Raw genomic sequence first — 230,686 nt, forward strand, 5'->3', positions numbered from 1 at the left:
AACCAGGCCGACCAGGTGGCGTGGGGCGAAGTGAGCACGCCCGACGGGTTCCGCATCATGGCGTACGACATTCAGGACTCGCTCGAGTATCACCCCGGCGAGAACGCGTTCTACAGCGCGCTGCGCAGCCCCGATGCCGGCGTCATCACCGCGGCGTTCACTGGATTGTCTGCCGGGGCAACGGTCCTGGTGCCGCTGGGCCCGGTCGGCTTCTCACCGCTGTACGGCAAGCTGGTCGACAAGTTCGGTGTCGTGTGGATTCTGGACGTCATCCCGCAGTGGTGACCCCGGTGCACCCGGCTTCGACCGATCAGTCGTCGACCTCCACGCCGTACCGGACGGCCAACGCGCCCAAGCCGTCGTCGTAACCCTGTCCGATCGCGCGGAGGCGCCACCCGGTCCCCCGGCGGTACACCTCCGTGAGCAGCAGGGTCCGCTCCGTGGTCGCCGCATCGAGAACGGCTGTGGCAATCGATCTTTCGGGACCCGCGACCGACAGGGACACCGCACCGACGTCGCCGAACGTGTTCTCGCCGTCGACCGCGGCGGCGACCACAATGCGCTCGATGTCGTCGGGTACGAGCCCGAGGTCGAGACGCACTCCCTGCTCGCAATCGCCGTCGACCGTCAGAGCGACGGCACCATCGGAGGTTGCGGGGGCGTTGTAGAACACGAAGTCCTCGTCCTCGGACACCACGTCGTCGCGGGTGAGCAGGAACGCCACCACGTCGACCGGCAGTGTCGGACCCGACGCGTTCCATGAGGCGTCGATGGTGAATGCGGTCGTCGACGCGTCGAGGTCGATGACGGCCCCGCGTGAAAGCTGTGGCGCACCAGTCGTCTCGGACGCGCGCGGGGTCAGCGGTGACGCGGAGGGGACGTCCAGGTTCAGGGCGCGGTCGACATCCTCGGCAGCGAGAACCGTCAGACCCCGCTCGACGACGCGTGGCATTCTGGGGTCCCCGTCACCGCCGTCGAGGATCAACACCGCCGAGACGCTCGCATGGAGATTGACGGCAGGCCGCGCGCCGAGCTGTACGAGACGCGAGCGCATCACGACGGCCTCACCGTGCGTACCGCCCATCACCAGGACGCGGCGGTCTGCCCACGGACCGACGACGGGCGCCGGCTTCGGTGGAGCGACGACCACCGGTGTCCGCTCCGCCTTCGGCGTTCCCGGCCGAATTGTGCTGATCAAATCGAAGATTTGCTCCTCGGAGACCACCGGGAGCCCGTGTTCACGGGCTCGACGCACCTTGACGCTGTCCGACGACGGATCCGAACAGACCACGACACTGGTGTAGCGACTGACCGAATTCATCACGTCGAGACCAGCCGCGGTGAGTTGTTCGGCGAGTCGGAGACGCGGAACACGGGTGTCGCCACTGATGACCACGCGCATGCCCTGCACCAGGCCGACCGCTGGGTCCAACGGGCCGGGGTTCCTCCACGGGCTTGGAGTGCGCGGAATGGAGTCGGGGTAGACCGATATGCGTTCGGTGCAGGCGACCACGGGTAGCGGGAGATCGAGCGAGCGCGCCAATCGCGCACTGTGCGTGAAGATCTGGGCAAGTACGCGTGCGTCGTCGTACGCGTCGTGGGCCCGAGACTGCCGAACCTTCCACCGCCGCGCCAGCGTGGACAGCGTGTGATTCTCGAGGTCGGGCTGCAGACGACGGGACAGGGCGAGGGTGCACAGCCGGTGTTCCGTCGGCATCGTCACCTTGGCACGGAGGTGTTCACGGTGGAGGAACCCGTGATCGAAACTGGCGTTGTGCGCCACCAAGGTGCGGCCGGCGAGCAGGGTCATCAGGTGCGGCGCCACCTCGTCGAAACGCGGCGCTCCACGCAGACGCTCCCTCGTCAGACCGTGGATGTGAACAGGACCGGGATCGCACCCCGGGTCGATCAGGGTGGACAGTTCCTGACCGACTCTGCCGTCGTCGTCCAGCGTGATCGCTGCAACGCTGAGGACACGGTCCCGGTGTGCCTTCAGGCCGGACGTCTCGACGTCGACCACCACCCAACGATCGGCGCTGGCCGCCGGCGTCCTGAACATCACGCGACCACTCTCGCACGGAAACGGACCGAACCGTCGCGTTCAGCGGAACCTCCGTCAGTGCAATTCCTCGCTGGGACAGCGCTGCCAGTAGAGCCGCGCCCATCGTGTCGCAGATCGGGCCACGGCGTCAGTCCTTGACCAACCCGCCGTCCACGACGAGGTTCTGCCCGGTCACTGCCCGCGCCCAGGGGGAAGCGAAGAACAAGACGGCGTCGGCGAACTCGGCCGGCGTCGTCACCCGGCGCAGCGGGGTGCTCTCGGCGATCATGTCGAACACGGCAGAGGGGGTGGCGGCGCTGGCGTCCGTCGTTCGCAGAAGGCCGCCGGACACCATGTTGACGGTGATTCCGTCGGGACCGAGATCGGCTGAGAGCGTGCGCGTGAGTGCCAACAGAGCCGCCTTCGCAGCCGTGTAATCGTGATACGGGACGACGGGGTTCTGCACGAGATTCGTTCCGATGGTGACGATTCGACCGAACCCTGCCTCCTTCATGCCTGCCAACACGGCCTTGGTCGTGTTGAGCGCGCCGCGGACGGAACCCCTGAACTGCTGATCGAACGCGTCCCACGCGATGGTGTCCACCGAGGCGCGCGCATCACCGTCGAACACGAAGTCGACGAGAGCGTTGTTGACGACGGTCGTGACCGGTGCGTCGAAGTGGTCCCGTGCCGCCTCGATCATGTCGACGACGTCGGATTCGACGGTGACGTCGGCCCGGACAGCGAACGCCCGTTCACGTCCGAACTCGGTCACGAACGCCTGCGCCGACTCCGCGCTGCGACGGTAGTTCACGACAACGCGGGCGCCCTGGGCCAAGAACGCCCGACTGATCGACGCACCCAGGCCGCGAGCGCCACCGGTCACGAGCACCACCTGATCAGCGATCGCTGTCGCCATCTCGACATCCCTCCGCCGGCATGACCCGGTCAGGTTCGACGGGTGTGTTCTCAGCCGGCTGCCCGGCACCCCGTGTCGAGTCCATGCAACCACGGCGCGAGCGAGAGAGAGCGGCGGGCCCCGCTCCGCGATGGTGGAGACAGTCGTAGTCGGCCTACCGCAACCCGTTCGGCCGCAGCATCGCATTCATGCAACGGCGATGGACGGATCGGCGCGGTGGATCGGGGACGCCGTCACTCGCTGGTGACGCTGGGCGTCGTCAGCTTCCGGACGACGTCGTCGAGCCTGTCGGCGACGACGTCCGGGCGTGCGAACGCCGGCGTCAGCACGCCCTCCTCGCGCGAACACCACCCGGTGCGCATGCCGACCCGACCGGCGCCGTGCAGATCCCAGCTGTGGACGGCGATCATGGCCATCGACGACGCCGGCACCCCGGCCCTCTCGACGGCCAATCGATAGGGCGCGGGCGACGGCTTCCAGGCGCGGACGTCGTCGATCGACAGGACCTGCTCCACCCGGTCACGGATGCCCGCCCGATCCAGGAAACCGTCGGTCGACGACGCCGCGCCGTTGGACAGCGCGATCACCCGCGCTCCGCTCTCCAGCGCGGCGTCGACGGCGGGCACGGCGTCGGGGTGGGGTCGAGTCTCGGAGAAGCCGCCCAGGATCGACTCGACGTCGTCGTCGGACAGTGCGCCGCAGGTGTGGCTGCGCAACGCGGACGCGGCGACCTCCGCGAACGGGAGGTAGTCGCCCGCCAACGTGAGGGCCATCGCGTCGCGCAGCATGTGGCGGAACCACGGATCGAGCGAGCCGGCGAGGAGTCCGCGGGCCTGCATGCGGTCCTCCACGGGCTGTAGGTCGGCCAGGGTTCCGACCACGTCGAAGACGAAGACCTCGGGGGCGGCTGGAATGGTCATACTCGCGGCTACCCGACTGCGAGCTGTTGGAAAAGCGACGGCACGCTGGCACCCGCTCAAACAGATGCCGACGCCGTTCTCCCTCGTGTGATGATGCGTCCGTGGCCGAGATGAAGACCCAGCCGACCGATGCCAGTGTTGCCGACTTCCTTGCTGCGGCGACCCCTGCTCGCCGACGGGATGACGGCCTGCGGCTGGCCGACCTGTTCCGCGAGGTGACCGGCACCGACCCGGTCATGTGGGGACCGTCGATGGTCGGGTACGGCAGCTACCGCTACGCCTCACCGGCGAACCCGCGGACGCGTGGCATCTGGCCGCGGGTTGCGTTCTCGCCACGAAAGGCGCAGCTTTCGCTCTACGGGCTGAAGGACCTTCCCGACGGGGCTGCTCTACTCCCGTCGCTGGGTACGTACACCGAAGGAGCGGGCTGCGTGTACGTCATGTCGCTCGATCAGATCGACCTCGACGTGTTGCGGCACCTCGTCGTGATCGCGTGGGCGCGCCCGGACGAGTACTGACACCCCACGACACCGGAGCCTGCGAACGCAAGCTCAACGACGACTACTCCAACTCGGGCTACCGAGAATTCACTCCATGCTTGCGTCAGCAAGCTTAAGCCTTGAATGACAGAGATCGACGCCGTACTGTCCTTCCAACGCTTCCGAACGCAAGCACAGGGGGACCCATGGCGACACCCCGTCGATCGCGACGCCCGGACAACGGACCGCTTGCGCGCTCGTTCGTCGCTCGTCGACACCAGCTCGGATTGACTCAATCGGAACTCGCCCTGCTGGCCGGGGTCGGCCGGTCGACCGTTCAGGCTGTGGAGGGTGGCAAGGACTCCGCCCAGATCGACGGTGTCCAAGCCATTGCCGACGCGTTGGGGTGCGACCTGGTCCTCATGACGCGCGCCGGCACTGTCGTCGACGGCCGGAACCCATGACCGTGCAGGTCGACCTCCGGCACGTTGCCAGCGCCGACGTCTACAAGGGCGACGTCCTTGCCGGCACCTTGGCACGATCGGGCGACGACGTCGTGTTCTCGTACGACGACGCCTACCGAGACGACCCGAACACGGACGCCGTAGCGTGGACCATCCCGAAAACGATGACTCAGCTGAGTGCGAGTGCAGGCAGTGTGCCCCCGTTCTTCGCCGGCCTTCTCCCCGAAGGGATTCGCCTGTCCGGCATCGTCGCCGGAACGAAAACCTCCGAGGACGATCACCTCACGATCCTCCTGGCGGTCGGTTCCGACACCATCGGCGACGTTCGGGTCGTGCCGCAGGCGACCCGTCCACACCTGCGGAGCAGCACCGTCGACCCCAGTGATCGCGTCCCCGACCTTCGCGCGCTCTTCGACAAATTGTCCGGGCCCGAGTCCGTCACCGTCGATCGAGTGAGCCTGCCGGGGGTGCAGGGCAAAGTGTCGGCCCAGATGCACACGTCCCCCGTGTCGACCACGCGCGGCGCAGCGATCCTGAAACTCGCTCCTCCCAACAGGTTTCCGCACTTGGTCGAGAACGAACACTTCTTCATGGCGGTCGCCGAGACGTGCGGGGTGACCGTTCCGCGGACCCAGATGATCACCGACGACCGCGGAGTCACCGGACTGCTCGTCCAGAGATTCGACCGGGACGGAGATTCCGCGCTGGCGCAGGAAGACGCATGCCAGATCAACGCCCTGTATCCCTCGGCGAAGTATCGAATGAAGAGCGAGACGGTGTTCGACTCGTTGTCGTCCGTCGTCGAGCGCGGCGGCGGTTCCGCTCGCGCGGCCACGCTCGACTTGCTGAGACTGACCGTCTACTCGTACGCCATCGGAAACGGCGATCTGCACGGTAAGAACTACTCCGTTCGCCGACACCCTCGCGGGCACTGGGAAGTCACTCCTGCCTACGACCTTCTGTGCACGCAGCCTTACATGGGGTGGGACGACCCGATGGCCCTGACCTTCTACGGGCGCAACAACCGATGGAATCGTCGGCACGTCCTGGACGGTGCGGCCCGGCACTCCATTCCTGCCAAAGCAACGGGAAGGGTTCTCGACGACGTCGTACACGGGGTTCGTGCCGCTGTGGACGGTCTCGGCGCGATCGGCTTCGACGACAAGACAGCAGCGCGGATGGCCCGTGTCATCCGTCGGCGTTGCGACGACCTGAGTTCTTGACCGGACATGCCAACGGGCTGACCTCGGCACCTCCTACGTGAGCCGGCGCGTCACAGCAGCGTCGCAACCGCTGCACAGAGGTGACGAACCTCGGCGACGGTCGGCGACAGTTCGAAGGCGTGGTGATGGCACACGCTGCTGAGTCGGTTCCAGGCCAAAGCGGCAGCGTCGGCACGCTCCTGGGTGTCGAGAGAGCGCAGGATGACGAGTTTCGAGCGCATCGTCGCGGCGGGAACCGTTGCACCGAGACCTGCGCACCGCGAAGTGACGAGTTCCTCCAACGCCTGGCGCGCCAACACCGCCGCCAGACGGGCCGAGTGCGGCGTCGCGACACCGCTGCTGTCGAGGAGTCGCTCGGCGTGGGCGAGCGCCAGGGCCGGCTGTGTGGTCACGGGTTCAAGATTCCCTTGACCATGCTGCGCAGGTCCTTGACCGCCATCTCATCCACGACGACGTCGGTGCCATGTGTTCCGGCGTTCGCGATGCGCAACGTGGGGTGACGCTCCGTCCGCCACGACAACCATCCGTTGAGGTCACGCTCCGCGTCCCCATGTGCGGCCAGGGCGAGACGCTTGCGGGTCGAGCCGACCTCGCTCCACCGCTTCTCGGTCTCCACGCGGCCCGCGCCGGCTTTGTACTGCTCCGCGTAGAACACCTGTTGCGCAGCCGATTCGAGAGCCAACCGGAAGAGCCCCGGGCAGGCACGACGCTTGACGACGTCCGGCACGTTCTCGTCTCGAACCAGAGCGAACACGTCGTCGACGTAGCGCGTCGCGGGGTTCGACGCTTCGCTCACCGTCACCGCCGAACCGGCAGCCCTGGTGACCTCGATCAGGCGGGCATCGACGGCAAGGTGCCGGATCGCCGTGGCCAGCCGGTCGTCGTGCGAGAAGACCACCACCTGCCTAGTCGCGGCGAGCCGGGACAGCACACGTACGAACCCGTCGACCTTCGCCGGGTCCATGGCCTGGATGGGGTCGTCGAGCACGATGAAGCGGAACGGACTGGTGGGCGTGGTCGCCCGCGGAATGAACAACGCAAGCGCCAGAGCATGCAATTCGCCCTGACTCATCACGGCCAGCGCTTCGGACGGCGTGCCGTCGACCGAGCCGGTGAGCACGGCTTTTCGACGGGTGTTACTGCCCTGGAGGCTGATCGATCCGATGTCGACGTTGCTCTCCTGGCGCAGCTCGGACCAGATCTCGCGCGCTTGCGCTGCGATGGGTTCGAGGCGACGATTGCGCAACTCCGCGGCGTGGGAGGTGATCCACTTCTTCGCGGCGTCGAGGTTGTCCACGTCGGCGTCCCGCGTCCGAGCGTCGGCCTCGAGCGTGACCCACGCCCCGATACGACCGGCGACCGGAGCCCACCGGTCCTCGCGTGCCGTCAGAGCGGCAGTAGCGGCGGCGCGCACGGCGTGACCCGCCTCCACGACAGGGGGCACGGCCGACCTGAGGTGATCCGGGAGTTCCGCTGCTTTCGTCGGGACGGCGCGCGCTGCACCGACCGCGTCGCGATACGCGTTCACCACGACCGGGTCGAGACCGTCGTCGTCCACGACGTCGACGAGCTGGTCGATCAGAGCGCGAGCCGACCGACGGGCGTCGTCGAGGTCTCGTCGACGACGTTGATAGTCGGCCATCGCCTCGATCTCGTCGGCCAACGCGGTCCGCGTGCGCGTTGCCCAGGCCTCGTCGAGTTCCCCGACACCACACACCGGGCAGGGCCCGTCGCCGGATTCGTCGTGCAGCGCAAGCGCGGCCTCGACGACGTCGTGCCGCCGTGCGACGGCAGCAGACAAATCGTCAGCGCCGTCGACGGCGGCAGTGATGGCCGCCTGCAGCATCGTTGCAACCGACTCCGCTCGCGCCGGCTCGGGGACGGGCAGCTCCGCGACCGCCCGAAGACCCGAGAGTGATTGTGCTGCGGCGTTGTCGGACCCACTGGCCAGGGAGAGCAGCGCGTCGAGGTCCGGGGCTCGTTTCTTGAGCAGGGTGGCCGCCGACCGGGCGCGGTCGTCGTCGATGTCGGCGACCAACGCCTTGAGTTCACGCAGTCCGGCGGACGCGTCCGACCGTGGCACCTTCGCCGCCTTGAGTGCTCCGGCGAGACGCTTCTCGGCGTCCGTGATTTCTTCGAGGCCGAGCAGGGTGGCCAGCGCGTCGTACAACGCGGAGGGACTGTCCTCGACCAGTCCCCCGATCTCGTCGTAGGACAGGATGGGCCGGTGCAGTTCGACCGCGGCGTTCCACCCGAGGTCGTCGGTGCCGCTGCGCCGCTTGCCTTTCCCCTGCTGTGTCCAGGTGACCGCATCGGTGAGCTGCGCGTCGTCGGCCCAGTCCACCCCGACGACGGTGGGGTCGGCCCCCTCGACGGTGAGACCGACCCGAACCTCGCACGGGGTTGCCTCATGCAAATTTCGCCAGGAATCCCGCCACAGCTTGGCCTTGTTCTCCCACCGATAGCTCTTCCCCGTGACGGCGTACTCGAGCGCTTCGGCGAAGCTGGATTTCCCGGAGCCGTTGCGGCCGCTGACGATCGTGATCCCCGGCGCCGGGTGCAGGTGCAGGACGGCTTTCGGTCCGATTCCGCGGAACCCCGCGACGCTGATCGAGGTCAGGAAGGCCCCCACTGGTTCCGACGTCTCTATGTCGGACGGGGCCCTGGGTTGCGGCGTCGAGGTGCCGTCGAGAAGGCCGGCCAGGGCGTCGTCGCCCTCCAATGCCGCCATGACCAGGTACTTGGCGGCGTCCGCCAGACCGGTGTCGGCATCGATGGCTTCCAGCACATCGTCCGTCAACGGTCTGTCCATTACGGGTTCGGTCACGGACACCCCTCCACGTTCCGGTTCGAGTTCCGGACCACCGTGACACAGAGGTGCGACAAACGACCGGGATTCCGGCCCGGCGGTCCGAGCCCCTACCTCCTCGCCGGCGCTGTCACCCCACGCTGGTCGAGGATCGGCCGCACCCCCTCCGCGAAGTGGTACGCCTCTTCGAGGTGGGGATAGCCGGACAGGATGAACTCGTCGAACCCGGCGTCGTGGTACTCGCCGATGAGGTTCGCGACCTCCTCGTGCGAACCCACCAGCGCGGTGCCCGCCCCACCCCGGATGAGGCCGACCCCCGCCCACAGGTTCGGGTAGATCTCCAGCGAGTCCTTGCTGCCGCCGTGCAGGGCTGCCATGCGACGTTGCCCCTCGGACTGCGACGCCGCGTGCAGCTGGTGGGCCTTGTCGACCGCGTCGTCGGGCAGCTCGTCGAGCAGACGCTGCGCGACGCCCCACGCCTCCTCGGAGGTGTCGCGGCTGATGGTGTGCAGCCGGATGCCGTACGTCAGCTTGCGACCCTCCGCATCGGCGAGGGCACGCACCCGCTCGATCTTCGCTTTCGCGGCGGCGGGCGGCTCGCCCCACGTCAGGTAGGTCTGCACCCGCTTGGCGGCGACGGCCAGGGCGGGGTCCGACGACCCGCCGAACCAGAACTCGGGCAACGGATCCGGTGCCTCGGACACTCGCGCATCCTCGACGCGGTAGAACTCGCCGTCGTGGTCGACGGACTCCTCCGTCCAGATGCGGTGCACGAGGTCGAGGAACTCGTCGGTGCGGGCGTAGCGACGGTCGTGGTCCACCCAGTCGCCGAACCGCCGCTGCTCCGCATCGTCACCACCGGTCACGATGTTGAACAGCACCCGACCCTCCGAAAAGCGTTGCAGCGTCGCGGCTTGCTGCGCGGCGAGCGTCGGCGGAGTCAGGCCCGGCCGAAACGCGACGAGGAACTTCAGCCGCCGCGTCGCCTGCAGCAACGCGGCCGTCGTGAGCCACGCGTCCTCGCACCAGGTTCCTGTCGGCGTCAACACCCCCTCGTAGTCGAGACGGTCGGCCGCCTGCGCCACCTCGGTGAGGTAGCGGAGCGAGGGCCGTCGGAACCCGGCCGGCTCGACGCGATGGGACGACGCGTGCGACGCCCCCACGATCGAGCGGCCGTCACCGGCGGTGGGAAGGAACCAGAAGATGCGTGCGGTCACGAGTGAGAACTCCTGCGATCAGTTGGAGGTGGTCGCCGCAGCGACCGCGTCGTTGTAGCGGGTGTCGACGAAGTCGGCGAACCGGTTCCCGCCGGGGATCGCGCCGCCCTCGACGAAGGCGTCGTACAGCGTCTGCTCGTCCTCGACGACGCTGTCGTCCACCGCGATGGCCGGACGCTGGCTGCGGCCCTGCGCCAGTTCGCCGGCCTTCGGGTCGATGCCGACGGCCGCGGAGTAGGCCGCTGCCCACTCGGCCGGGTTGGCCTCGGCCCACGCCGACGCCTTGGCGAGGCGAACGACGAAGTCCTGCAACGCCGTGTTGGTCGCGGCATCGTCCAGTGCCTGCAGGGAGGCGACGCCGAAGCCGTAGCCGTTGGCGACGCCCTTCGCGGTGGTCAGGGTCTTGGATCCGTTCTGCACCTGCGCGATCGCCGTGTACGGGTCCCAGATGGCCCACGCATCGACGTCCCCGGAGGAGAACGCCGTCGACGCGTCGGCCGGCTGCAGGAAGACGAGTTGGACATCGTCGAGGGTCAGACCGGCCTTCTGCAGCTGCAGCAGGACGTGGCCGTGGGCGGACGAGCCCTTGCCGACGGCGATCTTCTTGCCCTTCAGATCCGCGAACGTCGTCGCGGTCGAGGTGGGCGGCACCAGGATCTGATCGCCACTGGCGTCGTTGGTGTACGCCGAGACGATCTTGATGCGAGCGTTGGCCGCCACGCCGAAGACCGGCGGCGTGTTGCCCGTGACGGCGAAGTCGATCTGTCCGGCGGTGGCCGCCTCCACCTGCGGCGGGCCGGACGTGAAGGTGGAGAACGCCACAGCGTACGGCGTGCCGTCCAGTTCACCGGACGCACGAAGCAGCGCCTCGGTGCCGCCCTTCTGATCACCCACATCGAGTGTGACGGTGCTCAATTGGTCGTTCGGGACCAAAGCGGGCGCGTCCGACGACGCGGACGCACTCTCCCGCGAGACGCACCCGGCGAGACCGGCCACGCTCAGGGCCAGGACGGCGACGGCAGCGACGGTCCGCGTGGAGCGCGCACGGAGGGACGACGACATGGGGGCTACTTTCGGGATCGGTGAACAGGAACGGTCAGTGCACGCCGAGCGCGCCGAGCAGGCGGCTACGGATGCGGGAGAACTCGGCGGTCCCACGGTCACGGGGACGATCGAGCGAGACGGGGACGGAGTCGATGACGGCGCCGTCCTCCAGGACCAGTACGCGGTCGGCGAGCGCGACGGCCTCGTCGACGTCGTGCGTCACCAGCAGGATGCCGAACCGGTGCCGAGACCACAGGTCGAGCAGCAGGGACTGCATCGACAGCCGGGTCAGCGCGTCGAGTGCGCCGAACGGCTCGTCGAGCAGCAGCAGTTCGGGCTCGCCGACGAGAGCGCGGGCCAACGCGGCGCGCTGCGCCTGCCCGCCGGACAGGGTGAGCGGCCAGGCGTTCAGCTTGTCCCCGAGTCCGACCTCGGCGAGCGTGGCATCGGCGGCGGTCAGCGCCGGTTCCCGCGTCACCCCGGCGGTGTTCAGCCCGTAGGAGACGTTCTGGCGCAGACTCTTCCACGGGAACAGCCGCGGTTCCTGGAACGCGACGGCGGGATGACCGGCGACGTCGCGTCGTCCGGTGTGGTCGGTGGACAGTCCGGCGAGCACCCGCAGAATCGTCGACTTGCCGGAACCGGATCGGCCGACGAGCGCGACGATCTCGCCGCGACCGACCTCGAGGTCCACCGAGCGCAACACGTGAGAGTCGCCGTACCACTTGTCTATTCCGGACAGCGTCGCCACGGACGTGGTGGTCGTCATGCTCACGCCTCCGACCGGTAGCGCAGCGACCGCTTCTCGAGAATGCGGACGATGCCGTCCGTCGCGATGCCCATCAGCGCGTAGACCACGAGACCGAAGATGATGACGTCGATACGCAGGAAGTCGCGGGCGTTGTTGATGATGTACCCGAGCCCGGACTCGGCGTTGATCTGCTCGGCGACGATGAGGGAGAGCCACGCGATCGCGAGGGACTGACGTAGTCCGACCAGCAACTGCGGGGCGATGCTCGGCGCGATGATGACGGTGAACCGCTGCCACCACGAGAAGCCCAGCACCACAGCGGTGTCGAGGAACTTGCGGTCGATCTGCCGGATGGCCGAGAACGTGTTGAGGTACAGCGGGAACGCCACACCGAGGGCGACGAGCAGGATCTTCGGTGTCTCCCCGATCCCGAACCACAGGATGAACAGCGGGATCAGTCCCAGGTGCGGCAGCGCGCGCAGCATCTGCAGGGGCGGGTCGACTGTGGCCTCGGCGAACCGCGACAGTCCCACCACCGTGCCGAGCAGGACACCGATGATGCCTCCGAGCAGAAGCCCCTGCACCACACGGGTTCCGGAGACGGCCAACGCGTGGGCCAGCTCACCGCTGATCGTGAGCTGCCAGCCGGCGTCGAGAATCAGCGACGGAGCGGGCAGCACCCGCTCGGACAGCACACCCGCGGCGCTCGCCGCCTGCCAGATCAGCAGGATCGCTACCGGCGACAGCGCACGCAACACAGTCCACCGGCGGCGCTGCCACCAGGACGGCGCACGCGTGGGTTCCGACGCCGCGGTCCCGCGCACGGTTCCGGTGGGAACCGCGTAGGACGTGACAACCATGAGTCGTGCCTTCCGATCGACCGAACACCGACCCGACGACGATCGGCGCAATCGGGAGGAAACGCCACAGTTGGAATCGCGGTGAATCGATCTCGGTCCACCTGCCTGCGTGCACGCAGGTCGCCCGAAGCGGCGGGATCCCGTCGGTTCGGGCGACTCGTGTGCAGCCAGGCAGGTCGAGAGGCAGCGGCCCGGGGCCCGATCCGCTGTCGACCACACCCGTTCGCGGTGGGGGTTCCGCAGAAAAGTCGACGTCCGCCTTGTGGTCCTGCCCCGAATCGCCGACGCCGCGCTACGCCCCGCTCGATCGCGGGTACCGACGCCACCATGCGTCCACGCCTCGTCTCCGCGCTCGGCCTCCTGCTGACCCTGCTCGCGTCGGTGCTGATCACCGCACCGTCGGCCTCGGCCGCGCCGACCGTCACCGCGTTCTCGTTCCCCGTGGAGGGCACGGACGTCTCGGCATTCCGCTACTCCGAGCCGAGCCCGACCCCGCGGCCCGTGCTCGTGATGGCGCTCGGCCTGGGCAGCACGCAGAACCGCATCCTCCCGGAGGTGGCACCCGAGTTCGTCGCCGCCGGGTACGACGTGGTGACGTTCGACTACCGCTACTGGGGTTCGAGCGCCGGCCTGCCGCGCAACCTCATCGACATCGACTCCCAGCTCGAGGACTGGCGTGCGGCCATCGCCGCCGCCCGCTCACTGCCGGGTGTCGACGGGAACGCGGTGGCGCTCTGGGGCACGTCACTGTCTGGCGGCCACGTCCTGTCGATCGGCTCGGAGAACATCCCCGGCGTCCGGGCGATCATCGCGCAGGCACCGCACGTCAACGGCATCGCCACGGTGTCGACGATCCCGGTCCCCGCCCTCGCGCAGCTGACGGCCGTCGGCACCGCCGATCTGGCGGGTTCCGCGGTCGGCGCCCAGCCGACGTACATCCCGCTCGCGTCCGAGCCGGAGACCCTCGGGCTGCTCCCCCAGCCCGGCGCGCTGGACGGTTACCAGCGGGTGCTGGGCGCGGACTTCGACAACCGTGCGACGGCCCGCACGGCGCTGCAGATTCCGTTCTACTCGCCGAACCTCGTGGCACAGACGGGCCGTGCGCCGACCTTCATCGGCACGGGGGTGGCCGACAACATCACGCCGGGATTCGCCGCACGGGAGCTGGCGAACCGTATGGTCGCAGCCGGGCGGGACTACCCCGGTGGGCACTTCGACGTCTACCCCGGCGGGGCGGCGTACCCGGAGCTCATCCGCGACGAGGTCGCGTTTCTGCAGCAGCACGTGCCGACGCCCTGACTGCTGCGCAAGCGCACACAGGTCGCCCGGGTCGGCGGGATCCCGCCGATCCGGGCGTTCCGTGTGCAGCGAGGCAGGGGGACGGGCCTCAGCGCATCGCCCGCCCCGCGGACCCGAGCATCTGCGTCGCCTCCACCACCCGCGCGGCCATGGCGTGCTCGGCGGGCTTGCCCCAGGACCGCGGGTCGTAGGCCTTCTTGTTGCCGTAGGCGCCGTCGACCTTGAGCACCTGGTCGTACTTGCTCAGCATGTGGCCGGCGATGGACCGCGTGAAGGCGTACTGGGTGTCGGTGTCGATGTTCATCTTCACGACGCCGGCTCGCACGGCCGCCGCGATGTCCTCGGCCGACGAGCCCGATCCACCGTGGAACACGAGATCGAACGGCTTGTCCCGCCCCGTCTCGGCGCCGACGACGGTCTGGATCTCGTCGAGCAACTCCGGCCGCAGGTGCACCGACTCGGGGTTGTAGACCCCGTGGACGTTGCCGAACGTCAGCGCCGTCAGGTACCGACCCCGCTCCCCCGCACCCAGCGCGGCGACAGTGGCGCGGGCGTCGTCGACGGTGGAGTACAGCTTCTCGTCGATCTCGTGGCTCACCCCGTCCTCCTCGCCGCCGATGACACCGACCTCGATCTCGAGCAGCGTGTTCGCCTCGACCGAGCGGTCCAGCAGTTCCCCTGCGATGGAGAGGTTCTCGTCGAGCGGCACGGCGGACCCGTCCCACATGTGCGACTGGTACAGCGGGTCGAGACCACGACTGCGCCGCTCGACGGAGTCGGCCAGGAGCGGGCGCACCCAGTCGTCGAGGTTCTCGGCGGGGCAGTGATCGGTGTGCAGCGCCACGGTCACCGGATAGTGCGCCGCCACCTCGTGGGCGTAGAGCGCCAACGCCTTCGAGCCGGCGAACCGGTTCTGCACGCGGTTACCCGAGAGATACAGCGCCGTCCCCACCGACACCTGGATGATGCCGTCGCTCTCCGCGTCGGCGAAGCCCTGCAGCGCGGCATTCAGCGTCTGCGAGCTGGTGACGTTGATGGACGGGTAGGCGAACCCGTTCTCCTTGGCGCGGTCGAGCATGGCGACGTACTGGTCCGGAGTCGCGATCGGCATGGGAATCCTGTTCTGGTCGAGAGTGGTTCAGCACCCGCAGGAATTGCGGTGATGAAAGCTGGTGGGCACCTGCACGCGGCGCGCCGGCCCGTCGTACCCGTCGATCCGTTCGAGCAGCATGTCGACGGCAGCGCGGCCCATGGTGCCGACGTCCTGCCCCGCGGCGGTCAGGCGCGGCTCGAACAGGTCCGACCACTCGAAGTCGTCATAGCTGACGAGCGCGACGTCGGACGGGATGTCGAGTCCCAGTGCTCGTGTGGCTTTCACGGTGCCGATGGTCATCGAGTTGTTGAGGCTGACGATGGCGGTGGGCCGATCGGGTGCGGACAACACCTCGCGCACAGCGTGTTCCGCGGCGTCGACCCGGGAATGCCCGTCGAGCACGTAGCGAGGATCGACGTCGACCCCTCGATCGGCCATGGCGCGGAGGAACCCGTCGGCCCGCTCGGTGGAGGAGGTGATGCCGGCCAGACCGCGCACCACCGCGATGCGGCGATGACCGAGGTCGAGCAGGTGATCGGTGAGCCGCACGGCGGACTCGACGTTCTCCGGAGCGACCTGGTCACAGGGGATCTCGACGCCACGGTCGATGAGGACGAACGGCGTTCCGTTGGCCTGGATCGTCGGGATGGTCTTGCGCTCGGCCTCAGCCGACGGCGCGACGATGATGCCGTCGACCTGCCGATCGAGCAGCGAGTCGACGACGCGTCGTTCCGCCGCCGGGTCGTCGTGCGAATCCCCCAGGAACATCACCAGTCCGGCGGCCGAGAGACGCTCCTCGATCGCGTGGACCAGGCTGCCGAAGTACGGGTTGGTGAGCGCGGAGATCGACAGGCCGATGGTGTGCGTGCGCCCCGCCGCGAGAGACCGCGCGACGACGTTGCGACGGTAGCCGGTCTGGGCGATCGCGGACTCGACGCGTTCACGCGTGGTCGCGTTGACCTTGCGAGTCTCGTTGAGCACGTGGGACACCGTCGACACCGACACCCCGGCGAGACGCGCGACATCGCCCATGGTGGCCATGTCAGGCCACCCCGGTCGACATCGAGTTCGCGGCGATCATGGCAAGCGCAGAACGCGATCGGCGTGCACCGCGGTGGAGGTGATGAGTTCGGCGTTGCGCTCGTCGGACCCGAGCGTCCAGAACGACGCCTCCTGCGGCGTCTTGCCGTAGGACAGGTGACGACGGAGGAGGCGATCGTGCCGAATGTCGTTGTCGGGGGCCAGGAACCACACCTCGTCGACGTGACGACGGGCGCGCGGCCACGCGTCGACGTCGAGAAGAAGGTAGTTCCCCTCGGTGACCACCAGTGGCACGTCGCCGCGCACCGGGACGGCCGAGCCGATGGACTCCTCGAGGTCCCGGTCGAAGCGCGGCGCGTAGACCAGCGGCGCGTCGGTGGGCTGAGCGCGGAGCGTCTCGATCAGCCGGGCGTACCCGTCGTCGTCGAAGGTGTCGTGCGCGCCCTTGCGGTCCCGACGCCCGAGGTCGATCAACACCTCGTTGGCCAGATGGAAGCCGTCCATGGGGACGAGGACGGCGAGGTCGGGGCCGAGGGCCGCCACGAGTTCGGCGGCCACCGTGGACTTGCCCGCGCCCGGCGCACCCGTGAGGCCGAGGATGCGGCGCTGTCCCGGCACCGCCAGCGCACTCGCCCACGCGACGAGCTCGTCGAACGAGGCGTCCTGCACGTCCTGGCCGCTCATGACGGTCACCGCTTTCGAAAGTCGAGGGAGGGAACGTGCTCGATCCAGGACCGCGGTCCCACCATCGAGCACCGTAGGGCAGCCACGCGCGCCGAACACGCGAGGCGATCGGTGAGGTTGCTCTCACCGTCGGTCGAGAACCAGGCGTGCGCACCGTGGAAGACGTCGCCCGCGCCGAGCGTGTCGACAGCGGTGACAGCGGGCACGTCGACCGACCCGGATTCCGTCCCCACCCGCCACCGGATGGGATCGCCGCCGTGGGTGGTGACGACCGTCGGAACGCCGTCGCCGATCAGCGACGATGCCGTCGAGTCGGAGTCGTCGGCACCGGGGGTACGAAAGTCGGCCGAACACACCATGTCCGACGCCCACGGGACGAGGTCCGCCATGACCGGCTTCCACCGTCCGGCGTCGACGACGACGCGAACACCGTTCCGCGACGCCGATTCGGCGGCGGCGCGGGCGATGCGGGGATGGTGGCCGTCGACGAGGACGACGTCGGCACCCGCGAGGACACCATCGAGATCCGCCGGCGGCATCGCCTCGGACGCCACCGCGTCGAGCGAGACGACGGACCGATCCCCGGTCGTCTCGACCACCGACACCGCCGAGACGGGCACGGGTCGCACCGTGCCCGCCGCGGCGTCGCGCACCTCGACCCCGTGGCGCGCCAGATCGGCACGCACCAGATCGGCCACCGGCTCGTCGCCGAGCGCCGTGACGAGCACGGCGTGCCCACCCAACGCGGCGAACGTGACCGCCGCGTTGGCGGCCGGTCCACCGGCCGCGACGAACTGCGCACTCGACGTGATCTTCTGGTTCACCGCGGGCGGTGCCGCGATGCGATGGATCACGTCGAGCGTCGCGAGTCCGACGAAGACGCCGCGGGAAGGTGTCACTACAGGCCGGCGCGTTCCGAGTCGGTGGGTTCGGTGGCACCGGTCATGAGTGCCACCACCTCGGACATACTGCGCTGCTTCGGATCCACCACGCCGGCGCGCTTGCCGAGGCGGTGAATGTGGATGCGATCGGCCACCTCGAACACGTGCGGCATGTCGTGGCTGATGAGCACCACGGGGATGCCGCGGTCGCGGATGGACCGGATGAGGTCGATGACCATCCCCGATTCCCGCACGCCGAGGGCCGCCGTCGGCTCGTCCATGATGATGACGCCGCGGCCGAACGCCGCCGCACGTGCCACCGCCACACCCTGACGCTGGCCACCCGAGAGGGTCTCCACCGCCTGGTTCACCGACTTGATGCCGATCTTCAGATCGGCCAGATGCTGCGACGCCTCCTGCCGCATCCGCGGCATGTCGAGACGACGGAACACACTGCCCATGACGCCTTTTCGCTTGATCTCACGTCCGAGGTACAGGTTGGACGCGATGTCGAGCGCAGGGATGACCGCGAGGTCCTGGTACACGGTTTCGATACCGGCGGCCCGCGCGTCACGCGTGTTCTTGAACGACTGCACCGCACCGTTCATGAGGATCTCGCCCGAGTCCGGGATCACCGCACCGGCGAGAGCCTTGATGAGACTGGACTTTCCGGCGCCGTTGTCCCCGATGACGGCCAGGACCTCGCCGGCACGGAGCTCGAAGTCTGCGCCGTTGATGGCGGTGACGTTGCCGTACCGCTTGACCAGGCCGCGCGCCTCGAGGACGGGCGCACCCGCCGCTGCACTCCCGGACGTGGTGCCGGGGTTCTCCACCGTCGTCACTGAGACCTCCTGCGGGCGAACTGATCCACGGCCACCGCGACGATGACGAGGATGCCGGTGGCGATGTTCTGGTAGAGGCTGTCGACGCCGGCCTGGGTGAGACCGTTGCGCAGCACGCCGACGATCAGGGTGCCGACGAGCGTGCCGATAACACCGCCGCGACCACCGAAGAGGCTGGTCCCGCCGATGACCACTGCGGTGATCGTCTCGAGGTTGGCGTTCTGGTACGCGTTCGGATCGGCATTCGGGATGCGTCCCAACGCCGCCCACGCGGCGATGGCCGCGATGACCCCGGTGACGATGTAGACGGAGAACAGCACGCGCCCGGACTTGATACCGGAGAGGTTGGACGCCTGCGGGTTACCGCCCACCGCGTAGATGTGCTTGCCCCACGAGGTCTGGGACAGGGCGTACCACATCACCAGGTAGACCAGCAGCATCGCGACGACGCCGTACGTCGTCGAGAAGGAGCCGATCTTGAACGAGGTGCCGAGGAACGTCAGCGGGCCCTGCTCCACCCGGTAGGTCTCCGACCCCGCGAGCAGGCGGGTCGCCGCCTGGATCGCGGTGAAGGTACCGAGCGTGACGATGAACGGCGGTAGCCGCAGCACCGTCACCAGACCGCCGTTGATCGCACCGAACGCGAGGCACACGGCCAGCGTCGACCCGAGCGCGACCATCGGTCCGTTGGCCCCCGCCGTCTGCGCCATCACGATGGTGCCGAAGACGGCGACCGCACCGATCGACAGATCGATGCCGGACGTCAGGATGATCAAAGTCTGTCCGACGGCGAGGATTCCGACGACGACCGACTGCTGCAGGATCAGCGAGACGTTCTGCGGGTTGAGGAACGAGTCCGAGATCGCGCTGAACACGATGACGGCCAGAACCAGGGCCACCATGGGGCCGAGGAGCGGTTCACGGAGGATGTTGCCCACCGTGAACCGGCTCGACACCGGTGGCTTCTCCGTCGCCGGGGCAGCGGCGGTGTTGGCGGTGCTCATGTGACCGATCAGCCCCAGCAGTTCTCTTCGCCCCAGGCGGTGTCCTGGGACTCGAGGCCGGAGACGGGCTTGTCGGTGATGAGGACCGAGCCGGTGTCGTTGAAGCCGCTGGGCTTGGTGCCGTCCTGCGCGAACTTCACGACGGCCTGCACGCCCTGCTCCGCCATCTTGGCCGGGAACTGCATGACGGTGGCGCCGATCTTGCCGGCCTTGACGTCGGCGACGCCGGTGCAGCTGCCGTCGATGGACCCGATGGTGACCTGGTCGGCCTTACCGGCGGCCTGGATGGCCTGGTAGGCGCCGGCCGCGGCGGGCTCGTTGATCGTGTAGAGCGCGTTGGTCTGCGGTGCGCGCTGGATCAGGTTCTCCATGGCGGTCTGCGCCTTGGTCTGATCGCCGTTGGTGTTCTCCTGGCCGACGATCTGCGGCGCACCCTCGGCGAGACCCATGCCCTCGAGGAAGCCCTCGTGGCGGAAGGAGTCGACGGTGCCGCCGGCGGTGCCGTCGAGCATGACGAGCTGGGGAGCGGTGCTGCCCAGGGCCGCCTTGACCCACTGGCCCTGGCTGACGCCGGCCGCGCGGTTGTCGGTGGCGAAGGTGGCGTCGACCGCGTCCTCGGGGTCGGTCGCGGTGTCGAGCGCGATCACGACGACGCCCGCGTCACGCGCGTTCTGGATGGCGTCGAGCACGCCGGTGGACGAGTTCGGCGTGATGAGAATGCCCTTCACGCCCTGGCCGACCATGTTCTCGATGGCGGAGACCTGGCCCTCGTTGTCGCCGTCGAACGCGCCGGCGAGCGCAACGAGCTCGGCGCCGTCCTTGTCGGCCTGCGCCTGAGCGGCCTCGCGCAGCTTGACGAAGTACGGGTTGGAATCGGTCTTGGTGATCAGACCGACCTTGACGCTGTCCGAGTCGGAGCTGCTGCAGGCCGTGAGGCCGAGCGCCAACGAACCGGCCATCAGGACCGCGCCGATGGTGAGCGTGGACCTGCTGCGAGTTTCGAACATGTGGACTCCCTTGTCCGACGGGCGCGACGCCGACCGCATCGCGTGACCGGGGGAGCGTAAGACGGGCGCAAGCGTTTGCGTAAGCGTTTGCGCGAAGATGTCCGATTCGAGTTTCCGTGGGCGTTGCTGCCTGGTTGCACACAGGACACGTCGATGGGTGGGATCCCGGCGATCGGGGCGAGTTGTGTGCGCTGGGGCAGGAGGGTGGGCGAGCCCGGGGCGGTGCTGCACGGGCGCACACAGGACGAGGGAACGGACGGGATCCCGGCGATCGGCGCGAGTTGTGTGCGCGGAGGCATGCGACGGGCATGGGGCCCGGGGCGGTGCTGCACGGGCGCACACAGGACGAGGGAACGGACGGGATCCCGGCGATCGGGGCGAGTTGTGTGCGCGGAGGCAGGTCAGGTGGGCCGCGGCACGGGGCGGGACGCACGGGCCCCGGAGACAGCAGTGCGCCCCGAGCGACGGATCGCTCGGGGCGCACTGGAGACGCCGAACTCAGGCCACGGGCACCCGCACGTCCGGCGCACCGAGCCGCGCGGCGTCCGCGGTCTCGTCGTCCGGCTGCATCTGCGATTCCCGTTCCGCCGCAACGCGCTTGCGGTAGTGCTCGATCTCGTCGGCCACGTGCTGCTCATCCCAGTCCAGGATGGGCGCGACCAGCGCGGCGACCTCGGACGCGGCGGCCTCACCGCGGTCGTCGAGCTCGATGGACACCCGAATACGACGGGTGAGGATGTCGTCGAGATGCTGCGCACCCTCGTGGCTGGCGGCGTAGATCGCCTCGGCCTTGAGGTACGCCGGCGCCGTCTCCAGGGGCTGCCCCAGCTCGGGCCGCTCGTCGATCAACGCCAGCACCTCGTGGACCAGGGAGCCGTAACGACCGAGCAGATGCTCCATCCGACCCACCCGAATCCCGGCGCGCTGGGCGGCGAGTTCGCGGGAGTTCCACAACCCGTAGTACCCCTCGGCCCCGAGCAGCGGGATCTTCTCGGTCACGCACTCGGGCACCCGGCGCTCGAGACCGTGCACCGCGGAATCCACGGCGTCCTTGGCCATCACGCGGTACGTGGTGTACTTGCCGCCCGCGATGACCGTGAGGCCGCGGACCGGGCTGGACACCGCGTGCTCGCGCGAGAGAGTGCTGGTGGAGTCCGACTCGCCGTAGAGCAGCGGGCGCAGTCCGGCGTAGACGCCGACGACGTCCTCGTGGTCCAGCGGATCCTGCAGGAGCCGGTTGACCTCGGTGAGGATGTAGTCGATGTCGCTCTTGCTCGCCGCGGGATGCGCGAGGTCGAGCTTCCAGTCGGTGTCGGTGGTGCCGATGATCCAGTGGCTGCCCCACGGAATCACGAACAGCAGCGACTTCGACGTGCGGGTGATGATGCCCGCCGCCGCGTTGATCCGGTTGCGCGGTACGACCAGGTGGACGCCCTTGGAGGCACGCACCTGGAATTGCCCACGGCCGCCGAGCATCTCCTGGATCTCGTCGGTCCAGACGCCGGCCGCGTTGATGACGTGCTTGGCCGCGATCTCGAACGACTCCCCCGTCTCGAGGTCCGTGGCGACGACGCCGATCACCCGGTCGCCGTCGCGCAGGAACCCGGTGACGCGAGTGCTGTTGACACACAACGCCCCGTAGGCCGCCGCGGTCCGCGCGATCATCATGGTGTGCCGGGCGTCGTCGACCTGGCCCTCGTAGAACTTGATGGCGCCGCGCAGCGCGGAGCGCTTCCCGGAGGGAAAGGCCTCGAGCGTCTTCTTCTTCCCCAGGTGGCGATGATGCGACGGCACACCGCGACCCGCGCCCATGACGTCGTACACCCCGATGCCGAGCCCTGCGTACGGGCGGTCGATCACCTTGAGCAGCGGGTAGAGGAACGGCACCGGGCGCGCGAGGTGCGGGCACAGGTCGTTGAGCACGAGCGACCGTTCCTTGAGCGCCTCGAACACCAACGAGAAGTTGAACTGTTCGAGGTAGCGCAGACCGCCGTGGAAGAGCTTGGACGACCGGCTCGAGGTGCCCGCGGCATAGTCCCGCGCCTCGACGAGACCGACTTTCAGGCCGCGGGTGACGGCATCGAGCGCCGCCCCGGTCCCGACGACACCGCCGCCGATGACCAGGACGTCCATCTCCTCGGAGGCGAGGCGGCGCAACGCCTCACGACGCGCGTCGGGACTCAGTGCTGTGCTGGTGGTTGTCATTCGTCATCGACCCAATCGAGTGTTCTCGTCACGGCTTTCTTCCACCCGGCGTAGAGCTTGGCTCGCTCCGCGTCGTCCATGGACGGTGTCCATGTCTTGTCCTCGGCCCAGTTCTCGCGGATCTCGTCCTCGCTCGCCCAGAAACCCACCGCCAGTCCGGCGGCGTAGGCGGCGCCCAGCGCGGTGGTCTCGGCGACCACGGGTCGCACCACGTCGACACCCAGGATGTCCGATTGGAACTGCATCAGAAGCTCGTTCACCACCATACCGCCGTCGACCTTGAGCACTTCGAGGTCGACGCCGGAGTCGGCGTTCATCGCCTCGATGACCTCGCGCGACTGATACGCAGTGGCTTCCAACACAGCTCGCGCCAGATGGCCCTTGTTGACGAATCGAGTGAGGCCGACGATGGCGCCGCGCGCATCGGACCGCCAGTGCGGCGCGAAGAGTCCGGAGAACGCCGGCACGAAGTAGGCGCCGCCGTTGTCGTCGACCGACTTCGCGTCCTTCTCGATGTCGGCGGCGGTCGCGATCATGCCGAGGTTGTCGCGCAGCCACTGCACGAGCGAGCCGGTGACGGCGATCGAACCCTCGAGCGCGTAGACCGTCGGCTGGTCGCCGATCTTGTAGCAGACGGTGGTGAGCAGACCGTTCTTGCTCATCACCTTGTCGGTACCGGTGTTGAGGAGCACGAAATTGCCGGTGCCGTAGGTGTTCTTGGCTTCACCCGGCGACAGGCAGGCCTGGCCGAAGGTGGCGGCCTGCTGATCGCCGAGGATGCCGGCGATGGGAACACCGCGCAGGGAACCGCGCTCGCGCACGTTGCCGTACACCTCGGAGGAACTCTTGATCTCGGGCAGCATCGACATCGGGATACCCATGTCGGCGCAGATGCTCTCGTCCCAGGACAGGGAATCGAGATCCATGAGCAGGGTGCGCGAGGCGTTGGTGGGGTCGGTGTAGTGCAGACCGCCGTCGGTGCCGCCGGTCATGTTCCACAGCACCCAGGTGTCCATGGTGCCGAAGCAGAGGTCGCCCGCCTCGGCCCGCTTCCGGGCACCCTCGACGTTCTCGAGGATCCACATGACCTTGGGCCCCGAGAAGTACGTGGCCAGGGGCAGACCGGTCGTGGCGGTGTATTTGGTCGCGTCGCCGCCGCCGAGCTTGGTGACGATGCGGTCGGTGCGCGTGTCCTGCCAGACGATGGCGTTGTAGACGGGCTCGCCGGTCTTCCGGTCCCACACGAGCGCGGTCTCGCGCTGGTTGGTGATGCCCACGGACACGATGTCCGCCGGTGTCAGGTCGGCCTTGGCGAGCGCACCGGCGGTGACGGTGCGGACGTTCTCCCAGATCTCGACGGCGTCGTGCTCGACCCACCCGGCCTGCGGGAAGATCTGCCGGTGTTCCTTCTGGTCGACGGACACGACGGTGCCCGCGTGGTCGAAGATCATGCACCGGGTCGACGTGGTGCCCTGGTCGATCGCGGCGACGTAGCGCTGCTCGGTCATCGGTTCTCCATCTCGGCAGGGGTGGCGGGGTGAACGGTGGTCATGCGGTCTTGTCGCTCTCGGGGAGACGTCCGGGCTCGAGGGCACCCTCGTCGTCGGCGGGCGGGAGGTGCTTGCCGACCAGACGGTCGTAGAGGAACACCCCGATGGGCCCGCCGATCAGCGGTCCCACGATGGGGACCCAGAAGTAGAGGCTGCCGTACTGATCGCGCCATGCCCCACCGTATCCCGTGATGTACGACGCGAGGCGGGGTCCGAGATCGCGGGCCGGGTTGATCGCGTAGCCGGCGTTGGTGCCCCAGGCGAAGCCGATGGCGACGACGATCAGGCCGATCACGAACGGGGCGATGTTCGCCATGGGCGGGCTGTTGCGCTTGTCGGTGACGGCGACGATGAGGAACAGCAGGATCGCCGTGCCGATGATCTGGTCGATCAGGGCGGACTGCAGGCTCACAGGCAGCGTGCCGTTGCCGGGGAGCGTGGAGAAGATGGTCTGCGTCGCCGTGGTGTGCTCCGGGTCGATCGCGGTGATCATGTCGTTGTAGTTCCAGCGCACGATCAGCGCCGCGACGAACGCGCCGAGCATCTGCGCGGCGACGTAGGGGCCGACCTTCGCCCACGAGAAGTCGCGGAACAGCGCGAACGACACCGTCACTGCGGGATTGAGGTGCGCACCCGTCGCGCGACCGGCGACGTAGACGCCGAACATGACGCCGAGGCCCCAGGCCCACGCGATCGAGTCGTGGTCGCCGAGGCTGCCCGCCTCACCGCCCGACACCACCTGGGCGACGACGCCCACGCCGAACAGAATGAGAATCATCGTTCCGGCGAACTCGGCCGCCATCTCCGCACCCAGGCCCCACTTGGCCCGCTTTTCCGTCATCGTCGTCCCTCCGCATTTGTGATGCGCGCCATAGAAGCGCTCGGTGAGGTCAGACTAGAACCAACGACGCCGAAACTGCACGTCGTCACACCTCCTCTGCACATATGTGCAAATCGGACTACGGTGACCGTCGTGGCATCCGACCTCGCTCCGTCCTCGACGACCGATCCGCGCACGTCCGACGCCGTGCGGGCGGCGCGGCTCTACTACTTCCAGGACCTCACGATGGCGGCCATCGGCCGCGAACTGGGCGTCTCGCGGTCGACGGTCTCGCGCCTGATCACCTTCGCCCGCGACTCCGGCCTCGTGGAGATCAAGATCAGCACCGCTCTGGGCCAGGGACCGAGCCTCGAGCGCGCGTTCGCCGACCGGTACGCGGTGCGGGCCCACGTGGTTCCCGTGCCGGAGTCGGTCAGCGACGTCGATCGACTCGATCGCGTGGCGATGTTCGCCGGCCGCCTGCTGACGACGTTCGTCACCTCGGACATGGTGGTCGGCATCGCGTGGGGCACGACGGTCAGCGCCGTGAGCCGGCACGTCGCCCCGAAGCGCACCCACAACACGCACGTGGTCCAACTGAACGGGGCTGCGAACACCCGCACCACCGGCGTCTCCTACGCCACGGACATCGTCCGAACCATCGGGGACGCGTACGGCGCTGTGGCCCAGGGATTTCCGGTGCCCGCGCTGTTCGACTACCCGGAGACGCGCCGGTTGTTGTGGCGGGAGCGATCGATCCGCCGCGTCCTGGATCTGCGGGATCGGATGGACCTGGCGCTGTTCGGCATCGGCGTGCACGGAGGTGCAGTGCCGAGCCACGTCTACAGCGCCGGGTACCTCGAGAAGTCGGACCTGGCCGAACTGGACCGGGACGGCGTGGTGGGCGATATCGCCACCGTGTTCTTCCGGTCGGACGGAAGCTACGACCGCATCGCGCTCAACGACCGGGCGAGCGGGCCGACGCTGGACGCCCTGAAGAGCGTGCCGCGACGGCTGTGCGTCGTGGCCGGCGAGGACAAACTCCGCGCCCTGCACGCCGCGCTCACCGGCGGGCTGATCACGGACCTGGTGATCGACGACCTCAGCGCCGCAGCCCTTCTCGCCCGTTCGGCCTGACGCGATCCGCCGCGGTCAGGCCTTCTTCTTCGTCCCCGGCAGGAACCCCGCTGCGATGACGGCCTTGACGTAGGGACGCGCGGAGGTCAGGAGGTCCTCCGCGTCCGGGACGTCGCTCCAGATCGACGCGGCCAGACGGTCGGTGCGCTCCTCGATGCGGCGATCGAGCTCGACGCCGCCCTCGGACAACGCCTCCGCATCGGGCTGCAGCAGCCCGCGCGAGCGCAGTCGCTCGATCGCGGCGCCCCACTGCTCGTCGGACCACCCGCGCGTGATCTGCGTGATGCGGCGCCCGAGCGTGCGGCGCCCTGCCGGATCGGGATGCTGCGCCTCGTGGAACACCACGGCCTCGGTCGGATCCAGCTCGGCGTCGACCAGTGCGGCCAGGTGACCGTCGCCGCGCCACTCCCGCAGGACCGCGATGGCGTGCCACAACGCGAGGTGCGGCGCGTCGGGATGGCTCGCGTCGTGCCAGGCCGCCGAGAGCGGTCGACCGGCGAAGTCGGCCCTGTCCCCGATCTCGTGCAACCGGCGGGCGAGATCCACGAGGTGCGGATCCCCGGCCCGCTCCCCCAACGCGTCCGCCAGCACCGTGTCCAGCGCCGCCCAGCGGCGATCCGACACCCGTTCCAACCCGGCCTCGACCGCCGCCGGCCACGCGGCGGCGATCAGAGCGGGCGAGAAGTTGTAGAACGTCGACGACACCACCGCCGGCGCGCACGGGCCCAGCGGCGCACCACGAGCCCCCACGTAGAACGCGTGCCCGTCGAGTCCGGTATCCGTGTACGCGTTCGGCAGATCCGGATTGAAGTACGCCGCCACGTGATACGGCTCGAGCGTCGAGTAGGCCAGGCGGGCGAGGGCGGACGTCATGGCCCCGACGGTAGCGGTCACGGTGTGACCACGTCTCGCCGATCGAGAACTCGCACCGCTGTCGCTACGACGGCAGTGCCGAGCACCACCGTCGCCGCGAGGACCGCGGCGACGGAACCGGCGGTGAGCGCGCCGGAATCGCCGAACGCGCCCGAGGCGAGCTGGCCGGCCCGCGTCGCGAGCGCGTAGGGCAGGACGGCGATGGCCGCGTGCACCTTCGCCGTCATCAGCACCACGGCGAGGCCCGCGCCGACCAGCGCGACCCCGATGGGCGCCGCGAACGAGCGCATGATCATCGAGAGCAGTGACTGCAGCGCGGCCAGGGGGATCACCGCCGCGGCCGTCACCGCCGCCACCACGAGGTACCGCGGAGGAAGGGCGCCGTCCAGACCGAAGAACGCCGCGCCGAGCACCCACACGGCGGCGAGTTGCACGGCCAGCATGGCGATTCCGAGCCCGGCAACCACGGCCGTCTTGGCCACCACGATGCGCGCCGAGGACACCGGACCGGACATCAACGCGGTCCAGTTGCCGCCACGATGCTCCGGCCGCCAGACGAGCGACGCCAGGACGGCGACCCCCAGGGCCAGCGGGAACAGACCGAAGAACACGGCGGTACGCAGCCACAGCGTGTCCCATCCTTCGGCCAGTCCGGTGCCGAACGCCGCAGTATTGACGACCCCCAGCGCGGACATGACGAGAGGAAGGACCACCACGACGGCCCACACCTGAGAACGCTTCAGCTTGAGCACTTCTGCGGACAGCATGTTCAGACCTCCTGTCGATCGAGTCGCCGGGTCGCCACGACGACGCCGGCGGTGGCCAGCAGCGCCAGCGCGACGACGCTGACGTAGGACGGCTGCAGGGTCACCACCGATTCGCCCGCGTAGTCGGCGGCGGCGATCAGCGACCAGTAACCCCACGGCGTCAGATGTGCTGCCCACCCGGGCAATCCGGACGAGCAGATCGCGACCACCGTGCCGACGATGCCCACCCCCAGCGGGATCAGCTGATTGTCGATGCGGGCCGAGATCAGCACCTGCACGGCCAGGACCACCAGGGAGACCACGATCGCGGCCACGGTGTAGCCGAGCCACAGCGACACCGGGACGGGGCCCGTGGCCCCCGGGGCCCGGGTCAGGAGCGCCACGACGACGGACGCGCCGCCGGTGCCGACGGCGACCGCCGCGGCGAGCACCCCCAGCTTGGCGCGGCAGAGCCGGCCCGGTGCGACTCCCGTGGTGCGGCCCAGCAGCCATCCTCCGCCCTGGTGCTCGATGTCGACGGCACGGCTGGCGAGGATCGCCAGGATCACCGGGGACGCGACGGGAACGGCCAACGACAGTCCCGCCAAGGGCAGGGCAGCCGGGAGGTCGCCGTCGGTGGACGCTCCCGCGAGCGTGCCGACGAGGGTGAGCCCCACGATGCCGACGGCGAGCAGCGCGGTCACGAGGCCGATCCGGAGATGCCGGCACTTCGCGATCTCGTTGCGCAGCAACGTCGCCGCGCCGGGTTCGAGGCGGACGGAGTGCACGCTGCGTGTCTCGGTGGTCACGGTCGACCTCCACTCGTCAGGGACATGAAGACGTCCTCGAGGGACTGCTCGTCGCGCCGGACGCCGAACACGCCCGCGCCGGCGCCGACCAGGTCCTCCACCACCCGCGCCGTCGTGCGATCGTCGATGCCCGACACCCGCACGGTGTGACCGTCCACCCGAGCCGGAAGATCCTTCCGCAGAACGGGTCCGACGCGGGAGGGATCGACCGTGTCGATGAGGACGTCGGGGGTGACGGCGCTGGTGAGGTCGGTCCGCGAGCCCTGGAAGATCATCCGGCCGCCGCTGAGGATGCCGAGGACGTCGGCAGTCCTGTCGATCTCGCCCAGCAGGTGACTCGAGACCATCACGGTGACGCCGTTCGACGCCAGGTGGCGGAGCAGTCCGCGGATCTCCTCGATGCCGGCGGGATCGAGACCGTTGGTGGGCTCGTCGAGGATCAGCAGTCGGGGTTCGCGGGCCAGCGCCATGGCGATACCGAGGCGCTGCTTCATCCCCAGGGAGTAGTGCCGCACCTTCTTGTCCATCTGGTCCTGCAGGCGAACGGTGCGCACGGCGCGCTCGACCTGATCGTTCCGCAGACCCAGACTGCGCTGCACGATCCGGAGGTTCTCCGCCCCGGTGAGATGGCCGTAGCCGGGCGGCGCCTCGATGAGCGACCCCACGCCCGCGAGCAGGTCGCGACGGGTCTCCCGCGTCATGGGGCGACCGAACAGCTCGATGCGGCCACTGGTCGGGGCGATCAGGGACAGCAGCATCTTCATGGTCGTCGACTTGCCCGACCCGTTGGGTCCGAGGAAGCCGTAGACGCAGCCCTCGGGAATCCGCAGGTGCAGGTCGTCGACCACGGTCGTGGAGCCGTACCGTTTGCCGAGTGCCTGTGTGCTGACGATGTCCATGCCGCCACTCTGCTCGGTGGCGGCGCCGACATCGTCAGCCCGAGGACGGAACTTCGGGGGTATACCTGAGTAGGAGGTCGGGCCTCAGGACCGATCCATCAGACCGTTCTCGTACGCCGCGATGACCGCCTGCGTGCGGTCGCGGAGACCGAGTTTCGCCAGGATGCGGCCGACGTGCGCCTTGACCGTCACCTCCGAGACCTCCAGCGCCGCGCCGATCTCGGCGTTGGACAAGCCCGATGCGATCGCCCGGAGAACCTCGAGCTCGCGGGGGGTGAGGTCGACCAGCTTTTTGCCGGTCGCGGGCGGGGGTACGCCGCGGGTGAAGTGGTCCACCAACCGCCGCGTGGTCGACGGAGCGACCACCGCGTCACCGTCCCGCACGTGACCCAGGGCGGCGACCAACTCGTCGACCGGGCCGTCCTTGAGGAGGAAACCGCTGGCTCCGCCCCGCAGGGCGTCGAACGCGTACTCGTCGAGGTCGAAGGTGGTCAGGATCAACACCTTCGGTGCGCCCGGGTGCCGACACAGTTCACGGGTGGCCGCCACCCCGTCCATCACCGGCATCCGCACGTCCATCACGACGACGTCGGGACTCGTCTCCCGCACCACGTCGAGGGCCGTGCGCCCGTCCGCGGCCTCGCCGACCACCTCGACGCCGCGGGCCTCGAGCACCATGCGCAGGCCCGTGCGCACCAGGTCCTGATCGTCGACCAGCACCACCCGAATGCTCATGCGGGCACCGGGATCCACGCGTGGACGACGAATCCGTGATCGGCCGGTTCGGCGGTCAGGCTGCCGCCCACCGCCTCGACGCGCTCGCGCATTCCGATCACCCCCAGTCCACCGGTGGCGGTGTCACGGCCCCGCCCGTCGTCGGTCACGGACACGGCGACTCCGTCGCCGGTCCACCGCATGCCCACCTCGACAGTCTCGACGGGCCCGGCGTGCTTCCGGACGTTGGTCAGTGCTTCCTGGACCACACGGTAGATCACGAGTTCCGTTCCCGCCGTGAGACTGCGCGGCGTCCCCTCCACGCGCAACGTGACGGGAACCCCGACCGTCCGCGACAGGTTCAGCAGGTCCTCGAGGCCGGCGAGGGTCGGCTGCGGATCCGACGCTTCGTCCTCCGACCGGAGAACCGACAGCATCGACCGCATCTCCGTCATCGCGTGGCGGCCGGTGTCCCGCACCGACAGCATCGCCCTGCGCGCGCGGTCCGGGTCGGTGTCGGCCATCGACGCCGCCCCCTCGGACAGCAGAACGATGGCGCTCAGACCGTGGGAGACGACGTCGTGCAACTCGCGGGTGATCCGCGCCCGCTCGTCCAGAACGGCGATGCGCGTACCGGTTTCGCGCTCACGCTCGGCCTGCAGCGCCCGCTCCTCGAGGCTCTCGACGTAGAGCCGACGGGTCCGCGTCAGGGCGCCGACCAGCCACGCGACCAGCACGATGGCCACGAACAGTCCGATGTCCCCCGGAGTCAGACCATCCGTGTGACGCGTGGGGACCGTGACCGCGAGAGTCCATGCCGCAGCCACCGTCGCCGCGGGGATCGAGACGGTCCACGGACGCGCGGCCGCCACCCGGACGAGCGTGAGAACCACCACCACGTCGGCCACAAGCAGGCCGAGCCCGACGAGGGGCTGCACGAACGCCACCGCCACGACGAGGACGAAAGCGAGACCCGGCCGGTGGCGACTGAGCAGGTACGCCAGACACAACCCGATCGGAACGAGCAGGGCCGCAGGGGAGGCCGTGCCCTGGATCGGCAGGTTGTAGGCGAAGACGGCCACGGCGACAGCGATGTCGAAGGTGCGCCGCACGGCCGGAGACATCCGTGAGGGGTTCGGGAACGCCATCGCGGTCACCGTAGCTCAGGTCGGGGGCCGCGGCGTCTCGTCGCCGCGAACCGCGTGGGGCAGGTCCACTCGTCGCGGGCCGTCGACTCCGTCGACCAGGATCGACGCCGCGGAATCGCGGTCGGGTGGCAGGAGTCGGACGGTCACCGCCTCCACCGCCGGGTTCTCGAGGGCGGCGACCACCGCGTCCACGATCGCGTCGTCGACAGTCTCGGTGTTCTCGTGTCCGCGGTCGTCGAGCAGCAGGACGTCCACCCCGCGGCTGCGTGCGGCGCGCACGGCGCTGCTGACGTCGACCAGCCCCCGCGCCCGGAAGGAGTCGCGGAGCTGGCTCTCCAGGAGTCGGCAGGCGAGCCGCTCGTCGTCGGCCAGCGGCTCCCCCGAGGCGATACGGGTGAGCAGCGGGCGCGCCAACTCGTCGAGCCGGGTCAGCTGGACGTCCCGTTCGTGCAGCGACGCGGCGGCGGCCGCTTCCTCCGCGGCCCGGACGGTGGTCTGCGCGCGGAGTTCGAAGATGTCCGCGACGGGTGTCCGGATCGCATGGGCGAAGAAGGACCCCATGAGAACCAGTGCGACACTGGGCAACACGAGCGGACCGGCGATCGTCCACCCCTGGCCGGTGTCGGTGGCCCACGCGAGGGTGACCACGACGACCGCGGCGTACTCGGCCCACCCCCACCACGGCCGACCGCGAACGCACAGGAATGTCACCACGCCGGCGCAGACCCCGATGGGCCAGGTCTGCAGGGGGTTGTCGAGGGGAACGGGAAGCGACCACAGGACGAGCGCACACGACGCCGGCCCCGCGAGACCGATGGCGAGGGTCGCGGGGAGCGGGAGGGGGTCGCCGTGCACGCACACCAGGGCGACGACGCAGGCCGCGTGCACCGCGAGGGCCAGCACCGGTGCACCGATCGGCTCGACGCCGCCGAGTGCGCCGAGTGCCGCGACGGCGACTCCGATCAGGTGGAGGGCCACCACGATCGCCGCGGCGCGGGTGCGCATACCGAGCAGCGTGGTCACGTCAGCGTCGCGACCGTCGAGCCGATCGGGAGCGAGCGACCAGATCACCGACGCCACCACAGATCCACCCTCGTACCCGCTCCCGGCGCCGATCGCAGCTCGGCGGAACCGCCGGACAACCGGGCCATCCGGTCGACGATGCTGACCCGCACACCCAGTCGATGGGCCGGAACGGAGTCGGTGTCGAACCCGATGCCGTCGTCCCGCACCACGACGTGCACCTCGTCCGCCGCCACGGTCACCTCCACCTCACGCCGCGCTTCTCCGGCATGCCGCACGCTGTTGCGCACCGCCTCCGCGAGCGCGGCACCGACGGTCCTGATCGCCTCGGCCGGATACCGAGTCACCGCCGCGTCGGATGCGTGCACCGTCATCGGAATCGACCCGTCGACCGCCGTCGCCGCGGCACGCAGGTGGGCGAGGACGTCGTCACCCGAGAAGTCGTCGGCCGATCCGGCGTCGTCACGCAACGCGTCGAGTTCCGCGAGAGTCGTTCTCGCCTGGCGCGCGACCGCGTCTCCGGCGTCGGGACGTGACGCCGCGAGCAGCGTCGACATCACGCCGTCGTGAATCAGTCCGTCGAATCGCCTGCGTTCGACCGACCGCGCCTCCAGCGTGGCCGATCGCGCGGCCTGGGCGTACGACGACGCCCGCGTGCGGTCCAGCAAGCGCCCGGTGCGGGCCGCCATGACGGCCGCGCCGACGAAGATGATGCCGAAACCGAAGCCGTACACCACATCCGGCACCAGCGGGCTGCGGTCGACGGGCTCACGCACCGTGTAGTTGACCGTCTGCGCTCCCACGGTGACCACCGCGAGGTAGAGGAAGACGCGCGCGGGCGTCGTCGTGATCGCCGCACCCAGGGCGGCGAGGGCGGGAAAGAAGGAGAACCACACCGGCTCGGACTCCACGAACGACGCGCCCGTCCACCCGAGTGGCCAGGTCGCCAGACCGACGAGGTAGCCCACCATGCACGCGACCGCCAGCATCGTGATCGCCCGAATCGACCCGACGAACGCCACCACCGCCAAGGCGAGTCCCGGGCCGAAGAACAGGACCAGAGCGACGGGCGTCCACCACGGCCGGGTGATGGACGCCGTCTGCACGATGGCCGGGATCGACACGAGGACGTAGAAGACGTAGCCGGCGCCGATGAAGCGGCCGAACATCCGCATGATCCGATCGGCGGCACTGGTGTCCGCGCCGGGCGTCATTTCTTGCGTCGACGCGGGAAGGGTAGCCACCCGTCCTCCAGGGCGCGCTTGTAGAGCTCGGATTTGGTCGGGGCGGGTCGGCCGGCGTCGGCGTACTTGGTGCGGATGCGCCGGAGGTAGTCGTTGACGGTCTCCCGCGAGATCTTCAGGTCCGACGCGACGCGCGTGGCGGTCTCACCCGCGGCGTAGAGCTCGAGCACCTTGCGGTGTTGCGGGCTCAGGTCGACGAGGTCGATCTCGGGATCGCCGTCGATGGCCGCAGCCCAATCCGTCGTCGGCACGACCTCGCCACGCACCGCCGTGCGAATGGCGTCGACGATGTCCTCCGGACTGCGCGACTTGCGGATCACGCCGAGGACGCCTGCTCGCGCGGCTTCCCGCACGAGGTACGGATCCTCGCCGGAGGTGAGCACGAGGACCGGTACGCCACGTTGCCGAATGGCCTCGACGTTTCCCGTGGGCGAGGACCCTTCTCGCAGGCGCAGATCGAGGACCACCAGATCCAACGCCGGGAGGTCGGCGACGAGGTCCGCGACGGTGGACGCGTGGGCCACCAACTCGAGGTCGGCGCAGTCCGCCAGACGAACTCGCAGGCCATCGATGGTGAACTGATGGTCGTCGACCATGCCGATACGTGCTGCCACCCCACCCCCCCGGTCACTCGGAGCGTCAGACTATCCCGACAGCGTCCATTTCGGAGTGGTCGGTTCAGTTTTCTCCTGCGAGCCGATGACGGCGCACCTCGTCCCGTATCGCATCCATTCCCGTCACCAATTCCTGGAACGAGGTACTGAGCGGGCTCGGTCCGAGTCGGAGGCCGTGTGGCGCTCGGAAATCGGGCACGACACCGCGGGACCACAGTCGCGGCGTGATGTCGCGGAAGCCGGGGTGATCGAGAGTGACGTGGCCTCCGCGCCTGGCCGGGTCCTCGGGGGAGGCGATCTCGACGCCGAGCGGCGTCAACTCGGCGTGGGCGTGATCGAGCGCCAGGGCGGTGAGGGCGACGGACTTGGCGCGAAGTGCGTCGATACCCACCTCGTCGATCATCTGCAGCGTGTCCTGCATGGCGATCATGGCCAGGATCGGCGGTGTGCCGCTGAGCAGTCGACGGATTCCGTCCGCCGGGACCCAGCCCTGCTCCATCGCGAACGAGTCCGCGCGACCGGCCCACCCGTGGATCGGATGATCGAGCCCGTCGTGATGCTCGTGGCGCACGTAGGCGAAGGCCGGGGACCCCGGCCCGCCGTTCAGGTACTTGTAGGTGCAGCCGGTGGCGAGGTCGACGCCCCAGTCGTCGAGGTGGAGCGGAACCGACCCCACCGAATGCGAGAGGTCGAGCAGCAGGAGCGCACCCCGGCCGTGAGCCGTCTCGGCCGCCGCAGCGGCGTCGAGCAGAAAACCGGAGCGATAGGCGACGTGGCTGAGCACCACCACGGCGGTCCGGTCGGTCACGGCGGCGGCGAGCTGGTCGGCCTCGACGCCCCCGCGCGGGTCGGAGTCGATCCACCGCACGGTGAGACCGCGGTCCTGAGCGATGGACTCGACGACGTACCGGTCCGTGGGGAAATTGTCGCGATCGACGACGATCTCGGTGCGCTCCGGCCGGAGTGAGAGTGCTCCCCGGATGAGCTTGTAGAGCAGGACGGTGGTGGAATCGGCGATCACGGTCTGCCCCTCGGCCGCGCCGAGAACGACACGACCGAGGGTGTCGCCCTGCGTGATCGGCAGATCCCACCACTGTTCGTCCCAGCCGCGGATGAGCCGCCCGCCCCACGCGTCGGTCATGAAGCGGGTGACCTTCTCGATGCTCGCGGCCGTGGGTCGGCCCAGCGAATTCCCGTCGAGATACGAGACGACGGCATCCGTGGGGGCGGAGTGGAAGCGGTCTCGGTAGTGGCGCAGGGGATCGGTCGCGTCGGCCTCGGCCGCTCGGGTCAGGTGGTCCACGCGGGGCTCCCTCGATGCTGTGGCTGTCGGCGATGTCCGACGGTCGCCCCGAGCGTAGGACGTAGCGTGAGGTCCATGGCCGACACCCGGATCGACGTCCTCCTGCATCCCGACTCCGTCCTCGACGTGCGCACGGCGACGGACCTGGCGCAGCGCGCTCTCGACGCGCGCGGCGTGGCCGGGGACGTCGTGGTGACCGACGACGTCTCGACGGCAGCCGGTGACGCGGTGGTACTCCCGGCACCGGGCGGCGCGGTCGATCTCGGAGGCGACGGGCGGTGCGTCGTACGGGTGGACCTCGGGCTCGCCGAGCCCGATCGATCGTCGAACCTGTTCGCGCACATCCGCGGTCGCGGACTCGACGGGCTGCGCTATGCCGTCGACCGGGTGTACCACCACCGGCTACACCCGGCCGAGGTGGTGCGCTACGGCGAGCATTGGGAGCAGCGGGTGGAGGTCCGCCGGTGCGGCCGGGCGGATGCTCCGGCCGCGGCGCTGGTCCACGGCGGGTACTGGCGGGAAGCGTTCGAGCTGGACTCGCTCGACGCGATCGCGATCGACCTGCTGTCACAGGGGTTCGACACCTGGAACATCGAGTACCGCCGACCCGCCGCGCACGGCTGGTCGACGACGACCGCCGACGTCGAGGCCGCCCTGAGCGTGGTCGACGCCGGAACGGTGGTGGCCCTGGGCCATTCGGCCGGTGGCCAGCTGGCCCTGCGGTGGGCCGCCGACCATCGTCCCGCCGTGGTGGTGAGCCTGGCCGGCGTCCTCGATCTCGCCGTCGCCCGCACCCGGCTGCTCGGCAACGGCGCTGCCGACGTCATCGACGAAGCCGACAGTGCGGCGTCGCCACGCGCGCGTCTGCCGCTCGGAGTGCCCACCGTCGTCGCGTGCGCGACGGAGGACGATCCGAATCTCAACGACATCGGACGGGAGTACGTCGACGCCGCCCGGACGGCCGGGGACGACGTCGACCACGTCGAAGGACCCGGTGGGCACTTCGCGGTGGTCGACCCCGGCTCCGCGGTGTGGGCGGACGTCGTCCGTGCAGTGCAGGATCGCCTGCGATAGAACTACTTCCGGCTGGGCGGCTGCAGCAGCTTCATGGCTCCGCGCAGGACCGGCTCGGGGACCTTGTCCTTCGCTTCCATCGCCTTGTTCATCATCTTGGTTCGCGTCTCGGTGCCGCGGCCGAAGGCCTTGTTCAGCGGACCGCCGTCGGGCTCCATCTCCGCGTGCAGCGGGACGTCGCCGTCCTTCTGTGCGATGGCGTTGCTGATGACGACGCGCTGGATCTCGCTGGTGCCCTCGAAGATGGTGTAGAGCTTGGCATCCCGGTACCACTTCTCCACGGGGTGGTCGGTGATGTACCCCCACCCACCCATGGTCTGGATCGCGCGTTCGGTTGCCGCCACGGCGACCTCCGTCGCGGCCAACTTGGACATCGAGCCCTCGCCGCGCTCGAAGTGGATCTTGTTGGCCGCCATCCAGCTTGCCCGCCACGTCAACAATCGGGCGGCGTCGATCCGCATCGCCAGATCGGCGAGGGGGAACGCGATGCCCTGGTTGTCGATGATGGGTGAGCCGAACGCCTCGCGCTCGTTGGCGTACTGCGTGGCGTACTCGAGGGAGGCGCGGGCGATACCCAGGGCCTGAGCCGCCACCATCGGGCGAGTCTGCTCGAGGGCGCCCAGCGTGGCCGACCGGCCGCGAATGCCCGTCTTCTCCGCCTCCCTGGCCTTGGCCAGCTTGTGCTCGAGTTTGTCCGCGCCGCCCAGCAGGTTGGCCTTGGGGATGCGAACGCCGTCGAACTTCAGCTCCGCCGTGTGCGACGCCCGGCATCCGAGCTTGTCCAGCTTGCGGACGAGTTCGAGGCCCTTGGTGCCGCCGGGGACGATGAACAGCGCCTGACCCTTGTGGCCGAGTTCCGGGTCGACGTTGGCGTTGACGACGTGGACGTCGGCGATGCCGCCGTTGCCGATCCACATCTTGTGGCCGTCGATGACCCAGTCGTCGCCGTCCTGGCGGGCCGTCGTGCGAAGATTTCGCACGTCGCTTCCGCCCTCCGGTTCGGAGATGGCGAGGGCCGCGAGCTTGATGTCGTCGGGAGTGCCGAAGCACTGCGGCGCCCACTCGAGCATCTGCTCCGGGGTGGCCGCCTGACCGATCGCCGACAGCGCCAGAGCCGGCATGACCACCGCGAGACCGATACCGGCGCAGCCCCAGAACAGTTCTTCCATGAACACCGGCAACGACAGTCCCGTCGGATCACCGATCAGGTCGCGGTAGAACAGCGGCGAATAGAACCCGGCCCGCGCCGCTTCCTGCAGCACCGGCCACGGGAACTCCTGCTGCTGGTCGTAGTGCTGCGCGACGGGCCGGACCACGTTCTCCGCGAAGTCGTGCGTGCGCGCCACCAGATCGTGCTGGGCCTGTGTGAGCGTCAGATCGAAAGCCATGGTGTCCCCCCATGAGATGTCGGTTCGCTCGGGTGGTACCCCCTGTCACCGTCTGTTACACACATCACATGGGGTGTGGGGGGAACCGCCCGCGGCCCGGGGGCGTCCAACGGGTCGTGAGAACCGTCGGGGTGGGGTTGGCATGCGCGCTGGTCGCGGGCTGCGGTGGGGGTGTCGCGGGTGAGCCGGTGGCGGAGCTGTGGGATCCGTGCAGCCTGCCGGCCGAGGCGTTGGAGGGGGTTGGGGTGGAGCCGGGGGTGGTGGATTCGACCGATGAAGTTCTGGAACCGTCCGCGAGGTGGCGGACATGCTCCTTCCGCGGTTCGAACTCCGTCCGATGGACGATCTACTCGACCGATACGAGCTACGCCGATGTGCGAACCAGTCCGTCTGCACGAGAGCCTCGTGACACGAATATCGGCGACCGCGACGCGGTCATCTACAAGGGGCCTGCGGATCCTGTTCTCGCCGAATGCTTCGTCGCCCTGCCCACGTCGACCGGTGCGGTCGAGCTGAAGATCGCGGACACCGACGGCGAGGCGGATTGGCTTGAACTGTGCACTCGAGCCGAGAGCACTGCTCGGGCGCTTCTTCCCTACTTGCCGAGGTGACAACCATGTCCGATGAACGAGTCGTAGTCGATGCTCAGGCTGCGGAGGACTGTGCCCGCGCTTGCGAGACGTTCGCATCATCGATGCGGGACATCGTCAACACAGTCGGCGACGTGGGCCATTACAGAGGCTTCGGCACGTTGCCATCGGGCGTCGCACTGGCAGCGAAATATGCAGAGTCGACCCGAGGCGGACCCGGAAGCCTGACATTCACACTAGATCGGCACGCCGAGGTTGCCATGAAACTCGCCGACACCTTCCGCCGCATGGGTGATCAGTACGTCGAGACGGACGATGCCGTGGCGGCGTCGCTGCGGCCGTCGGATACGGGCGGTCGGTAGTGCCGACTACACGTTTACGAATTACCGGCGTCGTCGGCGCCGTCGCACTGCTCCTCGGTGGGTGCGGTGGGGGTGTCGAAGGGACGCCGGTCGCGGAGTTATGGGATCCGTGCAGCATTTCCCCGCAGCCGATCGCGGATCTGACCCTCAGACCGGCCCCCGTGTCAGCGGACGACTTCCTCCCGCAGGGATCTGAATGGAAGACCTGTACATGGCGCAACGACTGGTACTTCCTCACAGCCTTTTCGGCAACCGTGTCCGCGAAGGATCTCGGCAATGACGCCAGGATGTCGCAACGCATCCAGTACACAATCGACGGCCGGACAGTTTTTTCCTTCGTCGACCGGAACTCACCCGAATCCAGTTGTTCCGGCGCGATCGATGTACGGAGGGGGGCCGTGGAACTGAATGTCAGAACGGCGTTGGGAGAGGCCGCCCGCCGGCCATTGTGCGACGTCGCAAAAGAAGCCGTCGTGGCATTTCTGCCCTACCTACCGAAGTGAGTATCCATGGCTGACGAGCAACTGATCGTGACGTGGGAAGCTGCCAAGCACTGTGCATCAGCGCTGGGCCGGTTCGCAGAGGATCTGCAAACCATCGCCTCCGATGTGCAACGCAACGGCAGAGTCTCGGGCTTCGGCACCCTCCCCTCCGGCATCGCGCTGAACGCGAAGTACACGGAGCTCACGTCGGGCGGATCAGGCTCGCTCACGGCGATGTTGCAGGGCCACATCGACATCGCCACGAAGCTGGCCGACACCTTTCGCCGCATGGGTGAGCAGTACATGACGACGGACGACGCCGTCGCTGCGTCGCTGCGCCCGACCGAACCTCGGTGATCAGCGCAGGGCGTCGAGGTTCGTGCGCAGCAGCATGACGTTGTAGTCCGACCAGCGGGACGCCGTGAAGTACAGGTCGCGGCCCGACGAGCTCGGGTGGATGTACGGCGCGTACACCCCGCCGATCGTCTCGCCCCGGCCGAGCAGCGTGCGCGGTGCGCTCCACGGGCCCTGCGGCTCCGTGGCGGTACGGGCCACGATCGAGCCCTGCGTCTCGTCGCCGTAAAGCATCACGTACTTCTGCAGATACTCGTTCCACGCGACGCTCATCTCCGACACGGGTTCCTGGACCACCTTGATCGAGTCCTCGACCCGTGGCGACCAGGGCGCCTCCGGCTTCCCCGTCGAGTACTCGTACTTGGTGAGGTCCAGGATGTCCGCCGGCCGCACACGCGCCAGGAAGGCCGCGCCGAAACGACCGTTCGGCGTGCCGAACTGGTACAGCCAGCCGTCGTTCCCCCTCGCGTACGCATTCATCTGGAATCTGCCGTTGGCTTCGTTGACCTGCGCGACGCCGGGGATGGTGACCCCCTTGTTCACCCTGATGGTCAACGGGTCGGTGGTCCACGTCTGACCGTTGTCACGAGAGGTGGCGATGGCCGAGAAATTGGTGACCCACCGGCCGGGCGCGCCCCACGACTGCACCGACATGTAATTCAGGTACTGCACCCCGTCGATGGCGATGGCCGCGGTCGGGATGGTGGTCGCCTCGATCTCGGGCAGGCCGAGCGTCGGGACGATCTGGCGCGCGAAACGCGGCGCGTCGGGCGTCACGACGGAGCCCGAGCCGCTGTCCCCCGGCACGGCGTCGGGAATGGAGATGCCGTCCGCCAAGGCGGTGTCCCCGGATCGCAACAGCACGTTGTTGCGCCATTGCCCGCCGCCCACGGAGCAGTTCCCGAAAGTGTCACCGAAGGCGTAGAGCACCTGGCCGGCGCCGTTGTCCCAGGCAATGCCCAGATCGGTTCCCGAGATACCGAAACGGTCGTACGTGCTGTTCGGGCCGGCGGGCCCCGTCACCCATCCGACGGACTGGGTGTTCGACGACCGGATGGGCGCCAACGGGCCCTGCGGACCACGGGGGTTGGTGCCCCCGCCGCCCGAGCTGCCGAACATCGACGATCCCGGTCCCATGCGGCCACCGCACGGCTCGGCCGACGCGACGGACGTCGTCGCCACGCTCAGACCACTGATGGCAAGAGCCAGGATCGCCCCGTGAACGGCAGATCGACCGATTGCGCGCATACCCAGAACCCACCCGTCGTGGTGTTACTCAAGTGATTGTTGTGACGAGTGTTACTGAGGAGGCAACAGCGCGCAACCGCAGCTCCGGGCGAATAGTGAACTACATCAGTGTGATTCGAGCTGGCGAGCGTGCACCGAATCGAGCACCAGCAGGGCCGCACCCTGCACGACGACGGCCGCACCATGGCCCCACGACCGATCGCGGGTGAGCCGTCCGCCGAAGGACGGTCGGTGATACATCATGTGGGCACCGCCCGCGACGTAGCCGACGTCGAGAGCCGTGTTGATCCAGAGAGTGCGGCGCAGCGACGGGCTGGTCACCGGCTTGGAGCGGGCGGCCCCGATGCCGGCGATGGCCAGGTCGATCGCGCCCCACCCGGCACTCTGCAGACCGAACGCGCGCAGGCGTTCCGAGCTCGACACGGCGAGGGCGAGTCCGCCGACCACACTGCCCCCTCCCCACCAGGCGAGGCGGCGTCCGAGGGTGTCAGCGATGCTCTGGGCCGAAGTCATGAGTCCAGTGTGCCGGGTGGATGGTCCACGGCGGTCCGACGGCAACGGCCGGGGGCGGGGGTCACCGCAACCGGGGACGGGGGTCAGACCGCCCCGACCTCCCGGAGCCGAGCGATGTCCTCGGCGGAGTAACCGGACTCGGCGAGAATCCCGTCCGTGTCCGCCCCGTGCCCGCGTCCGGTGTGCCGGATGCTGCCGGGGCTCTCCCCCATGCGCCACATGACGTTCTGCATGCGCACGGGTCCCAGGTCTTCGTCCTCGACGGTGGTGACCATCTCGATGGCGGTGACCTGGGGGTCGTCGAGCAGTTCCGACGGCTTGTAGACCGGGGCGACCGCGGCGCCCGCGTCCTCGAACGCCGCGATCACCTCGTCCCGCGTGCGCTCCCCGATCCACCCGCCGACGTAGTCGTCGAGCAGGTCGGCGTGCGCGGCCCGTTGGCGGCCGGTGGCGAACCACGGCTCGTCGAGCACCTCGGGATGTCCGACGAGGCGCAGCACGCGCTCGGCGATGGAGTTCGCACTGGTGGAGATGGCCAGCCAGTGACCGTCCTTGGTGCGGTACAGATTGCGGGGCGCGTTGTTGCTGGACCGGTTGCCGGTGCGCTCCTGATCGATGCCGAGCTGGTCGGCGTAGATCACGCCCGGCCCGACCGCGGTCATGATGGGGCTGAGCAGGTCCAGGTCGATCTCCTGACCGCGACCGGTCTTGTGCCGGTGCAGCAACGCCATCGACACCGCGGACGATCCGGCGATCCCCGCGAGGGAATCGGCCAGACCGAAGGCGGGCAGGGTGGGCGGACCGTCGGCTTCGCCGGTGAGGTGGGCGAACCCGCTCATCGACTCCACCAGGGTGCCGAACGCCGGCCGCGTCGAGTACGGCCCGGTCTGGCCGAAACCGGTGACCCGCAACAGGATCAGGCCGGGGTTGATGGCCGACAGCACGTCGTACCCCAGCCCCCACCGCTCGAACGTGCCCGGCCGGAAGTTCTCGACCACCACGTCGACGTCGGCGACGAGCCGCTTGAACACCTCGGCGCCGTCCGGGTTGCCGAGGTTCAGGGTCAGCCCACGCTTGTTGCGGCTGACCATGGTCCACCACAGCGGGTGCCCGTCCTTGTCCAGGCCGTGGCCGCGCATCCCGTCCGGCTTGGTGGGGTGCTCGATCTTGACGACGTCGGCACCGAAGTCCCCGAGGATCTGCGCGACCAGCGGCCCGGCCAGGATGGTCGAGACGTCGAGGACGCGGATCCCCTCGAGCGGACCCGTCACTTGTAGGGCCGGTGCAGGTAGCGGCCGGCCGGGGCGCCGGAGACGGCGCCGTCGGCCAGGACCCGCTGTCCGCGGACGAACGTGTCGGTCACCTTGGCGCCGAGCTCGAAGCCCTCGAACGGCGTGTACTCCTGGGTGGACTCGGAATCCTCCGGACGCACGGTCCAGGTGTGGTCCGGATCGACGAGAGCGAGGTCGGCGTCCATGCCCACGGCGATCGAGCCCTTGCCCGGAAGTCCGTAGCGCTCCGCCGGATTGAGCGAGGTGAGCTCGGCGATGCGACGCCAGCTCAGGCCGCGCTTGCGACCCTCGCTGACCAGACCGGGCAGCAGGTACTCGGCACCGCCGAAGCCCGACTTGGCCGCGAAGATGTCGCCGCGATCCTCCGCGAACTTCTTCTCGTCCTTGCAGCAGGCGTGGTCGCTGACGACCCAGTCCACGTCGCCGGCGATGAGGTGCTCCCACAGGGCCTCGACGTCCTCGCGCGGGCGCAGCGGCGGGTTGACCTTGCCGCCGAGTCCGTAGGCCGTGTCGATGTCCGCGAGCAGGTGCCCGATGGTGACCTCGCGCCGGAAGTTCACGTGCGGGAACGCCTTCGCCATCCGCATCGCGGCGGTGAGCGCCTTGCGCGAGGACAGGTGCAGCAGGTTGATGTTCGGCAGCTGCGTCTCGTCGGCGAGGAACGACGCGATGGTGACGGCCAGACCTTCGGAGTGCGGCGGGCGCGACGCGCTGTAGGCGGCGAGGCCGGTGAGCGTGCCCTCCTCCTCCACCATCTTGGTGTAGGCGCTCATGATCTCGGCGGTCTCGCAGTGCAGCGAGAGCGAGATGTGATCGGCCATCTCCGGAAGCTGTTCGCGGGCAGCCTGAATGCCGCGCATGACGAATTCGAAGTGCGCCAGGTCGTACCGCTCGCCCTCGGGGGTCATGAGGAACTCGCTCTGGTCGGTGGACCGGCCGTGCAGACCGTGGCTGCCGTAGAACATGAAGATCTTGAACGACGTGACACCGTGATCGGTGATGAGCGAGGGGATCTCGCCGATGTGCTCCTTCGACATCGGTGCGAGGTGGTACGCGTAGTCGACGTACGGACGGCCCTCGGTGGCCTCGAGCACCGTGGGGAAGACGTCCGCGTAGGACCCACCGGTGTTCATGTAGTACTGCCCGGTGCGCATGTAGGACAGCGAGGTGGTGACGCCGCCCTGCACACAGGCCCGCGATTCGGTCTCGGCGTCCTCGCCCAGCGGGTTGTAGATGCCCCAGTGCTGATGTGCGTCGACCACTCCGGGGAAGGCGACCTTGCCCGCAGCATCGATGACGGTGTCGGCCCCCGACGGATCGATACCGGCAGCGATCTGCGTGAACTTGCCGTCCTCGATCAGCAGATCGAGGAACTCCCCCTCCTCGGGGTTGTCCGCACCGGGACGAACGACGCGGGCGTTGGTGATGAGCAGTGTCGTCATGACGAGGTCCTTTGCATATCGAGAGAATCGGCCGCAGCGTCCGCGGCCAGGAAGGACAATCCGAGGGCGGGCAACAAGCCGTTGCCCGCGAGGTAACCCGAGGCGCCGTGACCGGAGATGCCCATGGCGGCACCACCGGCGGCGAAGAGACCGTCGATCGGCGAGCCGTCGGTGCGCAGAACGCGCGCCCGGCCGTCGACCACCAAGCCACCCTGGGTGTGGAAGAGCGCCGGCACGATGGCGACGGCCGCGTACGGTCCGGCCATCTCGTGCTCGAACGATGTGCGCCCGAACGGATCCGAGCTCTCACCGCGAGCGTAGCGACCGACCGCGGCCAGCTCGTCGACGACCGCGTCGACCGGCAGGCCGGTGGCGGCAGCGACGCCGGCGGCGTCGTCGGCCCAGACCGCAGCACCGGACTCGACGGTCTGCCGGAAGTCCGTGAACGCCAGGCACCGATCGTGGATCTCCCGATCGATGATCAGCCAGCCCTCCGACCCCGGACGGGCCGCGAGGTGCGCTGCGTACTCCGAGTACCCGGTGGTCTCGTCACCGAACCGGCGACCCGTGGTGTCGAGCACGACGCCGCCGTGCATCACCGTCGCCCAGCCGACCAGCGTCGCCGCCTTCTTCGACAGGGCCGCGTGGCCCTGGTAGGCGTCGAGGAACCGGGCCTCCGCGCCGAGGCGCGTGCCGATGGCGAGCGCGTCGCCCGTCGAGTACTCGCTGCCGTGATAGACGGCCGACGCGATCTCGGGAGCGTGCTCGGCGACGGCCGCCCGGTCCGCCCCGTACCCGTTGGTGGCCAACAGGACTGCGGGCGTCGGGATCTCGTCCGTGGTGCCGTCGGGCAACGTCACCACGACGGCGCTCACCCGTCCGTCCTCGGTGCGGACGTCGGTGACCCGCGCGGGGGCGTAGACGTCGATGTTCGGGTGCTCGGCGACGGCTCGGGTCAGGTGATCGAGCAGCACGCTGCCGTGCCGGCCCTCGACGGTGTGGCAGCGCAGCGCGGAGTGACCGGGGTAGGCGAAATCGGTGACCAGCGACAGCGGGATGTCGAGGTGATCGGCCATCCATTCCACCAGGGGCGCACTGACGTCGGCGAGGGCGGTCGCCAGCCCGACGTCCGCGGTCCCCTTGGTCTTGCGGACCACGTCCTCGACGAAACGTGACGGGGAGTCCTCGACCCCCGCCGCACGCTGCCAGCGCGACCCCGCACCCGGGATCATCGCCGTCGACATCGCGGTGTTGTTGCCGCGCTTGGCATGTTCGCTCGCCTCGACCACCACGACGTCGAGACCCCGCTCCGCCGCGCGGAGCGCCCCGACGAGGCCACCGCCCGCACCGGCGACCACCAGGTCCGGGCCGTGCTCGCTCACGCCGCGACCTCGAGGTCGGCCCGCAGTGCCAACAAGCGCAGCGCGGTGGCCGTGGGATCGACCACGACGGGGTCGGTGCGCCGTTCGGCGAGGTCCACCGCCGAACACGCGTTGATAGCGACGGAGGACGTGAGGGACGGCGCGTAGCGAGCGACGGCTGCGGTCCAGGCGTGCGAGTCCGCGATGTCGTCGAAGGACAGGTTCATGACCGTCGTCGGCTCCGCGGTGATGCCGTAGCCGGCCAGGCGGCGATCGAGTTCCGCGGCGATGGCGTCGTTGCGCGCCAACGCCCCGACGCGGTGTCCCTGGGAGGCGTAGAACGACGCCGTCAGCCGCGTCAGCCCGTACAGCGGACGCGCGAAATCCCCGGCCTGCTCGGCGCAGGGATCGAGAACACAATCCGGCAGGAAGCCGTCGTACCCGGTGGGGTCGGCCGCCGCGAAGGCGGCCGCGACGGCATCCTCCGATGCCCGGACGTCGACCTCGGTGTCGAGGGCACGCGGGGCGTCGGGGCCGAGGTCATGCAGATCGACGACGAGTCCGGTGGGACTCAGGGCGTCGTACCGTGCCTGCCGACGGGCCAGTTCGGCGTCGTCGACATGGACGGGAGTGAAAGCGAGCACACGCACGAGGGTCTCCTGTGGTCAGATGCCGAGATACGCGGACTTGACGCGATCGTCGTGGGCGAGTTCCGTTCCGGTGCCCGTGAGCACGATCGACCCGCTCTCGATGACGTAGGCGCGATCGGAGATCGCCAGGGCCTGCGCGGCATTCTGTTCGACGATGAGGACGGTGACTCCGTCGTCACGAATGCGCACGATGGCCTCGAGCACCTCGGCGGCGAGCTTGGGCGCAAGGCCCACCGACGGCTCGTCGAGCGTGAGCACGCGGGGCTGAGACATCATGGCCCGGCCGATGGCGAGCATCTGCTGCTGGCCGCCGGACATGGTGTCCGCCCGCTGGTTCCGCCGCTCGGCGAGGATCGGGAAGAGCTCGTACACGCGGTCGAGCGACTCCTTCGTCGCGCCGCGCTTGCGGGTGTAGGCGCCCATCTCGAGGTTCTCGGAGACGGGCAGGCTGCCGAACAGCGCACGGTCCTGAGCGACGTGCACCAGGCCCGATCGCACGATGCGATCCGCCCGGCGACCGCAGATGTCCTCGCCGTCGAGCATCACCCGACCACGATGCGGCGCCACGAGTCCCGAGAGCGCCCGCAGCGTCGTCGTCTTGCCGGCGCCGTTGGCCCCGATGAGGGAGACGATCTCGTTCTTCTCGAGGTGCATGGTGACCCCGTGCAGGATCTCGAGCCGCCGGTAACCGGCGTGCAGATCGTCGATCTCGAGCATCATGCGGTCTCCTCGCCCAGGTAGGCCTCGACGACGCGCGGATCCTCGACGACGGTGCGCGGGTCACCGGAGGTGAGCACGGCACCCTCGTGCATGACGACGAGTCGTTCGGACAGCGCCATCACGGCCGCCATGATGTGCTCGACGAAGAGCACGGTCTGCCCCGCGGTGTGCAGGGATCGGAGCAGGTCGATCATCGGAGCACGTTCGGCGGGAACGAGTCCCGCGAGAACCTCGTCGAGCAGCACGACACGCGGCTCCATCGCGAGGGCGCGGGCGAGTTCGAGTCGCTTGAGGCCGGCCGTGGACATCGTCGAGACGACGCCGCCCACCTGATCGGACAGCTGCACCCGATCGAGCACCTCGAGCGCATGCCGACGGGCGTCCTTGCGCGACTTGCGCACCGACAGCGCGGCGATGGTGACGTTCTCGAGCACGGTCATCGACTCGAACGGACGCATCAGCTGGAACGTGCGAACCAGACCGGCGCGCGCGGTGCGGTCGGCCGGCCAGCCCGTGATGTCCGTGCCGTCGAAGATCACCCGTCCCGACGTGGGCGGCTGCTCGCCGGACAGCAGCGAGAAGAGCGTGGTCTTGCCGGCGCCGTTGGGGCCGATGATGCCGAGGAACTCCCGATCGGCGACGTCGAGGTCGACGTCACGGACCGCGTGCAGTCCGGAGAAGGACTTGCTGAGCCCTTCGACGCTGAGGACGCTCACTTGCGCCACCTCTCTCGCACGGTGCCGAAGATGCCCTTCGGCAGGAAGATCACGATGAGGATCAGGATCACGGAGTACACCGCGACATCGAGACCGATGGAGCCCTGCAGGAATTCGAGGAACGCCGGCGGGCGGCGGAGGATCTCGTTGATCACCTCGGACAGCGGACCGATGACAGCCGCGCCGAGCACCGGGCCCCAGATGGTGCCGATACCGCCGATGACCGCGGGCACGATGGCCTCGACCGAGACCGCCGAGCCGAAGGCCTGCTCCGGGCCGACGAAGAAGTAGTACTGCACGTAGTACACCCCGGCGACGGCGGTGAGGGCGCAGCTGGCGGCGACGGCGACGAGCCGATACTTCATGGTGTCGATGCCCAACGACGCTGCGGCCGTGGCGTCGTCACGAATCGCCTGGACGTACTGACCCGCCCGCGACCGGACGTAGAAGATCGTGCCGAGGACGGCCAGCGCGAGGATCACCAACGGGATCCACAGGTAGTTGGCGCTGCCCTTCTCGAACTGCAGCATCGACCACGAATCCCGCGGCAGGATCGGCACGTTGAATCCCTCGGTCTTGTTGAAGACCTCGAGGTTCTGTACGAGCAGCAGGAACATCTGCGCGAACGCGAACGTGGCGAGAGCGAAGTACGAGCCGGCCAATCGGTACCGCAGGCACAGGTACGCGATGGTGGTACCGACGGCGGCGGAGATCACGGCGGCGACGATCATCGACAACCACGGCGAGATGCCGTGCTCCACCAGCAGATAGGCCCCCGTGTAGGCGCCGATGCCGAAGAACGCGGCGTGACCGAAGCTGAACATGCCGCCGAAGCCGCTCATGATGTTCCAGCCGACGGCCATGATCGCGAAGATCAGCGTGCGGACGGCGACCGTCTGCGCCTGCTCGCCGAGCAGGAACGGCAGCAGCGCGACCACGACGAAACCGATGACGAGCGTGAGCAACTGGCGAGTCAGCCAGGTGTCCTTCAGTCGCGGGTCCGCCGTGGTGGCCGACTCCGCGGTGGGTGCGGTGGTGGTCATCGACGTCCTCCGTACAGACCTTCGGGCTTGAGGAAGAGCACCATCACGAACACGGCGAACACCAGGATCAGCGACCCGGTGCCCGGCAGGTAGAGCGCACCGACGGTCTGCACCAGACCGATGATCAACCCGCCGACCATGGCGCCGACGATGCTGCCGAGACCGCCGAGCACGACGATGACGAACGCGAGGATGGTGAACTGCTCACCGACCGAGGGGGTCAGCGAGGTGAAGGGCGTCATGAGCCCACCGGCGACGGCGACGCACGCGGCGCCGATACCGAAGGTCAGGGCGTAGACGCGGCCGATGTCGACTCCGACGAGCTTGGCGCCCTCCGAGTTCGACGCCACGGCGCGGATGGACAGTCCCAGCTTGGTGCGGTCGAGCACGGCCTTGAGCGCGACGGCCACGACGGCGGCACCGAGAAACGCGATGACGCGCGGCCACGAGGCGACCGTGCCGAGGATGGAGAGCGAGCCGTCGACCGGCGCCGCCACGGCCTTCGGCCGACCGCCGAACACCATCAGCAGGACGTTGATGATGAGCAGGGACAACCCGAGGGTGACCAGCAGCGGTCCCTCGTGGCTGCCGCCGATCGTGAGCTTGGTCAGCAACGTCGCCTGGACGACCATGCCGAACAGGAACATCACCGGCACGGCCAGGATCGTGGCCAGGTAGACCGGCAAACCGGCCGTCGACAACGCGTAGACGATGTACATCGCCAGCGTCAGCATGGCGCCCTGCGCGAAGTTCACGATGCCGAGCACACCGAAGATGAGCGTCAACCCGACCGAGATCAGCGCGTAGACGCCGCCGAGCAGCAGACCGGAGACGATGGCCTGGCCGACCAGGCCCTGGTCCTTGCCGCCGACGAAGAACACGACGGCGAGGACGATCACGACGGCGCCGGCCACCGGGACACCGGGGTCGAGCCTGCGGCGGGACGTCGTCGTGGCCTCGGTGTCCGCCGCGGCGACGGTCACTGCCCGCCGCCCGCGGGGAACTGGATCTGCTCCTGCGCGAACTCTTCGGGGAACACCTGGGTGACCGCGCCGTCGCGTACCTGCATGACGATGACGGCGGCGTTGCTGTTCTGGCCGGTCTCGTCGAACGTGATGGGGCCGGAGAACGCGAGCAGCGGCTCGTCGATCGAGACGCCGGAGATGGCTTCCCGCAACGCTTCCGGATCGGCGTCGGCACCGTCCTCGAGGCCGGCGGCGATCACCTCGACCGCCTGGTAGGACAGCATGGCCGCGGTCTCCATGGGACGACCGAACTTCTCCTGGAAGCGCGACCGGATCTCGGTCACCCGGTCGTCGGTGGCGTCGAAGTGGTAGTTGGCCGACAGCACACCCTCACCGGCGGGACCCGCCGCGCCGGGGAACGAGCTGTCGTCGAAGGCGCCGTTGGCGATGCCGTAGAGGCCCTTGACGTTCACGTTCAACTGCTGCACGGCGTTGGCGATCAGCAGGCCGTCCGGGTAGTACCCGGTGGCGACGATGACGTCGGGGTTGGAGACGGCCGCCTCGCGCACCTGCGTGGTGGCGTCGGAGAAGTTGGTGGCCGGGTAGGTGATCTCCTGCACCGACGAGATGCCCTGGTTCGCGGCTTCCTTCTCGAAGGCGTCGAAGACACTGTCGCCGAACGAGCCCTCGATGTGGAGATAGGAGACGCGGTCGATGGCCTGGCCGGTCTGCTCCTCGATGGCGGCCAGCGCCTTCGCGCCGTCCGTCCCCATCGACGACGCGTTGGGCTGGATGCGGAACGTGTACTGGTAGCCCTGGTCGAGGATCTTGTCGTCGACAGCGACGTCGATGACCAGCGGCACGCGAGAGCGCTCGGCGACCGAGGCGACGTTCTGCGTGACGTCGGACTGGTAGGTGCCGACCAACGCGACCGCGCCGTCGTCGATCAGCCGCTGCGCTTCGCTCTGTCCGACTTCGGCTTTGCCCTGGCTGTCACCGGAGACCAGCTCGAGGGTGCGTCCGTCCATCGAGGAGATACCGCCCGCCGCGTTGATGTCCTCGACGGCCATCGCGGCGCCGTCGTTCATCAGTCCGCCCACACCGGCGAGCGCACCGGTGGTGGGGTGCACGGAGCCGATCTTGATCGGTCCCGATCCGTCCGACCCGGACGACGATCCGCACGCGGCGGTGCCGACGAGGGCGACCGCTGCCACAACGCCTACGACTTTTCTCATGATTGGATCTGCCTTTCGCGCCCGAATGGGGGCGTCGAGTCCGAGGTGACCGACAGGCCATGCGACTGGCTCTGTGTTCCGCTCAGCGCACCACGTGATGGTGACCACTGCGCACTGCGATCGAGTATTGCACGGGCTTTGGGGCGAGAACAGGTCTTTTCATGACTTTCTTGTTACGAGTATGGTTCGCTCAGCGGAACGCAGGTCAGCGGCCGTCGTCAGTGTGTGTGCCGTGTGTGCCAGTGGATGCCGCGCCTGCAGCGCCCGACTGTGGAAGGTTTGAATTCATGCCCGTCTCTCCCCCGATCGCGACCACCGAGCCGTCCGCCGGTACCGAATCGGCCGATCGAGTCGCCGACGTGTTGATCGCCTTCGCGCAGTCGGACACGCCGCTCGGCGTCTCCGAGCTCGCTCGTCGGCTGTCGCTGAGCAAGGCCGTCGTGCATCGCATCCTGCAGTCCCTCTCCTCGCGAGCACTGGTCCAGCCGGTCCACGGCGACACCACCTATTCGCTCGGACCCGCCGCCATCGGCCTGGGCACCAAGGCGTGGAGCCAGTTGGACGTGCGCACCGTCGCCGCCCCCGTGCTGCGACGCCTGCGTGATCGGACTCGGGAGACGGCCACCCTGTCCGTGCTGGTCGGACACCGGCGCGTCTACCTCGACCAGTACGAGAGCCCACAGGAGGTGAAGATGGTGGTCGAGATCGGACCGCAGTACCCGCTGCACTCCGGCGCGTCGAGTCGCGCGATCCTCGCCTTCCTGCCCGAGCACTTCGTCGGCGAAGCGACCCAGGAACTGCGTGTCGCCCGGCCCGACGCCGACCTCGACGCGTTCCTGGCCTCACTCGACGAACTCCGCACCCTGGGCTACGGCACCTCGATCAACGAGCGCAACACCGGCGCCGCGTCCATCGCCGCCCCCTTCTTCGACTCGGCCGGCCACGTGATCGGCTCGGTCAGCTCGTCCGGCCCGGCGTTCCGCTACTCCTCCACCGCCGACGACGATCACGCCGCCCACGCCGCGCTGGTCGTATCGGCAGCCGAGGACATCACGCGCGGACTGGCGGGACCGGCATGATCGACGCGCGCTCGTTCCTCTACGTCCCGGCGGTCAAGCCGACTCTCTTCGACAAGGCCGCGAGCGGACCCGCCGACGCGATCATCCTCGACCTCGAGGACGCGGTTCCCCTGCAGCACAAGGACACCGCGCGCCGTGACGTGGCGGCGTGGCTCGACGGCCGCACCGACGACTCGACGGCACAGGTCTGGATCCGCGTGAGCCCCGACTTCCTCGACGCCGACCTCGACGTCGCGGTGCATCCGTCGGTCACCGGCATCGTCGTCGCGAAATGCTCGCAGGACAGCCTCGAGCGCACGGTCGACGAGATCACCGACCGCGGTACCGACACCCTCGTGGTGGGGCTGATCGAAACCGCCGCTGCCCTGCGGCACCTGGACCGGTTGGCGACCGTGCCGAGGGTGGCGACCTTCGGCATCGGCGAGGTGGATCTGCTCGCGGACCTGCGCATCACCCGCAGCTCGGGAACGCAGCACGTCGTCGACGCGCTACGTCTCGACGTCGTGATCGGCTGTGCTGCCGCGGGTCTCGCGGCACCGATCGCCCCCACGTCGACGAACTTCCGCGATCTCGACGAGTTCGCCCGCACCACCGCGGCGTTCGTCGAACTCGGCTTCCGCGCGCGCACCGCGGTGCATCCGGGTCAGGTGTCGGTGATCAACGACGCGTTCACCCCGTCCGACGAGCAACTCGCCGGTGCCCGCCGCCTGGTGGACCTCTTCGATCGAGCAGCCGGCGGGCCCACCGTGGACGACGACGGCCGCTTCGTCGACGAGGCCGTGGTGCGCGGGGCGAGGGAACTCCTCGCCCGCGCGCACCGGCCGGCCTGACGGGGCGGCCTCGGCGCCTACCGACCGCGCGGGGCGCGCCTCAGCGCTTGACCGTCCGCAACGGCGCGAGCAGCGTCTCGACGCTGTCCAGCTCGCCGAGGGCGCGGCAGCGCTCCGCGAACTGCGTCGCCGTGTCCGCATCGAGCAGTGAGCCCACGTTCGCGGTGAACTTCGCCGTCACCTCGTCGAAGGAGAGCGGACGCTCCGGACCACCGCGTGTCGTGAGGACCTCCTCGACGACGGTCGAGCCGTCCCGCAGCTCGGCGGTGAGGATCGCGGGGAATTGGTACGGAAAGATGTTGTCGCAGGTGCTGTTCGGGACGACATCGACCTTCGCCATGATGGACCGGCGTTCCGGAGAGGTCGCCTTCTCGTCCGAGTAGTCGTCGAACGACGCGCCGAGTCCCCCACCGCCGAGCAGACCGACGGCCACCGCGTACGGCCCGGAGAATTGCGCCATGTAGCCCGTCTCGGGGGCGCGCTTGACCTCGATGGGCTCACCGATCGTGCGCAGATTGGCGGCCGGGACACCGAGCTCGAGGCGCGTGATGTCGTCGGGACCGAGTCCCCGTGCGCGCAGCGCGGCGGCGGCGTCGACGGCCGCATGGGTGAAATGGTTGGCCGGGTAGGGCTTGACGAACAACGACGGCGCCGCCCAGGTCTCGCCGAGTCCCTCGGTGATCTCCGCGGCCCGCGGGGCGTCGTGCAGCCACGCCTGGAAGAAGCCGAACCGGCCCTCCAGCACGGTCGGCGGTCCGGTGAGACCGTGGCGAGCGAGGCCCGCCGCGGACACCGCGGCGTGCGCGGCCCAGCCGCAGTGCAGCCGTTTGACGGTGCCGCCCGTGCGGTTGGCCTCGATGATGCCGGCGGCCATCGACGCGGCGATACCCAGCGTGTCGACGATTCGGTCGGCGTCCGCGCCCGCGATCACGGCGGCGGCGACTGCGCCGCCCATGGCCCCGCAGATCGACGTCGCGTGCTGGCCGTGCTCGAAGAACACCGAGTTGCGAGTGGCGGGATCGAACCCGGCCATCCCCAGCCGCACGCACACCTCGAGGCCGAGCGCGATGCCGCGCACCAGGTCTCGGCCGTGCGCGCCGTGCTGCTGTGCCGCGGCCAGCGCCGCCGGGATCACGCTCGCGCTCGGGTGGAGCACGGAGGGCAGATGGGTGTCGTCGAAATCCAGGGAGTGCGCGAGGACGCCGTTGACGAACGCCGCCAACGCCGGCGACAGGTTCTCCGGCACACCGACGGCGGAGGCCACCGGCGTCCCGCCTTCCTCGCGCGCCCAGGCGACCGCCGCGGCGCTCGTATCGAGTTGCGTGGCGGCGACGGCGATGCCGAGGGTGTCGAGCACCCGGACTCCCACGCTGTCGACGACGTCGGTCGGCAGATCGTCGTACGTCGTGCGGTCGGCGAACCGGGCGAGGGCGTAGGCAAGAGTGTCGGTCATGCGGACACCACCGCGAGCGGGCGCACGGGAGAGCCGGTGGCACCGAAGATGTTGAGCGGCACCAGGACGAACGTGAACTCGTGGACCGCCTCGGCGGCCAACTGCTCGAGGTCGAGGGCCTCGATGATGTAGATCCCGCTCTCGACCAACAGAACGCGGTGGGCCGGGAGCAGGCCGTGGCCCTTGCCGGGCGCCAGTCGCTCGAACGCGATCGTGTCCGCGCCCGCAGCGTGAATGCGGCGCTCTGCCAACCAGATCGCACCGGCCTCGCTCACCCCGGGCACGCCCGACGGACCGCCCACGTAGGGCTGGCCCTGCTCGAACAGCTGCGACCACCCACTGCGGATCAGCACGACGTCGCCCGGTTCGATGGCGACGCCCTGACGAGCCACCGTCGCGTCCAGGTCGGCGACCGTGATCTCGTACCCGCCGTCGAGCCGTTCCACCCCGAGGGTCGCCGGAACGTCCAGCAGCACACCGCGACACACCATCGGGGCGATCGTGTGCACGCCGTGCTCGACGTACTTGCCGCCGATGCAGGAATCGGTCGCGTCGGCGTCGCCGTGCAGCCGCCCGTCCTGGGAGACGTGAGCCAGCGCGTCGATGTGGGTGCCCACGTGCGTTCCGGTGGTGATCATGTCGTTCGCGGCGCTGCCGCCGTCGGCCCGCACCATGTCGCCGTGGCGCCGTGGCAGCGTGTGCCAGAACTGCGGGTGGTTCGGCGACTGCGGCATGCCGACGCGCAGTTGGCGTCCGAGATCGACATGCCGCACCCCCGCCGTGACCGCCTCGAGAAGCCTGTCCGCCATACCCGTCTCCTGTGTGTCGTTCCGCTGAGCGAACCTGTCCCGTTCGAGTCGGACCGGCGCGCGTCGTGTGGTGACGACGCTAGCAGGCGTGTTGACGCTCTGCGGGTGGGTTGACCACCTTCGTCCGGTCGCGTTCACTCCCGTTATGCCCGAAGTGCCGTCGTTTCGCTTAGCGGAACGCACTCGCAATGCCGTCCATACCCTCGTCGTCGACGCCCTGACCGCCGCCGAGGCCCGCGGCCCGTCCCGCATCGAGACCGTGCTCGTCGACCTTTGGGGAGTCGGCGTCGCCGGCGCCCGCACGCCCGAGGTCGCTGCCCTGATGGCGTCCCGCCGTCGCGACCCGGGGCCGTGGCGCACCGTCGGGGGCAAGGCCACCGGATCCGCCGACACCGTTGCTCTGCTCGACGCCGTGGCGTCGTGCTGCCTCGAACTCGACGAGGGGAACAAGCACGCCGCCGGCCACCCCGCGGCGCACGTCGTGCCCGCCGCCGTCGCCGCCGCGCGTCTCGCGGACGAACCGGTCACGGGTGCCACGTTCCTCACCGCCGTCGTCGCCGGCTACGAGGTGGCCACCCGGTTCGGCCACGCGCTCGACCGCGACCCGCGCTGGCACACCCACGGCCACTGGGGCGCAACCGGAGCCGCCATGGCCGCCGCCGTCGTGTGGGGTCTGAGCGCCGACCGCACGGCCGCCGCGGTGGACGCCTCGACCTCCCTCGTCTCGATCGCTCCGTGGGAGGTGGTGCTGCAGGGGCAGTTCGGCCGAAACCTCTGGATGGGCAACGCTGTTCGTGCCGGTCTCGACGCCGCACGCCTGGCCGAGGCCGGACTGGTGGACAACGTCGGCATCGCGTCGTCCACGCTCGGTGGGGTGGTGGGGACCCTGCACCCGGAGCGGCTCGCCGTCGAGCCGGGCGTGCTCTCCGTCGACCGCGGCTACGCCAAACGCCACGCCAGCTGTTCCTACACCCACGCCGCCGTGGACGTGGTGCAGCAACTCCGCCGCACCCACGACCTGTCCGCCGACGACGTCACCGCGGTGCGGGTGCGCATTCACGGACTGGCCGAGCCACTGTTCGGGCGCGCTCCGACGAGTCGCCTGCAGGCGATGTTCTCGCTCCCCGTCGTCGTCGCCGCAGCGCTGGTCTCCGACGAGATCGGCGTCGACTCCCTCGATCCCGACGGCGCCACGTTCGCGCGCGCGACGGCGGTGGTGGACCGGGTCGAGGTCGAGGTGGCCGACCACCTGACCGCGCTGCTCCCCGACCGCCGAGCCGTCGAAGTGGACCTGACGATGCGGTCCGGGGAGATGCTGGCCGCCGGCGCACCCAACCCTGTCGGCGACAGCGACCATTTTCCGCTCGACCGAGACGCCGTCGTCGCCAAGATCGCCGGGTTGGTCGGGGTCGCCGATGCGAGACGGGTCGTCGACGTGGTCGACGGGCTGGCCGGGGCCGCAAGCGTGGTGGAGGTGCTGCAGGGGCTGCCGTGACACTCCCTGCGGTGAGCAGGGTGTGCGGCTCGGCAGGCTCTGCGGCGGACACCCGTCTGCACCCGCACCGAGACGCGCGTTCTGCTCGGGGCCGCGTGCCGACCCATGCGGTCCGTAACGTTCGCCCCGTTTCGCACGACGTGTGCTGTGACCTGTCACGTCCGTAGTCGGAGATTCGATGCCCAGCTCGTACCCGCCCCCGTTCCAGCCGCCCGTCGTCGCCACGACGAAGAAGAAGAGCCGGAAGGGTCGCATCGGCATCGCCGCCGGCATTCTCGTCGGCCTGTCCGCGGTCGGGATGGCCATGGGCGGTGAGACCGAGCCCGTGGCCGCGAGCACCGAAACACCCATCACGACGACGGTTGCGCCGACCACCGCCGCACCGACCACCACCCGCACCACGACTGCGCCGACCACCACTCGGGCCACCACGACGGCGCCGACCACCACCACCGTCGCGCCCACCACCGAGACCGTGACCGTCTACGCCCCGCCGCCGACCGTGCAGACGCCGTACGTGGATCCGGACGTCGACCGCGCCTACGTTCCCGCGCCGGTTCCCGCCCCGGTGCCGTTCGTGGCGCCTGCTCCTGCGCCCGCTCCCTACGTCGCGCCCGCCCCGGCTGCGGCGGAGGAGTCGGCCTACTACAAGAACTGCTCGGCGGCCCGAGCCGCGGGCGCCGCGCCCGTGTACGCCGGTGATCCCGGATACGGCTCCCACCTGGACCGCGACGGGGACGGGGTGGGCTGCGAGAGCTGACCCCCCAGCTGCGGCGCGGGTCAGCGGACGGACTGCAACACCGCGACGGCGGGCTTGGCGAAGCCGTTGTTGCGGTAGACCCCGAAGTAGTTCTCCTTGTCGGGATCCACCGTGGTGAGGGCCGCGCGGTCGGTGGTCTCGTAGAAGAAGATCGGACCGGCCCAGGTGTAGGACAGGCGCAGGTCGACCGCTTGGCGATAGGCGGTGGCCTGGGCCTGCTCGGTGAGGCTGGGGTCGCCCGCGGTGGCGGCGCCGGCCTCGGTCATCACGATCAGCTTTCCGGCGTCACCGTTCTCGGTCATGATCGTGCGCGCGCTCTTCTGATAGATCGTGCCGTCGGGGTTCCGGAAGTCGATGCTCATCTGCGACCAGGCGTTCCAGTCCGCGACATCGTTGGGCAGAGCAGGTGCGGTGTACGGGTGCCAGCCGACGGCGTCGAACGACCCACCCGCCCCGAGGTCGTACATCTGATCGAGGTAGGTGAGGGGTGCGACCGCGTGCCCCTCCGGCGACTGCCCGGTGGTCCCCCACGGCGACAGTCCCGCCGCGACGACGGTGATGGGGTACGGCGTCGCCGCCTTCATGGCCGGATACGCCGCACGCAGGAGATCGACGTACCCCTGGACGTTGGGCTTTCCGGTGAGGGGATCCGCCCAGAACATCCAGAGGTTGGGCTCGTTCCAGACCTCGTAGGCCCGGATTCCCTGCGGCGAGTAGCGGGCGACGGTGGTGGCGGCGAACCGCGCGTAGGCGGCGGGGTCGGTCGGCGGAGTGCTGCCGTTCGTCGTGGTGCGAGCCCAGGGTGGCGTCTTCTGGATCAGCAGCAGGATCTTCAGTCCGCGGGCGCGCGCCGCAGCGACGGCGCCGTCGGGCCCGGCCCAGTTGTACGACGTCGGGCCGCCGTCCTGCACCCACCACCAGTCGATCTCGATCCGCACCCAGGCGGCGCCGGTGCCGGCGATGCGGGCGGCCTGGGCTCGCTGCACCGTCGACGACGCGCGGAAATCGATGCCGTTGAGCCCGATTCCCTGCCTGCCGACGTAGGAACTGGCGGCGGATGCGGGCGTGACCGTGAGCGTCATGAGCATCACCGCCAGCAGAAGAAGAATTCGTGTGACGACCGCACGGACCATGGTGACTCCCACCCGACGCGCGGGTGCGGGTGCACCCGACCATATGGAGTCACATCTGTAGCATAGGTCACATCAGTCACAGCAGTACCAACCGAACGGTACTGGCTACTTCGTGATCCTCGGAGCAAGCGCTGCCCACTCCCGCAGCGTCAGGAACGACGGGTTGGACTGCTGCGGCGACCGCAGCACCTCCAGGCCGGCCAGGTCCGCCGATGCGCGGCACTCGTCCGCGGTGACCGGGTGAGGCACAGCGGCGATGCGCGTGGGGACGTGCAGGCGACGGTCGGCGGGATCGATACCGACCGTCGGCGCTCCCGTCACCTCACCCACGCCCCACACCCCGCGCCCAGGACCGGCACCCCCACCGGCCGACACCCAGAGGACGATCGGATCGCCGTACGCCATCAGGGCCGTCCGATAGTTCGGCGCGACGCACCAATCCCCGCCGAGGTCCCCCGTCGCGATCATCGAGACGACGTCCGTCAGCCGCGGGTTCACCGTGATCAGCCAGGCGCCCAGATCCGCACGCGATACCGCAGCCATCGGCGCGCCCTCCGTTCCATGATGTGAGATCGACGTAACATTTCACTCGATCTTGGGTATAAGTCAGCGTCCGAACCCCGCACGGAAGACTCGACATGCCTGCTCACCGCCGCCCGACCAGCATCCGTCGACGCGTTCTGTGGGCCGCTGTCGCCGTCACGGCGGTAGCGCTCCCCGCGGCCGTCCTTCCGACGCTCGTCGACACTCAGTCTGCCGTGGCCGCGAGCGACGTCGCGCCCGCGCCGGCCGGTCGGCCCGCCCTGTTCGAGCCGTTCACCGCGCCCACCGCCCCCTCGGCGGCCACGCTGTCGGCGGTCGACGTCGCTGCACCCGCGTCGGCGGCGTCCGGATCGGATCCGGGCACCACCCTGACGCAGGTCCTGACCTCGGCCGGCTACCCAGCCGACCCCGACACCCTCGGATTCATCGACCGCACGGCCACCGACATCTGCCGAGACCTCGCCGTCGGTCGGGCCGGCATCGACGTGCTCGAGGACGTGTCCGGACGCACCGCGCCCCTCGGCTGGAGCGACGCGCAGTCCGACGGCCTGGTCTACATCGGTGTGGCGGCCGAATGCTCGGCCTACTCGCACCTGCTGCCCTGACAGCTCACCCGAGGGCCTGCACCGCACCGTCCCAGCCCGGCGGGGCGGGCGACGTCGACTGCCAGCGCGCACCCTCCGCGAGCCATCGCCGTCGCCACTCGTTCTCGGAGATGCCCCGATCGTCGTCGGTGACACCGAATTCGAAGCCACACGACGGGCACATCTCGTACGACGGACCCGCGTCCGTTCGAGGCGGCTCCGCGAGTTCGGGGTAGCGACAGACCGGGCAGACGAACGCGCTCATCGAGGAACTCCTGGTTGACGGTCCCAGTAGGCGGCACCGGACCCCGGTCGGAAGAAGGTCTTGGTGATGCCGTCGGGAGTGTAGGCGGCGAAGGTGTTCGTCGCCGGGTCGTACATGCGCAGGGTGCCGTCGGGCCCGATCTTCACCAGGCGCGACGGGTCGTCACGGAACCGGGCGGCGAGCTCGGCGTAGTCCCGAGCCGACCGTGCACCGACGTCGGCGCCGTGCCGCGCGAAGTGATCGTCCAGCGCGCGCGACGACGACCATCCCGGCGCCGCGGGCCGCGTCTGCCCCGGAACGACGTCGTCCCACCGCACCGGGACGCGGGTGGTCACCTCCTCCACGTCGTCGACGACGCGATCGAGGGTGGCCATCGCCGTCTCGTTGCGACGCATCCGCGCGAAGGCCCCGAGCGCGGCCACCACCGCGCGGACCCGCGACGCGGTGCGGGCGAACCGGCCGGCCGCCACCGCCGCACCCGCGGCTGCGGACAGCCCGGCCGAGACGAACGCCAACCCGATCCCGACGGCGACGGCCGCCGCCTCCTCGATCGCGAACTGCTCGATCAGGTCGCGGATCTGCGCCCGCGTGTCCGCGAGCCGGTCCGCGAAATCGCGACACAGGGCCGCGAGACCCGAGCACGCCCCGGCCGCCGCCTCGACCGCATTGAGAACACGACGCACGTCGTCCTGCATGGCGTCGATCTCGGGACTCGTCGACACGCGCAGCCCGTCGGCGACACCCAGCAGACGGCTCCGGACGTCGAGCAACTCGCGGCCGACCACGATCCAGGCCTCGGACGCCGCCCGCAACCGATCGGTGTCGCCGTTCGGACACGGCACACCCACCGCGTCGGCGATCTCGATCGCGCCCTGCAGACCGGGTCCCGAGTCCCCCACGGCGCTGGGCAGCAGCACGTCCTCGAGCGTGGTCGGCGTCCCGGCCGACAGGTCCGGCGGCGGCGCGGACGCCGCGATCGAGTCCGCCGTCGCGTGATTGACGGCGGACTGCTCGATCAGCACACCCAGGGACGACAGCGCCGACACCACGGTGCGCAGCGCACCCGACACCGCGGCGACGTCCTCGTCGTACGCCGTGCCCCACCGCCGACCGGCCTCGTCGCTGCCGGCCATTCCACCCCAGTCCGCCGCGCGGCGCTGCTGCGCGCGCACCGCGGTCGCCACCGTGTCCGCCTCGCCGTACATCGCGCGGGCGGCCGCGGTCAACGCGTCGGGTGCGAGATCGACGACGATCGGCGCCATCAGCGGGGCCCGAACATGCGCACGTTCGCCGCGACCGCAGCGGAATAGGCGGCATGGGCGGAGTGCGCCGCCTCGGCCATCGCGGCGAGACCGTCGGCCATCTCCCGCGCCCCGGCCGCGGCCGCGTCGTGTGACCGACGGTGCGCGGCCGCTGCCTCGCCGGTCCACACCACCTCGAGGTCGGCCACGCGCGCGTCGAGGTCGGCGCGGTGCCGATCCGTCGTGACCGCCACGGCCCGCAGCCGCGTGACGACCTCCAGGAGTGGATCGAGCTCCACCCGGAACGCGGTCATGTCAGCGCCAGCCGGGTCGCGGCGACGGTGTCCTCGTGCGCGTAGCCCGCGGCGGCGGTCTCGAGCGCGCGGGCCTGCTCACCGAGCGCGGCGACGACGCGTCGACCGCCCGCGTCCACCCGATCCCACCCTGCGGCGAACGCCGCCGCGGCGGCGCCGTGCCACCCGGCCGTCCCGGACCGGACGATCGCGGCCACGTCCGCGAGTTCCGACCCCAGCAGGTCCGCCGCGCTCGCGATTGCCCTGCTGGTGGCCCGAACGCCCTCCACCTCGACGTCGATGCGTTCCATCTCGCTCCCCCCGGTCGATGTTGCTGTCCGCTGGGTTGGACGACGGCGCCGGTCGAACGGTTCCGTTCACGTTGAAGCGGGGCGAGCACATCGGGTGGGATGTGCTCGCCCCGCTCCTCGTACGGTGCTCTCTCGGCGACCCGACGCGGCCCCCTCGCCCTCGCGGTTCCCGCGTCGGTCGTCGTGTCGAGAGGAGGATGGTCAGCGCTTGCGCGCCTGCTTCACCGTCTCGGCCAGATCGTGGCCGAAGCCCTGTGCGTTCTTGCGCGCCTTCTTCAGACGACGCTCGGCGACCCGGCGCGGGTCGTTGCGTCGGCGACGAACCACGACGAGCGCGACGACCGCGCCCACGACGGCGGCGATGACCGGGGCGCTGACCGCGCCGGCCTTGGCGACGTCCTTGGCATCGGCGTCGAAGTTCTTCACCGCGCCGGCGACCTCGTCGGCCGCGTGCTTGGCCTTGCCCGCTACCTGCGACGCCGCGTCCTGGGCGGTGTCGGCAGCCTTCTTGACGGCGTCGGGAGCGTCGGACTGCTTGACCTTGTCGGCGGCGTCGGAGACGGTCTTCTCCGCCTTGTCCGCGGCGTCCGAGGCCGTGTCCTTGGCCTTGTCCGCGGCGTCGGATGCCTTGTCCTGCGCCGCGTTCGCGGCCTGGTCGACCTTCTTCTCGGCCTTGTCCGCGACGTCGCCCGCCTTGTCGGCGAGGTCCTCGGCCTTGTCCTGTGCGGCGCCGGCCGCGTCCTTCGCGGCGTCGCCGGCCTTCTGTGCGGCCTGCTTGCCGTCGGCCTTGCTCTGCTGCGCCGCACCCTCGGTGCGCAGGCTGTCGTCGCCGGTGGCCTCGCCGACCTTCTTCTTCGCGGCGCCCGCGGCCTCCTCGGCCTTGCTCTGTGCCTTGTCGACGAAATCAGCCATGGTTCGCTCCTTTCGGCGCCGCCCGGTCCGGGCGCGCTCGGTGTCTGAGGTCAGTCGTACGAAGAACGCGGAAGCGCACGCCGTCGTCACATGATCTACGTCACACCCGTGCCGGTGCGCAGGGGGTCTCCACCGGTCCGTCGGCGTCGCCGGCTGCCCGTAAGGTCGTCACCCATGGGTGCACAGCGACCGTTGTCCCGCGGGCAGAAGCGCGCCGCCAAGTCCGCCGCCCGCCGTCGCAAACGCGGCGGCGCGCCGACACCGTCGACCATCGACAAGGCGCTCGGGCGGTTCTCCGACTGGCTCGACCAGGCCGAGGAGCCGGACACGGATCCGCGGGCCACCGTGCGGGTGATCGAGTCCCTGCTTCGCGAGTTGGACCGGGTGCGGCCGCAGTTCTCGGCGACGGGGTGGGTTCCGGACGACGCCCACCTGGTGCTCGACGCCGCGGAATCGGTGCTGGCGCAGGACACGGACGAGGCCGACGACGCCGCACTGCACCTGGTGTTCTCGGCGCTCACCTATCTGGCGTTCCTCGACGAGTCCGACCTCTGGAGCGGCACCGACGCCGACTTCGAGCACTGTATGGACGACCTGACGTCCTTCGTCGACTCCATGCCCGACACCCTCACCGCCGACGACGTGGAACTACCGGACGTGCCGGCCGAGGAGGAAGCGGCGGCCCTGGCGGACCTGCCGATGATCCCGCGGTGGGATGCGCTGATCGAGTGGTCTCGCAGCGGCGACGCCGTCAACGCGGCGACGGTGGGCGCGGCCCTGCGGGTGACCGTGCCGACCTCGACGTTCCAGGGGCCCGCGGACGTTCCCGAGATCGCCGACCTCTGGTCCGGGGCTCTGCTCGGCGGCCTGGTCACGGCCGTGAACGGCGTGGCCGCCCCGGGACCGCAGGCCGACGCGTTCACCGCGCGCGACGTGCCGGCGTTGCGGGCCGCCGTGGCGGGGTACGTGAGCTCGACTCTCTCCGCCGGCTCGGAGGTGGACGTCTCGGCGTCCGTCGCCGCGTCGTTCGTGGCCCAGACCGTGCTGGCGGCCATGACACCGGATCCGCCGGAGGGCAACCTCGACGAGGACTACGGCAGTCTCGAGGGCGAGGACCGCCGGACCGCCGAACTGGTGACCGCGCACCTGAAGTCCCTCGTCGACGACGGCCTGCTGGTCGACGGCGAGGTGGTGCTGGTGCCGCCGCAGCTGCAACACGCCGTGCGTGACGGGGTGGCGGAGGCCGACGTGTTCGGCAATCGCGATCTCGACTGAGCTCGCCCGACCGGGCCGCCGAGTGCGGCGGCCCGGCGTCGAGACACCGGGCCGCCACCACCTCAGCCCGCCACCACCTCAGCCCGCCACCACCTCAGCCCGCCACCACCTCAGCCCGCCGGCGGCGTGTCCGGAATCCCGCTCTCCGGCGGCGTCGCCCGCTCGCCGGTGTACTCCTCGACCGGGGCATCACCGATGTCGGTCACGAGCACCGGCGTCAGGTTCTCCGGCACACCGTTCCGGATGCGGTAGACGTTGGCCCCGGAGATGCCGAGATGGCTCTCGGGCGAATAGCGGAAGGGCGCGAGCTGCGGCCCCTCGAACGACTTGCCGTCCGATTGCAGTGCGCTGACGATCGATTCGCGGGTCGGGTTCTCCCCGGCGGCCTGCAACGCCTGCACGAACGCGTAGGCGTGACTCATGCCGTAGATGCGGTAGTTCGTCAGCGGCTCGTCCGTTCCGTTCTGCTCCCACACGCGCTGCCAGAGCTGGGTCCAGGGACTCTCCGCGTCGTCGGTGCCGTCGATGTACTGCAGCGAGAGAATGTTCTCCAGCGACGACGCGCCGTCGGTCACCGCTCCCTGCGAGAAGCGGCCCAGCAGGGAGCCGACGAGATCGACGTCGGACCCGATCGAGGAGTAGAACCACTCCGGCGTGTAGTTCAGACGACGCGAGACCAGCTGGCTCAGCGCCGTGTACGACGGCACGTTGAACCCGAGCACCAGGTCTGCACCGGATGCCTGCAATTGGGCGATCTGCGGTGCGACGTCGGTGTTACCGGACGTGTAGCGCGCGACGCCGACGATCCGGTCTCCGAGGTACTGGCGAACGGCCTCCTCGCTGTCGCGGCCCAGATCGTCGTCCTGGAGGAAGAGACCGACCTTCGCGTCGGGGCGGTTCTCGAGGACCCAGTCCCCGATGATCTTGCCCTCGACCTGGTAGTCCGGCTGCCATCCGAAGGTGTTGGGGTACTTCTCCGGATCGTTGCCCCACATGATCGCGCCCGACGAGGCGAAGAGGTCCGGCACGCCCTCCTCGTTGAGGAAGTCGATCACCGCGCTGTGCGTCGCCGTGCCGAGTCCACCCACCATCGCGAACACCTCGTCCTGGAGGACGAGTTCGTTGACCACCTGCGTCGTCGTGGTCGGGTCGTAGGAATCGTCACGCACCACGTACTCGATCTGCCGACCGTTCACCCCGCCGGCGGCGTTGACGAAGTCGAAGTACGCCTTGGCGCCGGTGGGGATCTCGCTGTAGCCCGGTGCCGCCACGCCGGTCAGCGGATAGTGGGCGCCGATCTTGACCGTCGTGTCGGTGATCCCGACGGTGGACCCTTCCGACGAGGTCTCGCCCTCCTCGCGGCCGCCGGCGCCGCAGGACACGGCCATCAGTGCGGCCGCCGCGAGTGCCGTGGACCGCAGGGCCCAGCGCCGCGGACCCGTTCTCCTCGGTTGCTTCTCGTGTGTCATCGCGTCCCTTCCTTCTCGGGGTCGTTCGGGTCGTGCGGGTCGGGGCCGGTCCGCGTGGCTCTGCTCAGCCGGTAGCGCAGGTAGCGCGTCCGCACGGTGCCGACCAGCCCGAGCGGAGCGAACAGGATCACCAGGACGGTGAAGATGCCCGTCACCAGGGGCGCCAGTTCGGCCGCCTGCAAGCTGGTCAGTCCACCGTCGAGGCCGAGGTTGGTGACCACGGGCGGGATGTACGTCAACAGCGCCGCGCCGAGCAGCGCACCGCTGAGGGTGCCCAGCCCGCCGATGACCACCGCCGAGAGCAACGTCAGCGACAGCACCAGCGTGAACCCACTGGGCGCGGCGATCCTCGACGCCATGGCCATCACCGCCCCGGCCGCACCGGCGCACGCGGCACTGACGACGAACGCCAGAATCCTGCTGCGCGCCAGGTCGATTCCCGCGATCTCCGCCGCGACGTCGTCGTCACGCACCGCGCGCCACTGGCGCCCGACGCGGCCGACCGAGAGGTTGGCGAGGACGACGAACACGACGACGAGCAGGAACCACGACACGTAGGCGACGAACTTGGTGGAGGTGAGCTCGTTCCCGGTGACGAAGTACGCGATGTCGTCGAGCGCGCGCGGCACGTCCGGGGACGGCACGATCAGTCCCTGTTCCCCGCCGAGGTACTCCGAGAAGTACAGCGCGAGGCCGGGAACGGCCACCGCCAGGGCGAGAGTCGCGCCGGCGAGGTACGGCCCGTGCAGCCGGGCCGCGGCCAGACCGACGACGACGCCGACCACCCCGGCCGTGACGGTCGCCGCCAGCAGCACCAGGGGAACGGACCATCCGGATGCGTTCGCGCGCAACATCAGTGCGGCGGTGTAGGCGCCGATGGCCATGAACGCCCCGTGGCCCAGGGACAACTGCCCGTTGAGCCCGGTGAGCACGGTCAGCCCGCCGGCCGCCACCGCCAGGTAGGCGACGGACGTGAGTTGGCTCTGGCGGAAGGTGCTCACGCTCTCGAGCACGAGGACGATCACGACGACGGCCAGCAGGGCCCCGAGCAGGTGCCGGCGCACCGGGGTGGCGACGAGGCGACCGAGGCGACCGAGGCGTCCGGTCTCCGCCGTCGAGGACGACGACGGGCGGGATCGGGTGGGTGCGCTCATGTCAGACCCTCCTGGCCGAGGCGGCGGCGAACAATCCGTTGGGGCGCACCAGCAGAACGACGATGAGGATCACCAGGGCCGCGAACGACACCAGGTCCTGGCCGACGTACCCGCTGACCGCGGACAGCCCGACTCCCATGAGTAGTCCCCCGACGACCGCGCCGACGGGACTGTCGAGACCTCCGAGCACGGCCGCGACGAAGCCGAACACGACCACCGAATCCATGTAACCGGGGTGGACCAGCGACCCGCCCGCGATGAGCAGGCCGGCCACCGATCCCACGGCCGCGGCCAGGGCCCAGCCGAGGGTCAGCATGCGACCCACCCGCACCCCGAGCAGACGCGACACCTCCTGACTGAAAGCACTGGCGCGCATGGTCAGGCCGAGGTCGGTGAAGCGGAACAGGGCCACCAACGCGGCGAGCACCACCAGGACCGCGACGACGGTGTAGACGTCGTTCCCCGTCAGCGCGACGTCGACGGACCCGATGCGTTGTCCGTCGAGCCCGAACGGCGCCGGGAACGAACGGAACTGGTTGCCGAAGACCAACGCCGCCACGGCGTGGATCACGATGAACAACCCGAGGGTGAGGATCACCGGATTGATGTGCGACGCACTGTCGACGTACCGAATGATCAGGCGCTCGACGAGTGCGCCCAGGATCAGGCCGGACAGGAGCGCCACGCCGAACCCGATCCAGTAGGAGTAGCCGGCGTCGATGACGGTCAGGGCGACGTAGGTGGTAATCATGGCCATCGGCGCCTGCGCGAAGTTGACGATGCGGGTGGACCGCCAGATGAGCACCAACGCGAGGGCGAACGCGGCGTAGATCATCCCGTTGGTGATGCCGTTGATGACGATGGTGAGGAGTTGCTGCACCGCTTGGCCTTTCGAGATCGGGAGGGCCGTCGTGGCCATGAGGTCCGGAGTGCGCTCGCGGGGATCAGAAACCGAGATAGGCGTGTCGCAGCTCCTCGTCGCCCTGCAGATCCGCGGCCGGGCCCTCGCGCACGACGCGCCCCAGCGAGAGCACGACCGCGTGCTCGGCGATGGACAGGGCACTGCGGGCGTTCTGCTCCACCAGCACCACCGTGAGCCCGTCCGCGTCGACGGCCTCGCGCAGTTGCCGGAAGATCTGGGCGACCACGCGGGGAGCCAGACCCAACGACGGCTCGTCGAGCAGCAGCACCGACGGGGTGGCCAGCAGCGCCCGCGCGATCACGAGCATCTGCCGCTCGCCGCCCGAGAGCGTGTGGGCGGTCGCCTGCCGCCGCTGCGCGAGCGGCGGAAACATCTCCCAGACGCGGCTCATGTCCATCCGTGGCCGAGAGGTGTTGCGGCCCAACAGTCCCAGGCGAAGGTTCTCCTCGACCGTGAGCTCGACGATCACGCCGCGCCCCTCGGGGACGTGGGACAGTCCGCGGCGCGACATGCGCTCCGCCCCGGCGCCGACCAGGTCGTGGTCGCCCATCGTGATGCTGCCGGAGACCGGGCTCTGCACCGCGGACACGGTGCGCAGCAGGGTGGTCTTTCCGGCGCCGTTGGCCCCGAGTACCGCCGTCACGGCGCCGGCGGGAACGGTCATCGACACCGCGTCCAACGCCGTCACCGCGCCGTACCGCACGGTGAGATCGCGGATCGTCAGCGCCGCCGTGTCCGTTGCCGCGGTGTCCGTTGCCGCGGTGTCCGTTGCCGCCCTGTCCGTTGCCGCCCTGTCCGTTGCAGCGCTGCCCCTGTCACCCTTCACGGTCCACCTCGTCTCCCAGGTACGCGGCGAGCACCGCGGGGTCCCGACGCACCCGGTCGGGTGTCCCGCGAGCGATGACCTTGCCGAAATCGAGCACCACCAGGTGGTCGCAGACGCTCATGACCAGATCCATGTGGTGCTCGACCAGCAGGATGGACATGCGCGTGGTCAACGACCGCATCGTCTCGGCGAGGTCGTCCATCTCCGCGTCGGACAGTCCCGACGCGGGTTCGTCGAGCAGCAGCAAAGTCGGTTCAGACACGAGCGCGCGAGCGAGCGCAACCTTTTTGCGGACCGCGTACGGCAGGCTGGGCGGATACCGCGACGCATGACCGTCGATGCCGAGCTCGACGAGCACGGCCAGTGCGCGATCCCGGAGCGCCGCGGTGTCCCGGCCCGCCGATCGCAGCCCCAGGAGGGCGCTCACGACCCCGGTGGTGGAGAGATGGTCCGCGCCGACCATGACGTTGTCCAGGACGGTCATGCGGTCGAACAGCCCGAGGCCCTGCAGGGTGCGGCTCATGCCCAGTCGAGGCAGATCCTTCGGCCGGAGGCGCGCGATCGACTCGCCGCTGCGGACCACCGAGCCCGCCTGCGGCCGCACCAGCCCGCAGGCCACGTTGAACAGCGTGGTCTTGCCGGCCCCGTTGGGCCCGATCACGCCGAGGATCTCGCCCGAGCCGACCGACAGACTTACGTCGGACAGGGCCGTGATGCCGCCGAACTCGACCGTGACGTCGGTCAGGGCGAAGACGGATTCGGTCGTGATGGGTGACGGTTCGGTCAGCGGCACAGTGGTCCACCTCACAGTTCGGGTGGCACTCACTATGGACGCTGCGCACAGTCCTGGATATGGGCGGAGCGCACAAATCTGATGGGTTCGGGGGCACTGTTTTCGGTCATTTCACCCCGTTCTCCGGGCGCGGTGCGCAAAGCTCTGCTCATGGGCTCGCCGTCGCACGGCCCGGCGACACCGCCGTACGGACCCGCCGGACCCCCGTCCGGCCGAGGTGACGTCGGCCGTGTCCGCACCCGCACGACGGGCGTGCTCGCGCGCCTGTCCCCGGCGGAACGCGACGCGGTGCGACGGGCCTGGGCGACCCTGCTCCCCGAGTCCGACGCCCTCGCGGACTCCATCACCCTGGCCCTGTTCGAGCAGGACCCGGAGTACATGGCGGCCGGCTCGGACATCCCGTCGATCGTGCGCTCCAGCACGCGCGAACACATCCGGCTCGGGCTCCGTCGCCTGAGCGGCATGCCGGATTCACCCGAGGCGACGACGGACGTGTGGCGACGGACGGGGCGCGAGCGCGCACGCCAGGGCATTCCGATGGAGCTGGTGCTCAAGGCCTACACCCTGGGGTCCCGGACGCTGTGGGAGGAGTTGGCCGCCGCGGTGGCCGAGAAGCCGTCGTTGCTCGAGGCGCGGCTGCTTCTGGTTGCGGGACAACGTCTCTGGCAGGCGCTCGACACCCAGAACACCATTCTGGTGGACGCGTACCGGCGCGAGACCGCGCGCATGCAGCAGCGCGACCTGTCGAAGATCCTCTCGGTGCTCGACGGTCTGCGCGACGGCCGCGGCGCGGACCCGCAGTTCGCCGCCGACGCCCGAGCGACGTTGGGGCTCGCCCCATCTCAGGCGATCGCCTGCGCCGTCGGCGCGGTGTCGGACCTGGGCGAGCCTCCGCTGGCCGCACCCGAGGACACGGTCGACGCCGTGACCACGTCGTCCTTCTGGCACGTGCGCGACGGGGTGCAGTTCGGCCTCCTCGGCCTCGGGCCGGGCGGCGCATCCGCCGTGGCGGACGCCGTGGCTCCCCGCGCGACCGGCGCGGTGGGCATCGCGGCGTCGACGGACGGGCTGGCGTCGTTCGCCTCCGCGTATCGCACCGCGGCCCGCGCCGCCGCGACCGTCGCGGCCGGCGACCGCCTCGCCGTCGTCGCCACCGACCGACTGCCCGCCATCGTCGTCTCCGCGGACGACGAGATCGCCGAACTGATCGAAGGGCACGCGTTCGGCGACCTGCTGCACCAACCTGCGGCCACGCGGGACACGCTGCTGCGCACGCTCGCGCACGTCCTGGTGGCGGACGGCTCCCCCACCAATGCGGCCAAACTGCTCTACTGCCACCGCAACACCGTCATCTACCGGATGCGGCAGGTGGAGGACTTGACCGGCCGCAGTGCGGCCGATCCCGACGATCGACTGATCCTGACGCTCGCTCTGGTGCGGTCGGGCCACTGGGCGGATGCGGTGGGTGCGGCCGAGTCGCGCTGAATGGAACCGCGCGGACCCGCGCTGGGATGGAACCGCGCGGACCCGCGCTGAATGGAACCGCGCGGACCCGCGCTGGGATGGAACCGCGCGGACCCGCGCTGCGTCGAACCTCCGCAGGGGATCGGTGACCCCGTCACCGCGGACAGCCGGAGGGGATACGCATGAGCGGCATGGACACGCTCGGGGTACTGGTGGACACGGCTCGGGACGTCGGGGCGCACGCGATCGACCGGGCGAGGGTCGCCCTGCACGATCTGGTGACCGGTGACGACAGCGAGCGCCTCGCCGCCGGGGAACGCGCCCTCGCCCGATACCGGGACCTCGCGGGCAGCGTCACCGGGCCGTCGGGTGCCCCCGGCGGTGTGGTGCCCGAGGCCTTCGAGGCCATGTCGCACCCCGCGATCTGGGGACACGCCGCGGAGCTGACGCCGGCGATGCTCGACGCGGGGGCGGAGACCTGGCGCATGGCACACGAGCGCCTCGCCGCAGCGGTGACCACGCTGTGGCGCGACCTCGAGGCCGTCCTCGGCTCCGACTGGGAGGGCATGACGGCCGACGCCGCCCTCGCGGCGGTGGCGGCCTACCGCGATCGATCGCTGACCTCGGTGGACCTGATGGGCGTGGTGTCCGCCGAACTCGACGTGGCTCGTCACGGCCTGGCCGCCACCCGGGAGAGCGTGCCGCCTCCGCAGTCCTTCACGCCCTCGGACTTCGCCCGCGTCGCCGTCAGCACGCTGTCCCTGAACCCGATGGCGTCGGCGCACAGCGTGACCGCGCTCTTCGCCGAGGAGGAGGAACGACGCGCCGAGGCCGTCGCGGTGATGAAGAGCGTGTACGTCCCGACGGTCCTGCGGGCCGACAGTTCCGTCCCCGCCCTGCCGCCACCGGTCGACCCGGCACCGGGCAGCACCGTCGACGGCGGTGGTGGCAGCGGCGGTGCCGGCGGTCCGAGCGCCGGGACGGCGTTCGGCGCGGGGTCGGCCGTCACACCCGTCGGGACCGCGCCGGCCTTCGCCGACACGGTCGCCGCGTCGGCCGCCGCACCCGAATCGCCCGGCGGCGCTGCGGCCGGGGACCGCGCGGCCGCAGTGTCTCCCGCGGGGGCGGACCGCTCCGGCGCCGCATCCGCGGGCTCGGCTGCGGGCACGGTGCCCGGTGGCGTGACGTCGGCCGGGTCGTCGGTGCCGGCTCCGGCGTCGTCGGCGCCCGCGTCGGCCGGATCCGCGCGGGCGGGGACGTCGGGATCCGGGACGTCTCGCGGCGCGGCACGGTCGGGCTCCGGCGGGGTCGGTCGCGGTGGATCCGGCGGCGCGCCGGGACACGCTCGCGGTCCGGCCGACGGGGCGGGGACGCGGATCCTCGGGGAGCGCGCCGTCGCGCCCGCCGGGTCGCTCGGGTCGGCGGCGTCCGGAACCGGCGGCGGCGCGGTCGCTCGGGGCGGAATGATGGGCCCGGCCGCGATGATGCCCGGCCGCGGCGGAGGCGACGACAGCGAGCATCGCCCGGCCCGCTACCTCGTCACCGCGGACAACGGCGATGCGCTGGTGGGAGATCTGCCGCTGGTCGCCCCGCCGGTCATCGGATGACGACCGCGGAACTGTCCCCGGTGGCCGTCGAGGTGCTCGCGGGGGTACTCGGGTGCGCGGGTCCCCCGTTCCCGATCGCGGTCGCCGGACACGGCACGGTCGTGGACGCGCATGCTCTCGCCGCCGAACGACGCCGGGCGGTACTCACCCTGAGCGGGTCCGACGTCGTCGCCGCGGCGGCCACGGTGAACCCGGCCGCCCTGCACGTCACGGTCTGCGGCGTCCACGTCGACGGGACACGAGTTCGCGTCCGGGCTGCCCTGACGGCGGAACCGGCCGGCACCCACGCCCCGGCCGTGACGATGGTGCAGCACCCGGACGGCGTCGTCACCCTGGACGCGATGGCCGCCGCGGCGCTGCCGGACGCACTCGCGGCGGTGATCGGCGGCGCCGCGGGCGACCTGCCCGCCGGGACGGCCGCGCGTGCGGACGTCGAGGCACCTCGATCGGTCGTGCGGCACACGGACGACGAGGTCGCGCGCGTCCTTGCGGTGCTGGACCGGCCGCGCACCGGCGTCGGCGACGTCGTCGTCGGGCAGCTGGGGCCCGAGGCGGACGGACCGCTGGTGGCCACCGACGGGTTCCGGTGGATCGACACCGACCGCGGTCGCTACCTGGTCACCACGACCGATGCCCGGGTGTCGGTGCGGCCGGCGGGCCGCGCCGCCGCGGCCACGGCCCTCGCGCACCTGCTGGTGGTCTCCACCGCGTCGGCGTCGGTGTGATGACCGCGTCCGACCGGGTACGCGGCTAGGGTTGGCCCGGCAGGACAGTCGGGTCGGGCGAGGAAGGGACGGGGCGGATGAGCGATCGGTACCGCGACGAGTACCAGGGCGGCTACCAGGGCGGGTACGACGACCGCACGCGCGCCTACGGCCGTCAGGACCCCTATGCCGCGCCGAGCCCCGGTCCGAAGCCGGGGTCGGGCCTGAAGTTCGACGTCGGTCCGTTCGTGGGCGGAGTGGTCGCCACCGCGATCACCACGTTCCTCGCCGGGTGGGTGGCCACGGCGATCGTGCAGGCCGTCTACAACCGCACCGACACCCGCGTCTTCTGGATGTACGGACTGTCCGACCCGTGGATCGCAGGCATCTACGGTGCCCTCGCGGCGGTCCTCGCGGGCGCGTTCATGCTACTGCTGTTCCAGGCCGTGCCGTCCCCGACCACGTTCTTCTCCTGGATCGCGGGCCTGATCGTGGTGGCGGTGATCGTGCTCCCGTTCCTCGCGGCCGGGGCGATCACGGCGGCGATCGGAGCGGCCATCGTGAACGGTCTGATGGGCTTCGTCATCGTCGCCCTGCTGTCGACCACCGCCGCCAAGACGTACCACGGGCGGCCCTGAGCACGCGTCAGGCGATCCAGTAGCCCTGCGCCTTGAGCGCCCCGCGCGGAACGCCGTACTCGGACTTCAGCACCGACGCGACCGCGCGGGTGGTCACGGTGTCGCACGCGACCCAGGCGGCGTGATCGGCGGCGTCGAACACCCCGGCCCGCACCGCGTCCACCATCGAGGCACCGCCGTCGCGCCGCGGGATGTGCTGGACGGTGGTCGCGGGCGTCGAGACCAGCGGCAGGTCGTGATCCAACTCGTGGACGGTCTCGAGCCAGAGGGTGACCGGGAGCGTGTCCGGCAGCGCCGCGAGCAGGGACCGGATCGCCGGCACCGACGCCGAGTCCCCGGCAACGAGGTAGCCCGCGGGCAGCGGGTCGGGCACGGCGTACTTCGATCCCTGGAACGTCGCGTCGAGGGTGTCGCCGGGACGGGCGCGCCGCGCCCAGTTCGACGCCGCCCCTGCGTGCAGGGCGAACTCGACCGTGAACTCGTCGGCCTCCGGATCCGGGTCGACGACGGTGTAGGCGCGGTGGTGCAGCGTCGACGACCCGTCGTCGGTGGGAAACCAGCACCGCAGCCACATCGTCGGGTGGTAGGTCTTGCGACCGAACAGCCCGCCCGCGTTCACCCGCACGCGCCGGTAGTGCGGCGTGACGTCCTCGGTGTGCAGGACGGTCAGGCGAACGTCGGCCCCGCCCATCAGCTTGAGAACGGTGCCCTGCCAGCCCTTCGTCTGTGCGCTCACGAGAAGTGAGGGTAACCTAAGTCCCGTCGGTGCGGGTGAGCTCCTCCAGGTAGACCGCGACCCCGTCGTCGTCGTTGCTCGGCACGATGCGGTCCGCGATCGCCCGCACCTCGGCGATGGCGTTCTCCGGCACCACGGCGGTTCCGGCCCACGCCAGCATCTCCAGATCGTTGCGCGCATCGCCCGCCGCCGCCACGTCGACCGCGTCGATCCCCCGTTCTCCGCAGAGCGCGGCGAGGGCGGCGGCCTTGGAGACCCCGCGTGCGGCCATCTCGACGTAGGGCGCACCCGAATGCGTCACGGCCAGATCGAGCCGGGCATCGGCCGCCGCCCGGTAGAGATCGACACTCTCCATCTCGGGATGTCGCGCGACGATCTTGACGACGTCCTCCGTCAGCGCCGGGAAGCGCTCGTCGGCCCGGACCATCGACTCGGGCTCCCGGTGATGATCGGAGAACACGCACAGGGCGGCGTAGCCGGGCTCCGCGACGAACGTCGTCGGGCCCACGGCGGCGAAGACCGTGCCCGGCACGGCCCGTCGTACCGCGTCGACGGCGGCGACGCCCGCCGCCGGGTCCAGTCCCACGGTGCTGCGAATCACCGGCGTTCCGTCCGCCAGATCGATGACGACGGCGCCGTTGGCGCACAACGCAATTCCGCGAAAACCACACATCGCGGCGAACTCGTGGACGGAGTGCCGCGCCCGCGCCGTCGCCCACACCACCTCGATGCCCGATTCGGCGGCGGAGCGCAGTGCGGCCGCGATGCGCGGGGACACGGTGCGATCCGAACGCAGGAGAGTGCCGTCGAGGTCCGTCGCGAACAGCTTCACACCGGCCACTCTTCCAGGTGGCTACCGTGGAGGTATGAGCACTCCGACGATCACCTTGAATTCCGGAACGTCGATCCCTGCACTGGGACTGGGCGTCTGGCAGGCCACGAACGACGAGACCGAGAAGGCTGTGCGGTACGCGATCGACGAGGCCGGGTACCGGCACATCGACACCGCCGCCGCGTACGGCAACGAGGAGGGCGTGGGCCGGGCTCTGGCAGCGTCGTCGGTGCCGCGCGAGGACGTCTTCGTGACGACGAAACTGTGGAACTCCGACCAGGGCTACGACTCCGCGCTGGCGGCATTCGACGAGAGTCTGCGCAAGCTGGGCCTCGACTACGTGGACCTGTACCTGATCCACTGGCCGCTGCAGAACGACGAGCGACTGCTGCGCACGTGGGACGCGTTCGAGAAGATCTCCGAGTCCGGCCGGGCGAAGGCCGTGGGAGTCTGCAACTTCGAGCCGCGCCACCTCGGTTTGTTGGTCGACCGCGGCGGCCTGCTGCCCGCCGTCGACCAGGTGGAACTGCATCCGCGGTTGGTGCAGAAGGAGATTCGGCACGTCGCGGGCGATCACGGCATCACCGTCGAGTCGTGGAGCCCGCTCGGCGGTACCAGCAACTCGGGGTGGGGCCGCGACTCGAAGCCGAACACGCTGCTCACCGACGACACGCTGACCGACATCGGCGCCGCGTACGGCAAGTCGGCCGCGCAGGTGATGATCCGGTGGCACCTGCAGAACGGCCTGGTGGTCATCCCCAAGTCGGTGCACGAGGAGCGGATCGCGCAGAACATCGACGTCTTCGACTTCGAACTGTCCGATCAGGACCTGCAGCGCATCGACGCCCTGGACACCGGTGAGCGGGTGGGGGCGCACCCGAACGACCTGAACATCGGCGCACCGGACTGACGGCTCCCGTGCGCCGCAGGGACACGCCTGCGGCGCACGCTCGGCGTCAGGCCAGCGCGTCGGCGATCGGGGTGTCGCCCTGGTCGAACTCGATCATGCGACGTGACGTCGACGGCGTGTCCAGCGCGGCGGCGAGCACGGCGGCGACGTCGTCGCGGCTGACGGTCTCCCCTGTCGCGCCCTGCTCCTTGGTGCGGATGGAGCCGGTGCCGGCGTCGTCGGTCAGGCTCGACGGGGCGACGATGGTCCAGTCGAGGTCGCTGTTCTTCAGGTGCTGGTCCGCCTCCGCCTTGGCCTCGGCGTACGCGTAGAACGAGTTGTCCGGTTCCACACCGTGGTCGGGTCCGGCGCCGAAGTAGGACACCAGCAGGAACCGGGACACCCCGGCCGACTGGGCGGCGTCGACGGTGCGGATGGCGGCATCGCGGTCGACGGCGTAGGTGCGGTCCGGGTTGCCGCCGCCTGCTCCGGCGGCGAAGACGACGGCGTCGTGATCGGCGATGGTGCCGGCGATCTGCACGGTGGTCTGGTTCTCGACGTCCGCGACGACGGCGGTGGCACCGACCTTCTCGATGTCCGGCGTCTGGTCGGGGTTGCGGATCAGCGACGACACCTCGTGGCCGCTCTCGGTGAGCAGCTTCGCGAGCTTCAGCGCGATCTTTCCGTGGCCGCCGACGATGGCGATGCGAGACATGGTGTTCCCTTCGAGTGCGCGTCGAGCGGGGTGCGAGGCCCCGCTCCTACCAGCGCTCGGGATGCCCGGAGCGCAGGCGACCACAAACATCGTGCGGGAGCGACCACGAACATCGTGCGGGAGCGACCACGAAGATCGAGCGACTAGCGGTAGGGCTTGCCCGCGGCTGCCGGCCCGCGCACCTTCCCCACCAACCCGGCGACGGCGAGGATGGTGACCACGTACGGCAGCATCAGCATGAACTCGCTGGGCACGGGCGAGCCGATGATGCCGAGCACGTTCTGCAGGTTGGACGCGAAGCCGAAGAGCAGTGCCGCGAGGGTCGCGCGCACCGGATCCCATCGCCCGAAGATGACGGCGGCGAGGGCGATGTAGCCGGCGCCGGCGGTCATCTCCTTGCCGAACGCTCCGACCGAGCCGAGCGTGAAGTACGCCCCGCCCAGGCCCGCGATCGCACCGGCGAGGCAGACGTTCCAGAACCGGGTGCGGCGCACGTCGATCCCCACCGAATCCGCGGCCCGCGGGTGTTCGCCCACGGCGCGCAGCCGCAGACCCCAGCGGGTCTTGAACAGTCCGACGAAGACCGCGATCACGGCGACGAACATGACGTACTCGATGACGGTCTGACGGAACAGCAGCGGGCCCAGCACGGGAATCTGGGACAGAACCGGGACCTCGAGCCGGGGGAATCGAGGCGGGGAGTTCAGCGTGGCGCCGCTGGGCACCAAAACCTTCGAGTACAGGAAGCTGGTGAGGCCGACGACCAGGACGTTGAGCACCACGCCCACGATGATCTGGTCGACGAAGTACCGGATGGCGAACACCGCCAGCACGCTGCCGACCAGCGCTCCGGCGATGAGGGCCGACGCCAGGCCGAGGTAGGCGGATCCGGTGACCGACGCGACGACGGCGCTGACGAACGCGCCCCCGAGCAGCTGGCCCTCGATCGCGATGTTGACGACGCCGACGCGCTCGGAGATCACGCCGCCGAGCGCGCCGAAGATGAGGGGTGTGCTGAGGGCGACGGTGCCGAGGAGCAGGCCCGGCACCGGGATGGTCTCCCCGGCCGCGGACCACGTGAGGAAGGTGAGGACGAAGGCGACGGCGAAGAGGACCGTGACCGCGAGCGGGGTGTGACGACCGGCTCGTGTCAGCGCCGCGGCGAGGGCCGTCAGGGCGAACAGCACCACGACGAGGACGACGCACGTGGCCCGGGCGGGCACCCCGACGTCCGGCAGGGCCACGACGTCACCGTCGGAGGCGAGGCGGAAGGTGCTGGTACCGCTGTCTCCCCGTAGGCCGAACACGACGAGGGCGAGCACGGAGACGACGCCGAAGACGATCGGCAGCTTCCACGACACACCCGGCCGCACCTCGGGGGCGCGCTCGGCGACGACCGTGCTCATCTGGCTGCCGCCTTCGTTCGGGAGTCGGGTAATCGGAAGATGGCCCGCACCAGGGGCGGAGCGGCGATGAACAGCACGATCACCGACTGCACCACCAGGACGATGTCGACCGGGATGGACTCGGCGGCCTGCATGGCGAAGCCGCCCGCCTTGAACGCGCCGAACAGGATGCCCGCGGCGAACACACCCCACGGGCGGGAGCGTCCGAGCAACGCCACGGTGATCGCGTCGAACCCGATGCCGGCGTCGATGTCCGCGGTGAAGCCGGTGGTCACCGTGCCGAGCACCTGCGCGACGCCGGCGAGTCCGACGAGCGCACCCGACAGCACCATGGCCCACACGTAGGTGCGCTCGACTCTGATCCCGGCGACGCGCGCGGCCGCGGCGTTCTCGCCGACCACCCGGAACCGGTAGCCGACGGCGGAGCGCTCCATGAGCCACCACACCGCCGCCGTGACGACCACGACCAGCACGAAGCCCCAGTGCAGCGAGTACCGCGATCCGAACAGCGAGGGCAGGACCGCGGTGTCGGCCATGGCGGGCGTCTTCGGGTTGTTCGACCCCGGCGCCTGCAGGGCTCCGGGCGTCCGCAGCAGGTACGAGATGAGGTAGAACGCGACGTAGTTGAGCATGATCGTGACGATCACCTCGTGTGCGCCGGTGCGGGCGCGGAGGAGACCGGCGATGCCGCCCCACAGCGCGCCGCCCACCACGCCCGCGACGATCGCGGCGATCAGGTGGACCACCGGCGGCAGGTCGTAGGTGAAGCCCACGTACCCGGCGCACGCAGCAGCGATCAGCATCTGGCCGCGTCCACCGATGTTGAACATGCCGACCCGGAATGCCAGCGCCACACCGAGACCCGCCGCGATGAGCGGCGTCGCGAAGGTGAGGGTCTCGGTCAGCGGTCGGATGCCGTCGACGAACCGCGGACGGCGGAAGTTGTAGACGCTGCCCTGGAACAGCGAGGAGTAGGCGCCGAACACCGCATCCCAGATGGCCGACAGGGTGTCGGTCGGCCGGGAGAAGAAGTAGCCCGACGCGGTGCGGACCTCGGGATCGGTGACGGCGATGAGCACCGCCCCGACCACCAGCGCCATGACGACGGACAGGAACGAGAGCAGCACGCTGCCGGTCGCGATGCGGCGCAGCACCGATTCGGTCTCGGTGGCCGCGGGCGGCGTCGAGCCGGTGGGAGCGGTGTCGGTGGCGGTCACGCCGACGTCTCCCCTCGACCTGCTCGGGCAGTATCGGCCGTTCCACCGGCCACGGCAGCAGCGTCGGCGGGTCCACCGGCCATGAGAATTCCCAACTCCTCACGGGAGGCGTCGCCCGGCACGATGCCGACGATCCTCCCTCGATACATCACGGCGATGCGGTCGGCGAGCGCCGCGACCTCGTCGAGTTCGGACGACACCACGACGACGGGCGTGCCCGCGTCGCGCGTCGCGACGATGCGCTTGTGCACGAACTCGATGGAGCCGACGTCGATGCCGCGCGTCGGCTGCGAGGCGATGAGCAGGCGCAACTCGCGGCCGAGTTCGCGCGCCAGCACCACCTTCTGCTGGTTGCCGCCGGACAGGCGACCGACGGGCGTGTCGACGTCGGGCGTCCGGACGTCGAACTCCGCCACCTTCTCGGTGGCGAATCGACGCAGGAACGACCGCACGACGCCGCCCCGACGGGTGAACGGTTCCCCGTGGGACCGATCGAGCATGAGGTTCTCCGCCACCGAGAACTCGGCGACCAGGCCGTCGTGCGAGCGATCCTCCGGGACGAACCCGACGCCGGCGTCGAGCACCTCGCGCACCGATCGTCCGACCAGCTCGCGCCCGTCGAGTTCGACGCTGCCGGTGACCGGGGGACGCAGGCCGAGCAGCGCCTCGGTGAGCTCGGTCTGACCGTTGCCCTGGACGCCCGCGATGGCGAGGATCTCACCGGAGCGGACCTCGAAGGACACCGCGTCGACGACCGGGCCCGTGGGTCCGAGCACGGTGAGGTCGCGCACCACCAGCGCCGGATCACCGAACAGCCCGTCCTGCTTGCCGACTCGCAACTGCACGTCACGGCCGACCATCAACGACGCCAACTCGGCGTCGGTGGCGGTGGGTTGCGCCTCGCCGACCACCTTGCCGAGCCGGATCACGGTGATGCGGTCCGCGACCGCGCGCACCTCGCGCAGCTTGTGGGTGATGAACACGATGGCGGTGCCCGCGTCCGCGAGCTGCCGCATGATGACCATCAGCTCGTCGGTCTCCTGCGGTGTCAGGACGGCCGTGGGCTCGTCGAAGACGAGGATGTCCGCGTCCCGGGAGAGCGCCTTGATGATCTCGACGCGCTGCTGCACCCCGACCGGCAGATCGCCGACGATCGCGTCCGGATCGACGTCGAAGCCGAACCGGCCGGACACCTCGCGCACCAGGGCTCGCGCGGCGTCGAGGTCGAGCCGACCGCCGACGGACGTCTTCTCGTTCCCCAGCACGATGTTCTCGGCGACGCTGAAGACCGGGATGAGCATGAAGTGCTGGTGCACCATGCCGATGCCGGCGGTCATCGCGGCACCCGGTCCGGCGAAGGCCTGCGGGACACCGTCGAGCAGGATCTCACCCTCCTCGGCCCGGTAGAGGCCGGAGAGGACGTTCATCAGGGTCGACTTGCCGGCCCCGTTCTCCCCGAGGAGACAGTGGATCTGCCCCGCCTCCACGGTGAGATCGATGGAGTCGTTGGCCACCAGCGACCCGAATCGTTTGGTGATACCGCGAAGTTCGAGCGTGGGCGGCTGCTGAGACGTCATGGAGCGGTGGGTCAGTTGGGCGACGAGGGCGAGACGACCTCGATGGACCCGTCGACGATGCCCGCGCGGATGGCGTCGAGCTCACCCTGCAGCGCCGGATCGACCCGCGACTCGAAGTCGTGGAACGGCGCGATGCCCACGCCCTCGTTCTCGAGGGTGCCGACGTAGGGGGTGTTGTCGAACGAGCCGTCGGCCGCGGTGGTGACGACCTCTTCGGTACTGGTGGCCAGTCCCTTGGTGACCGAGGTCAGCACCAGATCGGCGACCGTGGGATCGGAGACGTAGACGTCGGCGTCCGCGCCAATCAGGGCGACGGGCCGGTTGGTGTCGCGGATGGCCTGTGCGGCCGACTGATAGATCGGACCACCGACGGGGAAGATCACGTCGGCGTTCTGGTCGATGAGACCCTGCGCGGTGTTCTTGGCGACCTCGTTGGCCTCGAATCCGCCGGTGAACGAGCCGTTCTGCGCGGCGACGTCCCAGCCGATGACTCGCACGTCGCGGTTCTTCTGCTCGTTGAAGTACCGGACGCCGTCGGCGAAGCCGTCCATGAAGATGGTGACCGTGGGGAACTGCGAGCCACCGAAGGTGCCGACGACACCCGTGGTGCTGAAGCTGGCCGCGGCGTACCCGGCGAGGAACGCGGACTGCGCCATGTCGTAGGTCAGGGGCTTGACGTTGTCCAGCTCGATCGAGTTGTCGTCGACGATGGCGAAGTTCACGTCCGGGTTCTGCTCCGCGGCCTGCTTGGTCGCGTCGGCGAGCGCGAAGCCGACCGTGACGATCAGGCCGCAGCCCTGGTCGACGAGGTTGTTGATGTTGGGGGTGTAGTCGGTGGGCGAGTTGGACTGCACCGTGATGGGCTCGAGCCCGGCGTCGTCACTGGCCTTCTGCAGGCCCTCGAAGCTCAGCTGATTGAACGAGCGGTCGTCGAAGCCGCCGGAGTCCGACACCATGCAGGGCTTGAAGTCGCCCGAGGCGGATCCGCCGTCGCCGTTCTCCTCCGGGGCCGCGCCACAGGCGGCGGCGAGCAGCGAGAGTGCGGACACTCCGGCCAGTGCGGGCGCCCACGAGCGGGCGGAGCGAGTGGACAGGGTCTTCGGCACGGGAGTACTCCGTTTCGGACGGGGAGCCGACGCCGGGATGTGCCCGCGCCGGGAGGCTGTGAAGGAACATTAACCCGAGCCACCGACGTCCGCCGCGCACCTGCCCGAAAAAGACCGACGGGGCCGGCCACCGCACTGCGGTGGACGACCCCGTCGGGGTGACGACAGATCAGAGAGCGCGAACGCTGCTGGCCTGCGGGCCCTTGGGTCCGGTGGTGACCTCGAACTCGACGCGCTGGTTCTCGTCGAGGCTCTTGAAGCCGGAGCCCTGGATCTCGGAGAAGTGGACGAACACGTCCGGGCCGTCTTCCTGAGCGATGAAGCCGAAGCCCTTTTCGGCGTTGAACCACTTGACGGTTCCCTGAGTCATGATGAGCTCCCTACAGCTGACGTACATCGGGTACCGCACTGTGCGATGCCCGGGCCGGCTCTTCAAGCGGGGCGAGACTCCGAGAACCTCGGGTGAGGCTCCTGGGTTACGACCACGCTCGCAACGACAAGTTCCCAGCGAGCGTGCGGATACACGAACACACAAAAACTACGACCATTCAGCTACCGACGAGGCTACCGCATGGAGCCCGGTGGTGGCGATTCGGCCGCCTCGCGTGAGCAACTCGGTGTCGGGTACACCGGGGTCATGAGTCCCGCTTCGATCACCGCCGAGACCCTGGCCGACGCTCTCACCGCGCTGCGCGACCGCGCTCCCCTGGTGCACGCCGTCACCAACTACGTCACCGCCGGATTCACCGCGAACGTGCTGCTGGCCGCCGGGGCGAGCGCCGCGATGGTCGACAATCGGGACGAGGCAGCACTTTTCGCCGGTGTCGCCGACGCCGTCCTGATCAATCTCGGCACCCCGCACGACACGGCCGACGTCTATCACGCGACCGCCCGCGGTGCGCGGGAGGCGGGCACCCCGTGGGTGCTCGATCCCATCGGTGCGGGCGGTCTGCCCTGGCGTGGCGCTCTCGCGGCGGAGCTGCTGCAGTACCGACCGGCGGCCGTGCGCGGCAACGCGTCCGAGATCATCGGGCTCAGCGGCCTCACCGGCGACGGTGGATCCGGCGGGAGAGGACGGGGCGTGGACTCCTCCGACGATCCGGCCGACGCCGTCCCCGCGGCCCTCGGCCTGCTGGAGTGGGCAGGGGCCGTGTCGGCCTCGGGTGCCGTGGACCACGTCGTCTCCGCGTCCGGAACCACCCGAATCACCGGCGGTTCCGTCCTGCTCACCCGCGTCACCGGCACCGGCTGCTCGCTCGGGGCGCTGGTGGCGGCCTACTGCGCGGCGGTGCCCGACGTCGGGCTCGCCGTCGCCGCGGCCCACACCCACGTCACGGTGGCGGCCGACGTCGCCGCCGAGCGGGCGTCGTCACCCGGCAGTTTCGCCGTCGCGTATCTCGATGCGCTGCACGAGGTCTCGCCGGACGACGTCCGCCGTCGAGCCCGGATCGAGCACGACGCGTGAGAAGTCCGATCACCGACTACCTGGAGGACGTCGTCGCGTCCTGCACGGGGGACGACGACTCGCCGCTGTCCGTCGCCGTCGTCACCGTCGAGGGCACGCGGTACGGCGCGGGCGACACCGAGGTGTCCTTCCCCATCCAGTCCATCTCGAAGGCGCTGACCTACGCCCTGGCTCTGGACGACCACGGCCTGGACGCGGTCCACGAGAAGATCGACGTCGAGCCGTCCGGCGACGCCTTCAACGAGATCTCGCTCGAGGCCGAGACGGGCCGACCACGCAACGCGATGATCAACGCCGGTGCCATCGCCGCACACTCGCTGGTCCACGGAGCCGATGCGACCGAGCGCGCCGACCGGATCCTCGCGTTGCACTCGGCCTTCGTCGGGCGGGAGCTCGCCGTCGACGAGAGCGTCGTCGACGACGAGATGGCGGGGGCGCACCGCAATCTCGCGTTGGCGCACATGCTCGCGTCGGTGGGTGTGCTGGCGTGCGACCCGCACGAGGTGGTCGAGGGGTACGCCCGGCAGTGCAGCATCGACGTGACGAGTGTCGACCTCGCGGTTCTCGCGGCCACCATGGCCAACGGCGGGGTGCATCCCGACAGCGGGGACCGCGTCGCGTCGAGTGCCGTGATGCGCCAGGTGCTCTCGACGATGACGACGTGCGGGATGTACGACGGCACCGGCGACTGGATCGCCACCGTCGGGATTCCCGCGAAGAGCGGGGTGTCCGGAGCCGTCATCGGGGTGCTGCCGGGGCAACTCGGCATCGCCGTGCACTCACCCGGTCTCGACGACCGCGGCAACAGCATCCGCGGAGTGCGCGTCTTCGAACGCCTCTCGCGCGACATGGATCTGCACATGATGGACATCGCCCCGTCCGGACACTCGGCCGTGCGCGCGACGCGCACCGACGGCGACGGCACCACCTACGAACTGCAGGGCGACATCCGGTTCGCCGGCGCCGAGAACATCATGAGCCGGGTGCTCGACGACGGCACCGACGACGGCGACCCCGTCACGTTCGACCTCGAGCCGGCCCGCGCGATCAACGGGGCGGCGATTCGCCTGCTGACCGAGTTGATCGAGCGACTGCGGCGCGACGGGCGCGACGTCCACCTCGCGGACCCGAACGGACTCATGGACCACCGGTCGGCGGACGCCGGCTGACGAACTCCCGCCGCACCCCGGTGAGCGGATCGTCGAACTCCAGCCGGCGCGCGACGAGTTGCAACGGCGTCGAGAAGTCGTCCGCGGGCACGGAGACGAACTCCGGGTAGAAGGGATCGCCCACGATGGGGATGCCCAACGACGACAGGTGGATTCGGAGCTGGTGGGTGCGCCCGGTCCGTGGGCGCAGCCGGTAGCGAGCGTGCTCGCCGCGCCGATCGAGCAGGTCGATCAGGGTTTCGCTGTTCGGCTCGCCCGGCACCTCGACGGCCGTCATCACCCCGTGCTCCTTGAGGATGCGCGACCGCACGGTGCGGGGGAACTCCAGCGCGGGGTCGTACCCCGCGAGCGCCTCGTACTCCTTGACGGCGCCGCCGCCGGGGACGAAGAGGTCCTGGTACGCGCGTCGGAAGCGCGGTGCGGTGGTGAAGAGCAGCACCCCGGCCGTCGCCCGGTCCAGCCGGTGCGCGGGCGTGAGGTCGGGGTCGTCCAACAACCGCCGCAGCCGCACCGTCGCCGTCTCGGTGACGTGCCGCCCCCGCGGGATGGTCGCGAGGAAGTGCGGCTTGTCCACCACGACGATCGCCTCGTCGCGGTGGAGGATCTCGAGCTCGAACGGCACCGGCACCTCGGGCGCCGGGGTGCGGTGGAACCACACGAATGCGCCGGGGCGATAGTCGGTCTCGGGCGTCCAGGGGCGGCCCCGCTCGTCCACCACCTCGCCCGCCACCATGCGGTCGGCCCACGGTTCGGGTGGCTCGAGGGCGGCGAGGTAGTCGAGCGTGGTGGGCGGGTGCGCCCCGTGCGGCAACCGAATCCGCAACGGCGGCAGGCCGTCGCGGAACGGGAGCGGCGTCACGCCGGGGCGCACTCGGTGCAGCGCAACGTCAGGGAGCGCCCGCTCCCGTCGTCGAGGTCGACGTACCGTGACGTCGGATGGCCGCAGCCCGAACAGGTTCCGATGACCGCCGGGTCCGGCGAGAACGCAACCGTCCGCCGCTCGTCGAACACGAAGAGCGATCCCCGCCACAGCCCGTCGTCACCGAATCTCTCGCCGTAGCGCACGATGCCGCCGTCGAGCTGGTAGACCTCCTCGAATCCGCGCTCGCGCATGAGGGCCGAGAGCACCTCGCACCGCACCCCGCCCGTGCAGTACGTGACGACGGGGGTCGACCGCAGATGGTCGTAGACCCCGGCGTCGAGTTGGGCGACGAAATCGCGCGTCGTCTCCACGTCCGGCACCACCGCACCGTCGAATCGGCCGACGGCCGCCTCGAAGGCGTTGCGGCCGTCGAAGAACACGACGTCGTCGCCGCGCTCGGCGACCAACGCGTGGACCTCGTCGGGCGTGAGCGGCGTCCCGCCGCCGACCACCCCGTCCGCGGTGACCCGTACGCGATCGGGCACGCCGAACGTGACGATCTCGGGCCGGACCTTGACGCTCAGCTTCGGGAAGTCGTCGCCGTGCCCGTCGGACCACTTGACGTCGGCACCGGCGAACGGGGGGTACTCCCGGGTTCCGCGCACGTAACGCTTGACCGCCCGTACGTCTCCCCCGACGGTGGCGTTGATGCCGTGCGGGGAGATCACGATGCGCCCCGTCAGACCGTGCGACGACGCCAGCGCGAGCTGCCACAGCCGGATCGCCTCCGGGTCCGGCAGCGGCGTGAACACGTAGAACAGCACGATCTTGGGGGTCGCCACGGACGCCCAGAATACCGGCCGGCGTTCAGCCCAACGGTGCGGCCGGCGACACGGCCTGCGTTCCGCTGGGCACCCGGTAGCCCGCTCCGACGTAGGCGGCGGTGTTCGGGTCCTCCTTGTCGACCAGGTACCAGTGGTCCATCTGCACCGCCGCGGGCGTGACCTCGAGGACCCCGAACCCGTGGGTGTCGAGGTCGACGTACTTCACGTGGTGGTTCAGTCCGCGGAACGCGCCCTCGGCGACGCGGCCGACAGTGTGTTCCGGCACTCGCAGGAAATCGTCGATGTTGGCCGACGTCACGGAGGTGACCACCAGTTCCGTCGCCACGGTCCCCGCACCGGGGTAGTTCGCGGCGTCGACCGGGATGTCGCATGCCCAGGACGAGTGGATGTCACCGGTGACGAAGACGGTGTTGTCCACGCCGTTCGTCCGCAGCGCGTCGAGCAGGCGTGCCCGGTCGGCGGTGTAGCCGTCCCACGGGTCGGCGTTGTAGGACACCCCGCCGGCCGGGAGGCCGAGCAGTTGCGTGACGGCGCGGGTGGTCTCCGGCTCGAGCGGTGGGATCAGCGTGGGGGTGATCATCACCGGGTTGCCGATGACGCGCCACTGCGTCGAGGAGGTCACGAGGGAGTCGGTGAGCCAGGCCATCTGCCCGGCGCCGGTGATGGTGCGGTTCGGCGAATCCACCGCGGCGCCCTGGAACGGCAGCACCTGCTGTGACCGGTAGGTGCGCAGATCCAGCATCGACAGTTCCATGAGCGTGCCGAAGCGCAGGCGGCGGTAGAGGTGGCGGTTGTCCGGCGTTCCGGCCGCGCGCACGGGCATCCATTCGTAGTACGCCCGAACGGAATTCGCCTTGCGGGTGGCCCAGTCGCCTTCCGTGGCCGGCTGGTGGTTCTGCGCGCCGGTGTCGTACGCGTCGTTCGCCGACTCGTGGTCGTCCCACGTGCAGATCCACGGCACGCCGAGATGCGCGGCCTGCAGATCGGGGTCGGTCTTGTACTGGCCGTGGCGGATTCGATAATCGGCGAGGGTGACGATCTCGTGCACCGGGTCGTGGACGCGCACCACCCCGTTCTTGCCTTCGAAGCCGCCGGTCTCGTACTCGTAGATGTAGTCGCCGAGATGCACGATCGCGTCGAGATCGGAGCGGGCCGCGAGGTGGCGGTACGCGCCGAAGTAGCCCGACTCCCAGTTCGAGCACGACACCACACCGAAGCGCAGGCGGGCGACCTCGGCGGACGTCGCCGGCGCCGTGCGCGTCGTCCCCGTCGGCGAGGTCTGCCCGGCCGCGGTGAAGCCGTAGTGGTACGACGTCGCGGGCGCCAGACCCGAGACGTCGACCTTCACGGTGTGGTCGGCGTCGGCGGACGTCGTGACGGACCCCGAGCGCACCACGTCCGTCAGGCCGGCGTCGCGCGCGACGACCCAGGAGACGACGACGGCCGGTCCCCGGCCGGAGCCCGGCAGCGCGTCCGGCATCGGGGTCACGCGGGTCCAGAGGATCACCGCGTCGGGCAGCGGATCGCCGGAGGCCACCCCGTGCCGGAAGACCCCGGCCGGATCGGCCGCCGCGGCGCGGGCGGTGAGCACGGACGCGGCCCCCACTCCGGCGGCGACGGCGGTGGACTCGAGGAAGCGGCGGCGGGTCACGGGCACGCAAGCAAGTTCAGGGCACGGACGCCCCGCGGTCAAGTGAACTCGTGGATTCGCCGCACGTCGGTTCCCAGTGGTTTCCCGGGAGGCCACGGCACCGTACGCCCAGCACCGGATCTCCCCGACCGGTCCCACCCGATGCTCTGCCGACTCGAAGGACACGACCATGACCGCTCCGTCCCGCACCACCGGCCCCACCCGTCTCGTCACGACGCGCCCGGACACCGCGCCCGCGTCGACCGTGCGCAGCACCGGCGCCCTGCTGGCCGTCGGCACCGTCGCCTGGGCCGTCGGCATGGCGATCGCCGGCGAGCACGAGGGTTTCGGGTGGCAGTCGCTGCTCGGCGGCGCCACCGCCCTGCTGTTCCAGGCCGGCATCGCCCGACTCCTGCTGCTGCAGTACCGGACCGCCGCCATGGGGCGAGGGACCCCTCGCCCGCGGCGTGTACCGCCTGCAGTCCGTCTTTCTCGCCGGCGCGGTGGTCTCGACGCTGCTGGACGCCTTCTGGTTGCTGCACGGCACCCCCGTGTGGATGGCGTTCGACCTCTGCTGGCCGCTGTCCGTGGCGACGATGGTCGGCATCGGCGTCCGCGTGGCGATCGCGGGCCGCTGGACCGGCAGCATCCGGTGGACGACGCTGTGGGCGCAGTCCTGGTTCGTCACCTCGATCCCGGTGGTTCTGATCGTGCGCGACGCGGGCCTGTGGGTCGCCTCCGCTCAGCTGATCTCCGGGTACGCCGTGCTCGGTCTGCTCCTCGTCCGCCACGAGACGGTCCGACCGACCCGCTGATCCGGCCGCCAGGAACACAGACCCGGGTCACGGTGGTTGGGACCGAACATGAAGGCAATCGTCTACACCGAAACCGGTGACCCCTCCGTCCTGACCGCCGTCGACCGCCCGGTCGCCGACCCCGGTGCCGGCGAGGTGCGCGTGCGCCTCGCCGTCGCCGGGGTCAACCCGACGGACTGGAAGTCCCGCACCGGTGCTGGGCCCGGACAGAAGCCCGCGTTCGACGAGGTGGTTCCCGGCCAGGACGGCGCCGGCGTCGTCGACGCCGTGGGGCCCGAGGTGGCCGGCCTCGGCGTCGGTGACCGCGTCTGGCTCCTGCTCGCCCAGCACGAGCGCCCCACCGGAACCGCCGCCGAGTACACCGTGGTCCCGTCCGATCGGGTGGTCCGCCTCCCCGACGACGCCTCCTTCGACCTCGGTGCCTCGCTCGGCGTCCCGGCCGTCACCGCCCACCGGGCGCTGACCGTCGCCGAGGACGGCCCCGACCGGCTGCACCCCGGCGCCCTGTCCGGAAAGACCGTGCTGGTCGCCGGCGGCGCCGGTGCCGTCGGCCACGCCGCGATCCAGCTGGCGCGCTGGGCGGGCGGCACCGTGATCACCACCGTCAGCGGACCCGAGAAGGGCGAGTTGGCCACCGCCGCCGGCGCACACCACGTGGTGAACTACCGCACCGACGACGCCGCGAGCCGCATCCGCGAGATCGCGCCGGACGGGGTCGATCTGATCGTCGAGGTCGCACCCGCCCAGAACGCCGAACTGAACGTGGCCGTCGCGGCACCACGAGCGTCGATCGCGATCTACGCGAACAACGGCGGCGACGCCGTCACCCTGGACATCCGTCCCAGCATGGTCGGCAACCTGCGCTACCAGTTCGTGCTGCTCTACACCGTCGGCACCGCGGCCCTCGAGGCGGCGAAGCACGACGTCGCGAATGCCGTTGCAGCGGGTGCACTCCCGGTCGGCGAGGAGCACGGTCTGCCGCTTCACCGCTACCCGCTGGACCGCACCGCCGACGCCCACGCCGCCGTGGAGAACGGCGCCACCGGCAAGGTGCTCGTCGACATCGCCTCCATCTGACGGCGTCCGCCCGACCTGCACGGCTCACGTGACCTGTGCGGTCAGGCCCACTCCACCGACTCGGCAGCCGCGACGTCGCTCAGCACGGCGGTGATCACCGGCGCGAGTGGAGTACCGACCCGCTCGGCCAGCACGACCGCGACCGCGGACCCGACGCGCAGGGCGATGTCCGGCGCCATGCGGTCGACCGTGACGGGGGCCGGCACATCGTCGGGATCCTGGCTGCCCGGATCCTGGACGTCGACGTCGACGTCGCGACGCTCCGGCTCCGGGTGCACGCCCAACGTCCCGAGCACCACGGCGACGACGTCCGTCGGGTCGAGCGCCGGGCTCCGGTGCGCCACCTGCCGGACCAGGGCCGAGACGCCGTCCGAGTCCACCCCGTCCGCGAACGCCGCCTCGAGCAGCAGCCGCAACATCCCGGCAACGACGTCCTCGACCCGCACGGGCAAGGCCACCAACGCGGCGATCGCGGGCTCGACGTCGTCGGCGTCGCAGGCCGTCGCCTCGGTCAGACGCAGCACGGCGTCCGCGAGATCGTGGGCAGCGGGTGGCCAGGACGCGGGCCAGGAGGTCATGAGGAGGGTCCCTTCGTGGTGGGGCGGGCGGCCCACCCGGGCCGCGAGGGCACACCCTCGCACGGCCCACCGACAGCGGCCCGGCTACCGGCGTTCCAGGACCCCGCGCACGTAGGCCGCCTGCCCGACGTGCTGCAGATCGTCGGACAGGACGCTCACCAGGCGCACCGCGAGGGTCACGGGCGGGTCCCAGTTCTCGTCGACGACGCGGTCGAGATCCTCGGCGGACACACCGCCCAGGTACTGCGCCGTGCGGTCGTGCACCGCGTCGACGTACTCCAGCAGCAGTGCGGCGGGCGGGGTGACCTCGGCGACGTCGTCGCTCGACTGGCCGTAGCCGATGTCGCCGTCGTCGAAGGGTAGGCCGAACCGGGATGCGAAGCCGGCCGAGGTGTACACCTGCTCGGATCCCGCGACACCGGCGACGTGATCGTCCTGCACGCGCGCCAGATGCCAGATCAGCCAGGCGATGGTGTTGGCCTCGGGGTCCAGCCGCGCGGTCATGGCCTCGTCGCTCAGCCCGTCGAGGGTGGCGTGCACCGTCTCCTTCACCCGCTCGAATCCGTCGATCAGGACACCTCTGTGGTCCACCGCTGACTCCGTCCTGCATGCGCGGGCGCGCATGCTCCCCGTTCGGAATGCCCGAGGAGCCGCGGACTCACACGCCCCGCCGGTTTTCCGACAGCCCCCGGCGGGAACCCTCGGGCCACCCGCCGCACGAACACCGGAGACACTCGATGACCACGCAGACCACCCGGCCCGGACGATCCGCGACCACGCCCGACCGCCCCGGTGTGATCCTCGTGATCGTCAGCGCCCTCGTCGCCGTCGTCGGCGGCTTCCTCGGCTCCGGCGCCGTGATCGGCACCCCGATCGCCGAGGCCGCGGACGGCGCCTTGAGCGCGACGGCGACGCTCGTCGCTCCGGCCGGTCCGGCCTTCTCGATCTGGTCCGTGATCTACCTCGGCCTGCTCGCCTACGCCGTGTGGCAGGCACTCCCCGCGCAGCAACGGTCGGCGCGGCAGCGAATCCTGCGCCGCCCGATCGCCGCGACGATGCTCCTCAACGCCGCGTGGATCCTGGTGGTGCAGTGGGGCCAGGTGTTCCTCAGCGTGGTGGTCATCGTCGCCCTCCTCGCCTCCCTCGCCGTGGTGTTCGCACTGCTGATCCGGCATCCCGTCGAGCGAACCTCCACCGCGGCGACCGCCGTCGACACCGTGGTGACCGACGGGACGTTCGGCCTCTACCTCGGCTGGGTGACCATCGCGACCGTCGCCAACGCCAGTGCGTGGCTCGCGTCGATCGGCTGGACGGGAGGCGCCACCCTGTGGGCCGTCGTCGTCCTCGTCGTCGCCGCGCTCGTCGGACTGTTCCTCGCCCGCGTGTCGGGCGGCCGGATCGCCCAGGCCCTGTCGCTGTCCTGGGGACTGGCGTGGGTGGCGCAGGGGCGACTGGCCGGGGAGAACGTCGACACGGTGGTCGGATGGACGGCGGCCCTCGCGGCCGCGGTGGTGCTGGTGGGCACGCTCGCCCTGCGCGTCACCGCGCGACACCGTCGCTGACCGTGGACGCCGATGCCCTGACCGCGCCCCTGGCCGGCGTGATGACCGTCGCCGGCGCGACCCGACGCGGCGCCGGCGAGTCCGTCCACGGACGCAACCCCGCCACGGGCGAGACGTTGTCCCCCGCCTACCGCTACGGCGGCGCGGCCGACGTCGCCGATGCCTGCGCGGCCGCGGAGGACGCCGTCGACCTCGTTCGCGCCACCCCGACGGATCGTCGCGCACGGTTCCTGGAGGCCCTCGCCGAGCACCTCGAGGCGCTCGGCGAGACGCTGATCGACCGGGCGGCCGCCGAGTCGGGCCTGCCCGTCGTGCGCCTCACCGGCGAGCTGAGCCGCACCACCGGGCAACTCCGACTGTTCGCCGACGTGGTGCGCGAGGGCAGCTGGGCCGACGCCCATCTCGATCCGGCTCTGCCCCATCGCACTCCGCTCCCCCGACCCGACATCCGCCGGCGAGCCGTTCCGCTCGGCCCCGTGGCGGTGTTCGGGTCGAGCAACTTTCCGCTCGCGTTCTCGGTGGCCGGCGGCGACACCGCGTCCGCACTCGCCGCCGGATGTCCGGTCGTCGTCAAGGCGCACGACGCCCACCCGGGCACGTCGGAATACGTCGCCCGCGCCGTCGTCGCCGCCGCGGACGCGACCGGCATGCCTCCGGGCGTGTTCTCCCTGCTCTACGGCGACGGCCCCGGGCTCGGCACAGCGCTGGTCACGGATCCGCGTATCGCCGCCGTCGGCTTCACCGGATCACGTTCCGCCGGAACGGCTCTGATGCGCGCGGCGGCCGGACGCAGGGTCCCGATCCCGGTCTACGCGGAGATGAGCGCGGTCAACCCCGTGTTCCTGCTCCCGGGCGCCCTCGCAGCACGAGGGGCGGAGCTCGGCCGCGCCTTCGTGGACTCGCTCACCCTCGGGGTCGGGCAGTTCTGCACCAACCCGGGGCTGATCGTGGCCGAGAACGGGCCCGGGCTCGACGCCTTCCTCGCCGCCGCGGCCGACGCGATCGCGGCCACCGAGCCGGCCCCGATGCTGACGCCGGCCATCGCACGAAACTACGCCGTCGGCGTGGAGGCCCTGACGACGGTCGCCACCGAGATCGCCCGCGGCCCGGAGACCGACGCGCCGAACGCCGGACGCGCGGCGCTGTTCACCGTCGACGCCGGCACCTTTCTCTCGGACCCGACGCTGCACGACGAGGTGTTCGGCGCGTCGGCCCTGGTGGTGCGGTGCGCCGATGCGACCGAGACCGAGCGGGTGGCCCGCGCGCTGGAGGGTCAGCTGACGGCCACCGTCCATGCCGACGACCGCGACCGGCCGACGGCCGGGCGGTTGCTCGGCATTCTCGAACGCACGGCCGGTCGCATCCTGTTCGACGGGTGGCCGACGGGCGTCGAGGTCGGCCACGCGATGGTGCACGGCGGCCCGTATCCGGCGACGTCGGACGGCCGCTCGACGTCCGTGGGCGCCCGAGCGATGGACCGGTTCCTGCGCCCCGTCGCCTACCAGAACGTGCCCGCGGATCTGCTGCCGAGCGCGATCGCCGACGGCAATCCCGACGGCATCGTGCGTCGCGTCGACGGCCGGTTCACGCGCGACTGACGCGACACGCCCCGAACGCACGAGCGGCCGGCGACCCCCGTGGGGATCGCCGGCCGACGTCGTGGCGCAGGTGTCAGGACACCCCGAGCATCTCGTGGTCCTTGACCACGCCGGTGATGACCCGGAGGTGGTCGTCGACCCCACCGAGAGTGTGCTCGATGGCGGTCAGACGCGAGAAGTAGTGCCCGACAGGGTATTCGTCGGTCACGCCGATTCCGCCGTGCAGCTGGATGGACTCCTGGCCGATCTGCCGGGCGGACCGCCCGATCTGCAGCTTCGCGCGGGAGGCCACGACGGGGTCCGCGGTGCCGTCGGCCAGCGACATGGTGGCGTAGAGCGCCATGCTGCGGGCCAGTTCCAGCTGGACGTACATGTCCGCCGCGCGGAACGTCAGAGCCTGGAACTTCGACAGCGGGACACCGAACTGCTTGCGCTGCTTGAGGTACTCGGTGGTCAGGCGCAGCGACTCCTCCATCGCACCCAACGCCTCGGCTGCGAGCGCGGCCTGTGCGCGGACGTTCGAGGCGACGATCGCGGCGGTGGCGTCCCCGCCGTCACCGAGCGGCTCGGCCGCGGCGTCGGTGAACACGATCGAGGCGCCGCGCAGTCCGTCGTGCGTGCGGTACGGCGTGCGCGCGACCCCGTCGGCGTCGGCGTCGACGAGGAACAGCCCCACGCCGCCGGACGGCAGTGCCGCACTGACGACGAGGTGGTTCGCCGAGTTGCCGTGCAGCACGGGGTTCTTGGTGCCCGAGACGGTGAACGAGCCACCCGACTCGCTCGCCGTGGTGGACACCTCGGCCGCGGGCCACCGGCGACCGGGTTCGGTGTGAGCGAAGGCCAACAGCGTCTGCCCCTCGGCGACCGAGGGCAGGATCCGCTGACGCTGCTCCGCGGAGCCGACCTCGGAGATCAGACCACCGGGGATCAACACGCCGTCGAGCAGCGGCTCGGGGGCGAGGCGCCGACCGATCTCGGTCATCACCGCGAAGGTCTCCACGGGACCGGCGCCCATGCCGCCGTCCTCCTCGGCGAAGCTCAACCCGAGCAGGCCGAGTTCGGCGAACTGCTTCCAGACCGACTCGGTCCAGCCGCGCTCGCTCTCCACGGCGGCCTTGCGCTTCTCGTTGTCGTAGCTGCGGCTCAGGACCTCACGGACGGTGTCCCGCAACAACTTCTGCTCGTCGTCCAGTTCGAATTGCATGTGACGTTCTCCTGCGTGAGGTCTAGAGGCCGAGGATGCCGGAGGCGATGATGGTGCGCTGCACCTCGTTCGAGCCGCCGTAGATGGAGGTCTTGCGGAAGTTCAGGTACGTCGGAGTGGCGCGCTGCGCCCACACCGGCGTCGGAATGTCCTCGCCCGCCTCGAAGGGCAGCGAGTCCGGTCCCGCGACGTCCGTGAGGATCTCGGTGGCGAGCTGCTGCAGCTCGCTGCCGCGCAACTTGAGCACGGACGACGCCGGGTTCTCCTTGCCCTCGACGTAGCTCGACACGATGCGCAGCTGCGTCAGTTCCAGGGCGAGAACCTGGTTCTCGATCTCCGCGAACCGTGCGGCGAAGACCGGATCGTCGAGCAGGGTGCCGTCACCGACGGCGGTCTGCGCGGCGAGTTCCTTGGCGCGAGCCAGCTTGGTCTTGGTGAAGCCGAGCCGGGTGATGCCGGTGCGCTCGTTGCTGAGCAGGAACTTGGCGTAGGTCCAGCCCGCGTTCTCCTCGCCGACGAGGTTCTCGGCGGGCACGCGCACGTTCTCGAACCACACCTCGTTGACCTCGTGGCCACCGTCGATGAGCTTGATGGGGCGCACGGTGATGCCGGGGGTCTTCAGATCCACCAGGATGAAGGAGATGCCGGCCTGCTTCTTCGGCGCATCGGGGTTGGTGCGCGCGAGCACGAAGATCCAGTCGGCGTACTGCCCGAGCGTGGTCCACGTCTTCTGCCCGTTGATGACGTACTCGTCGCCGTCGCGGATGGCGACGGTGCGCAGCGAGGCGAGGTCCGACCCGGCTTCCGGCTCGGAGAATCCCTGGCACCACCAGATGTCCAGGTTCTGCGTCGGCGGCAGGAACTTCTGCTTCTGCTCCTCGCTGCCGAACGTCGCGATCACCGGCCCGACCATCGAGATGTTGAAGGCCAGCGGCTCCGGCACCGACGCGAGCTGCAGCTCGTCGAGCCAGATGTGGTGCTGCATGGGGGTCCAGTCCTTGCCGCCCCACTCGAGCGGCCAGTGCGGGCTGGCCATCCCGTGCTTGTTGAGGATCTGCAGCGTGGTGACCATGTCCTCGCGGGACAGTTCCTCGCCGGCGGCGTTCCGCTCGCGGATGTCGGCCGGGATCTCGGTCCGGAAGAAGTTCCGCATCTCGTCGCGGAACGCGGCTTCGTCCTCGGTGAGTGCCAGGTTCATGAGTGACCTTTCACAGTCGGCATGTCGTCTGCTCTGCACCGTACTCCCCGGTAACTCCGGGGCGAAGGGGCGGTGACCAGGCATGCGGCCCGCACCTCCGGTGACCCCGTCCGCCCCCGATACGCTGGGCCGACCATGCCCGAGACCCCGTCTTACGACTCGACCTCGAACCACGTCACGGTCGCCCTGGTCCGCCACGGCGAAACCGACTGGAACCTCGAGGGCCGCTTGCAGGGCTCGTCGGACATCCCGCTGAACGACGAGGGCCGCCGCCAGGCCCGCGACGCGGGCATCACGCTCTCCGCCGGGTCGTGGGACGTCCTGGTGAGTTCGCCGCTGGTGCGCGCGGCGGAGACGGCGGACATCATCGGCCACGTCGTCGGGCTTTCCCGTTCGGCGGACCACGACGACCTGGTCGAACGTCGGTTCGGCCACGCCGAGGGACTCACCGGCTACGAGGCGTGGGCCTACTGGCCCGACGGCCGTTACCCCGGCGGGGAGAGCCGCGCAGACCTGGCCGAACGCGGTCGCCGACGACTGGACCTGCTCGCCGAGGAGCATCGCGGCCGGTCGGTGGTCGCCGTCGCGCACGGCGGCGTCATCCGCGCGATCCTCGAGACGATCATCGGCCACCCGCCGCCGCGCATCTCCAACGCCGGCATCTCCGTCGTCGAGACCGATGGTGCGGGATGGACGGTGCGGACGATCGATTCGGTCCCGGTGCGCCGCCGGCGGTGACGGGCCCGAGTACGTGTTCGCCGACGCCGCGACGGAGGATTCCGGCAAGGCAGGCGACGACATCGGCACGGTTCGGACGCACTGCAGGTGAGAGCACCGGCAGTCGTTCGCACGGGTCACGATGGCGTAACGAAGGTGGCCGCCGCCCCTCTCGATGCCACGATTCCGACCCCGGTTGGGTAGGCACGACGGGTGACTTCCCCGGATACGACCCCTGACCGAAGTCCCGACCGACCGGCCGGTGCCGCCGACCCCCGCGCTCCCCACGACCCACCGGACGGCGTGCTGCGCCGCGCGATCGGCGCCTCGGCGATGGGCAACGCCACCGAGTGGTTCGACTACGGCGTCTACGCCTACACCGCCACCTACATCTCCCGGGCGTTCTTCCCGGAGGACCTCGAATCCGCCACCCTCTTCACCCTCGGCATCTTCGCGGTCTCCTTCCTGGTCCGCCCGCTCGGCGGGCTGGTGTGGGGCCCGCTGGGCGACCGCCTCGGCCGCAAACACATCCTGGCCCTGACGATCGTGCTCATGGGTACCGCCACGTTCCTCATCGGTGTGATCCCGAGCTACGACTCGATCGGCTTCTGGGCGCCCGTGCTGCTGGTGATCCTGCGCATGATCCAGGGCTTCTCCACCGGCGGCGAATACGGCGGCGCGGCGACGTTCATGGCCGAGTACTCCCCCGACCGCAAGCGCGGATTCTTCGGCAGCTTCCTCGAATTCGGCACGCTCGGCGGGTTCTCGCTGGGCGCCCTCGTCGTCCTCGCCGTCGATCTCGCGTCGACCGACGCGTTCATGGACACGTGGGGCTGGCGGCTGCCGTTCTTCGTCGCCGGCCCGCTGGCCCTGATCGGCCTCTACATGCGCTCCAAGCTCGAGGACACCCCGGTGTTCCGCGAGCTCGAGCAGTCGAACGAGGTCGAGCACGAGACGCGCACGCAGTTCCGCGAGCTGATCGCGCAGTACTGGCGGCCGATCCTCACCCTCATGGGTCTGGTGGTGGCGCTCAATGTCTGCAACTACACCCTGCTGAGCTACATGCCGACCTACCTCGAACAACGCATCGGGTTGACCAGCACGTCGTCGTTGTTCCTGGTGGTGATCGGTCAGCTCGCCATGATGGCCGTGATTCCGTTCGCCGGGTCGCTCTCCGACAAGGTCGGCCGCAAGCCCCTCTGGCTGGTCTCGATGGTGGGCCTGTTCGTCTTCGCCATCCCGATGTACCTGCTGATGGCGGTGAACTTCGCCTGGGCGATCGTCGCGTTCACCGTGCTGGGGCTGCTGTACGTGCTGCAGCTGTCGACCATCTCGGCGACGTTCCCGGCGATGTTCCCCACCCACGTGCGGTTCGCCGGCTTCGCCATCGCCTACAACGTGTCGACGTCTCTCTTCGGCGGCACGGCACCCGCCGCCAACGAGTGGTTGGTCGAACGCACGGGCAACGACCTGGTGCCCGCGTTCTACATGATGGGCGCGTGCGTCGTCGGGCTGATCGCCCTGCTGTTCGTCGCCGAGACGGCGGGCGCGTCGCTACGCGGCCGCGCCGTCCCGGGGGTGGACACCGAAGCGCACCCGACCGCGCGCTGAGCCGGCGGCGGCGCCGTCGCCGACACCGTTCAGCGGCGGCGCGGCCCCGTGTCCCGCTGCAGCTGAATCAACTGTCCGCTGATCCTGGTGCGGCGCAACGCTTCCAGCGTTTCGTCCGCCAGGTCGGCGGGCAGTTCGACCAGGCTGTGGTCGGGGCGGATGCTGATGTGCCCGAAGTCGCTGCGGCGCAGACCGCCCTCGTTGGCGATGGCGCCGACGATCGCACCCGGCACCACCTTGTGTCGCTTGCCGACGCTGATCCGGTAGACCGCCATGTCCTGGTCGGTCCGACGCGACTTGCGCACGGGCGGCGCGTTCCGATCGTCGAACGTCCGCTCGGGGCGCTCACGCTTCTCCCGCGGCGCCGGGGGCGGCTCGGGCGCCATGAGGAACGCCTCGCCGTCGCGGGACTGCGTGGCCAGCGCCGCGGCGATGTCGGCCAACGGCACGTCGTGCTCGCGTTCGTAGTCCTCGATCAGCCGGCGGAACAAATGCAGCGACGGCGACTGCAGCGACGTGGTGATCGAGTCGGCGAACTTGGCGACGCGCTGCGCGTTGACGTCGTCGACGCTCGGCAGCTGCATCTCGGTGATCGGCTGGCGCGTGGCCTTCTCGATCGCCCGGAGCAGATGACGCTCGCGCGGCGCGACGAAGAGCAGCGCCTGGCCGGCGCGTCCGGCGCGTCCGGTGCGGCCGATGCGGTGGACGTACGACTCGGTGTCGTGCGGGATGTCGTAGTTGACGACGTGCGAGATGCGGTCGACGTCGAGTCCGCGCGCGGCGACGTCGGTGGCGACGAGAACGTCGAGGGCACCGCTCTTGAGCTGGCCGATGGTCCGCTCGCGCTGCGCCTGCACGATGTCGCCGTTGATCGCGGCCGCCGAGAAACCCCGGGCCCGCAGCTTCTCCGCGAGGTCCTCCGTGGCCTGCTTGGTGCGGACGAAAATGATCATCGCCTCGAAGTCCTCGACCTCGAAGATGCGCGTGAGGGCGTCGAGCTTGCGCTGGTGAGCGACCTGCACGTACCGCTGCGTGATGTTCGGCGCGGTGGAGGTCGCGGTCTTCACCGTGATCTCGACCGGATCGTGCATGTACTGCTTGCTCATCTTGCGGATCGAGCTCGGCATGGTGGCCGAGAACAGCGCGACCTGCTTGTACTCCGGGGTGTCGGCGAGGATGCGCTCGACGTCCTCCTGGAAGCCCATCTTGAGCATCTCGTCGGCCTCGTCGAGCACCAGGTACTCGAGGTGCGACAGGTCCAGCGCGCCCTTCTCGAGGTGGTCGATGACGCGGCCCGGGGTGCCGACGATGATCTGGGCACCGCGTCGCAGACCCGACAGCTGCACGCCGTACGCCTGGCCGCCGTAGATCGGCAGGATGTGCAGGCCCGGGATCTTGGCGGCGTACTTGCCGAAGGCCTCGGCCACCTGCAACGCCAGCTCGCGCGTCGGGGCGAGGACGAGTGCCTGCGGGACACGGTTGGCGACGTCGAGACGCGAGAGGATGGGAACGGCGAACGCCGCCGTCTTGCCCGTGCCCGTCTGCGCGAGTCCGACGACGTCCTTGCCCGCCATCAACGGCGGAATGGTGGCCGCCTGAATGGGCGACGGGGACTCGTACCCCACGTCGGAGAGCGCCGCGAGGACGCGATCGTCGATGCCGAGATCGGCGAAGGTCTGCTCGGGGGCCGCGTCGCGGGGTGCCTCTGGGGTGGGCTCTGGGGTGGGCTCGGACGCGGTCGACGCCGGGCGATCGCCGGTGGATTCACCGTCGGGAGTGCTCATGTGCACCAGAGTCTAGTCCCGATCGGCCCCCGCGGTTCCCACCCGACGCTCGACTCATTCGATTCGGACAAACGGGATACCGGGGAGACCGCCCGCTTCGGCCCGACCTGTGATCCAATACACAGCACATCGAGTGCTACTGGAAGGTAATCACGACCGTGCGCGAATACTCCGTCCCCGCGTCCTATCAAGTTCCCGACGACGTCTCCATGGCGGACAGCGTCTTCACGTACGCGCAGGACACCCCGAGCTGGGTTCCCTTCCAGCGTCGAAGCGGATCCGCGTTCGTCGACGTCACCGCGAAGCAGTTCGCGGACGAGGTCGCCGCTGCCGCGAAGGGCCTCATGGCCTCGGGCATCGAGTTCGGCGACCGCGTCGCCATCCTGTCCGCGACCCGGTACGAGTGGGTCGTCCTCGACTACGCGATCTGGACCGCCGGCGCCTGCACCGTGTCGATCTACGAGACCTCGGCGGCCGATCAGGCGTCGTGGATCCTCGAGGATTCGGCGACGAAGCTGCTGATCGTCGAGACCAACGATCACCTCGAGCGGGTCAAGGAGGTCACCGAGAAAGCGGAGGCGCTCCGCGAGACGCTGGTGATCGACGGCGGTGCGGTGGACGAGTTGGTCACCCGCGGCCGGTCGGTCTCCGACGAGGATCTGCACGCTCGCCGCAAGCAGGTCACGGCCTCCTCCGCGGCGACGCTCATCTACACCTCGGGAACCACGGGTCGCCCGAAGGGTGTGCAGCTCACCCACGGCAACTTCTACGCCGAGACCTCGGCGACGCAGGTGGCCCTCCACGATCAGATGACCGAGGGCAAGCGCACGCTGCTGTTCCTGCCGATGGCGCACGTGTTCGCTCGCGCGGTGTCCTTCGGTGCGTTCGAGGCCAAGGTCACCGTCGCCCACACCTCGGACACGACGACGCTGGTGGAGCAGTTCGCGGAGTTCCAGCCGGACTTCATCCTCTCGGTGCCCCGCGTGTTCGAGAAGGTCTACAACTCGGCCAAACAGAAGGCGCACGACGGCGGCAAGGGCAAGATCTTCGACCAGGCCGCCGAGGTCGCCATCGAGTGGAGCACGGCGCAGGACACCGGCGGCGCCGGTCTGGGGCTCAAGCTCAAGCACGCGCTCTTCGACAAGCTGGTCTACTCCAAGCTGCGCGCCGCTCTCGGCGGGAAGTGCCAGAGCGCGCTGTCCGGCGGCGGTCCCCTCGGCGCCCGGCTCGGACACTTCTTCCGCGGCATCGGTGTTCCGGTCCGCGAGGGCTACGGCCTGACCGAGACCAGTGCGGCCGTCACGGTCAACACCACCGACAAGCAGCGCATCGGCTCGGTGGGTCGCCCCCTCGCGGGCCATGCCGTGAAGATCGCGGAGGACGGCGAGGTGCTGGTCCAGGGGCCGGTGGTCTTCTCCGGGTACTGGCACAACGACAAGGCCACCGAGGAGTCCATCCGCGACGGCTGGTTCCACACCGGCGACATCGGATCGCTGGACGACGAGGGCTTCCTCTCGATCACCGGCCGCAAGAAGGAGATCATCGTGACGGCCGGCGGCAAGAACGTCGCCCCCGCCGGTCTCGAGGACGCCATCCGCTCGCACCCGCTGGTGAGCCAGTGCCTCGTGGTGGGCGACGCGAAGCCCTTCATCGGCGCGCTGATCACCCTCGACCCGGAGGCGCTGCCGGGGTGGTTGGAGCGGCACGGGCTCGACAAGGAGACCCCGGCGTCCGAGCTGACCACCAACAGCGACCTGGTCGCGGAAATCGACGCCGCCGTCGCGTCCGCCAATTCCAAGGTGTCCAACGCCGAGCAGATCAAGAAGTACACGATCCTGCCCGGCGACTTCACCATCGAATCCGGTGAACTCACCCCGACGATGAAGCTGAAGCGCAACGTCATTCTCGAATCGCACGCCAAGGAAGTCTCCGAGATCTACGGCTGACCCACGCGGGCGTCGGGGCCGTTCTCCCAAGCCATTCCACGAACGGCCCCGAATACCGCACATGACCACCGCGCCCACCGTCGACACCCCGCTGGACGACGCCCGCACCCGCATCCACCCGTTCTCCCGGATGCTCGCGGGCGTCATCGCCGCCGGCATGGTGTTGGCGGTGGGCGAAGTACTGTCGCTGTTCTTCTCGCCGGCCTCGTCCCCGTTCCTCGCCGTCGGATCGACCACCGTGGACCGGACGCCGGCGTGGGCACGCGAGTTCGCGATCGACACGTTCGGCACCAACGACAAGGTCGCGCTCTTCGTCGGCATGAGCGTGCTGATCGTGGTGATCTCCGCGATCGCCGGTCTGCTCGAGCGACCGTCCCGACCGATCGGGTCCCTGATCCTGGCCGTCCTCGGCGCGGTGGGCGTGTTCGCGGTGACCCAGCGGCCCACGGCCGACACGGTCGACGTCATCCCCACCGTCGTCGGCGTGATCGTCGGCATCGTCGTGCTGCGCCTGCTGGTGCGCGCGCTCGTCCCCCCGCCCGGTGTCCGGGACGGTGCGATGCCGCGCCGGAAGTTCCTCGTCCTCGCGGGCGCCGCTGCGGCCGTGGCCGTGGCCGCCGGTGCCGTCGGCCGCTACGTCGGCGAGCGCGCCGCGGGGCTCGCCGACGACATGCGCAACTTCCGCATTCCGACGGTGCCCGCCGGAAACGCCGCGCCCGCCATTCCCGCCGGGACGGACATCGGGGTCGACGGCGCCACCACCTTCGTCACCGCCAACGACACCTTCTACCGCATCGACACCGCCCTCCAGGTGCCGCAGCTGACCACCGCGGAATGGCAACTCCGGATCCACGGAATGGTCGATCGCGAGATCACCCTGTCGTGGGACGACCTCATGGCGCGGACACCCGTGGAGCGCGTCATCACGCTCACGTGCGTGTCCAACGAGGTCGGCGGGCCACTGGCCGGCAACGCCACCTGGGTCGGGTTCCCGATGAAGGACATCCTCGACGAGGCCGGGGTGCAGGCGGATGCCGACATGCTGCTCTCGACCTCCATCGACGGCATGACCATCGGCACGCCCGTCGAGGCGCTGCGGGACGGCCGCGACGCCATGCTGGCGGTGTCGATGAACGGGCAACCCCTGCCCCTCGAGCACGGCTACCCGGTACGTCAGGTGGTGCCCGGCCTGTACGGCTACGTCTCCGCCACCAAGTGGGTGGTCGACTGGGAGCTGACTCGATTCGACCGTGCGAAGGCGTACTGGACCGATCGCGGGTGGGGTGAACGCGGACCGATCAAGACGGCGTCGCGGATCGACGTGCCGGCAGCGTTCGCGCCGGTCTCGCCCGGCCCGGTGCGCGTCGCCGGCACCGCGTGGGCCCAGCAGGTCGGCATCGACCGCGTCGAGGTCCGGGTGGACAACGGGCCCTGGCAGGACGCCACCCTCGCCGAGGAGTACTCCGTGGACACGTGGCGTCAGTGGTACTGGGACTGGGAGGCCACCGCCGGCAACCACAACATCCAGGTCCGGGCGACGGACCGCACCGGTGCCACCCAGACCGAGGAGCGCACGCCGCCGATTCCGGGTGGATCCACCGGCTGGCACACCCGCACGATCATCGTCAGCTGACGAACGCGGCCGCCTCGTCGGTCACGACGCGGTGGACCTTCTCGTGCAGCAGATCGTGGCCGGCGTCGTCGTACTCGCGCAGCGTCACCGTCGTGCCGCGCACCAGGTCACGGACCCCGTCGATCGGCACCATGCGGTCGTCGACGCCGTGCATCGCCAGTGTGGGGATGCGGGCGGCCCGAATCAGCTCGTCGCGCGTGACCAGGCGACTCGGCACGGCGATCAGCACGGCCGCGGTGACGCCACTGTCGACCCAGCCCGAGACCCCGCCCGCCAGCATCCGCACCGCGGTCGCCGACCCCAGCGAATGCCCCATCACCGCGACGCCACCCGCGGACTCGCGGACCAGGTCGACGAGCAGACGGGCGTTCTCGGCCAGGGCGTCGAGGTACGACGCGTCGTCACCGATGTCGCCCTCCGACAGCCCGTGGCCGATGTGGTCGAGCGCCGTCGTCTCGATTCCGTGCGCGGCCATGGCCGCGCCGAAGCGGTGGTACTGCCCCGAGTGCTGACCGCGCCCGTGCAGGAAGACCACGTGCGCACGGGGCGACTCGGCCGGCCAGCGGCGGTAGTGGACGCGTCCACGTGATCCCTCGAAGAACGGCATGGGGACCATTCTGATCCGTTTCGACGGGGCCGGGAATCGTGACGGAGCCGTGACGGCATCGTGGCGCGACCGACTCCGCCCGCGCGGCATCGTCTGACACGATCGGACCATGAAGTACGTTTCGTCCCGCCGTGCCGTCTCCCGTCTCGCGTCGGGGATCACCGCCGCCCTGGTCGCCGCTCTCGCCGTGTCCGTGCTGGTGGTCCCGACCGCCGCGGCACAGGACGGCCCGCGCGTGGTCGGCGTCCGCGACCTGTCACCGACGCACTCGGTGGTCGACGTCTTCTCCCCGGCCATGAACAGGGTGATCTCGAACGACGTGCTGCGGCCGCGCGGCGGCGGCGCCGCGCCGACGCTGTACCTGCTGAACGGCGCGCTCGGCAACGAGGACGGAGTGGGCTGGATCAACAACTCCGGCGCGGTCGGGTTCTTCGCCGACAAGGCCGTGAACGTGGTGCTCCCCATCGGCGGCCGGCTGTCGTTCTACACCGACTGGCTGGCCGACGACGCGCTGATCGGCCGGAACAGGTGGCAGACCTACCTCACCGCGGAACTGCCCGCCGTGATGGACCGCCACCTCGACAGCACGCGTCGCAACGCGGTCGCCGGGGTCTCGATGAGCGGCGGACCCGCCCTCGATCTCGCGATCCAGGCACCCGGCCTCTACCGTGCCGCCGCGTCCCTCAGCGGCTGCCCGGCGTCGTCGAACCCGCTGGCGCAGGCCGCGATCTCGGTGATGATCGGCGGCGCGCTCACCAACCCGTTCGCCATGTGGGGCGTCCCGGGGGCGCCGGGATGGACGCAGCACGACCCGTCGCAGAACGCGCACCGACTGCGTGGCACCGCGGTCTACGCCGCGTCGGCGTCGGGCATGCCGGGGCCGGTGGACGGCATCCCTCCGGGCAGCATCTTCCCGGTGGGCGGCGCGGCCGTGGAGGCGATGGTGAACGTGTGCACCGGCATCTTCGCCGACGCCGTGCGCGCGGCGGGCGTACCCGCGACGATCTCGATGCGCGACCAGGGCTCGCACAGCTGGGCGCTGTTCGAGGACGAACTGCGGGACGCGTGGTTCTCCACGATCGCCCCGGCGCTCGGCACCCGCTGACGGACCCTCTCACTACGCTGGCGGTCGTGTTCGTTCTCGACGACGACCTGATCCACAGTGCGGGTGACCTCGCCCTCGCCGCGCGGTGCGAGTTCGCGGTGCTGCGCACTCTCGACGCGCATCTCGGACGCCTCGACGCCGACGCGGTCGCGGGGACGGACGACGCGATGCTCGCGCGGCTGTCCCGGCTGGGTTCCCAGCACGAGGCGCGGCAATGGGCGGCGTATCGGCGGCAGTTCGGCGACGACGCGATCACCGTGGAGCGGCCGGGGCGGATGCGGTCGGAGCTCGCGGCCGCCGCGGCCGTCACACTCGACGCGGCGGCGCGGCGAGCGCCGGTGATCTACCAGGGCACGTTCTTCGGCGACGGATTCCTCGGGTTCAGCGACTTCCTGGTGTACGACGAGGACGTCGACGCCTACGAGGTGCAGGACACGAAACTGTCGCGGACCGAACGGGTTCCGTCGATCCTGCAGCTTGCGGCGTACGCGGAGGCGCTGACCGCCGCGGGTATCCCGGTGTCGAACACCGCCCGCCTCGTGCTCGGCGACGGCACGCGCACGGCTGTCCACCTTCCCGACGTCCTGCCGGTCCACCGGCGGGCGCGGGCCGAATTGGTGGCGCTGCTCGATGCGCACCGCACCCAACTGCTGCCCGCCGACTGGGCCGACGCGGACGTGCGAGCCTGCTTCCGATGCGAGCACTGCGCGCCGGAGGTCGAGGCAAGCCGCGATCTGCTGCTGGTCGCCGGGATGCGGGTGTCGCAGCGGGCCGCTCTGCTCGCCGCGGACATCACGACGATCGACGCGCTGGCCGCGTCGTCGGGCCCGGTGCCCGATCTGTCCGCCCGCAGCCTCGCCGGGCTGCGCGACCAGGCACGCGTGCAGGTCCGGCAGGAGTCCACCGGATCGCCCGTCGTCGAGTTCCACACAGCGTCGGCGCTCGGGGCCCTCCCCGGGCCCGACGACGGCGACATCTTCTTCGACTTCGAAGGCGACCCGCTGCACACCGAGAACGGGTCCACGGAGTGGGGACTCGAGTACCTGTTCGGCGTACTCGAGACCGATCGCGCGTTCCGCCCGTTCTGGGCTCATGATCGCGAGGAGGAGCGACGAGCGTTCACGGCGTTCGTCGACTACGTGCGGGAACGACGACGGCAGTACCCCGCCATGCACGTGTATCACTATGCGGCGTACGAGAAGTCGGCCCTGCTCCGGCTGGCGGCGCGCCACGGCGTGTACGAGGACGAAGTCGACGATCTGCTGCGCGAGCAGGTGCTGGTGGACCTCTATCCCGTGGTGCGCAGCGCGCTGCGGATCGGTGCCCGTAGCTACAGCATCAAGAAGCTCGAGCCGGCGTACATGTCCGAGGTGCGCGGCGACGTGGCCGACGCGGTCGCGTCCATCACCGAGTACGCCCGCTGGCGGGACCTGCGCGATCGCGGCGAGCTCGACGAGGCCGAGTCGGTGCTGGCCGAGATCGCGGACTACAACCGCTACGACTGCGAGTCGACCCTCGAGCTGCGGAACTGGTTGCTGGCGCACGCCGCCGAGGCGGGGGTCACGCCCCGCGGTCCGATCGAGTCGGCCCCACCGACCGACGACGACGAGTCGCCGAACCCGGCGCGAGATGCTCTGCGCGAGTTCGCCGGAGCACCCGGTGACCGCACGCCCGAACGGCAGACGGCCGCCCTGCTCGCCGCTGCGGTGGACTACCACCGCCGGGAGGACAAGCCGTTCTGGTGGGCGCACTTCGATCGCCTCTCGTCGCCGGTGGACGAGTGGGGCGACACCCGGGACGTCTTCGTCGTCGAGAGCGTCGAGTCGATGTCGGAGTGGGTGAAGCCCTCGCCTCGGCACAACGTCCGTCGCACCTCGGTGCTGCGCGGTGAATTCGGCCCCGGCAGCGCCGTTCGGGGCGCGAAGGTCGCAGTGCTGTACGCGCCCCCGGCGCCGGAGTGGATCAAGCCGGAGCTCCGGGCCAATCCGCAGTACCGGTGGACCGCCACCGGGACCATCGTGGCCGTCTCCGAGGACGGGGCCTCCGTGACACTCGAGGAGTCGATCCCGAAGGGCGCGGACCCGCACGATCTCGAACCCGTGGCCACCGCGCCCACGCCCGGACCCGCCACGACCACCGTGCGCGCCGCCATCGCCGCCACGGCGGTCGAGGTCGCCGACGCACTCCCCCACGTGCCCGAGTCGGCCGTCCTCGACCTGCTCCTGCGTCGCCGTCCGCGCACCCGGTCCGGTTCCCCGCTGCGGACCGACGACCCCTCCGTCGCCGGGATCACCGCCGCGCTGCTCGACCTCGACGGGTCCTACGTCGCCGTCCAGGGCCCACCGGGAACAGGCAAGACGTACACGGGCTCTCGCGTCGTGGCCGCGCTCGTCCGCGACCACGGATGGCGCGTCGGCGTCGTGGGCCAATCGCACGCCGTCGTCGAGAACTTCCTCGACGCCGTCGTCGATGCCGGACTGGACGGAACACGCGTCCACAAGAAACCCGTATCCGACCGGCCGCGCCGATGGACGGCGTCGGCCAAGGACGTCGATGTCACCGCTCTCGACGGCGGCTGCGTGGTCGGGGGCACGGCGTGGACGATGACCAACCGCAAGAACATCGCCGAGAACGCGTTCGACCTGCTGGTGATCGACGAGGCCGGCCAGTTCTGTCTGGCCAACACCGTGGCCGTCGGCCGTGCCGCGCGGAACCTCCTCCTGCTCGGCGATCCACAGCAACTCCCCCAGGTGAGCCAGGGCAGTCACCCGGAACCGGTCGACGCCTCCGCGCTCGGATGGCTGGCCGACGGAGCGGACACGCTCCCGGCGGATCGGGGTTGGTTCCTCGCCACCACCCGACGCATGCATCCCGACGTCTGCCGCGTGGTGTCCGACCTGTCCTACGAGGGCCGGCTCCGCGCGCACGAGAGCGTGGACGACAGGTCCCTCGACGGCGTCGCGCCGGGTGTCCACACGACGTTCGTCGATCACGTCGGGAACGCGACGTCGTCGCGCGAGGAGGCCGACGAGGTGGTGCGGCTCGCGCGATCCGTGATCGGACGGACGTGGCGGACCGGCGCCGAGTCGCGACCGCTGGAGTCGGCCGACGTGCTCGTGGTCGCCGCGTACAACGCCCAGGTGGCGGTGATCCGCGCGGCACTCGACGCCGCGGGACTCACGGACACCGCGTGCGGCACGGTGGACCGCTTCCAGGGGCGGGAGGCCGCCGTCGTCATCGTGTCGATGGCGGCGTCGGCTCCGGAGGACGTACCGCGAGGAATGCCGTTCCTGCTGTCGCGCAACAGGATCAACGTCGCGCTCTCGCGCGGGCAGTGGGTGTCGTACGTGGTGCGCTCACCCGCGCTGACGCACTACCTGCCCGGTACGCCGGTCGAGCTCTCGCTGCTGGGCGCGTTCATGCGGGTGAGCCCGGACCTCGTTCAGCCGAAGGTGCGGCCCTCGCCGCGGTAGGTGGGGACGGTCGTGCGGGCACCGTTCTCCACGAGATGGACCACGTCGAACCGCTCGCACACCTCGCCGGCCTTGGCATGCCGGAACCACACCCGGTCCCCCAGTGATGCACCGGATCCCACGATCGGGGTCTGCACCTCACCGACGCCCTCGGTGCGGAGCAGGCGGCCGGGTCCGACGATGCTCGGCACGCGCGATCGTCCGGTCGGTCCGGACGCGATGTACCCGCCCGAGAAGGCCGTGGCGATGCGGGACGTGGGCGTCCGCACGACGGGAAGGGCGAAGAACAGCGCGGGGGTGGGGGTGAAGGCGTCGTACCCGTCGAAGAGTGTGGGCGCGAAGATGCCGGACCCGGCGGTGACCTCGGTGACCGACGGATCGGCCGCGGAGATCTCGAGGGACCCCGTACCGCCACTGTTGACGATGCGCAGCGGGCCGACGGCGTCCCGTAGGGCGTCGACCACCGCGGCGCGACGATAGGCCAACTCGCCGGCCGAGCGCCGCTTCATCCACCGCACTGCTCGGCCCGAATCGGGAAGTCCCGCGATCTGCGCCTCGTAGAACATCACGCCCTGGACAGCCATCCCCCGGCGCGACGCCTCGCGTCCGAGCCGGACGACGTCGTCCGGCGTGCGCAGCGGGGACCGACGGACGCCGATGTGCGCGGGTCCGAGCCGCAGTGACGCGTCGACGTCGAGGCAGACCCGCGGCGGCGACGCCCACGGGCCCACCGACTCGAGCAGCTCGAGGTGGGCCGTGGAGTCGACCATCAGTGTGATGCGCTGCGCCGCAGCGGAGTCGGACGCGAGCTGCGCGAGCGCGCCGCGGTCCACGGTGGGATAGCCCATCAGCACGTCGTCGCACGCCGACCACAGAGCCTCGCGCAGCGACCACGCCATGATCCCGGCGAAGCCCGGAGTGGCCAGCGCGCGATCCAGAACGGCCCGGACCCGGACGGACTTCGAGGCGACCCGAATCGGAGTCCCGCCCGCGCGCCGCACCAGCGCGGCCAGATTGGCGTCGATGGCGGCGACGTCGGCCGCGAGCAGCGGCGGATCGAGGTCGGCCGTGGCGGAGTTCAGGCGGTCGATCGGGGCGTCGGTAGCCGTCATCGGACTGCCGCCCAGTTGGCGACGCGGTCGGCCAGCACGTCGAGTTCCATTGCTGCGGAACCGGAGTCGCGGTCGACCAACCACCGGAGAACCACGCCGTCGAGAGTGGCGAGGATCGAGCGGACCATCACGGGCACGGGCACGCTCCAGGTGGTGGCGGTGGCCTCGGCCACGTCGACGAGGAAGGGAGCGGTGGCGTCGTCCATTGCGCGGTACTGGCGCTCGGCGATGGTGCGATGCGAGCCGGCGGCGCGCACCGCGTACGCGGTGATCTCGTAGGTGAGGATCTGGCGTTCCGGTGTCGCCTCGATCGCCGCCCACAGCGCGCCGAGGCCGCGTCGCACCGTCTCCCGGACGGCCGGGGGTCCGACGCCGGTGCGTGGCACCGCGTCGAGTGCGGCGCGGACGGCCTCGCCGAGTTCTGCGATGAGGAGGTCCGCCATCGCCCCGACGACGGCATCCTTGTTCTCGAAGCAGTAGTGCACGACACCGAGTGACACCTCCGCACGCTCCGCGATTCCGCGGACCGTCACGGCGGCGATGCCGTGGTCCACGGCGAGAGCGAGTCCGGCGTCGGCGAGGTGTCGACGTCGGTCGTCGACGGAGAGTCGAGTAGGCACGTCGCCGACCCTAGGTCTTGACTTGGACGCTTGTCCAGTATTTGATCCGAGCATGACATGGTCGAACTGGGCCGGTAACCAGGAGGCGAACCCCCATCGGGTGACCCGTCCACGCAGCGACGCGGACGTGCGCGACGTCGTCCGTCGGGCGCCGGGACGCGTCAAGGCCGTCGGCGCAGGCCACTCCTTCACCGGCGCCGCGGTGACCGACGGGACGATGGTCTCGCTCGACCTGCTCACGGGGATCGAGTCGACGACGCCGGGCCCGGACGGCACCACCGACGTGACCGTTCGCGCCGGCACTCGACTCGGCGCGCTGTGCGCGATGCTCGACGACCGCGGTCTGGCGTTGACCAACATGGGCGACATCGACGTGCAGTCGGTGGCCGGCGCGATCTCGACCGGAACCCACGGCACCGGGGCTCGGTTCACCGGGCTGGCCGGTCAGGTGGTGGGGGTGCGGTTGGTCCTCGCCGACGGGACGGAACGGACCGTGTCGGAGGGGCCACTGTTCGAGTGTGCCCGGCTCGGGCTCGGCGCGTTCGGCATCCTCACCGCCGTGACGCTCCGCTGCGTGCCGGCGTTCCTGCTCCGAGCCGAGGAGACGCCGGGCCGACTCGGTGAGGCGCTCGATCGGTTCCCGCACGACACCGCCACGATCGATCACCCCGAGTTCTACTGGTTCCCGCACACCGATCGTGTTCTGGTGAAACGCAACACGCGCCTGCCCGCCGACGCCACGCCGGCGCCGCTGAGCCGAGTCCGGCGGTGGTTCGACGACGACGTGATGGCCAACGGCGCCTTCGAGGTTCTCAACCGTGCGAGCACCCGGGTGCCGGCGGTCATCCCGCGTCTCAACCGCGTCTCGGCGGCGGCGTGGTCCGGGCGAACGATGACCGACCGCAGCCATCGGGTGTTCGCATCCAGTCGGCGAGTGCGGTTCCGGGAGACCGAGTACGCGATCCCTTCCGACGCCGTGCCCACGGTGGTCCGCGAACTCGACGCCTGGATCCGGCGCACCGACTACCGCGTGACCTTCCCGGTCGAGATACGGTGCGCCGCTGCGGACGACGTGTGGCTGTCCACCGCTCACGGCCGACCCAGCGCATACGTGGCCGTGCACCAGTACCACCGCCGACCGGACGGCGGGTACTTCACCGCGTTCGAGGCGATCGCGCGCAGCGTCGGAGGTCGGCCGCACTGGGGCAAGCTGCACAGCCTGGGCGCCGACGAGCTCCGCACGCTCTATCCGCGATACGACGACGCACTCGCCGTCCGCGCGGAGGTCGACCCGACCGGCGTGTTCGACAACGACTATCTCCGGCGGGTCCTTCCTCTCGGCTGATCGGGCACGGTGAATCGCCGCCCGTCAGAACGGGGGTGGTGCGTCGTCCGGTTCGGGTGGTCGGATCCCTTTCAAGTTGTTGCGGAGTCGGTTGCGGTGGCGTTCCTGGCGTCGGCGGGCGTGTTTCTGCTCCGTGCGTGGGGCTGGTCGAGTGGGTTCGGGTTCGCCCGGTGTCGGGGTGCGCGGTGTCGATGGCTTCTTCTTGCCGGCGCCGGGTGGGTCGCCGAAGACGATCATGTCGAGTCCGGGGTGGGCGTCGAACCCGGTGTAGGCGGGGCCGAGGACGGTGCGGCCTTCGGGGATGGTGAACGTCCGGATGATCCGGCCGGGGTGGTCGGGGTCGGGGTACTGGTCGTCGACGAAGTCACCGAACGTTTTCAGCAGGTGGTGAAACCGGCATTTCGCGCCCAACCCGGTCGCAGTGGTCTGTCCGCCCCGCTCGGGGTGGGCGTGGTCGTATTCGGTGATGTGGTCGAGGTCGCCGTCCCACGCCGGCTTGGTGCAGCCGGGCCAGGTGCAGTACTGGTCTCGGGCGCGGATGTAGGTGTTCAGTGCCGCGGAGGGCCGGTAGGGGTCGGCGGGTTGGGTGGCCGGGAGTGGGGTGTCGGTGCCGTCGCCGAGGGGGCGGATGATCGCGGCGGGGTCGGCGGCGAGGTCGCGGATGTGGGCGCCGGAGACGATGCCGAGTCCGGCGATGTAGCCGACACCGTCCACCAGTTCGGACTCTTCCGCAACCGCCTCGACCGCGATCTCGTCGATCGCTGCAGCCTCATCGACCGCAACGTCGTCGACGGCCGCCGCAGCCTCCTCGGCCACGTTATCGTCGGTCGATACCGCCTCCGCCGCGACGGCATCAGCCTCTGCAGCCTCGGCTGTAGTCTCCGCGAGCGCGACCTCGTCGGCCGCAACAGCGTCGGCGGCAACGGCATCGGACGTCACCTCATCGGCCGCTGTCTTCTCGGCGGCGGCGTCCTCGACCGACACTCCGTCTGCCGGAGCCGCGGTCGTACCGGTAACCCGAGTCTGTGCCTGCGCTGTTGGCTCTGTCGCAGCCTCGGCGGCGGTGGTCGCGGCAGGGGTGGTCGCGGGTGCGGGTCCGGTGAGGGTGGTGGTGTCGGTGACCACATGGATGACGATGCGTGCCGCGTTCGCTGCGACCTCGTCCGCATCGACCACGGTGAACGTGCAGTCGGGGCGGGCGCAGTCGCACCCGAACGGGGCGTGCTTGACCAACGCGAACAGCGCATCCGATGCCCGCGCTGTTTTGGTGCGGCTGTCGTGTCGGCAGACCTGTGCGGCGAGGCGTTCGACGACGCGGGCGACGATGGCCGCGCGTTCGGCGGACATCGTCGCCCCCACGGTCGCCATGCCGTCGAGTCCGGCTTCGGTGAAGAAGCACCGCCCCTTCAGGGCGTCCTCGCGGCGTTCGCGGACGGCGTCGGGGTCGCGGCGGTAGACCATCTGATCGCACAGATCCCGCACCCGCCCCGTCGACCACGACCCCGGCTTGCGCAACGCGGCGGCGATGTCGGCGTCCACCAGTCCCTGATACGACCGGCCGTGGATCAACTCGGTGCGGGAGACGATGGTGCGGATGTAACTGGGCGAGACCACCCCGTCCCGGAGGCATTCGAACACCCGCGGCAGACGGTCCCGGAGGGCGACGGCGTTGTCGAGGATCCGTTCGGCGACGTACTGGGAGACCGACAGGGCGGTGGCGATGCGGGCGGCGCACTGAGCGAACGCATCGACCGCCCGCTCGTCGCGGTCTTCTTCGGCGAGCACCAGGTCGGTGTGCAGGGCAGCGGCATGTTGGTAGCGGCGCCACTCCAGGTACGCCGCCCCCGCAGCCAGGTCGGCCAGGGCGTCGAGATGCCCGCCGACGGGGAGGTCGAACGAGGCGGGCAGGCCCATCGCGGCATGGTCACGCGCAGCCCAGGCAACGCCCCCCACCTGCGGCGCGTCCACCGCGCCGACCCCCCGATCGCTCATGTGTTCGATTGTAGAGACCGCCACCGACACTCGCCGCTCTATCGACCGGGAACCGGGACAGCACAACGCCCCGCCCCATCCGACGGGATGGAGCGGGGCGTTCTGGACCGGTGATCAGTTGGTGGCGTACCGACCAGCGTCGTCGGGAACGTGCACGTCACCGAGAACGCGCGCGATCTGGTCCTCGCTCAGTCCCAGACGACGCAGTCGCTCGCACACCGCGTCGAATCCGAGCATCTTGGCGTCGAGACGCTGCTGCAGATCGGCGACCTCGGCGCGCAGCGCCTCCGCCTCCTCGAGAGCCTCGAGCGTTTCCGTCGGACGCGGCAGGAGCAGCGACAGGAGACGGTCACGAGCGTCGGTGCTCAGTCCGTCGAACGGAGCCTGGCCGGGGGCGGCCTCGTGCCGGCCGGACGGAGCCGAGACCGAGACCCGACCCTCGGTGCGCCCGTTCGGCAGAGCCTCGGTGTGCGTGCTCGGCATAGCCTCGTCCGGCGCGGGACGCACGGTCATCGCGGTCGGAGCAGCTGCGGTTCCGACCTCCGGCGCACCTTGCGCGTCGGGCTGGACAGCGGCAGCGGAGTCCGCCTTCAGGTCGATCGTGGTGCGCAGCGGGCGGTTCGGGATGAACAGCACGGCGAGCACGGTCACCAGGGCCACCGCACCGGCGATGAGGAAGATGCGACCGGTGGCGTCACCGTAGGCAGTACGAATGACCGCGGCGACGGGCGCCGGCAGCGATCCGAAGTCGAGCGATCCACCGCCGCTGGACGATCCGGCGGGCACACCCAGTGCGGCGAGGCCCGATGCGGAGTTCTCCGCGACACGGGTGGCGAGCACCGAACCCAGGACGGAGACGCCGATCGCGCCACCGAAGGTGCGGAAGAACGCGACCGTGGAGGACGCCGCACCGATGTTCTGCACCGACACGGTGTTCTGCACCGCGAGCACCAGGTTCTGCATCAGCATGCCGGTACCCAGACCGACGACCGCGATGAAGATGCCGACCAACCACAGCTCGGTCGCGTGGTCGATGCTGCCGAGGAGGCCGAAGCCGACCACGAGGAGCACCGAACCGGTGACGATGAACGGCTTCCACTTGCCGAAGCGCGAGATCAGCTGGCCCGAGCCCACCGAGGACACCAGCATGCCGGCGACCAGCGGGATGGTGAGCAGACCGGCGGCGGTCGGCGAGTAGCCCCGTGCGGTCTGGAAGTACTGCCCCAGGAACGTGGTGGCGCCGAACAGGCCGACACCGACGGCGACCGACGCGATGATCGCGAGACCGGTGGTGCGCTCGGTGACGATCTTCAGCGGGATGATCGGGCTCTTCACGCGAGCCTCGACGATCACGGTCAGCACCAGCAACGCCACACCGGCGCCGACGTACATCGCGGTTTCGCGGGAGAGCCACTCGTAGTAGCCGGCCTTCCCGGCGAACGAGACCCAGATGAGCAGGATCGAGACACCGGCGGTGAGGAGCAGCGCACCGAGCCAGTCGATCGAGACGTCGTCCTTGCGCTCCGTGGTGATGTGCAGCGTGCGCTGCAGCAGGAACAGAGCGATGACGGCGAGCGGGATGCAGACGAAGAAGCACCAGCGCCACCCGAGGGGGCTGTCGACGATCACGCCGCCGAGGATGGGGCCGCCGGACATCGAGACGGCCATGACGGCGCCCATGTACCCGGAGTAGCGGCCGCGCTCACGCGGGGAGACGATGCTGCCGATGATGGCGACGACCAGCGCGGTCAGACCGCCCATGCCGATGCCCTGGACGACGCGGGCGGCGAGCAGGATCGGCACGTTGTGCGCGAATCCGGCCATCACCGATCCGGCGACGAAGATGACCAGGGAGGTCTGGACCAGCACCTTCTTGTTGAACAGGTCGGCGAGCTTGCCCCAGATGGGGGTGGAGGCCGCGTTGGCGAGCAGGGCCGTCGTGATGACCCAGGCGTACGCCGTCTGCGACCCCTTCAGGTCGCCGATGATGGTGGGCAGCGCGGTCGAGACGATGGTGGTGCTGAGGAGCGCGGTGAACAGACCCGCGAGCAGCCCGACCAGCGCTTCGAGAATCTGACGGTGGGTCATCGCGCGGGGATCCGCGGAGGAGTCGGGCGTCGGGGTCCGCTGGTCCCGTTCGGCCCGGGACGGCGGCGCGTCGTAGGTGGTAGCCATGGGAGTTCTCTCTTCGGTCGTATCTCGGATAGTCAGTTGCCGGCGAGCACGCGTGAACCCGAGTGCCGGGTCTGCGCGTCGACGGTGAAGGTGGTGGTCAACCGGGTGATGGACTCGAGGGCGGCGTGCGCCTCGTCCTCGTCCCAGTCGGCGAGCAGTTCCGACAGTCGCTGCACCCGTTGCGCCTTGATGCGGTCCAGGCAGGCGATTCCCTGGTCGGACACGCGAACGCGGGTGGCGCGGCCGTCGGCCGGATCCGGCGTACGGACGACGTGTCCGGCGTCCGTCAGCTCGGCGAGCTGACGACTGAGCACGGACTGGCTCGTGCACATGACCACGGCGAGCTCCGACTGACGGCATTCGCCGTGCGTCGCGAGCGTGCCGAGGACGCCGACGAGCGCCGGCGCGAGTTCGAGCCGGTCGTCACTGCGGGCCACGGCGACGCGCAGCGCCCGGCCGAATCGGAAGACCTCTTCGACGAGCGATGCGGCGGTGTCGGTGCGTACGGCCACTGCCCTCACCCCTTCCAGTTGCTTACTGTCGGCAACTATATAGATAGATGCTGTAGGTAAACAACTGTCAAAGGCAGTGATTCCCGAGACACCCCGGCGAGTCACGAGACACCCCGACGAGTCCCGAGACACCCCGACGTGCCACTCACACCGGACCGGAGCGACCTTGTGAGGTGTCCAGAAAGCCCGTCGCCGCTGGCTGTCGATCGACCGATCGACCTACGTTGTCGGAGTGACCGGGCCCCCCACGTCGCGCGGCACACCACTCAGCGCGGCCCAGACTCCGCTGTGGTTCGCGCACCACCTCGCGCCCGACGTCGCGCTCACCGTCGCACTCCACGTCCGTCTCGACGGCCCGATCGACCGACGGCGCCTGCACGACGCGTTGTACCGCGTCGGGTCCGAGTCCGGTCTCCGCCAGAGCCGACTGGTTCCCGACGCGACGGCGCCCGCGGACCCCGCCCGCGCCCGTCTCGTTCTGGTCGACGACGCGCCGATGAACTACTCCGTCGTCGACCTGTCCGGCACCGGCGATCGCGCCGACGACGACGAGCGCTCCGACCCCTACGCCGCCGCCGAGGCGTGGGCCGCCGCCGAACACCGACGTCCGGTCGACGTGGCCGGGACCGACCTGGTCCGCGTCGCACTGCTGATCGTCGACGACACCCCGGGCCGCGAACGGGCACTGCTCTATCTGCGCGCCCACCACCTCGTGCTCGACGGTCACGGCGCCTTCACCCTCCTCGGTCGCATCGCCGACGCCTACTCCGGTCGACCCACCCCGGAACCGCCCCTGAGTCCGGACGTCGCCGACCGCATCCAGGCCTCGGAAACCGCCTATGCGACGTCGACGCGGCGCGCCGCCGACGAGCGACACTGGCGCGACCGACTGATCGACTTCGTTGCGCCACAGTCCTTCTCCGGTGAACCGCCGAGTCGACCGCGTACACCCGAGCGCACCGACGTGACCGAGGGCGGGACCGACGTCGACCCGTCGACGGCCGTGGCGGCGGTCGCCGTCCACGTGGCGCGCACGCTCGACGTCACCGACGTCGTGCTCGGCTTCCCGGTGTCGGTGCGGACCACCGCCGCCCTCCGCGCCGCCGGCGGCATGATGTCCGGCCTCGTTCCCCTGCGCCTGCGGGTCGACGACGACACCACGGTCGCCGAGCTCACCGCCCGAGTCGGTCTCGAGATCCGATCCGCGTTGCGCCACCAGCGTTTCCGGGACTGGGACGCTGTCGTCCCCACGGACGCCTGCCCGTACGGCACCACCTTCGGGCCGGTGGTCAACATCATGCCGTTCGCCGCGCCCCTCGTCTTCACCACCGACGGGGTCGATGTCGCGGCGCCCGTGAGCATCCTGTCCAGCGGCCCGATCCACGACGTCGCGGTCACCATCTCCGCCGGCGGCGCGCTGGATCTGCAATGGAACCCGGACCGCTACCGCGACATCGACGTTCGGCGTCACGTCCACCGACTCGGCGCCACGCTGGACGCCCTGCGATCCGCGTCGCCGACGACGTCGGTGGGCTCGCTGACCGTCGCGCCGGACCCGGAGACCGTGATCCTCAGAACCCGCAGGCCCCCGCCCACGCCGCAGCCCCGCGTCGCGGCCGCACTCCTGGCGGACGTCGTCCGTGAGCGACCGGACGCGCCCGCACTCGACGACGGGCGCACCCGACTCACCTACGCCGAGATGGACCGGTGGACAGCAACGTTCGCAGGACGGTTGCGGTCGGTGGGCGCACGGTCCGGCGTGACGATCGCGCTCGCCATTCCCCGCAGCGCCGAGTTCGTCCTCGCCTGGTGGGCGACCACCCGCACCGGAGCGACGATCCTCGCCGTCGACCCGACCGACCCGGAGGAGCGGCGCGCGACACTGGTGGACCGCGTCGGCGCCGTCGCCGTGGTGGTGGCCGCGGACCGGCCGGTGGCACTGCCCGACGGCCTCCCCGTTCTGACGATCTCGGCGCGCGACTGCCGTCCCGCCACCGAGCCGATCGGCCCCGAGCCCGTCCTGGATCCGCGGCTGCCGGCGTACATCCTCTTCACGTCGGGATCGACCGGGATCCCGAAGGGCGTCACCGTCTCCCACGCCGGCCTGCACGCCGTCCTCTCGGCCCACCGCGACCGCGTCGGCGACGCCGTCGACGCGCGGGTGTCGGCCGTCGCCGCCCCGACGGTGGACGCCTCGGTCAGCGAGATGCTGCTCGCGCTGGCGACGCGCGGCTGCCTCGTCATCGCGGGGGACGACGCCGTGGCGGGCGACGCCCTGCAGTCCCTGATGACGACGCGCGGCGTGACCCACGCCATCCTCACTCCCCGAGTGCTCGACACGCTCGATCCCGACGCCGGAGTCCTCGAGGTCGTCTGCTGCGTCGGGGAGGCCTGCCCGCCCGACGTCGCGGCACGGTGGTCCTCCCGCGTCGCGTTCCACGACGACTACGGCCCCACCGAGACCACCGTCTGGGCCACCGGTTTCGGCCCGATGCGCCCGGGTGACGACGTCCTGATCGGATCACCGATCCCCGGAACCACGGCGGCCGTGCGGGATCGGCGCCTGCGCGACGTCCCGGTGGGCGTCGCCGGCGAGCTGTACCTCGGCGGCGTCGGTCTCGCCATGGGATACCTGAACGACGCGGCCCGCACCGCGGAGCGCTTCGTCGCCGCGGCGGGCGGGCAGCGGGTCTACCGCACGGGTGACCGGGTTCGGTGGGCGACGGCGGACCACCTCGAGTTCCTCGGCCGCACAGATCGACAGATCTCGTTGCGCGGCAGGCGTATCGAGCCCGGCGAGATCGACGCGGCGCTCCGCGACTGCCCGGGAGTGCGCGCCGCCGCGACGGTGCTGCGGGCGGTGGCCGGCACCGATCACCTGGTGAGTTACGTGGTCGGTGCCGATCCGGCCGCGGTGGAGGCCCACGCGGCCCGCGTCCTCCCCGCCGGCCTCCGGCCCACGCACGTCGTGCGTCTCGACGCTCTCCCCCTGACCGTGTCGGGCAAACTCGACGCCGCCGCCCTCCCCGATCCGACTCCGCGACCGGCATCGGCGGCACGCGCGCCGGTGGGTGAACTCGAGACCGTCCTCCACGCGACGGCGGTGGCAGCACTCGGGGACACCGTCGGTGCGGCGACTCCGGGCGTGGACGACGACTTCTTCGCGGTGGGTGGCGACAGCATCTCCGCCCTGCGGTGGATCACGTTGGCCGCGGCCGCCGGCGTGCACACCACTGCGGCGGAGGTGTTCGAGCAGCGCACACCCGCACGGGTGGCACAGGTCGCGGTCCTCCGTGACCGGGCGGCGGACGACCCGGGACCCGACGACGGAGTCGGACTCGCGCCCGCACTCCCGATGATCCACCAGCTCCTCGCCCGCGGGGGTGACCTCCGGCGGTACGCCCAGACCGTGACACTCGTTCTACCGCAGTCGATCTCCGACGATCGGCTCCGGCGCACGGTGTCCGCCGTGCTGGAGCGACACCCGCACCTGCGCGCTCGCCTCGTGATCGACGACGACGTCCGCCTCGACGTCCCGTCGCCGACCGGCAGGGGGGTGAGCATCCCGAACGCCCCCGATGCGGACACGGCCGCCGAAGATGCGGTGGCCGAGCTCGACCCCCTGTCCGGCCGCACGATCGCCCTCCGCCGGGTGCGCGGCGACGGCGGGGCCTCCCTCCTCGTGGTGGCGGTCCACCACATCGTCGTCGACATCGTGTCCTGGTCGGTGATCGTCGGTGACCTCGCCGCGGCGTGGCAGCTGGTGGCCGACGACCGACGACCCTCGCTCGCACCGGTTCCCACGACGCTGCGTGCCTACGCGACGGACCTGGCCGCCTCGGCACGACGTCTCGCGACCCCCGAGCGGGTCGAGGCGTGGCGACGCATCGTCGGGGCCGAGCGTCCGGGCCTCGCCCGCCGCCCGATCGACCCGAGCCGAGATCGCCTCCGGGACAACGTGGTGCGCGTCGCCACGCTGGGACGCGACGCGACGAACGCCCTCACCGACCTGGCGCCGACGCGACTGCACTGCGGTCCCGACGAGCCCCTCGTCGCCGCCGTGGCCCTCGCACTCGCCGAGCTGGGCACCTCGGGGACTCGACCCGGCCGCGGACCCGTCGTGATCGGGCTGGAACGACACGGACGTCCCACGGCCGGTGCGGATCTCGCGCGCACCGTCGGCTGGCTCACCGCGCTGGTGCCCGTAACGCTGGACCTCGGAGGTATCGACCTCACCGACGCCGCCTCCGGCGGAGCAGCTCTCGGTGACGTGGTGGCGGCGGTGAAGGAAGCACCGGCCTCGACGTCCGACGACGACGCCACCTACGGGGTTCTCCGGTATCTCGGACCGCCCGACGTGCGCCGCGACCTCGAGTGGTCGCCCGAGGTGACCGTCGCGCACCTGGGACGCCTGTCCGTCGGCACCGGCGACTGGCTGCCGGTGCCGGGCTCGCCGTGGGATGCCCCCGCCGCGCCGGATCTCGCGCCCGTCGCGCCGATCGAGATCGAGGCCGCCGTCGTGGACGGCGGCTTGACCGTACGGCTGACCGTCCTGCCGGACGCCGTGAGCGACGAGGTCGCCGACGGGCTCCTCGACGCCGTGTCCCGGGCGCTGCTGACGCTCGCCGCGTGGTCCACGACGGCCGGGGCGGAAGCCCTGACCGCACGGGACTTCCCGGACGTCGACGTCACCCGAGCGGACCTGCGCCGGTGGCACGAGACCCACGGTCCGGCGGTCGACGTCCTCCCGCTCGCGCCGCTGCACGCCGGCATGCTCCACCACGCCCGCCTGGCCGGCGAGACGCGGCACGACCGCCCCGCGGACACCGGCGTCGACCCCTACGTGGTGCAGTCGACGCTGACGATCGACGGACACCTCGACCTCCCCCGCCTGCGGCGCGCCGTCGAGACGGTTCTGGACCGTCACGACGCCCTGCGCGTCGCGTTCCTCACCACCGCCGACGGCGTCGACGTCCAGTACGTGCGACCGCACGCCGAGCTGCCGTGGGCCGTCGCCGACGTGGCCGGGGACCCCGATCCGGACGCGGTGCTGGCGGCGTTCCTCGACCACGATCGACTGGTCGGATTCGATCCGGCCGATCCGGTGCGAGCGCTGGTGCGGGTCGGAGTCGTTCGGCTCGACCGGGCCCGCCACGTCGTCGTGGTCACCCACCACCATCTGGTGCTCGACGGGTGGTCGGCGGCGCGTGTCACGAGCGAACTGCTCGCGAGCTACCACGGGCTCGCACTCCCCGCGCACGTCTCCCCCCGCACCTGGTTGCGCTCGCACACCGCGGAGCGCACCGCCGCGGCGGTCGAGACCGTGGCGCGAGAATTCGTGGGCGCGGAGCCGTCGTTCCTCGTTCCGACCGGGACGCGGTCGCCGGCGCAGCGCCCGGTGCTGTTCCGGCATGCCGTCCTGGATCGTGCGCAGACGGACGCGATTCGGGAGCGAGCCCGGGGCCTGGGTGTCACCACCGCGGCCCTGATCCAGACGGCGTGGGCGATCACCCTCGGCCGGGCGACGGGACGGACCGACGTGGTGTTCGGCGTCGTGGTGTCCGGGCGGCGACCGGACGTGCCGCAGGTCGACGACGTCGTCGGGCTGCTGGCGACGACGGTCCCCACTCGCGTCGACCTGCATCCCACGCGGACGCCGGCGGAGGTGGCGCGGCGGGTCCAGGCCCAGCGGGCCGAACTCCTGGGCCACGCCTGGCCGGACCCCGCGACGCTGCGCCGCGCGGCCGGCCCGGGAGCCGAGTACGACACGGTGCTGGCCATCGAGTCGTATCCGATTCCCGAACTCCCCGTCACCGGGGGCATCGAGGTGATCGACCGAACCGCCCGCGACGCCACGCACCACCCCCTGTCGATGATCGTCGACCTCGGCGACACCCTCGTCGTCCGCGCCGGCTATCGCGGCGACCTGCTGACGGCGGACGCGGTGGACCGGCTCGTCGACGAGGTGCTGAGGGTGCTGCAGGACGGGGCGGGCGACCCCGAGCACGCTGCTGCCGAGACGATCACGGCGACCGCGACCCCGCCGGACACCCTGCCGGCCCTGCTGGCGGACGCGGGCGGCCGCTTCGCCGATCACGTCGCCCTGGTCGACGACGCAGGATCCCTCACCTACGCCCAACTCGCCGCCCGCCGCGACCGACTGGCCGCGGGGTTGCGTGCCCGCGGGGTCGGGCCGGAGACGGTGGTGGCCGTCGCGCTGCCGCGGAGCGTGGACGCCGTGATCGCCACCCACGCCGTGTGGGCCGCGGGCGGTGCCGTGCTCCCGCTCGACGTCGACGCGCCCGCCGACCGGTCCCGCGCTGCCCGCGACGACGCCGGATGCGCGCTCGCGATCGGTGCCGGGCCCGACGACGTCGCCCTGGCCGATCTCCTCGCACCGACCGACCCGCGGCCGAGTGCACCCGTGCGTCCCGACTCCGCCGCCTACGTGCTGTTCACCTCCGGATCCACCGGCCGACCGAAGGGCGTGGTGGTCTCCCACGCCGCCGTCGTCGGCCAGATGTGCTGGCGGGTCGACGCTTTCGAGCTGGGACCGGCCGACACGGTGCTGCACAAGACCCCCGCCACCTTCGACGTGTCGATGTGGGAGCTGATCGCCCCGTTCGTCGCGGGCGCGCGAGTGGTGGTGGCGCCGCCGGGTGCCCACCGGGACGCCGCGGCACTGGTCGATCTCGTGATCCGCCACGGGGTGACCGTGCTGCACCTGGTGCCCTCGTTCCTGCCGGCGTTCACCGAGTCCGTCACTCGGGCCGTCGGCGACACCCCGGCGACCACGGGCACTCGGCTGCGTCTGATCGCCGCGTCCGGCGAGGTCCTCCCACCGGACGACGCCCACCGCGTCGCGGCGATCACCGGGGCCGACGTGATCAACCTGTACGGCCCCACCGAGGCCACCGTGGACGTGACGGCCCACCGCGTTCGCGCGGACGACACCGACGTCGTCCCGCTGGGTGAGCCCGTACCGGGCACGACCGCCCGAGTCCTCGATGCTGCCCTGCGCCCGGTACCCACCGACGTGGTCGGTGAGCTGTACCTGGCGGGACCGCAACTCGCCCGCGGGTACGTCGGGCGGCCCGGGCTCACCGCCGAGCTCTTCGTCGCCGGCCCGGGCGGAACCCGCCGTTACCGCACCGGCGACCGCGTCCGTCGCACGCCCGACGATGCATTGATCTTCCACGGCCGCACCGACGACCAACTGTCTGTCCGCGGCGTACGGCTGGAACCGGCCGAGATCGAGACCGCCCTGCGCCGACTCGACACGGTGGTCTCGGCCGCGGTGACGGCGCACGAGGGTCGGTCCCTCGCCGTCGTCACCGTCCGTGGCGACGTCACCGGGGCCGAGATCCGATCCGCCGTCGCCGAATTCCTGCCCCGCACCCACGTTCCCGACGTCGTCGCGGTGGTGGACGCGCTGCCGACCACACCGTCGGGCAAGGTGGATCGCCGGGCGCTGCCGACGGCGGCACCGGCCCCCGACGAGCCGCGACGACTGCCCGACACCGCGTCGGAACGTGCGGTCGCACAAGCGTTCTCGGAGGTCCTGGCGCCCGACCGTCCCATCGGAGCCGACGACGACTTCCACGATCTCGGGGGCACGTCGGTGGCAGCCGGCCGGATCCTCGCGCGGATCGAGGCGTCCACCGGGGTCCGGGTGCCCCTGCGCGTGCTCGTCGAGACCCCGACCGTCCGGCAGGTCGCCGCGGCCGTCGACGCCGAATCCCCGACGCCGACACCGGCGTTGATCGCGGGCCAGCGAGACGGCGTCTGGACCCCGACCGCGGCGCAGCACCGCATGTACCTCGCCCACCGACTGGACCCGCGGTCCTACCTCATGCCCGTGGTGCTCGCGCTCGACGAGGAGCCCGACGTCGCCGCGGTGCGGACCGCCCTGGCCGATCTCGTGGATCGGCACGAGATCCTGCGCACCGCGTTCGAGGAGAACGGTGATCGCCTCGTCGCGCGGGCGGTTCCGGACCACGTCCCGACGGTCGACGTCGTCGACTCCCCCGGACTCACCCCGGAGGACGCGATCGGCGCCGTGATCGGCCCGGTCGACCTCGCGGTCCCCCCGCTCCGGGTGCGTCTGGTCCGGCGCGGGTCGGCGGACCCGCTGCTGATCCTGGTGCTGCACCACATCACGGCCGACGCCGTCTCGCTGCCCGTCCTGGTCCGCGATCTGGTCGAGGCGTACACGGCCAGGCGGTCCGGCCGGGCACCGGCGAGTCCGCTCCCGGCCCTGCAGTTCCGCGACCACGCCGCACACCGGGCGGCGGTGCTGGGCTCGCGGGACGATCCGACGTCGCTCCTCGCCCGTGAGGTCGACCGGTGGCGCCAGCACCTGCGCGGCCTGCCGCCGGTGACCGGCGTGCCGACGATCCGTCCCTCGGATTCCGACACCACGGGGCATCGCCGCATCGCGCTCGATCCGGAGGTCGCCCGCGCGGTGTCGACCCGCGCCCGCGCCGTGCGGACCACCCCGTTCGTCGTCGTGGCGTCTGCCGTGGCCGCGGCCCTCGCGCGCTGGACCGGTGGCGCCGACGTCGCTCTCGGCACGCCCGTGTCGGTGCGGCCGCATCCCGCGCTGGACGACATGGTGGGGCTGTTCGTCGAGACCGTCGTGCTCCGGGTGCGCGGCGACGGCAGCACGACTCCGGCCACCTGGGTGCAGCGACTCCGGGACGAGACCGTCGAGGCGCTCTCGCACGTCGTCCCGTTCGACGAGGTCGTGGCGGCCGTGGCGCCCGACCGCACGGCCGCGCACTCGCCGCTCGTCCAGGTGATGGTGACCGTGACGGACGCGCCGCCGCCGTCCGTACCGGGTGCGCGCGTGATCGACGTCGGCCCCGGACCGGCGGTCCTCGATCTGACGGTCGCCGTGGACCTCACCGGGGACACCCCGCACATCGACCTCGTCCACCGTTCGACCGTGGACGCGGGGGCGGTCGCCGGTCTCGCGGCGATCCTGCCACCGATCCTGGCCGCCGTCGCCGACGACCGTGCGGTGCCGACGGGCGACGTCGAGATCCCCGCCCCCGCACTGCCAAGGGCGGTTCCGGTACTGGAGGCACGCACGCTGGCCGACCTGCTCGACGAGTACACCGCGACCGACCCGTCCGCCGACGCGCTGATCGCCGACGACGTGGTCCTCGACCGCGCCGAGACCGCCCGACGGGCCGCACGCCTGGCCCGGGTCCTTCTGGGGTACGGGGTGGGACCGGAGGACGTGGTCGCCGTCGCTCTGCCCCGGTCGATCGAGCAGACGATCGCCGTGCGTGCGGTGGCGGCCGCGGGGGCCGCGTTCCTCGCCCTCGACCCCGCCCATCCGACGGCGCGGCTGAACGTCGTTCTCGCCGAGGCCCGTCCGGCGGCGGTGATCACCCGCGGCCCGCACTCCGAGCTCACGACCGCGGCCGTGTGCCTCGACCTGGACGACCCGGGGACCGCGTCCCGGATCGACGCCGGACCATCGACCCCGGTGCGGGACGCGGACCGGACGGCACCGCTGCGCCCCGACCACCCCGCGTACGTCGTGTACACCTCGGGCTCCACCGGAACCCCGAAGGGCGTGACGGTGACGCACGCGGGCCTGCACGCCGCCGTCGTCGACCAGCGCGGACGCCTCCAATCCCATCCGGCGGCGCGGGTTCTCGCGGTGTCCGCCCCGACCTTCGACGCCGCGGTGGGCGAGACCGTCATCGCCCTGGCCCTGCGCGCCCCACTGGTGATCGCTCCGGCCGACGTGTTCGCGGGGTCCGACCTGGCGGACGTCCTGCGCCGCCACCGCGTCACCCACGCGATGATCACTCCGCGCGTGCTGGACGTGACCCCGGCCGACGACCTGCCGGATCTCGCCGTCGTGTACTCCGCCGGTGAGGCGGTGCCGCCGTCCGTCGTCGCGACGTGGGGCGCGGACCCCGCGCGGCCGCTCGGCAACGTGTACGGCCCCACCGAGGCGACGATCTGGTCCTCGATCGCCGACCGGCTGCGGCCCGAGGAGCCCGTCACGGTCGGAGCCCCGACGGTGGGCGTGACCGCGAGCGTGCTCGACGCGCGGCTCCATCCCGTTCCCGCCGGCGTGGTCGGCGAGCTGTGGCTCGCCGGTCCCGTGCTCGCGCGTGGCTATCTGCGGCAACCCGCCCGGACGGCGGAGAGGTTCGTGGCCGCTCCCGGCGGGGCGCGGCGCTATCGCACGGGCGACCTGGTGCGGTGGGACGGCACCGCAGTGACCTACCTCGGCCGCGCCGACACGCAGTACACGGTGCGTGGTGTGCGGCTCGAACTCGGCGAGATCGAGGCGGCCCTCGCCGCCCAGCCCGGCGTGGCCGCGGCGGCCGCGACCGTCGACGGAGACCGCGTGGTGGGCGTCGTGGTGGGACCGGTCGACCCCGAGGCCGTACGGACCGGCGCCGCGACTCTGCTGCCGCCGGTGCTGCGCCCGGCGGTGGTCGGCGTGGTGGACGCACTGCCGATGACCACCTCGGGCAAGCTCGATCGAGCCGCCCTGGTGGTTCCTGCCCCGGCGCCCGCCGCCGGCGCACTGCCGCAGAACTCCGCCGAGGATCGCGTGGCCGACGCCGTCGCCGAGGTGTGCGGCGTCTCGTCGGTCGGCCGGGACGACGACTTCTTCGCCCTCGGGGGAACGTCGCTGAGCGCGGTGACGCTGGCCCGCCGGCTCGAGGTGCCGGTCCGCACGGTGTTCGACGACCCGACCGTGCGCGGGCTGGCGGCGGCGTTGCCGTCGGCCCGGCAGGCCTGCCGTCCGGTGACGCGCGTGGACCCGCGACCGGAACGACCACCCCTGTCCTTCGCCCAGCAGCGTCTGTGGTTCCTCGCCCGCACCGGCGAGGCCGGCGCCGCGTACACGGTTCCGCTGGTCCTCGCGCTGCGCGAGGAGCTCGACACCGACGCGCTGCGCGCGGCCCTGACCGACGTGACCACGCGCCACGAGGTGCTGCGCACGGTCTACCCGGACGTCGAGGGTGTTCCCTGGCAGCGGGTCCTGGCACCCGCCCCCGCGCACCTCGAGACGGTGACCGCGACGACCGCGGAGGTGCCGAGGCTGGTCGCGGAGCGCGCGACTCGGCCGTTCGACCTGGCCACCGACCCACCGCTGCGAGCCACGCTGGTCACCCGAGGGCCGGCCGACCACGTGCTGGTGCTGGTCCTGCATCACATCGCGGTGGACGGGTCGTCCCTCGCCCCGCTGGCACGGGACGTCCGGCGTGCGTACGACGCCCGACGCGCCGACCCCGAGCGTCCCGCCGCCCTCCCCGCCCTGCCGGTGCAGTACGTCGACGTCGCGCTGGCACAACAGGATCCGCCCGCGGACGCGCTCGCCCGGTGGGTGGACCGGCTCCGGGACGCGCGGCCGTTGCCGCTCCCGCTCGACCACCCCCGACCCAGCGAGCCGTCGTATCGCGGTGCGCGGGTGCCGTGGTCGGTGGACGCGCCCACCACCGCCGCCCTGCGCGCGATCGCGGAGCGCCGTGGGACGACGCTCGCGGGTGTGATGCTCGCGGTGCTCACCACCGCGCTCTCGGGATGGACGGGCGAGACGGACGTGTGTGTCGGCATGCCGGTCTCCGGCCGAGACGATCCGGTGCTGGACGACCTGGTGGGCATGCTGGTCGACACCGTCGTCGTACGGACCCGGGTCGATCCCGCAGCGAGCTTCGACGAGCACGTGGCCACCACCGGACGACGGGTCCGTGAGGCTCTCGCCGACTCCGCCGTTCCGTTCGAGCAGGTGGTGCGCGCGATCGACGCCGAGGTCGGCGACCGCGACCGTGACGTGCCCCCGCTGTTCCAGGTGATGCTGGCCTACCAGGACCGTCTCCCGACCGTCCCGGGAATCGAGGTCCTCGATCTCGCCCCGGCCCGCGCGCAGGTCGACCTCGTCGTCGACGTCACCGAGACGCCCGCCGGGCTGTCCGGAACGATCACCCGGGCCACGGACGTCCTCACCGGCGACACCGCCCGACGGCTCGCGGACATGCTCACGCGTATCGTCGACGCCGCCGCTGTGGGTCGACTGCCCCGACTCGAGCACGCCCCGGTGCTCGAGCCCGGAGAGCGCGCCGTCCTCCTCTCCCGGCGCGGCGACGACGCCCTCCCCCCGGTGCCGTGGGCCGAGCTGCTGCAGAGCGTCGCTCGTCAGCACCCCGACGGTCCCGCGATCCTGACCGGCGACCGCACCGTCACCTACGCGGACCTCGCCGACCGCAGCGCCGGCTGGGCGCGCGTCCTCGCCGCGCACGGCGTGGGGCCCGAGGTCACGGTCGCGGTCCTGCTCCCCCGCTCGATCGAGCACGTCGTCGCGGTGTGGGCGATCGCGGCGGCCGGTGGCGTCCACGTGCCGCTCGACCCCGACCACCCCGTCACGAGACTGCAGGAGACGACCGCCCGCGTCGGAGCCCGCGTCGTCGTCGCCGCGTCCGCCCGATCCGACCTCGGGACCTGCCTGACGCCCGCCGACCTCGACGCCCGCGCGTCGTCCGCACCGCCGGTCCCGGCGTTCCGTTCCCACCCCGACCACCTCGCCTACGTCGTGCACACCTCCGGGTCGACCGGTGCGCCGAAGGGCGTCGCGATCACGCACCGCGGACTGCACGACCTGGTCTGGGACCTCCGCCTGCTCGGCGACGGACGGGACGCCCGGATCCTGGCGGCGGCGTCCCCGACCGTCGACGCCTCCGTCGCGGAGTGCTTCCTCGCGCTCGCCCACCGCGCTCCGCTCGTCCTCGTGCCCCCGGACGTCACGCACGGTGCCGAGTTGACGGACGTGATCGCTCGATCGCGGGCCACCCACGCCCTCCTGACACCTCGGGTGCTCGCCACCCTGTCCCCGGCGGACGTGCCGACGCTGCGGTCGGTGTCGTCGGTCGGCGAGGAGTGCCCGCCCGAGGTGGCGGCCGCGTGGTCGATCGGTCGCGACTTCCGCAACGAGTACGGACCCACCGAGACCACCGTCTGGGCGACCCGCACCGCGCCGGTGCGGCCCGACGCCCGAGTCGTCGCCACCGGATCACCCGTCCGGACTTCCATCGGACGACCCGTGCGCGGGACGCGCGCCCTCGTCCTCGACGCGGCCCTGCGCCCGACACCGCTCGGCGTGGCCGGGGAGCTGTACGTCGACGGCCCCCATCTGGCCCGCGGCTACGTGGGCGCGCCCGACCGCACCGCCGAGCGGTTCGTCGCCGTGCCCGTCGGCGCGTCCGTGCCGGGATCGGCGGGAACGGCGGGAACGCGGATGTACCGCACGGGCGACCTGGTGCGCTGGACCGCCGCCGGCGACCTCGAGTTTCTCGGCCGCACCGACCTGCAGATCAGCCTGCGCGGTCGGCGCATCGAACCCGGCGAGATCGAGACCGCCCTGCGGTCCCTGCCCGGCGTGGCGGACGCCGTCGTCGTCGCGCACGAGGGTGTGCGGCTGGTGGCCTACGTCGTCCCCGACGAGACCGACGGGCCCGGAGGGACGGCCGAGGTCGACGGGGCCGAGCTGCGTCCCGCGCTCGCCGCCCTCCTGCCACGGGCGGTGCTGCCGTCGGTGATCACGGTGCTGCCGTCCTTCCCGACCACGCCGTCCGGCAAGATCGACCGCCGCGCACTGCCCGCCCCGACGCTCGGCGCGGTCCGCTCCCGCCCGGCCGCGACGCCCGCCGAGACGCTCGTCGCGCAGGTGTACGCGGAGGTGCTCGAGCTGACCGACGCGCCCGGCGCGGACGACGACTTCCTGGTCCTCGGCGGTCACTCGCTGACCGCGACACGGGTGGCGGCGCTGCTGAGTGCGCGGACCGCCCGCCCGGTCTCCGTGCGCACGATCCTCGAAGCGGGCACGGTCGCGGCGGTGGCTGCGGAGCTCGGACCGCTCGCGTCGGCACCCACCGCGACGCGGACACTCCCGACGCTCCTGCCGCGCCCGGAGCGATCTCCCCTGTCCTACGCCCAGCACCGGCTCTGGTTCGTCGGGCGGATGGACCCGGACGGCCACGGCTACGTCGTTCCGCTGGTGTTGCGCCTGACCGGCCGACCGGACGTTCGTGCCCTCGACGCGGCGCTGGTCGACGTCGTCACCCGCCACGAGGTCCTCCGCACCGTCTACCCGGTGGCGAACGGAATGCCCTATCAGCACGTCCTCGATCCGCCGGAGACGGTGCTCACCACCGGGCCGTCGGACGACGCCCCGCCCGCGTTCGACGTCACGACGGATCGGCCGCTGCGCGCCCACCTGACCACGGCCGACGACGCGTCGGTGCTCACCGTGCACGTGCACCACATCGCGGCCGACGGCGGCTCGCTCGCCCCGCTCACCCGGGACCTCACGACCGCGTACGCCGCGCGCCGGGCCGGCCACGCGCCGTCGTGGTCTCCGCTGCCGTTCCAGTACGTCGACCATGCCCTGCGCGAACGTGCCGCCGACAGCTCGGCCGCGGTGCTGGACCACTGGCGTGCTCGCCTGGCGGGTCTCGACGTCGATCGGGCGCTGCCCACCGACCACCCCCGCACCGACGTCGTGATGCACCCGGCGTCCCGCATCACCCGCACCCTGTCCGCCGCCGACACCACGGCACTGCGTCGGACCGCCGACCGACGACGCGTCACCGTGTTCATGGCGGTGTGGGCATCCGTCTCGACGGTCCTCGCGCAGTGGACGGGTCGCGACGACGTCGCCGTCGGCACCGCCGTCGCCCGCCGCGACGATCCGATGTACGACGATCTGATCGGCCTGCTGGTCGAGACCCTGGTGCTGCGCGTTCGGCTCGACCGACAGGGCACGGTCGACGATCTCCTCGACACCGTCCGCGCCGACCTGACCCGCGACTACGAGCAGGCGGGCCTGCCGTTCGAGCGGCTGGTCGACGACCTCGGCGCGGTCCGCGCACCCGGACGTCACCCGCTGGTCCAGGCCATGCTCACCACGACCTCGGCCGCCACGCCGACGCTCGAGGCACCGGATCTGACGATCACCCCGCTGACCCCGTCGACGACGCCCACCCAGTTCGACCTGGTCTTCGCGTTCCGGGAGGAGGCCGGGCGATTCCACCTCGAGGTGACGTACGCGTCCGATCTCTACCTGCCGACCACCGCGGCGCGCCTGGCCGACGGCGTGCTCGCGGCGCTGCGTGCCCTCCCTCGCGCCGACCCGGACGCGCCCCTGTCCGTCCTCGGCCTCGCGCCACGGCCCACCGCGCCGCGACTCGGTCCCCCGTCGGTTCCGCCGCGCACACTCGCCGACCTCGTCGATGCCGCGGCGTCCGCCGCTCCCGATCGCATCGCGGTACTCGACGTCACGACCGGAAACGCCGCGACGTACGCGGAGGTCGCCACGCGAGCGCATCGCATCGCTCGCGAGCTGATCGCGTGCGGAGCCGGACCCGAACGAGTGGTGGCTCTCGCGCTGCGACGCGGCCTCGACCACGCCGTGGCCCTGCGGGCCGTCGCGGCCACCGGCGCCGCCGTCGTCTGCGTCGATCCCGACCACCCGGCGTCACGGACCCTCACCGTGCTCGAGACGTCCGGTGCGGGGTGGGTGATCACCGCGGGCGAGGACGGCGAGCGCACGGCGGCGATCGCTCCGTGGATCCCACGTCTGGTGCTCGGCGCCCGCGACACCGAGGAGGCCCTCGCCCGTCGTCGGTCGACACCGCTCACCGACGACGACCGTGTGGCCCCGATTCGTCTCGACCAGCCGGCCTACGTGGTGTTCACGTCCGGGTCGACGGGCACTCCCAAGGGCGTCGTCGTCACCCACCGCGGGCTCGCCGACGCGGCGGAGAGCCAACGCCTGCGGGCGACGGACCTCGACGTGTCCCGCGTCCTCGCCGTGTCCTCGACCACGTTCGATGCCTCCATGGGAGAACTGCTCACCGCCCTGGGGACCGCGGGGACCCTGGTGATCAGCCCGCCGGGAGTACAGGCGGGCCCGGAGCTGGCGCTCGTGATCCGGGATGCGGCCGTCACCACTGTGGTCGTCACCCCGCGAGTCCTGGACACCGTGCCCGTGGACGGGCTCGACTGCGTCCGCGTGGTCGTGGTCGGCGGTGAGGAGTTGCCGCCGCACGTGGTGGATCGATGGGCGCCGGGACGACGCCTGCACAACGACTACGGGCCGAGCGAGACGACGGTGTGGGCGACCGCCACGACCCCGCTGCGCGCGGGCGCACCCGTCACGATCGGTCATCCCGTCCGCGGAGCCGCCGGCGAGGTGCTCGGCGACGATCTGCACCCCGTCCCCGACGGCACCGTCGGCGAGCTGTACGTGACGGGCAGCGGCGTCGCACGCGGGTACGTCGGCGATCCGGCGCAGACCGCCGCCCGGTTCGTCGCCGCGCCCGGCGGTGTGCGCCGCTACCGCACCGGCGACCTGACCCGCTGGACCGCCAACGTCTCCGACAATGCACAGGGACCGGCCCTGACCTTCCACGGCCGCACCGACCACCAGCTCTCCGTCCGGGGAGTGCGCGTCGAACCCGGCGAGATCGAGGCCGCCGTCCGAGCCCACGAGGGCGTGCGCGACGTGGCCGTCGTGATGCACCGGGACGAGGCCGGCGTCGACCGGCTCGTCGCCCACGTCGTGGGCGACGTCGTCCCCGCGGAGGTCCGGGCCACCGCCGCACGGCGCCTGCCCCGGTCGCTGGTCCCCGACCGGGTCGGTGTCCTCCCCGCCCTGCCCCGGACGTCGTCGGGCAAGCTGGACCGCCGAGCTCTCCCGGCGCCCGTCGTCACCGCGGCGCGCTACCGCGCTCCCGCCACCCCGACCGAACGGGTGGTCGCCACGGCGTTCGCCGCGGTGCTCGGACGCGACCGCGTGGGCCGGGACGACGACTTCTTCGCGATCGGAGGGACCTCCCTCGACGCGACGAAGGTGGCCGCGCACCTGTCGAAGTCCACCGGACTCGACCGCGCACTGCGCGCCGTCGTCACGCACGGAACCGTCGCGGCGATCGCCGCGAGCATCGACGCGGACGTGTCGACGTCGATTCCGGACGCGGTGCTCGTCCCCGTCGCCCGCCTGTCCGACGGCGACGGACCCCCGGCGGTGTTCTGCATCCATCCGATGATGGGCCTGGCCTGGCCGTACGTGGAGCTGAGTCGGTACCTCGACCCGCGCGCGGCGGTGTGGGGCGTGCAGACGCCGGCCCTCACCGATCCGGGCTTCCTCCCGGCGACGATGGACGAGCTGGTGAACCGCTACGTCGACGAGATCGTCGCCGTCGACCCCCGTGGGCCCTATCACCTGCTGGGGTGGTCGGTGGGCGGCGTTCTCGCCCACGCGATCGCCGACGCCATGGCCCGGCGAGGGATCGAGGTGGCGTCGGTGATCCTGCTCGATCCCGTCCACAGCCTCGACCCGGACAGCATCGTCAAACGCGAGCAGAACGCGGCCCTGTTCGGCGACGCGGATCGACGCCCCGCCGACGCGGCCACCCTCGGACCGGACGAGCTGTGGTCGGTGTGGAGCAGTCTCGGCGGCGACCAGCTGCCCCTCACCGACGTGCAGGCGCGGTTGGTGACCGCCGCGATGCTGCGCGTCTACGAGCTGGTCGACACCCACGTTCCGCCGACGATCGACGCCGACGTCCTGGTGATCGACTCGACCGTGACCGCGGCCGAGCTGATGCGGTCCTCCGAGTTCTGGAGCACCTGGTGTACCGGCCACCTCCGGACCGCGGACGTGTCCTTCCGGCACGGCGAACTCATGTCGAGCGAGGCCCTGGTCGAGGTCGGTCCCCTCGTCGCCGCGCATCTCGCGAACGTGAGCAGCCCCGCCTGACCCCGGGGAGGCCCGGTGGACCGCGCCGACCGGATTAGGGTCGACGGGTGACCGAGACTGCAGCCGATCTTCTCGACGGTGCCTGGAACGTCCGCGACGTCGGCGGACTGCGCACCGACGACGGCGGAACCACCCGGCCCGGCGTGCTCCTGCGATCCTCGGAACTGACTCGTCTGACCGACCCCGGACGCGCCGGTCTCGACCGACTCGGCGTGCGCGACGTCTTCGACTTCCGCGGCGCGCCGGAAGTGGAACGGTTCGGCGCCGACCGCACCCCACCGTCCGTGCGGGTGCACGCGGTCCCGTTCGTCGACGCGGTGGCGGTCGAACCCGACACCGAGCCGGCGCCGGCCGAAGCCCGTTCCGCGCCACACGAACCCGACCGCCGGGTGACCGATGCCCGCGGCTACCTGCTCGACACCTACCGCGCGTTCCCCACCCGGCCCGGCGCCCGCGTCGCGGTCGGGTCGGTTCTGCGCACCGTCGCCGCCGGCGAGGGAGCCGTGCTGGTGCACTGCGCCGCCGGCAAGGACCGTGCGGGATGGACCGTCGCGACGGTGCTGCGCGCCGCCGGCGTCGCGGACGAGGACATCCTCGCCGACTATCTGCGCAGCAACGATGCCGTGACCGCCCTGCGGAATCACGTTCTCTCGCACGGCGTTCCGCCCGAGCAGATCGCGGACGACCTTCTCGGTGTCCGAGAGGAGTACCTGCGGACCGGGCTCGACGCCGTCGACGCTGCACACGGCTCGTTCGAGAACTACTTGGACTGGCTCGGCGCGGACGCCGATCTCCTCGCCGGGCTGCGCCGAACGCTGGTCGATCAGCGCCCGGTGTAGGTGGCCTTGCCCGGGCCGACGTCGAGGAAGCTGCGGACCGCCCCGCGCAGATCGTCCGTCTCGAACAGCGCGCCGGACACCTCCGGGGTGATCGAATCCGCATGGCGCACACCGCCGGAGCGCCACGCACCCACGATCTGCTTGGTCGCCGCATGGGCCCGTGTGGGACCGTCGGCCAGGCGGTGGAGCAGGGCCGTCGCAGCCTCGTCCAGGTTCTCGTGGACCTGGTTCACCACTCCCCACTCACGCAGGGTCTCGGCCGAGTAGAGGTCGCCGGTCATCACGAACTCCCGCGCACGGCCACTGCCCGCGCGCTCCGCCATGCGCTGCGGACCACCCATCGACGGCGTCAACCCCACCACCGTCTCCACGAGCCCGAACTTCGCCCGCGGCGCAGCCAGGATGATGTCGCACGCCAGCGCGATCTCGAGCGCGGCCGTCAGCGTCAACCCGTGCGCCGCGAAGATCACCGGGCACGGCAACTCCTCCAGCGGATGCGCGACGCGGTCGAACAAGCCCTGCCACAACTGCGCACCCTCGGCCGCCGACAGTCCCTCGAAGACATGGACGTCGACACCGCCCGACACCACCTTCCCCTCCGCGCGCAGCAGCACCCCGCGCGGCGGCGACGCCACCAGATCCGCCACCGCCGCCTCGATGGCGTCGAACATCGGCTGATCGAAGAGATTCAGGGCGCCGTTCTGCAACGTCAGCACCGCCACCTCCGCCCCGGCCTCCGTGGTGCTGCGGTCGAGACGAAGAGGCTGAGTGGACTCGGTGGGTTCCGTCATGGACCGGAGCATGCCACACGGCCGGGACGGTGCGACCCCGTCCTTCGCACTACCGTGGACCCCGATGAACAGCCACCAGATCGACATCGTGCGCCTCGCCTGGGCCCGCGACCTCGGCCTGCCGGACAGTGATTTCCGACCGGCCTCCGGCACCCGCACCCTCCTCGTCGACGACACCGCCCGCCGCGTCCGCTTCGTCGTTCTCGACGGCCACGCCGTGCTGGTGGGCCCGTCGGACGTCCTCGAGCGCGCGGACGACGTCCCGGCCGACGTCCTCGCCACCCGCGACGGCCTCGCGGACGTCGTCGGGCCGCGCCGCGGTCGGTGTTCGGGACCGGTGGTCCTTGCGTACCTCGACGAGGTCCGGGCCGACGTCGGCGCCCCCAACCCGCTGCTGTCGCACTCCCGTCGCGACGCGGAACGCGTGCTGTCGACCACCCCGCCCGACGACGCCGTCGCGGCCCGCGCCGCGGACGCCACCACCTGGGTCACCGTCTTCGACGACACCGCGGGCGAGGCCGACGCGGTCCCGGTCTCGGCATCGGGCTACGTCGAGTGGCAGGGCTTCCTGGCCGACACCGTCGCGGTCACCGTGCCGTCGCATCGCCGCCGCGGCTACGGCCTGACCTCGGCGCGGCTGGCCACCAACGACGCCATCGATTCCGGCCTGATCCCCCAGATGCGCGTGGCGATGGACGATGCCGGGGCGCGATTGTTCGGACGATCCCTGGGATTCACCGAACTCGGCGTCGCCATCGCGATGGATTTGCCTGCGCCCGGGTAAGTTACCGCCATGAGCGACAGCGAGGCGGCATCGTCCGGGGAAGCCGGGTCCTACGTCGAGAAGGACGGCTTCGAGCGGGACACCAACTACATCGAGACCCGCATCACCGCGGACGGTCGCGACGGCTTCCCGGTGGAGGCCGGTCGATACCGCTTGGTGGTGGCGCGGGCGTGCCCGTGGGCCAACCGCGCGATCATCGTGCGGCGCCTGCTCGGCCTCGAGGACGCGCTGTCGATGGGCATCTGCGGTCCCACCCACGACAAGCGCAGCTGGACCTTCGACCTCGATCCCGGCGGGGTCGACCCGGTCCTGAAGATCCCGCGCCTGCAGGACGCGTTCTTCGCGCGTGATCCGAACTATTCGCGCGGCATCACCGTGCCGGCGGTCGTCGAGATCGCGACGGGCAAGGTGGTCACCAACGACTACCCGCAGATGACGCTCGACTTCTCCACGGAGTGGACGCAGTACCACCGCGAGGGCGCGCCCGACCTTTACCCCGAGCCGCTGCGCGACGAGATCGACGACGTCGCCGAGAAGATCTTCCACGACGTCAACAACGGTGTGTACAAGTGTGGGTTCGCCGGATCGCAGGATGCGTACGAGAAGGCGTACGACGCCTTGTTCGCGCGACTCGACTGGTTGAGCGATCGGCTCGAGAACCAGCGATTCCTGGTGGGCGACACCATCACCGAAGCCGACGTGCGGCTCTTCACCACGCTGGCCCGGTTCGATCCCGTCTACCACGGCCACTTCAAGTGCAACCGCAGCAAGCTGTCGGAGATGCCGGTGCTGTGGGCGTACGCGCGGGACCTGTTCCAGACGCCGGGCTTCGGGGACACCACCGACTTCGTGCACATCAAATCGCACTACTACGAAGTGCACACCGACATCAATCCCACCGGCATCGTCCCGAAGGGTCCGGACGTGTCCAGTTGGCTCTCACCCCATGGCCGTGAGGCGCTCGGCGGGCGGCCGTTCGGGGACGGCACGCCGCCGGGGGAACCGAAGGAGAGCGAGCGCGTTCCCGCGGACCACTGGGTGTGAGCGCAGCGAACGACCGGGTGTGATCGGGGCCGGGGTCAGGGCCGGAGGGTGAGAATCCTCGGCCCGTCCTCGGTCACCGCGACGGTGTGCTCCCAGTGCGCCGCGCGGGACCCGTCGGTGGTGACGACGGTCCAGTCGTCGTCGAGGACGCGGGTCTCGTGGGTGCCGAGGGTGAGCATGGGCTCGATGGCGAGCGTGGAGCCCACCACCAGTTCGGGCCCCTTGCCCGGCGCGCCTTCGTTGGCCAGGAACGGATCCATGTGCATCTGTTGTCCGATGCCGTGGCCGCCGTAACCGTCGACGATGCCGTATTTGCGCCCGTGCGCCTTCTCGGCGGCGTAGGTGCCCTGCTCGATGGCGTGGGACACGTCCGTCAGCCGATTGCCGGGCAGCATGGCCGCGATGCCCGCCTCCATGGACAGGCGGGTGGCCTCGCTGAGATCGGCGTCCGCCTCCGACAGCGTGCCGACGCCGAACGTCCAGGCGGAATCGCCGTGCCAGCCGTCGAGCACCGCACCGCAGTCGATGGACACCAGGTCGCCCTCGGCGAGCACGTCGCCGGTCGACGGGATGCCGTGGACGACGCGGTCGTTGACCGAGCTGCAGATGCTGCCGGTGAAGCCGTGGTACCCGAGGAACGACGGCACGGCGCCGGCGTCGCGGATGACGGCCTCGGCGATCGCGTCCAGTTCGAGCGTGGACACGCCGGGCTTCGCGGCCTCGCGTACGGCGACGAGGGCGGCGCCCACGACGGCCCCGGCCGCGGCCATGGCGTCGAGCTCACCGGCGCTGCGGAACGGGACCACCTTGCGCTTGCGTCCGAAAGCCATGGGTCAGGAGTCGCCCTGGATCGCGTCGATGACCTTGGCGTTGACGTCGTCGACCTCGCCGACGGCATCGACCGTCACCAGTCGTCCGTGATCCTTGTAGTACTCGAGCAGCGGCGCCGTCTCGTCGCGGTAGACCTTCATCCGGTTGCGGATGACGTCTTCCTTGTCGTCCTCGCGGCCGCGTGCCAGCATGCGCTCGACCACGACGTCCTCGTCGATGACGAAGGAGACGACGGCGTCGAGGCGGGTGCCCATGTCCTCGAGGATGCCGGCGAGGGAATCGGCCTGGTCCACCGAGCGCGGGAACCCGTCGAGGATGAAGCCGCCCGTGGCGTCGGGCTCGGCGAGACGGTCGCGCACCATGTCCACGGTCAGCGTGCTCGGCACCAGGTCGCCGGCGTCGAGGTACTTCTTGGCCTCGATGCCGAGGGGCGTCTGCTGCCCGATGTTCGCCCGGAACAGATCACCGGTGGACACGTGGGGGATGCCGAGCTTCTCGCTCAGCAGCGTCGCCTGCGTGCCTTTGCCGGCTCCGGGAGGACCGAGGAGGACGAGTCTCACTTGAGGAACCCTTCGTAGTTGCGCTGCATCAGTTGGCTTTCGATCTGCTTCACCGTGTCGAGGCCGACGCTCACCATGATGAGCACCGCGGTGCCGCCGAACGGCAGGTTCTGCGCACCGCCGGAGTTACCGATGTCGAGGAACAGGTTGGGCAGAACGGCGATGGTGCCGAGGTAGATGGCACCGGGCAGCGTGATGCGGCTGAGAACGAACTGCAGATAGTCGGCCGTGGGGCGTCCCGGTCGGATGCCCGGGATGAAGCCGCCGTACTTCTTCATCTCGTCGGCACGCTCTTCGGGGTTGAAGGTGATGGCGACGTAGAAGTACGTGAAGAACACGATCAGGCCGAAGTAGATCGCGATGTAGACCGGGTTGGCCGGATTGACGAGATAGGTGTTGATGGCGCGTTGCCACCAGCTCGGGTTCGCCGCCGTGCTCGCGTTGGTCAGCTGGGCGATCAGGTTGGGCAGGTAGAGCAGCGACGACGCGAAGATCACGGGGATGACGCCGGCCTGGTTGACCTTCAGCGGCAGGTAGGTCGACGATCCGCCGTACATGCGACGGCCGACCATGCGCTTGGCGTACTGCACCGGGATGCGGCGCTGACCCTGCTCGACGAACACGACGCCGACGATGATCGCGAGCGCGGCGACGCACACGAGGGCGAAGACGAGACCGCCGCGGCTGTCGAGGATGGCCTTGCCCTCGGACGGGATGCGCGAGGCGATGCCGGCGAAGATGAGCAGCGACATGCCGTTGCCGACACCGCGCTCGGTGATGAGCTCGCCGAACCACATGACCAGGGCGGCACCGGCCGTCATGACCAGCACGATCGTGACCAGCCCGAAGATGGACGTGTCGGCGATGATGTCGAGGTTGCAGCCCTGGAGCAGCTGCCCGCGCGACGCGAGCGCCACCAGGCCGGTGGCCTGGAGCACGGCGAGCGCGATGGAGAGATAGCGGGTGTACTGCGTCATCTTCGCCTGGCCGGCCTGGCCCTCCTTGCGGAGTTCCTCGAACCGCGGGATGACCACGGTGAGGAGCTGGACGATGATGCTCGCGGTGATGAACGGCATGATGCCGATAGCGAAGACCGACAGCTGCAGGAGCGCACCACCCGAGAACAGGTTGATGAGCGAGTAGATGCCGGCCGAGTCGCCGCCGGAGACCTGGTCGATGCACTGGCGGACGTTGCCGTAGTCGACGCCCGGAGACGGCAGGGTCGCACCGAAGCGGTAGAGCGCGACGAGACCGAGGGTGAAGAGGATCTTCCGTCTCAGGTCAGGTGTCCTGAGGGCCGACACGAAGGCGGAAAGCAACGATCCTCCAAAGGCGGGTTACTGGCACGAACTGGTCGGGGTGCCGCGAAGGCACCCCGTCGAACTCTAACAGCGGCGCTGATCGAACACCGATGGCCGCAGCACGACTCGCGTACCACGGCCATCGGTCGAACGAACGCGGGTGCCTCGCCTCCGACCGGAGGCGAGACACCGATCGATCACAGCTCGGTGGCGGACCCGCCGGCTGCAGCGATCTTCTCCTTGGCGGAACCGGTGAACTTGTCGGCGGTGACGGACACCTTCACCGACAGGTCGCCGTCGCCCAGGATCTTCACGAGGCGGTTCTTGCGCACCGCACCCTTGGCCACGAGATCGTCCTTGGAGATCTCGCCGCCCTGGGGGAACAGCCGCTCGATGTCGCCCAGGTTGACCACCTGGTACTCGACGCGGTTGCGGTTCTTGAAGCCCTTGAGCTTCGGCAGGCGCATGTGGATCGGCATCTGGCCGCCCTCGAACCCGGGCGAGACGTTCTTGCGAGCGCCCGTGCCCTTGGTGCCGCGACCGGCTGTCTTGCCACGCTTGCCACCCTCACCACGGCCGACGCGGATCTTCGCGCTCTTGGAGCCGGGGGCGGGGCGGAGGTGGTGCAGTTTGATGGTCATGGTCAGACCTCTTCCACTGTCACGAGGTGACGCACCACGTTGATCAGACCACGCGTCTGCGGCGTGTCCTCACGAACCACCGACTGGCGGATCTTCTTGAGGCCCAGCGTCCGCAGGCTGTTGCGCTGGTTCTGCTTCTGACCGATGGTGCTCTTGATCTGGGTCACTTTGAGGTCAGCCACGATCGGCACTCCCTGCTGCTGCCTGGGCGCGTGCGCGCAGCATGCCGGCGGGAGCGACGTCCTCGATCGGCAGACCACGGCGAGCCGCGACCTCTTCCGGACGCTGCAGACCCTTGAGGGCTGCAACGGTGGCGTGCACGACGTTGATCGCGTTGTCGCTGCCGAGCGACTTCGCGAGGATGTCGTGGACGCCGGCGCACTCGAGCACGGCACGCACCGCGCCACCGGCGATGACACCGGTACCGGGGCTTGCCGGGCGCAGCATGACCACACCGGCCGCAGCCTCACCCTGGACGGGGTGCGTGATCGTGCTACCGATCAGCGGAACGCGGAAGAAGCCCTTGCGAGCCTCCTCGACGCCCTTCTGAATGGCGGCGGGAACTTCCTTGGCCTTGCCGTAGCCGACGCCGACCAGACCGTTGCCGTCACCGACGATCACGAGGGCGGTGAAGCTGAAGCGACGACCACCCTTCACGACCTTGGAGACGCGGTTGATCGCGACCACGCGCTCGAGGTTGTTCTTCTCCGGGGCGTTGCCGCCGCGGTTGTCCCGGCGATCGCGACCGCCGCGGTTGTCTCCGCGGTTGTCGCCTCCGGTGTTGGGTCCATTCTGTCCGGCGGGGCCGTTTCCGCCGTCACGCCGTTGACGTCCCGGCATCAGGCTGTCCTTCCGTCGATGAACTGGATCGTGTTCGTAGTGGGCATCAGAACTTCAACCCGCCTTCGCGAGCTGCGTCCGCGAGGGCCGCGATGCGACCGGCGTAGTCGTGGCCACCACGGTCGAAGACCGCGGCCTCGATGCCGGCGGCCTTGGCACGCTCGGCGATGAGGGAGCCGACCTTGGCGCCACGCGCCTTCTTGTCGCCGTCCAGCGCACGCACGTCGGCCTCGATGGACGACGCGGCGGCGAGGGTGCGACCGGTCAGGTCGTCGACCAGCTGCGCGTGCAGGTGACGCGAGCTGCGGTTGACGACGAGACGGGGACGCTCGGCGGTGCCGGAGACCTTCTTGCGCAGGCGGAAGTGACGACGGGTCTTCGACAGACGACGACGCGTCGAGACGTCCTTGCCCAGCGGGATGCGCTTCGGGTTCGCCTCGGAACCCTGCTTGGCTGCGGTGTTGCTCATCACTTACCTGTCTTTCCGACCTTGCGGCGGATCTGCTCACCCTCGTACCGAACGCCCTTGCCCTTGTACGGGTCGGGACGGCGGAGACGACGGATGTTGGCAGAGATCTGGCCGACCTTCTGCTTGTCGATACCCGAGACGGAGAACCGGGTGGGGGTCTCGACCGCGAAGGTGATGCCCTCCGGCGCCGGGATCGGCACGGGGTGGCTGTAGCCGAGCGCGAACTCGAGGTCGTTGCCCTTCAGAGCCACGCGGTAACCGACGCCGTGAATCTCCATCTTCGTGGTGTAACCGGTGGTCACACCCGTGATGAGGTTCGCGACGAGAGTGCGCGAGAGGCCGTGCAGGGAACGGCTACGACGCTCGTCGTCGGGCCGAGTGACCGAGATCGAACCGTCGTCGTTCTTCGCGACGGCGATGGGCTCGGCGATGGTGAGAGACAAGGTGCCCTTGGGACCCTTGACCGTGACGTCCTGGCCGTCGATGGTGACATCGACACCGGCCGGAACCGTCACCGGAAGCTTTCCGATACGCGACATTGTGGTGGCCTCCCTTACCAGACGTAGGCGAGGACTTCGCCGCCGACGCCCTGAGTTGCCGCCTGGCGATCGGTGAGCAGACCGGTGGACGTGGAGATGATCGCCACGCCCAGGCCGCCCAGGACCTTGGGCAGATTGGTGGACTTTGCATACACGCGCAGACCGGGCTTGGAGACCCGGCGCACGCCGGCGAGGCTGCGCTCGCGGCTGGGGCCGTACTTCAGATCGACGATGAGGGTCTTGCCCACCTCGGCGTCCTCGGAGCGGTAGTCGGAGATGTAGCCCTCGCGCTTGAGGATCTCGGCGATGTTCGCCTTGATCTTCGAGTGCGGCAGCTTCACCTGATCGTGGTACGCCGAGTTGGCGTTGCGCAGACGCGTCAAGAAGTCTGCGATCGGGTCGGTCATGGTCATGACAGAGTTCATGGCCCTTTCTCGCAGCGGTTCCCATACAGCACGAGCGAGCTGGTGCCGCACCGAAGTGGGGCCTGGCTCGTCCCGCCGTGGGCCTACCGCGAAGTGTTCCGTCCTGACCGACTGTTGCCGGTCAGGGGTTGCGCTCCCGCCAGTGCGAGCGGTCGAATCTGCAGGCACTGGTGGGTGTTTCGAGCATCATGTGGCACGAAAACCCTGGTCACACGGGTCGTCTGCAGGCATGACGGTACCCGGGCAACCGTCACAGTCTACGGGCGCGACCCTGTCAGACCAAATCGGTGCAGGTGGGAGGGCGTCGGGCCGCTCTCGCCGGCGTCGACAGAGCCATTGTTGGCCATTCGTTACATGGAGAATGTCCGGTTCGTTTTATGGTGAGCGGGCCAATGCTCGACCCCTTCTCACGTGATGGAGCACAGCATGACAGTTCGTTCTCGCACACTCGGCCGCGCCGGAATCGTCGTCGCCGCCGCCGCTGCCGGGGTTCTTGCCACCTCGGGAACCGCGTCCGCGGCAGTGGCACTGGTCGCCGTTGCCCCGGTGCCCGGTGTGGAGTCCGTCAGCACAGTCGTCACCGCGACTCCCGCGGTCTTCTTCGAGGGCGACGTCGAGTGCACCGTGACCGCCACCGAGGTAGGAAACGCCGAGAACACGGCGTCCGAGGTAGGCACCCTCGCGCCCCCGCTCGGCCTCCCGTTCCCGGCTGTTCCGTGGACCGGGACCATCGACATCGACGGATTGGACGCGGGCATCTACACCGTCACCGCTACGTGCGACGACGGCGGAACCCCGGTCGACACCCTCGTCGGCGTGCCCGTCACGGTCCTCCCCGAGGGCGAACTTCCCCCCGTCGTCCCGCCCGTCCCCGGCGGCGGCTCGCTCCCGACGGACCTGTTCGAGAGCTGACACCCGCATCTCGTCACACGAGCCCCGATCCGCGCTGCGGGTCGGGGCTCGTGCTCTGTCGGGATTCGGCCGGGAGGGCGTCGCTCAGTAGTCGTCCCCGCGGTCACGCACGCGGTCGCCGAGGTTCGCCTGCTCGTCGTACGTCAGGCGGTCGACGTCGACGAAGCGCGACTTGCCCATCGTCGCCTTGTTGACGAAGTGCGTGATCACCCACAGCACCACGCCGAGCAGCAGCATCGCGCCGGCGATGCGGTACTGGATCATCTGCGCGTCGGTCCGCGCCCACGGTCCCACCAGGAACAGGCACAGCGTCGCGCCGATCACCGGGACGGCGACGGGCGCGGTGAACCCGTTCGACGGGCGTCGTCGCTTGAGCACCAGGCACGCCACGTTGACCACGGCGAACACGGCGAGCAGCAGCAATCCCGTCGTCCCGGACAGCGCGCTCACGACGGAATTGCCCGACAGTCGGTTGACCACCACGATCAGCACGACCGCCAGCAGGGTCGAGAACAGAATCGCGGCCCACGGCGAACGGCGCACGGGCAGAACGGAACTGAGTGTCTTGGGCAGGATGCGCTGGCGGCCGAGCCCGTAGATCAGACGGCTGGCCATGAGCATGTTGATCAGGGCGGTGTTGGCCACGGCGAACACCGTGAGATACGGGAAGATCTCGTCGATCGGCAGCCCCGGGGCGCCGAGGCGCACCACGTGCAGCAGGATGCCCTCGCTGCCGGAGTCGTAGTCCAGCGGCAACACCGCGATCACCGCGACGACCACGAGGACGTAGATCAGACACGCGATGCCGAGGCCGGACAGCATCATCTTCGGGAAGATGCGTTCGGGATTCTTCGTCTCCTCGACCATGTTCACCGAGTCCTCGAACCCGACCATCGCGAAGAAGGCAATCGTCGTCGCCACCGTGACGGCGAGGAACCACCCCTTCTCGTTGGGGTCCTCGAACACGACGAGGTTCGCGATGTCACCCTCCGCGCTGCCGCTGCCGACCGCGACGAACCCGATGACGATCACGATGGCCAGCGCCGTCATCTCGATGATCGTGAGAATCACGTTGAACTTGACCGATTCGCCGACGCCACGCAGGTTGATCGCCGCGAGCAGACCCATGAAGACGAGGGCGACCACCAGCTGCGCGGTGCTACCGGTGGGCACGTCGAACCACCCGATGCCGTCCTCGGTGGAGAACGTCTCGTGCAGGCCGGCGAGAAGGTTGCCGGCGACCACGTTCGACGACGTCGACGCGCTGGTGATGCCGGAACAGATCACGGCGAACGCCACGAGGAACGTGAAGAAGTGGATGCCGAACGCCTTGTGCGTGTACAGCGCGGCGCCCGCGGCCTGCGGGTACTTGCACACGAGCTCCAGGTAGGAGAACGCGGTGAGGGTGGCGACCACGAACGCCAGGACGAACGGCAGCCACGCCATACCGCCGACGTTCTCGATCATGTCGCCGGTGACCGCGTAGACGCCCGCGCCCAGGATGTCGCCCACGATGAACAACAGCAGCAGTCCCGGCCCGAGGACTCGCTTGAGTTCCGGTTCCTTCTCCGTCGCCGCGGCGTCCGTTGCCTGCGCCATGATCCGCTCCTGACGTTGCAGCCCCCTGCTGTTCGAACCCCCTGCCGCGGCAGCCTATGCCGCTCGCGGGGGCGGCGTGCGGTGAAACGGACCTGCGTGTCCGCACACGAGTCGGCCGAACGGGCGGGATCCCGGCGATCGGAACGTCCTGTGTGCTGTGGCGCAGGTCGGGCGCGCCACCCCCGAACGCCGACAGGCCCGAGCCGTGATGGCTCGGGCCTGTCGGGTGGTGATCAGCTCACCGGGGTGCTCGTCTCACCAGGAGGACTTGTGCACTCCGGGCAGCTCGCCGCGGTGCGCCATCTCACGGACGCAGATACGGCAGAGACCGAACTTGCGGAACACCGAGTGCGGGCGACCGCACCGCTGGCAGCGCGTGTAGGCGCGGACCGCGAACTTCGGCTTCTTGTTGGCCTTGTTGACCAGTGCCTTCTTAGCCATACGCTCAGTTCTCCTTGAACGGGAAGCCGAGGTGCTTGAGCAGCGCGCGGCCTTCGTCGTTGTTGGTGGCCGTCGTGACGACGGTGATGTCCATACCGCGAGGGCGGTCGATCTTGTCGACGTCGATCTCGTGGAACATCGACTGCTCGTTCAGGCCGAACGTGTAGTTGCCGTTGCCGTCGAACTGCGTGCCCGACAGGCCACGGAAGTCCCTGATGCGGGGCAGGGCGATGGACGTCAGACGGTCCAGGAACTCCCACATGCGGTCGCCGCGCAGCGTGACGCGAGCGCCGATGGGCATGCCCTCGCGGAGCTTGAACTGCGCGATGGACTTGCGGGCCTTGCGGATCTCCGGCTTCTGACCGGTGATGGCGGCCAGGTCGGCCACGGCACCGTTGATCAGCTTCGCGTCGCGGGCGGCGTCGCCGACACCCATGTTGACGACGACCTTGACCACGCCCGGGATCTGCATGACGTTGGCGTACTGGAACTCGGCGTTCAGCGCGTCCTTGATCTCCTCGCGGTAGCGAGTCTTGAGGCGCGGAACGATCTTCTCGGTGGTCGTCATCAGATGTCCTTCCCGCTCTTACGGGAAATCCGAACGCGCTTGCCGTTCTCGTCGGTGCGGTAGCCCACGCGGGTGGGGTTTCCGTCCGAGTCGACGACGGCGACGTTGGAAACGTGAATGGGGGCTTCCTGGGTGACGATGCCGCCCGAGGACGCGCCGCGCTCGTTGGCCGAGACAGCGGTGTGCTTCTTGATGCGGTTGACGCCCTCGACCAGGACCTTCTCGGTCGCCGGGTAGGCCTGGATGACCTTGCCCTTGGCGCCCTTGTCCTTACCCGAGATGACGAGAACCGTGTCGCCCTTGTGCACCTTCATCTCACAACACCTCCGGAGCCAGCGACACGATGCGCATGAACTTCTTCTCGCGCAGCTCGCGGCCGACCGGGCCGAAGATGCGGGTTCCGCGCGGATCGTTGTCCGGCTTGATCAGGACGGCGGCGTTCTCGTCGAACTTGATGTACGAGCCGTCGGGACGACGCCGTTCCTTCGTGGTGCGGACGATGACGGCCTTGACGACCTCGCCCTTCTTGATGTTTCCGCCGGGGATCGCGTCCTTGACGGTGGCGACGATGACGTCGCCGATCCCGGCGTAGCGGCGAGACGAACCACCGAGAACGCGAATGCACAAGATTTCCTTGGCACCCGTGTTGTCGGCGACGCGCAGCCGCGACTCCTGCTGAATCATGGGTCTCCTCGATGACCTGGATGTGCGTGCGCGGCGGATACCGACCCGACGCGCGCGGTCGTATCGCCCGGACCGGCGCATGCGCCTACCACGGACAACCGCTCAAGTGTAAGGAACACACCGACGCGAACCAAATCGGGCCGCATCGCGGAGAACACACCCCTGCCGAGTGTCGGTGACCGGTGGCACACTGGCCGACGTGCAGAGCCTCGCCCGGGGAGAGAACCGCCCTGCCCCACTCGACGCGTCCGGATCGATCACCGTCTCGGTGACCGGTGCCGCCGTGGACGTCTCCGCCCTGCTCCTCACCGCCGCCGGTCGCGTGCGGTCGGACCAGGACCTCGTCTTCTTCAACAACCCCGCCGGTCCCGGCGTTCGCTATGCGCCCGACGGCGTCACGGTCGACACGCGGGGCGTACCCGCCGAGATCGAGACCATCGCGATCACCGCCAGTCTCGACGGATCCGGCCCGGCGACGTTCGGTGGGATGCCGCTCCGCGCCACCGTCGGGTCCGATCTCGACTTCCCCATGACGGGCCTGACCACCGAGACCGCCGTCGTCGGCATCGAGATCTACCGACGCGGCGACGGCTGGAAGGTGCGGGCCGTCGGGCAGGGATACGACGACGGACTGGCCGGCATCGCGACGGCGTTCGGCATCACCGTGGACGAGCCGGAGACCGAGCCTGCGGCCGCGCCTCCTCCGCAGCCCGCGGCCGCGCCTCCTCCGCAGCCCGCGGCCGCGCCTCCCCCGCAGCCCACCCCCTCGCACGCCGCCCACCCCCAGCCCGCCACACCGGTCCGACAGGAAGGTCTCGCCGTGCGCAGCGAACTGTTCGCCCCCTCCAATGCCGAGGTGCAGGGCAACGGCATCCTCAAACAGGGCAGCAAGATGGCCCGCGTCGCGATGAACGGCGAGGTGATGGCGCGATCCGGCTCGATGGTCGCCTACCAGGGCGACCTGCGGTTCGAAGCACAGGGCTCGGGCGGGATCGGGAACATGATCCGCCGCACCGTCACCGGTGAGGGAGTTCCGCTCATGAAGGTGAGCGGCCACGGCGACCTGTTCCTGGCCAATGCCGCGCAGGACGTCCACATCATCGACCTCGACGGCAGTGACGGTCTCACCATCAACGGGTCCAACGTGCTCGCATTCGACACGTCGCTCTCCTACCGCATCGGCCGGGTCCAGGGCGCGGCCGCCAGTTCCAACGCGGGTCTGTTCAACTGCGTCTTCACCGGTCGCGGGCGCATCGCGATCACCACGGACGGTCAACCGGTGGTGCTCACCGTCGACCAGCCGACGTTCGCGGATCCGCAGGCAGCGGTGGCGTGGTCGTCGAGCCTGCAGACGTCGGTCAAGAGCAACGACCAGCTGAACTTCGGCACGCTCATCGGCCGCAGTACCGGGGAGCGCTTCACGCTGCAGTTCTCCGGCCAGGGCTTCGTGGTGGTGCAGCCGTCGGAACTGCCGCCGGGCGGCCTGATCGCGGGCACCGGTGGTGGTCAGCAGGCCGGAGTGGGCGGTGCACTCGGTGGCCTGCTCGGCCGGTGAGTCCCACCGACGATGAGCGAGGCACGGGACGAGTTCGCGGAGCGAGTGCTGAGTGTCGTCGAGCGGATTCCGGTCGGGCGCGTGATGACCTACGGCGACATCGCCGAGTTCCTGCAGCAGGGCGGTCCGCGCGGGGTCGGCGGGGTGATGGCGCGCGAGGGCGCGGCCGTCGCATGGTGGCGCGTCGTGCGGGCGAACGGGACGCTGCCCGCACACCTGGTCATCGACGCCCAGGAGCACTGGCATCTCGAACGCACCCCGCTGCGACGCGGCATCGTCGACGTCGACGGCGCCCGCTGGTGGCCCGAGTCCGACCGGCTCACGGCACGCTGAGTGGCCTGCATCGATCCGACCCGAGCGACGACGATTTCCGTCCCCGGGTACGGTTTGCCCGATGGGAACCGTCGGTGCGCCCGCTACCTCCCCGCGGGACGGTGAGGTCGTGATGACCCGTGCCGATTCCACTGCGGCGGCCTGGTGGCGCGCCCTGCCGCTCACCCGCGTCGTCCGGGTCGAGGGGGCGCCGCTCCGCGATCTCGCCGATCACGTCGATCCGCTGCCCTCCGACGCCCCCGCGCCGCTCTTCTTCTGCGCCGACGACGCCGCCGTGGCCAGTGCGTCGACGCTCACCGACGCGGTGGTCGCGGCCGTCGAACAGGCCGCGATCGAGCTGATCCCCCTCGTCGTGCCCGGTACCGACTCGCCCGGCGATCACTCGTCGCTCGTCCGGGACGCCGCCCGCGCCCGGGCCGTCGACCTCGCCCGATCGAGCGCGCACTTCGGGCCCTACCTCGCGCACCTGGCCGCGGCCCGCGCCTCGGCCCGGCCTCCGCGCACCGACACGTTCTCCCGCGAGACGCGGCTGACCGGCGCCGCTCGCGTCGTCGCGCAGGCGCACGGTCGGGACGGCGCCGTCGTGATTCTCGACGTCCCCGCCGATGCGCCGTCCCGCGACGTCGCGGCGGCCGCGGAATGGCTGTGCCGCACCGGGGTCGGGGTGTGGCTGACCGGCGACGGCGCAATGGACGTGGACCGATGTCCCGCGTACCGGGTCGACGTCCCCGCGGCGCCGACCGACGTCGCCACGATCGTCGACCGATTCCGTCCCGCGAGCTACCCGCCCGTCGTCGGGCATCCGCACGCCGCGAGTGCCGCGGAGGATCGGCTGTACCGACTGCTCTCGGCGCGGGAGTGGGCGACGGGCCGAGGGCACAACCAGGTGGTCCGGTTGTCGGAGATCGGCCGACCGTTCACCGTCGACGTCGTCTGGGCCCGGGAGAGGATCGCCGTCGAGATCGACGGCCCCGAACACCGATCGCGGCACCGGTTCTCGGACGACCGGTCGCGGGACAACCTGCTGCAGACCCGGGGCTGGATGGTGCTGCGCTTCACCAACGACGACGTGCTCACCGACCACGAGAGTGTCGTGGCCACCATCGAACAGGCAGTGCACCGACGACGAGCGAAGGGGACTCCCACGTGAGCACGACCGACTTGACCGGCACCGAGGTCGCCGTGCTGATGGTGCTGATGGCGGAGGCGCGGGCGGTGCGCAATCCGGAGCTCGCCGTGCTGGGACCGGCGCTCGCGAAGCCGTCCCGCGACCGCCTCGTGGCGCAGGGACTGATCGACGTCGGTCGTGAGGGCCGGTCGATGACCCTCGAACTGACGGACAAGGGGTGGAAGTTCTGCGCCGACCTCATGGGGTCGGACGCTCCGAAGGGTGCCACGGGTCCCGGCAAAGCGCTCTTCACCGTCCTCGCCGGTCTCGGCCGGTGGTTCCACCGCGACGACGTCCGTCCCGCCGAGGTCTTCTTCCCCCGCGACACCCCGGCCGAGATCGAGCCGCTGCCCACGCCGGCGAACGCCGTCGTACCGCAGTCGGTGCGCGAGCAGGACGGCGGCGGCGAGTCCTCTGCGAACACGGGTGTCGACCTCGAGACGCGCATCCGGCGCGCGTACGCGGACCTCGCGCGCGAGCCCGGGGCGCGGGTGCGGCTGACCCGGCTGCGGCCCGCCCTGTCCGACGTTCCCCGCGACCGCCTCGACGACGCGCTGGTCGCGTTGCAGCGGACACCGGGCGTCTCGTTGATCCCCGAAGAGAACCAGAAGACGCTGTCCGACGACGATCGCGCCGCCGCGGTGACCGTCGGGAACCAGCGCAACCACCTGCTGACGATCACCTCGTGATGGGTACTTCCATGAGCACTGCAGACGACCGCATCCGCGCCCTCGAGTCGGTGCGCCTGAGCTGGGCGCCGACTCCCGACGACGTGTGGCGGTCCCAGTCCGACGTCCACGTCGCCGGCCTGCACGACCGCGTGTACGCCGACGTCATGGCGGCCTACACCGACGCCGAGAAGTCGGACGACGCCAGCCCGTTGGGCGTCGTCGTCCGCGGGCCGGCCGGGTCGGGCAAGACCCACCTGCTCGGCCAGGTGCGCGAGGAGATCCAGGAACGCGGCGGGTACTTCTTCCTCATCCGGTTGCTCGACGCCGCGGGATTCTGGCGGTCGGTGCTGATGGGCATGCTCGACGACCTGACGCGCCCGTCCGGGCGCGGTGACGACAGCCAGCTCGCGCTGATGCTGCGGCGGCTGTGCGAGGTGGGCGGGGTCGACGAGTCCGTCCGTGCGCAGGTGATGGGCGAGACGATGATCGACGTCGACGCCCTCAACACGTTCGTCACCGCGGTCTACAAGGTGCATCCGCGACACCGACGCACCTCGCAGCACACGTTGCGGTCACTGGTGCTGTCGGTCGCGCCGGACACCGGCGTGCAGGACATCGGCGACGCGTACCTGCAGTCGATCGACGACGTCGACCCGGAGGAGTTCCGCGCCTGGGGCATCGTGCGCGCCGAGCTGGGCCACCAGGGCATCGCCGAGAACATCTCGCGCCTACTCGCCATCACCGGTCCGACGGTGCTCGCCATCGATCAGATCGACACGCTCGTCGCGCAGGCTCGGACGGGATCGGACCAGGAGTTCGCCGACGCCCGCGAGGACAAGGTCGTCGAGCAGCTGGCGCACGGGTTGATGTCGTTGCGCGAGACCCTGCCGCGCACGGCGTCGGTGCTGTCCGCCCTGTCGAGCGCGTGGGATCTCATCGAGTCGCGCGGCACGGCGCCGGTCAAGGATCGCTTCCGGGTGACGACGGATCTCGAGCGCATCCCGTCGTCGGACATCGGTCGGCTCCTGCTGGGGCGGCGGCTGAACGCGTGCTTCCGCGACGTCGGCTTCGTTCCGCCGCACGAGACGTGGCCGGTGGCCGCGGACGCCTTCGATCAGGCGCCCGATTTCACCCCGCGGCAGCTGCTCATCGCCGTCGACCGGCACATCCGCCGCTGTCTCGACAGCGGGGTCGCCGCCGAGCTGACCGACTTCCGGGACAAGGGTGGCGACGGTGGACAGCGCATCGTCGTCGAGCAGGACGAGCTGGCCGCCCTCGACGAGCGCTACGCCGCGCTGATCGCCGACGCCGACGTCAGCGTCCCGATCTCCCCGACCACCGAGGACGTGCTGGTCCCGACCCTGCTCGCCGCCGGACTCACGGCGTGGATCCACGAGCACCAGTCCTCCGACGACAGCCTCGCGCAGGACCCGCCGCCCAGCGGTCGGGCCGCCCTGCACGCCCGGCTGCGCCACACCGTCGACACGGACACCGACGACGAGGAGCACTGGTGCTTCCGCGCCATCACCGCGACGCACTGGCGCGCCGCGGGTGCCCGGATCGGGCGGGCGGTCACCGCAGCGGGCCTGCACATCGACATGCCGCGCCGGAAGCTGATCCTGATCCGCAACGATCCGTGGCCGTCGGGCGCGAAGACGCAGCAGACCATCGCCGCGGTGCGGCAGGCCGGGGCGATCGAGGTGCCGCTCACCGAGGCCGACCGTCGCGCCCTCGGCGCGCTCGGGCGGCTGCTCGACGAGAACTCCCCCGCCCTCACGTCGTGGCTTCTCTCGCGGAAGCCGGCGCACGAGATCGAGCTGTTCCGCACGACCCTCCCCGAGGTCAGCGTGGTCGACGACGAGCGAGCCCTGATCGAGCCGGAACCGATCACCAGCCGCCCGGCTCGTCGGCCCGAGATCGAGATCGGGACGGAGCTGAGCACCCACGCCGAGGTGCGCATCCCCCTCGAGGCGCTGCGCAAGCACACCGCGATCTTCGCCGGGTCCGGATCCGGCAAGACGGTGCTGATCCGTCGACTCGTCGAAGAGTGTGCGCTGCAGGGTGTCTCGGCCATCGTGCTCGACATCAACAACGACCTCGCCCGTCTCGGCACCGCGTGGCCCGACGACGAACGCACGTGGCCGCCCGGCGACGAGGCCAAGGCGACGGCCTACCTCCGCGACACGGACGTCGTCGTCTGGACGCCGCGGAAGTCCTCGGGCCGGCCGTTGAGTTTCCAGCCGCTGCCGGACTTCGCCAGCGTCGTCGGCGACCGGGACGAATTCGACGCCTCCGTCGAGTCCGCGCTCGCCGCTCTCGCTCCCGCCGCGTCCGCCGTCGGCGCCACCGAGAAGGCCAAGCACCGCCGGGCCGTCCTGAAGTCGGCTCTCGAGGTCTTCGGACGACGCTCACAGGGCGGGTCGCTCGCGGACTTCGTCGAGTTGCTCGAGAACCTGCCCGACGACGTCAGCGAGATGCGCGACGCGACACGCATCGCCGCGGATCTCGCCGAGAACCTCAAAGCCGCCACGACCAACGATCCCCTGTTCGCCGGGAGCGGCACGCCCGTCGATCCGGGTGTCCTGCTGACTCCGGCCGAGGGCAAGAAGGCCCGCGTGTCCGTGATCAACCTGGCCGGGCTGACCACCGAGGACCAGAAGCAGAGTTTCGTGAACCAGCTGCAGATGGGCCTGTTCGCGTGGATCAAGAAGAACCCGGCCGGTGACCGACCGCTCGGCGGGCTGTTCGTGATGGACGAGGCCCAGAACTACGCACCGTCCGACCGCTACACCGCCGCGACCCACAGCACCCTGGCCCTCGCGTCGCAGGCCCGCAAGTACGGGCTGGGGCTGGTGTTCGCCACGCAGGCGCCGAAGGGTCTGCACAACCGCATCGCCGGCAACGCGGCGACGCAGTTCTACGGCCTGCTGAACAGTCCCGCGCAGATCGCCGCCGCGCAGGAGATGGCGCGGGCCAAGGGCGGCTCGGTTCCGGACGTCGGTCGCCTGCCCGCCGGGCAGTTCTACGCGGCGGTCGAGGGTGCCGAATTCCGTCGCACCGCCACTCCGCTGTGCCTGACCTACCACCCCAAGAGCCCGCCCACGGAAGAGGAGGTCCTCGCACTCGCTCGCGAATGACCGGCAGGGTGCCGCTGCACCGGGCGTAACTTGGTTGCCATGGCTTACCGATTTCTGGGCAACAGTGGACTCAAGGTTTCCGAGATCACCTACGGCAACTGGCTGACGCACGGCTCGCAGGTGGAGAACGACGTCGCCACCGCGTGCGTCAAGGCTGCGCTCGACGCGGGCATCACCACGTTCGACACCGCCGACGTCTACGCGAACGGTGCCGCGGAGGAGGTGCTCGGCAAGGCCGTCGCGGGCGAGCGCCGAGAGAGCCTCGAGATCTTCACCAAGGTCTACTTCCCCGTCGGCCCGAAGGGCCCCAACGACACCGGCCTCTCGCGCAAGCACATCCGCGAGGGCATCGACAACTCGCTCCGCCGCCTCGGTACGGACTACGTCGACCTCTACCAGGCGCATCGGTACGACCACGAGACGCCGCTCGAGGAGACCATCGCGGCCTTCGGCGACGTGGTGCAGCAGGGCAAGGCGCTGTACATCGGCGTCTCGGAGTGGACGGCCGATCAGCTCCGCGAGGCGCAGTCCCTGGCGCGCGAGCGTGGCTTCTCCATCGTGTCCAACCAGCCGCAGTACTCGGCGCTCTGGCGGGTCATCGAGGCCGAGGTGGTCCCGGCGTCGCGGGAACTCGGCATCTCGCAGGTGGTCTGGTCGCCGTTGGCGCAGGGCGTGCTGACGGGCAAGTACGTGCCCGGTCAACCGCTGCCCGAGGGCTCGCGCGCCACGGACGACAAGGGCGGCGCGGACATGATCTCGCGATACATGAACGACGAGACCCTCACCCGCGTGCAGAAGCTGAAGCCGATCGCGGACGATCTGGGCCTGTCGATGTCGCAGCTCGCCATCGCCTGGGTACTGTCGAACGACAACGTCGCCGCGGCCCTCGTCGGCGCCTCTCGGCCGGAGCAGATCGCCGACAACGTGAAGGCCGCAGGCGTCACCCTCGAGGCCGACGTACTCGCGCGGATCGACGAGGCGCTCGGCGACATCGTCGAGAAGGACCCGGCCAAGACCGTCAGCCCGGAGAAGCGTCTGGTCTAGACCCGTTCCCGCGCTACGGTTCCGCTCGCGCGCTGCCTGTGTGCAGCGCGCGTGACGGGCCGCAGCGCAGGAGGGGCGGTTCCCCGGGAGAGCGGTGTTCCACAGGCCCTGTTCCGGGGCCGTCGTCGGCCGCCGGCACGGGCAGGCTCGCGGCATGGACCACCTCACGCGAGGGTCGGCGCTCCGGCTCGGTCTGTCCGACTCGCGACTACGTCGTGCCGTCGCCGCGGGCTCGCTGCACCGCATTCGACGTGGGCACCTCTGCGACGCCGGTGAGTGGGCGGACCTGACCGACGATGCCCGCTACCTGGTGGAGGTGCGCGCTGCCGCGGCGGCGCTCACCCTCCCCGCCTCCCTGAGCCACCACTCCGCGGCGGCCGTGCACGGCCTCCCGGTGCTGCGACCCGACCGGCGCGTCGTCCACTTCACGCTCGACGGGCGCAGCGGCGGCCACAGCGGTCCGCGGGCTCTTCATCGATGCCCCCTGGACCCCGTCGACGTCACGACGGTCGACGGCCTGTCCGTCACCACCCTCGAACGCACCGCCGTCGACGTGGCCTGCGCGGGAACGTTCGCGCAGGCAGTCTGCGTCGCGGAGTCCGCGCTGCGTGCCGGCGCGACGCGGGAGGGACTGACCGCAGCCCTGGTCCGTGCCGGGCGTCGTCGGGGCATCGCCGTCGCTCGGGCGGGGCTCGCCTACGCCGACGGCCGCACCGAGAGCATCGGCGAATCGTGGAGCCGGGCACTGATGCGGGGCTGGGCCGACGTCCCCGAGCCTCGCCTGCAACACACCTTCACTCGAGACGACGGACAGTTCGTGGCGCGCACCGACTTCGATTGGGACGGCCGCCTGGTGGGCGAGTTCGACGGCGAGGTGAAGTACGGCGGCGACACGCGCGCCGCCGTCCTGGCCGAACGCCGTCGGGAGAACGCACTGCACGCGCTGGGCGTCCACGTCGTCCGCTGGACCTGGTCGGACCTGGTGCACTCGGAGCGACTGCACCGCCTGCTGCGGGACAGGCTCCGGATGGTCGGCCTCTGACTGCCCCGCCTTCCCGCGCTGCGGTTGTGGTGCCGCGCTGACTGCTCGCAGCGCGCGTGGACAGCCGCAGCGCGCGAAGGGAGGGGTGGGGGCGGGAGGGAGTAGGGGTGGGGGGCTCGGGAAGGGGTGGATGCAGAACGGCCCCGCACTCACGAGGAGTGCGGGGCCGTTCGCGGTGGTGCAGGTCTTACTTGGCCTTCTCGAGGACCTCGACCAGTCGCCAGTGCTTGGTGGCGGACAGGGGGCGGGTCTCCATGAGCTGAACGCGGTCGCCGACGCCGGCGATCCCGTTCTCGTCGTGGGCCTTGACCTTGGTGGTGCGTCGGATGATCTTGCCGTAGAGGGCGTGCTTCACACGGTCCTCGAGCTCGACGACGATCGTCTTCTGCATCTTGTCGGAGACGACGTAACCGATACGCGTCTTCCGGCTGTTGCGGGTCTCTTCAGTCACTGCTTCCTCGCTCACGCTGCGTCACCTGCCGTGTCCTCGGACGGACCGCTGGCCAGCCCGAGCTCACGCTCACGCATGACGGTGTAGATGCGCGCGATCTCGTGGCGGACGACGCGCAGTCGACGGTTGTTGTCCAGCTGACCGGTGGCCATCTGGAAGCGGAGGTTGAACAGCTCCTCCTTCGACTCACGAAGGCGGTCGATCAGTTCTTCGTCACCGAGCTCGCGGAGCTCGGCAGCCGGGGTACCGGTGGCCATCAGAACTGAACCTCCCTCGTGACGATGCGTGCCTTCATCGGCAGCTTGTGGATCGCGCGGGTCAGCGCCTCGCGGGCGATGGCCTCGTCCGGGTAGCTGAGCTCGAAGAGCACGCGACCGGGCTTGACGTTGGCGACCCACCACTCCGGCGAACCCTTACCGGAACCCATGCGGGTCTCGGCCGGCTTCTTGGTGAGCGGGCGGTCCGGGTAGATGTTGATCCAGACCTTGCCGCCACGCTTGATGTGGCGAGTGACGGCGATACGAGCTGCCTCGATCTGACGGTTCGTGACGTAGGCCGGCCCGAGAGCCTGGATGCCGTAGTCACCGAAGGTCACCTGAGTCCCGCCCTTGGCGGCACCCGAACGCTTGGGGTGGTGCTGCTTGCGGTGCTTGACCCGACGGGGGATCAACATGCGTCAGCCCTCCTTCTGCTCGGTCGTAGCGGGTGCATCAGCGGTTGCGGTCGCGGCGCGGCCGGCCTCGGTGCTGGTCGCCGTGGTGCCCGAGGCACCGCTGCGACGCGGACGAGACGGACGCTCGCGGCGGGGACGGTCGGCGGGTGCGGCCGCGGCTGCGACCTCACGACGTCCACCGACGATGTCGCCCTTGTAGATCCAGACCTTCACGCCGATGCGACCGAAGGTGGTCTTCGCCTCGTAGAGGCCGTAGTCGATGTCCGCACGCAGCGTGTGCAGCGGAACGCGACCTTCGCGGTAGAACTCGGAGCGGCTCATCTCCGCGCCGCCGAGGCGGCCGGAGCACTGGACGCGGATGCCCTTGACGTTCGGCTGACGCATGGCCGACTGGATGGCCTTGCGCATCGCACGACGGAAGGCGACGCGGTTGCTGAGCTGCTCGGCCACACCCTGAGCCACGAGCTGAGCCTCGGACTCGGCGTTCTTGACCTCGAGGATGTTCAGCTGGACCTGCTTGCCGGTCAGCTTCTCGAGCTCGGAACGGATGCGGTCGGCCTCGGCGCCGCGGCGACCGATGACGATGCCCGGACGCGCGGTGTGGATGTCGACGCGGACGCGGTCACGCGTGCGCTCGATCTCCACCTTCGCGATGCCGGCCCGCTCCATGCCCGTGGCGAGGAGCTTGCGGATCGCGACGTCTTCCTTGACGTACTCCGAGTACTGCTTGTCTGCGTACCAGCGCGACTTCCAGTCGGTCGTGATGCCGAGGCGGAAGCCATGCGGGTTGATCTTCTGGCCCACTACTGAGCTCCCTTCCGGCGACCACGTGCCGAGCCGCCGGTCTTGGGCAGGCTCTCCACGATGACCGTGATGTGCGATGTGCGCTTACGGATACGGAACGCGCGACCCTGGGCACGGGGCTGGAATCGCTTGAGCGTTGCGCCCTCGTCGACGAACGCCGCGGCCACGACCAGCGTGCTGGGGTCGAGGTCGAGGTTGTTCTCGGCGTTGGCGGCGGCGCTGGCGACGACCTTGGCCACCGGCTCGCTCGCTGCCTGCGGCGCGAACTTCAGGATGTTCAACGCATCCTCGACGCTGCGTCCGCGGACCAGATCGACGACACGACGTGCCTTCATCGGGGTGACGCGCACGTGCTTGGCCGTAGCGCGAGCGGTCGGGTTGTCGGTCGCGACAATCCCTGAACGAGAGATGCTCATCGCCTCTTCGCCTTCCGGTCGTCCTTGATGTGTCCCTTGAACGTGCGCGTCGGCGCGAACTCACCGAGCTTGTGTCCGACCATGGCATCCGAGACGAACACCGGGACGTGCTTGCGACCGTCGTGGACGGCGAAGGTGTGTCCGATGAAATCGGGGGTGATGGTCGAGCGACGCGACCAGGTCTTGATGACCTGCTTCGTGCCCTTCTCGTTCTGAACGTCCACCTTCTTCAGGAGGTGGTCGTCGACGAACGGGCCTTTCTTCAGACTGCGTGGCATCTGCTACTCCCTCCTGCTTATCGCTTGTTCTTGCCGGTGCGGCGGCGGCGGACGATCAACTGATCGGACGGCTTGTTCTTGCGGGTGCGGCCCTCAGGCTGTCCCCAGGGGCTGACCGGGTGGCGACCACCGGAGGTCTTGCCCTCACCACCACCGTGCGGGTGGTCGACCGGGTTCATGACGACACCACGGACGGTCGGGCGCTTGCCCTTCCAGCGCATGCGGCCGGCCTTGCCCCAGTTGATGTTGGACTGCTCGGCGTTGCCGACCTCGCCGACGGTGGCGCGGCAGCGCACGTCGACGCGGCGGATCTCACCGGACGGCATACGCAGCGTGGCGTAGGGGCCTTCCTTGCCGAGGAGCTGGATGCCGGCTCCGGCGGAGCGGGCCATCTTGGCTCCGCCGCCGGGACGCAGCTCCACCGCGTGGATGGTGGTACCCGTGGGGATGTTGCGCAGCGGCAGGTTGTTGCCCGGCTTGATGTCGGCGGTGGCGCCGGCCTCGATGGGCGAACCCTGCTGGATGCCCTTCGGCGCGATGATGTAGCGCTTCTCGCCGTCGGCGTAGTGCAGCAGCGCGATGTTGGCGGTGCGGTTGGGGTCGTACTCGATGTGAGCGACCTTGGCCGGCACGCCGTCCTTGTCGTTGCGACGGAAGTCGATCAGACGGTAGGCGCGCTTGTGGCCGCCACCCTTGTGACGGGTGGTGATGCGGCCATGGGCGTTGCGGCCTCCGCGGCCGTGCAGCGGGCGGATGAGCGACTTCTCCGGTGTCGAGCGCGTGATCTCCGCGAAATCGGAGACACTCGCGCCGCGACGACCGGGAGTGGTCGGCTTGTACTTACGAATTGCCATGTTTGTCTCGTCCCTTGATCCTCGAGGACCCTCGTGAGCTCCGGCCGCTTACGCGACCGGGCCTCCGAAGATCTCGATGGGCTTGCTGTCGGCCGAGAGGGTCACGAGCGCGCGCTTGGTGGACTTGCGCGTGCCGTAGCCGAATCGGGTCCGCTTGCGCTTACCCTGCCGGTTGGCGGTGTTGACGCTGGTCACGGTCACGCCGAAGACCTTCTCGACGGCGATCTTGATCTGCGTCTTGTTCGAGTCGGGGTGCACGATGAACGTGTAGGTCCCCTGCTCGATCAGGCCGTAGGACTTCTCCGAGATGACCGGCGCCAGCAGGATGTCGCGGGGGTCCGCGATGGTGCTCACTTGTCGTCCTCCTGTGCTTCCGCAGCCGCCGAGCGAGCCGGACCTGCGATGAAGGTGTTCAGCGCCTCGACCGTGAAGATCACGTCGTCGCTCTCGAGGACGTCGTAGGTGTTCAGCTGGTCGGGGGCGATGGGGTGCACACCGTCGAGGTTCTGCACCGACTTCCAGGCAGCGAGGTCCGCACGGCCGATGACCAGCAGGACCTTCTTGCGATCGGTGAGCTCGGCGAGGAAGGAGCGCGCGCCCTTGGTGGACGGCACCTGCCCTGCGACCAGCTCGGTGATCACGTGGATGCGCTCGCTGCGCGCCCGGTCGGAGAGGGCTCCGCGCAGAGCGGCGGCCTTCATCTTCTTGGGGGTGCGCTGGCTGTAGTCACGCGGCTGCGGGCCGTGGACCGTGCCACCGCCGACGAACTGCGGTGCGCGGGTCGAGCCCTGGCGTGCGCGGCCGGTGCCCTTCTGGCGGTACGGCTTCTTGCCGCCGCCGCGGACCTCGCCACGCGTCTTCGTCGAATGCGTGCCCTGGCGTGCGGCCGCGAGCTGCGCGACGACGACCTGGTGCATCAACGCGATGTTCGCGGTGCGGTCGAAGATCTCGGCGGGGAGATCGACGGTGCCGTTGGTCTTGCCGCCGGCTTCCTTGACGTCGAGAGACAGCGTCGTGCCGCCCTTCTCGAGACTGGTCATGCTCGCGCACCACCCTTCACTGCGCTCTTGACGATCACGACGCCGCCCTTGCGGCCCGGGATCGCACCCTTGATCAGCAGCAGACCGTTCTCGGCGTCCACCTTGTGGACCGAGAGGTTCTGCGTCGTGACGCGGTCGCTACCCATCCGACCCGACATGCGCATGCCCTTGAACACGCGACCGGGGGTGGCGCAACCACCGATGGAACCGGGGCGACGGTGCACGGCCTGCGCGCCGTGGCTGGCGCCCTGGCCGGCGAAGCCGTGGCGCTTCATCGTGCCGGCGAAGCCCTTGCCCTTGCTGATGCCGGTGACGTCGACGTAGGCGCCGTCCTCGAACTCGGCAGCGGTGAGCTCCTGGCCGACCTCGAAAGCGGCGGCGTCGGCGACGCGCAGCTCGGCGAGGTGGCGGCGCGGCGTGACACCGGCCTTGGCGAACTGACCGGAGACCGGCTTGTTCACCTTGCGGGGATCGATGGCGCCGAAGGCGACCTGGACGGCGCTGTAGCCGTCGCGCTCCTCGGTGCGGATCGCGGTCACGACGTTCGGATCCGCCTTGACGACGGTGACCGGGACGACGCGGTTGTTCTCGTCGAAGACCTGGGTCATGCCGAGCTTGGTGCCCAGAATCCCCTTGGCCGGACGGTTCTTGTAGTCAGTCATGGTTGTCTCCGCGCTCACTGAATGTTGACGTCGACGCTGGCCGGCAGGTCGATGCGCATGAGTGCGTCGACGGTCTTCGGCGTCGGGTCGAGAATGTCGATGAGTCGCTTGTGAGTACGCATCTCGAAGTGCTCGCGAGAATCCTTGTACTTGTGCGGCGAACGAATGACGCAGTACACGTTCTTCTCGGTGGGCAACGGCACAGGTCCGACCACGCGGGCCCCGGTACGGGTCACCGTCTCGACGATCTTGCGCGCGGACGCGTCGATCGCTTCGTGGTCGTAGGCCTTGAGCCTGATGCGGATCTTCTGTCCCGCCACGCTTATGTCCTCTTCCTTGCCCGTAGGTGTCGACCGACTCGGGTGTCAACCAACTCGGTAGGTCTTCTCTCGGTTCGCCGGGAGCGAGTCCCGGTCGATCCGGCAGTGCGCGTCCAGCCCCCTGACGGGACGGACGACATCCGATGACGAATCACGTGGCGGAGCCGCTGACGGGCACGCGGGGCGTGGCCTGGACTTCCGTTGCCGCTGTTCATCTGTCATGGATCTCCGGTCCACGCGGTCGGGCGTGTCGCATTCCCGACCAGTCCTCTGCCCGGTCCGGTCTCCCGGATGGGCGAGTCACGTGCGAACCGGATGCGCCCATCGAGCCGGCGCGATCACTGCTTGGTTCACTGCCTCATCGAGGGTCTCTCCGCGCACGCACCAGGCGCACGACAGCGATCGCCTCGGTCAAGGCAACCCGACGAGTATGACCCACGGACGGGGTTCAGTTCAAATCGACCCCGTCACACTCGTGCGGAAGCGGCCGCCGCCGTCCGAGTAGGGTCCGCGGGCATGACCCCTGCGACCGGTACGTACGCCCTCTGGCGGCGTCTGCCGCGCCCCGTGCGCAGCCCGCTGTTCTCCGTCGGTATGTGCGCGCGGGTGCCGTTCTTCGCCACCGTGCTTCCCCGCGTACGGGAGCTCGAACCCGGGCGGTGTGTGGTGACGGCGCCGATGTGGTTCGGCGTGCACAACCATCTGCACACCTTCCACGCCATCGCGTCCTGCAACCTCGCCGAGGTGGCCATGGGCATGCTCGCGGAAGCGACCGTGCCCGGGACGCATCGATGGATCCCGAAGGGAATGACGGTGTCCTACCTCGCGGCGGGTCGGACCGGCATGACGGCGCGGGCCGAGTTGGACGAACTCCCCGACTTCGCCGCCATCACCGAGGGCACGGATCTGGTGATCCCGGTGTATCTGACGGATCGGTCGGGCGCGGAGGTGGTGCACGCGGACATCACGGTGTGGGTCACACCGAAGTAGAACAGCGTGGGTCACACCGAAGTAGAAACGGTGTGGGTTACACCGAAGTAGGGACGGTGTGGATCAGAGACCGAGTGACGCGGCGGTGAACGGCCAGGACTTGTGCAGGTCCTCCTGCCAGTAGGCCCAGGAGTGCGTGGCCGGTCCGCGGAAGTCGACGGTGGCGGGAATGCCCAGCTCTGCGAGGCGACCGGCGAACACCCGGGTGCAGTGATCGGTGATCGACTCGATGCCACCACCGACGATCACACGGTTCACCAGAGCCGCGACATCGCCACCGATGCGCGCGCTGGTCAGCGTGTCGTCGAACCCGGGCAACCCGCTGCCGGTGGACAGGTAGAGCGGGGTACCGCGGAGCTTGTCCGCATTGAGCAGCGCATCGTTGGCGATCCAGCCGGGCCCGCCGGTGGGCCCCCACATGTTCTCGGTGTCGCCGCCGCCGCGGGCCTCGACGACCAGCTTGACGAAGGCCGCTCCGAGATCGTCCGAGGTGTTCGCGCACCCACTGAACGAGGTGACGGAGGAATAGAACCCCGGGGCGTTCGCAGCCAGCATCAGCACCGCGCTCGCGGCCATCGAGATTCCGCCGACGGCCTGCCGCCCGTCGGTTCCCAGTGCCGCGTTCATCAACGGCGGGAGTTCCGAGGTGAGAAACGTCTCCCACTTGTTCCGTCCGAGCTCGGGATCGTCCGCGAGCCAATCCGTGTAATAGCTGAACGCACCGGCCCTGGGGATCACCACGTTGACGTTCTTGTCCGCGAAGAACGGCACGACGTCGGTCTGGTCCGGCCAGTTGCTGGACGGATCCTCCCCGCCGCTCGCGCCGTTCAACAGGTAGTAGGTGGGTCGCGGAACACTGGTGTCCGCCGGACGCAGCACCTGCAGGTCGACCGTGCGGTCCATGGCCGCCGAGCGGACCACGACGTCGTACCGCTGCCCCTCGACGTGATTCACCGACACCACGCTGCTCCCGTCGGTGCCGACGACCCCGGAGGTCGGTGCCGACGACACCGCTGCAGCGCCGGAAATCGGTTGCGCCGCCGCGGAACCCGCGCCCACCACGGTGGTCGAGGCAACCGCGGCAGCGACGGCGAGTACACCGAACGCCCGTCGCGTACGGGCGGAGACGGCGGAGTCGATGCGGACCTTCACGGCGGCGGTGTTCCCTTCGATGACGGGCGAGTGCCCGGTCGGCCGTCACGAGGCCGGCGCGGGGCACCCTCGGGCGTCACAGTAACCGGGTGGAGCGAGAACCGTGAATGCTCGAGACCACCCCGAGACCACATCGTCATCGGGCCGGGTTTCTCGGATCGACGACGAGGAGCGCGGTCACGGACATTCCGCGTGCCGTTTCTCGGATGGGCGTGACCGACAATGGCGGGCCGTCATCGCCGCGCCGTGCCGCGGCGTTACAGTCGACGGACCCGCCTCCCGACGATCGTCCGTTCCCGGTCGCGTCCGCGTCTCCCTGCATTTTTCTTCTGCCATACTCGAGGCCATGCCTACCGGAGTGGCCGTTCACGTCGACGGAATCACCAAGTCGTTCGGCGACGTCCACGCACTGCGGGGGGTGAGCTTCTCCGTCCCCGTCGGGTCGGTCCTCGGCGTCCTCGGTCCCAACGGCGCCGGCAAGACGACCACGGTGAACGTGCTGTCCACGCTGCTGCGACCCGATGGCGGCCACGCGTCGGTGTCCGGGTTCGACGTCGTGAAGAACGCCCAGGACGTCCGCAAACGCATCATGCTGACCGGCCAGTACGCCGCGCTCGACCAGGGCCTGACCGGTGCCGAGAACCTCGAACTGTTCGGCCGGTTGATGGGGCTGTCGAAGAAGGCGGCCCGCGCTCGCGGAACCGAGTTGCTCGAGCAGTTCGACCTGGTCGCCGCCGCCGACCGCAAGGTGTCGGGGTACTCCGGCGGCATGCGTCGTCGTATCGACATCGCCTGCGGGCTGGTCACGCGGCCCGACGTGGTGTTCCTCGACGAGCCCACCACCGGCCTCGATCCCCGCAGTCGCCAGTCCGTCTGGTCGTTGGTGGAGAACCTCAAGAACGAGGGCATCACGATCCTTCTCACCACCCAGTACCTCGAGGAGGCGGACCTCCTCAGCGACAACATCGTCGTCATCGACAAGGGCACCGTGATCGCCGAGGGCACGGCCGACCAGCTCAAGGCCCGCACCGGCGACAGCTACTGCGAGGTGGTTCCGCGTCAGCCGGCCGACCTCGGTCGGGTTCGCGAGATCCTCGCCGCCGTCGCCGGATCGGCCGCGGTGGTCGACGACTCGGAGCCCGATCGCATGTCGATCCCGGCCGCACACGGCCCGCGCACGCTCACCGAGGTGGTGCGCCGGCTCGACATGGCCGAGATCGACCTGGCCGACATCGCCCTGCGGCGTCCGTCGCTCGACGACGTCTTCCTCTCCCTCACCGGCCACTCCGAGCGGCGAGACGAGCCGGCGCGGTGACGGCGACCGTCGCGACGACACGGTCCAGCGGGCGCCATCGCGCCCCGGAACTGTCGTCGTTCCAGCAGTGGCGGGCCCTGACCGGCCGTGTCATCGCCAGTCAGCTGCGCACCCACGAACTCACCGTCGCGCTGCTCGCCCCGGCGATCTTCGCCATCGGCTTCTATCTGCCCCTGCGCTTCGTCATGCGTGTCCAGGGCATCGACTACGCCCAGTTCGTCATGCCGATCATCGTGCTGCAGGCCATGGCGTTCACCGCCATCTCGGCCGCCTCGCGCGGTGCGGCGGAGGAACTCAACGGCATCAACCCGCGCTTCAAGACCATGCCGATCGGGCCGGCGGTGCCCCTGCTCGCCCGCATCGGCGGCGCGACGTTCCGCTCCGCCCTGTCGCTGATCGCGGCGCTCTTCTACGGCTACCTGATCGGCTTCCGGTTCACCGGCGGCGTCGGTCCGGCCGTGCTGTTCGTGACCATCGCGATGTTGGTGGGCACCGCCTTCGCCATGGGCGGCGACGCCATCGGCGTGCTCTCCCGCAGCCCCGAGGCCACCAGTCAGGCGCTCACGCTGCCGCAGCTCATCCTCGGCATGCTGTCCACCGGGTTCGTCCCGGAGGAGGGCTTCCCGGAATGGATCCGTCCGTTCGCCCGCAATCAGCCGATCTCACAGTTCGCGCACGCCATGCGTGACCTCGCCGAGGGCACCGTGAACTCCGCCGCCCTGATCCCGGCCCTGCTGTGGTGCCTGGCCTTCGTGGTGATCTTCGCGCCGCTGTCGATCTGGGCGAACGTGAGGAGGCAGTGAGCATGAACCCCGAGACCGTGAACCGCGGGACCGTGAATCCCGGCACCGTGAACCCCGACGCCGTCACCGAGAAGATGCCCGCGCTGCGCACCCCGTCCGGCGGGTCCCCGGTGATCGGTCGACCTCGCGCCGACTTCCCCACGCCCGAGCGACCGGCCACCGAGCGTGGCCCCCGTGCGTACGTCGTGCACAGCCTGCTGCAGGCCAAGCGACTGCTGACCAAGTGGTTCCGTGACCCCCTGACCATGATCCAGACGGTGATCTATCCGTCGGTGACCCTGCTGATGTTCTCGGTCGTCCTCGGTCGCTCGATCACCGGCGCCACCGGCGAGAACGCCGTCTACGGCCAGGTGCCCATGATCGCGCTGGTCGGGTCGGTCTTCGGCGCACTCGCCAGTGGCGTCTCGCTCAAACGGGAGGCGCAGACCGGTCTGCTGACCCGCTTCTACGTCATGCCCACCCATCGCGCGTCGGGCCTGACCGGGCGACTGCTCGCCGAGGCCGTGCGCATGGTGCTCACCACCCTGTTCATCGTTCTGGTGGGCTTCGCCATCGGGTTCCGGTTCGATCAGGGCGTCCTGCCCGCGATCGCGTTCTTCGGTCTGCCGCTGCTCCTCGGCACCGGGTTCGCCACGTTCGTCACCGCCCTGGCGGTCATGGCGCCAAAGCTCCCCCTGGTGGAGTTGCTGTCGCTGGTCTGCACGCTGCTCATGTTCTTCAACTCGGGATTCGTCCCCACCCGCGCCTACCCGCCCTGGCTGCAGGGCTTCGTCGCCAATCAGCCGATGAGCACCGCGATCGAATCGATGCGCGGACTGTCGGCCGGCGGTCCGGTGCAGGGCCCGCTGACCCAGACGGCGATCTGGGCCGTCGCGCTCACCGTGGTGTTCGCCGTCCCCGCGGTGCGCGGGTACCGCAAGGCGGCCATGGGCCGCGACTGAGGTTCGTGGCGGATCACACCCATCTGTCGTGACTCGACGAAACGAATTGATCGTGTCGAGCGATTGTCGGGGTAGCGACAGGTGAAAGTGGGTGATGCACCGTGACCGATCGACGCACAGTGCCCGGAACCGGACACGGCACGACAACGGGCGACGCCGTGGATCCGCAGGATCGGCTGGCCGCCCTGCGCGCCGACCTGGATCGTATCGACACCCGGGTGCGTGACGCCCTGCGCGACCGTCTGCGCGTGTGCGAGGAAGTGGGTCGACTCAAGCGCGACCACGACATCCCCGTGATGCAACCCGCCCGCGTCGACCAGGTCACCCGCGGTGCCCGTGCGTACGCCGAGCGCCACGACATCGACCCCGACTACCTCGACGCCGTCTATCGGTCGATCATCGCCGAGACCTGCCGGGTGGAGGACCGCCTCGTCGCCGCGGACGGCCGGACCGGTACCGACGACCGGACCCCGTCGTGACGCGCGTTCTCCTGGTCGACAACATCGACTCGTTCACCTACAACCTGGCCGAGCTGCTGGCGGCCGTGACCGGTGACCGTCCGGTGGTCGTCCGCAACGACGTCGCGTTCGACGCACTCGACCTCGACTCGTACGACGCCGTCGTCCTCTCCCCCGGACCGGGGAATCCGCAGAATCCTGCCGACTTCGGCGTGTGCGCGCGCATCCTCGACGAGACGACGATCCCCGTGCTGGGCGTCTGCCTCGGTCACCAGGGCATTGCCGCGGCGCACGGCGCCCGTGTGGTGCGCGCGGCCGAACCGATGCACGGGCGTCTGTCCCGCATCCGGCACACCGACACCGGCCTGTTCGCCGGACTCGACCAGCCGCTGTCCGTGGTGCGCTACCACTCCCTGGTGGTCGAGAACCTGCCGGACGAGCTGACGGTCACGGCGTGGACGGACGACGGTGTTCCGATGGCGATCGAGCACACCACCCTCCCCCGGTGGGGCGTGCAGTTCCACCCGGAGTCGATCGAATCCGCCGGCGGACACCGCCTGATCGCCAACTTCCTCGATCTCGCGCGCGCCGCCCGGCCCCGGTCGGCGGAACGTCCGCTCGAGACCGGGGTCCCGACCGACGACGCCGTCGGCTCCACCGCGACCCGCTACGACGTCCTGGTGCGCGAGGTGGGTGTCGATGCGGACCCTCGGGCGGTGTACGACGCCGTCACCGGCGGCGACCACGGCCGCTTCTGGCTCGACGGCAGCGTCGAACCCGACGCGCGTGTCACGATTCTCGGCGACTGTCGCGGACCGCTGGCCGAGTACGTCACCTACGACGTCGACACGACGACCGTCACGGTCCGCTCGAGCGACGGTCGGACACGATCGCGACGCACGCCGTTCTTCGACTACCTCGACGCGTCGCTGCGCGAACGCGCAGTCCCGCGGGACGGTGCCGGCGAGAACGGTGACGACAAGAACGGTGACCTGCCGTTCGACTTCCGTCTCGGCTACGTCGGGTACCTCGGGTACGAGCTGAAGGCGGAGACGGGCGGGGACGCCGTGCACTCGTCCCCCGATCCGGACGCGGCCCTGATCTTCGCCGACCGGGCGGTCGTTCTCGATCACGACGGCCGTCGGGCCTACGTGCTGGCGTTGACCGACGGGTCCGACACCGTTCGGGCGATGTCGGAACGGTGGCTCGACGACACCGAAGCCACGCTGCGACGGCTGCCGTGCGCGGGTGGCGGCGCGGAGCCGATGCCGATCGCCACGCACCCGACCGACGCCGGACTCGATCTCCGCCACGATCACGCGTCGTACGTCGAGCTCGTGGCGGCCTGCCAGAGCGAGATCGCCGCCGGCGAGACCTACGAGGTCTGCCTGACCAACGTCGCGCGATCCCCCGTGACCGTCGACCCGGTCTCGACGTTCGACCACCTCCGCACCATCTCCCCGGTGCCGTACGGCGCGCTGCTCGAGTTCGACGGGCTCTCCGTGGTGAGCACGTCGCCGGAGCGGTTCCTGCGGATCGACCGCGCGGGTGTCGTCGAGTCGAAGCCGATCAAGGGCACCAGGCCTCGCGGGGCGACGGCGGGTGCGGACGCAGCCCTGCGCGAGGATCTGATCTCCTCGGAGAAGGATCGTGCCGAGAATCTCATGATCGTCGACCTCGTCCGCAACGACCTCGCGCGAGTCTGCGCGACGGGATCGGTGCACGTGCCGGTGCTGTTCGGCATCGAGAGCTACGCCTCGGTGCATCAGATGGTCTCGACCGTGCGCGGCACTCTCACCGACGCCACGGCGGTGGACTGCGTGCGCGCGATGTTCCCCGGAGGATCCATGACGGGGGCGCCCAAGGTGCGCACGATGCAGATCATCGATCGCCTCGAGGCCGGGCCGCGCGGGGTGTACTCGGGCAGCATCGGCTACCTGTCGCTCAACGGCACGGCGGACCTGTCCATCGTCATTCGCACCCTGGTGTCGACGGCGAACGGCGCCCGATTCGGTATCGGAGGAGCGATCACGGCGCTGTCCGATCCGGAGGAGGAATTCGAGGAGACCCTGGTCAAGGCGGCCACCATGGCCCGCGCCCTCGCCTTCGCACCGATTCACGCCGCGGTGCCGAGCCCCGCTCATCGTCCGGTGCTCCCGCGGCGGCGCCGGTCCGTGGTCGGTCGGCAGCACCGAACATGACCCCGACGGTCCTGGTGGTCGGGGGTGCCGGTGCGGTCGGCGCTCTCTACGCGGAGGCATTCGCCGCCGCCGGTTGCGGCGTGTCCGTCCTCGATCCGGCGACCGACGACGCGGGCAGCGACGTCCTGCACCCCGACGACGCGGCGGCCGACCTGCTCGGCGCCGCCGACGTCGTGATCCTCGCGGTTCCGGAGTCCGTGGCGCTGGCCACCGTGCCGGTGCTGGAGGCGCTCGCGCCGACCGCCACCGTCGTCGACACGCTCTCGGTCAAGACGGCGATGGCCGACTCCGTCGCCCGGTCCTCGCTCGCCGCCGCCGTCGGTCTGAATCCGATGTACGCGCCGTCACTCGGCATGGACGGGCGTCCCACCGCCGCCGTCGTCCACCGCGAGGGACCGGACGTCGAGTTCGTCCTGGGCGTCGTCGCCGCTCGCGGGCCGGTGGTCCGGATCTCGGCATCCGAGCACGACCGCGTGGTCGCGTCGACGCAGGCGCTGACCCACGCGACCGTCCTGGCGTTCGGAATCGCACTGAAGGATCTCGGGGTCGACCCCGCGGTCGCCGCGGCGTTGGGACCCCCGCCCTTCGCGACGGCCACCGCCCTGCTCGCCCGCGTGGCGACGGGCACCCCCGAGGTGTATGCCGATGTGCAACAGGGCAACCCGTTCGCCGCGTCCGCGAGGGCCGCGCTCGGACGCGCCGTGGCGACGGTCGACTCGTCCTGCGCCGACGTCGCCGAGTTCACCGCCCTGCTCGCCACCGCTCGGGCCGCACTCGGCCCCGAACTCGCGCCCGCGTCCGCGCGGTGCGCGGACCTCTTCGCCCGGCTGCGGTCCACCGACCGCCCCGAATCCGACCAGGAGGAGCTGCAGTGACCGCCACCTCGTTCGATGCGGAACCGTCCCTGGAGCCGCGCACCCCCGTCGAGAGCGCCGTCGTGGATCGCCTGCGCGGCAACTGGAGTCGTCGCGCCGCGGTCAAGAAGGCCGATCCCGACTGGACCGGTCTCTTCGACCCGGACAAGCACGACTACCCCGATGCGCTGGTGCCGTTCGGTCGTCATCCGATCTACCTCGCGCTCGACGAGCAGCAGCGGCACCGCATCCGGGCCGCGGCGTGGATCGCGTTCAACAAGAACGTGATGGACGTCGAGCAGCACGTCGTCAATCCCGGCTTCGCCCTGCTCGCCCGCGACGTGTTCGACACCGGCATGGGCGATTCCCTGGCCGTCGCGGTGACCCAGGCGATGGTGGACGAGCAGTACCACACCCTCATGCACCTGCAGGCCAGTGCGCTGACCCGGAGCGAACGCGGACTCGCCCTGGCGGATCGGGACCTCCCCGCGCCCACCACCGTTCGCCGGCTGCGGGCCGAGCTCGCCGCCGCGGAGTCCGAGCACGACGCCGCGCTGATCGGGCTCGCCTACACCACCGTCGCCGAGATCTCGATCACCTCGTACCTCGCGCTCATCGAGGACGGCCCCGACATCCAACCGGTCAACCGGGCGACGGTCGCACTGCACGAGCGCGACGAGCACTGTCACGCGTCGATCGCCGACGAGATGGCCGTGGTGGTGTATCGCCGTCTGTCCGAGCGGGATCGGGCGTTCTTCCAGGCGAGTCTGGATCGCGCGATGGAGGCGTTCTCCGCCAACGACATGACCACCTGGGAGCGCATCCTCGAGCTCGAGGACGTGCCGGAGCGCGACCGGATGCTGCGCGAGGTCGCCGCGGACGCCACGCGAGAGCCGTTGCTGCAGGACTACTCCGGCATCGAGAAGCTCCGCCGGAAGTTAGCGACCTGCTGACACACGGTGGTGGGTGACGGACACCGTCGCCTCCGTGGGCCCGTAGAGATTGTGCACCGTCGGACCGTTCGGCCCGGTGGTCGCGCGAACGGCGTCGACCAGCGCGGCGGGCAGGGCCTCGCCGATGCACAGGATGTCGCGCACCGATCCCATCGCGTCGGCGACGCCGGACGGATCGTGTGCGAGGAACGACGCGAGGGGCGACGGCACGAACGTCACCGTCGTGACCCGGTGGCGGCGCAGGGTGTCGGCCAGGATCGCCGGGTCGCGGTCGCAGTCCGGCGGCCCGACCACCAATGTCGCGCCGCCGATCATCGGCCACCACAGCTCCCAGACCGAGAGGTCGAACGTCACGCGGGTGCGCCACAGCATGACCGCCTCGGGGACCGACGGCACCGCGGAGTGCAACCACAGCAGCTGTGACGCGACGGCACCCTGCGGCACGACGACGCCCTTCGGCGCGCCGGTCGAGCCGGAGGTGAACAGGACGTAGGCCGGATGGCCGGGCGCGACGGACGCCCCGGCGCCGCACCGACGTTCGGCGGCCCGCACCCGGGCGCGTCGGTCCTCGGGCCACGACGGGTCGACCGGCAGATACGCCGCCCCGGCGGACACGATCGCCTGCACCTCGACCAGGAAGTCGACGCTGCGCTCGGCGCGGACCGCGACCACCGACTCGGGCCCCACTCCGTCCGCGATCAGCCGGTCCCGACGAGCCCGAACACGTTCCCCGAGTGCGGCGTACGTGAGTTCGGTGTCCCCGTCGACGACGGCCACCCGGTCCGCGTGCGCCCGGTACGACGCTGTCAGCAGGTCGGTGAGAGTGAGCGGCGGCGCCGCGGACGGGGCGCCGACGGCGAGCAGTGCTGCTTCCTCGGCCGGCTCCATCAGCGGGGCGTCGCCCACCGGCCGCGCGGGATCGGCGACCAGGGCGGCGAGCAGGATCGGGAGGGACCGCGCCCACGCGCGGGCCGTCGCCTCGTCGAACAGATCGGTCGCGTAGGTCAGGGCCGCCGCCATGCCGTCGGCCGCCCCCGCGTTCTCGGCACCGTCGGCCACGACGAGATGCAGGTCGTACTGCGACGTTTTGGGATCGACGTCGAGAGGGGCGATCTCGACGCCCTCCACGACCGCCGACGGGCGCGTGAGGTTCTGGTAGGAGAGCATGATCTGGAACACCGGATGGTGCGCCGTGGACCGCACCGGATCCAGCGCGTCGACCACCCGCTCGAAGGGCAGGTCCGCGTGCCCGAACGCGTCGAGGTCGGCGCTGCGCACGGCGCGCACCACGTCCTCGAACGACCGACGCCCGTCGACCCGGGTGCGCAGCACGACGGTACCGACGAACATGCCCACGACGTCGTCGAGCAGCGCGTCGCCGCGGCCCGCGACGGGTGTGCCGATCACGATGTCGTTCTCGCGTGACCAGCGCGCGAGGAACACCGCCAGCGCGGCGTGGACCACCATGAACGGGGTGGCGCCGGTCGCGGCGGCGACGCGCTGCACGCCGCCGGTCGTCTCCGCGTCGAAGACAACGGGCACCGTCGCCGCCCGCAGGGACGCCACCGGCGGACGCGGCCGGTCCGTGGGCAGGATCGGCGACTCCGGCGCGCCGGCCAGTGCGTCCCGCCAGAACCGCACGTGTGCGGCGGCCTCGCTTCCGGGGTCGGCGTCGTCACCCAGCCGCGCACGCTGCCACACGGCGACGTCCGCGTACTGCACCGGCAGCGGAGCGAAGGCGGGCGCGGTACCGGCGACCCGGGCGGCGTACGCCTGCAGCAGATCTCGCACCAGCGGCTGCATCGATTCCCCGTCGAGGGCGACGTGGTGTACGACGAGGGCGAACAGGTACTCGGTGCCGGTGGCAGTGTCGGCGGCGGCGGGGTCGGCGGAGTCGCGCGCACCGAGGCGCCACAACCGGACGGCGACCGGCGGCGCGGCAGTCACGTCGAACCGCGTTCCGACGAACGCCGCGACCGCCGACGTCGGATCGTCGGTCACCGGAACCGGCTCGAGAGCCACGGGTACCGATTCCGGGGGCAGCACCTCCTGGAAGGGCCCGTCGTCGGAATCGGGATAGCGGGTGCGCAATACCTCGTGCCGGGCGACGACGTCCCGCACGGCCGCCGCCAGCGCCGCGACGTCCACCGGGCCGCTCATGCGCGTCACCAGGGGCACGTTGTACGCCGTGGCCGGTCCCGTCGACGACGACCCGGTGGTGTCGAACCGGTTGGCGAACCACATGCGCGCCTGGGCGTAGGACAGGGGCGGACGGTCCGGGCGGGGCAGCGAGCCCGGCGCGAGAACCGCGCCGGCCCCGGCGTTCTCGACGGCCGAGCCGGACTCGGGATCGGTCGCCGGGTCGGTCAGATACGCCGCGAGCGCGGCGGCCGTCGGTCGGTCGAAGACGGCCCGCACAGGCACCCGTCGACCGAACTCGCGCCCCAACCGCGAGGCGACGCGGGTGGCACCCAGCGAGTCGCCGCCGTGTCGGAAGAAGTCGTCGTCCGCGCCGAGTTCGACCCCCGTGGTCACCGCGGCGAACGCGGCGAGGACCGCGCGTTCGGCGTCGCTGCTCGCCGCGCGACCCTGAATCGGTTGTGCCGGGGTCGAATCCGGCGCGGGCAGTGCGGCCGTGTCGATCTTGCCGTTCGGCGTCAGCGGCAGGCGGTCGAGCACCACCACGGCCGACGGCACCAGCGCGGCCGGAAGATCGGCGGCGAGCAGGGTGCGGAGATGGTCGGGGGTACGCTCGCCGCGCTGGACGACGTAGCTGACCAGCACCGTGTCCCCCGCCGGCGTCGTCCGGGGCACCGTCACCGCCGCGTCGACCCCGTGCCGCTGGACCAGGACGGCGTCGACCTCGCTCGGTTCGACCCGGATACCGCGCACCTTGACCTGGGTGTCCGCCCGTCCGACGTACCGCAGTACGGGGGCGGCGTCGTCCGTCGCCACCACGGCGCGCACCAGGTCACCCGTGCGGTAGAGCCGAGACCCGCTGCCGTCGAACGGGTTCGGGACGAAGCGCGTTGCGGTCAGCCCGGGCCGGCCGTGGTAGCCGCGGGCCAGACCACGGCCGAGGAGGTACAGCTCGCCGACCGACCCCAGCGGCACGGGCTGCAACCGCTCGTCGAGGATCGCCGCCCCCATTCCCGTGATCGCCCGACCCACCGTGACGGTGGCCCCCGGCCGCACCGGTTCCGAGAAGTGGCTCGCGACCGTCGCCTCCGTGGGGCCGTAGGCGTTGACCAGCCGCAGCCGCGGCGCCCACGCGTCGCGGACCCCGGGCGACAGCGGCTCCCCGCCCACCGACACCATCTCGAGCGTCGGCAGACGATCCGGGTCCAGCGTCGCCAGCAGACCCGGCGTGGTCGACAGGTGCGTGACCCGCTGCGCGGCCAGCAGATCCGTCATCTCGTCACCGCCGACGACGTCCGGCGGCACCACCACCAGGACGGCGCCGCCGAGCGCGAACAGCAGCATGTCCATGACGTACGGGTCGAAGCTGGGCGACGCCGTCTGCGCCGGCCGCGAGCCCACCCGGGTCGCGAACCGGATCCGGGTCTCCGCGGCCAGACCCGACAGCCCGGCGTGGGTCACGACCACACCCTTCGGTGTCCCGGTGGACCCCGACGTGTAGATGACGTACGCGGCGGAGTCGGGGCGGACGGTGCCGCGGCGCTCGGCGTCGGTGACCGGGGCCGGCTCCGCAGCCGACACCGGGTCCGACCCCGACCCGATGTCGAAGGCCGTCCAGTCCACGGCATCCGGCAGTCCCGCCCGTCGCTCCGCAGAGCAGAGACCGAGGCGCACCCCGGAATCGGCGACCATGAACGCCAGGCGCGCCGCGGGGTACGAGGCGTCGAGCGGCAGGTACGCGGCGCCGCTCGCCGCGACGGCCCAGACCGCGACCACCATCTCCACGGACCGCGGAAAGGACACGGCCACCACGGTTTCCGGGCCCGCGCCCTGCGCGATCAGCGTCCGGGCGAGGCGCGTCGCGCGGTCGGCGAGTTCGCGGTAGGTGAGGGTGACCGCCCCGTCGGTGACGGCCGGACGGTCGGCGTGGCGGGCGGCGGCGTCGATCAACAGGTCGGGCAGGACCCCGGTGCCGACGGCCATGGCCCCGCGCAGCGACGCGATCAGGCGGCGCCGCCCGTCCGGCCCGAGGACGTCGAGGTCGGCGACGGAGGTCTCCGGGCGCGCGATTCCCTCCTCGAGCACCCGCTGCACCACCGACAACGCCGACGCGACCGTCGGCGCGTCGAACACGGCCGCCGAGTACACCATCGACAGGGCGATCCCCGCCGGACGACCGGCCTCGTCCGTCGCGGCCTCCGCGGTCAGCAGCACGTCGTCCTTCGGCGCCAGGACGTCGGCGTCGACGACCGAGACGCGCAATCCTGGGAGCGCGACGTCGACGGCCGACGATGCGGCGCGGTAGGCGAACCCGACGCGGTAGAGCGGGGAGTCCGTCCGGCCGAGTCGCCCGGCGACCCAGTCGAACGGCACGTCGGCCGCGTCGTACGCGGCGAGCGTCGTGTCGCGTACCCGCCGAACGACGTCCGCGAAGGAGTCCGACGGATCGACGCGCACCCGCACGGCGACGGTGCCGACGAACATGCCGACCACCGTCGTCAGCGCCGGGTCCGTCCGTCCCGCCGTCGCCACGCCGACGGCGAGGTCCGAGACGCCGGCCCACCGGCCGATGCCGACGGCGTGCGCGGCGAGGAGCACCATGTGCTCGCTGACCCCGAATCGTCGTGCGAAGGCGTCGAGTTCGCGATGCCGGTCGGCGGGAAGTGCCGCACGCACCTCCCCGGCGACCGGGGCGCCGGGACGTTCGCTGGGCAGTCGGTCGACGGGCAGGGTCAGCGAGTCCGGCAACCCGTCCAGGGCCCGATCCCAGTGCTGCAGTTGGGCCGTCGCGTAGGGCGTCGGCGCGTCCGGGGTGCCGAGCAGAGCGCGCTGCCACCGCGCGTAGTCGGTGTAGGCGGCGGGACGGTCGGCCCAGACGGGCGCCGCGCCCCGCGAGCGGGCGGCGTACGCGGTGACCAGGTCCGTCACCAGGGGCGGCAGCGACTCACCGTCCACCACGAGGTGGTGCAGGCACACGACCAGAACGTGCTCGGTGGGCGAGACACGCAGCAGCGCAGTGCGATACGGCGGTTCGCGGGTGACGTCGACGGGCTCGGCCACCACCCGGGTGATCTCCTCCGTGACCGCGTCCGGGGACACCGCGCGGGGCCGGAGCAGCGGCGCGGCGCCGTCGACCACGTCGTCCACCTCGAGCACGTCGACGTACGGGCCGTCGTCGTCCTCGGGAAAGCGGGCGCGCAGACTCTCGTGACGCGCCGCCAGATCCGTCAGGGAGTCACCGAGCGCGGCGACGTCGAGCTCTCCGCTCAACCGCAGCACCAGCGGCACCGTGTACGCCGACGACGTCGGGTCGAGCCGCGCGAGAACCCACAACCGCACCTGCGCCGGAGCGAGCGGAAGCCGCTGCGGCCGCGGGGTTCCCACGATGTCGTCGAAACGCGGCAGAGCGGCGTCGGAGGCGTCGGAGTCTTCGGAGGCGTCGCGGTTCCGGGCGGCGTCCAGTCGATGCGCCAGCGTGCGCGGGGTGGGGGCGTCGAAGATGTCCGCCACCCGCAGGCGCCCGAGTCCGGCCGCGTTCAGCCGGGCCACCGCCTTCGTCGCCACCAGAGACGACCCGCCCAGGTCGAAGAAGCTGCTGTCGTAGCCGACCGTCGGGGTGCCGAGCAGGTCGGCGAACACCGACTGCACCAGGTCAACCGTCGTCGACCGTGCGTCCGGAACGTCGTCGGCCGTCGGCGAGAGGCCGACGTCGACCTCCGGGAGCCGCGCCTCGTCGACCCGCCCGTCCGGTCCGAGCGGCATCGAGGGCAGCACCACCGTGACATCGGGGCGGGCGTAGTCCGGTAGTCCGTCGCGGGCGGCGGCCCGCAGGGCGTCGTCGGGCTGCGTTCCGGCCGAGCGCAGGTATGCCACCAGCACCGGACCCGACGCGGGATCGTCGCGGAGGACGACGTGGGCGTCGGTCACCCCGTCCAGCTCCCGCACCCGGTTCGCCGTGTCGGCGACGGACACGCGGACGCCGCGGCGGAGCGCGCCACCGTCGCCGACGACGCTCACGGCGCCGGACCGGTCGACCGTCGCGCGCACGCCCGTGCGCAGCACGCGGTCACCGCCCGCCGCGGCGACGAGCCGCAGCGCCGTGAGCGACGCGGACGCTGTGGACGCCGCGGACGAGGCGACGGCGTCGCCGGGCACGTAGAGGTCCCCCACCACACCGGCCGGCACCCGCCGCAGCCGCCGGTCGAGCACCAGCGCCTCCGCGCTCGCGGCGCCGAACACGCCCGGGGCGGTCACGATCGGTCGCAGTCGGTCCGTCGCGGACGCGGGGCCGTCGGTGAGCACCACCGCGTCGCACGTGTCCAGGTCGGGACGCTGGTGGACCGTGGCGGCGACGGTGCGCACGCCGTCGCGGGCGATCTGCTCCGCCGCCGGCACGCTCCGGTCTGCCACCACCAGACCGAGGCCCAGCAGGAGCGCACCCCAGAACTCGAGCGGACCCCACACGCGGTCGGCCGCGTGCCACCACAGGACCGGGCCGTCGACGTCGCCCCACACCGACCGGCATCCCGCCACCAGCGCGGCGTCGTCGAACAGGAACGCGCCGTCGTCGTCGTCGGCCACGGCCAGCACGACGCGCGCCGCAGCCGTGTCCCCCGGCCGGACGAGATCCGCCGGGCCGCCCGCCACCAGACACGCTCCCGCCACCAGCGCGGCCACCGCGTCCACCGCGGCGTCGACGCCCTCCGCGGCCGGCGCGACGACGGGCTCCCGCGGGACCGTCGCCGCCCGGTCCGTCGCGCGCGTCCACAGGTCCGCGTAGGTCAACGCGACCGAACCGTCCCGCACGGCGAGGCGATCGGGATGGTGGCGGACCACCCGCCGCAGCGCCGCGACCACGGTGCCCTCGCGGGCCGCCGACGCGCGAACGACGTCCGGCAGGTCGGTCCCGTGCCGCGCGGCGTCGGCCGGTGCGGACGCGGTCACGGCCGCGACGATCGCGCCGTCGGGTGCGGCGGCGAAGGCGGGGACGGCCGCACGCAGGCCCGTCGCGGTCGCGGCGAGGGCGTCGAATCGCAGGCCGTCGGGTCGGTCGGAGAACACCGGGGCGTCGGGGAACAGGCGAGCCGTGCGGGCCACGACGGCCGTCAGGTCGCGTGGTGTCACCGGCGCACGCCCCTTCCTGCCGAGTCGCTCCCCGCTCGAGGACGTCCCCCACGGTCTCGACGTCCCCCACAGTAGTGCGGACCACACGCTCCGCCCGCCGAGTCGTCGTGAGCTCTCACCACGTTCACAGTCGGCAGCGGTAGTCTGTGAAGTCGCCGAGGGGCGATCGAGACCAGTCGGTCTCTCGTCCCACCCGATCCGCGAACCAGGAGCCGACGCACCGATGACGTCCACACCCACGCCCGACAACGGGTCGGGGAAGTCCCCCGTCGCAGTACTGGCGGCGGCCGTCGGGGCCATGATCGGAACCATCCGGCACGCGCGGTCGCAGCCCCGTCGTGTCGACGACATCCCCGGAGTCAACGATTTCCGACGGCGCTCCGTCCGTCGTCGTCCGGTGGTGCTGGTGCACGGCACGTGGTGCAGCGCCTACGACACGTGGCACACCATGGCGCCCGCCCTGGTCAAGCGCGGGTACCCGGTCTTCGCGCTGGACTACGGCCACCGCCGCGGCTACGACACCACCAATGTCTTCAACATGGTCGGCGGCGCCGACATCGCCGAATCGGCCCGCGAGCTCGCCGGATTCGTCGAGCGCGTCGTCGCGGTCACCGGGTCCGACACCGTCGACCTGGTCGGCCACTCCCAGGGCGGCACCGTCGCCCACCAGTACCTCAAGTTCAACGGTGGATCGAACGCCAACGACCCGTCGCGGAACCGGGTCCGCTCCCTGGTCACGCTCGGCGCCACCAACCACGGCACCACCTACGGCAACAAGCAGATCGTCGGTGCCGTCGCCGAGAAACTCGGCTTCCCCGTGGTCGGGACGACCGACGCGACGGTGGGCCCGTCGTACGCGCAGCAACTGTTCGGCTCGCCGTTCATCGCGGCCCTGAACGAGCACGGCGACACCGTCCCCGGCGTGCGCTACACCGTCCTGGCGACCAGGTTCGACACGGTGTCGACGCCCCCCAAGGCCACCTTCCTCGAGGCCGGGGAGGGCGCCGTCGTGACCAATCTCTGGTTGCAGGACGTCGCGCCCGGCTCCACGGCCGGGCACATGGAGTTGACCACCGACCGCGCGGCCGTCGAGGTGGTGCTGAACGCGCTCGACGATGCCGGGGACCGTGGACAGCTGCACTGACCGGGGGCTCCGACGGGGGGGGTCGGCGTGGCCTGCGACGCGTGGTGCGTCAGGTCGCGCGTCCCCGGCCGACTCGACTCCGCGCTCGCGCCATGGCGTCGGCGAAATCGGTGGCCAGTTCGACGTCGGGGAGCGTGCCCAGGTAGTCCCGGACGATCGCGGACACCTTCTTGTTGACGTTGTCGACCAGGAACACCGGGCGTCCCAGCAGGGCGGCCAGAACGCCGCCGTGCATTCGGTCGGTCACGACCACGCGTCCGCGCCCCGGGCGCGCGCACGCCGCGTCGAGGTTCATGGCGGTGCGGTGATCCATCACGACGCGCGCTATCGGGTGGACCCGTCGACGTAACCACGGGAGTCGCCACACGCCGGCCTCGATCGCGGCGGATGCCCACCACTGGGCGTTGGCCGACGCTCCGAGCGACCAGTCGACCTGCTCCTCGTCGGGACGCAGCGCCGGCGGCCGCTCGACGGCTTCGGCGTCGCGGCGAGCGAGGACGACGATGTCCACCTCGGGCTCCGCCGGGGCGGTGACCGTCGCCCCGAAGGCGAGATCGGGACAGAACCGCACCGCGGTGGTCGGGAAGGCCTCTGCGGTGCGCTCCGCGCCCTCCCGGTCCCGGACGAGCACCGTCAGGTCCGGGTGTTCCTCGTAGATCGACCTCGTCGCCGCGAGCGCTCCCGCGTCCGTGAAGTCGAAGGACTGCGGGAGCTGGACGATGCGCCGGTGCGGGAAGTCGGCGACGACGCGCTCGCGAAACCATTGGTGCATGGGCCAGCGATCGCCGAAATTGCCGCCACCCAGCAACAGAATCGGGCCGGACGGTACGAGCTGCTCCAGCAACTCGGCGTCGTAGGTGTGGGGTGCACAGACATGGTCCACCGAGCAGCCGAGGGCGTTCAGGTATGCCGGAGTTCCCGAGTAGATCAGGTGGTCACCGGCGTTGAAGTAGTGAGGGTGGTCAAGCAGGGCGACAGGGGAGCGACGGACGACGTCCGCCAACGTCGCCCGCGTTGCATCACGCAGATCCTCCAGTGCCCCGACGCACATGCAAGCACCGTACGACCGCCGCGTGCGATCCACCATTGACCCGCGTCCCGGTCGTGTGATCGAGGCCACACCAGTCACTTCTGTAACATCGACGCGTCCCCCTACCCCACCGTGCCCCCGAAACGGAGTTCATCACCATGGCGTGTCGCGCCCGCTCACTGTTCGCCGCAGCCACGGTCGCATCCGCGATCGCCCTCGGTGGTGGCGTGGCGCACGCCGATCCCGTCCCGCCCGCCGCGCCCCTCCCCGGCGCGGCCGTGGACGTCCCCGGCGCCGACGACCCGTCGTGCGTGCCCAGCCCGAGCCACCCGAACCCGGTGGTCCTGGTGCACGGAACCTGGTCCAACGCCGGGGCCACGTGGTCCGAGTTGGCGCCCGAACTGCGCGCACAGGGCTACTGCGTGTTCGCGCTGAACTACGGTCAGCCGGCGCTGCTGGAGCCGGACAACCTGCTGCGTATGTGGGGTGGCGCGGACATCCGTGACTCCGCGAAACAACTCGCCGCGTTCGTCGACGCCGTCCGTGAGCGCACGGGCGCCGCGAAGGTCGACATCGTCGGCCACTCGCAGGGCGGCACGATGGCGCGCCAGTACCTCAAGTTCGAGGGCGGCGCCGACGTGCTGGACCCGGCGCGCAACAAGGTGGACAAGCTCGTCACCCTCGGTGCCACGAACCACGGCACGACCTACGACGAGAAGCAGTTGATCGGCAAGATCGCCGAACTCGTCGGCTTCCCGGTCCAGGACGCGGCAGCGGTCGCCGTCGGCCCGTCCGCCGTTCAGCAGATGGTGGGCTCGCCGTTCCTCGAGGTCCTCAACGCGGGTGGGGACACCATGCCGGGCATTACCTACACCGTGGTGGCCAGCCGCGACGACACCGTCTCGACGCCGCCCGAGAACACGTTCCTCACCCCGGGCCCCGGCGCGACCGTGTCGAACCAGTGGGTTCAGGACACGTGCCCCGGCGCCGCGATCGGCCACATGGGTCTGACGTCGAAGCCGGCGGCCGTCGCGCTCGTGTCGAGGGGGCTGGACCCGTCATACGTCGTCGATCCGGCCGTCGCCTGCTCGTAGGAGCCCGAGAAGCGCGCGTTCTTGCCGGACCACGCTCGCGGTGGCCGCTCGAGCTGCGCCTTGCCCCTCGATCCTCGACGGATACGTCGGACCGAGGCCGTCATCGATAGACTTGCTCACGAGTGGTCCGCACCGGCCGCCGGACACGGCCGTTCCGCGCAGAGACGCCGTGCCGGTGGTCGGTACCCGAGAACAGTGCGACGGGGATGTCGGTGTGAGCGAACGAAGCGCGTTGGGTACGTCCGATCATCTGTCCGTAGCGGACGAGCGGCAGCCGCGCCGTCTCCACTTCTGTACCGACGGTCAGGGCCCGCTGACGGTGCTCTTCGAGGCCGGTCTGGGCAAGTCACGGTCCACCTGGGCGCTCGTCCAGCCCCGGGTCGCCGCATTCGCGCGGACCGTCGTCTACGACCGTGCCGGTCTCGGCCGCAGCGACGCCACCGACGCACCGCGCACTTTCGAGGCCCTGCTCCGCGACCATCTGCGGGTGCTCGACACCGTGGTCGCCGGCCCGTGCGTCCTCGTCGGGCACAGCTACGGTGGGCCGATCGCACGACGCGCCGCAGCCGAACGACCGGACAAGGTCGTCGGGATCGTGCTGGTCGACGAGGTCAGCGAAGCCGCCGGTGCCGACCTCCTCCGCCGGGCGATGGGCGGCGCCGGGGTCCTGTACGGCGCTCAGGTGTGGTTGGCGCGCGTCGGGCTGCTCGGTCAGGCTCTCCGTCGCACCTACTTCCGAGCGCTCCAGGGAACTGCCCTGTGTGAGGTCGTCGCCGAATCCGGTCGAGTCGGCGCGGCCCGAGCGGTGCGCTCGGAATGGCAGAACATGATCGCCGGCATGCGCGCACTGGAAGCGACGGGACCACACGTGCCCGACATTCCCCTCACCGAGATCACGTCCAGGCGCAGCAGCACTCCAGAGCAATTCGACCGTGATTTCATCTTTCAATCGCACAAGGCGACGGTCGACGCCGTCACCGACGGACGGCACGTCTCGTCGCAGTCGCGGGATCACTACATCCAGTTGGCCGAGCCCGAACTGGTCGCGGCCGAGATCGAACGAACGTGTGAGCGCCTGCGCATTCGGTACTCCGCGTGAGCGGAGTGCATCAGATGCACCAGACACGGTTCTCGATGCTGCCCCGGATCTTCCCGTACTCGTAGGCCACGCAGTAGACCCAACGCCCACGGGACAGCTTGGTGATCCGCTGCGGGAGGAGCGGGTTTCGGAGCGACAGGGACACCACGATGTACGGGAACATCAGCGGGAAGTTGTATCCGCGGAATCCCAGTGGCTTGTGTTTGACGTGGTTGCGGACGTCCGCGCGACCGTAGGCGACCATCTGCTTCCACAGGCCCTTGTAGGTGTCACGGAGTCGGTAGTCGACGACCGCCTCGGGCGTATGCACCAGCTGGAACCCTGCGTGCTGCAGGCGCCACACGTAGTCGTTGTCCTCTCCGCCGCCGAGGTAGTCGACGTCGAAACCCCCGATGGCCTGGTGCGCCTTCCGAGTCACGGCCAGACTGGTACCGATCGCCGTGTCGAAGTAGCCCTCGACGTGCCACCCGTCGTCGGCACCCGGCATCGGCCGCCAGCCGGCCACCTCGGGAGAATTGATGCGGTCCACCGCGACGGTGCCGGACACCACGTCGGCGTCGGAGTCGCGGAACGCGGCGACGAGCTCGTCGATCCACTCCGGGCGCGCCGCGTCGTCCTGATCGGTGAACGCGATGATGTCCCCCGTCGCCGCCTCGACTCCGGCATTGCGCGCGGCACCGGTGCCGCGCGTCGCGGAACTGTCGATGACGCGGACCGGTACGGGACTGTCGCTCCACCGCCGCCGGACGTGCTCGTTCACACCGTCGGTCGACCCGTTGTCACTGAGGACGATCTCGAGCGGACCCGCGTACGTCTGTGACGTCAATCTCTCGATCTGAACGTCGAGTAACGGCAATCCGTTGAATACCGGAACCACGATCGAGACGGAGGGCAGATGCCGATCTTGGGTAGAAGTGTGGTTCTCGCTCACGCGTGCATTTTACCAAACCACTCGGTACGAACCGTAATTCTCCGACCGAATACATCCATTCGTACTACACCGGACCGAGTCGATTGGACACGCACGGCCGGCTGCGACTAAATGGTTCCCATGACGCACCCGACCCTCTCGGTGGTGGTGCCGACCTACAACGAGTCGGCCGTGATCGAGGCATGCCTCGACGCGCTCCTGGCGCAGTCCGACGACATTCACGAAATCGTCGTCGTCGACAACAACTCGCACGACGACACCGTCGCGAAAGTGAAGAGTCGCGCCGCCGCCCACGCCGACGCGACCGGACGAGACCCCGTCGTCGTCCTGCACGAGTCCCGCCAAGGACTGCCCTACGCCCGTGACACCGGCTTGAACGCCGCGACCGGTGACATCCTCGCCCGGATCGACGCGGACGCGCGGGTCGAGCCGGGATGGGCGAGTGCGACGCGGGAGTTCTTCGCGCGCCACGGCGAGACCTACGCGGCCGGGTCCGGCACATGCACCGCCTACGACCTGCCCTTTCAGGACAAGTTCCGGTCCGCTCAGGACGCCCTGTGCCGGACCGTGCACGAGAAACTCGCCGCGGGTGACGACGTCGACGCTCCCCGGTTGTTCGGCTCCAACATGGCGTTGACCCGCGAGGCGTGGCACCGGATTCGGCCCCACACCTCGACGCGCACGGACATCTTCGAGGACGTCGATCTGACGATCTGCGCCACCGAGGCGGGCATCCGCTGCGCGGTCGTCCCGGACGCTCGCGCCCTCATCTCCGGCCGACGGTTCAAGTCCGGCCCGGTCTCCTACCTCCGCTACAGCTGGTGCGATCAGCGCACGTTCGCGATGCACGGCCGAACGGCGGAACGTCGTCGAGCGATAGTGACACTGCTCACCGCGACGATTCCGTTCTATCTCGCCATGTGGGTTCCCTTTCGCCTGTGGAATCCGCGGACATCCCGGTTCGAGGTGCTCCACCTTTTCCGCTCGAACGACGAGTGAACGAATGTTTTCGGCGTCTCGAACCGACTCCGCGCCGGTTTCACCGAAATCGCGAGCAGCCGTCCGCTGCGCGATGACGTAACATCCCGCCCATGGATTTGCCCACGCTTTCCCTCGTCATTCCCGCATTCAACGAGGAAGACACCATCGAGTATCTGATCGACTCGGTGCGAGACCAGCTGGACGAATTCCACGAGATCATCGTCGTGAACAACAACAGCACCGACCGCACCGGAGAGATCCTCGCGCGCCTGGAGTCGGAGCTGCCCGTCCTGCGCGTGGTCGAGGAGTCGCGGCCCGGCGTCGTCATGGCCCGCAATGCAGGCTTCGACGTCGCCACCGGTGACATCATCGGCCGCCTCGACGCCGATGCCCGAGCCAAGCCGGGGTGGGCTCGCACCGTGCGCGAGTTCTTCGCGACCGCCGCCGACGACATCGGCGCCGGCACCGGCCGCTTCGATCAGTACGACATGCCGCTGCAGCGCGTCCACAAGTTCTTCCTGGACGTCGGCTTTCGCAACACCGGCGACGACCCCCTGGAGGTCCCCACGCTGTTCGGCGCGAACATGGCCGTGCGGCGCAGCACCTGGGCGCTGATTCGTCCCCACCTGCTCGACATCCCCGGCATCTTCGACGACCTCGACATCACGCTCTGCATCTCCGAGGCGGGCCAGAAGTCCGTCCTGGTGCCGGGCATGGACATCAGCGCGTCGGGCCGTCGAATGCTGTCGAGCGTCTCCAGCTACAAGAAGTTCGTCGAGTACATGCCCGCGACGTACGAGGCCCGCGGCATGCACGAGGAGGCGGAGAAGTCCAAGGCGGCGGTGCGCTCGATGCGGGTTCTGCACCTGCTGTTCTGGGTGCCGTCGCGCGCGTACAACCCGGTGACCGGCCACTACTCGCTGAAGCAGCTGTTAACCAAGCACCCCCAGCGCGTGCTGCCCTACGACGCCGCACGCTGACCGGTCCCGTCCGCCCCCACGCCTCGCGGCTCGCACCGAACGAAGCCGCCAGGTTGGTATTGTTCACAGTCATGACCCGATCCACTCGCCGCCTCGCAGCCACCCTCGTGATCCCTGCGTACAACGAGGAGGCGACCATCGGAATCTGTCTCGACCACGCATTGGCGCAGACGCGCCCCTTCGAGCGCATCATCGTCGTCGACAACTCCTCGACGGACCGCACCGCGGACATCGTGCGCGACTACCGTGCACGATCGCCCCGGATCGAGCTGATGACGGAATCCCGACGAGGTGTCCTCCACGCCCGTACGACCGGGTTCGACGCGGTGGACACCGACGTCATCGCCCGCATCGACGCCGATACGCGCCTGCGTCCCGAGTGGTGTGCGGCCGGGTTGGACCTTCTCGAGTCCGACGTCGACGAGAAGATGGGCAGCGTCACCGGGCCGGCCGTCTTCTACGACGCACCACTGCAGCGACGGGCCGAACGCAAGATCTTCGAGAAGTACCGCATTCCGGTGTCGTCGACGATCATCAGCGGCAACAACACGATGATCCGACGTGTGGCGTGGGAAGCCGCACGGGGCAGCCTCAGCGGGCGAACCGACATCCACGAGGACGGCGAGCTCGGCGTGTGGATCCGCAAGAACGGTTATCAACTGATCCTCGCGAGCTCGATGATGACGGACATTTCCCCCCGCCGGATCGGGTCGCCGCCGTGGCAGTCGATGAAGTACTACTGGGCCAACGTCCGGACTCACGAGGTCGCCGGCGACCCGGAACAGGCGCGGCGACTACGGCGGATCATGCCCCTGGTCGCGGTGTGGTCGGTGCTGCTCTGGTTCGTCTACGGAGCGTGGGACCCGACCGCGAAGCGGTGGACACTGCATCGCTTGCTCGTGTCGGGCGACCGCGTGTCCCCGCTGCAGTCGGACCGATCCGGCCGAGCTCTCCCGAACGGCTCGGCCGCGACGTCCTGACCGCGGGCGTCTGCCCGCCTTGCGTGCGTGTCGGCGGTTCGAACGTATGATCGATTTCTGTCGGTGGGTCGATCTACAGTGGGGTCATGTCGTCGGGGGGCGGCGGGAACGGACCCGCACACACAGCAGCAACACCGGTGGATGCACCGGTCTCACCGGTCACGGCCGCGCGGGCCGCGCTGAACGCGGCGATCGCCGACCTCGCCGCCCTCGACACCCGCACCACCGGACTCGAGGACCTCCTCGCCCTCATCATCGACTCCGAACGCGCCACCCGCGTCCTCACCGGCCTCGGCCAGACCTGGCTGCACCGCGCCGTCCAGGCCGGAGCGTTCACCGACACCGGCCTCACCTGCGCCGACGCCCTCTCCGGCCTCCTGCACATCGACCTCTCCGACGCCCGCACCCGCCTGCGCCGCTCGATGCTGCTCACCGAGCAGACCACCCTCACCGGCGACCCGCTTCCCGCCCGCATGCCCGGCACCGCCGCCGCCCTCCGCGACGGAGACATCTCCCTCGCCCACGCCAGCGTCATCGACACCGTCCTCCGTGAGCTCTCCCCCGCCGTCGACGCGCAGACCCGCGCCCGCGCCGAGGAGCAACTGGCCGACCTCGCCCGGCAGATCACCCCCGCCACCCTCCGCCGGGCCGCCACCCGCCTCGCCGGATGGATCGACGCCGACGGCGCCCTCACCGACCCCGCCGACCGTCGCCGACGCCGCTCCTTCCGCATCTCCGGCCCCGACCGGCACGGTATGTACACCGCCGTCATCGTCTGCGACGCCGAGGGGGCCGCCACCCTCGAACTCGTCCGCGACACCCTCGGCAAACCCGGCGTCACCCTCGACAGCAACGGCGACAGAGCCGGTGACAGCGAGAACGAGGTGGGTGACAGCGGCGACGGGGAGAACGGCAACGGCGACGGCACTCGCGCTGACGCCGCCGGCAACGGGAAGACCGGCGACGGGAAGTCCGGCGACGGGAAGACCGGCGACAGGACGACCGGCGGCGGGAAGACCGGCGACGGGAAGACCGGCGACGGGGAGATCGGCGACGGGGAGATCGGCGCTGAGGCCGAGACTGTTGCGGCGGCGGCGGAGCGGGTGCGTGATCCCCGCACCGCCGCCCAACGCGACTACGACGCCGTCTTCACCGCCATCACCCGCACCCTCGCCCGCCGCGACCTCGGCACCACCCACCGCGGACTGCCCATCTCCCTGATCCTCACCACCACCGTCGCCGACCTCGCCGCCCGCGCCGGACTCGCCCTCACCGCCGGCGGCACCGCCCTCCCCATCGCGGACCTGCTCACCCTCGCCGGCAACCACCCCGACGACCTCGACACCTGGCTGTGCATCACCGACCTGAACGATCGGCCCCTGCACCTCGGCCGCAGCCGCCGCACCGCCAGCACAGACCAACGCCTCGCGCTGTTCGCCACCGACCACGGCTGCACCTTCCCCGGCTGCACCGCCCCCGCCACCCGCACCCAGGTCCACCACGTCACCGACTGGGCCCACGGCGGCACCACCGACATCGAGTACCTCACCTACGCCTGCGACCGCCACCACCGCCAGATCCACACCGGACCCCTCGGCTGGGCCACCACCATCGCCCCACCCGGCCACCGCTGGGCCGGCCGCACCCTCTGGCACCCACCCGCCCTCGCCGACCCCACCAGAGAAGGCCGCGTCAACCACCACTTCCACCCCGGCGACCTCCTCCACGACCCCGACCCCGACCCCCGAGAACCCGGCAGCCCCTGACCGCCGGGGCCCGACCCCCATGCACGAGCACCCCGAACCGCAGTGCGGTTCGGGGTGCTGGTCGTGCGCTTCTACGTCCGGCGGCCGGCGAGGACGGCCAACGCGGCCAACCACTTCTGCGTCAACGCGTTCACCTCGTCCTCCTTGAGCACGTCCGGCGGGAACGACAGGAACGCCTTGATGCGGGAGCCCGCCTCGTCCGTCTCCGCCATGGACTGGATGTCCAGCTCGGCCTGAGCCGGCATACAGTTGCGCGCCACGTCGGTCAGGTCCGGGGTGTCGAAGTCCGGCAACCACGCCGATCCGCGCAACTCCTCGGGCACGCCCGTCTCGGCCACGCGTCCGATGTAGTTGAACACGATCTGCGGTTCCGCGAACTCACGCAGCGTGGCCCCGGACTCGTCGTCGAGGTACCGCAGCATGCCGTAGCCGATGCCGTGATCGGGCACGTCGGCGAAGCTCGTTCGCGTCCGCGCCACCACGTCGTCGCCCCCGGCCGCTCGACCGTCGACGACCGCAGCCGGGTCGAGGCCGGACAAGTCCACCCGAGCCGGGTACATCGTGGTGAACCAGCCGACCGTGCGAGCCAGGTCGGACCCCGGGACCACGGCCTCCTCGCGCCCGTGGCCCTCCAGCGTGAGCAGCGGCGCCGCCGCTGTCTCGCCCCGCTCGGCCCGCCATGCCGCCACCGCGACGGACAGGGCCGCGACCAGCACCTCGGCCGTCGTGGCCGACTCGGCTCCGCGCGGTGCGAGCAGAGCCTCCGACACCTCGTCCGGAACGACGACGGTGGTGCGAGTCAGCCGATCGGCGGTGTCGACGGTCGGGTCGAGACGACGACGCCCCAGCGTCGGGTCGTCGGCAGCGAGTACGGAACGCCAGTAGTCCAGCTCTCCGCGTCGCTCGGCGGCTCGACGCACCAGTGCGGTGCTCCAGGTCCGCCACGAGGTGTCGACGGGCGCGAGGACCGGCTGCTGTCCCGCCGACACGGCCACACCCGCGGTCACGAGATCCGTGACGAGGATGCGCCACGAGACCGAGTCGATCACGAGGTGGTGCGGGAGGATCAGCAGGCGACCGGCGGTGGAGTCGTCCTCCGGGGCGAACCACAGCAGTTCGAGCATGTCGCCGCGTTCGGGGTCGAGGCGCGCCATGGCGGCGTCGAACTCGCGCCTCAGGACGTCCGCATACCCGTCGGTGCCCGGCTCGGACCCGGTCGCCAACGGGATCCGACGGATGCGCGAGGCCAGGTCGTACTCCCCCGCCGGGGGCACGACCAGCGCGTGCCCCGCGACGTCCACTCGGGCCCGCAGCACGTCGTGACGCTCGACCACGGAGGACAGCACCTCGGTCAGGGCGTCGGCCGTGACTCCCTCGGGCAGCGTGAGCATCAGCGGCATGACGAAACCGGACCAGTCGCCGCCGCGCTCGACCATCTTCTCCGCGACGGGAGAGAGCGGAGCGATGCCCACACCGTCGTCGGCCACGGTTGCCGACGAGCCGGGTCCGCGCGCATCGACGGCCGCGGCGATGGCCGAGACCGTCCTCAGCTCGAACACCTCGCGTGCGGTGAACGCGACACCCGCGGCGCGGGCCCGTGCCACCAGCTGCATCGACACGATGGAGTCGCCGCCGAGTTCGAAGAACGAGTCGTCCGCACCGACACGGTCGATGCCGAGAACCTCCGCGACGACCCCTGCCACCGTGATCTCCGTCGGGGTCGACGGCGCACGGTACGTCCCGGAGGACAGCTCGGGCACCGGCAACGCGCGGCGGTCGGTCTTGCCGCTCGCCGTCGACGGGAACGAGTCCAGAACGGTGACGACGTCCGGAACCATGTAGCCGGGCAACACTCGTGCCGCGGCGTCGGTCACCGACTGCGCCTCGACGGTGGCTCCGGCCCGCGGCACCACGTATCCGGCGAGCACGCTCGCCGCGCCGATCTCGTGCACCACCACGGCGGCCTGCGCGACATCCGGGTGACCGGCGAGCACGGACTCGATCTCCTCGAGCTCGACGCGCAGACCACGCAACTTCACCTGGAAGTCGACGCGGCCGACGAACTCGAGTTCGCCGTCCTCGGTCCACCGCACCAGGTCACCGGTGCGGTACAGACGCTCGCCCGCGCCGTCGAACGGATCGGCGACGAACCGCTCCGACGTGAGGTCGGCGCGCGAGGCGTACCCGCGGGCCAGCTGATCGCCGGCCAGGTAGAGCTCGCCGGCCCCGCCCGGGGCGACCGGACGCAGTCGGTGGTCGAGCACCCGCGCGGCGACGTTCCACGCCGGGTGTCCGATCGGCATGGCCGGCCCGGCGACGGACGCCACGCTGCCGTCGACCCCGACGGCGTCGAAGCTGGTCGCGTCGACGGTCACCTCGGTGGGGCCGTACAGGTTGACCACCCGCGCGTCGGTCACACGCCGGACCCGCTCGGTGAGCGCGACCGTCAGTGCCTCACCGCCGGAGAACACGGTGCGCAGCGAGCGCAGGGTGTCCGGTCCGAGTTCGGCCGCGGCGTCGACGAAGAGCGAGAGCACCGACGGCACGAACTGCACCACGGTGACGCCGCGGTCGGCCACGATCCGCGCCATGTAGGCGGGGTCGCGGTGACCGTCCGGCTCGGCGACGACGGTGCGGGCACCGACGACGGACGGGGCGAAGAGCTCCCACACCGACGCGTCGAAGGTGAACGGCGTCTTCTGCAGCACCACGTCCGACTCGTCCAGCGCGAACTCGTCGATCAGCCAGAGCAGCTGGTTGACCAGCGCGCCCTGCGTGACCTCGACGCCCTTCGGCACACCGGTCGATCCGGAGGTGAACAGCACGTACGCCAGGGAGTCCGGCCGCACGGCCCCGCGTCGGTCGGCGTCGGTCACCGGCGCCTCGGACCGACCGTCGGCCAGCGTGGCGACGTCGACGTAGTCGACGCCGGCGATCCCTGCGGTCCCGGCGGCGGCGATCACGCAGCGCGGCGACGAGGCGTCGAGCACCGCGCGGGTGCGGGCCTCCGGGATGTCCGGATCGATCGGCACGTACGCCGCCCCGGCGGTCGCGACGGCGGCGAGCGCCACCATCAGATCGACCGAGCGCGGCAGCGAGATTCCGACGCGGTCGTCGGGCCCGACGCCGCGGTCGACGAGACCGCGAGCCACCCGGGCAACGCGGGCGCCGAACTCGGCGTACGTCAGCGACTCGCCGGCGAACTCGACCGCCACGGAATCGGGCGACTGCCTCACACGATCGGCCAGCAGGTCGGCCACGGTCGTCGTCGGGACGTCCCGACGCGTGTCGTTCCAGGTCTCGAGCACGGCCCGACGCTCGTCGGTCGACAGGACGTCGATCTCGCCGACGGACGCCGACCCGCGGGACGCGACGGCCTCGAGAATCCGAGCCAGTCGTGCGGCGATCGCGGTCACGTGCGCCTCACCCAGGATCGCGGGCACGTACTTCAGCGTCACGTGGAGCGCGGTGTCGGTGTGCGCGAGCACGGTGAGCGGGTAGTGCGACGCGTCCTCGACGTCGGCGCCGGCGAACTGCATGCCGTCGATGTCGGTGGTCTCGTCGATCCCGGCGCTCTCGATCGGGTACGACTCGAACACCGTCAGCGTGTCGAACAGACCCGCCGTCCCCACTGCCTGCTGGATGCGCGGCAGCCCCAGGAAGTGGTGCTCGATGAGGTCGGCCTGCTCGGACTGGATGCGCTCGAGCAGCGCGTGGACGGACTCGTCCTCGTCGAGGCGCACCCGTACCGGGATGGTGGTGATGAACAGGCCGAGCATCGACTCGATGCCGCTGATCTCCGGCGGGCGGCCGGACACGGTCGCGCCGAAGACGACGTCCTCGGACGCCACGGTGCGGGCGAGCAGGATGCCCCAGGCCGCCTGCACGATCGTGTTCATGGTGACGCCGCGTTCGCGTGCCACGGCCGAGAGAGCGTCGGAGACGCCGTCGGGCAGCGCGACGTCGAGTTCGGCCGGGACCACGTCCACGCCCTCGGCGGGCGGGTTCGGCGCGAGCAGTGTCGGCTCGTCCAGCCCGTCCAACGCATGGGTCCAGGCGGTGGTCGCCGCCGCGAAGTCCCGCTCCGACAGCCAGGACAGGAAGTCCTTGTACGGCCGCACACGCGGCAGCACCGAGCCGTCGCCACGGGCGGCGTACAGCACGATGAGGTCCTTGAGCATCAGCGGCATCGACCAGCCGTCGAGCAGGATGTGGTGGTTGCTCACCGAGAAGACGTACGACGACGGGCCGGTGACGATCATGAGGAAGCGCATCAGCGGCGGCGCGGCCAGATCGAAGCGGGCGACGCGATGCTCGTGCAGCAGCGTCGCGACGGTCTCGTCCCGCGTCGCCGGGTCGGCGTCCGTGAGATCGACGGTCCGGAAGTCGATGTCGCGCACCGGGTCCGCGAGGTCCACGACCACCTGCACCATCGCCCCGTCGGGGTCGGTGACGAAGCCGGCCCGCAGGTGCGGGTGCCGCGTGATCAGGGCCGCGGCCGCGGCACGCATGCGCTCGATGTCGACCGACCCGGTCAGCCGCAGTGCCACCTGAGCGGTGTAGACGTCGGTTCCCGCGCCGTCGGCACCGATCTCGCCGGCCAGAACCGAGTGGAAGAGCATGCCCTCCTGCAGCGGGGCGAGCGACCAGACGTCGGAGAGGGTCGGGTAGCGGTCCTCGAGCCGATCGAGCACCGGCTGAGTGACGGACACCAGCGGTACGTCGGACGGCGTGAGCCCGCCGGCGTCGGGACGACGAGCGTGGTCGGCCAGCGCCGTCGCCGCGTCGACGAACAGGTCGGCGAGACGACGCGCGTCGGCGTCGGACAGCACGCCGGTGGCGTGGGCGAAGGACGCGGTCAGCACCGGACCCGATGCGGTGTCGGACGTCGCGGCGTTGATCGACAGCACGGCCGGGACCACCATGCCGGGGTCCTGGGCGCCGCCGAGCTGTCCGCCGTCGGAGGCGGGCTGCCACCCGAACGCCGCGTACTGCTCGGTGTCCGCACCGGCCGGCCCGGAGACGCGTCCGAGGTAGTTGAACCCGATCTCGGGTGACGGCAGGGCCGCCAACTCGTCGGCCGTCGCCGCGTTCAGATGACGGAGGAGTCCGTATCCGATGCCCCGCTCGGGCACGGCGAGCAACTGTTCCTTGACAGCCTTGACGGCCGTGCCGGCGGCGGGACCGCCGCGCAGTGCGTCGTCGAGATCGGCGTCGGTGACGTCCAGTCGCACGGGGTAGAGCGTGGTGAACCAGCCCACCGTGCGACCGAGGTCGGCGGCGCGACCGACCGCGTCCTCCTCGCGTCCATGGCCCTCGAGGTCGAGGGTGAGTGCGCCCGCGTCCTGCCCACGCTCACGGCGCCAGGCGCCGACGGCCAGGGCGAGGGCGGTCAGCAGCGCGTCGTTGACACCGCCGCCGTAGGCCTCGGGCAGCGGACCGAGGAGTGCCTCGGTGACCGGGACGGGCAGCTCGATCTCGAACCGGTCTGTCGTCGACACCGTGTCCACGGCCGGATCCACCGGCCGCGATCCCAGCCGGGGGCCGGCGTCGGCGAGGACCGAGCGCCAGTGCGCCAGTTCCGCGACGCGGGAGTCCGACGCGGCCTCGTCCACCAGAGCGTGTGCCCAGGTGCGCATCGAGGTGCCGACGGCGGTGAGCGACGGCTCCTGGTCGCTCGTGACCTGCGCCCAGGCGGTCGCGAAGTCGGGCACGAGGACGCGCCAGGAGACGCCGTCGACCACCAGGTGGTGGATCAGGACGAGCAGTCGGCCGGTGCCGCCGGCGGCGGGGTCGAACCAGACGATCTGCACCATCCGGCCGTCGGCGGGCGAGAGCCGCGCGGCCGCGCGGTCGAGTTCCGCCTCGGCGAGGGCGACGAACTCGTCGCTGCCCGGCTCGGCGTCCGCGACGACTCGGGTGACCACGTCGGCGGGGTCGATCGCCCCGGCCGGCAGGACCTCGAGCGTGTCGACGCCGAGTCGGGTGCGCAGCTGGTCGTGGTGGTCCAGGACCGCCGCCACGGTGCGGTGCAACGGGTCGGCCGTCACGCCCTCGGGCAGCGTGAGGAACACGGCCTGGGAGAACCGGTCGTACTCACGACGGGTGTCGACCAGCCAGCGCATGATCGGGGTGAGCGGCATCGTGCCGACACCGCCGCCCTCGATCTCGGCCAGCGTCTCACCGGCGACGGCGTCGGCGGCGAGGGTCGCGACCTCGGCGAGCGCCGCGACCGTCCGCCGCTCGAAGACGTCACGGGCGCGGAAGAGGACGCCGGCGGCCTTCGCCCGGGTGACCAGCTGGATCGAGACGATGCTGTCGCCGCCGAGGCCGAAGAACGAGTCGTCCACACCCACGCGCTCCACGCCGAGCACCTCGGCGAACAGCGCGGCGAGGGTCTCCTCCATCGGGGTCGCCGGCGCGCGGTACGTGTCCGCGGCGGAGGTGAAGACCGGTTCCGGCAACGCGCGGCGGTCGAGCTTGCCCGCGGGCGTCAGCGGCACCCGGTCGAGCACGACGATCGACGACGGCACCATGTAGCCGGGCAGGGATGCCCCGACGTGCTCGGACAGCGCCGAGACGTCGACGGTGCGGCCGCGCACGGGCAGGACGTAGGAGACCAGGACGGTCTGGCCGGTCTGCGACCGCTTGTGCCCGACGGTGACGGCGAAGTCGACGTCGTCGTGGCGGCCGAGCACGGAGTCGATCTCGCCGAGCTCGATGCGGAAACCGCGCACCTTCACCTGGAAGTCGCTGCGCCCGACGTACTCGAGGTCGGCGGCGGACGAGTCGGCGCCGGAGTCGACCCACCGCACGACGTCACCGGTGCGGTACATCCGCGCCCCGGGCTCGCCGAACGGTGCCGCGACGAAGCGTTCCGACGTCAGCGACTCGCGGTCGTGATATCCCCGCGCCACGGACGGACCGGCGACGTACAGCTCACCGGGCACGCCGACCGGGACGGGCTGCAGACGCTCGTCGAGCACCGCGAGTTCCACGCCGCGCGTCGGGCCACCGATCGTGACCGGGCGCTCGGGCGACATCGGGACCGACGACGTGCTCCAGATGGTGGCCTCGCTGGGCCCGTACAGGTTGAACATCCGGCGGCCGGGCGCCCAGCGGCGCATGACCTCCGGCGGGCACGCCTCGCCGGCCACGGCGAGGACGGCGAGCTCGTCGAGCCCGGACGGGTCGACGGTCGTCAGTGCGGCCGGGGTGACGAAGGCGTGGGTGACGTGCGCGCCGCGCAGCAGGTGGACCAGGTCCTCGCCGCCGATGATCGACGTCGGGGCGATCACCATGGTCGACGCCGCGGCGACCGCCATGAGGATCTCGAAGACCGACGCGTCGAAGCTCGGCGAGGCGAAGTGCAGCACCCGCGACTCGGGGGTGAGGCCCATGCGCTCGCGCTGTTCGACGACGACGTTGGCCAGGCCGGTGTGCGTGACGACCACGCCCTTGGGCCGTCCGGTCGAGCCGGACGTGTAGATCATGTACGCGGCGTCGGTGAGGCGCGTCGGGCGAGCCGGTGCGGTGAGCGGATCGGCGGCCTCGATCTCGGCGACGGTGTCGGGGTCGTCGAGCGCGATCCAGCGCGCCGAGTCCGGCAGGGTGCCGACGGACGACGCGAGCGTCAGGCCCACGGTCGCCCCGGAGTCGGAGACCATGTACTCGATGCGGTCCGACGGGTAGCCCGGGTCGACGGGCACCACGGCGCCACCGGCCTTGGCGACGGCCCAGAAGGCCACGACCGAGTGCACGGAGCGCGGCAGCGCGGAGGCCACCACGGTCTCCGCCGTCACGCCGCGGTCGACGAGCACGCGGGCGAGACGAGCTGCGCGCGTGTCGAGTTCGCGGTAGGTGACCCGCTCGTCGCCCAGCATCACGGCGACGCCGTCCGGGTTCGCGGCCACGGAGTCGGCCAGCAGGGCGGCGAGGGTGCGCGGCTCGGCGTTCTCCGGACCACGGACCGGCAGCAGCTGCCGACGCTCGTCCGCGTCGAGCAGGTCGATGTCGCCCACGGCGACGGTCGGGTCGGCGACGACGGCCTCGAACAACCACACCAGTCGGTCCCCGAGCCGCGCGACGGTGTCGGCGTCGAACAGGTCCGTGGCGTAGGTGATGACGGCGTCGATGCCGGCGGGCGACCGGTCCTCGCCCACGTTCTCGGCAAGGGAGAGCTGCAGGTCGAACTTCGAGGTTCCGGTTCCACCCTCGAGTCCCTCGACGGTGAGGCCGGGGAGCTCGAGCCGCGCCTGCTGGTTGTTCTGCAGCGCCAGGGCCACCTGGAACAGCGGCGAGTGCGCCGTGGACCGCTCGGGGGCGATCACCTCGACCAGTCGCTCGAACGGGATGTCGGTGTGGGTGAACGCCGCGAGGTCCGTGCTGCGGACTCGCGCCAACAGATCGCGGAACGACTCCGCCGGGTCGATCTGCGTCCGCAGCACCAGGGTGTTGACGAACATGCCGACGACGTCGTCGAGCTTCTCGTCCGGGCGACCGGCGATGGCGGTGCCGACGGCGATGTCGTCGGTGGTCGACGAGCGCGCGAGCAACACCGCGAGGACTGCGTGCACCACCATGAACAGCGACGCGTTGTTCCGACGCGCCAGATCGTCCAGTGCCGCTTGCAGTTCCGCGGGGATGGTGAAGGTGTGGTCGGCGCCGCGCATCGACTGCGTCGCCGGCCGCGGGCGATCGGTGGGCAGGTCGAGGGCGTCGGGCAGACCGTCGAGTTCCCGCGTCCAGAACTCGAGCTGACGCGCGGCGAGCGACTCGGGGTCGGACTCGTCGCCGAGCAGTTCGCGCTGCCACAGGGCGTAGTCGGCGTACTGGACGGCCATCGGTGTCCAGCCCGGCTCGCTCCCGCTTACGCGGGATCCGTAGGCCAGCATGATGTCTCGGGCCAGCGGCGCCATGGACGCGCCGTCCGCGGAGACGTGGTGGACCACGAGGACCAGCACGTGGTCCTCGGGTCCGGCGCTGAGCAGCCCGGCCCGCACGGGCACACGCTGGGCGACGTCGAATCCGCCGGTGACCAGCTCGGTCACCCGCGCGACGATCGCCTCGTGGTCGGGCAGGTGCTCGACCTCGACGTCGGTCAGCACGCCCTGCTCGGCGAGCCCCTCGGTGGTGAGGATCCGCTGCACCGGGCCGTGCCCGTCGTCGGGGTAGTAGGTCCGCAGCGACTCGTGCCGGTCGATCACGTCCTCGACGGCGGCGCGGAGGGCGTCGACGTCGAGCGTGCCGGTGAGCCGGATGACCATCGGGATGTTGTACGCGGCCGACGCGGTGTCGAACTGGTTGACGAACCACATCCGGGACTGCGCCGTGGACAACGGGATTCGCGCCGGACGATGCTGCGCCGTCAGGGCCGGGCGGGCCGTCCCCGAACCGCCCGAGTGCTCGGCGCGCGACGCGAGACCGCCGACGGTGGGCGCCTCGAAGAGCTCGCGCACCCCGAGGTCGACACCGAGGGCCTCGTTGATGCGCGCGACCACGCGCGTCGCGCTGAGAGAGTTGCCCCCGAGCGCGAAGAAGCTGTCGTCCAGACCGACGCGGTCGGTGCCGAGGACGTCCGCGAACACCGACGCCACCACGTCCTCGACGGGGGTGCGCGGAGCGCGGTACTCGCCGCCGCCGAGCTCGAACTCGGGCTCCGGCAGGGCCTTTCGGTCCAGCTTGCCGTTGACGTTGAGCGGCATCGCGTCGAGGACGACGACGGTGGCGGGCACCATGTACGTCGGCACGCGCCGACCCACGAAGTCCAGCAGAGCCGCCGTGTCCACGACGGCACCGCTGCGCGGCACCACGTAGCCCACCAGCTGGTCGCCGGTCCGCTGGTCGCCGCGGACCGCGACGACGGCGGAATCGACGTCGTCGTGCGCGAGCAGCGCCCGCTCGATCTCCTCGAGCTCGATGCGGAAACCGCGCACCTTCACCTGGAAGTCGCTGCGGCCCACGTAGAGCAGCTCGGAGCGACCGGACCCGTCGGCGGCACGGGTCCAGCGGACGAGGTCGCCGGTGCGGTACATCCGCGTACCCGGTGCGCCGAGGCTCGCCGCGAAGGGATCCGCGACGAACCGCTCGCTGGTGAGATCCGGGCGATCGACGTACCCGCGGGCCAGCTGATCACCCGCGAGATAGAGCTCACCCGTGACTCCGACCGGAACCGGGTGCAGACGGTCGTCGAGCACGTAGACGCGGCTGTTCCACTCGGGACGTCCGATCGGCACGGACGAGTACGCCGACTGCTCGGTCGGCGACACCGGATGGTGCGTGATCGACACGGCGGCCTCCGTGGGTCCGTAGAGGTTGTGGAGCTCGACCTGCGGTGCACCGGAAGCGGACCCGTCGCCGAACACCTCGAACACGCGCCGCACGGTGTCCGGGGTCAGCGCCTCGCCGATCGCGAGGATGCGGCGCAGCGAGGTCAGCCGGGCGGGGTCGGCCACGGCGAGGAACGACGCGAGCAGCGACGGCACGAAGTGCGTCGTCGTGATGCGTCGGTCGTGCACGAGGTTCGCGAGGTACACCGGGTCGCGATGCCCCTCGGGCTTGGCGACGACGAGCGTCGCGCCGACGGTCGGCGCCCACCAGAACTCCCACACCGACAGGTCGAAGGTCGCCGGCGTGCGCTGCAGCACGGCGTCGTCGGTGGTCAGCGGGTACTCGAACTGCTTCCAGCGCAACTGGTTCGCGATGGCGCCGTGCGAGATCGCCACACCCTTGGGTCGGCCCGTCGAGCCGGAGGTGAAGATCAGGTAGGCGGTGTTGTCGCTGCGCAGCGGGCGCACGCGGACCGCGTCGGTCACGCGCGCGTCCGTCACGGGAACGGTGTCCACGTCGAGCGTCCGCACGTCCGCGGGCAGGTCCACCGGGCGGGCGGAGGACGTCAGCACGACGGCGGGCCGCGCCGTCTCGAGCACGTACGCGGTGCGCTCGGCGGGGTGGTCCGGATCGATCGGAAGATAGACCGCTCCCGCGACCGCGACCGCGTACATGCCGACCAGCAGTTCCACGGACCGCTCGAACGCCAGACCCACGACGTCCTCGGTACCGAGGCCGTCCTCGATCAGCCGCGTCGCCACCGAGTGCACTCGCGCGGCGAACTCGGCGTAGGTCAGCTCGGTGTCCTCGAACACGATCGCGGTCTGCTCGGGATGCGCCGCGACGGCGTCGTCGAACAGGCTCGCCAAGGTGGCGGGCGGCAGGTCGACGTCCGTGGCGTTGCGCTCCTGCAGCACCGCGCGCGTCTCGTCGGCCGAGAGCATCGGGAGGTCGCCCACCAGCGCATCGGGATCGGCGACGATCGCGTCCACCAGCCGCACGAAGCGGTCGGCGACGTCGCGCACCGTCGACTCGTCGAACAGATCCAAGGCGTAGGTGAAGATCGCCGACATGCCGGCCGCGACGCCGTCGTCGTAGAAGTCCGACAGGATCAGGTGCAGGTCGAACTGGGCGTTGTCGCCCTCGACGTCGAGCGCCTCGATACGCAGATCCGGCAGCACCAGCTCACCGCGCTCGATGTTCTGGAAGGACAGGCCCACCTGGAAGAACGGGTGACGCGCCGTGGAGCGCACGGGGTTGAGCACCTCGACGAGGCGCTCGAACGGCACGTCGGCGTGCGAGAACGCCGCGAGGTCGGTGTCCTTCACCGAGTCGAGGACGTCGCCGAACGACGCGCCGAGGTCGACCTGCGTCCGCAGGGCGAGGGTGTTGACGAACATGCCGACGACGCCCTCGAGCGCTTCCTCGCCGCGACCGGCGATCGGGGTGCCCACGGCGATGTCGGTGGTCCCGGACAGCCGCGCCAGCAGCACCGCGAAGGCAGCGTGCGCGGCCATGAAGGTGCTGGCGCCGTGGTTGCGCGCGACGGCCTCGAGGCCACGATGCGCGTCGGCGGACAGCGCGAACTCGACGCGCTTGCCGCGCAGCGACTGCACCGGCGGGCGCGGGCGATCCGTCGGCAGCTCGAGCTGATCCGGCGCGTTCGCCAGCGCGCGGCGCCAGAAGGACACCTGCGCGTTGAGGACCGACGACGGGTCGTTCTCGTCGCCGAGCACCTGACGCTGCCAGACGGCGTAGTCGGCGTACTGCACGGCCAGCGGAGCGAACTGCGGGGCCTGCCCGGCGGCGCGCGCCACGTAGGCCGTGGCGACGTCGCGGACGAACGGTGCCATCGACTCGCCGTCGGCGGAGACGTGGTGCACGACGAGAGCCAGCACGTAGGTGTCGGCGGCGGTGCGGTAGAGACGCACGCGCACCGGCACCGCGGCCGTGACGTCGAAGCCGCCGGTCGCCAGCTCGTACAGGTGGCCGGGCAGTGCGTCCTCGGTGACGTCGATCGGCGTCAGGTCCGGAGCGACGTCGGCCGCGGGCAGGATCACCTGCACGGGACCGTCGGCGGTGTCCGGGTAGACCGTGCGCAGCGACTCGTGCCGCTCGAGCACATCGGCCACCGCGGTGGTGAGGACGTCGACGTCCAAGGCGCCGACCATCTTCACCGCGAGCGGAATGTTGTACGCCGCACTGTCCGGATCGAAACGGTTGAGGAACCACATGCGGGACTGCGCCAGCGACAACGGGATGCGCTCGCCGCGCGGCACCCGGCCGAGCACCGGGCGGGCCGTGGTGTCGGCGGCGCGGTCCGCGAGAGCGGCAGCCATCTCGGCGACGGAGGGAGCCTCGAAGAGTTCGCGGACCCCGACCCGCGAGCCGACGACGGCGCCCGCTCGGGAGACGACGCGCGTCGCGGACAGCGAGTTGCCGCCGAGCTCGAAGAAGCTCTCGTCGACGCTCACCCGGTCGAGGCCGAGGACGTCCTCGAAGACACCCGCCAGCGCACGCTCCAGATCGGTGGTGGGAGCGCGGTATTCGGTCCGGGTGGTGACGAACTCGGGCTCCGGCAGCGCGCGCCGATCCAGCTTGCCGATCGGGGTCAGCGGGATCTCGTCGAGCACGATCACCGCGGACGGAACCATGTGCGCCGGGAGGTGGTCGGCCACCACGGCCGTCATGTCCTCGGGCTCGATCACGGCACCGGGCGCGGGCAGCACGTAGGCGGCCAGGGCGGTGTCGCCGTCGGGGCCGGGAGCGCCGACGGTGACGGCGAACTCGACGCGGTCGTCCGCGGAGAGCACCGCGTCGATCTCACCGAGCTCCACGCGGAAGCCGCGCACCTTCACCTGGAAGTCGCTGCGGCCCACGTACTCCACCGAGTCGGCGGGCACGTCGTGGCGGCCGCTCCACCGCACCACGTCGCCGGTGCGGTACATCCGCGAGCCGGGTTCGCCGTACGGGTTGGCGACGAAGCGCTCCGCGGTGACGCCGGGACGCTCGTGGTACCCACGAGCCAGCCCCGGACCGGTGAGGTAGAGATCGCCGCGCACGCCCCGGGGCACCGGCCGGAGCCGGGCGTCGAGGATCAGCGCCGACACTCCGCGGAGCGGCGATCCGATGGTGACGGTGTCACCGTGTGCGAGGGCCGGGGTGATGGTGACGATCACCGTGGTCTCGGTGGGGCCGTACGCGTTCCGGAGTTTCCCGGACCATCGGGTGGCCAGCTCGGGCGGGCACACGTCGCCGCCCACGACCACCGACCGCACGGTGTCCAGTCCGGTCGGGTCGACCGTCATCAGCGCCGTCGGGGTCATGACCACGTTGGTCACCGACTCCCGCGCGATCAGGGCCGCCAGCTCGTCGCCGCCGAAGACGTCGTTCGGGGCCACCACGAGCGTCGCGCCGGCCGTGAAACAGGCGAGCAACTCACCGACGGAGGTGTCGAAGCTCGGCGACGCCACGTGCAGGAACCGCGAGTCCGTCGAGACGTCGTAGTGCTCTCGGACGTCGGTCGCGAGGTTGGCCAGACCGCCGTGCGTGACGACGACGCCCTTCGGCTTGCCCGTCGACCCGGACGTGTAGATCAGGTAGGCCGGATGCTCGTGCCGCAGTACGGCCGTGCGGTCGGTGTCCGTGACGGGGGCCGTGTTCGCTCCCGTGGCGCCGTCCCCGATTGCCGTGAGCGCGGCGGTGAGGTCCACCGTCGCGACGTCGGACGGAACCACCCCGGCGTGCTCGGGCGTGGTGAGGGCGAGCACCGCGCCCGAATCGCGCAGCATCTCCTCGATGCGCTCGGCGGGGTACTCGGGGTTCACCGGCAGATAGGCAGCGCCGGTCTTGGCCACCGCCCAGATGCCCAGGATGGACTCCAGCGAGCGGGTCGCGACCAGCGCGACGAACGTCTCCGGCCCGACACCGGACTCGATCAGCCTGCGCGCCAACACGGTCGACGTGTCGTCGAGTTCGCGGTAGGTCAGCGTCGTCCCGCGGAAGGTCACCGCGTCCGCCGACGGATCGATCGCGGCGCCGGCGGTCAACAGCTCCGCCAGCGTGCGAGTGGGCACACCCTCCGCGCCGCGCACCGGCGCCAGGGTGCGGCGCTCGTCGGCATCGAGGATCTCGATGTCGCCCACCACCGCAGTGGGATCGGCCGTCACCGTCGTGAGGATCCGCCGGAACCGGTCGGCGAACGAGGCCACCGTGCGCTCGTCGAACAGGTCGGTGGCGTAGTCGAACGACGCCTCGAGACCGGCGGGGCGACCGTCGGCGTCGACGTTCTCCCCGAGGGAGAGCTGCAGATCGAACTTGGCCGCCTCGAGCGACGTCTCGATCGGCGCGATGCCCAGGCCGGGCAGCGCGAAGTCGGGACGCTCGGTGTTGTTGAACGCCAGCGCCACCTGGAACAGCGGCTGGTGCGCGGTCGACCGCGGCACCTTCAGCACCTCGACCAGCCGCTCGAACGGGATGTCCGCGTTGCCGAAGGCCGACAGATCCGTCTCGCGCACCTGCGCCAGCAGATCGACGAATCGGATGTCCGCGTCGACGTGCGCCCGCAGCACCAGGGTGTTGACGAACATGCCCACGAGCGGGTCGAGCTCCGCGTCGCCGCGACCGGCGACCGGCGTGCCGACGGCGACGTCGTCGCTGCCGGAGAGGCGTTCGAGCAGCACGGACAGGGCCGCGTGGACCACCATGAACAGCGAGACGTCGTGTGCGCGAGCGATGTCCGCCAACGCCGCGTGCGTGTCGGCGTCGACGGTGAACCCGTGCGTGGCTCCGCGCAACGACTGCACCGCCGGCCGCGGGCGGTCCGTGGGCAGGTCGATCGCCTCGGGCAGGCCGTCGAGCGCGCGGCGCCAGTGGTCGATCTGCTGCGCCGCCACCGAGGCCGGATCGGACTCGTCACCGAGAACCCGGCGCTGCCAGATCGCGAAGTCCGCGTACTGCACGGCCAGCGGGGTCCACTGCGGCGCCTGCCCCTCGACGCGAGCGAGGTAGGCGGTGAAGACGTCCGTGAACAGCGGCGTCATCGACGCACCGTCCGCGCTGATGTGGTGCGCGACGAGCATGAGGACGTGCTCGCCGTTCTCGCCGTTCTCGCCGTTCTCGCTGTCCCGGTTGCTGTCCCCGTTGCCCGCCAGGGCGAAGAGCGCGACCCGCAGCGGCACCGACTCGGTGACGTCGAATCCGGTGAGCGCCATCTCCCGCATGCGAGCGATCAAGGCGCTCTCGTCGGCCACCGTCTCCACTGCGAGCTCGGGAGCGACCTCGTCGGTCGGGCGGATCACCTGGTGGGGCCCGTCACCGGCATCGGGGAACACGGTGCGCAACGACTCGTGTCGGTCGAGCACGTCGCGCAGCGCCGCCCGCATGGCGGCGACGTCGAGCGCTCCGGTCACGCGCACGGCGAGCGGGAGGTTGTACGCGGGCGACTCGGGGTCGAAGCGGTTGATGAACCACATCCTCTGCTGCGCGAGCGACAGCGGGATCGTCTCCCCGCGGTCCTGCGGTTCGAGGACCGGGCGGGCGCCGGTGTGGTCGCGGCCGCCGATCAACTCGGCCACCTCGGCCACGGTCGGGTGATCGAAGACCTCCCGCACGGTCAGCGCGACGCCGAGGGACGCCGACACGCGCGCCGCGACGCGGGTGGCGCCGAGCGAGGTGCCGCCGATCTCGAAGAACGAGTCCAGCGCGCCGACGCGCTCGGCTCCGGTCACCTCGGCGAAGACCGTGGCGACCGCGCGCTCGGTCTCGGTACGCGGCTCGACGTACTCGGCCGTCGACACGCCGAACTCCGGCTGCGGCAGGGCCCGACGGTCGAGCTTGCCGTTGGCGGTCACCGGCAGGGCGTCCAGGAGCAGGACGACGTCCGGAACCATGTACTCGGGCAACCGGTCCGCGAGTGCGGCCGTCAATTCGGCGGGGTCGAGCGCCGCGCCCGCAGCGGGCACGACGTACGCGACCAGGTGCTGATCGCCCGCGGCGTCGATCACCAGCGCGACCGACTCGGACACCCCGTCCAGATCGGTCAGCGCGGTCTCGATCTCGGGCAGCTCGATGCGCAGACCGCGCAGCTTCACCTGGAAGTCGGTGCGCCCGAGGTAGTCCAGTTCCCCGTCGGGGCGGCGACGGACGAGGTCGCCGGTGCGGTACATCCGCGCGCCGGCGTCCTGCGGGTCGGCGACGAAGCGGTCGGCGGTCAGGTCGGGGCGTCCGACGTAGCACCGCGCCAGCTGGACACCGGTCAGGTACAGCTCACCGGCGACGTTCGGCGGAACGGGCCGCAGCCGCTGATCCAGCACGCGCACATCGGTGTTCGCCACGGGTCGACCGATGGGCACGCTGTCCACGTCGGTCGGGACGTACCGGTGGTACGTGACGTCGACGGCGGCCTCGGTGGGGCCGTACAGATTGTGCAGCCCCGCGTCGGTCAGTCCGGCGAGCCGGGCCGCGGTGGCGGGCGGGAGCGCCTCGCCGCTGGCGAAGACCAGGCGGAGGGTCCGCAGGGACTCCGGGTCGGCGGCGGCGACGAACACCGACAGCATCGACGGCACGAAGTGCAGGGTGGTCACGCCCTCCGCGGCGATCAGCCGCGTGAGGTACGCCGGATCGCGGTGACCGCCCGGCTCGGCGACCACCAGGCGGGCACCGATCTGCAGGGCCCAGAAGAACTCCCACACCGACACGTCGAACGTGGCGGGGGTCTTCTGCAGCACCACGTCCGACTCGCTGAGCCGGTACTCGTCCTGCATCCACACGAGGCGGTTGACGATCGAGCGGTGCGACACCGCGACACCCTTGGGGCGACCGGTGGAGCCGGAGGTGTAGATGACGTAGGCGGTGTGGTCCGGTCGCAGCGGTGCGCGACGGTCGGCGTCGGTGAGCGGGGCGGTGTCGCGGGCCGAGACGTCGAGCGTGGTGAGGTCCAGCAGCGGGACGTCCGAGACCTCGTCGGGCAGCGAGAATCCGCTGCCGGCGGTGGTCAGTACCAGCGCCGGACGGGCACTGCCCACGACGTAGGCGATGCGGTCCGCCGGGTGCTCGAGGTCGAGCGGCACGTAGGCACCGCCCGCGGCGACCACCGCGTACATGCCGACGAGCAACTCGACGGAGCGCGGGAGGGCCAGCGCCACATGGACGTCCGGCCCGACGCCGCGGCCGACGAGCTCGCGGGCGAGGGCGAACACCCGCGCGCCGAACTCGGCGTAGGACAGAGTCGTCCCCTCGACCGTCAGCGCGGGCGCGTCGGGCGACGTGGTGAGCCGGTCGACGAACATCGAGGCGAGGGTGGCGTCGGAGGCCGCCCCCTCACCGGCGGCCGAGGACTCCGCGATCGCCGACGCCAGCATGGTCGAGAAGCGGTCGGCGAAGCCCTCCGCCGCCGCCCCGTCGAGGATTCCGGGCAGCAGGGTCGACAGCGCGACGGTCACCGCCGCCTCCGGACCCACGCCGACAGCGGCGAGGGTCACGGCCAGTTCGGCCGACTTCTGCTGCAGCGCACCGTAGGTGACGTCGGACCCGTTGTGCGAGATCGCGACGCCGTCGGGGTTGACCCGCGCGGCCCGCTCCAGCAGCTCCGCGAGCGAGAGCCCCTCCAGCTCGGCCAGGGCCGACCCCAGCGCCGGAGCGGCCGGCGCCGCGACCGCCACCGTGCCGCGCTCGGCGTCGGTGAGGATGTCGATGTCGCCGACGACCACGCGACGGTCGGCAATGACGGCGCGCAGGACCGCCAGGAACCGCTCCGCGAACGTCTCGATCGAGTCGTGGTCGAGGATGTCGGTGGCGTAGGTGAAGTGGGCGGTGATGCCGGCGGGAGCGCCGTCGTCGCCGAACTCCTCGTGCAGCGCCAGGCCCAGGTCGTACTTCGCGTCGCGCAGACCGCCGTCGACCGCCTGCACCGTCAGCGCGGGCAGTTCGACCGACGGGTACTCGACGTTCTGGAACGTCAGCAGCACCTGCACCAACGGCGAGAAGGACTTCGACCGTGTCGGCGCGAGCAGCTCCACCACCCGCTCGAACGGCAGGTCCGCGTGCGAGAACGCCCCGAGATCGGTCTCCTTGGTCGCGGCGAGCACGCGCTCGAACTCCGCGTCGGAATCCACCCGGGTCCGCAGCGCGAGCGTGTTGACGAACATGCCGACGAGTCCGTCGAGCGCTTCCTCGCCGCGTCCGGCGGTGGGCGTCGCCACGGCGACGTCGTCGGTCCCGGACAGCCGGGACAGCAGCACGGCGAAGGCCGCGTGCATCACCATGAACAGCGTCGTGTCGGTCTCGCGCGCGAGATCGGTGAGCGCGGACTGGATCTCGGCGGGAATCGTCGTCTCGACGGCGCCGCCCTCGATGGACCGCACCGACGGGCGCGGCCGGTCGAGCGGGAACTCCAGCAGGTCCGGCAGACCCGCCAGGTTCTCGCGCCAGTAGCGCGCCTGATCGGCGGCGGGGGACTCGGGGTCCTCCTCGACACCGAGGACCGCGCGCTGCCACAGCGCGAAGTCGGCGTACTGCACGGGCAACGGCGACCAGTCCGGCTCGGCGCCCGACACCCGAGCGGCGTACGCGCGCACCAGATCCGCAGCGAGCGGGGCCATCGACGACCCGTCCGCGCTGATGTGATGGACGACCAGCAGGAGCACGTGCTCGGCCGCGTCCCCGATCCGGAACAGGTGCACCCGCACCGGCGGTGCGGCCGTCACGTCGAACCCGGCGCTCGCCGCGGCGACGATGCGCCCGTGCAGATCCTGGTCGTCCGAGACGATCTCGGCGTCGAGGTCGACGTGTGCCGCCACCTCGTCGACGTCGAGCACCACCTGCGACGGGCCGTCCACCGAGTCGGGGAAGCGCGTCCGCAGGGACTCGTGGCGGGCCAGCACGTCGGTCAGCGCCGCGCGCAACGCGTCGACGTCGAGGTCGCCGGTGAGGCGCAGGCCGAGCGGGATGTTGTAGACCGCGGACTCGGGGTCGAGCCGGTTGACGAACCACATGCGCTGCTGCGCCAGCGAGAGCGGCACGCGATCCGGCCGCGGCCGGGCCACGAGCGGCGGTCGCCCACCGCTGCCGGCCGCGTCGCCGAGTCGGCGGGCCAGCCCGGCGACGGTGGGATTCTCGAAGATCTCGCGCACACCCAGTCGGGCCCCGACGGCGGAGTTGAGGCGCGCGATCACGCGCGTCGCCCCCAGGGAGTTGCCGCCGATCTCGAAGAAGGAGTCGTCGGCCCCGACGTGATCCACGCCGAGGATCTCGGCGAAGACCTCCGCGACGGTGTGCTCGATCGCGGTGGCGGGCAGACGCCCCTCCGCCGCGTGCTCGAAGTACTCCGGCTCGGGCAGCGCGCGGGTGTCGAGCTTGCCCACCGGCGTCAGCGGCACCTCGTCGATCACCATGATCGACGACGGGACCATGTACGACGTCAGGAAGGACGCGGCGTGCGCGGCGAGGCCGTGCGGATCGGGCGTCGCGCCGGGTGCGGCGGTGACGTACGCGACCAGCACGGTGTCACCCGACGGCGCGGTGCGCCCGACGGTGACGGCGAACGCCACGTCGTCGTGCGCGGTGAGGACGGCGTCGATCTCACCGAGTTCGATGCGGAAACCGCGCACCTTGACCTGGGTGTCCGAGCGGCCGACGTAGGCGGCCTGCAGTCCCTCCGGACCCTGGACCCACCGCACCACGTCGCCGGTGCGGTACATCCGCGAGCCGGTCGACGACGACGGGTCGGCGACGTAGCGCGACGCCGTGAGACCGCGTCGGGCGTGGTAGCCGCGGGTCACGCCGGGGCCGATCAGGTAGAGCTCACCTGCGACACCGACCGGGACGGGTCGCAGTCGCTGGTCGAGCACGAGCGCCGAGACGCCGTCGATGGTGCGCCCGATGACGACGGGCCGATCGGGGGTCAGCGCGGCGGTGTTGGCGATGACCGTGGTCTCGGTGGGGCCGTAGCCGTTGACGAGGTGTCGACCGGGCGCCCAGGTGGCCACGACGTCGCGCGAGACGGCCTCGCCGCCGGCGATCACCCACTGGAACTCGTCCAGACCCGTCGGGTCGAGGGACGACAGGACGGTCGGGGTGAGGAACGAGTGCGTCACCCGGTGCCGGATCAGGAACTCCCGCAGCTCTTCTCCGCCGTAGACGTCCGACGGCGCGATCGCCATCGTCGCGCCCGCGCCGAGCATGAGCAGCAGCTCCAGGATCGAGGCGTCGAAGCTCGGCGACGCGAAGTGCAGCACGCGCGAGGCCGACGTGACCTCGAAGCGCTCGCGCTGGAACACCGCGAGGTTCGCCAGACCGGTGTGGGTCACCACGACGCCCTTGGGCAGACCGGTGGTGCCGGAGGTGTAGATGACGTACGCGGCCGCGTCCATGCGGACGGGTCCGAGTCGGTCGGCGTCGGTCAGCGGGGCGGTCGACGCGGCGACGACGTCGGCCGGATCGTCCTGTCCCCCGGTCGAACCCGTGCCGAGCACCACCCAGTCGACGCCGTCGACGGTCGGCAGATCGGCCAGACGATCCGCGGTCGTCAGACCGAGGTGGGATTCGGAATCGGTGAGCATGTGCTCGATGCGGTCCGCGGGGTGGTTCGGGTCGACGGGCACGAACGCGCCGCCGGCACGGGTCACCGCCCACTCGGCCAGCAGGGACTCGTAGGACCGCCGGATGGCCACGGCCACCCGCACCTCCGGCCCGACGCCGCGCGCGATCAGAGCGCGGGCGAGGCGGCTCGAGCGTGCGTCGAGCTCGGCGTAGGTGACCTCCTGCACGACGCCGTCGGCGGTCGACGTCACCACGGCGACCCCGTCGGGATTGCGCCGGACGGCCTCGTCCATCAGGTCGACCAGGGTGGTGGTCGCCACGGCCGGATCCGCGGCGGCGGGCGCGCGGAACGGGTACAGCTCCGCGGTCTCCGCGGGGTCGAGGATCTCCAGATCACCGATCGCCGTGGCGGTCTCGGCGGTCCCGGTCCCGGTCCCGGCCGTGTCGGCGGTCACGAAGCCGCGGAGCACGGCGAGCAGACGACGCTGCATCGAGGCGACGGTGTCGGCGTCGAGAATGTCGGTGGCGTACCCGAGGTAGCCGCCGATGCCGGCCGGGGCGCCGGACTCGTCGATCCGCTCGGAGAACTCGAACGCCAGGTCGAACTTGGCGAACTCGACGTCGACCGCGCCCGGGGTCACCGACAGACCGGGCAGCTCGATGGTCGGCTGCGCGTCCGAGTGGTAGGACACGATGGTCTGGAACAGCGGCGAGTGCGCGGTGGTGCGCGACGGCTGCAGCGCCTCGACCAACGACTCGAACGGAATCTCGCTGTGCGCGAAGGCCGCCAGATCGGCGTCGCGCACCGCCGCGAGAACCTCCGCCACGGTCATGTCCTGCTCGACCGGGGTTCGTAGGGCGAGCGTGTTGACGAACATGCCCACGATGGACTCGAGGGCCGGCTCACCGCGGCCGGCCACCGGGGTGCCGACGACGATGTCGTCTCCCCCGCCGAGACGGGACAACAGCACCGCGACGGCGGCGTGCATCACCATGAACCGGGAGACGCCGTGGCGGCGCGCCAGACGGGCGAGCTCCGCGTGCAGATCGGGCTCGATCTCCCAGTGCAGCGCGGCGCCGACGCCGGTGCGGGTGGTCGTCCGCGGGCGATCGAGGGGCAGCTCGCCCACCTCGGGAATGCCCGCGAGCGCCGTGGTCCAGTAGTCGGTCTGCTTCGCCCACAACGAGTCCGGATCGTCCGGAGACCCGAGCAGTTCACGCTGCCACGTCGCGTAGTCGACGTAGGCGATCTCGAGCGGGGTCGCGTAGTGGTCCCGGCCCTCACGACGCGCGGTGTAGAACTCCACCAGATCTGTCACCAGCGGCAGCAACGAGGCGCCGTCGGAGGCGATGTGGTGCGCGACGAACACCAGCAGGTGCTCGGTCGGCGACGTGCGGACGATGCGGGCTCGAACCGGGATCTCGGTGGTGACGTCGAAGGGCTGCGACGCGAACGCGGTCACCGCGGCCTGTGCGTCGGCCCCGTCCGTATCGACCGCATCGACCGCATCGACCGCATCGACCGCGACCACATCCACGTCGAGGTGGACCTCGTCCATCGGCAGAATGCGCTGCACCGGACCGTGTCCGGTGTCCGGGAAGACCGTGCGCAGCGCTTCCTGACGCGTCACCACGTCGCGCAGGGCTCCCCGCAGCGCCTCGGTGTCCAACTCACCGGTCAGGCCGAGCGTGAGCGGAATGTTGTAGCCGACCGACTCCGGATCGAACCGGTTGATGATCCACATCCGCTGCTGCGCGAGCGAGAGCGGCAGCGGCGCGGGATCGCCGTCGGCGGTGGTGCGCGGCACCGGCACCAGCGGCGGGCGGGGCGCCGCACCGCGGGACGCCTCGGCGGCGGACGCGAGGGTGCGCACCGTCGGGGACTCGAAGATGTCCGGCATCGTGACGGCCACGCCCAGTGCCGAATTGAGGCGCGCGACCACGCGGGTCGCCACCAACGAGTCGCCGCCGAGCTCGAAGAACGAGTCGGTCGCGCTCACCCGCGGGAGGTGCAGCACCTCGGCGAACACACCGGCCACGATCTCCTCGGTGGGAGTCTGCGGCGCGACGTACTCTCCGGAGCCGGTGTCGCCGATGCTCACCGTCGGCAGCGCCTTGCGGTCCAGCTTGCCGCTGGCGTTCAGCGGCAGCGCGTCGAGTACCGCGGCCGCGACCGGAACCATGTAGTCCGGCAACGACGACCGCACCGAGCCGAGCACCTCGGCCGGGTCCACCTCGGCGCCGGCCGCGGGCACCAGGTGCGCGACCAGTCGGTCCACCGGGCCGCCGTCGGGAGTCGCCTCCGACTGGACGACGACGACGGCCTGAGCGACGTCGTCGCGGGCCGTGAGCGCCGCCTCGATCTCGCCGAGTTCGACGCGCAGACCGCGGATCTTGACCTGGAAGTCCGAGCGGCCCACGAAGAGCACGTCCCCGTTCGGCTGCACCCGCACGAGGTCACCCGTGCGGTAGAGCCGGGTGCCGTCCGCTCCGGCGACGAAGCGGGTGGACGTCTGCCCCCGCAGCCCGCCGTACCCGCGACCGACCGCGATGCCGCCGATGTAGAGCTCGCCGACGACCCCACGGGGCACCCGACGCAGTCGGGTGTCGAGCACCCGGTACTCCACGCCGTCGATCGGCGCGCCGATGGGCACCCGCGAGGCGTCGAGGGGCTCGCCCGTGGTGGACATGACGAAGGCCGAGGTGACGTCGGACGCCTCGGTGGGTCCGTACGAGTTGATCAGCCGCACATCGGTGTTCATCAGCGTGCGGTAGACCGCCGGACGGATGGGCTCGCCGCCGAGCACGACGGCGCCGAGTCGGGTCAGCGTCGCGTCGGTGTCGGAGTCGACGAGGGCCTCGAACGCACTGGGCGCCAGGTTGATCGCGTCGATGCGCTCCCCCGCGGCGTCGGCCGCGGCCATGGCGCCGAGGATCACCGCGGGGTCGAATCCCTCGTCCACCAGATGCACGACGCCACCGCTGGTCAGCGGTCCCCACACGTTCTTCTGCGTCAGGTCGAAGCGCGGTGAGGAGACCACCAGCGTCGTCGATCCCTCACCGAGACCGAGGAATTCGCGGTACCAGGCGTAGGTGTTGACGACGCCGGCCATCGGCACCAGCGTCGGCTTCGGGCGGCCGGTGGACCCGGACGTCGTGATGACGTAGGCCAGCGCGGCGTCCGCGCCCGGCGTGGTCCACGGGTCCGGCAGCGGGCTCGCGTCCCCGTCCTGCTCGGCCGTGGCCACGTCGATCACCGGCAGGTCGAGGTCGGTCGCGAACGACGACCCGGCTGCTCCGCCCTCGGTCACGATCGCCACGGCGTTCACGTCGGCGAGAACCGACGCGGTGCGGTCCGCGGGCGCGGCGGGATCGACGGGCAGATACGCGGCGCCGGCCTTCCAGCAGGCGAGCATCGCGGTCACCCACGAGATCGAGCGCGGCAGCACCAGTGCCACCACGGTGTCGAGCCCGGCACCGGAGTCGCGGAGGATTCGAGCGAGGCGCGTCGCACGGCGATCGAGTTCGGCGCGGGACACGGTGACCTCGCCGTGGCGCAGGGCAGGCGCGGCCCCGTCGGCCTCGACCGACCGCGCCCAGAGCGTGAGCAGCGTGTCCGCGTCGCGCGCTGCGGTCGGCTCGGCGGTCTCGGGGGTCACGGCCGGGGCGGGGGCCGTGGCCTCGACCGTCTCGGGAATCTCGATGTCGCCCACCAGTGCGTGCGCGTCGGCGACCACCTGATCGAGCACCCGACCGAAGGCGTCCGTGCCGTCGGCGTTCGGCGGCGCCGCCATCAGCGTGGGCAGCAGGCCGGTGAGCACCACGGACGCGATCGCATCGGGGCCCATGCCTCGCGCGGACATCGGGCCGGACAGCATCTGCAGCCGCTCGTGGAACTGCGCGTACGTCACGTCCATACCGTCGAACGACGCCGCGATCCCCGACGGGTCGACCTCGGCGGCCGCTGCGAGGAGCGCGGGGAGATCGCGCACCGTCATCCGGCGAGGGGGCAGAGCAGACGGCACAGAGGGCCTTTCGGGCTGGTCGAGAACGCCGTCGTGCGCGGACCCGTCGAGGTCGATGTCCCCCGCCACCGACGTCGGGTCCGCGGCGACCGCGGTGAGCACGTGCAGGAACCACGACACGAACGTCTCGATCGTCGCGCGATCGAACAGGTCCGTGGCGTAGGTGAAGCGGCCGTCCAACCGGGTGCGGCCGTCGTCGGTCGCCGTGGGCTCCAGCGCGACGAGCAGGTCGAACTTGGCGCCGTCGGCGAGCTCGGTCAGCACCGACACCGTGAGGTCGGGCAACTCGAACTGCACCGGCGCGTTGTTCTGGAAGGAGAGCATGGTCTGGAAGAGCGGCGTGAACGCGGTCGACCGCGGCACGTTCAGCTCCCGGACCAGCGTCTCGAACGGGATGTCCGCGTGCGCGAACGCGTCGAGGTCGGCATCGCGCGTGCGCCGCAGCAACTCGGCGAACGTGGCCGAGGGATCGACGGCCGAGCGCAGCACGACCGTGTTGACGAACATGCCGACGAGGTCCTCCGCCGGTCCGGCGGTTCGGCCGGCGACGGGCGTGCCCACGGTGATGTCCTCGCTCCCGGTCGCGCGGGCGAGCAGCACCGCGAGGGCGGTGTGGACCGCCATGAAGAGCGAGCCCTGCGCGTCCTTCGCGGCGCCGTCGAGCGCCTCGACGACGTCGGCCGGGATCGAGACGGGCACGAAATCGCCGTTCGTGGTCCGCCGTGCCGGACGCGGCCGGTCGGTCGGGAGCTCGAGCACTTCCGGCGCACCGGCGAGGGTGCGGCGCCAGAATTCGAGCTGGCGCCCGGCCGGTGACGTCGGATCGTCGGGCTCGCCGAGGACTCGGCGCTGCCAGAGTGCGACGTCGGCGTACTGCACCGGCAGGGGCTCCCACCCGGGCTCCACGCCGTCCGCTCGGGCGGTGTAGGCGACCATCACGTCGCGGGCGAGCGCGGCCATGGACGCACCGTCCGCGGCGATGTGGTGGACCACCACGACGAGCACGTGGTCGGCGGGCCCGGCCTGGAACAGACGAGCACGGACCGGCGGTGCCGCCGCCACGTCGAAGCCGGTCGACACGAAGTCGACGACGGCCTCGAGCAACTGCTTCTCGACGCCGGTGTCGCCGCCCAGCAGAGCCACCGGAGTCAGATCGACGGTCACCTCGGACGCGGGTCGGACGTCCTGGTGGGGTCCACTGTCGTCCGTCTCGGGATAGCGAGTGCGCAGCACCTCGTGCCGCTCGATCACGTCCGCCACGGCGGCCTGCAGCGCATCGGTGTTCACCGATCCGGTGAGACGGACGGGCAACACGATGTTGTACGCGGGCGACGACGGGTCGAATCGGTTGAGCAGCCACATCGACTGCTGCGCGGGCGACAGCGGCACGTGGTCCGGACGCGGGCCGGCGGTGAGAGCCGGGAGATCGGTCACGGCCGCGTCGTCCGCCGTCGCGGCACCGACCACCGCGGCGAGACCGGCGACGGTGGGGTTCTCGAACACGTCGCGCACGCCCACGCGTCGTCCGGCGCCGAGCGCATTGACCCGCGCGACCAGCTTGGTCGCGACCAACGAGTTGCCGCCGACGTCGAAGAAGGAGTCGTGCACGCCGACGGACGGCAGGCCGAGGACGTCCGAGAAGACCTCGGCGAGAGCACGTTCGACGTCGGTACCGGGTCCGTCGTCGCCGGTGGAGGTGAACTGCGGAGCGGGCAGGGCCCGGCGGTCCAGCTTGCCGGCCGGAGTCAACGGCACCGAGTCGAGCACGACGACGGCGCCCGGCACCATGTGCGCGGGCAACGTGGCCGCGGTGTGCGTCCTGATCGTCTCGGCCGCGTCGTCGTCCGACGCCAGCGGCGATCCGGCTCGCGGCAGCACGTAGGTGACCAGGGTCGTGGCCCCGGACGGCAGGGGCACGCCGAGGGTGACGGCGAACTCGACGTCGTCGTGGCCGCCGACGGCGGCGTCGATCTCGCCCAGCTCGACGCGGAAACCGCGGATCTTCACCTGGAAGTCGCTGCGCCCCAGGTACTCCACGGCCCACTCGCCGCGGTCCTCGACCCACCGCGCGACGTCGCCGGTGCGGTACATGCGGGCGCCGGGAACGGTGCCGGACGGGTCCGCCACGTAGCGCTCGGAGGTGAGGCTCCGACGCTCGTGGTACCCGCGAGTGACCGACGGGCCCGACAGGTAGAGCTCACCCGGCACGCCGGGACCCACCGGCCGCAGCCGCGCGTCGAGGATCGAGGCGCGCATGCCGCGAATCGGCGGACCGATCACGACGCGGCGGTCGGCGGTGAGCTCGGTGGTGTTGGACAGGATCGTGGTCTCGGTCGGCCCGTAGCCGTTGAACATGCGTCGCCCCGGGGCCCAGCGCCGGACCAGATCGTCCGGCACGGCCTCGCCGCCCACGACGACCCGATCGAAATGCGGTGCGGCAGCGGGGTCCACGGTCGCGAGCGCGGCCGGCGTGACGAAGCCGTGCGTCACCTCGTGACGACGCAGGAACGCCTCGAGCTCCTCACCGCCGTACACGTCGGCAGGGACGACCACCAGCGTCGCGGCGGCGCCCGTCGCGAGCAGAAGCTCGAGCACCGACGCGTCGAAGCTCGGCGAGGCGAACGCCATGACCCGCGACTGCGGCCCGGCCTCGAACGTGTCGGTCACCTCGGCGGTGAAGTCGACCAGTCCCCGGTGGATCGCCGCGACGCCCTTCGGCGCCCCCGTCGTGCCGGAGGTGTAGATCATGTAGGCCATCGAGTCCGGGCTCGGCGCCCCGGCGAGCTCGCCGGCCTCGACCGGGGTGTCCCGATGGGCCGCGAGCAATTCGCGGGCCCGCGCGTCGTCGATGCGGAGCCACTCGACGTCGTCCGGGAGCGGCTCGGCGAGCACCGCGTCGGTGCCGACCGAGGTCAGGCCCAGCACCGCGGCGGAGTCGATGACCATGTGGCGCACGCGCTCGGCCGGGTAGCGGGGATCGACCGGCAGGTACGCCGCGCCGCTCTTGACCACGGCCCAGAGAGCGACGAAGTACGCCACGGACCGCGGAATGGCCAGCGCCACCACCGTTTCGGTGGTCGCACCGCGTGCGAGCAGTTCCCGCGCGAGCGCCGACGATCGCCGGTCGAGCTCGGCGTAGGTGATGGAGTCGTCGTCGGTGACCACCGCGTCGCCGTCCGGACGGCGGCGCACCGCGTCGGCGAACAGGTCACCGAGCAGGCGCGGCTCGAGGGACGGCGCCCCGCGCACGGCGCTGACCTGGTTCAGCCGCTCCGCGGGCAGCGCCTCGATGTCGTCCACCCGGCGGGCGGTGTCCTCGCCGACCGCGGCGAGAACGCCGAGGAAGCCGTCCATGATGTCGCGGACCTCGTCGGCGCCGATGCGACCCGGCAGGTACTTCGCGATCAGACGCAGATCCGGATCGGCGACGGCGATGACGGTCAGCGGGTAGTGAGTGGCATCGCCGGACTCGACCCCGAGCACGCGCAACCCGTCGAAATCCGCTTCGCGCGTGAGCGCTTCGCGGTCGAGCGGGTAGGACTCGTACACCATGAGCGTGTCGAACAGGGGGCCCACGCCCACGCTCTGCTGGATGTCGGTCAGGCCGACGTAGTGGTGGTCGAGCAACGACGTCTGCTCGCGCTGCAGCCGCTCCAGCAGCGAGCCGACGTCGTCACCGCGCTGCAGACGGACCCGGACGGGCAACGTGTTGATGAACAGGCCCAGCATCGACTCGATACCCGGAACCTGCGGGGGGCGGCCGGAGACGGTGGTACCGAAGACCACGTCGTCGCGACCCGTGTTGCGCGACAGCACGATTCCCCACGACGCCTGCAGGACGGTGTTCAGGGTGACACCGCGATCGCGGGCGAAGGAGTGGAGCCGCTCGCTCACCTCCGCGGGCACCGGCACGACGTGGTCGGCCGGCACCGCATCGGCGGCGGCCTCGGTGGCGGGGCTCGCGGCCGGCACCAGCGCCGTCGGCTCCTCGACACCCTCGAGCGCCCCCGCCCAGGCGGCGAGCGACGCCCGATCGTCGCGCGCCGCCAGCCAGGCCAGGTAGTCACGGTAGGGGCGCACCCGCGGCAGCGACGCCGGGTCGCGAGAGACGTAGAGCGACAACAGGTCCTGCACCACGATGGGCAACGACCAGCCGTCGAGCAGGATGTGATGGTTGGTCATCGCGAAGACGTGGCGGTCCGGCCCGGTGCGGATCAGCAGGAACCGCAGCAGCGGGGGCGCGGTCATGTCGAAGCGCGCCGTGCGCTCGGCGAGCACCGCCTCGCGGGCAGCGGTCTCCACGTCCGCGGCCGTGAGGTCCGGATCGGCGGTGAGGTCGCGATGCGTCCACGGCGCCACCGCGGAGTCGACCACGACCTGCAGGGCGGTGCCCTCGTCGTCGACCACGAAGCCGGCACGGAGATTCGGGTGCCGCGCGACCAGACCGTCGGCGGCCGCGTGCAGACGCTCGGCGTCGAGACGTCCGCCCAACTCCAGCACGATCTGCGTGGAGTAGACGTCGAGGTGATCGCCGGCGAGCGCCGAGTGGAACAGCAGACCCGCCTGCAGCGGAGCCAGCGGCCAGATGTCCTCCAGACCCGGGTAGGTGGTCTCGAGCGACTCGATGACGGACTGGCCGACTCGCACCAGGTCGACGTCCGACGGGGTCAGACCGCCGGCGTCCGGCTCGGCCGAATGGGTGGCCAGGGCACCCAGAGCCTCGGACCACACCAGGGCGAGATCCTCGATCTCGGTCCGCGAGAACAGCGTCGACGGGTACTCGAACGTGGTTCGCAGGGTGGGACCGTGCTCGCCGTCCACCACCATCGCGGTGACGTCGATCTCGACCTGCACGGGGACGTCGTCGCCGCGGAGGCCGTTCAGCGCCGCGTGCCGGGCGTCCGGGAACCATCCGCCGGCGCGGATCTCCTCGGGCACGTCGGCGGTACCGACGCGGCCCAGGTAGTTGAAACCGACGGACGGAACCGGAGCATCGGCGTCGATCACCGGCTCGGGGCCGTGACGCAGCAGTCCGTAGCCGACGCCGCGGTCGGGCACGTCGGACAGCTGCTCCTTGACGGCCTTGATCGCCGTGCCGGCCGCACCGCCACCCGACAGTGCGTCGGCGAGGTCGACGTCGGTGACGTCCAGGCGCACCGGATACATCGTGGTGAACCAGCCGACCGTCCGCGAGAGGTCCGCGCCCGGCACCAACTCCTCCTCGCGGCCGTGGCCCTCGAGGTTGACCGCGAACGAGCGTGCCGAATTGCCGCGCCGACGTTCCCACTGCCCGACCGCGAGCGCGAGCGCCGTCAGCAGACCGTCGTTGACGCCGCCGCGGAACGTCGTCGGGACCGTGGTGAGCATCGCGTACGTCACCGGGTACGGCGACGTCACGTCGATCCGGTCGAGCGACGCCACCGTGTCCACGGCAGGATCGAGCGGACGCGAGGCGAAGAGCTCCTGCTCGGCACCGAGCGCGGTGCGCCAGTGCGGCAGCTGCGCCTGCACGGTCTCGCTCGTCGCACGCTCGCGCAACGCGTGCGCCCAGCGTCGGAACGACGTTCCGCTCGGCTGCAGCGCCACCGGTTCGCCCGCCGACGACTGGGCCCACGCCGTCGCCAGGTCGGGCAGCAGGATTCGCCAGGACACACCGTCGACCACGAGGTGGTGCAGCACGATCAGCAGGCGGTCGCGGTCGTCCGAACGGGACTCGGGATCGGAACCGGACTCGAGCCACACGAAGGCGGCGGTGCGACCCGCAGCGGGGTCGAGTCGGCTCAGCGCCTCGCGGGAGATCTCGCCGAGCGCGGCGTCGAAGTCGGCGGTGCCGATGCGCGGCGTGAGGATCCGATGCTCGAGCAGGGACTCCACCGGCACCGCGTCACCGGCGGGCGGCACCGTCAGCGACCAGCCGTCGTCGGTCCGCTCCAGCCGCGCGCGCAGAGCGTCGTGATGCGCCACGACCGCGGCGATCGTGTCGACGACCCGGGCCTCGTCGGCCCCGGTCCGGTCGAGACCGGGCGGGAGATCGACCACGATCGACTGCGCGAACGACGCCGTGAGCGCCGGATCCGCCGCCATCCACGCGATGATCGGGGTGAGCGGGACCGATCCCACTCCGCCACCGGGCAATTCGTCCAGCACCGGCGTCTCGGCCGCCTCGGACACGACCTCGGCCAACCGCGCCACGGTCTTGGCCTCGAACACGTCTCGCGGCGTGATCTGCAGACCGGCGGCCTTCGCTCGGGCGACCAGCTGGATGGACATGATGCTGTCGCCGCCGAGGGCGAAGAACGAATCGTCGACACCCACCCGTGCGACACCCAGGACGTCGGCGACGAGGGCGGCGATCTGCTGCTCGACCGGCGTGGTGGGAGCACGGAAGGAGGCGCCGGCGTCGCGGAAGACCGGCTCCGGCAGCTGCCGCCGGTCGAGCTTGCCGCTCGAGTTGAGGGGCATGGAGTCGATGACGGTGATCGCATCCGGAACCATGTACGCGGGCAACATGTCCGCGACCACGTCGGCGAGGGCTGCGGGGTCGACGGTGCGCCCGGAGGCCGGCACCACGTACGCCACCAGGCGCTGACCGAGGTCACCGTGATGGACCACGACGACGGCCTCACGAACGGCGTCGTCCTGCAGCAGCGTGGCCTCGATCTCGCCCAACTCGATCCGCTGACCGCGCACCTTGACCTGGAAGTCCGTGCGGCCCAGGTAGTCCAGCTCGCCGTCCGGGTTCCACCGCACCAGATCGCCCGTGCGGTACATCCGCTCGCCGGTGGTCGAGAACGGGTCGGCGACGAAGCGATCGGCCGTCAGATCGGGCCGGTCGGCGTAGCCACGCGCGAGCTGACGCCCGGCGAGATACAGCTCGCCGGCCGCGCCGATCGGCCGCGGGCGCAGCAGGTGGTCGAGGACGTAGGCCCGTGCGTTGCGGACCGGCGATCCGATCGGCACCGAGATGCGGGGCACCGACGACACCGACGCCGCCGTCGCGTGCACGGTGAACTCGGTGGGGCCGTAGAGATTGTGGATGGCGTCGATCGATCCGAATCGGCTCCAGGCCTCCACGAGCCGGGGGGCGAACGCCTCACCGGCCACCAGCACCGCGCGCAGCGAGGAGCATCGTCCGGGCTCGATCTGCTCGACGAACAGGGTCAGCATCGACGGGACGAACGACGTGGCGGTGACCCCCGTGCGTTCGATGACGTCGGCGAGGTACGCGGGATCGCGGTGGCCGTCGGGGCGGGCGATCACCAGCGTCGCGCCGCGGCTGGGCGCGAACAGCTCCCAGACCGACACGTCGAAGGTGACGGGGGTCTTCTGCAGCACCACCTGGCGTTCGGTGGCCGACCCGTAGGTGTCGAACACCCAGTCGACCTGGTTGGTGATCGACTCGTGTGCGACGGACACGCCCTTGGGCCGACCGGTCGAACCCGAGGTGTAGATGATGTACGCGGTGGTGGTCGGGTGGATCGCGCCGCGACGTTCCGCATCGGTGACCGGATCGGACGACAGACCGGACAGCTCGAGCCGGTCGACCTCGAGCACGTCGACGTCCACGCTGTCGGCCGGGGCCTCGTGGTCCGGAACGGTGAACCCGTCGGCGGACGTGGTGAGCACGCACAGCGGGTCGGCCGTGCGCAGGACGTAATCGGTACGGGCCGGCGGGTGGTCCGGGTCCAGCGGCACGTAGGCGCCGCCCGCCTCGAGCACCGCGTGGATGGCGACGAGCATGTCCAGCGATCGGCGCATCGCGACGGCCACGCGCACCTCGGGACCGACCCCGAGGTCGATCAGGTGTCGCGCGAGCCGCGCCACGGCCCCGCCGAACTCCGCGAACGTCAGCTGCGTGCCCTCGAAGTCGAGAGCCACGGCGTCCGGGGTCTCCCCGATGCGCGCCCACAGACGGTCGATCACGGTGCCCGGCTCGACCGTGTCGGCGGTGTCGTTGAAGCGCTCGAGGGTCAGGCGCCGCTCCTCGTCGTCGGCGAGCGGCAGGTCGGCGACCGCCCGCCCGGAGTCCGAGGACACGAACGACTCGAAGAAGCGGAAGAAGCGGGCGTGCTGACGGGCGAGATCGTCCGCCGAGTAGAGGTCGGGGTTGGCCTCGAAGTCGATGTTGGTCGACGACCCGGCGACACCTGCGTAGATGTTCACCGCGAGGTCCTCGACGGGGCCGGTGGTGAGCACGTGCAGACGGCCCGTGGCCTCGCCGAGCTGGATCACCGGGTGGAACAACATGATGTTGACCGACGGGCCGAACAGCCCGCGATCACCGTTGCCCCGACCGAGGTCGCGGCGCATGTCCTCGTGCCGGTAGCGCTGACGACGCAGCGCCCCGGTGAGCTCGAGCTGGGTGTCCCGCACCAGCTCCGCGACGGTCACCGAGCGGGTGACCGACAGCCGCAGCGGGACGATGTTGGACGTCATGCCGCCGGAGTTGCGCAGCTGCGCCGTGGTGCGGGCCGACACCGGCAGGCTGAGCACGACGTCCTCGGTGTCGGTCATCCGCGCCAGGTAGGCGGCGAACGCCGCGACGACGAGCGGCGCCTGCGCGGTCTGCAGCGCGTCGACGGCCGCGTCCGCGGCCTCGCTCAACGCCGGCGGGAGCGCCGCCGAAACGATGCGGGCGTGACTGCCGACCGGAGCCGTGCGGCCCGCGAGCGACACCGGGGCGGGCAGGTCGGCGGTCCGGGTCAGCCAGTACTCCCGGTCCTTCTCGAAGCGCGTCGAGTCGCGGTACTTGGCCTCGTCCTCGAAGACCGTCTCGACGTCCAGCGCCTTGGCGGGCGGGATCTCCTCCCCCGCGGCCATGGCGGTGTAGATCTCCGCGATGCGCGTGATCATGGCCATCGCGCCGTAGCCGTCGAGCGCCACGTGGTGGATGCGCGAGAACCAGAACCAGCGGTGCTCGTCCAGGCGGAGCAGCCACAGCGCGACCAGTCGCGAGTTCAGCAGGTCGACGGGGGCGCTGTACTCGCGCCGCATCCAGTCCATCGCCGCAGCGGCCGGGTCGGTCTCGCCACGGAAGTCCCGGAGCCGAATGGTGTCGTCGATGGAACGGTCGACCATCTGATACGGCATGCCGTCGACGTCGAGAATGCGGAGGTATCCGGAGCCGAACTCCTTGCCGGCCATGACGGACGCCGCCGTGAGCATGTCGAGGTCCAGGTCGCCGTCGACCTCGATGTACTGCGCGATGGTGACCGGAACGTCGCCCAGCGCCTGTTGCGCGAACCACATCCCACGCTGCGCCGCGGACAGCGGGAAGGCGCCGTCCGGGACACGGTCGGAGCCGGCTGCGTTCCCAGCGCTCAAGTCTTGCACCATCCTCAAAGATCGTCGACGATCGCCGGTCCGACGCACCGTGTTTCTCGGTACCCGAAATCCGACCCGGTCATGCGCACACCGAAGGGCGCACACGACTCGAACTGCAACATGGTCACATCGTTCCGTGGTCGAGTGCCGTTACCGCGAGCGGCGGCTTCCCGCGCCCGCGTGGGCCGATGGTTCCTCCTCGTGTTCGTCGTCGACACCGTCATCATCGTCCGTCCGGTCGCCTGCTCTCCGGCGACGCGCCGGTCGCGTCGGCCGAGCGAGGACCCCCCGCGAGTTCGGTCGACGCACCGAGGCGCCGACCGAGCCTACTCGAGCACACTCGGGAGCACCGAATCGTGAGACCGCACGATCGACGACCCCATACGGGTGCGCACTGCCCGTGAGACTCCACGAACCTCGTTCTGGACCCTACCGGTCGGTAGGCCCGTCGGCGTTCCTTTGGAGAGGGTCACGATCGTCATTCGTTCGCCCTACGCCGACAGATGGGTGACCCGCCCCCCGGAGACCGTCGCGAGCACCGGAACCGACCGCAGATCCGCGTTGGAGAGCAGGTGCGGCCACTGCGCGAGCACGGTCAGATCGGCGGCCGATCCCACCGTCACCGCGTCGCGCCCACCGCACGCCGACCGCAGTGCCGCCGACAGCGGCAACGCCTCGTCGGGCTCCCACGGCGGCCGGTCGTCGTCGGTCCGGTGCACGGCGTCGGCCACCGCGGCGCGGGGGTCGGGCGGTGAGACCGGGGCGTCGGACCCGAACTGCAGAGCGACCCCCAGCCGGTGCAACGACCCGTAGGGATAGGCCCGCGAGGCGCGGCCCGCCCACAGAAGGTCGACGACGTCCCGATCGCTCATCGCGTGCTGTGGCTGGATCGACGCGACGACACCGAGGTCGGCGAACCGGGCGAGGTCCACCGGGCGCACCTGCTGGGCGTGCTCGATCCGGGCGCCGACGGTGGGCAGCTCGCCGGTGCGCATCCGGGCCCGGACCGCGGCGACGGCGTCGAGCACCACGGTGTTGGCGCGATCCCCGATCGCGTGGACCGCGGACGCGATGGAACCCGACGCGGCCGTGGTCATGAGCCGGACCAGCTCGGGCTGATCGACCAGGAGCAGGCCGTGCGACTCGTGGCTGCCGCCGTCGTCGGGATAGGGGTCGTGGCAGCACGCGGTCCGCGTGTTCAGCGATCCGTCGGCCATGATCTTCAGCGGGCCCATGCGGACGGTGCCGGCGGTGTCCGGTACCGGCTCTCCCGTGCGTCGACCCACTTCGACGCAGTGCTCGAGCCACGTCGACCACGTCGACGCGGTCACTCGCACCGCGGGCAGTCGGCGCGCCGCTCGACGCGCCCACGACGACCAGTTGTCGTCGTACTCGAAGTCGAGGATCTCGGTGATGCCGCGGCGCGCCAACTCGTCGGCGCCGTCGAGCACCTGCCGGTCCACCTCGGCGTCGTCGACCCGCGCATCGAGAACGGCGAGCATGGCGATCGCGTCGTGATCGCGCAGGTAGCCGGTGGGATGGACCACGCCCAGTGCGTCCATCAGCGACGGTGACAGCCACACCGAGTGCAGGTCCATGCTCGTCACGGCGACGTGGACGCCCGGCAGCGCCGCCTCGAGCATGTCCTTGTGCGGGGGCGTCGACCACAGCGCGGCGCGGTACCCGTGGGCCCGGACGACGGATCCCGGCACGGCGGACCCCGCCACCAGGGTGTCGACGACGTCGGCCGCGCTCGTCGCGTCGCCGACGTCGATGCGGTTGCGGGCCAACGACCACTGCGCCATGTGCACGTGCCCGTCCACGAACCCCGGCAGGAGCACCCCGCCGGCACCGTCGACGACGTCATCCCCCGCGGCGCTCAGCCGCTCGCCGGGAGCGGAGATCTCGGTGACGCGGTCGCCCTCGACGCGAACGTCGGACAACCCCTCCCGCGCGGGATCGACCCGCACCCGTTGCAGCAACACGAGAGGAGACTGTAGGCCCCGAGCGTCGGCCCCGATGCTCAGGTCAGTTCGCGGGACGAGTCCTTGAGATCGACACCCGATCGGCCCAGTTGCCGTGCCCCCGCGACCAGCGACGCCGCCACGCGCGCCGCGTGGTCGTAGGTCATCCCGCCGGGTGGGTGGATGTTGGAGATGCAGTTGCGCTCGGCGTCGCTGCGCCCCGGCCGCGGCTGGTGAGTGAGGTAGATCCCGAGGCTGTCGGCCACCGACAGGCCGGGACGCTCCCCGATGACCACGAGGACGGTGCCGACGCCGAGCGCCTCGCCCACGTGATCGCCGAGCGCCACCCGCGCCTGCGTGGCGACGACGGGCGGCGCGATCGTGAACGTGCCGAGAGCGTCGGCGAGGGCGCGCGTGAGCCCGACACCGTGCTCGGCGAGAGCCCGCGGGGACAGCCCGTCGCACAGGACGATGCCGAGATCGGCGTCGGTGCGCGGTAGGGCCGACAGATCGGCCGGCAGCCGCCCGAGATCGGGTCGGCGCAGGTACTCGCTCCTCGACTCCGCGCGGCTCGACACGACGACGGGGTCCCCGAGTCCGAGTTCCGTCAGCTCGGCGACGACCGCGTCGACGTCGAGGGGCATGTGGACGGCGTCGCGGGCCGCCGCGTGGGCGGCCTGGAACTCGAGCACCCGCGACGTCGGCAACGCATCGCCCGCCCGACCCAGTCCGATCCGGGCCTGCGTCGTGAGCCGCAGATCGGACCAGAAGTCGGGGGCGGTCATGCCGGGGCCGCCGATGCGCGGAGCGGCGAGGCGGTCACGCCGGAGCCGCCAATGCACGCAGCGGCGAGGTCGAGGCGTCGACGGGAAGGACCCGGCCGGCGTCGTCGGTCATGCCGAGTCGGTGCATCCACGCCTCGAACTCGGGCGCGGGCTTGAGTCCCAGCACCTGCCGGACGTAGAGCGCGTCGTGGAAGGACAGGCTCTGGTAGCCGAGCATGACGTCGTCGGCGCCCGGCACCGCGATGACGAACGCCGCCCCGGCCGCGCCCAGGAGCGTGAGCAGCGTATCCATGTCGTCCTGGTCGGCCTCGGCGTGGTTGGTGTAGCAGACGTCGACGCCCATCGGCAGGCCGAGCAGCTTGCCGCAGAAGTGGTCCTCGAGGCCGGCGCGGACGATCTGCTTGCCGTCGTAGAGGTACTCGGGGCCGATGAACCCCACCACGGTGTTGACCAGCAGGGGGTCCAGCGCGCGGGCCAGACCGTAGGCGCGGGTCTCGAGCGTCTGCTGATCCACCGGTTTCCCGCCGGCGCCGAGGTGGGCACCGGCCGAGAGCGCCGACCCCTGGCCCGTCTCGAGGTACATCACGTTGTCGCCGACGGTGCCGCGGTGCAACGACTTTCCCGCCTCGTTCGCCTCGAGCAGCATGGGCACGGTGACGCCGAAGCTGCGGTTGGCGCCCTCGGTCCCCGCGATGGACTGGAACACCAGATCCACCGGCACACCCTTCTCGATCAGACCGACCGTCGTCGTCACGTGGGAGAGGACGCAGGACTGCACGGGGATCTCGAACCGCTGCCGGATCTCGTCGAGCAGATACAGCAGATCGGCTGTGGCGGAGGGGGAATCGGTGGCGGGGTTGACGCCGATCACCGCATCGCCGGACCCCATGAGCAGCCCGTCGAGCGTGGCCGCGGCGATGCCGTGCGGGTCGTCGGTCGGGTGGTTCGGCTGCAGGCGTGTCGCCATCGTGCCGGGCAGACCGATCGTGGTGCGGAACGCCGACGTCACCACTGCGGCCTTGGCCACCGCGATCAGATCCTGGTTCCGCATGATCTTGCTCGTGGCCGCGACCATCTCCGGCGTGAGACCGGGAGCAAGGGCGCGCAGGGTCTCCGCGCTGCCGGATTCCGCTGCGACGGTGAGCAGGTGGTCGCGCAGGCCGCCGACGGTCAGGTGCGAGACGGCGCCGAACGCGTCGGCATCGTGCGCGTCGCAGATGAGCCGGGTGACCTCGTCGTCCTCGTACGGCACCACCTGCTCGTCGAGGAAGGTCTGCAGGGGCAGGTCGGCGAGAACCCATGCGGCGGCGGCACGTTCGGCGTCGGACTCGGCCGCACAGCCGGCCAGACGATCCCCGGATCGCGGCGGTGTCGCCTTCGCCATCACCTCGACCAGCCCGTCGAAGGTGTAGGTGCTGCCGGCCAGGGACTGTCGGTACACGGTCATTCCAGGTCACGCTCCGCATCGGCCAGGGCGGCGAACTCCTCGTCCGGCGACGAGGCCACCAGACGGTGGCGGCTGTACAGACCGAAGTACGCCATGAAGGCGGCGAACACGACCAGGCACCACAGCGCCGCCTGACTGTCCACCAGGAAGGTGGCCACCACGGCGAGGGCAGCGACCACCAGCGCGAAGCCGGTGGTCACCGTGCCGCCGGGAGTGCGGTAGGGCCGCGGCATGTCGGGCTCGCGGCGGCGGAGCACGATGTGGCTCACCATCATCAGAACGTAGCTGAGCGCGGCGCCGAAGACGGCCATGTTCAGCAACATCGAGCCCTTGCCGGTGAAGGTCAGGGCGAAGCCGATGACACCCGGCACGATCAGCGCCAGCGTCGGCGCCTTGCGGGAGTTCACCACCGACATCGACTTCGGGAGGTAGCCCGCCCGGCTCAGGGCGAACAGCTGCCGCGAGTAGGCGTACATGATGGAGAAGAAGCTGGCGACCAGACCGGCGAGGCCGATGTAGTTGACCACCGTCGCGGCGCCGCTGTCGCCCAGCGCCTCCACCAGTGGGTTGCCCGAGGACTGCATCGCGTCCGCGCCGCCGGCCCCCGTCACCAGGATCAGCATGGCGGCGGCCGTCACCAGCAACACGGCCATGGCCGCGATGATGCCGCGCGGGACGTTGCGCGCCGGGTCCTTGGCTTCCTCGGCCGCCAGCGGGACACCCTCGATGGCGAGGAAGAACCAGATCGCGAACGGCACCGCCGCCCAGATGCCCAGGTAACCCATGGGCAGGAAGCTCGACGCGCCCGCGGCGTCGGTCGGCTCGATGTCGGTGAGGTTGGCGGCGTCGAACATCGGCACCGCGGCGATCACGAAGATCAGCAGACCCACCAGCGCGATCGCCGTGATGACGAACATGACCTTGAGCGCCTCGCCCACCCCGGCCAGGTGCACGCCGATGAAGATCGCGTACACGGCCAGGTACACCCACCACCCGTCGGTGATGCCGAACAGCCCGAGCGACTCGACGTACGCCCCGATGAAGGTCGCGATGGCCGCCGGGGCGATCGCGTACTCGATGAGAATGGCCGTGCCCGTGGCGAATCCGCCCCAGGGGCCGAGTGCGCGCCGCGCGAACGTGTAACCACCGCCCGCCGCGGGCAGAGCCGACGACATCTCCGCCATCCCCAGCACCATCGCGAGGTACATGCCGGCGATCAGCACCGCCGCGATCGCGAGGCCGCCGAAGCCGCCCTGCTCGAGCCCGAAGTTCCAGCCCGAGTAGTCACCCGACACCACGTAGCTCACGCCGAGGCCGGCGAGCAGCACCCACCCCGCCGTGCCCGACCTCAGGGTGCGTTTGGCGAGGTAGTCGTCGGTGGGCTGGGTGTCGGATCGGGGTTCCTTGACGGCCATGGTGAGCCTTTCTCGCGGGGGGTGGTGGAACCGTAGGTGGGGTGTGTTGCGGGGGTATTGCCGCGTGTTTGCGTACGGTCGCGGTTTCTGTGCAGTAGTCCACCGTGGAGGTGGACGACTGCACCGAGAGCGGTGCGGTTCGGAACTCCGCGGGCCACTGCTGCGTCGATCAGGTCATGATCGAGAAGGTCCTCGCCCGGCAGGACGGCGTGATCACGGCTGCCCAGGCACGCGATGCCGGACTGACGCACCGGGTGATCGAGGGACGGGTGAACTCCGGAGCATGGCGACGCATTGCTCGGGGGCTCTACGTCGCCGTGGACCGACCGTTCACCGACGAGGCCCGAGCGCGGTGCGCCGTGTGGTCCACCGGATCCGGGGTGTTGAGCGGCGCGGGGGCCGCGTTCTGGTTGGGATTGACCACCTACCTCGTTCCCGTGATCGAGGTGACGGTGCCTCGCACGGCGTCGGGGCGCAGCGCCTCGGGGGTGCGCATTCGACGACGCACGCTGGACCCGGCCGACGTCGTCGAGCTGCGAGGCATTCGCGTGACACGGTTGGAGCTGACGGTGCTCGAGGCGTCGACCGTTCTGGGCCAACAACTCGTCGACCGTCAGTTGCAGCGGAACGCCACCCTCCCCGCCCTTCGACGGGCCCAGGACCGCAATGCTCGCCGCCACGGCCATCGGGTGGCCGAGCGATATCTCCTCGCGGCCGAGGGCGGTGCCCGCTCGGAGGCCGAGCGGCTGGCGATCCGCCTGCTCACCGCCGACGGGCTGACCGGGTGGGAGGTCAACCACCCGTTCGGGGGCTACGTCATCGACATCGCATTCCCGGCGCTGCGCCTCGCGATCGAGATCGACGGGTGGGCGTTCCATTCGGACAGCACCGTCTTCCATCGAGACCGGCGACGCCAGAACGTTCTCGTCCGGCATTGGACGGTGCTGCGCTACACCTGGCACGACCTGACCCATCGACCCGACGAGGTCATCGCCGAGATCCGGCGCTTCGTGACTCGGGTGCAGTAGTCCACCGTGGGGGTGGACTACCGCACCGAACCGTCAGCCCTGCAGCGTCATACCCGGCACCGGGCAGGCATCGACGGCCTCGGCGACGACGACGGACTCGTCGGGCACCTCGGGCCGCTCACCCTCCTCCCACTGCGCCCCGGTGAGCGGGGGCTGGGAGGCGAGCGTCGACAGCTCGTCCTCGGTGAAGGCCCGGCCGCGACTGAGGAACCGCAGCCCCTCCGGTGTCTCGAGGGAGAAGCCGCTCCCCCGGCCGGGCACGACGTCGAGGACCATCTGCGTGTGCTTCCAGGCCTCGAACTGCGACCCGGAGATCCACACCGGCACGGCGTCGGCGTCGGCCGGCAGATCGGCGGGCACCGTGTCCACGTCGGCACGCAGATCGAGCAGGCCGAGCAACACGTCCCGATCCCCGACGATGAATTCGCCTGCGGGATAACACATCGGGGACGAGCCGTCGCAACACCCGCCGCTCTGATGCATCATCAGCGCGCCGTGGAGACCGCCGAGGCGACGGAGAAGCTCCATCGCCCCGGCGGTGGCCTTCAAGCGGGGCAGCATCAGAAGAAGCCCTGGGCCTTCGGGGCGTAGCTGACCAGCAGGTTCTTGGTCTG

Annotated in this window: 177 protein-coding genes and 1 riboswitch (2 of these 178 only partly in view); of the genes, 63 read left to right on the top strand and 114 right to left on the bottom strand. The window is 70.6% G+C overall.

Annotated features, from left to right (window positions below):
- On the top strand, positions 1-285 hold the 3' portion of the coding sequence (locus tag RC2_RS05720) for a glyoxalase/bleomycin resistance/extradiol dioxygenase family protein (protein ID WP_068150599.1). It extends 132 nt beyond the left edge of the window; only the last 285 of its 417 coding nucleotides appear in the window; its start codon lies beyond the left edge, outside the window; the stop codon is at positions 283-285.
- Positions 286-310: 25 nt separating this feature from the next.
- Here the strand turns inward: RC2_RS05720 and RC2_RS05725 are convergent, their stop codons facing one another.
- The 3 genes from RC2_RS05725 to RC2_RS05735 form a co-directional block, all read right to left on the bottom strand.
- On the bottom strand, positions 311-2,059 hold the full coding sequence (locus RC2_RS05725; protein ID WP_068150602.1) for a TerD family protein: 1,749 nt from the start codon (positions 2,057-2,059) through the stop codon (positions 311-313).
- 130 nt (positions 2,060-2,189) lie between these two features.
- Positions 2,190-2,960, bottom strand: coding sequence for a 3-oxoacyl-ACP reductase (locus RC2_RS05730; RefSeq protein WP_068150626.1), 771 nt, complete (start codon positions 2,958-2,960; stop codon positions 2,190-2,192).
- Positions 2,951-3,043: riboswitch (TPP riboswitch) on the bottom strand. It overlaps the preceding gene by 10 nt.
- Before the next feature lie 150 nt (positions 3,044-3,193).
- Positions 3,194-3,880: a haloacid dehalogenase type II gene (locus RC2_RS05735; protein ID WP_068150604.1), complete on the bottom strand. Its 687-nt coding sequence runs from the start codon at positions 3,878-3,880 to the stop codon at positions 3,194-3,196.
- A 110-nt stretch (positions 3,881-3,990) separates the two neighbouring features.
- Here RC2_RS05735 and RC2_RS05740 point away from each other — a divergent pair, with 110 nt between their 5' ends.
- From RC2_RS05740 to RC2_RS05750, 3 genes are all read left to right on the top strand, one after another.
- Entirely contained in the window at positions 3,991-4,398 is a 408-nt protein-coding gene (locus RC2_RS05740; protein ID WP_068150630.1) for a DUF1801 domain-containing protein, read from the top strand.
- A gap of 167 nt (positions 4,399-4,565) precedes the next feature.
- Positions 4,566-4,823: a helix-turn-helix domain-containing protein gene (locus RC2_RS05745; RefSeq protein ID WP_068150606.1), complete on the top strand. Its 258-nt coding sequence runs from the start codon at positions 4,566-4,568 to the stop codon at positions 4,821-4,823.
- A 2-nt stretch (positions 4,824-4,825) separates the two neighbouring features.
- Positions 4,826-6,046: a type II toxin-antitoxin system HipA family toxin gene (locus tag RC2_RS05750; protein ID WP_371829120.1), complete on the top strand. Its 1,221-nt coding sequence runs from the start codon at positions 4,826-4,828 to the stop codon at positions 6,044-6,046.
- 50 nt (positions 6,047-6,096) lie between these two features.
- On the opposite strand, the gene RC2_RS05755 is transcribed toward RC2_RS05750, so the two are convergent.
- The 6 genes from RC2_RS05755 to RC2_RS05780 all read right to left on the bottom strand — a co-directional run bounded on the left by RC2_RS05755 (position 6,097) and on the right by RC2_RS05780 (position 12,727).
- Positions 6,097-6,438: a hypothetical protein gene (locus tag RC2_RS05755; protein ID WP_068150608.1), complete on the bottom strand. Its 342-nt coding sequence runs from the start codon at positions 6,436-6,438 to the stop codon at positions 6,097-6,099.
- Entirely contained in the window at positions 6,435-8,873 is a 2,439-nt protein-coding gene (locus tag RC2_RS05760) for an AAA family ATPase (RefSeq protein ID WP_083529676.1), read from the bottom strand. Before RC2_RS05760 ends, RC2_RS05755 begins: the two co-directional genes overlap by 4 nt.
- A gap of 92 nt (positions 8,874-8,965) precedes the next feature.
- A complete protein-coding gene (locus tag RC2_RS05765) occupies positions 8,966-10,072 on the bottom strand; it encodes an LLM class flavin-dependent oxidoreductase (protein ID WP_072681181.1) in 1,107 nt (368 codons plus the stop codon).
- A gap of 18 nt (positions 10,073-10,090) precedes the next feature.
- Positions 10,091-11,134, bottom strand: a complete 1,044-nt coding sequence (locus tag RC2_RS05770) for an ABC transporter substrate-binding protein (RefSeq protein ID WP_068147611.1) — start codon at positions 11,132-11,134, stop codon at positions 10,091-10,093.
- A 34-nt stretch (positions 11,135-11,168) separates the two neighbouring features.
- A complete protein-coding gene (locus RC2_RS05775; RefSeq protein WP_068147665.1) occupies positions 11,169-11,885 on the bottom strand; it encodes an ABC transporter ATP-binding protein in 717 nt (238 codons plus the stop codon).
- Between the two features lie 2 nt (positions 11,886-11,887).
- Positions 11,888-12,727 carry an ABC transporter permease gene (locus RC2_RS05780; protein WP_068147615.1) on the bottom strand — a complete coding sequence of 280 codons (840 nt, stop codon included), beginning with the start codon at positions 12,725-12,727 and terminating at the stop codon, positions 11,888-11,890.
- Between the two features lie 327 nt (positions 12,728-13,054).
- Here RC2_RS05780 and RC2_RS05785 point away from each other — a divergent pair, with 327 nt between their 5' ends.
- Positions 13,055-14,026: an alpha/beta hydrolase gene (locus RC2_RS05785; RefSeq protein WP_082895462.1), complete on the top strand. Its 972-nt coding sequence runs from the start codon at positions 13,055-13,057 to the stop codon at positions 14,024-14,026.
- Positions 14,027-14,114: 88 nt separating this feature from the next.
- On the opposite strand, the gene fbaA is transcribed toward RC2_RS05785, so the two are convergent.
- The 10 genes from fbaA to RC2_RS05835 form a co-directional block, all read right to left on the bottom strand.
- On the bottom strand, positions 14,115-15,137 hold the full coding sequence (gene fbaA / locus RC2_RS05790; RefSeq protein WP_068147618.1) for a class II fructose-bisphosphate aldolase: 1,023 nt from the start codon (positions 15,135-15,137) through the stop codon (positions 14,115-14,117).
- Between the two features lie 27 nt (positions 15,138-15,164).
- Complete coding sequence (locus RC2_RS05795; protein ID WP_068147622.1) at positions 15,165-16,160, bottom strand: LacI family DNA-binding transcriptional regulator; 996 nt, start codon at positions 16,158-16,160, stop codon at positions 15,165-15,167.
- A 36-nt stretch (positions 16,161-16,196) separates the two neighbouring features.
- The gene (locus RC2_RS05800; protein WP_068147675.1) at positions 16,197-16,844 is read right to left on the bottom strand and encodes a nucleoside/nucleotide kinase family protein; all 648 of its coding nucleotides are present in this window, start codon (positions 16,842-16,844) and stop codon (positions 16,197-16,199) included.
- 5 nt (positions 16,845-16,849) lie between these two features.
- Complete coding sequence (locus tag RC2_RS05805; protein WP_068147623.1) at positions 16,850-17,743, bottom strand: PfkB family carbohydrate kinase; 894 nt, start codon at positions 17,741-17,743, stop codon at positions 16,850-16,852.
- Positions 17,743-18,567 (bottom strand): ATP-binding cassette domain-containing protein, encoded by an 825-nt coding sequence (locus RC2_RS05810; RefSeq protein WP_245810993.1) that lies wholly within the window; start codon positions 18,565-18,567, stop codon positions 17,743-17,745. Before RC2_RS05810 ends, RC2_RS05805 begins: the two co-directional genes overlap by 1 nt.
- On the bottom strand, positions 18,564-19,571 hold the full coding sequence (locus tag RC2_RS05815; protein ID WP_068147627.1) for an ABC transporter permease: 1,008 nt from the start codon (positions 19,569-19,571) through the stop codon (positions 18,564-18,566). Before RC2_RS05815 ends, RC2_RS05810 begins: the two co-directional genes overlap by 4 nt.
- Positions 19,572-19,579: 8 nt before the next feature.
- Positions 19,580-20,578, bottom strand: a complete 999-nt coding sequence (locus RC2_RS05820; protein ID WP_068147678.1) for a substrate-binding domain-containing protein — start codon at positions 20,576-20,578, stop codon at positions 19,580-19,582.
- A gap of 498 nt (positions 20,579-21,076) precedes the next feature.
- Positions 21,077-22,783, bottom strand: a complete 1,707-nt coding sequence (locus tag RC2_RS05825) for a glycerol-3-phosphate dehydrogenase/oxidase (RefSeq protein ID WP_068147630.1) — start codon at positions 22,781-22,783, stop codon at positions 21,077-21,079.
- The gene (glpK, locus tag RC2_RS05830; protein ID WP_068147634.1) at positions 22,780-24,291 is read right to left on the bottom strand and encodes a glycerol kinase GlpK; all 1,512 of its coding nucleotides are present in this window, start codon (positions 24,289-24,291) and stop codon (positions 22,780-22,782) included. Before glpK ends, RC2_RS05825 begins: the two co-directional genes overlap by 4 nt.
- 40 nt (positions 24,292-24,331) lie before the next feature.
- Entirely contained in the window at positions 24,332-25,174 is an 843-nt protein-coding gene (locus RC2_RS05835) for an MIP/aquaporin family protein (RefSeq protein ID WP_068147638.1), read from the bottom strand.
- Positions 25,175-25,306: 132 nt separating this feature from the next.
- Between RC2_RS05835 and RC2_RS05840 the strand changes: the two genes are divergently transcribed.
- Positions 25,307-26,290, top strand: coding sequence for a sugar-binding transcriptional regulator (locus RC2_RS05840; protein WP_245810994.1), 984 nt, complete (start codon positions 25,307-25,309; stop codon positions 26,288-26,290).
- Positions 26,291-26,305: 15 nt separating this feature from the next.
- Here RC2_RS05840 and RC2_RS05845 read toward each other — a convergent pair whose 3' ends face one another.
- The 10 genes from RC2_RS05845 to kynU all read right to left on the bottom strand — a co-directional run bounded on the left by RC2_RS05845 (position 26,306) and on the right by kynU (position 35,654).
- Positions 26,306-27,163: an SCO6745 family protein gene (locus tag RC2_RS05845; protein ID WP_068147681.1), complete on the bottom strand. Its 858-nt coding sequence runs from the start codon at positions 27,161-27,163 to the stop codon at positions 26,306-26,308.
- Positions 27,164-27,180: 17 nt separating this feature from the next.
- A complete protein-coding gene (locus RC2_RS05850) occupies positions 27,181-27,930 on the bottom strand; it encodes an ABC transporter permease (protein WP_245810995.1) in 750 nt (249 codons plus the stop codon).
- 2 nt (positions 27,931-27,932) lie between these two features.
- Positions 27,933-28,718 (bottom strand): ABC transporter permease, encoded by a 786-nt coding sequence (locus RC2_RS05855; RefSeq protein ID WP_245810996.1) that lies wholly within the window; start codon positions 28,716-28,718, stop codon positions 27,933-27,935.
- The gene (locus RC2_RS05860; RefSeq protein WP_068147644.1) at positions 28,715-29,617 is read right to left on the bottom strand and encodes an ATP-binding cassette domain-containing protein; all 903 of its coding nucleotides are present in this window, start codon (positions 29,615-29,617) and stop codon (positions 28,715-28,717) included. Before RC2_RS05860 ends, RC2_RS05855 begins: the two co-directional genes overlap by 4 nt.
- An 84-nt stretch (positions 29,618-29,701) precedes the next feature.
- A complete protein-coding gene (locus tag RC2_RS05865; RefSeq protein ID WP_068147696.1) occupies positions 29,702-30,352 on the bottom strand; it encodes a response regulator transcription factor in 651 nt (216 codons plus the stop codon).
- The gene (locus RC2_RS05870; RefSeq protein ID WP_068147693.1) at positions 30,349-31,479 is read right to left on the bottom strand and encodes a sensor histidine kinase; all 1,131 of its coding nucleotides are present in this window, start codon (positions 31,477-31,479) and stop codon (positions 30,349-30,351) included. The genes RC2_RS05865 and RC2_RS05870 overlap by 4 nt, the downstream gene beginning before the upstream one ends.
- Positions 31,480-31,494: 15 nt before the next feature.
- Positions 31,495-32,559: a DUF8320 family protein gene (locus RC2_RS05875; protein ID WP_139277297.1), complete on the bottom strand. Its 1,065-nt coding sequence runs from the start codon at positions 32,557-32,559 to the stop codon at positions 31,495-31,497.
- Positions 32,547-33,746, bottom strand: coding sequence for a sensor histidine kinase (locus tag RC2_RS05880; protein ID WP_068147646.1), 1,200 nt, complete (start codon positions 33,744-33,746; stop codon positions 32,547-32,549). Before RC2_RS05880 ends, RC2_RS05875 begins: the two co-directional genes overlap by 13 nt.
- Positions 33,713-34,360 carry a response regulator gene (locus RC2_RS05885; protein ID WP_371828686.1) on the bottom strand — a complete coding sequence of 216 codons (648 nt, stop codon included), beginning with the start codon at positions 34,358-34,360 and terminating at the stop codon, positions 33,713-33,715. Before RC2_RS05885 ends, RC2_RS05880 begins: the two co-directional genes overlap by 34 nt.
- Before the next feature lie 64 nt (positions 34,361-34,424).
- On the bottom strand, positions 34,425-35,654 hold the full coding sequence (kynU, locus tag RC2_RS05890; protein ID WP_245811034.1) for a kynureninase: 1,230 nt from the start codon (positions 35,652-35,654) through the stop codon (positions 34,425-34,427).
- An 84-nt stretch (positions 35,655-35,738) separates the two neighbouring features.
- On the opposite strand from kynU, the gene RC2_RS05895 reads away from it, so the two are divergent.
- Positions 35,739-36,737 carry an alpha/beta hydrolase gene (locus RC2_RS05895; RefSeq protein WP_068147659.1) on the top strand — a complete coding sequence of 333 codons (999 nt, stop codon included), beginning with the start codon at positions 35,739-35,741 and terminating at the stop codon, positions 36,735-36,737.
- A gap of 2 nt (positions 36,738-36,739) precedes the next feature.
- On the opposite strand, the gene RC2_RS05900 is transcribed toward RC2_RS05895, so the two are convergent.
- A complete protein-coding gene (locus RC2_RS05900; RefSeq protein ID WP_068147661.1) occupies positions 36,740-38,125 on the bottom strand; it encodes an acyl-CoA dehydrogenase family protein in 1,386 nt (461 codons plus the stop codon).
- Between the two features lie 188 nt (positions 38,126-38,313).
- On the opposite strand from RC2_RS05900, the gene RC2_RS05905 reads away from it, so the two are divergent.
- Genes RC2_RS05905 through RC2_RS05915 form a run of 4 tightly spaced genes read left to right on the top strand, consistent with a single transcriptional unit; the run spans position 38,314 to position 39,916 of the window.
- The gene (locus tag RC2_RS05905) at positions 38,314-38,736 is read left to right on the top strand and encodes a DUF3558 family protein (protein ID WP_169846841.1); all 423 of its coding nucleotides are present in this window, start codon (positions 38,314-38,316) and stop codon (positions 38,734-38,736) included.
- Between the two features lie 5 nt (positions 38,737-38,741).
- Positions 38,742-39,077, top strand: coding sequence for a hypothetical protein (locus tag RC2_RS18605; RefSeq protein ID WP_139277298.1), 336 nt, complete (start codon positions 38,742-38,744; stop codon positions 39,075-39,077).
- Complete coding sequence (locus RC2_RS05910; RefSeq protein ID WP_072681185.1) at positions 39,077-39,580, top strand: DUF3558 family protein; 504 nt, start codon at positions 39,077-39,079, stop codon at positions 39,578-39,580. The genes RC2_RS18605 and RC2_RS05910 overlap by 1 nt, the downstream gene beginning before the upstream one ends.
- A gap of 6 nt (positions 39,581-39,586) precedes the next feature.
- A complete protein-coding gene (locus RC2_RS05915) occupies positions 39,587-39,916 on the top strand; it encodes a hypothetical protein (protein ID WP_068153523.1) in 330 nt (109 codons plus the stop codon).
- Here RC2_RS05915 and RC2_RS05920 read toward each other — a convergent pair whose 3' ends face one another.
- From RC2_RS05920 to RC2_RS05970, 11 genes are all read right to left on the bottom strand, one after another.
- Positions 39,917-41,161: a glycoside hydrolase family 183 protein gene (locus RC2_RS05920; RefSeq protein WP_068153519.1), complete on the bottom strand. Its 1,245-nt coding sequence runs from the start codon at positions 41,159-41,161 to the stop codon at positions 39,917-39,919.
- A gap of 105 nt (positions 41,162-41,266) precedes the next feature.
- Complete coding sequence (locus RC2_RS05925; protein WP_072681188.1) at positions 41,267-41,674, bottom strand: DUF6992 family protein; 408 nt, start codon at positions 41,672-41,674, stop codon at positions 41,267-41,269.
- Positions 41,675-41,757: 83 nt separating this feature from the next.
- Positions 41,758-42,945 (bottom strand): CaiB/BaiF CoA transferase family protein, encoded by a 1,188-nt coding sequence (locus RC2_RS05930; protein ID WP_072681190.1) that lies wholly within the window; start codon positions 42,943-42,945, stop codon positions 41,758-41,760.
- Positions 42,942-44,408, bottom strand: coding sequence for a dihydroorotase (locus RC2_RS05935; RefSeq protein ID WP_068144140.1), 1,467 nt, complete (start codon positions 44,406-44,408; stop codon positions 42,942-42,944). The genes RC2_RS05930 and RC2_RS05935 overlap by 4 nt, the downstream gene beginning before the upstream one ends.
- Positions 44,405-45,790: an FAD-dependent oxidoreductase gene (locus tag RC2_RS05940; RefSeq protein ID WP_068144142.1), complete on the bottom strand. Its 1,386-nt coding sequence runs from the start codon at positions 45,788-45,790 to the stop codon at positions 44,405-44,407. Before RC2_RS05940 ends, RC2_RS05935 begins: the two co-directional genes overlap by 4 nt.
- Positions 45,787-46,419, bottom strand: coding sequence for a hypothetical protein (locus RC2_RS05945; protein WP_068144145.1), 633 nt, complete (start codon positions 46,417-46,419; stop codon positions 45,787-45,789). Before RC2_RS05945 ends, RC2_RS05940 begins: the two co-directional genes overlap by 4 nt.
- A 15-nt stretch (positions 46,420-46,434) precedes the next feature.
- Positions 46,435-47,139, bottom strand: coding sequence for an ABC transporter ATP-binding protein (locus RC2_RS05950; RefSeq protein WP_068144147.1), 705 nt, complete (start codon positions 47,137-47,139; stop codon positions 46,435-46,437).
- Positions 47,136-47,855 (bottom strand): ABC transporter ATP-binding protein, encoded by a 720-nt coding sequence (locus RC2_RS05955; RefSeq protein WP_174552301.1) that lies wholly within the window; start codon positions 47,853-47,855, stop codon positions 47,136-47,138. Before RC2_RS05955 ends, RC2_RS05950 begins: the two co-directional genes overlap by 4 nt.
- Complete coding sequence (locus RC2_RS05960) at positions 47,852-48,898, bottom strand: branched-chain amino acid ABC transporter permease (protein ID WP_068144149.1); 1,047 nt, start codon at positions 48,896-48,898, stop codon at positions 47,852-47,854. Before RC2_RS05960 ends, RC2_RS05955 begins: the two co-directional genes overlap by 4 nt.
- The gene (locus RC2_RS05965) at positions 48,895-49,881 is read right to left on the bottom strand and encodes a branched-chain amino acid ABC transporter permease (protein WP_082895304.1); all 987 of its coding nucleotides are present in this window, start codon (positions 49,879-49,881) and stop codon (positions 48,895-48,897) included. The genes RC2_RS05960 and RC2_RS05965 overlap by 4 nt, the downstream gene beginning before the upstream one ends.
- On the bottom strand, positions 49,878-51,098 hold the full coding sequence (locus RC2_RS05970) for an ABC transporter substrate-binding protein (RefSeq protein WP_068144151.1): 1,221 nt from the start codon (positions 51,096-51,098) through the stop codon (positions 49,878-49,880). The genes RC2_RS05965 and RC2_RS05970 overlap by 4 nt, the downstream gene beginning before the upstream one ends.
- A 287-nt stretch (positions 51,099-51,385) precedes the next feature.
- Between RC2_RS05970 and RC2_RS05975 the strand changes: the two genes are divergently transcribed.
- Positions 51,386-52,177: an IclR family transcriptional regulator gene (locus RC2_RS05975; protein ID WP_068144154.1), complete on the top strand. Its 792-nt coding sequence runs from the start codon at positions 51,386-51,388 to the stop codon at positions 52,175-52,177.
- Complete coding sequence (locus tag RC2_RS05980) at positions 52,174-53,007, top strand: HpcH/HpaI aldolase/citrate lyase family protein (protein WP_082895305.1); 834 nt, start codon at positions 52,174-52,176, stop codon at positions 53,005-53,007. The genes RC2_RS05975 and RC2_RS05980 overlap by 4 nt, the downstream gene beginning before the upstream one ends.
- 40 nt (positions 53,008-53,047) lie before the next feature.
- Here RC2_RS05980 and RC2_RS05985 read toward each other — a convergent pair whose 3' ends face one another.
- Together RC2_RS05985 and RC2_RS05990 are read right to left on the bottom strand one after the other, a co-directional pair.
- On the bottom strand, positions 53,048-54,460 hold the full coding sequence (locus RC2_RS05985; RefSeq protein WP_068144157.1) for an MmgE/PrpD family protein: 1,413 nt from the start codon (positions 54,458-54,460) through the stop codon (positions 53,048-53,050).
- Positions 54,457-55,269, bottom strand: coding sequence for a cyclase family protein (locus RC2_RS05990; RefSeq protein WP_068144160.1), 813 nt, complete (start codon positions 55,267-55,269; stop codon positions 54,457-54,459). Before RC2_RS05990 ends, RC2_RS05985 begins: the two co-directional genes overlap by 4 nt.
- A gap of 145 nt (positions 55,270-55,414) precedes the next feature.
- Here RC2_RS05990 and RC2_RS05995 point away from each other — a divergent pair, with 145 nt between their 5' ends.
- Both RC2_RS05995 and RC2_RS19190 read left to right on the top strand, forming a co-directional pair.
- Positions 55,415-56,764: an MmgE/PrpD family protein gene (locus RC2_RS05995; protein ID WP_083529660.1), complete on the top strand. Its 1,350-nt coding sequence runs from the start codon at positions 55,415-55,417 to the stop codon at positions 56,762-56,764.
- Positions 56,765-56,942: 178 nt separating this feature from the next.
- Positions 56,943-57,524 carry an excalibur calcium-binding domain-containing protein gene (locus RC2_RS19190; RefSeq protein ID WP_068144164.1) on the top strand — a complete coding sequence of 194 codons (582 nt, stop codon included), beginning with the start codon at positions 56,943-56,945 and terminating at the stop codon, positions 57,522-57,524.
- A gap of 20 nt (positions 57,525-57,544) precedes the next feature.
- On the opposite strand, the gene RC2_RS06005 is transcribed toward RC2_RS19190, so the two are convergent.
- Both RC2_RS06005 and RC2_RS06010 read right to left on the bottom strand, forming a co-directional pair.
- Complete coding sequence (locus RC2_RS06005) at positions 57,545-58,657, bottom strand: hypothetical protein (RefSeq protein WP_139277299.1); 1,113 nt, start codon at positions 58,655-58,657, stop codon at positions 57,545-57,547.
- Between the two features lie 105 nt (positions 58,658-58,762).
- Positions 58,763-59,200: a hypothetical protein gene (locus RC2_RS06010; RefSeq protein ID WP_068144166.1), complete on the bottom strand. Its 438-nt coding sequence runs from the start codon at positions 59,198-59,200 to the stop codon at positions 58,763-58,765.
- 95 nt (positions 59,201-59,295) lie between these two features.
- On the opposite strand from RC2_RS06010, the gene RC2_RS06015 reads away from it, so the two are divergent.
- Positions 59,296-59,805: a hypothetical protein gene (locus RC2_RS06015; RefSeq protein ID WP_072681192.1), complete on the top strand. Its 510-nt coding sequence runs from the start codon at positions 59,296-59,298 to the stop codon at positions 59,803-59,805.
- Between the two features lie 4 nt (positions 59,806-59,809).
- Here RC2_RS06015 and RC2_RS06020 read toward each other — a convergent pair whose 3' ends face one another.
- The 5 genes from RC2_RS06020 to RC2_RS06040 all read right to left on the bottom strand — a co-directional run bounded on the left by RC2_RS06020 (position 59,810) and on the right by RC2_RS06040 (position 62,806).
- Entirely contained in the window at positions 59,810-60,049 is a 240-nt protein-coding gene (locus RC2_RS06020; RefSeq protein WP_068144174.1) for a hypothetical protein, read from the bottom strand.
- Positions 60,046-61,311, bottom strand: a complete 1,266-nt coding sequence (locus tag RC2_RS06025) for a WXG100-like domain-containing protein (protein ID WP_068144177.1) — start codon at positions 61,309-61,311, stop codon at positions 60,046-60,048. Before RC2_RS06025 ends, RC2_RS06020 begins: the two co-directional genes overlap by 4 nt.
- The gene (locus RC2_RS06030) at positions 61,311-61,604 is read right to left on the bottom strand and encodes a WXG100 family type VII secretion target (protein ID WP_068144191.1); all 294 of its coding nucleotides are present in this window, start codon (positions 61,602-61,604) and stop codon (positions 61,311-61,313) included. Before RC2_RS06030 ends, RC2_RS06025 begins: the two co-directional genes overlap by 1 nt.
- Positions 61,601-61,894, bottom strand: a complete 294-nt coding sequence (locus RC2_RS06035; protein WP_068144193.1) for a WXG100 family type VII secretion target — start codon at positions 61,892-61,894, stop codon at positions 61,601-61,603. The genes RC2_RS06030 and RC2_RS06035 overlap by 4 nt, the downstream gene beginning before the upstream one ends.
- A gap of 201 nt (positions 61,895-62,095) precedes the next feature.
- Positions 62,096-62,806 (bottom strand): CsbD family protein, encoded by a 711-nt coding sequence (locus RC2_RS06040; RefSeq protein ID WP_068144196.1) that lies wholly within the window; start codon positions 62,804-62,806, stop codon positions 62,096-62,098.
- Positions 62,807-62,980: 174 nt separating this feature from the next.
- Between RC2_RS06040 and RC2_RS06045 the strand changes: the two genes are divergently transcribed.
- Positions 62,981-64,081, top strand: coding sequence for a hypothetical protein (locus RC2_RS06045; protein WP_068144199.1), 1,101 nt, complete (start codon positions 62,981-62,983; stop codon positions 64,079-64,081).
- A 110-nt stretch (positions 64,082-64,191) separates the two neighbouring features.
- Here RC2_RS06045 and RC2_RS06050 read toward each other — a convergent pair whose 3' ends face one another.
- From RC2_RS06050 to RC2_RS06070, 5 genes are read right to left on the bottom strand one after another with little or no spacing between them, the layout of a single operon-like run.
- Positions 64,192-65,550 (bottom strand): ABC transporter substrate-binding protein, encoded by a 1,359-nt coding sequence (locus RC2_RS06050; RefSeq protein WP_068150037.1) that lies wholly within the window; start codon positions 65,548-65,550, stop codon positions 64,192-64,194.
- Positions 65,547-66,704, bottom strand: coding sequence for a branched-chain amino acid ABC transporter permease (locus RC2_RS06055; protein WP_082895601.1), 1,158 nt, complete (start codon positions 66,702-66,704; stop codon positions 65,547-65,549). The genes RC2_RS06050 and RC2_RS06055 overlap by 4 nt, the downstream gene beginning before the upstream one ends.
- A 1-nt stretch (position 66,705) precedes the next feature.
- On the bottom strand, positions 66,706-67,623 hold the full coding sequence (locus tag RC2_RS06060; RefSeq protein ID WP_245810997.1) for a branched-chain amino acid ABC transporter permease: 918 nt from the start codon (positions 67,621-67,623) through the stop codon (positions 66,706-66,708).
- A gap of 25 nt (positions 67,624-67,648) precedes the next feature.
- Positions 67,649-68,452, bottom strand: a complete 804-nt coding sequence (locus tag RC2_RS06065) for an ABC transporter ATP-binding protein (protein ID WP_245810998.1) — start codon at positions 68,450-68,452, stop codon at positions 67,649-67,651.
- Entirely contained in the window at positions 68,442-69,245 is an 804-nt protein-coding gene (locus RC2_RS06070; RefSeq protein WP_068150040.1) for an ABC transporter ATP-binding protein, read from the bottom strand. Before RC2_RS06070 ends, RC2_RS06065 begins: the two co-directional genes overlap by 11 nt.
- Before the next feature lie 150 nt (positions 69,246-69,395).
- Here RC2_RS06070 and RC2_RS06075 point away from each other — a divergent pair, with 150 nt between their 5' ends.
- The 4 genes from RC2_RS06075 (at position 69,396) to RC2_RS06090 (ending at position 73,658) form a co-directional block, all read left to right on the top strand.
- On the top strand, positions 69,396-70,730 hold the full coding sequence (locus RC2_RS06075) for a PucR family transcriptional regulator (protein ID WP_245810999.1): 1,335 nt from the start codon (positions 69,396-69,398) through the stop codon (positions 70,728-70,730).
- A 161-nt stretch (positions 70,731-70,891) separates the two neighbouring features.
- Complete coding sequence (locus RC2_RS06080; protein ID WP_068150042.1) at positions 70,892-72,316, top strand: hypothetical protein; 1,425 nt, start codon at positions 70,892-70,894, stop codon at positions 72,314-72,316.
- Positions 72,313-73,041 carry an ESX secretion-associated protein EspG gene (locus RC2_RS06085; protein ID WP_068150045.1) on the top strand — a complete coding sequence of 243 codons (729 nt, stop codon included), beginning with the start codon at positions 72,313-72,315 and terminating at the stop codon, positions 73,039-73,041. The genes RC2_RS06080 and RC2_RS06085 overlap by 4 nt, the downstream gene beginning before the upstream one ends.
- Before the next feature lie 77 nt (positions 73,042-73,118).
- Entirely contained in the window at positions 73,119-73,658 is a 540-nt protein-coding gene (locus RC2_RS06090) for a hypothetical protein (protein ID WP_068150047.1), read from the top strand.
- 7 nt (positions 73,659-73,665) lie between these two features.
- Here the strand turns inward: RC2_RS06090 and RC2_RS06095 are convergent, their stop codons facing one another.
- Both RC2_RS06095 and RC2_RS06100 read right to left on the bottom strand, forming a co-directional pair.
- The gene (locus tag RC2_RS06095) at positions 73,666-74,394 is read right to left on the bottom strand and encodes a siderophore-interacting protein (RefSeq protein WP_346243062.1); all 729 of its coding nucleotides are present in this window, start codon (positions 74,392-74,394) and stop codon (positions 73,666-73,668) included.
- Between the two features lie 16 nt (positions 74,395-74,410).
- Positions 74,411-75,235: an HAD family hydrolase gene (locus RC2_RS06100; protein ID WP_068150050.1), complete on the bottom strand. Its 825-nt coding sequence runs from the start codon at positions 75,233-75,235 to the stop codon at positions 74,411-74,413.
- A 25-nt stretch (positions 75,236-75,260) separates the two neighbouring features.
- On the opposite strand from RC2_RS06100, the gene RC2_RS06105 reads away from it, so the two are divergent.
- Positions 75,261-76,136 (top strand): aldo/keto reductase, encoded by an 876-nt coding sequence (locus RC2_RS06105; protein ID WP_068150053.1) that lies wholly within the window; start codon positions 75,261-75,263, stop codon positions 76,134-76,136.
- Between the two features lie 46 nt (positions 76,137-76,182).
- On the opposite strand, the gene RC2_RS06110 is transcribed toward RC2_RS06105, so the two are convergent.
- The 6 genes from RC2_RS06110 to RC2_RS06135 form a co-directional block, all read right to left on the bottom strand.
- Positions 76,183-76,830 carry an SDR family oxidoreductase gene (locus RC2_RS06110; protein ID WP_068150057.1) on the bottom strand — a complete coding sequence of 216 codons (648 nt, stop codon included), beginning with the start codon at positions 76,828-76,830 and terminating at the stop codon, positions 76,183-76,185.
- Between the two features lie 143 nt (positions 76,831-76,973).
- Positions 76,974-78,236: an ABC transporter permease gene (locus RC2_RS06115; RefSeq protein ID WP_068150061.1), complete on the bottom strand. Its 1,263-nt coding sequence runs from the start codon at positions 78,234-78,236 to the stop codon at positions 76,974-76,976.
- Positions 78,233-79,453, bottom strand: coding sequence for an ABC transporter permease (locus RC2_RS06120; RefSeq protein WP_245811000.1), 1,221 nt, complete (start codon positions 79,451-79,453; stop codon positions 78,233-78,235). The genes RC2_RS06115 and RC2_RS06120 overlap by 4 nt, the downstream gene beginning before the upstream one ends.
- Positions 79,450-81,030, bottom strand: coding sequence for an ABC transporter ATP-binding protein (locus tag RC2_RS06125; protein WP_068150064.1), 1,581 nt, complete (start codon positions 81,028-81,030; stop codon positions 79,450-79,452). Before RC2_RS06125 ends, RC2_RS06120 begins: the two co-directional genes overlap by 4 nt.
- An 11-nt stretch (positions 81,031-81,041) precedes the next feature.
- Positions 81,042-82,136 (bottom strand): BMP family lipoprotein, encoded by a 1,095-nt coding sequence (locus RC2_RS06130; RefSeq protein WP_139277300.1) that lies wholly within the window; start codon positions 82,134-82,136, stop codon positions 81,042-81,044.
- 169 nt (positions 82,137-82,305) lie between these two features.
- Positions 82,306-82,506, bottom strand: coding sequence for a cold-shock protein (locus tag RC2_RS06135; protein WP_068150067.1), 201 nt, complete (start codon positions 82,504-82,506; stop codon positions 82,306-82,308).
- A gap of 267 nt (positions 82,507-82,773) precedes the next feature.
- Here RC2_RS06135 and thiM point away from each other — a divergent pair, with 267 nt between their 5' ends.
- Both thiM and glsA read left to right on the top strand, forming a co-directional pair.
- Complete coding sequence (thiM, locus tag RC2_RS06140; protein WP_068150146.1) at positions 82,774-83,601, top strand: hydroxyethylthiazole kinase; 828 nt, start codon at positions 82,774-82,776, stop codon at positions 83,599-83,601.
- Positions 83,598-84,770, top strand: coding sequence for a glutaminase A (glsA, locus tag RC2_RS06145; protein ID WP_068150072.1), 1,173 nt, complete (start codon positions 83,598-83,600; stop codon positions 84,768-84,770). Before thiM ends, glsA begins: the two co-directional genes overlap by 4 nt.
- Here the strand turns inward: glsA and RC2_RS06150 are convergent.
- From RC2_RS06150 to RC2_RS06160, 3 genes are read right to left on the bottom strand one after another with little or no spacing between them, the layout of a single operon-like run.
- On the bottom strand, positions 84,739-85,629 hold the full coding sequence (locus tag RC2_RS06150; RefSeq protein WP_068150149.1) for a pseudouridine synthase: 891 nt from the start codon (positions 85,627-85,629) through the stop codon (positions 84,739-84,741). The two genes, glsA and RC2_RS06150, sit on opposite strands and share 32 nt — an antisense overlap.
- Positions 85,626-86,474: an oxygen-dependent tRNA uridine(34) hydroxylase TrhO gene (gene trhO / locus RC2_RS06155; RefSeq protein ID WP_068150075.1), complete on the bottom strand. Its 849-nt coding sequence runs from the start codon at positions 86,472-86,474 to the stop codon at positions 85,626-85,628. Before trhO ends, RC2_RS06150 begins: the two co-directional genes overlap by 4 nt.
- A 25-nt stretch (positions 86,475-86,499) precedes the next feature.
- A complete protein-coding gene (locus tag RC2_RS06160; protein WP_068150077.1) occupies positions 86,500-88,134 on the bottom strand; it encodes an alkaline phosphatase D family protein in 1,635 nt (544 codons plus the stop codon).
- Positions 88,135-88,574: 440 nt separating this feature from the next.
- On the opposite strand from RC2_RS06160, the gene RC2_RS18400 reads away from it, so the two are divergent.
- Positions 88,575-88,922 carry a hypothetical protein gene (locus tag RC2_RS18400; RefSeq protein WP_082895602.1) on the top strand — a complete coding sequence of 116 codons (348 nt, stop codon included), beginning with the start codon at positions 88,575-88,577 and terminating at the stop codon, positions 88,920-88,922.
- Positions 88,923-88,970: 48 nt separating this feature from the next.
- On the top strand, positions 88,971-89,999 hold the full coding sequence (locus tag RC2_RS06170; protein WP_068150080.1) for an NADPH:quinone reductase: 1,029 nt from the start codon (positions 88,971-88,973) through the stop codon (positions 89,997-89,999).
- Between the two features lie 41 nt (positions 90,000-90,040).
- Here the strand turns inward: RC2_RS06170 and RC2_RS06175 are convergent, their stop codons facing one another.
- Together RC2_RS06175 and RC2_RS06180 are read right to left on the bottom strand one after the other, a co-directional pair.
- Entirely contained in the window at positions 90,041-90,577 is a 537-nt protein-coding gene (locus tag RC2_RS06175) for a hypothetical protein (protein ID WP_068150086.1), read from the bottom strand.
- Positions 90,578-90,661: 84 nt separating this feature from the next.
- Complete coding sequence (locus tag RC2_RS06180; protein WP_174552302.1) at positions 90,662-91,168, bottom strand: mycothiol transferase; 507 nt, start codon at positions 91,166-91,168, stop codon at positions 90,662-90,664.
- Positions 91,169-91,314: 146 nt separating this feature from the next.
- Here RC2_RS06180 and RC2_RS06185 point away from each other — a divergent pair, with 146 nt between their 5' ends.
- Both RC2_RS06185 and RC2_RS06190 read left to right on the top strand, forming a co-directional pair.
- Positions 91,315-92,139, top strand: a complete 825-nt coding sequence (locus RC2_RS06185; protein ID WP_068150091.1) for a TspO/MBR family protein — start codon at positions 91,315-91,317, stop codon at positions 92,137-92,139.
- Between the two features lie 41 nt (positions 92,140-92,180).
- Entirely contained in the window at positions 92,181-93,737 is a 1,557-nt protein-coding gene (locus tag RC2_RS06190; RefSeq protein WP_068150152.1) for an aldehyde dehydrogenase (NADP(+)), read from the top strand.
- Between the two features lie 73 nt (positions 93,738-93,810).
- Here RC2_RS06190 and RC2_RS06195 read toward each other — a convergent pair whose 3' ends face one another.
- Complete coding sequence (locus RC2_RS06195) at positions 93,811-94,941, bottom strand: acyl-CoA dehydrogenase family protein (RefSeq protein WP_068150093.1); 1,131 nt, start codon at positions 94,939-94,941, stop codon at positions 93,811-93,813.
- 22 nt (positions 94,942-94,963) lie between these two features.
- The gene (locus tag RC2_RS06200; RefSeq protein WP_068150095.1) at positions 94,964-96,139 is read right to left on the bottom strand and encodes an acyl-CoA dehydrogenase family protein; all 1,176 of its coding nucleotides are present in this window, start codon (positions 96,137-96,139) and stop codon (positions 94,964-94,966) included.
- Positions 96,140-96,274: 135 nt separating this feature from the next.
- Between RC2_RS06200 and RC2_RS06205 the strand changes: the two genes are divergently transcribed.
- Both RC2_RS06205 and RC2_RS06210 read left to right on the top strand, forming a co-directional pair.
- Entirely contained in the window at positions 96,275-96,877 is a 603-nt protein-coding gene (locus RC2_RS06205; RefSeq protein WP_068150097.1) for a histidine phosphatase family protein, read from the top strand.
- 312 nt (positions 96,878-97,189) lie between these two features.
- A complete protein-coding gene (locus RC2_RS06210) occupies positions 97,190-98,467 on the top strand; it encodes an MFS transporter (protein ID WP_082895608.1) in 1,278 nt (425 codons plus the stop codon).
- Positions 98,468-98,496: 29 nt separating this feature from the next.
- On the opposite strand, the gene RC2_RS06215 is transcribed toward RC2_RS06210, so the two are convergent.
- On the bottom strand, positions 98,497-100,251 hold the full coding sequence (locus RC2_RS06215; protein WP_068150102.1) for a DEAD/DEAH box helicase: 1,755 nt from the start codon (positions 100,249-100,251) through the stop codon (positions 98,497-98,499).
- A 158-nt stretch (positions 100,252-100,409) separates the two neighbouring features.
- Here RC2_RS06215 and RC2_RS06220 point away from each other — a divergent pair, with 158 nt between their 5' ends.
- Entirely contained in the window at positions 100,410-102,197 is a 1,788-nt protein-coding gene (locus tag RC2_RS06220; RefSeq protein ID WP_068150105.1) for an AMP-dependent synthetase/ligase, read from the top strand.
- A gap of 61 nt (positions 102,198-102,258) precedes the next feature.
- The gene (locus RC2_RS06225) at positions 102,259-103,830 is read left to right on the top strand and encodes a molybdopterin-dependent oxidoreductase (RefSeq protein ID WP_068150107.1); all 1,572 of its coding nucleotides are present in this window, start codon (positions 102,259-102,261) and stop codon (positions 103,828-103,830) included.
- On the opposite strand, the gene RC2_RS06230 is transcribed toward RC2_RS06225, so the two are convergent.
- Positions 103,823-104,437 carry an alpha/beta hydrolase gene (locus RC2_RS06230; RefSeq protein ID WP_068150110.1) on the bottom strand — a complete coding sequence of 205 codons (615 nt, stop codon included), beginning with the start codon at positions 104,435-104,437 and terminating at the stop codon, positions 103,823-103,825. The genes RC2_RS06225 and RC2_RS06230 overlap by 8 nt on opposite strands.
- A 109-nt stretch (positions 104,438-104,546) precedes the next feature.
- Between RC2_RS06230 and RC2_RS06235 the strand changes: the two genes are divergently transcribed.
- Together RC2_RS06235 and RC2_RS06240 are read left to right on the top strand one after the other, a co-directional pair.
- Positions 104,547-105,542: an alpha/beta hydrolase gene (locus RC2_RS06235; RefSeq protein ID WP_068150113.1), complete on the top strand. Its 996-nt coding sequence runs from the start codon at positions 104,547-104,549 to the stop codon at positions 105,540-105,542.
- A gap of 26 nt (positions 105,543-105,568) precedes the next feature.
- Positions 105,569-109,015, top strand: a complete 3,447-nt coding sequence (locus tag RC2_RS06240; protein WP_068150154.1) for a TM0106 family RecB-like putative nuclease — start codon at positions 105,569-105,571, stop codon at positions 109,013-109,015.
- On the opposite strand, the gene RC2_RS06245 is transcribed toward RC2_RS06240, so the two are convergent.
- Positions 108,985-110,127 (bottom strand): type III PLP-dependent enzyme domain-containing protein, encoded by a 1,143-nt coding sequence (locus tag RC2_RS06245; protein ID WP_068150115.1) that lies wholly within the window; start codon positions 110,125-110,127, stop codon positions 108,985-108,987. The genes RC2_RS06240 and RC2_RS06245 overlap by 31 nt on opposite strands.
- Positions 110,124-110,747, bottom strand: a complete 624-nt coding sequence (locus RC2_RS06250) for a TetR/AcrR family transcriptional regulator (protein WP_068150119.1) — start codon at positions 110,745-110,747, stop codon at positions 110,124-110,126. The genes RC2_RS06245 and RC2_RS06250 overlap by 4 nt, the downstream gene beginning before the upstream one ends.
- Positions 110,748-110,799: 52 nt before the next feature.
- Here RC2_RS06250 and RC2_RS06255 point away from each other — a divergent pair, with 52 nt between their 5' ends.
- Positions 110,800-112,092: a D-arabinono-1,4-lactone oxidase gene (locus RC2_RS06255; RefSeq protein WP_068150121.1), complete on the top strand. Its 1,293-nt coding sequence runs from the start codon at positions 110,800-110,802 to the stop codon at positions 112,090-112,092.
- 24 nt (positions 112,093-112,116) lie between these two features.
- Here RC2_RS06255 and RC2_RS06260 read toward each other — a convergent pair whose 3' ends face one another.
- From RC2_RS06260 to RC2_RS06270, 3 genes are all read right to left on the bottom strand, one after another.
- Positions 112,117-114,084 (bottom strand): DUF222 domain-containing protein, encoded by a 1,968-nt coding sequence (locus tag RC2_RS06260; protein WP_072681194.1) that lies wholly within the window; start codon positions 114,082-114,084, stop codon positions 112,117-112,119.
- A gap of 114 nt (positions 114,085-114,198) precedes the next feature.
- A complete protein-coding gene (locus RC2_RS06265) occupies positions 114,199-116,172 on the bottom strand; it encodes an MDR family MFS transporter (protein WP_139277325.1) in 1,974 nt (657 codons plus the stop codon).
- Positions 116,173-116,291: 119 nt separating this feature from the next.
- Positions 116,292-116,771 carry a MarR family winged helix-turn-helix transcriptional regulator gene (locus RC2_RS06270; RefSeq protein WP_068152160.1) on the bottom strand — a complete coding sequence of 160 codons (480 nt, stop codon included), beginning with the start codon at positions 116,769-116,771 and terminating at the stop codon, positions 116,292-116,294.
- A 232-nt stretch (positions 116,772-117,003) separates the two neighbouring features.
- Between RC2_RS06270 and RC2_RS06275 the strand changes: the two genes are divergently transcribed.
- Positions 117,004-134,565 carry a non-ribosomal peptide synthetase gene (locus tag RC2_RS06275; RefSeq protein ID WP_072681197.1) on the top strand — a complete coding sequence of 5,854 codons (17,562 nt, stop codon included), beginning with the start codon at positions 117,004-117,006 and terminating at the stop codon, positions 134,563-134,565.
- A 47-nt stretch (positions 134,566-134,612) separates the two neighbouring features.
- On the top strand, positions 134,613-135,404 hold the full coding sequence (locus RC2_RS06280) for a tyrosine-protein phosphatase (RefSeq protein WP_068152259.1): 792 nt from the start codon (positions 134,613-134,615) through the stop codon (positions 135,402-135,404).
- Here the strand turns inward: RC2_RS06280 and RC2_RS06285 are convergent.
- Entirely contained in the window at positions 135,389-136,195 is an 807-nt protein-coding gene (locus RC2_RS06285; protein WP_068152280.1) for an enoyl-CoA hydratase/isomerase family protein, read from the bottom strand. The two genes, RC2_RS06280 and RC2_RS06285, sit on opposite strands and share 16 nt — an antisense overlap.
- A 64-nt stretch (positions 136,196-136,259) precedes the next feature.
- Between RC2_RS06285 and RC2_RS06290 the strand changes: the two genes are divergently transcribed.
- Together RC2_RS06290 and RC2_RS06295 are read left to right on the top strand one after the other, a co-directional pair.
- Positions 136,260-136,979, top strand: coding sequence for a hypothetical protein (locus tag RC2_RS06290; protein WP_068152261.1), 720 nt, complete (start codon positions 136,260-136,262; stop codon positions 136,977-136,979).
- A 9-nt stretch (positions 136,980-136,988) separates the two neighbouring features.
- The gene (locus tag RC2_RS06295) at positions 136,989-138,023 is read left to right on the top strand and encodes a glutathione S-transferase family protein (protein ID WP_068152263.1); all 1,035 of its coding nucleotides are present in this window, start codon (positions 136,989-136,991) and stop codon (positions 138,021-138,023) included.
- A gap of 35 nt (positions 138,024-138,058) precedes the next feature.
- Here RC2_RS06295 and map read toward each other — a convergent pair whose 3' ends face one another.
- The 9 genes from map to rpsH all read right to left on the bottom strand — a co-directional run bounded on the left by map (position 138,059) and on the right by rpsH (position 143,617).
- Positions 138,059-138,853, bottom strand: a complete 795-nt coding sequence (gene map, locus RC2_RS06300; protein ID WP_068152265.1) for a type I methionyl aminopeptidase — start codon at positions 138,851-138,853, stop codon at positions 138,059-138,061.
- Positions 138,854-138,856: 3 nt separating this feature from the next.
- The gene (locus RC2_RS06305; protein WP_068152267.1) at positions 138,857-139,414 is read right to left on the bottom strand and encodes an adenylate kinase; all 558 of its coding nucleotides are present in this window, start codon (positions 139,412-139,414) and stop codon (positions 138,857-138,859) included.
- Positions 139,411-140,733 carry a preprotein translocase subunit SecY gene (gene secY / locus RC2_RS06310; protein WP_068099637.1) on the bottom strand — a complete coding sequence of 441 codons (1,323 nt, stop codon included), beginning with the start codon at positions 140,731-140,733 and terminating at the stop codon, positions 139,411-139,413. Before secY ends, RC2_RS06305 begins: the two co-directional genes overlap by 4 nt.
- 179 nt (positions 140,734-140,912) lie before the next feature.
- Positions 140,913-141,356 carry a 50S ribosomal protein L15 gene (rplO, locus tag RC2_RS06315; RefSeq protein ID WP_068152268.1) on the bottom strand — a complete coding sequence of 148 codons (444 nt, stop codon included), beginning with the start codon at positions 141,354-141,356 and terminating at the stop codon, positions 140,913-140,915.
- Between the two features lie 2 nt (positions 141,357-141,358).
- Complete coding sequence (gene rpmD / locus RC2_RS06320; protein ID WP_068152270.1) at positions 141,359-141,538, bottom strand: 50S ribosomal protein L30; 180 nt, start codon at positions 141,536-141,538, stop codon at positions 141,359-141,361.
- Positions 141,531-142,196 carry a 30S ribosomal protein S5 gene (gene rpsE / locus RC2_RS06325; protein WP_068099634.1) on the bottom strand — a complete coding sequence of 222 codons (666 nt, stop codon included), beginning with the start codon at positions 142,194-142,196 and terminating at the stop codon, positions 141,531-141,533. Before rpsE ends, rpmD begins: the two co-directional genes overlap by 8 nt.
- 46 nt (positions 142,197-142,242) lie before the next feature.
- Complete coding sequence (gene rplR / locus RC2_RS06330; RefSeq protein ID WP_068099633.1) at positions 142,243-142,665, bottom strand: 50S ribosomal protein L18; 423 nt, start codon at positions 142,663-142,665, stop codon at positions 142,243-142,245.
- The gene (gene rplF, locus RC2_RS06335; protein WP_068152273.1) at positions 142,665-143,204 is read right to left on the bottom strand and encodes a 50S ribosomal protein L6; all 540 of its coding nucleotides are present in this window, start codon (positions 143,202-143,204) and stop codon (positions 142,665-142,667) included. Before rplF ends, rplR begins: the two co-directional genes overlap by 1 nt.
- 14 nt (positions 143,205-143,218) lie before the next feature.
- On the bottom strand, positions 143,219-143,617 hold the full coding sequence (gene rpsH / locus RC2_RS06340) for a 30S ribosomal protein S8 (RefSeq protein ID WP_068104929.1): 399 nt from the start codon (positions 143,615-143,617) through the stop codon (positions 143,219-143,221).
- 438 nt (positions 143,618-144,055) lie between these two features.
- Here rpsH and RC2_RS06345 point away from each other — a divergent pair, with 438 nt between their 5' ends.
- On the top strand, positions 144,056-144,541 hold the full coding sequence (locus RC2_RS06345; RefSeq protein ID WP_139277301.1) for a hypothetical protein: 486 nt from the start codon (positions 144,056-144,058) through the stop codon (positions 144,539-144,541).
- A gap of 84 nt (positions 144,542-144,625) precedes the next feature.
- Here the strand turns inward: RC2_RS06345 and RC2_RS06350 are convergent, their stop codons facing one another.
- From RC2_RS06350 to rplN, 5 genes are all read right to left on the bottom strand, one after another.
- Positions 144,626-146,140, bottom strand: a complete 1,515-nt coding sequence (locus RC2_RS06350) for an APC family permease (RefSeq protein WP_068152278.1) — start codon at positions 146,138-146,140, stop codon at positions 144,626-144,628.
- 255 nt (positions 146,141-146,395) lie between these two features.
- Positions 146,396-146,581: a type Z 30S ribosomal protein S14 gene (locus tag RC2_RS06355; protein ID WP_027504665.1), complete on the bottom strand. Its 186-nt coding sequence runs from the start codon at positions 146,579-146,581 to the stop codon at positions 146,396-146,398.
- Between the two features lie 4 nt (positions 146,582-146,585).
- Positions 146,586-147,149 (bottom strand): 50S ribosomal protein L5, encoded by a 564-nt coding sequence (rplE, locus tag RC2_RS06360; protein WP_068099629.1) that lies wholly within the window; start codon positions 147,147-147,149, stop codon positions 146,586-146,588.
- The gene (rplX, locus tag RC2_RS06365) at positions 147,149-147,463 is read right to left on the bottom strand and encodes a 50S ribosomal protein L24 (protein ID WP_068099628.1); all 315 of its coding nucleotides are present in this window, start codon (positions 147,461-147,463) and stop codon (positions 147,149-147,151) included. The genes rplE and rplX overlap by 1 nt, the downstream gene beginning before the upstream one ends.
- 1 nt (position 147,464) lies before the next feature.
- Complete coding sequence (gene rplN / locus RC2_RS06370; RefSeq protein WP_068099627.1) at positions 147,465-147,833, bottom strand: 50S ribosomal protein L14; 369 nt, start codon at positions 147,831-147,833, stop codon at positions 147,465-147,467.
- Between the two features lie 190 nt (positions 147,834-148,023).
- Here rplN and RC2_RS06375 point away from each other — a divergent pair, with 190 nt between their 5' ends.
- From RC2_RS06375 to RC2_RS06405, 7 genes are all read left to right on the top strand, one after another.
- A complete protein-coding gene (locus RC2_RS06375) occupies positions 148,024-149,388 on the top strand; it encodes an AIM24 family protein (RefSeq protein WP_072681319.1) in 1,365 nt (454 codons plus the stop codon).
- Between the two features lie 12 nt (positions 149,389-149,400).
- On the top strand, positions 149,401-149,721 hold the full coding sequence (locus RC2_RS06380) for an MGMT family protein (RefSeq protein ID WP_068153444.1): 321 nt from the start codon (positions 149,401-149,403) through the stop codon (positions 149,719-149,721).
- A gap of 61 nt (positions 149,722-149,782) precedes the next feature.
- Entirely contained in the window at positions 149,783-150,871 is a 1,089-nt protein-coding gene (locus RC2_RS06385; RefSeq protein ID WP_245811001.1) for an endonuclease domain-containing protein, read from the top strand.
- Positions 150,868-151,578, top strand: coding sequence for a hypothetical protein (locus RC2_RS06390; protein WP_068153538.1), 711 nt, complete (start codon positions 150,868-150,870; stop codon positions 151,576-151,578). The genes RC2_RS06385 and RC2_RS06390 overlap by 4 nt, the downstream gene beginning before the upstream one ends.
- Positions 151,579-151,589: 11 nt before the next feature.
- Positions 151,590-154,697, top strand: coding sequence for a helicase HerA domain-containing protein (locus RC2_RS06395; RefSeq protein ID WP_068153536.1), 3,108 nt, complete (start codon positions 151,590-151,592; stop codon positions 154,695-154,697).
- Positions 154,698-154,736: 39 nt separating this feature from the next.
- Positions 154,737-155,741: an aldo/keto reductase family protein gene (locus RC2_RS06400; protein ID WP_068153535.1), complete on the top strand. Its 1,005-nt coding sequence runs from the start codon at positions 154,737-154,739 to the stop codon at positions 155,739-155,741.
- Positions 155,742-155,895: 154 nt separating this feature from the next.
- Positions 155,896-156,783, top strand: a complete 888-nt coding sequence (locus tag RC2_RS06405; RefSeq protein ID WP_068153532.1) for a type IV toxin-antitoxin system AbiEi family antitoxin domain-containing protein — start codon at positions 155,896-155,898, stop codon at positions 156,781-156,783.
- Positions 156,784-156,970: 187 nt separating this feature from the next.
- Here the strand turns inward: RC2_RS06405 and rpsQ are convergent, their stop codons facing one another.
- Genes rpsQ through rpsJ form a run of 11 tightly spaced genes read right to left on the bottom strand, consistent with a single transcriptional unit; the run spans position 156,971 to position 162,281 of the window.
- Positions 156,971-157,249, bottom strand: a complete 279-nt coding sequence (gene rpsQ, locus RC2_RS06410; RefSeq protein ID WP_068099620.1) for a 30S ribosomal protein S17 — start codon at positions 157,247-157,249, stop codon at positions 156,971-156,973.
- Positions 157,246-157,491, bottom strand: coding sequence for a 50S ribosomal protein L29 (rpmC, locus tag RC2_RS06415; RefSeq protein WP_068099619.1), 246 nt, complete (start codon positions 157,489-157,491; stop codon positions 157,246-157,248). The genes rpsQ and rpmC overlap by 4 nt, the downstream gene beginning before the upstream one ends.
- Positions 157,491-157,907: a 50S ribosomal protein L16 gene (gene rplP, locus RC2_RS06420; RefSeq protein WP_068099618.1), complete on the bottom strand. Its 417-nt coding sequence runs from the start codon at positions 157,905-157,907 to the stop codon at positions 157,491-157,493. Before rplP ends, rpmC begins: the two co-directional genes overlap by 1 nt.
- Positions 157,908-157,910: 3 nt before the next feature.
- The gene (rpsC, locus tag RC2_RS06425; RefSeq protein WP_068151957.1) at positions 157,911-158,711 is read right to left on the bottom strand and encodes a 30S ribosomal protein S3; all 801 of its coding nucleotides are present in this window, start codon (positions 158,709-158,711) and stop codon (positions 157,911-157,913) included.
- A complete protein-coding gene (gene rplV / locus RC2_RS06430; protein ID WP_068099616.1) occupies positions 158,711-159,127 on the bottom strand; it encodes a 50S ribosomal protein L22 in 417 nt (138 codons plus the stop codon). The genes rpsC and rplV overlap by 1 nt, the downstream gene beginning before the upstream one ends.
- Positions 159,124-159,405 (bottom strand): 30S ribosomal protein S19, encoded by a 282-nt coding sequence (rpsS, locus tag RC2_RS06435; protein WP_042575433.1) that lies wholly within the window; start codon positions 159,403-159,405, stop codon positions 159,124-159,126. The genes rplV and rpsS overlap by 4 nt, the downstream gene beginning before the upstream one ends.
- Before the next feature lie 17 nt (positions 159,406-159,422).
- Complete coding sequence (gene rplB / locus RC2_RS06440) at positions 159,423-160,259, bottom strand: 50S ribosomal protein L2 (RefSeq protein WP_068151954.1); 837 nt, start codon at positions 160,257-160,259, stop codon at positions 159,423-159,425.
- 48 nt (positions 160,260-160,307) lie between these two features.
- Positions 160,308-160,613: a 50S ribosomal protein L23 gene (gene rplW, locus RC2_RS06445; RefSeq protein WP_027504648.1), complete on the bottom strand. Its 306-nt coding sequence runs from the start codon at positions 160,611-160,613 to the stop codon at positions 160,308-160,310.
- Positions 160,610-161,299 carry a 50S ribosomal protein L4 gene (gene rplD, locus RC2_RS06450; protein ID WP_068151951.1) on the bottom strand — a complete coding sequence of 230 codons (690 nt, stop codon included), beginning with the start codon at positions 161,297-161,299 and terminating at the stop codon, positions 160,610-160,612. The genes rplW and rplD overlap by 4 nt, the downstream gene beginning before the upstream one ends.
- The gene (gene rplC / locus RC2_RS06455; RefSeq protein WP_068151944.1) at positions 161,296-161,961 is read right to left on the bottom strand and encodes a 50S ribosomal protein L3; all 666 of its coding nucleotides are present in this window, start codon (positions 161,959-161,961) and stop codon (positions 161,296-161,298) included. Before rplC ends, rplD begins: the two co-directional genes overlap by 4 nt.
- Positions 161,962-161,975: 14 nt before the next feature.
- Entirely contained in the window at positions 161,976-162,281 is a 306-nt protein-coding gene (rpsJ, locus tag RC2_RS06460; RefSeq protein ID WP_003938093.1) for a 30S ribosomal protein S10, read from the bottom strand.
- 516 nt (positions 162,282-162,797) lie between these two features.
- Here rpsJ and RC2_RS06465 point away from each other — a divergent pair.
- Positions 162,798-163,271 (top strand): hotdog fold domain-containing protein, encoded by a 474-nt coding sequence (locus tag RC2_RS06465; RefSeq protein WP_068151940.1) that lies wholly within the window; start codon positions 162,798-162,800, stop codon positions 163,269-163,271.
- A gap of 63 nt (positions 163,272-163,334) precedes the next feature.
- Here the strand turns inward: RC2_RS06465 and RC2_RS06470 are convergent, their stop codons facing one another.
- On the bottom strand, positions 163,335-164,423 hold the full coding sequence (locus tag RC2_RS06470) for an alpha/beta hydrolase (RefSeq protein ID WP_371828710.1): 1,089 nt from the start codon (positions 164,421-164,423) through the stop codon (positions 163,335-163,337).
- Positions 164,424-164,769: 346 nt separating this feature from the next.
- On the opposite strand from RC2_RS06470, the gene RC2_RS06475 reads away from it, so the two are divergent.
- From RC2_RS06475 to RC2_RS06505, 7 genes are all read left to right on the top strand, one after another.
- Positions 164,770-165,738: a daunorubicin/doxorubicin resistance ABC transporter ATP-binding protein DrrA gene (locus RC2_RS06475; protein WP_068151938.1), complete on the top strand. Its 969-nt coding sequence runs from the start codon at positions 164,770-164,772 to the stop codon at positions 165,736-165,738.
- Positions 165,735-166,541 (top strand): ABC transporter permease, encoded by an 807-nt coding sequence (locus RC2_RS06480; RefSeq protein WP_068151937.1) that lies wholly within the window; start codon positions 165,735-165,737, stop codon positions 166,539-166,541. Before RC2_RS06475 ends, RC2_RS06480 begins: the two co-directional genes overlap by 4 nt.
- A 74-nt stretch (positions 166,542-166,615) precedes the next feature.
- Positions 166,616-167,482 (top strand): ABC transporter permease, encoded by an 867-nt coding sequence (locus RC2_RS06485; RefSeq protein WP_068151968.1) that lies wholly within the window; start codon positions 166,616-166,618, stop codon positions 167,480-167,482.
- A gap of 101 nt (positions 167,483-167,583) precedes the next feature.
- Complete coding sequence (locus RC2_RS06490; RefSeq protein WP_245811003.1) at positions 167,584-167,961, top strand: chorismate mutase; 378 nt, start codon at positions 167,584-167,586, stop codon at positions 167,959-167,961.
- Entirely contained in the window at positions 167,958-170,141 is a 2,184-nt protein-coding gene (gene pabB / locus RC2_RS06495; protein ID WP_068151921.1) for an aminodeoxychorismate synthase component I, read from the top strand. Before RC2_RS06490 ends, pabB begins: the two co-directional genes overlap by 4 nt.
- A complete protein-coding gene (locus RC2_RS06500; protein WP_068151916.1) occupies positions 170,138-171,016 on the top strand; it encodes a prephenate dehydrogenase dimerization domain-containing protein in 879 nt (292 codons plus the stop codon). The genes pabB and RC2_RS06500 overlap by 4 nt, the downstream gene beginning before the upstream one ends.
- Positions 171,013-171,948: an AurF N-oxygenase family protein gene (locus RC2_RS06505; RefSeq protein WP_068151913.1), complete on the top strand. Its 936-nt coding sequence runs from the start codon at positions 171,013-171,015 to the stop codon at positions 171,946-171,948. The genes RC2_RS06500 and RC2_RS06505 overlap by 4 nt, the downstream gene beginning before the upstream one ends.
- Here RC2_RS06505 and RC2_RS06510 read toward each other — a convergent pair.
- Positions 171,934-179,211: a non-ribosomal peptide synthetase gene (locus RC2_RS06510; RefSeq protein WP_072681199.1), complete on the bottom strand. Its 7,278-nt coding sequence runs from the start codon at positions 179,209-179,211 to the stop codon at positions 171,934-171,936. The genes RC2_RS06505 and RC2_RS06510 overlap by 15 nt on opposite strands.
- 223 nt (positions 179,212-179,434) lie before the next feature.
- Here RC2_RS06510 and RC2_RS06515 point away from each other — a divergent pair, with 223 nt between their 5' ends.
- Positions 179,435-180,355, top strand: coding sequence for an esterase/lipase family protein (locus tag RC2_RS06515; protein ID WP_068151909.1), 921 nt, complete (start codon positions 179,435-179,437; stop codon positions 180,353-180,355).
- A 49-nt stretch (positions 180,356-180,404) separates the two neighbouring features.
- Here RC2_RS06515 and RC2_RS06520 read toward each other — a convergent pair whose 3' ends face one another.
- Complete coding sequence (locus RC2_RS06520) at positions 180,405-181,406, bottom strand: polysaccharide pyruvyl transferase family protein (RefSeq protein ID WP_068151965.1); 1,002 nt, start codon at positions 181,404-181,406, stop codon at positions 180,405-180,407.
- Positions 181,407-181,543: 137 nt separating this feature from the next.
- On the opposite strand from RC2_RS06520, the gene RC2_RS06525 reads away from it, so the two are divergent.
- Both RC2_RS06525 and RC2_RS06530 read left to right on the top strand, forming a co-directional pair.
- Positions 181,544-182,479, top strand: a complete 936-nt coding sequence (locus tag RC2_RS06525) for an esterase/lipase family protein (protein ID WP_068151908.1) — start codon at positions 181,544-181,546, stop codon at positions 182,477-182,479.
- A gap of 214 nt (positions 182,480-182,693) precedes the next feature.
- Positions 182,694-183,578, top strand: a complete 885-nt coding sequence (locus tag RC2_RS06530; RefSeq protein ID WP_245811004.1) for an alpha/beta fold hydrolase — start codon at positions 182,694-182,696, stop codon at positions 183,576-183,578.
- A 10-nt stretch (positions 183,579-183,588) separates the two neighbouring features.
- On the opposite strand, the gene RC2_RS06535 is transcribed toward RC2_RS06530, so the two are convergent.
- Entirely contained in the window at positions 183,589-184,509 is a 921-nt protein-coding gene (locus tag RC2_RS06535) for a glycosyltransferase family 2 protein (RefSeq protein WP_072681201.1), read from the bottom strand.
- 120 nt (positions 184,510-184,629) lie between these two features.
- Here RC2_RS06535 and RC2_RS06540 point away from each other — a divergent pair, with 120 nt between their 5' ends.
- The 4 genes from RC2_RS06540 (at position 184,630) to RC2_RS06555 (ending at position 189,216) form a co-directional block, all read left to right on the top strand.
- Positions 184,630-185,508: a glycosyltransferase family 2 protein gene (locus RC2_RS06540; protein WP_072681324.1), complete on the top strand. Its 879-nt coding sequence runs from the start codon at positions 184,630-184,632 to the stop codon at positions 185,506-185,508.
- A gap of 92 nt (positions 185,509-185,600) precedes the next feature.
- Positions 185,601-186,470, top strand: a complete 870-nt coding sequence (locus RC2_RS06545; protein ID WP_068151896.1) for a glycosyltransferase family 2 protein — start codon at positions 185,601-185,603, stop codon at positions 186,468-186,470.
- Positions 186,471-186,541: 71 nt separating this feature from the next.
- The gene (locus RC2_RS06550) at positions 186,542-187,450 is read left to right on the top strand and encodes a glycosyltransferase family 2 protein (protein ID WP_068151888.1); all 909 of its coding nucleotides are present in this window, start codon (positions 186,542-186,544) and stop codon (positions 187,448-187,450) included.
- 137 nt (positions 187,451-187,587) lie between these two features.
- The gene (locus RC2_RS06555; RefSeq protein ID WP_072681203.1) at positions 187,588-189,216 is read left to right on the top strand and encodes an HNH endonuclease signature motif containing protein; all 1,629 of its coding nucleotides are present in this window, start codon (positions 187,588-187,590) and stop codon (positions 189,214-189,216) included.
- Between the two features lie 71 nt (positions 189,217-189,287).
- Here the strand turns inward: RC2_RS06555 and RC2_RS06560 are convergent, their stop codons facing one another.
- The 5 genes from RC2_RS06560 to eat form a co-directional block, all read right to left on the bottom strand.
- On the bottom strand, positions 189,288-223,433 hold the full coding sequence (locus tag RC2_RS06560) for a non-ribosomal peptide synthase/polyketide synthase (protein WP_245811005.1): 34,146 nt from the start codon (positions 223,431-223,433) through the stop codon (positions 189,288-189,290).
- 491 nt (positions 223,434-223,924) lie between these two features.
- Positions 223,925-225,418, bottom strand: coding sequence for an amidohydrolase (locus RC2_RS06570; RefSeq protein WP_068151372.1), 1,494 nt, complete (start codon positions 225,416-225,418; stop codon positions 223,925-223,927).
- Between the two features lie 38 nt (positions 225,419-225,456).
- Positions 225,457-226,182, bottom strand: coding sequence for an ethanolamine ammonia-lyase subunit EutC (gene eutC / locus RC2_RS06575; RefSeq protein ID WP_068151393.1), 726 nt, complete (start codon positions 226,180-226,182; stop codon positions 225,457-225,459).
- A gap of 34 nt (positions 226,183-226,216) precedes the next feature.
- Entirely contained in the window at positions 226,217-227,629 is a 1,413-nt protein-coding gene (locus RC2_RS06580; RefSeq protein ID WP_068151375.1) for an ethanolamine ammonia-lyase subunit EutB, read from the bottom strand.
- Positions 227,626-229,044 carry an ethanolamine permease gene (gene eat, locus RC2_RS06585; RefSeq protein ID WP_068151377.1) on the bottom strand — a complete coding sequence of 473 codons (1,419 nt, stop codon included), beginning with the start codon at positions 229,042-229,044 and terminating at the stop codon, positions 227,626-227,628. Before eat ends, RC2_RS06580 begins: the two co-directional genes overlap by 4 nt.
- Before the next feature lie 104 nt (positions 229,045-229,148).
- Between eat and RC2_RS06590 the strand changes: the two genes are divergently transcribed.
- Positions 229,149-230,072, top strand: a complete 924-nt coding sequence (locus tag RC2_RS06590) for a PDDEXK-like endonuclease domain-containing protein (RefSeq protein ID WP_308125462.1) — start codon at positions 229,149-229,151, stop codon at positions 230,070-230,072.
- Positions 230,073-230,105: 33 nt separating this feature from the next.
- Here RC2_RS06590 and RC2_RS06595 read toward each other — a convergent pair whose 3' ends face one another.
- Complete coding sequence (locus tag RC2_RS06595; protein ID WP_245811006.1) at positions 230,106-230,633, bottom strand: DUF779 domain-containing protein; 528 nt, start codon at positions 230,631-230,633, stop codon at positions 230,106-230,108.
- Positions 230,633-230,686 carry the final stretch of an acetaldehyde dehydrogenase ExaC gene (gene exaC / locus RC2_RS06600; RefSeq protein ID WP_068151381.1) on the bottom strand. It continues 1,470 nt past the right edge of the window, so 54 of the gene's 1,524 nt are visible here — the last part of the coding sequence; its start codon lies off the right edge, out of view — the gene reads right to left on this strand; the stop codon is at positions 230,633-230,635. Before exaC ends, RC2_RS06595 begins: the two co-directional genes overlap by 1 nt.

The sequence above is a fragment of the Rhodococcoides corynebacterioides NBRC 14404 genome (genome assembly GCF_001894765.1).
GTDB classification, from domain to species: Bacteria; Actinomycetota; Actinomycetes; order Mycobacteriales; family Mycobacteriaceae; genus Rhodococcoides; species Rhodococcoides corynebacterioides.

Bases quoted from the DNA above. Each gene is read 5' to 3' on its own strand.
- RC2_RS05725 (WP_068150602.1), bottom strand. From the start codon at position 2,059: ATGTTCAGGACGCCGGCGGCCAGCGCCGATCGTTGGGTGGTGGTCGAC.
- RC2_RS05730 (WP_068150626.1), bottom strand. From the start codon at position 2,960: ATGGCGACAGCGATCGCTGATCAGGTGGTGCTCGTGACCGGTGGCGCT.
- RC2_RS05735 (WP_068150604.1), bottom strand. From the start codon at position 3,880: ATGACCATTCCAGCCGCCCCCGAGGTCTTCGTCTTCGACGTGGTCGGA.
- RC2_RS05740 (WP_068150630.1), top strand. From the start codon at position 3,991: ATGAAGACCCAGCCGACCGATGCCAGTGTTGCCGACTTCCTTGCTGCG.
- RC2_RS05745 (WP_068150606.1), top strand. From the start codon at position 4,566: ATGGCGACACCCCGTCGATCGCGACGCCCGGACAACGGACCGCTTGCG.
- RC2_RS05770 (WP_068147611.1), bottom strand. From the start codon at position 11,134: ATGTCGTCGTCCCTCCGTGCGCGCTCCACGCGGACCGTCGCTGCCGTC.
- RC2_RS05775 (WP_068147665.1), bottom strand. From the start codon at position 11,885: ATGACGACCACCACGTCCGTGGCGACGCTGTCCGGAATAGACAAGTGG.
- RC2_RS05780 (WP_068147615.1), bottom strand. From the start codon at position 12,727: ATGGTTGTCACGTCCTACGCGGTTCCCACCGGAACCGTGCGCGGGACC.
- RC2_RS05785 (WP_082895462.1), top strand. From the start codon at position 13,055: ATGCGTCCACGCCTCGTCTCCGCGCTCGGCCTCCTGCTGACCCTGCTC.
- fbaA (WP_068147618.1), bottom strand. From the start codon at position 15,137: ATGCCGATCGCGACTCCGGACCAGTACGTCGCCATGCTCGACCGCGCC.
- RC2_RS05795 (WP_068147622.1), bottom strand. From the start codon at position 16,160: ATGGCCACCATGGGCGATGTCGCGCGTCTCGCCGGGGTGTCGGTGTCG.
- RC2_RS05800 (WP_068147675.1), bottom strand. From the start codon at position 16,844: ATGAGCGGCCAGGACGTGCAGGACGCCTCGTTCGACGAGCTCGTCGCG.
- RC2_RS05815 (WP_068147627.1), bottom strand. From the start codon at position 19,571: ATGAGCACCGCCAACACCGCCGCTGCCCCGGCGACGGAGAAGCCACCG.
- RC2_RS05820 (WP_068147678.1), bottom strand. From the start codon at position 20,578: ATGTTCGAAACTCGCAGCAGGTCCACGCTCACCATCGGCGCGGTCCTG.
- RC2_RS05825 (WP_068147630.1), bottom strand. From the start codon at position 22,783: ATGACAACCACCAGCACAGCACTGAGTCCCGACGCGCGTCGTGAGGCG.
- glpK (WP_068147634.1), bottom strand. From the start codon at position 24,291: ATGACCGAGCAGCGCTACGTCGCCGCGATCGACCAGGGCACCACGTCG.
- RC2_RS05835 (WP_068147638.1), bottom strand. From the start codon at position 25,174: ATGACGGAAAAGCGGGCCAAGTGGGGCCTGGGTGCGGAGATGGCGGCC.
- RC2_RS05845 (WP_068147681.1), bottom strand. From the start codon at position 27,163: ATGACGTCCGCCCTCGCCCGCCTGGCCTACTCGACGCTCGAGCCGTAT.
- RC2_RS05850 (WP_245810995.1), bottom strand. From the start codon at position 27,930: ATGCTGTCCGCAGAAGTGCTCAAGCTGAAGCGTTCTCAGGTGTGGGCC.
- RC2_RS05860 (WP_068147644.1), bottom strand. From the start codon at position 29,617: ATGGACATCGTCAGCACACAGGCACTCGGCAAACGGTACGGCTCCACG.
- RC2_RS05865 (WP_068147696.1), bottom strand. From the start codon at position 30,352: ATGAGCATTCGGGTGGTGCTGGTCGACGATCAGGACCTGGTGCGCACG.
- RC2_RS05870 (WP_068147693.1), bottom strand. From the start codon at position 31,479: ATGGCGTTCCCGAACCCCTCACGGATGTCTCCGGCCGTGCGGCGCACC.
- RC2_RS05895 (WP_068147659.1), top strand. From the start codon at position 35,739: ATGGCCGACACCCGGATCGACGTCCTCCTGCATCCCGACTCCGTCCTC.
- RC2_RS05900 (WP_068147661.1), bottom strand. From the start codon at position 38,125: ATGGCTTTCGATCTGACGCTCACACAGGCCCAGCACGATCTGGTGGCG.
- RC2_RS18605 (WP_139277298.1), top strand. From the start codon at position 38,742: ATGTCCGATGAACGAGTCGTAGTCGATGCTCAGGCTGCGGAGGACTGT.
- RC2_RS05915 (WP_068153523.1), top strand. From the start codon at position 39,587: ATGGCTGACGAGCAACTGATCGTGACGTGGGAAGCTGCCAAGCACTGT.
- RC2_RS05920 (WP_068153519.1), bottom strand. From the start codon at position 41,161: ATGCGCGCAATCGGTCGATCTGCCGTTCACGGGGCGATCCTGGCTCTT.
- RC2_RS05925 (WP_072681188.1), bottom strand. From the start codon at position 41,674: ATGACTTCGGCCCAGAGCATCGCTGACACCCTCGGACGCCGCCTCGCC.
- RC2_RS05935 (WP_068144140.1), bottom strand. From the start codon at position 44,408: ATGACGACACTGCTCATCACCAACGCCCGCGTCGTTCGTCCCGGTGCG.
- RC2_RS05950 (WP_068144147.1), bottom strand. From the start codon at position 47,139: ATGATGCTCGAGATCGACGATCTGCACGCCGGTTACCGGCGGCTCGAG.
- RC2_RS05960 (WP_068144149.1), bottom strand. From the start codon at position 48,898: ATGACCACCACCGCACCCACCGCGGAGTCGGCCACCACGGCGGACCCG.
- RC2_RS05970 (WP_068144151.1), bottom strand. From the start codon at position 51,098: ATGAGAAAAGTCGTAGGCGTTGTGGCAGCGGTCGCCCTCGTCGGCACC.
- RC2_RS05975 (WP_068144154.1), top strand. From the start codon at position 51,386: ATGCCCGTCTCTCCCCCGATCGCGACCACCGAGCCGTCCGCCGGTACC.
- RC2_RS05980 (WP_082895305.1), top strand. From the start codon at position 52,174: ATGATCGACGCGCGCTCGTTCCTCTACGTCCCGGCGGTCAAGCCGACT.
- RC2_RS05985 (WP_068144157.1), bottom strand. From the start codon at position 54,460: ATGACCGACACTCTTGCCTACGCCCTCGCCCGGTTCGCCGACCGCACG.
- RC2_RS05990 (WP_068144160.1), bottom strand. From the start codon at position 55,269: ATGGCGGACAGGCTTCTCGAGGCGGTCACGGCGGGGGTGCGGCATGTC.
- RC2_RS05995 (WP_083529660.1), top strand. From the start codon at position 55,415: ATGCCCGAAGTGCCGTCGTTTCGCTTAGCGGAACGCACTCGCAATGCC.
- RC2_RS19190 (WP_068144164.1), top strand. From the start codon at position 56,943: ATGCCCAGCTCGTACCCGCCCCCGTTCCAGCCGCCCGTCGTCGCCACG.
- RC2_RS06005 (WP_139277299.1), bottom strand. From the start codon at position 58,657: ATGGTCCGTGCGGTCGTCACACGAATTCTTCTTCTGCTGGCGGTGATG.
- RC2_RS06010 (WP_068144166.1), bottom strand. From the start codon at position 59,200: ATGGCTGCGGTATCGCGTGCGGATCTGGGCGCCTGGCTGATCACGGTG.
- RC2_RS06015 (WP_072681192.1), top strand. From the start codon at position 59,296: ATGCCTGCTCACCGCCGCCCGACCAGCATCCGTCGACGCGTTCTGTGG.
- RC2_RS06020 (WP_068144174.1), bottom strand. From the start codon at position 60,049: ATGAGCGCGTTCGTCTGCCCGGTCTGTCGCTACCCCGAACTCGCGGAG.
- RC2_RS06025 (WP_068144177.1), bottom strand. From the start codon at position 61,311: ATGGCGCCGATCGTCGTCGATCTCGCACCCGACGCGTTGACCGCGGCC.
- RC2_RS06030 (WP_068144191.1), bottom strand. From the start codon at position 61,604: ATGACCGCGTTCCGGGTGGAGCTCGATCCACTCCTGGAGGTCGTCACG.
- RC2_RS06035 (WP_068144193.1), bottom strand. From the start codon at position 61,894: ATGGAACGCATCGACGTCGAGGTGGAGGGCGTTCGGGCCACCAGCAGG.
- RC2_RS06040 (WP_068144196.1), bottom strand. From the start codon at position 62,806: ATGGCTGATTTCGTCGACAAGGCACAGAGCAAGGCCGAGGAGGCCGCG.
- RC2_RS06045 (WP_068144199.1), top strand. From the start codon at position 62,981: ATGGGTGCACAGCGACCGTTGTCCCGCGGGCAGAAGCGCGCCGCCAAG.
- RC2_RS06050 (WP_068150037.1), bottom strand. From the start codon at position 65,550: ATGACACACGAGAAGCAACCGAGGAGAACGGGTCCGCGGCGCTGGGCC.
- RC2_RS06055 (WP_082895601.1), bottom strand. From the start codon at position 66,704: ATGAGCGCACCCACCCGATCCCGCCCGTCGTCGTCCTCGACGGCGGAG.
- RC2_RS06060 (WP_245810997.1), bottom strand. From the start codon at position 67,623: ATGGCCACGACGGCCCTCCCGATCTCGAAAGGCCAAGCGGTGCAGCAA.
- RC2_RS06075 (WP_245810999.1), top strand. From the start codon at position 69,396: ATGGGCTCGCCGTCGCACGGCCCGGCGACACCGCCGTACGGACCCGCC.
- RC2_RS06080 (WP_068150042.1), top strand. From the start codon at position 70,892: ATGAGCGGCATGGACACGCTCGGGGTACTGGTGGACACGGCTCGGGAC.
- RC2_RS06085 (WP_068150045.1), top strand. From the start codon at position 72,313: ATGACGACCGCGGAACTGTCCCCGGTGGCCGTCGAGGTGCTCGCGGGG.
- RC2_RS06090 (WP_068150047.1), top strand. From the start codon at position 73,119: ATGAGCGATCGGTACCGCGACGAGTACCAGGGCGGCTACCAGGGCGGG.
- RC2_RS06105 (WP_068150053.1), top strand. From the start codon at position 75,261: ATGAGCACTCCGACGATCACCTTGAATTCCGGAACGTCGATCCCTGCA.
- RC2_RS06110 (WP_068150057.1), bottom strand. From the start codon at position 76,830: ATGTCTCGCATCGCCATCGTCGGCGGCCACGGAAAGATCGCGCTGAAG.
- RC2_RS06115 (WP_068150061.1), bottom strand. From the start codon at position 78,236: ATGAGCACGGTCGTCGCCGAGCGCGCCCCCGAGGTGCGGCCGGGTGTG.
- RC2_RS06125 (WP_068150064.1), bottom strand. From the start codon at position 81,030: ATGACGTCTCAGCAGCCGCCCACGCTCGAACTTCGCGGTATCACCAAA.
- RC2_RS06135 (WP_068150067.1), bottom strand. From the start codon at position 82,506: ATGACTCAGGGAACCGTCAAGTGGTTCAACGCCGAAAAGGGCTTCGGC.
- thiM (WP_068150146.1), top strand. From the start codon at position 82,774: ATGAGTCCCGCTTCGATCACCGCCGAGACCCTGGCCGACGCTCTCACC.
- RC2_RS06170 (WP_068150080.1), top strand. From the start codon at position 88,971: ATGAAGGCAATCGTCTACACCGAAACCGGTGACCCCTCCGTCCTGACC.
- RC2_RS06175 (WP_068150086.1), bottom strand. From the start codon at position 90,577: ATGACCTCCTGGCCCGCGTCCTGGCCACCCGCTGCCCACGATCTCGCG.
- RC2_RS06185 (WP_068150091.1), top strand. From the start codon at position 91,315: ATGACCACGCAGACCACCCGGCCCGGACGATCCGCGACCACGCCCGAC.
- RC2_RS06190 (WP_068150152.1), top strand. From the start codon at position 92,181: ATGACCGTCGCCGGCGCGACCCGACGCGGCGCCGGCGAGTCCGTCCAC.
- RC2_RS06195 (WP_068150093.1), bottom strand. From the start codon at position 94,941: ATGCAATTCGAACTGGACGACGAGCAGAAGTTGTTGCGGGACACCGTC.
- RC2_RS06200 (WP_068150095.1), bottom strand. From the start codon at position 96,139: ATGAACCTGGCACTCACCGAGGACGAAGCCGCGTTCCGCGACGAGATG.
- RC2_RS06205 (WP_068150097.1), top strand. From the start codon at position 96,275: ATGCCCGAGACCCCGTCTTACGACTCGACCTCGAACCACGTCACGGTC.
- RC2_RS06210 (WP_082895608.1), top strand. From the start codon at position 97,190: ATGGGCAACGCCACCGAGTGGTTCGACTACGGCGTCTACGCCTACACC.
- RC2_RS06215 (WP_068150102.1), bottom strand. From the start codon at position 100,251: ATGAGCACTCCCGACGGTGAATCCACCGGCGATCGCCCGGCGTCGACC.
- RC2_RS06225 (WP_068150107.1), top strand. From the start codon at position 102,259: ATGACCACCGCGCCCACCGTCGACACCCCGCTGGACGACGCCCGCACC.
- RC2_RS06230 (WP_068150110.1), bottom strand. From the start codon at position 104,437: ATGCCGTTCTTCGAGGGATCACGTGGACGCGTCCACTACCGCCGCTGG.
- RC2_RS06235 (WP_068150113.1), top strand. From the start codon at position 104,547: ATGAAGTACGTTTCGTCCCGCCGTGCCGTCTCCCGTCTCGCGTCGGGG.
- RC2_RS06245 (WP_068150115.1), bottom strand. From the start codon at position 110,127: ATGACGGCTACCGACGCCCCGATCGACCGCCTGAACTCCGCCACGGCC.
- RC2_RS06255 (WP_068150121.1), top strand. From the start codon at position 110,800: ATGACATGGTCGAACTGGGCCGGTAACCAGGAGGCGAACCCCCATCGG.
- RC2_RS06260 (WP_072681194.1), bottom strand. From the start codon at position 114,084: ATGAGCGATCGGGGGGTCGGCGCGGTGGACGCGCCGCAGGTGGGGGGC.
- RC2_RS06265 (WP_139277325.1), bottom strand. From the start codon at position 116,172: ATGACCCACCGTCAGATTCTCGAAGCGCTGGTCGGGCTGCTCGCGGGT.
- RC2_RS06285 (WP_068152280.1), bottom strand. From the start codon at position 136,195: ATGACGGAACCCACCGAGTCCACTCAGCCTCTTCGTCTCGACCGCAGC.
- RC2_RS06290 (WP_068152261.1), top strand. From the start codon at position 136,260: ATGAACAGCCACCAGATCGACATCGTGCGCCTCGCCTGGGCCCGCGAC.
- RC2_RS06295 (WP_068152263.1), top strand. From the start codon at position 136,989: ATGAGCGACAGCGAGGCGGCATCGTCCGGGGAAGCCGGGTCCTACGTC.
- map (WP_068152265.1), bottom strand. From the start codon at position 138,853: ATGGCTTTCGGACGCAAGCGCAAGGTGGTCCCGTTCCGCAGCGCCGGT.
- rplO (WP_068152268.1), bottom strand. From the start codon at position 141,356: ATGACCATCAAACTGCACCACCTCCGCCCCGCCCCCGGCTCCAAGAGC.
- rpsE (WP_068099634.1), bottom strand. From the start codon at position 142,196: ATGCCGGGACGTCAACGGCGTGACGGCGGAAACGGCCCCGCCGGACAG.
- rplR (WP_068099633.1), bottom strand. From the start codon at position 142,665: ATGAGCAACACCGCAGCCAAGCAGGGTTCCGAGGCGAACCCGAAGCGC.
- rplF (WP_068152273.1), bottom strand. From the start codon at position 143,204: ATGTCGCGTATCGGAAAGCTTCCGGTGACGGTTCCGGCCGGTGTCGAT.
- rpsH (WP_068104929.1), bottom strand. From the start codon at position 143,617: ATGACCATGACCGACCCGATCGCAGACTTCTTGACGCGTCTGCGCAAC.
- RC2_RS06345 (WP_139277301.1), top strand. From the start codon at position 144,056: ATGACAGTTCGTTCTCGCACACTCGGCCGCGCCGGAATCGTCGTCGCC.
- RC2_RS06350 (WP_068152278.1), bottom strand. From the start codon at position 146,140: ATGGCGCAGGCAACGGACGCCGCGGCGACGGAGAAGGAACCGGAACTC.
- RC2_RS06355 (WP_027504665.1), bottom strand. From the start codon at position 146,581: ATGGCTAAGAAGGCACTGGTCAACAAGGCCAACAAGAAGCCGAAGTTC.
- rplE (WP_068099629.1), bottom strand. From the start codon at position 147,149: ATGACGACCACCGAGAAGATCGTTCCGCGCCTCAAGACTCGCTACCGC.
- rplX (WP_068099628.1), bottom strand. From the start codon at position 147,463: ATGAAGGTGCACAAGGGCGACACGGTTCTCGTCATCTCGGGTAAGGAC.
- rplN (WP_068099627.1), bottom strand. From the start codon at position 147,833: ATGATTCAGCAGGAGTCGCGGCTGCGCGTCGCCGACAACACGGGTGCC.
- RC2_RS06380 (WP_068153444.1), top strand. From the start codon at position 149,401: ATGAGCGAGGCACGGGACGAGTTCGCGGAGCGAGTGCTGAGTGTCGTC.
- RC2_RS06385 (WP_245811001.1), top strand. From the start codon at position 149,783: ATGGGAACCGTCGGTGCGCCCGCTACCTCCCCGCGGGACGGTGAGGTC.
- RC2_RS06395 (WP_068153536.1), top strand. From the start codon at position 151,590: ATGAGCACTGCAGACGACCGCATCCGCGCCCTCGAGTCGGTGCGCCTG.
- RC2_RS06400 (WP_068153535.1), top strand. From the start codon at position 154,737: ATGGCTTACCGATTTCTGGGCAACAGTGGACTCAAGGTTTCCGAGATC.
- RC2_RS06405 (WP_068153532.1), top strand. From the start codon at position 155,896: ATGGACCACCTCACGCGAGGGTCGGCGCTCCGGCTCGGTCTGTCCGAC.
- rpmC (WP_068099619.1), bottom strand. From the start codon at position 157,491: ATGGCCACCGGTACCCCGGCTGCCGAGCTCCGCGAGCTCGGTGACGAA.
- rplP (WP_068099618.1), bottom strand. From the start codon at position 157,907: ATGTTGATCCCCCGTCGGGTCAAGCACCGCAAGCAGCACCACCCCAAG.
- rplV (WP_068099616.1), bottom strand. From the start codon at position 159,127: ATGAGCATCTCTCGTTCAGGGATTGTCGCGACCGACAACCCGACCGCT.
- rpsS (WP_042575433.1), bottom strand. From the start codon at position 159,405: ATGCCACGCAGTCTGAAGAAAGGCCCGTTCGTCGACGACCACCTCCTG.
- rplB (WP_068151954.1), bottom strand. From the start codon at position 160,259: ATGGCAATTCGTAAGTACAAGCCGACCACTCCCGGTCGTCGCGGCGCG.
- rplD (WP_068151951.1), bottom strand. From the start codon at position 161,299: ATGACCAGTCTCGAGAAGGGCGGCACGACGCTGTCTCTCGACGTCAAG.
- rplC (WP_068151944.1), bottom strand. From the start codon at position 161,961: ATGACTGACTACAAGAACCGTCCGGCCAAGGGGATTCTGGGCACCAAG.
- RC2_RS06465 (WP_068151940.1), top strand. From the start codon at position 162,798: ATGACCCCTGCGACCGGTACGTACGCCCTCTGGCGGCGTCTGCCGCGC.
- RC2_RS06475 (WP_068151938.1), top strand. From the start codon at position 164,770: ATGCCTACCGGAGTGGCCGTTCACGTCGACGGAATCACCAAGTCGTTC.
- RC2_RS06485 (WP_068151968.1), top strand. From the start codon at position 166,616: ATGCCCGCGCTGCGCACCCCGTCCGGCGGGTCCCCGGTGATCGGTCGA.
- RC2_RS06500 (WP_068151916.1), top strand. From the start codon at position 170,138: ATGACCCCGACGGTCCTGGTGGTCGGGGGTGCCGGTGCGGTCGGCGCT.
- RC2_RS06515 (WP_068151909.1), top strand. From the start codon at position 179,435: ATGACGTCCACACCCACGCCCGACAACGGGTCGGGGAAGTCCCCCGTC.
- RC2_RS06520 (WP_068151965.1), bottom strand. From the start codon at position 181,406: ATGTGCGTCGGGGCACTGGAGGATCTGCGTGATGCAACGCGGGCGACG.
- RC2_RS06525 (WP_068151908.1), top strand. From the start codon at position 181,544: ATGGCGTGTCGCGCCCGCTCACTGTTCGCCGCAGCCACGGTCGCATCC.
- RC2_RS06540 (WP_072681324.1), top strand. From the start codon at position 184,630: ATGACGCACCCGACCCTCTCGGTGGTGGTGCCGACCTACAACGAGTCG.
- RC2_RS06545 (WP_068151896.1), top strand. From the start codon at position 185,601: ATGGATTTGCCCACGCTTTCCCTCGTCATTCCCGCATTCAACGAGGAA.
- RC2_RS06550 (WP_068151888.1), top strand. From the start codon at position 186,542: ATGACCCGATCCACTCGCCGCCTCGCAGCCACCCTCGTGATCCCTGCG.
- eutC (WP_068151393.1), bottom strand. From the start codon at position 226,182: ATGACCGCCCCCGACTTCTGGTCCGATCTGCGGCTCACGACGCAGGCC.
- RC2_RS06580 (WP_068151375.1), bottom strand. From the start codon at position 227,629: ATGACCGTGTACCGACAGTCCCTGGCCGGCAGCACCTACACCTTCGAC.
- eat (WP_068151377.1), bottom strand. From the start codon at position 229,044: ATGGCCGTCAAGGAACCCCGATCCGACACCCAGCCCACCGACGACTAC.
- RC2_RS06595 (WP_245811006.1), bottom strand. From the start codon at position 230,633: ATGCTGCCCCGCTTGAAGGCCACCGCCGGGGCGATGGAGCTTCTCCGT.